This window comes from Yunchengibacter salinarum (assembly GCF_037658235.1).
In the GTDB taxonomy this organism is placed as follows: Bacteria; Pseudomonadota; Alphaproteobacteria; order Sphingomonadales; family Kordiimonadaceae; genus Yunchengibacter; species Yunchengibacter salinarum.
The window spans coordinates 1-189,281 of record NZ_JBBJLN010000009.1 but is presented as its reverse complement, the minus strand read 5'-3'; the positions used below and the strand labels follow the sequence as shown (position 1 = coordinate 189,281).

193 protein-coding genes, 1 tRNA gene and 1 other RNA gene are annotated in these 189,281 nt (G+C 64.8%); 118 read left to right on the top strand and 77 right to left on the bottom strand.

What is annotated here, in order from left to right:
- The 40 genes from WGH93_RS11520 to WGH93_RS11325 form a co-directional block, all read left to right on the top strand.
- Positions 1 to 138 (top strand): EF-Tu C-terminal domain-related protein (locus WGH93_RS11520; RefSeq protein WP_445530153.1); only part of this gene is annotated, 138 nt, incomplete at its 5' end.
- A gap of 63 nt (positions 139 to 201) precedes the next feature.
- A complete protein-coding gene (gene rpsJ / locus WGH93_RS11515; RefSeq protein WP_374765036.1) occupies positions 202 to 516 on the top strand; it encodes a 30S ribosomal protein S10 in 315 nt (104 codons plus the stop codon).
- A 5-nt stretch (positions 517 to 521) separates the two neighbouring features.
- Positions 522 to 1,274, top strand: a complete 753-nt coding sequence (gene rplC / locus WGH93_RS11510; protein ID WP_374765035.1) for a 50S ribosomal protein L3 — start codon at positions 522 to 524, stop codon at positions 1,272 to 1,274.
- Positions 1,275 to 1,278: 4 nt separating this feature from the next.
- Positions 1,279 to 1,899, top strand: coding sequence for a 50S ribosomal protein L4 (gene rplD, locus WGH93_RS11505; RefSeq protein ID WP_374765034.1), 621 nt, complete (start codon positions 1,279 to 1,281; stop codon positions 1,897 to 1,899).
- Positions 1,896 to 2,189 carry a 50S ribosomal protein L23 gene (locus WGH93_RS11500; RefSeq protein ID WP_374765033.1) on the top strand — a complete coding sequence of 98 codons (294 nt, stop codon included), beginning with the start codon at positions 1,896 to 1,898 and terminating at the stop codon, positions 2,187 to 2,189. The genes rplD and WGH93_RS11500 overlap by 4 nt, the downstream gene beginning before the upstream one ends.
- Before the next feature lie 3 nt (positions 2,190 to 2,192).
- Positions 2,193 to 3,029 carry a 50S ribosomal protein L2 gene (gene rplB, locus WGH93_RS11495; protein WP_374765032.1) on the top strand — a complete coding sequence of 279 codons (837 nt, stop codon included), beginning with the start codon at positions 2,193 to 2,195 and terminating at the stop codon, positions 3,027 to 3,029.
- Positions 3,030 to 3,042: 13 nt separating this feature from the next.
- Positions 3,043 to 3,324 (top strand): 30S ribosomal protein S19, encoded by a 282-nt coding sequence (gene rpsS / locus WGH93_RS11490; protein ID WP_374765031.1) that lies wholly within the window; start codon positions 3,043 to 3,045, stop codon positions 3,322 to 3,324.
- Positions 3,325 to 3,326: 2 nt separating this feature from the next.
- Positions 3,327 to 3,707 (top strand): 50S ribosomal protein L22, encoded by a 381-nt coding sequence (gene rplV, locus WGH93_RS11485; RefSeq protein ID WP_374765030.1) that lies wholly within the window; start codon positions 3,327 to 3,329, stop codon positions 3,705 to 3,707.
- Positions 3,707 to 4,402 carry a 30S ribosomal protein S3 gene (rpsC, locus tag WGH93_RS11480; RefSeq protein WP_374765029.1) on the top strand — a complete coding sequence of 232 codons (696 nt, stop codon included), beginning with the start codon at positions 3,707 to 3,709 and terminating at the stop codon, positions 4,400 to 4,402. The genes rplV and rpsC overlap by 1 nt, the downstream gene beginning before the upstream one ends.
- A 29-nt stretch (positions 4,403 to 4,431) precedes the next feature.
- Positions 4,432 to 4,842: a 50S ribosomal protein L16 gene (gene rplP / locus WGH93_RS11475; RefSeq protein ID WP_374765028.1), complete on the top strand. Its 411-nt coding sequence runs from the start codon at positions 4,432 to 4,434 to the stop codon at positions 4,840 to 4,842.
- A gap of 15 nt (positions 4,843 to 4,857) precedes the next feature.
- Positions 4,858 to 5,049, top strand: coding sequence for a 50S ribosomal protein L29 (gene rpmC / locus WGH93_RS11470; RefSeq protein ID WP_374765027.1), 192 nt, complete (start codon positions 4,858 to 4,860; stop codon positions 5,047 to 5,049).
- Positions 5,050 to 5,061: 12 nt separating this feature from the next.
- Positions 5,062 to 5,292: a 30S ribosomal protein S17 gene (gene rpsQ / locus WGH93_RS11465; RefSeq protein ID WP_374765026.1), complete on the top strand. Its 231-nt coding sequence runs from the start codon at positions 5,062 to 5,064 to the stop codon at positions 5,290 to 5,292.
- Between the two features lie 61 nt (positions 5,293 to 5,353).
- Positions 5,354 to 5,722, top strand: coding sequence for a 50S ribosomal protein L14 (rplN, locus tag WGH93_RS11460; protein ID WP_374765025.1), 369 nt, complete (start codon positions 5,354 to 5,356; stop codon positions 5,720 to 5,722).
- The gene (gene rplX / locus WGH93_RS11455; RefSeq protein ID WP_374765024.1) at positions 5,722 to 6,036 is read left to right on the top strand and encodes a 50S ribosomal protein L24; all 315 of its coding nucleotides are present in this window, start codon (positions 5,722 to 5,724) and stop codon (positions 6,034 to 6,036) included. Before rplN ends, rplX begins: the two co-directional genes overlap by 1 nt.
- The gene (gene rplE / locus WGH93_RS11450; RefSeq protein WP_374765023.1) at positions 6,029 to 6,580 is read left to right on the top strand and encodes a 50S ribosomal protein L5; all 552 of its coding nucleotides are present in this window, start codon (positions 6,029 to 6,031) and stop codon (positions 6,578 to 6,580) included. The genes rplX and rplE overlap by 8 nt, the downstream gene beginning before the upstream one ends.
- A gap of 18 nt (positions 6,581 to 6,598) precedes the next feature.
- On the top strand, positions 6,599 to 6,904 hold the full coding sequence (gene rpsN / locus WGH93_RS11445) for a 30S ribosomal protein S14 (RefSeq protein WP_374765022.1): 306 nt from the start codon (positions 6,599 to 6,601) through the stop codon (positions 6,902 to 6,904).
- 13 nt (positions 6,905 to 6,917) lie between these two features.
- Complete coding sequence (rpsH, locus tag WGH93_RS11440; RefSeq protein ID WP_374765021.1) at positions 6,918 to 7,316, top strand: 30S ribosomal protein S8; 399 nt, start codon at positions 6,918 to 6,920, stop codon at positions 7,314 to 7,316.
- A 21-nt stretch (positions 7,317 to 7,337) separates the two neighbouring features.
- Entirely contained in the window at positions 7,338 to 7,871 is a 534-nt protein-coding gene (gene rplF, locus WGH93_RS11435) for a 50S ribosomal protein L6 (protein ID WP_374765020.1), read from the top strand.
- 12 nt (positions 7,872 to 7,883) lie between these two features.
- Complete coding sequence (rplR, locus tag WGH93_RS11430) at positions 7,884 to 8,240, top strand: 50S ribosomal protein L18 (protein ID WP_374765019.1); 357 nt, start codon at positions 7,884 to 7,886, stop codon at positions 8,238 to 8,240.
- A gap of 27 nt (positions 8,241 to 8,267) precedes the next feature.
- Positions 8,268 to 8,840: a 30S ribosomal protein S5 gene (rpsE, locus tag WGH93_RS11425; RefSeq protein WP_374765018.1), complete on the top strand. Its 573-nt coding sequence runs from the start codon at positions 8,268 to 8,270 to the stop codon at positions 8,838 to 8,840.
- A gap of 6 nt (positions 8,841 to 8,846) precedes the next feature.
- Entirely contained in the window at positions 8,847 to 9,035 is a 189-nt protein-coding gene (rpmD, locus tag WGH93_RS11420) for a 50S ribosomal protein L30 (protein WP_374765017.1), read from the top strand.
- A 29-nt stretch (positions 9,036 to 9,064) separates the two neighbouring features.
- Positions 9,065 to 9,526 carry a 50S ribosomal protein L15 gene (gene rplO / locus WGH93_RS11415; RefSeq protein WP_374765016.1) on the top strand — a complete coding sequence of 154 codons (462 nt, stop codon included), beginning with the start codon at positions 9,065 to 9,067 and terminating at the stop codon, positions 9,524 to 9,526.
- Positions 9,527 to 9,588: 62 nt separating this feature from the next.
- Positions 9,589 to 10,923 carry a preprotein translocase subunit SecY gene (gene secY / locus WGH93_RS11410; protein WP_374765015.1) on the top strand — a complete coding sequence of 445 codons (1,335 nt, stop codon included), beginning with the start codon at positions 9,589 to 9,591 and terminating at the stop codon, positions 10,921 to 10,923.
- Positions 10,920 to 11,567: an adenylate kinase gene (locus WGH93_RS11405; RefSeq protein ID WP_374765014.1), complete on the top strand. Its 648-nt coding sequence runs from the start codon at positions 10,920 to 10,922 to the stop codon at positions 11,565 to 11,567. Before secY ends, WGH93_RS11405 begins: the two co-directional genes overlap by 4 nt.
- A gap of 119 nt (positions 11,568 to 11,686) precedes the next feature.
- Entirely contained in the window at positions 11,687 to 12,055 is a 369-nt protein-coding gene (gene rpsM / locus WGH93_RS11400; RefSeq protein WP_374765013.1) for a 30S ribosomal protein S13, read from the top strand.
- Between the two features lie 73 nt (positions 12,056 to 12,128).
- Positions 12,129 to 12,524, top strand: a complete 396-nt coding sequence (rpsK, locus tag WGH93_RS11395) for a 30S ribosomal protein S11 (protein WP_374765012.1) — start codon at positions 12,129 to 12,131, stop codon at positions 12,522 to 12,524.
- A gap of 79 nt (positions 12,525 to 12,603) precedes the next feature.
- A complete protein-coding gene (locus tag WGH93_RS11390; RefSeq protein WP_374765011.1) occupies positions 12,604 to 13,620 on the top strand; it encodes a DNA-directed RNA polymerase subunit alpha in 1,017 nt (338 codons plus the stop codon).
- Positions 13,621 to 13,683: 63 nt separating this feature from the next.
- Complete coding sequence (gene rplQ / locus WGH93_RS11385) at positions 13,684 to 14,103, top strand: 50S ribosomal protein L17 (protein ID WP_374765010.1); 420 nt, start codon at positions 13,684 to 13,686, stop codon at positions 14,101 to 14,103.
- Positions 14,104 to 14,284: 181 nt separating this feature from the next.
- Positions 14,285 to 15,751, top strand: coding sequence for a DegQ family serine endoprotease (locus WGH93_RS11380; protein ID WP_374765009.1), 1,467 nt, complete (start codon positions 14,285 to 14,287; stop codon positions 15,749 to 15,751).
- Positions 15,752 to 15,758: 7 nt separating this feature from the next.
- Positions 15,759 to 17,099, top strand: coding sequence for a replication-associated recombination protein A (locus WGH93_RS11375; RefSeq protein WP_374765008.1), 1,341 nt, complete (start codon positions 15,759 to 15,761; stop codon positions 17,097 to 17,099).
- Positions 17,092 to 17,988, top strand: a complete 897-nt coding sequence (locus tag WGH93_RS11370; protein ID WP_374765007.1) for a hypothetical protein — start codon at positions 17,092 to 17,094, stop codon at positions 17,986 to 17,988. Before WGH93_RS11375 ends, WGH93_RS11370 begins: the two co-directional genes overlap by 8 nt.
- A complete protein-coding gene (gene crcB, locus WGH93_RS11365; RefSeq protein ID WP_374765006.1) occupies positions 17,985 to 18,374 on the top strand; it encodes a fluoride efflux transporter CrcB in 390 nt (129 codons plus the stop codon). Before WGH93_RS11370 ends, crcB begins: the two co-directional genes overlap by 4 nt.
- On the top strand, positions 18,371 to 19,369 hold the full coding sequence (locus WGH93_RS11360) for an RluA family pseudouridine synthase (protein WP_374765005.1): 999 nt from the start codon (positions 18,371 to 18,373) through the stop codon (positions 19,367 to 19,369). The genes crcB and WGH93_RS11360 overlap by 4 nt, the downstream gene beginning before the upstream one ends.
- A complete protein-coding gene (locus WGH93_RS11355) occupies positions 19,366 to 20,061 on the top strand; it encodes an HAD-IA family hydrolase (RefSeq protein WP_374765004.1) in 696 nt (231 codons plus the stop codon). The genes WGH93_RS11360 and WGH93_RS11355 overlap by 4 nt, the downstream gene beginning before the upstream one ends.
- Positions 20,058 to 20,564: a hypothetical protein gene (locus WGH93_RS11350; RefSeq protein WP_374765003.1), complete on the top strand. Its 507-nt coding sequence runs from the start codon at positions 20,058 to 20,060 to the stop codon at positions 20,562 to 20,564. Before WGH93_RS11355 ends, WGH93_RS11350 begins: the two co-directional genes overlap by 4 nt.
- Before the next feature lie 7 nt (positions 20,565 to 20,571).
- A complete protein-coding gene (locus tag WGH93_RS11345; protein ID WP_374765002.1) occupies positions 20,572 to 21,297 on the top strand; it encodes an ATP12 family chaperone protein in 726 nt (241 codons plus the stop codon).
- Positions 21,298 to 21,385: 88 nt separating this feature from the next.
- Complete coding sequence (locus tag WGH93_RS11340; RefSeq protein WP_374765001.1) at positions 21,386 to 22,918, top strand: acyl-CoA carboxylase subunit beta; 1,533 nt, start codon at positions 21,386 to 21,388, stop codon at positions 22,916 to 22,918.
- An 11-nt stretch (positions 22,919 to 22,929) separates the two neighbouring features.
- Complete coding sequence (locus tag WGH93_RS11335) at positions 22,930 to 23,361, top strand: hypothetical protein (protein ID WP_374765000.1); 432 nt, start codon at positions 22,930 to 22,932, stop codon at positions 23,359 to 23,361.
- 45 nt (positions 23,362 to 23,406) lie between these two features.
- On the top strand, positions 23,407 to 25,392 hold the full coding sequence (locus WGH93_RS11330; protein WP_374764999.1) for an acetyl-CoA carboxylase biotin carboxylase subunit: 1,986 nt from the start codon (positions 23,407 to 23,409) through the stop codon (positions 25,390 to 25,392).
- A gap of 67 nt (positions 25,393 to 25,459) precedes the next feature.
- Positions 25,460 to 25,747 (top strand): acylphosphatase, encoded by a 288-nt coding sequence (locus WGH93_RS11325; protein WP_374764998.1) that lies wholly within the window; start codon positions 25,460 to 25,462, stop codon positions 25,745 to 25,747.
- Positions 25,748 to 25,777: 30 nt separating this feature from the next.
- Here WGH93_RS11325 and lipB read toward each other — a convergent pair whose 3' ends face one another.
- Entirely contained in the window at positions 25,778 to 26,488 is a 711-nt protein-coding gene (gene lipB, locus WGH93_RS11320; protein ID WP_374765042.1) for a lipoyl(octanoyl) transferase LipB, read from the bottom strand.
- Positions 26,489 to 26,677: 189 nt separating this feature from the next.
- On the opposite strand from lipB, the gene WGH93_RS11315 reads away from it, so the two are divergent.
- From WGH93_RS11315 to WGH93_RS11295, 5 genes are all read left to right on the top strand, one after another.
- Positions 26,678 to 26,914 carry a FliM/FliN family flagellar motor switch protein gene (locus tag WGH93_RS11315; RefSeq protein ID WP_374764997.1) on the top strand — a complete coding sequence of 79 codons (237 nt, stop codon included), beginning with the start codon at positions 26,678 to 26,680 and terminating at the stop codon, positions 26,912 to 26,914.
- Between the two features lie 74 nt (positions 26,915 to 26,988).
- Positions 26,989 to 27,076, top strand: a tRNA-Leu gene (locus tag WGH93_RS11310).
- Positions 27,077 to 27,216: 140 nt separating this feature from the next.
- A complete protein-coding gene (mgtE, locus tag WGH93_RS11305; protein ID WP_374764996.1) occupies positions 27,217 to 28,647 on the top strand; it encodes a magnesium transporter in 1,431 nt (476 codons plus the stop codon).
- Between the two features lie 9 nt (positions 28,648 to 28,656).
- Positions 28,657 to 29,454 carry a response regulator gene (locus WGH93_RS11300; protein ID WP_374764995.1) on the top strand — a complete coding sequence of 266 codons (798 nt, stop codon included), beginning with the start codon at positions 28,657 to 28,659 and terminating at the stop codon, positions 29,452 to 29,454.
- 133 nt (positions 29,455 to 29,587) lie between these two features.
- Positions 29,588 to 30,004 carry a DUF1489 family protein gene (locus WGH93_RS11295; RefSeq protein ID WP_374764994.1) on the top strand — a complete coding sequence of 139 codons (417 nt, stop codon included), beginning with the start codon at positions 29,588 to 29,590 and terminating at the stop codon, positions 30,002 to 30,004.
- A 50-nt stretch (positions 30,005 to 30,054) separates the two neighbouring features.
- Here the strand turns inward: WGH93_RS11295 and panC are convergent, their stop codons facing one another.
- The gene (gene panC / locus WGH93_RS11290; RefSeq protein WP_374764993.1) at positions 30,055 to 30,918 is read right to left on the bottom strand and encodes a pantoate--beta-alanine ligase; all 864 of its coding nucleotides are present in this window, start codon (positions 30,916 to 30,918) and stop codon (positions 30,055 to 30,057) included.
- Positions 30,919 to 31,179: 261 nt separating this feature from the next.
- Here panC and WGH93_RS11285 point away from each other — a divergent pair, with 261 nt between their 5' ends.
- From WGH93_RS11285 to WGH93_RS11255, 7 genes are all read left to right on the top strand, one after another.
- Positions 31,180 to 32,127, top strand: a complete 948-nt coding sequence (locus WGH93_RS11285; protein ID WP_374764992.1) for a division plane positioning ATPase MipZ — start codon at positions 31,180 to 31,182, stop codon at positions 32,125 to 32,127.
- Entirely contained in the window at positions 32,124 to 32,609 is a 486-nt protein-coding gene (locus WGH93_RS11280; protein ID WP_374764991.1) for a J domain-containing protein, read from the top strand. The genes WGH93_RS11285 and WGH93_RS11280 overlap by 4 nt, the downstream gene beginning before the upstream one ends.
- A 193-nt stretch (positions 32,610 to 32,802) precedes the next feature.
- Positions 32,803 to 33,588 (top strand): substrate-binding periplasmic protein, encoded by a 786-nt coding sequence (locus WGH93_RS11275; protein ID WP_374764990.1) that lies wholly within the window; start codon positions 32,803 to 32,805, stop codon positions 33,586 to 33,588.
- A gap of 126 nt (positions 33,589 to 33,714) precedes the next feature.
- Complete coding sequence (gene pgmG / locus WGH93_RS11270; RefSeq protein WP_374764989.1) at positions 33,715 to 35,109, top strand: phosphoglucomutase/phosphomannomutase PgmG; 1,395 nt, start codon at positions 33,715 to 33,717, stop codon at positions 35,107 to 35,109.
- A gap of 185 nt (positions 35,110 to 35,294) precedes the next feature.
- The gene (gene clpS, locus WGH93_RS11265) at positions 35,295 to 35,624 is read left to right on the top strand and encodes an ATP-dependent Clp protease adapter ClpS (protein ID WP_374765041.1); all 330 of its coding nucleotides are present in this window, start codon (positions 35,295 to 35,297) and stop codon (positions 35,622 to 35,624) included.
- Between the two features lie 145 nt (positions 35,625 to 35,769).
- Positions 35,770 to 38,160, top strand: coding sequence for an ATP-dependent Clp protease ATP-binding subunit ClpA (clpA, locus tag WGH93_RS11260; RefSeq protein ID WP_374764988.1), 2,391 nt, complete (start codon positions 35,770 to 35,772; stop codon positions 38,158 to 38,160).
- Between the two features lie 8 nt (positions 38,161 to 38,168).
- Positions 38,169 to 38,720, top strand: a complete 552-nt coding sequence (locus WGH93_RS11255; protein ID WP_374764987.1) for a GNAT family N-acetyltransferase — start codon at positions 38,169 to 38,171, stop codon at positions 38,718 to 38,720.
- 3 nt (positions 38,721 to 38,723) lie between these two features.
- On the opposite strand, the gene WGH93_RS11250 is transcribed toward WGH93_RS11255, so the two are convergent.
- The 7 genes from WGH93_RS11250 to WGH93_RS11220 form a co-directional block, all read right to left on the bottom strand.
- Complete coding sequence (locus WGH93_RS11250) at positions 38,724 to 39,893, bottom strand: GNAT family N-acetyltransferase (protein ID WP_374765040.1); 1,170 nt, start codon at positions 39,891 to 39,893, stop codon at positions 38,724 to 38,726.
- Positions 39,894 to 39,974: 81 nt separating this feature from the next.
- A complete protein-coding gene (locus tag WGH93_RS11245) occupies positions 39,975 to 40,748 on the bottom strand; it encodes a glycerophosphodiester phosphodiesterase family protein (RefSeq protein WP_374764986.1) in 774 nt (257 codons plus the stop codon).
- A gap of 2 nt (positions 40,749 to 40,750) precedes the next feature.
- Complete coding sequence (locus WGH93_RS11240) at positions 40,751 to 41,224, bottom strand: RidA family protein (RefSeq protein ID WP_374764985.1); 474 nt, start codon at positions 41,222 to 41,224, stop codon at positions 40,751 to 40,753.
- Positions 41,225 to 41,369: 145 nt separating this feature from the next.
- Positions 41,370 to 42,068 carry a GGDEF domain-containing protein gene (locus WGH93_RS11235; RefSeq protein ID WP_374764984.1) on the bottom strand — a complete coding sequence of 233 codons (699 nt, stop codon included), beginning with the start codon at positions 42,066 to 42,068 and terminating at the stop codon, positions 41,370 to 41,372.
- A 151-nt stretch (positions 42,069 to 42,219) separates the two neighbouring features.
- Complete coding sequence (locus WGH93_RS11230; RefSeq protein WP_374764983.1) at positions 42,220 to 43,569, bottom strand: DNA polymerase IV; 1,350 nt, start codon at positions 43,567 to 43,569, stop codon at positions 42,220 to 42,222.
- Complete coding sequence (locus tag WGH93_RS11225) at positions 43,566 to 44,204, bottom strand: hypothetical protein (protein WP_374764982.1); 639 nt, start codon at positions 44,202 to 44,204, stop codon at positions 43,566 to 43,568. Before WGH93_RS11225 ends, WGH93_RS11230 begins: the two co-directional genes overlap by 4 nt.
- Positions 44,205 to 44,208: 4 nt before the next feature.
- Complete coding sequence (locus WGH93_RS11220) at positions 44,209 to 44,526, bottom strand: DUF3572 domain-containing protein (RefSeq protein ID WP_374764981.1); 318 nt, start codon at positions 44,524 to 44,526, stop codon at positions 44,209 to 44,211.
- Between the two features lie 193 nt (positions 44,527 to 44,719).
- On the opposite strand from WGH93_RS11220, the gene WGH93_RS11215 reads away from it, so the two are divergent.
- Both WGH93_RS11215 and WGH93_RS11210 read left to right on the top strand, forming a co-directional pair.
- Positions 44,720 to 45,085, top strand: a complete 366-nt coding sequence (locus WGH93_RS11215; RefSeq protein WP_374764980.1) for a response regulator — start codon at positions 44,720 to 44,722, stop codon at positions 45,083 to 45,085.
- Positions 45,086 to 45,091: 6 nt separating this feature from the next.
- A complete protein-coding gene (locus tag WGH93_RS11210) occupies positions 45,092 to 46,474 on the top strand; it encodes a PleD family two-component system response regulator (RefSeq protein ID WP_374764979.1) in 1,383 nt (460 codons plus the stop codon).
- Between the two features lie 147 nt (positions 46,475 to 46,621).
- Here WGH93_RS11210 and rpmG read toward each other — a convergent pair whose 3' ends face one another.
- Entirely contained in the window at positions 46,622 to 46,789 is a 168-nt protein-coding gene (gene rpmG / locus WGH93_RS11205; RefSeq protein ID WP_374764978.1) for a 50S ribosomal protein L33, read from the bottom strand.
- A gap of 205 nt (positions 46,790 to 46,994) precedes the next feature.
- Here rpmG and WGH93_RS11200 point away from each other — a divergent pair, with 205 nt between their 5' ends.
- Positions 46,995 to 47,795, top strand: a complete 801-nt coding sequence (locus tag WGH93_RS11200) for an Hpt domain-containing protein (RefSeq protein ID WP_374764977.1) — start codon at positions 46,995 to 46,997, stop codon at positions 47,793 to 47,795.
- Between the two features lie 65 nt (positions 47,796 to 47,860).
- On the opposite strand, the gene rnr is transcribed toward WGH93_RS11200, so the two are convergent.
- From rnr to WGH93_RS11155, 9 genes are all read right to left on the bottom strand, one after another.
- A complete protein-coding gene (gene rnr, locus WGH93_RS11195; protein WP_374764976.1) occupies positions 47,861 to 50,215 on the bottom strand; it encodes a ribonuclease R in 2,355 nt (784 codons plus the stop codon).
- 27 nt (positions 50,216 to 50,242) lie between these two features.
- On the bottom strand, positions 50,243 to 52,879 hold the full coding sequence (topA, locus tag WGH93_RS11190) for a type I DNA topoisomerase (protein WP_374764975.1): 2,637 nt from the start codon (positions 52,877 to 52,879) through the stop codon (positions 50,243 to 50,245).
- 118 nt (positions 52,880 to 52,997) lie between these two features.
- Positions 52,998 to 54,125 carry a DNA-processing protein DprA gene (gene dprA, locus WGH93_RS11185; protein WP_374764974.1) on the bottom strand — a complete coding sequence of 376 codons (1,128 nt, stop codon included), beginning with the start codon at positions 54,123 to 54,125 and terminating at the stop codon, positions 52,998 to 53,000.
- Positions 54,126 to 54,185: 60 nt separating this feature from the next.
- Complete coding sequence (gene plsY / locus WGH93_RS11180) at positions 54,186 to 54,797, bottom strand: glycerol-3-phosphate 1-O-acyltransferase PlsY (protein WP_374764973.1); 612 nt, start codon at positions 54,795 to 54,797, stop codon at positions 54,186 to 54,188.
- Positions 54,798 to 54,799: 2 nt separating this feature from the next.
- Positions 54,800 to 56,071 carry a dihydroorotase gene (locus WGH93_RS11175; protein WP_374764972.1) on the bottom strand — a complete coding sequence of 424 codons (1,272 nt, stop codon included), beginning with the start codon at positions 56,069 to 56,071 and terminating at the stop codon, positions 54,800 to 54,802.
- Positions 56,068 to 57,066, bottom strand: coding sequence for an aspartate carbamoyltransferase catalytic subunit (locus tag WGH93_RS11170; RefSeq protein ID WP_374765039.1), 999 nt, complete (start codon positions 57,064 to 57,066; stop codon positions 56,068 to 56,070). The genes WGH93_RS11175 and WGH93_RS11170 overlap by 4 nt, the downstream gene beginning before the upstream one ends.
- An 83-nt stretch (positions 57,067 to 57,149) precedes the next feature.
- On the bottom strand, positions 57,150 to 57,626 hold the full coding sequence (gene ruvX / locus WGH93_RS11165; RefSeq protein WP_374764971.1) for a Holliday junction resolvase RuvX: 477 nt from the start codon (positions 57,624 to 57,626) through the stop codon (positions 57,150 to 57,152).
- Complete coding sequence (locus WGH93_RS11160; RefSeq protein WP_374764970.1) at positions 57,623 to 58,819, bottom strand: DUF3089 domain-containing protein; 1,197 nt, start codon at positions 58,817 to 58,819, stop codon at positions 57,623 to 57,625. Before WGH93_RS11160 ends, ruvX begins: the two co-directional genes overlap by 4 nt.
- A gap of 28 nt (positions 58,820 to 58,847) precedes the next feature.
- Positions 58,848 to 59,435 (bottom strand): GNAT family N-acetyltransferase, encoded by a 588-nt coding sequence (locus WGH93_RS11155; protein ID WP_374764969.1) that lies wholly within the window; start codon positions 59,433 to 59,435, stop codon positions 58,848 to 58,850.
- 143 nt (positions 59,436 to 59,578) lie between these two features.
- On the opposite strand from WGH93_RS11155, the gene WGH93_RS11150 reads away from it, so the two are divergent.
- Both WGH93_RS11150 and WGH93_RS11145 read left to right on the top strand, forming a co-directional pair.
- Positions 59,579 to 60,070: a hypothetical protein gene (locus WGH93_RS11150; protein ID WP_374764968.1), complete on the top strand. Its 492-nt coding sequence runs from the start codon at positions 59,579 to 59,581 to the stop codon at positions 60,068 to 60,070.
- A 77-nt stretch (positions 60,071 to 60,147) separates the two neighbouring features.
- Positions 60,148 to 61,038 carry a glycine zipper 2TM domain-containing protein gene (locus tag WGH93_RS11145; protein WP_374764967.1) on the top strand — a complete coding sequence of 297 codons (891 nt, stop codon included), beginning with the start codon at positions 60,148 to 60,150 and terminating at the stop codon, positions 61,036 to 61,038.
- An 89-nt stretch (positions 61,039 to 61,127) separates the two neighbouring features.
- Here the strand turns inward: WGH93_RS11145 and WGH93_RS11140 are convergent, their stop codons facing one another.
- Together WGH93_RS11140 and WGH93_RS11135 are read right to left on the bottom strand one after the other, a co-directional pair.
- A complete protein-coding gene (locus tag WGH93_RS11140) occupies positions 61,128 to 61,742 on the bottom strand; it encodes an outer membrane lipoprotein (RefSeq protein ID WP_374764966.1) in 615 nt (204 codons plus the stop codon).
- 16 nt (positions 61,743 to 61,758) lie between these two features.
- The gene (locus WGH93_RS11135) at positions 61,759 to 61,971 is read right to left on the bottom strand and encodes a hypothetical protein (RefSeq protein ID WP_374764965.1); all 213 of its coding nucleotides are present in this window, start codon (positions 61,969 to 61,971) and stop codon (positions 61,759 to 61,761) included.
- Positions 61,972 to 62,186: 215 nt separating this feature from the next.
- Between WGH93_RS11135 and WGH93_RS11130 the strand changes: the two genes are divergently transcribed.
- Positions 62,187 to 62,465 carry an SEL1-like repeat protein gene (locus WGH93_RS11130; RefSeq protein ID WP_374764964.1) on the top strand — a complete coding sequence of 93 codons (279 nt, stop codon included), beginning with the start codon at positions 62,187 to 62,189 and terminating at the stop codon, positions 62,463 to 62,465.
- A gap of 140 nt (positions 62,466 to 62,605) precedes the next feature.
- A complete protein-coding gene (locus WGH93_RS11125; RefSeq protein ID WP_374764963.1) occupies positions 62,606 to 63,394 on the top strand; it encodes an SDR family NAD(P)-dependent oxidoreductase in 789 nt (262 codons plus the stop codon).
- A gap of 93 nt (positions 63,395 to 63,487) precedes the next feature.
- Here the strand turns inward: WGH93_RS11125 and WGH93_RS11120 are convergent, their stop codons facing one another.
- The 3 genes from WGH93_RS11120 to WGH93_RS11110 all read right to left on the bottom strand — a co-directional run bounded on the left by WGH93_RS11120 (position 63,488) and on the right by WGH93_RS11110 (position 68,406).
- Positions 63,488 to 66,490, bottom strand: a complete 3,003-nt coding sequence (locus tag WGH93_RS11120; protein WP_374764962.1) for a zinc-dependent metalloprotease — start codon at positions 66,488 to 66,490, stop codon at positions 63,488 to 63,490.
- Positions 66,491 to 66,611: 121 nt separating this feature from the next.
- Positions 66,612 to 67,073, bottom strand: a complete 462-nt coding sequence (locus WGH93_RS11115) for a hypothetical protein (RefSeq protein ID WP_374764961.1) — start codon at positions 67,071 to 67,073, stop codon at positions 66,612 to 66,614.
- 163 nt (positions 67,074 to 67,236) lie between these two features.
- Complete coding sequence (locus WGH93_RS11110) at positions 67,237 to 68,406, bottom strand: GGDEF domain-containing protein (protein ID WP_374764960.1); 1,170 nt, start codon at positions 68,404 to 68,406, stop codon at positions 67,237 to 67,239.
- 315 nt (positions 68,407 to 68,721) lie between these two features.
- Here WGH93_RS11110 and dapA point away from each other — a divergent pair, with 315 nt between their 5' ends.
- Both dapA and smpB read left to right on the top strand, forming a co-directional pair.
- Positions 68,722 to 69,609, top strand: a complete 888-nt coding sequence (dapA, locus tag WGH93_RS11105; RefSeq protein ID WP_374764959.1) for a 4-hydroxy-tetrahydrodipicolinate synthase — start codon at positions 68,722 to 68,724, stop codon at positions 69,607 to 69,609.
- Positions 69,610 to 69,649: 40 nt separating this feature from the next.
- Positions 69,650 to 70,147, top strand: coding sequence for an SsrA-binding protein SmpB (gene smpB, locus WGH93_RS11100; protein ID WP_374764958.1), 498 nt, complete (start codon positions 69,650 to 69,652; stop codon positions 70,145 to 70,147).
- Between the two features lie 70 nt (positions 70,148 to 70,217).
- Here the strand turns inward: smpB and WGH93_RS11095 are convergent, their stop codons facing one another.
- Genes WGH93_RS11095 through WGH93_RS11085 form a run of 3 tightly spaced genes read right to left on the bottom strand, consistent with a single transcriptional unit; the run spans position 70,218 to position 72,414 of the window.
- Positions 70,218 to 71,069, bottom strand: a complete 852-nt coding sequence (locus WGH93_RS11095; RefSeq protein WP_374764957.1) for a cyclic nucleotide-binding domain-containing protein — start codon at positions 71,067 to 71,069, stop codon at positions 70,218 to 70,220.
- 13 nt (positions 71,070 to 71,082) lie between these two features.
- Entirely contained in the window at positions 71,083 to 71,775 is a 693-nt protein-coding gene (locus tag WGH93_RS11090) for a uracil-DNA glycosylase (RefSeq protein ID WP_374764956.1), read from the bottom strand.
- A gap of 39 nt (positions 71,776 to 71,814) precedes the next feature.
- Complete coding sequence (locus tag WGH93_RS11085; RefSeq protein WP_374764955.1) at positions 71,815 to 72,414, bottom strand: LabA-like NYN domain-containing protein; 600 nt, start codon at positions 72,412 to 72,414, stop codon at positions 71,815 to 71,817.
- Between the two features lie 225 nt (positions 72,415 to 72,639).
- Here WGH93_RS11085 and folK point away from each other — a divergent pair, with 225 nt between their 5' ends.
- The 10 genes from folK (at position 72,640) to parC (ending at position 83,173) form a co-directional block, all read left to right on the top strand.
- Entirely contained in the window at positions 72,640 to 73,278 is a 639-nt protein-coding gene (gene folK / locus WGH93_RS11080; protein ID WP_374764954.1) for a 2-amino-4-hydroxy-6-hydroxymethyldihydropteridine diphosphokinase, read from the top strand.
- Positions 73,279 to 73,393: 115 nt separating this feature from the next.
- Positions 73,394 to 73,831, top strand: coding sequence for a DNA-directed RNA polymerase subunit omega (rpoZ, locus tag WGH93_RS11075; protein ID WP_374764953.1), 438 nt, complete (start codon positions 73,394 to 73,396; stop codon positions 73,829 to 73,831).
- Between the two features lie 186 nt (positions 73,832 to 74,017).
- On the top strand, positions 74,018 to 76,189 hold the full coding sequence (locus WGH93_RS11070) for a RelA/SpoT family protein (RefSeq protein WP_374764952.1): 2,172 nt from the start codon (positions 74,018 to 74,020) through the stop codon (positions 76,187 to 76,189).
- Between the two features lie 102 nt (positions 76,190 to 76,291).
- Positions 76,292 to 76,924 carry an orotate phosphoribosyltransferase gene (pyrE, locus tag WGH93_RS11065; RefSeq protein WP_374764951.1) on the top strand — a complete coding sequence of 211 codons (633 nt, stop codon included), beginning with the start codon at positions 76,292 to 76,294 and terminating at the stop codon, positions 76,922 to 76,924.
- Between the two features lie 24 nt (positions 76,925 to 76,948).
- A complete protein-coding gene (locus WGH93_RS11060) occupies positions 76,949 to 77,554 on the top strand; it encodes a DUF2062 domain-containing protein (RefSeq protein WP_374764950.1) in 606 nt (201 codons plus the stop codon).
- A 39-nt stretch (positions 77,555 to 77,593) separates the two neighbouring features.
- On the top strand, positions 77,594 to 78,361 hold the full coding sequence (locus WGH93_RS11055) for a pyridoxine 5'-phosphate synthase (RefSeq protein WP_374764949.1): 768 nt from the start codon (positions 77,594 to 77,596) through the stop codon (positions 78,359 to 78,361).
- On the top strand, positions 78,358 to 79,086 hold the full coding sequence (rnc, locus tag WGH93_RS11050; protein WP_374764948.1) for a ribonuclease III: 729 nt from the start codon (positions 78,358 to 78,360) through the stop codon (positions 79,084 to 79,086). The genes WGH93_RS11055 and rnc overlap by 4 nt, the downstream gene beginning before the upstream one ends.
- The gene (gene era / locus WGH93_RS11045) at positions 79,083 to 80,042 is read left to right on the top strand and encodes a GTPase Era (protein WP_374764947.1); all 960 of its coding nucleotides are present in this window, start codon (positions 79,083 to 79,085) and stop codon (positions 80,040 to 80,042) included. Before rnc ends, era begins: the two co-directional genes overlap by 4 nt.
- Positions 80,043 to 80,108: 66 nt before the next feature.
- Positions 80,109 to 80,876: a DNA repair protein RecO gene (recO, locus tag WGH93_RS11040; RefSeq protein WP_374764946.1), complete on the top strand. Its 768-nt coding sequence runs from the start codon at positions 80,109 to 80,111 to the stop codon at positions 80,874 to 80,876.
- A 44-nt stretch (positions 80,877 to 80,920) separates the two neighbouring features.
- A complete protein-coding gene (gene parC, locus WGH93_RS11035; RefSeq protein WP_374764945.1) occupies positions 80,921 to 83,173 on the top strand; it encodes a DNA topoisomerase IV subunit A in 2,253 nt (750 codons plus the stop codon).
- Positions 83,174 to 83,285: 112 nt separating this feature from the next.
- Here parC and WGH93_RS11030 read toward each other — a convergent pair whose 3' ends face one another.
- The 22 genes from WGH93_RS11030 to kynA all read right to left on the bottom strand — a co-directional run bounded on the left by WGH93_RS11030 (position 83,286) and on the right by kynA (position 109,349).
- Positions 83,286 to 85,493, bottom strand: coding sequence for a TonB-dependent receptor (locus WGH93_RS11030; RefSeq protein ID WP_374764944.1), 2,208 nt, complete (start codon positions 85,491 to 85,493; stop codon positions 83,286 to 83,288).
- A 143-nt stretch (positions 85,494 to 85,636) separates the two neighbouring features.
- On the bottom strand, positions 85,637 to 85,915 hold the full coding sequence (locus WGH93_RS11025) for a hypothetical protein (protein ID WP_374764943.1): 279 nt from the start codon (positions 85,913 to 85,915) through the stop codon (positions 85,637 to 85,639).
- 86 nt (positions 85,916 to 86,001) lie between these two features.
- The gene (locus WGH93_RS11020) at positions 86,002 to 86,829 is read right to left on the bottom strand and encodes a class I SAM-dependent methyltransferase (protein ID WP_374764942.1); all 828 of its coding nucleotides are present in this window, start codon (positions 86,827 to 86,829) and stop codon (positions 86,002 to 86,004) included.
- A 61-nt stretch (positions 86,830 to 86,890) separates the two neighbouring features.
- Complete coding sequence (locus tag WGH93_RS11015; RefSeq protein ID WP_374764941.1) at positions 86,891 to 88,453, bottom strand: FMN-binding glutamate synthase family protein; 1,563 nt, start codon at positions 88,451 to 88,453, stop codon at positions 86,891 to 86,893.
- A gap of 176 nt (positions 88,454 to 88,629) precedes the next feature.
- A complete protein-coding gene (locus WGH93_RS11010; RefSeq protein WP_374764940.1) occupies positions 88,630 to 89,181 on the bottom strand; it encodes a hypothetical protein in 552 nt (183 codons plus the stop codon).
- Positions 89,182 to 89,194: 13 nt separating this feature from the next.
- The gene (gene gspN / locus WGH93_RS11005) at positions 89,195 to 89,953 is read right to left on the bottom strand and encodes a type II secretion system protein N (protein ID WP_374764939.1); all 759 of its coding nucleotides are present in this window, start codon (positions 89,951 to 89,953) and stop codon (positions 89,195 to 89,197) included.
- Positions 89,950 to 90,516: a type II secretion system protein M gene (locus tag WGH93_RS11000; protein ID WP_374764938.1), complete on the bottom strand. Its 567-nt coding sequence runs from the start codon at positions 90,514 to 90,516 to the stop codon at positions 89,950 to 89,952. Before WGH93_RS11000 ends, gspN begins: the two co-directional genes overlap by 4 nt.
- Complete coding sequence (gene gspL / locus WGH93_RS10995; protein ID WP_374764937.1) at positions 90,513 to 91,751, bottom strand: type II secretion system protein GspL; 1,239 nt, start codon at positions 91,749 to 91,751, stop codon at positions 90,513 to 90,515. The genes WGH93_RS11000 and gspL overlap by 4 nt, the downstream gene beginning before the upstream one ends.
- Complete coding sequence (gene gspK, locus WGH93_RS10990) at positions 91,748 to 92,785, bottom strand: type II secretion system minor pseudopilin GspK (protein ID WP_374764936.1); 1,038 nt, start codon at positions 92,783 to 92,785, stop codon at positions 91,748 to 91,750. The genes gspL and gspK overlap by 4 nt, the downstream gene beginning before the upstream one ends.
- Positions 92,782 to 93,411 (bottom strand): type II secretion system minor pseudopilin GspJ, encoded by a 630-nt coding sequence (gspJ, locus tag WGH93_RS10985; protein WP_374764935.1) that lies wholly within the window; start codon positions 93,409 to 93,411, stop codon positions 92,782 to 92,784. Before gspJ ends, gspK begins: the two co-directional genes overlap by 4 nt.
- Complete coding sequence (gene gspI / locus WGH93_RS10980; protein ID WP_374764934.1) at positions 93,408 to 93,800, bottom strand: type II secretion system minor pseudopilin GspI; 393 nt, start codon at positions 93,798 to 93,800, stop codon at positions 93,408 to 93,410. Before gspI ends, gspJ begins: the two co-directional genes overlap by 4 nt.
- Positions 93,797 to 94,366, bottom strand: a complete 570-nt coding sequence (locus WGH93_RS10975) for a GspH/FimT family pseudopilin (RefSeq protein WP_374764933.1) — start codon at positions 94,364 to 94,366, stop codon at positions 93,797 to 93,799. Before WGH93_RS10975 ends, gspI begins: the two co-directional genes overlap by 4 nt.
- Complete coding sequence (gspG, locus tag WGH93_RS10970; RefSeq protein WP_374764932.1) at positions 94,341 to 94,808, bottom strand: type II secretion system major pseudopilin GspG; 468 nt, start codon at positions 94,806 to 94,808, stop codon at positions 94,341 to 94,343. The genes WGH93_RS10975 and gspG overlap by 26 nt, the downstream gene beginning before the upstream one ends.
- 10 nt (positions 94,809 to 94,818) lie before the next feature.
- Entirely contained in the window at positions 94,819 to 96,033 is a 1,215-nt protein-coding gene (gene gspF / locus WGH93_RS10965) for a type II secretion system inner membrane protein GspF (protein ID WP_374764931.1), read from the bottom strand.
- Between the two features lie 4 nt (positions 96,034 to 96,037).
- Positions 96,038 to 97,567, bottom strand: a complete 1,530-nt coding sequence (gene gspE, locus WGH93_RS10960) for a type II secretion system ATPase GspE (RefSeq protein ID WP_374764930.1) — start codon at positions 97,565 to 97,567, stop codon at positions 96,038 to 96,040.
- Positions 97,564 to 99,582: a type II secretion system secretin GspD gene (gene gspD, locus WGH93_RS10955; protein ID WP_374764929.1), complete on the bottom strand. Its 2,019-nt coding sequence runs from the start codon at positions 99,580 to 99,582 to the stop codon at positions 97,564 to 97,566. The genes gspE and gspD overlap by 4 nt, the downstream gene beginning before the upstream one ends.
- Before the next feature lie 10 nt (positions 99,583 to 99,592).
- The gene (locus tag WGH93_RS10950) at positions 99,593 to 100,474 is read right to left on the bottom strand and encodes a type II secretion system protein N (RefSeq protein WP_374764928.1); all 882 of its coding nucleotides are present in this window, start codon (positions 100,472 to 100,474) and stop codon (positions 99,593 to 99,595) included.
- 221 nt (positions 100,475 to 100,695) lie between these two features.
- Positions 100,696 to 103,341, bottom strand: coding sequence for a TonB-dependent receptor domain-containing protein (locus WGH93_RS10945; RefSeq protein WP_374764927.1), 2,646 nt, complete (start codon positions 103,339 to 103,341; stop codon positions 100,696 to 100,698).
- Between the two features lie 88 nt (positions 103,342 to 103,429).
- A complete protein-coding gene (locus WGH93_RS10940) occupies positions 103,430 to 106,270 on the bottom strand; it encodes a beta-helix domain-containing protein (RefSeq protein ID WP_374764926.1) in 2,841 nt (946 codons plus the stop codon).
- A 408-nt stretch (positions 106,271 to 106,678) separates the two neighbouring features.
- Positions 106,679 to 107,935 (bottom strand): kynureninase, encoded by a 1,257-nt coding sequence (gene kynU, locus WGH93_RS10935; RefSeq protein WP_374764925.1) that lies wholly within the window; start codon positions 107,933 to 107,935, stop codon positions 106,679 to 106,681.
- Positions 107,935 to 108,573, bottom strand: coding sequence for an arylformamidase (gene kynB / locus WGH93_RS10930; protein WP_374764924.1), 639 nt, complete (start codon positions 108,571 to 108,573; stop codon positions 107,935 to 107,937). Before kynB ends, kynU begins: the two co-directional genes overlap by 1 nt.
- On the bottom strand, positions 108,570 to 109,349 hold the full coding sequence (gene kynA, locus WGH93_RS10925; protein WP_374765038.1) for a tryptophan 2,3-dioxygenase: 780 nt from the start codon (positions 109,347 to 109,349) through the stop codon (positions 108,570 to 108,572). Before kynA ends, kynB begins: the two co-directional genes overlap by 4 nt.
- Positions 109,350 to 109,604: 255 nt before the next feature.
- On the opposite strand from kynA, the gene WGH93_RS10920 reads away from it, so the two are divergent.
- Positions 109,605 to 110,255, top strand: coding sequence for an MBL fold metallo-hydrolase (locus WGH93_RS10920; RefSeq protein ID WP_374764923.1), 651 nt, complete (start codon positions 109,605 to 109,607; stop codon positions 110,253 to 110,255).
- A 118-nt stretch (positions 110,256 to 110,373) separates the two neighbouring features.
- Positions 110,374 to 111,750, top strand: coding sequence for a DUF3667 domain-containing protein (locus WGH93_RS10915; RefSeq protein WP_374764922.1), 1,377 nt, complete (start codon positions 110,374 to 110,376; stop codon positions 111,748 to 111,750).
- 122 nt (positions 111,751 to 111,872) lie between these two features.
- Here the strand turns inward: WGH93_RS10915 and WGH93_RS10910 are convergent, their stop codons facing one another.
- From WGH93_RS10910 to sppA, 3 genes are all read right to left on the bottom strand, one after another.
- Positions 111,873 to 112,487, bottom strand: coding sequence for an FMN-dependent NADH-azoreductase (locus WGH93_RS10910; RefSeq protein WP_374764921.1), 615 nt, complete (start codon positions 112,485 to 112,487; stop codon positions 111,873 to 111,875).
- A gap of 125 nt (positions 112,488 to 112,612) precedes the next feature.
- Positions 112,613 to 113,011: a peptide-methionine (R)-S-oxide reductase MsrB gene (msrB, locus tag WGH93_RS10905; RefSeq protein WP_374764920.1), complete on the bottom strand. Its 399-nt coding sequence runs from the start codon at positions 113,009 to 113,011 to the stop codon at positions 112,613 to 112,615.
- Positions 113,012 to 113,059: 48 nt separating this feature from the next.
- Complete coding sequence (sppA, locus tag WGH93_RS10900; RefSeq protein ID WP_374764919.1) at positions 113,060 to 114,934, bottom strand: signal peptide peptidase SppA; 1,875 nt, start codon at positions 114,932 to 114,934, stop codon at positions 113,060 to 113,062.
- A gap of 185 nt (positions 114,935 to 115,119) precedes the next feature.
- Here sppA and WGH93_RS10895 point away from each other — a divergent pair, with 185 nt between their 5' ends.
- The 11 genes from WGH93_RS10895 (at position 115,120) to WGH93_RS10845 (ending at position 125,065) form a co-directional block, all read left to right on the top strand.
- Entirely contained in the window at positions 115,120 to 115,977 is an 858-nt protein-coding gene (locus WGH93_RS10895) for a TIGR00266 family protein (RefSeq protein WP_374764918.1), read from the top strand.
- Positions 115,974 to 117,152: a sialidase family protein gene (locus WGH93_RS10890; protein ID WP_374764917.1), complete on the top strand. Its 1,179-nt coding sequence runs from the start codon at positions 115,974 to 115,976 to the stop codon at positions 117,150 to 117,152. The genes WGH93_RS10895 and WGH93_RS10890 overlap by 4 nt, the downstream gene beginning before the upstream one ends.
- Before the next feature lie 80 nt (positions 117,153 to 117,232).
- Entirely contained in the window at positions 117,233 to 117,658 is a 426-nt protein-coding gene (locus tag WGH93_RS10885) for a PaaI family thioesterase (RefSeq protein ID WP_374764916.1), read from the top strand.
- Between the two features lie 208 nt (positions 117,659 to 117,866).
- Positions 117,867 to 118,697, top strand: coding sequence for a hypothetical protein (locus tag WGH93_RS10880; protein WP_374764915.1), 831 nt, complete (start codon positions 117,867 to 117,869; stop codon positions 118,695 to 118,697).
- 242 nt (positions 118,698 to 118,939) lie between these two features.
- Positions 118,940 to 119,227 carry a co-chaperone GroES gene (gene groES, locus WGH93_RS10875; protein ID WP_374764914.1) on the top strand — a complete coding sequence of 96 codons (288 nt, stop codon included), beginning with the start codon at positions 118,940 to 118,942 and terminating at the stop codon, positions 119,225 to 119,227.
- Positions 119,228 to 119,347: 120 nt separating this feature from the next.
- Entirely contained in the window at positions 119,348 to 121,000 is a 1,653-nt protein-coding gene (gene groL / locus WGH93_RS10870) for a chaperonin GroEL (protein WP_374764913.1), read from the top strand.
- A 436-nt stretch (positions 121,001 to 121,436) separates the two neighbouring features.
- Positions 121,437 to 122,006 carry a GNAT family N-acetyltransferase gene (locus WGH93_RS10865; RefSeq protein ID WP_374764912.1) on the top strand — a complete coding sequence of 190 codons (570 nt, stop codon included), beginning with the start codon at positions 121,437 to 121,439 and terminating at the stop codon, positions 122,004 to 122,006.
- A 108-nt stretch (positions 122,007 to 122,114) separates the two neighbouring features.
- Positions 122,115 to 122,684 (top strand): DUF1285 domain-containing protein, encoded by a 570-nt coding sequence (locus WGH93_RS10860; protein ID WP_374764911.1) that lies wholly within the window; start codon positions 122,115 to 122,117, stop codon positions 122,682 to 122,684.
- Entirely contained in the window at positions 122,681 to 123,415 is a 735-nt protein-coding gene (locus tag WGH93_RS10855; protein WP_374764910.1) for a CoA pyrophosphatase, read from the top strand. Before WGH93_RS10860 ends, WGH93_RS10855 begins: the two co-directional genes overlap by 4 nt.
- Entirely contained in the window at positions 123,412 to 123,816 is a 405-nt protein-coding gene (locus tag WGH93_RS10850) for a hypothetical protein (protein WP_374764909.1), read from the top strand. The genes WGH93_RS10855 and WGH93_RS10850 overlap by 4 nt, the downstream gene beginning before the upstream one ends.
- The gene (locus tag WGH93_RS10845) at positions 123,803 to 125,065 is read left to right on the top strand and encodes a CCA tRNA nucleotidyltransferase (protein ID WP_374764908.1); all 1,263 of its coding nucleotides are present in this window, start codon (positions 123,803 to 123,805) and stop codon (positions 125,063 to 125,065) included. Before WGH93_RS10850 ends, WGH93_RS10845 begins: the two co-directional genes overlap by 14 nt.
- Here WGH93_RS10845 and WGH93_RS10840 read toward each other — a convergent pair.
- From WGH93_RS10840 to WGH93_RS10825, 4 genes are all read right to left on the bottom strand, one after another.
- Positions 125,032 to 126,099 carry an endonuclease/exonuclease/phosphatase family protein gene (locus tag WGH93_RS10840; protein ID WP_374764907.1) on the bottom strand — a complete coding sequence of 356 codons (1,068 nt, stop codon included), beginning with the start codon at positions 126,097 to 126,099 and terminating at the stop codon, positions 125,032 to 125,034. The genes WGH93_RS10845 and WGH93_RS10840 overlap by 34 nt on opposite strands.
- Before the next feature lie 92 nt (positions 126,100 to 126,191).
- Positions 126,192 to 127,124, bottom strand: a complete 933-nt coding sequence (locus WGH93_RS10835; RefSeq protein ID WP_374764906.1) for an NAD(P)H-dependent flavin oxidoreductase — start codon at positions 127,122 to 127,124, stop codon at positions 126,192 to 126,194.
- A gap of 111 nt (positions 127,125 to 127,235) precedes the next feature.
- Positions 127,236 to 128,150, bottom strand: coding sequence for an oxygen-dependent coproporphyrinogen oxidase (gene hemF / locus WGH93_RS10830; RefSeq protein ID WP_374764905.1), 915 nt, complete (start codon positions 128,148 to 128,150; stop codon positions 127,236 to 127,238).
- The gene (locus WGH93_RS10825; protein ID WP_374764904.1) at positions 128,147 to 128,620 is read right to left on the bottom strand and encodes a tRNA (cytidine(34)-2'-O)-methyltransferase; all 474 of its coding nucleotides are present in this window, start codon (positions 128,618 to 128,620) and stop codon (positions 128,147 to 128,149) included. The genes hemF and WGH93_RS10825 overlap by 4 nt, the downstream gene beginning before the upstream one ends.
- A gap of 313 nt (positions 128,621 to 128,933) precedes the next feature.
- Between WGH93_RS10825 and petA the strand changes: the two genes are divergently transcribed.
- From petA to WGH93_RS10810, 3 genes are read left to right on the top strand one after another with little or no spacing between them, the layout of a single operon-like run.
- Positions 128,934 to 129,488 (top strand): ubiquinol-cytochrome c reductase iron-sulfur subunit, encoded by a 555-nt coding sequence (gene petA / locus WGH93_RS10820; protein WP_374764903.1) that lies wholly within the window; start codon positions 128,934 to 128,936, stop codon positions 129,486 to 129,488.
- Between the two features lie 13 nt (positions 129,489 to 129,501).
- Positions 129,502 to 130,773 (top strand): cytochrome b, encoded by a 1,272-nt coding sequence (locus WGH93_RS10815; RefSeq protein WP_374764902.1) that lies wholly within the window; start codon positions 129,502 to 129,504, stop codon positions 130,771 to 130,773.
- A gap of 43 nt (positions 130,774 to 130,816) precedes the next feature.
- The gene (locus tag WGH93_RS10810; protein ID WP_374765037.1) at positions 130,817 to 131,578 is read left to right on the top strand and encodes a cytochrome c1; all 762 of its coding nucleotides are present in this window, start codon (positions 130,817 to 130,819) and stop codon (positions 131,576 to 131,578) included.
- 126 nt (positions 131,579 to 131,704) lie between these two features.
- Here the strand turns inward: WGH93_RS10810 and WGH93_RS10805 are convergent, their stop codons facing one another.
- Positions 131,705 to 132,184 (bottom strand): MarR family winged helix-turn-helix transcriptional regulator, encoded by a 480-nt coding sequence (locus tag WGH93_RS10805; RefSeq protein WP_374764901.1) that lies wholly within the window; start codon positions 132,182 to 132,184, stop codon positions 131,705 to 131,707.
- Positions 132,185 to 132,325: 141 nt separating this feature from the next.
- Between WGH93_RS10805 and WGH93_RS10800 the strand changes: the two genes are divergently transcribed.
- Positions 132,326 to 133,219 carry a branched-chain amino acid aminotransferase gene (locus WGH93_RS10800; protein WP_374764900.1) on the top strand — a complete coding sequence of 298 codons (894 nt, stop codon included), beginning with the start codon at positions 132,326 to 132,328 and terminating at the stop codon, positions 133,217 to 133,219.
- Positions 133,220 to 133,296: 77 nt separating this feature from the next.
- Here the strand turns inward: WGH93_RS10800 and WGH93_RS10795 are convergent, their stop codons facing one another.
- Complete coding sequence (locus WGH93_RS10795) at positions 133,297 to 133,818, bottom strand: helix-turn-helix domain-containing protein (RefSeq protein ID WP_374764899.1); 522 nt, start codon at positions 133,816 to 133,818, stop codon at positions 133,297 to 133,299.
- A gap of 229 nt (positions 133,819 to 134,047) precedes the next feature.
- Here WGH93_RS10795 and WGH93_RS10790 point away from each other — a divergent pair, with 229 nt between their 5' ends.
- The 5 genes from WGH93_RS10790 (at position 134,048) to WGH93_RS10770 (ending at position 139,786) form a co-directional block, all read left to right on the top strand.
- Complete coding sequence (locus WGH93_RS10790) at positions 134,048 to 134,878, top strand: outer membrane protein assembly factor BamD (protein ID WP_374764898.1); 831 nt, start codon at positions 134,048 to 134,050, stop codon at positions 134,876 to 134,878.
- Between the two features lie 45 nt (positions 134,879 to 134,923).
- Positions 134,924 to 136,585, top strand: a complete 1,662-nt coding sequence (gene recN, locus WGH93_RS10785) for a DNA repair protein RecN (RefSeq protein WP_374764897.1) — start codon at positions 134,924 to 134,926, stop codon at positions 136,583 to 136,585.
- 24 nt (positions 136,586 to 136,609) lie between these two features.
- Complete coding sequence (ligA, locus tag WGH93_RS10780) at positions 136,610 to 138,736, top strand: NAD-dependent DNA ligase LigA (RefSeq protein ID WP_374764896.1); 2,127 nt, start codon at positions 136,610 to 136,612, stop codon at positions 138,734 to 138,736.
- On the top strand, positions 138,726 to 139,301 hold the full coding sequence (locus WGH93_RS10775; RefSeq protein ID WP_374764895.1) for a class I SAM-dependent methyltransferase: 576 nt from the start codon (positions 138,726 to 138,728) through the stop codon (positions 139,299 to 139,301). The genes ligA and WGH93_RS10775 overlap by 11 nt, the downstream gene beginning before the upstream one ends.
- A gap of 185 nt (positions 139,302 to 139,486) precedes the next feature.
- Complete coding sequence (locus WGH93_RS10770) at positions 139,487 to 139,786, top strand: hypothetical protein (RefSeq protein ID WP_374764894.1); 300 nt, start codon at positions 139,487 to 139,489, stop codon at positions 139,784 to 139,786.
- Between the two features lie 62 nt (positions 139,787 to 139,848).
- Here the strand turns inward: WGH93_RS10770 and WGH93_RS10765 are convergent, their stop codons facing one another.
- The 3 genes from WGH93_RS10765 to WGH93_RS10755 all read right to left on the bottom strand — a co-directional run bounded on the left by WGH93_RS10765 (position 139,849) and on the right by WGH93_RS10755 (position 144,996).
- A complete protein-coding gene (locus WGH93_RS10765) occupies positions 139,849 to 140,790 on the bottom strand; it encodes a 50S ribosomal protein L11 methyltransferase (protein ID WP_374764893.1) in 942 nt (313 codons plus the stop codon).
- A 16-nt stretch (positions 140,791 to 140,806) separates the two neighbouring features.
- Positions 140,807 to 143,119, bottom strand: coding sequence for an ATP-dependent helicase (locus WGH93_RS10760; RefSeq protein ID WP_374764892.1), 2,313 nt, complete (start codon positions 143,117 to 143,119; stop codon positions 140,807 to 140,809).
- 83 nt (positions 143,120 to 143,202) lie between these two features.
- Complete coding sequence (locus WGH93_RS10755) at positions 143,203 to 144,996, bottom strand: chloride channel protein (protein WP_374764891.1); 1,794 nt, start codon at positions 144,994 to 144,996, stop codon at positions 143,203 to 143,205.
- A 159-nt stretch (positions 144,997 to 145,155) separates the two neighbouring features.
- On the opposite strand from WGH93_RS10755, the gene WGH93_RS10750 reads away from it, so the two are divergent.
- Positions 145,156 to 148,728: an AsmA family protein gene (locus WGH93_RS10750; RefSeq protein ID WP_374764890.1), complete on the top strand. Its 3,573-nt coding sequence runs from the start codon at positions 145,156 to 145,158 to the stop codon at positions 148,726 to 148,728.
- On the opposite strand, the gene WGH93_RS10745 is transcribed toward WGH93_RS10750, so the two are convergent.
- The 4 genes from WGH93_RS10745 to ssrA form a co-directional block, all read right to left on the bottom strand.
- Complete coding sequence (locus tag WGH93_RS10745) at positions 148,725 to 149,087, bottom strand: ribbon-helix-helix domain-containing protein (protein ID WP_374764889.1); 363 nt, start codon at positions 149,085 to 149,087, stop codon at positions 148,725 to 148,727. The two genes, WGH93_RS10750 and WGH93_RS10745, sit on opposite strands and share 4 nt — an antisense overlap.
- Entirely contained in the window at positions 149,065 to 150,675 is a 1,611-nt protein-coding gene (locus WGH93_RS10740) for a fumarate hydratase (RefSeq protein WP_374764888.1), read from the bottom strand. The genes WGH93_RS10745 and WGH93_RS10740 overlap by 23 nt, the downstream gene beginning before the upstream one ends.
- A 74-nt stretch (positions 150,676 to 150,749) precedes the next feature.
- The gene (locus tag WGH93_RS10735; protein ID WP_374764887.1) at positions 150,750 to 151,358 is read right to left on the bottom strand and encodes an SspB family protein; all 609 of its coding nucleotides are present in this window, start codon (positions 151,356 to 151,358) and stop codon (positions 150,750 to 150,752) included.
- A gap of 206 nt (positions 151,359 to 151,564) precedes the next feature.
- Positions 151,565 to 151,959: a transfer-messenger RNA gene (ssrA, locus tag WGH93_RS10730) on the bottom strand.
- Positions 151,960 to 152,081: 122 nt separating this feature from the next.
- Here ssrA and WGH93_RS10725 point away from each other — a divergent pair.
- The 3 genes from WGH93_RS10725 (at position 152,082) to WGH93_RS10715 (ending at position 155,433) form a co-directional block, all read left to right on the top strand.
- Entirely contained in the window at positions 152,082 to 152,876 is a 795-nt protein-coding gene (locus WGH93_RS10725) for a thymidylate synthase (RefSeq protein WP_374764886.1), read from the top strand.
- A 73-nt stretch (positions 152,877 to 152,949) separates the two neighbouring features.
- On the top strand, positions 152,950 to 154,845 hold the full coding sequence (locus WGH93_RS10720) for a sensor histidine kinase (protein ID WP_374764885.1): 1,896 nt from the start codon (positions 152,950 to 152,952) through the stop codon (positions 154,843 to 154,845).
- A 99-nt stretch (positions 154,846 to 154,944) separates the two neighbouring features.
- Positions 154,945 to 155,433, top strand: coding sequence for a dihydrofolate reductase (locus WGH93_RS10715; protein ID WP_374764884.1), 489 nt, complete (start codon positions 154,945 to 154,947; stop codon positions 155,431 to 155,433).
- A gap of 3 nt (positions 155,434 to 155,436) precedes the next feature.
- Here WGH93_RS10715 and WGH93_RS10710 read toward each other — a convergent pair whose 3' ends face one another.
- Positions 155,437 to 156,528 carry an Mrp/NBP35 family ATP-binding protein gene (locus WGH93_RS10710; RefSeq protein WP_374764883.1) on the bottom strand — a complete coding sequence of 364 codons (1,092 nt, stop codon included), beginning with the start codon at positions 156,526 to 156,528 and terminating at the stop codon, positions 155,437 to 155,439.
- 215 nt (positions 156,529 to 156,743) lie between these two features.
- Here WGH93_RS10710 and hflK point away from each other — a divergent pair, with 215 nt between their 5' ends.
- The 4 genes from hflK to WGH93_RS10690 all read left to right on the top strand — a co-directional run bounded on the left by hflK (position 156,744) and on the right by WGH93_RS10690 (position 160,611).
- Positions 156,744 to 157,853: an FtsH protease activity modulator HflK gene (gene hflK, locus WGH93_RS10705; RefSeq protein WP_374764882.1), complete on the top strand. Its 1,110-nt coding sequence runs from the start codon at positions 156,744 to 156,746 to the stop codon at positions 157,851 to 157,853.
- Positions 157,850 to 158,716: a protease modulator HflC gene (hflC, locus tag WGH93_RS10700; RefSeq protein ID WP_374764881.1), complete on the top strand. Its 867-nt coding sequence runs from the start codon at positions 157,850 to 157,852 to the stop codon at positions 158,714 to 158,716. The genes hflK and hflC overlap by 4 nt, the downstream gene beginning before the upstream one ends.
- A 64-nt stretch (positions 158,717 to 158,780) precedes the next feature.
- Positions 158,781 to 158,975 carry a DUF2065 domain-containing protein gene (locus WGH93_RS10695; protein WP_374764880.1) on the top strand — a complete coding sequence of 65 codons (195 nt, stop codon included), beginning with the start codon at positions 158,781 to 158,783 and terminating at the stop codon, positions 158,973 to 158,975.
- Between the two features lie 118 nt (positions 158,976 to 159,093).
- On the top strand, positions 159,094 to 160,611 hold the full coding sequence (locus tag WGH93_RS10690) for a DegQ family serine endoprotease (protein WP_374764879.1): 1,518 nt from the start codon (positions 159,094 to 159,096) through the stop codon (positions 160,609 to 160,611).
- 164 nt (positions 160,612 to 160,775) lie between these two features.
- Here the strand turns inward: WGH93_RS10690 and serB are convergent, their stop codons facing one another.
- Positions 160,776 to 161,666 carry a phosphoserine phosphatase SerB gene (gene serB, locus WGH93_RS10685; protein ID WP_374764878.1) on the bottom strand — a complete coding sequence of 297 codons (891 nt, stop codon included), beginning with the start codon at positions 161,664 to 161,666 and terminating at the stop codon, positions 160,776 to 160,778.
- A gap of 42 nt (positions 161,667 to 161,708) precedes the next feature.
- Here serB and miaA point away from each other — a divergent pair, with 42 nt between their 5' ends.
- From miaA to WGH93_RS10610, 15 genes are all read left to right on the top strand, one after another.
- Positions 161,709 to 162,650 (top strand): tRNA (adenosine(37)-N6)-dimethylallyltransferase MiaA, encoded by a 942-nt coding sequence (miaA, locus tag WGH93_RS10680; protein ID WP_374764877.1) that lies wholly within the window; start codon positions 161,709 to 161,711, stop codon positions 162,648 to 162,650.
- Between the two features lie 280 nt (positions 162,651 to 162,930).
- Complete coding sequence (locus WGH93_RS10675) at positions 162,931 to 164,745, top strand: acetolactate synthase 3 large subunit (RefSeq protein ID WP_374764876.1); 1,815 nt, start codon at positions 162,931 to 162,933, stop codon at positions 164,743 to 164,745.
- 79 nt (positions 164,746 to 164,824) lie between these two features.
- On the top strand, positions 164,825 to 165,337 hold the full coding sequence (gene ilvN, locus WGH93_RS10670) for an acetolactate synthase small subunit (RefSeq protein ID WP_374764875.1): 513 nt from the start codon (positions 164,825 to 164,827) through the stop codon (positions 165,335 to 165,337).
- Between the two features lie 52 nt (positions 165,338 to 165,389).
- Complete coding sequence (gene ilvC, locus WGH93_RS10665; RefSeq protein ID WP_374764874.1) at positions 165,390 to 166,409, top strand: ketol-acid reductoisomerase; 1,020 nt, start codon at positions 165,390 to 165,392, stop codon at positions 166,407 to 166,409.
- 207 nt (positions 166,410 to 166,616) lie between these two features.
- Complete coding sequence (locus WGH93_RS10660; protein WP_374764873.1) at positions 166,617 to 166,799, top strand: hypothetical protein; 183 nt, start codon at positions 166,617 to 166,619, stop codon at positions 166,797 to 166,799.
- Between the two features lie 121 nt (positions 166,800 to 166,920).
- A complete protein-coding gene (locus tag WGH93_RS10655; protein WP_374764872.1) occupies positions 166,921 to 168,543 on the top strand; it encodes a 2-isopropylmalate synthase in 1,623 nt (540 codons plus the stop codon).
- 186 nt (positions 168,544 to 168,729) lie between these two features.
- Entirely contained in the window at positions 168,730 to 169,764 is a 1,035-nt protein-coding gene (locus tag WGH93_RS10650; RefSeq protein WP_374764871.1) for a rod shape-determining protein, read from the top strand.
- A 142-nt stretch (positions 169,765 to 169,906) separates the two neighbouring features.
- Positions 169,907 to 170,938: a rod shape-determining protein MreC gene (mreC, locus tag WGH93_RS10645; protein WP_374764870.1), complete on the top strand. Its 1,032-nt coding sequence runs from the start codon at positions 169,907 to 169,909 to the stop codon at positions 170,936 to 170,938.
- Positions 170,935 to 171,453: a rod shape-determining protein MreD gene (gene mreD / locus WGH93_RS10640; protein ID WP_374764869.1), complete on the top strand. Its 519-nt coding sequence runs from the start codon at positions 170,935 to 170,937 to the stop codon at positions 171,451 to 171,453. The genes mreC and mreD overlap by 4 nt, the downstream gene beginning before the upstream one ends.
- A gap of 60 nt (positions 171,454 to 171,513) precedes the next feature.
- Positions 171,514 to 173,400 carry a penicillin-binding protein 2 gene (mrdA, locus tag WGH93_RS10635; RefSeq protein WP_374764868.1) on the top strand — a complete coding sequence of 629 codons (1,887 nt, stop codon included), beginning with the start codon at positions 171,514 to 171,516 and terminating at the stop codon, positions 173,398 to 173,400.
- A gap of 3 nt (positions 173,401 to 173,403) precedes the next feature.
- Positions 173,404 to 174,558: a rod shape-determining protein RodA gene (rodA, locus tag WGH93_RS10630; RefSeq protein WP_374764867.1), complete on the top strand. Its 1,155-nt coding sequence runs from the start codon at positions 173,404 to 173,406 to the stop codon at positions 174,556 to 174,558.
- A gap of 157 nt (positions 174,559 to 174,715) precedes the next feature.
- Entirely contained in the window at positions 174,716 to 176,077 is a 1,362-nt protein-coding gene (locus WGH93_RS10625; RefSeq protein WP_374764866.1) for an amidohydrolase, read from the top strand.
- A gap of 89 nt (positions 176,078 to 176,166) precedes the next feature.
- Positions 176,167 to 176,916 (top strand): autoinducer binding domain-containing protein, encoded by a 750-nt coding sequence (locus WGH93_RS10620; protein WP_374764865.1) that lies wholly within the window; start codon positions 176,167 to 176,169, stop codon positions 176,914 to 176,916.
- A gap of 261 nt (positions 176,917 to 177,177) precedes the next feature.
- Positions 177,178 to 178,044, top strand: a complete 867-nt coding sequence (locus tag WGH93_RS10615; protein ID WP_374764864.1) for an acyl-homoserine-lactone synthase — start codon at positions 177,178 to 177,180, stop codon at positions 178,042 to 178,044.
- Between the two features lie 391 nt (positions 178,045 to 178,435).
- The gene (locus tag WGH93_RS10610; protein ID WP_374764863.1) at positions 178,436 to 180,691 is read left to right on the top strand and encodes a tetratricopeptide repeat protein; all 2,256 of its coding nucleotides are present in this window, start codon (positions 178,436 to 178,438) and stop codon (positions 180,689 to 180,691) included.
- A 182-nt stretch (positions 180,692 to 180,873) separates the two neighbouring features.
- Here the strand turns inward: WGH93_RS10610 and msrA are convergent, their stop codons facing one another.
- Positions 180,874 to 181,344, bottom strand: a complete 471-nt coding sequence (gene msrA, locus WGH93_RS10605) for a peptide-methionine (S)-S-oxide reductase MsrA (protein WP_374764862.1) — start codon at positions 181,342 to 181,344, stop codon at positions 180,874 to 180,876.
- 138 nt (positions 181,345 to 181,482) lie between these two features.
- Here msrA and WGH93_RS10600 point away from each other — a divergent pair, with 138 nt between their 5' ends.
- Positions 181,483 to 181,914 (top strand): hypothetical protein, encoded by a 432-nt coding sequence (locus tag WGH93_RS10600; RefSeq protein ID WP_374764861.1) that lies wholly within the window; start codon positions 181,483 to 181,485, stop codon positions 181,912 to 181,914.
- 35 nt (positions 181,915 to 181,949) lie between these two features.
- Here the strand turns inward: WGH93_RS10600 and WGH93_RS10595 are convergent, their stop codons facing one another.
- From WGH93_RS10595 to WGH93_RS10560, 8 genes are all read right to left on the bottom strand, one after another.
- Entirely contained in the window at positions 181,950 to 182,321 is a 372-nt protein-coding gene (locus WGH93_RS10595; protein ID WP_374764860.1) for an acyl-CoA thioesterase, read from the bottom strand.
- Positions 182,322 to 182,330: 9 nt separating this feature from the next.
- The gene (locus WGH93_RS10590; protein WP_374764859.1) at positions 182,331 to 183,512 is read right to left on the bottom strand and encodes a mechanosensitive ion channel family protein; all 1,182 of its coding nucleotides are present in this window, start codon (positions 183,510 to 183,512) and stop codon (positions 182,331 to 182,333) included.
- The gene (locus WGH93_RS10585) at positions 183,509 to 183,844 is read right to left on the bottom strand and encodes a hypothetical protein (protein WP_374764858.1); all 336 of its coding nucleotides are present in this window, start codon (positions 183,842 to 183,844) and stop codon (positions 183,509 to 183,511) included. The genes WGH93_RS10590 and WGH93_RS10585 overlap by 4 nt, the downstream gene beginning before the upstream one ends.
- Before the next feature lie 112 nt (positions 183,845 to 183,956).
- On the bottom strand, positions 183,957 to 184,754 hold the full coding sequence (locus tag WGH93_RS10580) for a DUF1499 domain-containing protein (RefSeq protein ID WP_374764857.1): 798 nt from the start codon (positions 184,752 to 184,754) through the stop codon (positions 183,957 to 183,959).
- Positions 184,755 to 184,920: 166 nt separating this feature from the next.
- A complete protein-coding gene (locus WGH93_RS10575; RefSeq protein WP_374764856.1) occupies positions 184,921 to 186,201 on the bottom strand; it encodes a glycosyltransferase family 4 protein in 1,281 nt (426 codons plus the stop codon).
- A 6-nt stretch (positions 186,202 to 186,207) separates the two neighbouring features.
- The gene (locus WGH93_RS10570) at positions 186,208 to 187,290 is read right to left on the bottom strand and encodes a patatin-like phospholipase family protein (RefSeq protein WP_374764855.1); all 1,083 of its coding nucleotides are present in this window, start codon (positions 187,288 to 187,290) and stop codon (positions 186,208 to 186,210) included.
- A 96-nt stretch (positions 187,291 to 187,386) separates the two neighbouring features.
- On the bottom strand, positions 187,387 to 187,626 hold the full coding sequence (locus WGH93_RS10565) for a helix-turn-helix domain-containing protein (protein WP_374764854.1): 240 nt from the start codon (positions 187,624 to 187,626) through the stop codon (positions 187,387 to 187,389).
- A complete protein-coding gene (locus tag WGH93_RS10560; protein ID WP_374764853.1) occupies positions 187,623 to 188,168 on the bottom strand; it encodes a DUF2975 domain-containing protein in 546 nt (181 codons plus the stop codon). The genes WGH93_RS10565 and WGH93_RS10560 overlap by 4 nt, the downstream gene beginning before the upstream one ends.
- 177 nt (positions 188,169 to 188,345) lie before the next feature.
- On the opposite strand from WGH93_RS10560, the gene WGH93_RS10555 reads away from it, so the two are divergent.
- The gene (locus WGH93_RS10555) at positions 188,346 to 188,951 is read left to right on the top strand and encodes a hypothetical protein (RefSeq protein ID WP_374764852.1); all 606 of its coding nucleotides are present in this window, start codon (positions 188,346 to 188,348) and stop codon (positions 188,949 to 188,951) included.
- A 94-nt stretch (positions 188,952 to 189,045) separates the two neighbouring features.
- On the opposite strand, the gene WGH93_RS10550 is transcribed toward WGH93_RS10555, so the two are convergent.
- The coding region (locus WGH93_RS10550; RefSeq protein WP_374764851.1) for a hypothetical protein at positions 189,046 to 189,281 on the bottom strand (236 nt) is incomplete at its 5' end.

Sequence of the window (189,281 nt, the reverse complement as noted above, 5' to 3'; positions counted from 1 at the left end):
ATGGTGATGCCCGGCGACAATGTGAACCTGACCGTGGAACTGATCGCCCCGATCGCCATGGAAGACGGCCTGCGCTTCGCCATCCGCGAAGGTGGCCGCACCGTCGGCGCCGGCGTGGTCAGCAAGATCCTCGACTAACGGTTATTGATCCGCTGCCGTCGCCCTGATCCGGCGACGGCGGCTTTTTATGGGTAAAGAACGATGGAAGCGCAAAATATTCGCATTCGGCTGAAGGCGTTTGATCACCGGGTCCTGGACCAGGCCACCGGCGAGATCGCCAATACAGCCAAGCGTACGGGCGCCATGGTCCGCGGGCCGATTCCGATGCCGACCCGAATCGAGAAGTTCACTGTGCTGCGGGGGCCGCATATCAACAAGAAGGCCCGTGAGCAGTTCGAGATGCGGACTCACAAGCGCCTGCTGGACATTGTGGACCCGACGCCCCAGACCGTGGACGCGCTGATGAAGCTCGACCTCGCCTCTGGCGTCGATGTCGAAATCAAGCTGCAGGGATGAGCGCCATGCGTACGGGTTTGATTGCAAAAAAAGTGGGCATGACCCGCGTCTTCGATGACGCAGGGCGCCATGTACCCGTGACGGTTCTCCAGCTGGACAAGCTGCAGGTCGTTGCACATCGCACTGAAGAAAAAGACGGTTATACCGCGCTGCAACTGGGCGCGGGTCAGGCCAAGGTCAAGAACGTCACCAAGCCGATGCGCGGCCATTTCGCCAAGAGCGAGGTGGAGCCCCGTGCCAAGCTGGTCGAGTTCCGCGTGGACGCCGATCACCTGGTTGACGTGGGCGCCGAACTGACGGCGGATCACTTCGTCAAGGGCCAGAAGATCGATGTTGTGGGCACCACCAAGGGTCGCGGCTTTGCCGGGGCCATGAAGCGCCACAATTTCGGCGGTCTGCGGGCCACCCACGGCGTATCCGTGGCGCACCGCAGCCATGGCTCCACCGGTCAATGCCAGGACCCCGGCAAGGTGTTCAAGGGCAAGAAGATGGCCGGGCACATGGGTGATCGTCGCGTGACGGTGCAGAATCTTGAAGTGGTTGACGCACGGCCCGAAGACGGCCTGCTTCTGGTGCGCGGCGGTGTGCCGGGTGCCAAGCAGGGCTGGCTTCTGGTGTCCGACGCCGTCAAGGCCGAGCTGCCGGAAGACGCGCCGAAACCGGCCGCTTTCCGCATGGCTGACGCCCCCGCTGCCGCCGATGCGGCGCCGAGCGAGGATGCGCCCGCCGAGGCACCGGCCACCGAGAACGAGGAATAACGTCATGAAGACGAAACTTCTCACACTGGACGCCAGCGAGAGCGGCGACATCGATCTCGATGACGCCATCTTCGGCGTCACCCCCCGGGCAGACATTCTGCACCGGGTGGTTAACTGGCAGCTTGCCAAGCGCCGGGCGGGAACCCATGCGGTTCAGTTCCGTTCCGACGTGTCGCGCACCGGCAAGAAGTTCGGTCGCCAGAAAGGGAGCGGCGGCGCACGCCACGGTTCCCGGCGGTCCAACATCTTTGTGGGTGGCGGTCGTGCCTTTGGCCCGATTCCGCGGGACCATGGCCACAAGCTGCCGAAAAAGGTACGCGAACTCGGCCTGAAGACGGCGCTCAGCGCCAAACAGGCCGAAGGCAAGCTTATCGTGCTGGACAGCGCCGAGCTGGACAGCGGCAAGACCAAGGACCTGAAGGTTCGGCTGGAAAAGCTTGGTGCCATCAACGCGCTGATCATTGACGGCGCGGAGGTGAACGACAGCTTCAAGCGCGCGGCGGCAAACCTGCCCACCGTGGACGTACTGCCGAGCCAGGGTGCCAATGTGTACGACATCATCCGTCGCGACACGCTGGTTCTCACCAAGGCTGCGGTCGCCAAACTTCAGGAGAGGCTGAAATGACTGAGCTCAAGCATTATGACGTGATCCTGAGCCCGGTCATCACCGAAAAGGCGACCCTTGGCTCCGAGAACAATCAGGTGACCTTCAATGTGGCCCGCAATGCGACCAAGCCGGAAATTAAGGCAGCGGTCGAGGGGCTTTTCGATGTGAAGGTGGCGAAGGTCAACACGTTGAACCGTAAAGGCAAAACCAAGCGCTTCCGCGGCATTACGGGGCGTCGCCCCAATGTCAAGAAGGCGATGGTGACGCTGAAAGACGGGTTCAGCATTGACGTGACGACGGGGGTATAACCCATGGCACTCAAGCAATATAAGCCGTCAACACCGGCACAGCGTGGCCTGGTGATCGTGAAGCGCGACGGGCTTCACAGCGGCAAGCCGGTCAAGAAATTGACCGAGGGTCTGACGTCCAAGGGCGGCCGGAACAACACCGGTCGCATCACCGCGCGGCGTCGTGGCGGGGGTGTCAAGCGCACCTACCGCAAGATCGACTTCAAGCGCGCCAAGCTGGACATGACGGCCACGGTGGAGCGGCTGGAATACGATCCCAACCGCACTGCCTTTATCGCTCTTGTGAAATATGAGGACGGCGAGCTGTCCTATATCCTGGCACCCCAGCGCCTGGCGCCGGGTGATCAGGTGGTGGCGGCCCTTGAGGCGGACGTGAAGCCCGGCAATGCCATGCAGCTTCGCAAGATGCCCGTGGGCACCATCGTCCACAATGTGGAGATGAAGCCCGGCAAGGGGGGGCAACTGGCCCGTGCCGCCGGTGCCTATGCCCAACTGATCGGGCGCGACCGTGGCTATGCCCAGTTGCGTCTGAATTCGGGCGAGGTGCGGCTGGTGCGCCAGGAGTGCTTTGCCACGGTGGGCGCCGTGTCCAACCCGGACAACCAGAACATCAAGCTCGCCAAGGCGGGGCGCAGCCGCTGGCTGGGGCGCCGTCCGAGCGTGCGCGGCGTAGCCATGAACCCGGTCGATCACCCGCATGGTGGTGGTGAGGGTCGCACCTCCGGCGGTCGCCATCCGGTGACGCCGTGGGGCAAGCCCACAAAGGGCAAGCGGACCCGCACCAACAAGGCGACCGACAAACTCATCATCCGGTCGCGCCACGACCGCAAGAAGCGCTAAGGAGTCTCTCGTCATGGCACGATCCGTATGGAAAGGCCCCTTTGTGGACATGCACCTGCTGAAAAAGGTGGACGGGGCGGTTGAAAGCGGCAAGACCAACGCGACGATCAAGACCTGGTCGCGTCGTTCGGTCATCATGCCGCAGTTCGTCGGTCTGACCTTCAATGTCTACAACGGGCAGAAGTTCATCCCCGTCTATGTGACGGAAGAGATGGTGGGCCACAAACTGGGTGAGTTCGCGCCGAGCCGCACCTATTACGGCCACGCCGCGGACAAGAAAGCGAAGAGGAAGTAACCGTGGGCAAGAAAGCTGCAAAACGCCGTCTGGCGGATACCGAAGCAGTGGCCACCGCCACGACGCTTCGCGGCTCGCCCCAGAAACTGAACCTGGTGGCGGCCAGCATTCGCGGTATGTCGGTTGAGAAAGCGTTGACGTCGCTTGAATTCAACCGGCGCCGCGCCGCGGGTGATGTGCGGAAGGTTCTTCAATCCGCCATCGCCAATGCCGAAAACAATCACAATCTGGACGTCGACAGTCTTGTCGTCGCCGAGGCCACCGTGGGTAAGGCGCTCGTCATGAAGCGCTTCCGTCCGCGGGCGCGGGGCCGGGTCGGCAAGATCTTGAAGCCGTTCAGCCGTCTGCGCATCGTCGTGCGCGAAGTTGAGGAGACTGCATAATGGGTCAGAAAGTAAGCCCCGTCGGTCTGCGCCTGGGTGTGAACCGCACCTGGGAATCACGCTGGTACGCCGATGGCGAGGAATACGCCGACCTGCTGCACGAGGATCTGCGCATCCGGTCCTTCATCCAGAAGGAAATGGCCCAGGCGAGCATCTCCCGCGTGGTGATCGAACGGCCTGCCAAGAAATGCCGCGTGACCATCTATTCGGCGCGTCCGGGGGTGATCATCGGCAAGAAGGGCGCCGATATCGAGAAGCTGCGCCGCAAGGTGGCCGGCTTGACCACGGCCGAGGTGAGCCTGAACATCGTCGAGATCCGCAAGCCGGAACTGGATGCTCAGCTCATCGGCGACAATCTGGCACAGCAGCTTGAGCGTCGCGTTGCGTTCCGTCGGGCCATGAAGCGGGCGGTGCAGAACACCATGCGGCTCGGTGCCGAAGGTGTGCGCATCAATGCCGGTGGCCGTCTTGGCGGTGCCGAGATCGCGCGCACGGAATGGTACCGCGAAGGCCGTGTGCCGCTGCATACCCTGCGTGCGGACATCGATTATGGTGTCAGCCGGGCCTATACCGCCTATGGCGTTTGCGGCATCAAGGTCTGGGTGTTCAAGGGCGAGATCATGGAACACGACCCCATGGCCCATGAGCGGCGCATCAATGAAGCACAGCAAGCTGGCGGCCCCTCTCGCCGTTGAGCGTGAGGCCGATTTAGGAGCAAGACGCCATGTTGCAACCGAAACGCACCAAATTCCGCCGCGCGCACAAGGGCCGTATCCACGGCAAGGCGAAGGGCGGTACCGAAGTGACCTTCGGCTCGTATGGTCTGAAGGCCATGGACCCGGGCCGTATCACGGCCCGCCAGATCGAAGCCGCCCGCCGTGCCATGACCCGGCACATGAAGCGGGCCGGCAAGGTCTGGATCCGGATCTTCCCGGATGTCCCGGTTTCCTCCAAGCCCACCGAGGTTCGGATGGGTAAGGGTAAAGGGGCCCCCGAATTCTGGGCCGCCCGGGTAAAGCCCGGTCGTGTCATGTTTGAAATTGACGGCGTGTCCGAAGAACTGGCACGCGGGGCGTTTGAACGCGCCGCCGCGAAGCTGCCGGTTGGTACGCGTATCGTCACCCGGATGCATTAGAGCGGAGTGAGAGCAATGAAGGCAGCAGATCTTCGTGCCAAGACCTCGGACGAGCTCCGTGATGAGCTGGCGGGCCTGAAGAAAGAGCAGTTCAATCTGCGCTTTCAGGCGGCAAGCGGCCAGCTTGAGAACACGGCTCGCGTCCGGGAAATCCGTCGGGATATCGCACGGATCAAGACGATTCTCGGCCAGCAGGCCGAGGGGTAAGGAGAAACACCCATGCCGAAGCGTATATTGCAAGGGACCGTGGTCAGCGACAAGGGCGATAAAACCGTCGTTGTGCGGGTGGAGCGCCGGGAACGGCATCCGATCCTTGACAAAATCGTGCGTAGGACTAAGAAGTTCCACGCTCACGACGAGAACAACCAGGTAAAGGTTGGGGACGATGTTCGCATCGAGGAATGCCGTCCCGTTTCAAAACTGAAGAGCTGGCGGGTGGTGTCCGGCTAGTCCCGTGCGGGACTGGTCAGGGGCGCTTTTCGCTCAGCCGCAATAACAAGGGGTCAAACCCATGATTCAAATGCAGACGAACCTCGAGGTGGCCGATAACTCCGGGGCCAAGAGGGTGCAGTGCATTAAGGTCCTTGGTGGATCGAAACGGAAAACGGCCGGAGTAGGCGACATCATTGTCGTCTCCGTTAAGGAAGCGATCCCGCGGGGTCGCGTGAAAAAAGGTGACGTGCATCGCGCTGTTATCGTTCGGACGGCAAAGGAACTGCGCCGCCCCGATGGCACCAGCATTCGCTTTGACCGCAACGCGGCCGTCCTCGTCAACAAGAACCACGAGCCGATCGGTACCCGTATCTTCGGCCCGGTGGTTCGTGAACTGCGTGCGAAAAAGCAGATGAAGATCATCTCGCTGGCACCGGAGGTGTTGTAATGGCCGCAAAGCTGAAAAAAGGCGACAAGGTCGTCGTGATTGCCGGCAAGGACAAGGGCAAGCGCGGCGAAATCCAGACAGTGCTGCCCAAGGAGGGCCGGGCGCTGGTATCCGGCGTCAATCTGGTGAAGAAGCACAACCGGCCCAGCCAGGTCTCCGCCGGTGGCATCGAGACCAAGGAAGCGCTCATCCAGTTGTCCAATCTCATGATTGAGGACCCCAAAGACGGCAAGCCGACGCGAGTCGGTTTCAAGGAAGCCGACGGCAAGAAGGTCCGCTTCGCCAAGAAGTCCGGGGAGATGATTGATGGCTAATGCGATGCCGCGTATGCGCGAACTCTATGAAGGAACTGTTCGGAACGCGCTTTCCGAAGAGTTCGGGTACAAGAACCCCATGCAGATCCCCCGGCTTGAAAAGGTCGTGATCAATATGGGCGTGGGCGAAGCGGTCGCTGACCGCAAAAAGGTGGACAACGCCGCCGAGGAACTGACCCGGATCGCCGGCCAGAAGCCGGTTATCACGCGGGCCCGCAAGTCGATTGCCGGCTTCAAGGTGCGTGAGGGCATGGCGCTCGGCGTGAAAGTCACACTGCGCCGCGAACGTATGTACGAGTTCCTTGACCGGCTGGTGACGATCGCCCTGCCGCGGCTGAGGGACTTTCAGGGCGTTTCCCCGAAGTCCTTTGACGGGCGCGGCAATTATGCGCTCGGCGTCAAGGAACAAATCGTCTTCCCCGAAGTGGACTATGACAAGGTCGACGAAGTTCGGGGTATGGACATCGTGATCTGCACCACGGCCCAGACGGACGAGGAAGCGCGCGCGCTCCTCAAGGGCTTTAATCTGCCGTTCCGTCAGTAGGCCAAGGAGGGTTTAGAAATGGCAAAGAAAAGCGCCATCGAAAAGAACAAGCGCCGTCAGCGCCTGGCCAGCAAATATGCTGCCAAGCGCGCCGAGCTGAAGGCGAAGATTTATGACAAGTCGCTGCCGGAGGAAGACCGGTGGATGGCATCGCTGGAGCTGGCAAAGCTGCCGCGCAATTCGTCCCAGACGCGGGTTCGCAACCGGTGTGAAGTGACCGGGCGCCCGCGTGGATATTATCGCAAATTCAAGATGTCCCGGATCGGGCTGCGTGACCTTGGGTCCGCAGGCCAGGTGCCCGGCATCGTGAAGTCCAGCTGGTAAGGAGGACGAACACATGTCGATGTCCGATCCGATCAGCGATATGCTGACGCGCATCCGCAACGGCCTTCAGGCCCGCAAAGCCAATGTGTCCACGCCCTCCTCGAAAGTTCGGGAGCGCATTCTGGACGTGCTGGAGCGGGAAGGCTTCATCCGCGGTTATGAGAAGCGGGAGATTTCCAACAACCGGGCGGAGCTGGATATTCAGCTCAAATATCACGAGGGGCAGCCGGTCATTCAGACCATCCGCCGCGTGTCCACGCCCGGTCGCCGGGTTTACAGCTCGGTGAAGGATCTGCCGCGGGTTCACAACGGCCTCGGTATCTCCGTGGTTTCCACGCCCAAGGGTGTTCTGTCCGACGCGGAAGCGCGGGAGAGCAATGTGGGCGGTGAAATCCTGTGCACCGTGCTTTAGTGACAAGGAAAGGGTAATCCAATGTCCCGTATCGGTAAAAAACCCATCGCCGTACCGGCTGGTGTGACCGTTTCCTTGGACGGTGCGGACTTTTCGGTAAAAGGGCCCAAGGGCGAAATGTCCATGTCCTTCGTGCCGGAAGTCACGGTCACACAGGAAAACGATGCCATCACGGTGGCGCCCAAGGACCAGACCAAGCGTGCCCGCTCCATGTGGGGTATGCAGCGGACCATGGTGCAGAACCTGGTGGATGGTGTCACCACGGGCTTCAGCCGCAAGCTGCAGCTCAGTGGTGTGGGCTACCGCGCTCAGATGAAGGGCAGCACGCTCAATCTGCAGCTCGGCTACAGCCACGACATCGAGTTTCCGGTGCCGGAAGGCATTACCATCGAGACCCCGGATCAGACCACCGTGGTGGTCGCCGGCATGAACAAGCAACTCGTGGGCGAAACCGCCGCGAAAATCCGCGAGATGCGCAAGCCGGAACCCTACAAGGGTAAAGGGGTCAAATATGAAGGCGAATATATCTTCCGCAAGGAAGGCAAGAAGAAGTAACGGGTGGCAATAATGGCTTCTGGAAAAGCTCTTTTCGATCGGCGCCGCACGCGCACCCGCAGCCAACTTCGCAAGAAGGCTGCTGACCGGCCGCGCCTTTCGGTACACCGGACGAACATGCACATTTATGCGCAGGTGATTGACGACAGCAAAGGGGTGACGGTTGCCGCCGCCTCGACGCTGGACAAAAGCCTGCGGGACGGTGCGACGTCCAACATCAACGCTGCAACCGGCGTCGGCAAGCTGATTGCCGAGCGGGCGGCACAGGCCGGCGTCAAATCGGTTGTCTTCGACCGTGGTGGCTTCATCTACCACGGCCGCGTCAAGGCATTGGCCGATGCGGCGCGCGAAGGCGGCCTGGACTTCTAATCACGAGACACAGGAAAAGGATGTCCAATGGCACGCCCTGATAAAAATCGCGAAGAAAGTGAACTGGTCGAGAACCTGGTCCACATCAATCGTGTGGCCAAGGTTGTCAAAGGTGGCCGTCGGTTCGGCTTTGCCGCGCTCGTGGTCGTGGGTGACCAGCGTGGCCGGGTCGGGTTCGGCAGCGGCAAGGCCCGGGAGGTTCCCGAGGCGATCCGCAAGGCCACGGAAGCGGCCAAGAAAACCATGATCCGGGTTCCCCTGCGGGAAGGCCGCACCCTGCACCATGACATCAAAGGTCGGCATGGTGCGGGCAAGGTGCTGATCCGCTCCGCGGAGCCGGGTACCGGGATCATTGCCGGTGGTCCGATGCGGGCCGTGTTCGAGGCGCTCGGCGTCCAGGACGTGGTGACCAAATCCACCGGGTCGGCCAATCCCTACAACATGATCCACGCTACCATGGATGCCCTGAAGCATCAGAACTCGCCGCGGCAGATCGCCGCCAAGCGGGGCAAGAAGGTGGCGGACATTGTGGCCCGCCGCGGTGACACCAAGCGGGAGCCGGGCGCCGAGGCCGCGGTTGCCGAGGCTGAGGCGGAGTAAGGACCCATGGCTGCAAGCAAGAAAACCATCACCGTAACCCAGACCGGGAGCCCGATCCGCCGTCAGGCGTGGCAGGCTGAAACCCTCAAGGGGCTCGGTCTGGGGCGTATCAATCGCACCCGCGAACTTGAAGACACCCCCGCCGTCCGCGGCATGGTGAACAAGGTTGCGCACCTGGTGCGCGTGGAAGACTGAACGCCGCGGGCGCAGGTTGGAGAGAACTGATGAAGCTGAATGAACTACGCGATAATAGCGGTGCCCGCGGCGAGCGGACCCGCGTCGGTCGCGGGATCGGCTCCGGCAAGGGCAAGACCGCTGGCAGCGGCCACAAAGGCCAGAAGGCGCGCTCCGGTGTGGCCATCAAGGGCTTTGAGGGCGGCCAGATGCCGATCTATCGCCGCCTGCCGAAGCGCGGTTTCAATGCCATCAATCCCAAGGAGTTCGCCGAGGTGAACACGGGCCGTCTTCAGCGGGCCGTGGATGCCGGGCGGATCAAGGATGGTGACAGCCTGGACGAAAAGGCGCTGGTGGAAGCGGGCCTGGTGAAACGGGTTCGTGACGGCATTCGCCTGCTCGGCAAGGGCGAGATCAAGGCCAAGCTGACCCTGACCGTGACCGGCGCCAGCAAGGGCGCCGTGGAAGCGGTTGAAAAGGCCGGTGGGTCCGTCACCGTGACGGGCAAGTAACAATGATCCGGGCCGGGGCGATGTCGCCCCGGTCCTTTTTCGGGTAGCTGGAGAGGGCACTTATGGCATCCGCTGCGGAGCAACTGGCGGCCAATATCAGTTGGTCTTCCTTTTCGAAGGCCAGCGAATTGAAGAAGCGCATCTGGTTTGTGCTGGGTGCGCTCGTCGTTTATCGCCTGTGCACCTATGTGCCGCTGCCGGGGATCGACGGCGCGGCGCTGGAGACCATGTTCTCCAACATGCGCGGCGGCTTTCTGGACGTGGTCAACACCTTCTCCGGCGGGGCGTTGCAGCGTATGTCGATCATCGCGCTGAACATCATGCCCTATATCTCCGCCTCCATCATCATGCAGCTCCTCACCTCCATGAGCGACCGGCTGGGTCAGCTCAAGAAGGAAGGGGAGCAGGGCCGTAAGAAGATCAACCAGTACACCCGCTATGGCACCGTGCTGCTCACCCTGGTGCAGGGCTATGGCCTGGCCGCCGGGCTTGAAGGGCAACAGGGCGTGGTGGTGGACCCGGGCTGGTTCTTCCGTTTCACCACGGTGGTAACGCTGATCGGTGGCACGATGTTCCTGGTCTGGCTGGGTGAGCAGATCACCCAGCGCGGCATCGGCAACGGCATTTCGCTGATCATTTTTGCCGGTATCGTGGCCGAACTGCCGGGCACGCTGGCTCAGGCGTTCGAGCTGAACCGCGCGGGTTCCATGTCGCTGGCGGTGCTGCTGGCCATGCTGATCGGGGCCGTGGCGCTGATCTGGTTCATTGTTTTCAACGAGCGCGCCCAGCGCCGCGTGGTGGTGCAGTATCCCAAGCGGCAGCAGGGGAACAAGATGTTCCAGGGCGATCGCTCTCACCTGCCGCTGAAGCTGAACATGGCCGGTGTCATCCCGCCCATTTTCGCCAGCTCGCTGTTGCTGATGCCGCTCACGGTGGCCGGGTTTGATCAGGGCGGCGCCACCGGCGGCGTGCTGTCGGCGATCACCGCCTATCTGGCACCGGGCAAGCCGCTCTATATCGCGCTTTATGTGGTGCTGATCGTCTTCTTCTGCTTTTTCTACACCGCCATTCAGTTCAACCCGGACGACACGGCGGACAATCTGAAAAAGCATGGCGGTTATGTGCCCGGCATCCGCCCCGGCAAGCGCACCGCCCAATATCTGGACCATGTGCTGACCCGCCTGACCGTGATCGGCTCAGCCTATCTGTCGGTGGTATGCGTTATCCCGGAGATCCTGATTTCGCAATCGTCCGTGCCGTTCTATCTGGGCGGCACCAGCCTTCTTATCGTGGTGAACGTGACCATGGATACGGTCAGCCAGATTCACAGCCATCTGATGGCGCAGCAATATGAGGGGCTGCTGAAGAAAGCCAAGCTGAAAGGGGGCCGCCGGTGATAGTAATTCTGTTCGGACCACCGGGTGCGGGCAAGGGCACACAGGCCCAGCGCCTGGAGAAGCAGCGCGGTCTGGTGCAGTTGTCCACCGGGGACATGCTGCGCGCCGCCGTGCGCAATCAGACCGAGTTGGGCCAGCAGGCGAAGGCGGCCATGGATGCGGGCGCCCTGGTATCCGACGATATCATGATCGGCATCATCCGGGATCGTATCCAGCAGGATGATTGCAGGAACGGCTTTATCCTGGACGGCTTCCCCCGCACGCGCGCCCAGGCCGAGGCGCTGGATGACATGCTGGCGGACCTGGGCTGGACCCTGGATCGGGTGATCGAGATTCGCGTTGATGACGACGTGCTGGCGGATCGGATCGCGGGCCGTTATAGCTGTGGGGAGTGCGGCGAAGGCTATCACGACAGCGCCAAGCCGCCGAAAAAGGCGGGCGTGTGTGATGTCTGCGGCGCGACCGAGTTCACCCGGCGCAAGGACGACAACCGGGAGACGGTCAAGAAACGTCTGGCGGCCTATCATGCGGATACGGCGCCGGTCCTGCCCTACTATGAGGAAAAGGGTTTGTTGAGCCGGGTTGATGGCATGGCGCCCATCGACGCGGTGGCAACAGAAATCGACGCCGTCCTGGACGGCTAAAAAACTGTTCGTCGGCGGTTGACGGGGCAGGGGTTATTCCTATAATCCCCGGCTTCAATGCGTCCGACGGATGCGTGGAAAAGTTTGTACCATACGAACAAAGATCAGGAGAAACGGTCGTGGCGCGTATTGCAGGCGTGAACATTCCGACCAATAAACGGGTCGAAATCGCTCTGACCTATATTCATGGGATCGGGCATACCACCGCCAAGAAGATTTGTGCGGAACTCGGCATTCCGGCGGAGCGCCGGGTGCATCAGATGACGGAATCGGAAGTGGTCGGCCTGCGTGAGGCCATCGACCGCGACCATACGGTTGAAGGCGACCTGCGCCGGGAAGTGGCGATGAACATCAAGCGCCTGATGGACCTGAAGTCCTATCGGGGCCTGCGTCATCGTAACAAGCTGCCGGTTCGTGGCCAGCGCACGCATACCAATGCGCGCACCCGCAAGGGCAAGGCCGTTCCGATCGCCGGCAAGAAGAAATAAGTACCTCGGTTGAACTCGGCTTTTTGATAAACGAATCGCCGTTTAGGGCCACCAGAAAAAGGGTCTGCTAGAGATGGCAAAGGCAAAAGAACAGGGGCGCATGAAGCGCCGCGAGCGTAAGAACATTTCCAATGGCGTTGCCCATGTGAACGCCACCTTCAACAATACCATGATCACCATCACGGACGTGCAGGGTAACGCAATCTCCTGGTCCTCTGCCGGCATGATGGGGTTCAAGGGGTCTCGCAAGTCAACGCCCTATGCGGCGCAGATGGCGGCGGAAGATGCCGGTAAAAAGGCACAGGACCATGGCATGAGGGCGCTGGAAGTTGAAGTGAAGGGGCCTGGCGCGGGGCGTGAATCCGCCCTGCGTGCCCTTCAGTCGATCGGATTTGCGATTTCCAGCATCCGGGATGTGACCGCGATTCCGCACAATGGTGTGCGGCCGCCCAAGCGGCGTCGGGTCTAAGCACGGCATTGGGTTGCGGGCCGCCCCACAAGGGGGCGGTCGCGCGCGCCTGCGGCACCTTTTTATACGAGGTTTCATCGTGATCCAGAAGAACTGGCAAGAACTTATCAAACCCAACGGCTTGAACATCGAGCCGGGCGCCGATCCTCTGCGCAAGGCCAAACTGGTCGTGGAGCCGCTGGAACGGGGCTATGGCATGACGCTGGGCAACGCCCTGCGCCGGGTTCTCCTGTCCTCGCTGCAGGGTGGTGCGGTTACCAGCATCCAGGTGGAGGGCGTTCTGCATGAATTTTCCTCCGTCTCCGGCGTGCGGGAAGACGTGACCGACATCGTGCTGAATGTGAAGCAGTTGCCCGTGCGGGTGACCAGCGATGGCATCAAGCGCCTGCACCTGACGGCGACGGGCCCCGGCCCGGTGACCGCGGGTCAGATCAGCGAGACCGCCGATGTGGAGGTGCTGGACAAGGATCTGGTACTCTGCCATCTGGATGAGGGCGCCACGCTCAACATGGATCTTACCGTTTCCAGCGGCAAGGGCTATGTGCCGGCGGATCGCAACCGCCCTGATGATGCGCCGATCGGGCTTATCCCGGTCGATGCCCTGTACAGCCCCGTGAAACGGGTCAGCTACAAGGTGGAGAACACCCGCGAGGGGCAGGTTCTGGACTATGATAAGCTGACCATGGAAGTGGAAACGGACGGCACGGTGACCCCGGAAGATGCGCTGGCCTATGCCGCCCGCATCCTTCAGGATCAACTGAGCGTCTTCATCAATTTCGACGAGCCGGAAGAGGCCCGTGTGCGTGAAGACGAGGACGAGCCGGAAGTGAACCGCCAGCTTCTGCGCAAGGTTGACGAACTGGAGCTTTCCGTGCGTTCGGCCAACTGCCTGAAGAACGACAATATCGTCTATATCGGCGATCTGGTTCAGAAGACCGAGGCGGAAATGCTGCGCACGCCGAACTTTGGCCGCAAATCGCTGAACGAGATCAAAGAGGTGCTGTCCACCATGGGGCTGCGCCTTGGCATGGAACTGCCGAACTGGCCGCCCGAGAATATCGAGGAACTGGCCAAGAAAATGGAACAGGACTACTAGGGACCAATCGCCTGGTGGCGCCGCGCGGGAGCGCCGCCCACACGGGACTGAAGGAGACGAGCCATGCGTCATCGCAAAGCCGGCCGCAAACTGAATCGCACATCAAGCCACCGCAAGGCCATGTTCATGAACATGGCTCAGGCGCTGCTCAAGCACGAGCAGATCGTGACCACGCTGCCCAAGGCCAAGGAACTTCGCCCGGTGGTGGAAAAACTCATCACTCTGGCCAAAAAGGGCGGCCTGAGCAATCGGCGCCTTGCCATTGCCCGCCTGCAGGACAGGGATCTGGTAACCAAGCTGTTCGACGAGCTGGCCGAACGTTACAAGGACCGTCCGGGCGGTTATGCCCGCGTCCTGAAAGCGGGCTATCGGTACGGCGACAACGCCCCCATGGCGGTGATTGAGCTGGTTGACCGCAACGAGGACGCCAAGGGCCAGGATAGCGGCCCCACCGCGGAACAACAGGAAGAAGACGCGGCCTGACAGCCAGGGCCAGCGGATGCACGCGGGGCGTGCGTTCTTCCGCCGCGCTACGGTGCGGATCATGCGACAAGGGGCGGGCTCCATCCGGGGGCGCGCCCCTTTTGCCGTCGCGGCCTTGCGCTGTGGCCCGGCCTTCCCATATGGAGGCAATATCCCTGTCCCGAAGAGGAAAGTTCCGTTCATGCTTCATGGTCGTATCGCTGTTTTCATGCTCGCTCTGTGGGCCGTTCTGTCAGGAAGCGGGGCCACGCTAGCCCAGAGTGACCGGGACGGCGATGGTGGCCGGCGCCTGCCTCAATCCAACGCGGAAATCCAGCTTTCCTACGGGCCGCTGGTGAAAAAGGCGGCGCCCGCGGTTGTCAATATCTATACCCGCAAGGTGGTGAAGCAGCAGCGCTCGGCCCTGTTCAATGATCCGCTCTTTCGCCGCTTTTTCGGCGACCGGTTCAACCTGCCGCCGGAAGATCAGGTGCGCGGCTCGCTGGGCTCCGGGGTGATCGTACGCGACAGCGGGGTCATCATCACCAACCATCATGTGGTGGACGGCGCGGATGAAATCCGCGTGCTGCTGGCCGACCGGCGGGAGTTTGATGCCGAGGTGGTGCTGGCGGATGACCGCACGGACCTGGCGGTTCTGCGCATCGATACGGGCGATGAAAAGCTGCCCACGCTGAGCTTCGCCAATTCGGACGCGGTGCAGGTGGGCGATCTGGTGCTGGCCATCGGCAACCCCTTTGGCATCGGACAGACGGTGACCAGCGGCATTGTTTCCGCCAGCGCCCGGACCCAGAAGGGAATCAGCGATTTCGGCTTCTTCATTCAGACCGATGCGGCGATCAATCCGGGCAATTCCGGGGGCGCGCTGGTGGACATGCGGGGCCGCCTGCTGGGGGTGAATACGGCCATTTTCTCCAAGACCGGCACGTCCAGCGGCATCGGCTTCGCCATTCCCGCCAACATGGTGCGCTCCGTTCTGCGGGCGGCGCTTTCCGATGGCACGCTGGAGCGCCCCTGGCTCGGCGTGGCCGGGCAGACGGTGACCAATCAGATCGCAGGCTCGCTCGGTCTGGACCGGGCGGGCGGCGTACTGGTGGACAGAATCTATCCCGGCTCCCCCGCCGCAAAAGCGGGCATTAAGGTGGGGGACGTGATCCTGGCCGTGGCGGGCAAGGAGATCGTCGATGAGGAAAGTATGCGGTTCCGTGTCGCCACCCACCAGTCGGGGGAGGAGATCACGCTCGGCGTATTCAGTGAGGGAGCGCTGAAGGAACTGTCCGTACCGCTGGCCACGGCGCCGGAAGATCCGTCCCGAAACGAGACCAAGCTCAGCGGCAAACATCCTTTCAACGGAGTCGCCGTGGCCAATCTTTCGCCTGCCACCAATGAGGAACTGCACATCGACCCCTTCCTCAGGGGCGTGATTATCACGGCCATGGCGCGGCGCTCCCCGGCGGCGAAATACGGCTTTTTCAGGCCGGGGGATATCATACTGGCCTTCAACGGGGAGGCGATCGAGCGGGTGTCCAACCTGGAAAAGGTGCTGGCGCAGGATGCCGACCGGTACAGCTATCGGCTGCGCCGGGGGAATCAGGAACTGGAATGCCTGATCGTGCCGGACAAGAGCTTCCGCTGTCGGCGGGCGCGTTGAGGCGCCCATGAACGATCTGTTCACCAGCGACAGCCCAAAGGGCGGGACCGATGCCACCGGGGGCGGATCGCGCCCCTTGGCGGATCGCCTGCGGCCCGATCGGCTGGAAGACGTGGTGGGGCAGGACCACATCGTCGGGCCGGATGGGCCGCTGGGGCGCATGGTGCGGGAAGGCCGTATCGCCTCGCTGCTGCTGTGGGGGCCGCCGGGCACCGGCAAGACCACCATCGCCCGCCTTCTGGCCGACGCGGGTGACCATGCCTTTCAGCAGATATCGGCGATCTTTTCCGGCGTTCAGGATCTGAAGAAAGCCTTTGAGGCCGCCCGCCTGCGCCGTCAGCAGGGCCGTGGCACGCTGCTTTTCGTGGACGAAATCCACCGTTTCAACCGGGCCCAGCAGGATGGCTTTCTGCCCTATGTGGAAGACGGCACGGTCACGCTGGTGGGCGCCACCACGGAAAACCCGTCTTTCGAGATCAATGGCGCGCTGTTGTCCCGGATGCAGGTGCTGGTGCTGCACGCGCTTGACCCCAAGGCGCTGGAACAGCTTCTTGGCCGGGCGGAAGCGGCGCTGGGTCGGCCCCTGCCGCTGACCGATGATGGCCGTGCCGCGCTGGTCGCCATGGCGGACGGGGACGGGCGCTATCTGCTGTCGGCGGTGGAAACCCTGATGAGCACTCACCGGGACAGCGACGGCGCGCTGGACGGTGCGGCCCTTGGCGCCCTGCTGCAACGCCGCGCGCCCGCCTATGACAAGGACCGGGAAGGCCATTTCAACCTGATCTCCGCCTTTCACAAGTCCCTGCGCGCGTCTGATGTGGATGCGGCGCTTTACTGGGCGGCGCGAATGCTGGAAGGCGGCGAGGATCCGCATTATCTGATCCGCCGTCTGGTGCGCTTCGCCAGCGAGGATGTGGGCCTTGCGGACCCGGAAGCCGTGCATCAGGCACTGGCCGCGCGCCAGGCTTATGACTTTCTGGGCAGCCCGGAAGGCGATCTGGCTATCATGCAGGCGGTCGCCTATCTGGCGGTGGCGCCCAAATCCAACGCCGTTTACAAGGCGGAAAAGGCCGCCCGCGCCGCCGCCCGCAAGACCGGCAGCCTGATGCCCCCCGCCCATATCCTGAATGCTCCCACCAGGCTGATGGGGGATCTGGGCTATGGCAAGGGTTATGCCTATGACCATGACCATGAGGGCGGCGTATCGGGGCAGAACTGTTTCCCCGACGGCATGACGCGGGAAAGTTATTACAATCCCGTCTCGCGCGGGTTCGAGCGGGACGTGCAGAAGCGACTCGCCTTTTTCGAGCGCGTGCGGGCATCGCGCCGGGATGACGGGGATGACTAAAGGGGCGCCTGGCCGCTTCGACCATTTCATTGGCATAGACTGGTCCGGCGCGCGCGGGCGGCGGCATCCGGGGCTCAGCGTGGCCCGGTGCGGGCCGGATGGGGCAGCGCCCGCGCTGGTGGGGCCGCCCGATGGGGGTGCGCACTGGTCCCGCAAGCAGGTGATGGCCTGGCTGGGCGATTTGGCGGCGAACCCGCGAGGGTCGCGCACATTGGTGGGAATCGACAGCGCCTTTGCCTTTCCGGCACGGGGGCGCGGTTTCGGGCCGGGGCTTGAGGATGTATGTGATCCGCGTGCGCTCTGGGCCCATGTGGATGCCTGCGGCCCGGATGGGGCGGACCTGTATGGCGGCGGCTTTGTGGCCCGCCACCGGGACCTGTTTTTCATGGCCGACGGCCCCGGTGCGCGGTTCCAGCGGCGCCTGCGCGTGGCCGAGCACGTCTGCAACGGGTTGGGTCGTGGCCGCTGCGAAAGCGTATTTCACCTGGTGGGGCCAAGCCAGGTGGGGCTGTCGGCCCTGTCCACCATGCGGATGCTGAACCGGCTGGCGGCGGGGCAGGGCATCGCCGTATGGCCCTTTGATCCGCCGGACCAGGCGCCACTGGTGCTGGCCGAGGTGTTCGCCAGTTATTTCGTCGCCGCGGGCGGCGGGCGTGGCAAGGTGCGCGGGCGCGGCGGGCTCGCTGCCGTGTTGGCCGCGCTGGGCAGCGCCCCCCATGCGGCGGCGGGCGATTTGACCGATCATGACGTGGATGCCCTTGCCATCGCCGCCGGCTTGCGCCATGCAGTGAGCGACCCGGCCCTGTGGCGGGCGCCGGCCACCGTGCCGGAAGCATCGCGGGAGGGCTGGGTGTTCGGCGTGTCCAGCAATGAGGAGCAGCCATCATGACCCCTTCCATCGGATTCATACTGGCGATCGCGCTGGGCGGTGCGCTGGGCGCGGTGTCGCGGCATTATGTGGGGGCGCTGGTGATGTCGGGGCTGGGTACCAGCTTTCCCGCCGGTACGCTGGCGGTGAATGTGGCGGGCAGCTTCCTGATCGGTCTTCTGGTGACAACGCTGGTGTGGAAAATGCAGGTGGCGCCGGAAATGCGGGCTTTTCTGGTGGTGGGCTTTCTGGGCTCCTTCACCACGTTTTCAACGTTTTCACTGGAATTGCTGCTGCTGCTTGAGCGCGGTGAGACCGGTCAGATGATCGCTTATGGCATGGGCTCCCTGCTGCTGGGTGGCGGGGCGGCCTTTGCGGGCATGGCATTGGGACGGGGACTGATATGAGTGCGCCGAAAATACTGACCGTGACACCGCAGGACGCGGGCCAGCGGCTGGATCGCTGGGTCCGTAAGCAGGTGCCGGAGCTGGGCTTCGGCCAGGTGCAGAAGCTGATGCGCAAGGGGGCGATCCGGCTGGATGGCAGCCGCGTCAAGGGCGCGGAACGGCTGGCGGCGGGCAGCGAGGTGCGCATTCCCGCGCTGGACCCGCCCACAACCCGACCGATGAAAAAGCCCGCCCGGCCCACGCTCGGCCCGGATCAGATCGAGGAGGTGCGCGGCTGGGTGCTGTTCAGGAATGACGACCTGATCGCGCTGAACAAGCCGCCGGGCCTGCCCACGCAGGGCGGTACCGGGGTCCGGCGGCATCTGGATGGCCTGCTGGATGCGCTGCGCTTTGACGCGCCGGAGCGGCCCCGGCTGGTACACCGCCTGGACAAGGATACCAGCGGTGTGATCCTGGTGGCCCGATCGGCGGCGGCGGCGCGCTGGCTGACCACGGCGTTCCGCGCCAAAACGGCGGACAAGCGCTATCTGGCGGTGGTCGTGGGGGCGCCCCGGCAGCCGGGCGGGCGGCTGGAAAGCCGTATCGGCAAGCAGGGCGGGGCGGGCCATGAAAAAATGGCCATGACAGCCGACGGCAAGCCCGCCGTGACCGATTATGAGATGCTGGACAAGGCGGCGGACAAGGCGGCCCTGCTGGCGTTGAAGCCGCTGACGGGGCGGACACACCAATTACGCCTGCACTGTGCCGAACTGGGCCACCCCATTGTGGGGGACGGCAAATATGGCGGCAAGGATGCTTTCCTGTCGGGCACGCTGTCCCGGAAGCTGCACCTGCACAGCCGCTTTATCGAACTGGAAACGCCGGCGGGCGCGCGGCTGCATCTGGAAGCCCCCCTGCCGGACCATATGGCCGAAACCGTGGCCATGCTGGGGCTGGAAGCGGACGGCCCCGATCCTTTCACGCAGGAAGACGCGGTTGAAAAGGGGCGCAGATGAGCGACGCGAACCCGGTGGTGATCTTCGATTGCGACGGCACCCTGCTGGATAGCGCCGCCGGTATCGTGCGGGCCATGCTGCGGGCCTTCGAGGCGCTGGGCCATCCCGCCCCGCCGGACGGCGCCGTGCGCGGCATTATCGGCCTGAGCGTGCGGGAGGCGGTGGCCACCCTGGCGCCGACGCTGGACGCGCCCGCCCTTGATCGCATGGTGGCCGCTTATCGCGACGCCTATCTGGCCGGGCTGGCGGAAGCGGAAGGCGAAGACGCGCTCTATCCCGGCACGCTGGACGCGCTGGATGCGTTGGAGGCGGCGGGCCATGTTCTGGCGGTGGCCACCGGCAAGTCGCGGCGCGGGCTGGACCGGGTGATCGCCGCCCACGGGCTGGAAGGCCGCTTCGTTTCGTTGCAGACGGCGGACCACCACCCCTCCAAGCCGCACCCGGCCATGGCGCGTCAGGCCATGCTGGAGGCGGGCGGCGCCCCGCACAGCACGGTGCTGGTGGGCGACACCGGCTATGACATGGCCATGGCGCGTGGCGCCGGGTGCTTTGCCCTGGGCGTGGGCTGGGGCTATCATGACAGGGGCCGGCTGATGGCGGCGGGCGCGCAGGCGCTGGCCACGGATCGCCCGGAAATCGTTACCCATGTGACCCAATTGCTGTGTCGCGGAAAGGAAACCAGCCAGGCATGACGGACAAGGAACCCAAGACAGCGGGCGCGGGCCGGGCCGACCGCCACATGGCGGCGGAGGCGCGGCGCCCGCGCCCGGCCTTTCTGGTGCTGGCCCTGTTTGCCAGCGCGGGGGCCGTGGCCACCTATCTGTTCGAAAATGCGCTCACCGATGGCGGGCGGGCGCTCAGCACCTTTCTGGTGCTGCTGGTGGCCTTTATCGTGCTGGCCCTGTTTTTCACCCTGTGTTACCGGGTGCCCCGGCTGGGCAACCGTCTGCTGGGATATGGCGCCTGGCTGGATCAGCCGAAGGACCCCCGCGCGGCGGGCTTCACCTATGGCGGTGGCTTTGGCAGCGAAACCGGGCTGGAAACCAAGCATCTGAGCACCCGGCGCAAGACCGCGCGCGCCGAGCGCCGCCGCATGGCGGAGACCCAGCGCGCCCTTGATGCCCACGGGACGCCAGCGGGCGGGCGACAGCCGGGCGGCAATGACGATACCGACGACGACACAAAAGGGGCATGAGGGCAGCATGACCGTACAATCCGCGAAACGATTTTACACCCAGGTGGCGGTGGCGACGGAAGCGGACGGCTTTCGCGTTGAACTGGACGGGCGGCCCGTGAAAACGCCGGGGCGATCGCCGCTGCGCCTGCCCAGTCGCCCTTTGGCCGAATCGGTGGCGGAGGAGTGGGACCGGCAGGCGGAGACCCTGGTACCTGAAACCATGCCGCTGACCCGGCTGAGCAATACGGCGCTGGATCGCATCAGCCCGCGCCGGGACGAGGCCGCCCGCCTGCTGGCCGATTATGCCGCCGCCGATCTGATCTGTTACCGGGCCGAGGTGCCGGACAGCCTGGTGGCGGCGCAGGCCCGTGCCTGGGATGAGCCGCTGTCCCATGCCGCCAGGGGGTTCGGCATTCGGCTGAAGCCCACCAGCGGCATCATGCCCGTGGATCAACCCGCCGATAGTCTGGAAGCCGCCGCCGCGCTGGCCGAGCGCTGGCAGCCTTTCGCGGTCACGGCGCTGGTGGAGGCGGCGGGGGCGATGAAATCGCTGTTGCTGGCGCTGTATCATCTGGAAGGGCCGGCGGACCTTGAAACCGTCTGGGCCGCGGCCACGGTGGATGAACGCCATCAGGAATCGCTGTGGGGCGTGGATGCCGAGGCCGAGGCCGCCCGCGCGGCGCTGAAGGCCGATCTGGCCGCCGCCGGGCGCCTGTATGCGTTGCTGAGGCAGGCCGACGCGAGCGCGTGAGGGGCGGCCCGATTGCACTGGAAAGGCGCCTTCCGGGTCGTTATGACTGGAAGCGTGCCGAACACGTCACGAGGGGGAGGACAAGGCCGTGAAGCATATCCTGGAGGAACTGGCGGAAAAGCGGGAACAGGCGGCGCTCGGCGGGGGGCAGGACAAGATCGACGCCCAGCACGCCAAGGGCAAGCTGACCGCCCGCGAGCGTATCGACCTGCTGGTGGACGAGGGCAGCTTCGAGGAATACGACACCTTCGTGGAGCATCGCTGCACAGACTTCGGGATGCAGGACAAGCGCGCCATGGGGGACGGGGTGGTCACTGGGTCCGGCACGGTCAATGGCCGCCTGATCTATGTGTTCAGCCAGGATTTCACCGTGCTGGGCGGCTCGCTGTCCGAAACCCATGCGGAAAAGATCCTGAAGGTGATGGACATGGCCATGAAGGCGGGCGCGCCCGTGATCGGCCTGAACGACAGCGGCGGCGCGCGCATTCAGGAAGGCGTGGCGGCGCTGGCCGGCTATGCGGAGGTGTTTCAGCAGAACATCATGGCGTCCGGCGTGATCCCGCAGATTTCCATGATCATGGGGCCGTGTGCCGGGGGCGCCGTTTACAGCCCCGCCATGACCGATTTCATCTTCATGGTGCAGGACACCAGCTATATGTTCGTCACCGGGCCGGACGTGGTGAAAACCGTGACGAACGAAGTGGTCACGCAGGAGGAACTGGGCGGGGCATCCACCCATACTACCCGATCCGGCGTGGCGGACAAGGCGTTTGACAATGACGTGGAGGCGCTGGCGCAACTTCGGCGTTTTATCGATTTCCTGCCGCTCAACAATCGGGACGGGGTGCCCGAACGGCCCCATTTCGACAAGGAAAACCGGGCGGCCCCGGCGCTGGACAAGATCATTCCCGGCAATGCCAACAAGCCTTATGACATGAAGGAAGTGATCCACAAGGTGGTGGACGAGGGCGACTTCTTCGAGCTGATGCCGGAGCACGCCAGGAACATCATCATCGGCTTTGGCCGGATGGACGGGCGCACGGTGGGCTTCGTGGCCAATCAGCCCATGGTGCTGGCGGGCTGCCTGGACATTGACAGTTCCAAGAAGGCGGCGCGTTTCGTGCGCTTCTGCGATGCCTTTGACATCCCCATCGTCACCTTTGTGGACGTGCCCGGCTTCCTGCCCGGCACGGCGCAGGAATATGGGGGCATCATCAAGAATGGCGCCAAGCTGCTGTTCGCCTATGGCGAGGCCACCGTGCCCAAGATCACCGTGATCACGCGCAAGGCTTATGGCGGCGCCTATGACGTGATGGCGTCCAAGCATCTTCGCGGCGACCTGAACTATGCCTGGCCCACGGCGGAAATCGCCGTGATGGGGGCCAAGGGCGCGGTGGAAATCCTGTATCGCAAGGACAAGAACGACCCGGACAAGATCGCCGGTCACACCAAAATGTACGAGGATCTGTTCACTAATCCGTTCGTTGCCGCCCGGCGCGGCTATCTGGACGAGGTGATCATGCCTCAATCCACCCGTCAGCGTATCATTCGGGGCCTGCGCAAGCTGAAGAACAAGCAGTTGAGCAATCCCTGGAAGAAGCACGACAATATCCCGCTGTAAGGAGCGTCGCCATGGCCGGACCATTGCCACGGGACCTGGCCCATCAGACCAGCCCCGAATCCCTGCGCGGACAGAGCGCGATCGCCGCGGTGGTGCTGAGCATGGCGTTTGCGGGGCTGTTGATGGGCGGGGCGTTCGGGGCGGTGCCCGGCCTGTCCCCGGCCTTCTGGTTACTGCCGGGACTGATTCTGGCGATTGCGCTGCCGGTTCAGAAAAGGCGGGTGATGGCGAAGGCGGCGTGGGGCGATGCCCCGGCCCGGTACCGTGCCATGGCCATGGGCGCGTTGGCATTGGCGCTGCTGGCGCAGGGCGCGCGGCAAGGTTGGCCGGCGGTGGCGCCATTGATGGTTCAGATATGGATTGTGGCGGCGGTGATGACGGCGGCGCGTTATGGCCTTTACCGGCGTTTGAAGGGTGCCCGCATCAGCGCGGCGGGCCATTGACCAGAGCCGGATGAGACGCATTTTCCAAGGGGGGAAAGGGAGCGGATGTTCAAGAAAATCCTGATTGCCAACCGGGGCGAGATCGCCTGCCGGATCATTCGATCAGCCAGGGCACTGGGCGTGAAGACGGTTGCCGTCTATTCCGAAGCGGACGAGGACGCCATCCACAAGGAGTTGGCGGACGAGGCGGTGCTGATCGGCCCGCCCGCGGCTTCGGCCAGCTATCTGAAAGGGGATGTGATCATCCAGGCGGCGAAGGACACCGGGGCGGAGGCCATTCATCCCGGCTATGGCTTTCTGTCGGAAAAGGTGGATTTCGTCCGCGCGGTGGAGGCGGCGGGGCTGACCTTCATCGGCCCCAATCCCCGCGCCATCGAGGATATGGGCGACAAGATCACCTCCAAGCGGATCGCGGCGGAAGCGGGGGTCAATACCGTGCCCGGCCATATGGGCATTATCGAGGATGTGGAAGAAGCGGTGAAGATCGCGGGTGAGATCGGTTTTCCGGTCATGCTCAAGGCGTCCGCCGGGGGCGGTGGCAAGGGTATGCGCATCGCCTGGGACGAGGACGAGTGCCGCGAGGGCTTCAGCGCCGCCCGGTCGGAGGCCATGTCCAGCTTCGCCGACGATCGTGTGTTCATCGAGAAATTCGTCGAGCAGCCGCGCCATATCGAGATTCAGGTGCTGGGCGACGCGCATGGCACCGTCGTGCATCTGGGGGAACGGGAATGTTCCATCCAGCGCCGCCACCAGAAAGTGGTGGAAGAAGCGCCCAGCCCCTTTCTGGATGAGGAAACCCGCGCCGCCATGGGGGCGCAGGCGGTGGCGCTGGCCAGGGCGGTGGACTATAACAGCGCCGGAACGGTGGAGTTCATCGTCGACAAGGACAAGAATTTCTACTTCCTGGAAATGAACACCCGCCTTCAGGTGGAGCACCCGGTGACCGAGGAAGTGACCGGCATCGATCTGGTGGAAGCCATGTTGAGAGTGGCGAGCGGTGAAAAGCTGGGCCTGACCCAGGATGACATCCGCCTGACCGGCTGGTCGGTGGAAACCCGCGTCTATGCGGAAGACCCGTTCCGGGGGTTCCTGCCCTCCATCGGGCGGCTCACCCATTACAGCGCCCCGCAGGCGAGCGAGCATGTGCGCATCGATACCGGCGTGGAAGAGGGCGACGAGATCAGCATGTTCTATGATCCCATGATCGCCAAGCTGGTCACGCGCGGCCAGTCCCGCGATGAAGCCATTGCGGCCCAGTTGAAGGCGCTCAACAGCTATTATATCCGGGGCATCGGCCATAATGTGCCTTTTCTGGCGGCCCTGATGCGTCACCCCCGCTTTCAGGGCGGGGCGCTGACCACCAATTTCATCCCGGAAGAATATCCCGACGGGTTCGAGGGCGCGCCCATCGATGACGGCATCAAGACGGCCATGATCGCGGGCGCCATATTCGCCCATGCGGTGGCCTGTTCCCGCGGGAGCCAGATTTCAGGCCGGATCGAGACCGTAGCCCCGCCGCAGGAACGCAACTGGGTGGCGTTGATGGATGGCGAGCGTCAGAATTGCAGCATCGTGCCCTTGTCCGACACGGTGGAAATCTGCATTGGAACGGCGCGGGTATCGGTCAGCACGGACTGGGCGCCCGGCGTGCCGGTGATGGCTCTGTCGGTCAATGGCGCGGATCATGTGCTGGCCATAGAGCCCACGCAGACCGGCTATCTGATGAGCGGTTACGGGGCCGAGCGCGAGGTGCGCGTGATGACCGCCCGCGCCGCCGGGCTGGATCGACTGATGCCGGAAAAGGTCGCCCCCGACACGTCGAAAATGCTGCTTTGCCCCATGCCCGGCCTGGTGGTATCGCTGAATGTGTCCGAAGGTGATCCGGTCAAGGCGGGGCAGCCGCTGGCCGTGATCGAGGCCATGAAGATGGAGAACATCCTGCGGGCGGAGCGGGACGCCACTGTCAGCGCCATCCATGTGGAGCCGGGTGACAGCCTGTCCGTGGATGCGGTGATCATGGAATTCGAGTGACCGACAGGCCGGGTCGCTTTTGGCCGGGCTTGATGTTCAGAGCAGTAATCGGAAAGGAGGTCACATCATGCTGGGGACCGATACCGCGCTGAAGGTCCGTGTCAGCGGGCGCGTGCAGGGCGTGTCCTTTCGGGACTGGACCCGGCGGGAAGCCGACCGGCTGGGTGTGAACGGCTGGGTACGCAACCGGGAAGATGGCACCGTGGAGGCGCTTCTGGTGGGCCGCCAGGACCGGGTGGAGGATATGCTGAGGGCGCTGCGCTCCGGCCCGCCGGGCGCCAGAGTGACCCGCGTGACCACCGAGCCCGCCAGAGGCGTCACCCCCGACCGCTTCGAAATCAAACCCACCGTGTGATTGTCCGCGCGCCGTTTTGAACGGGCCGGGTCAGGCCCGGAACACCGGATGGCTGGCCAGAACCGGGTCGCCCTTGGGGTGGGTGCCTGCTTCCGGCATGGGCGGAATGGCGCGGGCATCCAGCCCGAACCGGCGGTCGAAGGCGGCTTTCAGGGCCACGTCCACGTCGTTCATGGTGACCGGCAGGCCCAGATCCACCAGCGATGTGACCCCGTGATCGGCGATGCCGCAGGGCACGATGCCGGTGAAATGGCTCAGGTCCGGGTCCACATTAATGGCGATACCGTGAAAGGTGATCCAGTGGCGCACCCGCACGCCGATGGCGGCCACCTTGTCTTCCCGGCCATTGCCCCGGTCCACCCAGACGCCGACGCGGCCTTCCCGCCGTTCGCCGGTCACACCGAAGCTGGCCAATGTGTCGATGATCACCTGTTCCAGATGAAAGACGAAGCGGCGCACATCCTTGCCGCGACGGCGCAGGTCCAGCATGAAATAGGCCACCCGCTGACCGGGGCCGTGATAGGTGTACTGGCCGCCGCGCCCGGCATCATAGACGGGGAATCGATCCGGGTCTTTCAGGTCTTCCTGCCGGGCGGATGTGCCCGCCGTGTAGAGCGGCGGATGTTCCAGCAGCCAGACCTGTTCCCCGGCGCTCTGGTCCCGCATGGAGGCCACCCGCTGTTCCATGTGGTCGAGCGCCTGCGGATAGGCCACGAGGTCGTCGCTGACGGTCCAGTCCAACGGTTCCGGCATGGCGTTTGGTCCCCCGAAGTCGGCTGCAAGGATTGCCTTTGCATGTAACGCCGGCACGCGCCCCTCACAAGCCTTTTCCATGCGCCCTGGCGCCGCGCGGTGCTTGAGGCGGGCGCCATAATCGGCTAGAGACAGGGGAGGCGGGCATGTATCTGGCCCGAAAGCGGGAGAGCGGCCTTGGATGCGATCGGGCGCGTATCGGTTGAAATCACGGTGGTTCTGGGCGTGGCCCAGATGCCGGTTCGGCAATTGCTGAAAATGGGCCGGGGCGCCGTGATCGATCTGGATGCCAAACATGAGGACGAGTGCTGGATCTATGCCAATGGCGAATTGGTGGCTCGCGGTGAAATCATGATCGTGGGGGAAAAGATCGGCGTCTCCATCACCCGCATGATGAGCAAGTGGCAGGTGTGACCCGCCCCCGCTTTCCGGCGGGATTTTTTAGACTTGTTTCCCCATTCGGCTTTTGGTACGACCCTGCCCACGCCGCGGCCGTGGCGGAATTGGTAGACGCGCAGCGTTGAGGTCGCTGTGGGATAATATCCCGTGGAAGTTCGAGTCTTCTCGGCCGCACCATGAAACCCGCCGGGGACAGCTCCGGCGGGTTTCTTTTTTGCCCTGTGTGGCCCCGTAATCCGCACGCTGTCGGTGGACAGCACCCCCCTTGCGCCTTATTGGTTAAGGCAACGCGCGCATTGTCATTCAGGGAGGGGATCATGGTCGATTTGGACGAAGCGGAAAAATCGTCCGGCACCGGCACGGAACCGCCTTCCGGTGATGACGGCGACAACAAGACATCCACCGACATTCACCTGTCGCGGGATTTCATCAATGCCCTGACCGATGCGGTGGAAGACGGCGACCCCGCCATTGTGCGCGGTCTTGTGGCCCCCCTTCATGCGGCGGATATGGCCGATGTGCTGGAGGTGCTGTCCTCCCGCGATCGGCTGGAACTGATCCGGCTGATCGGCGACGAGCTGGACGCCAGCGTCCTCTATGAGGTGGAGGGCGAGGCGCAGGACGAGCTTTACGAACACATCCCCAACGCCCAGATCGCCGATGCCATGACCGAACTGGAAACGGACCAGGCGGTCTATGTGCTGGAGGAAATGGGCGAGGCGGATCGCAACGAGATCCTGCGATCCATCGCCGCCGATGACCGGCTGGCGATCGAGGACAGTCTGTCCCACCCGGAGGACAGCGCCGGTCGCCTGATGCAGCGCAACCTGATCGCGCTGCCGGAATTCTGGACCGTGGGCCAGACCATCGATTTTCTGCGCAACGAGACCGACACGCTGCCGGACACCTTCTATGACATCTTCATTGTCGATCCGGCCCACCATCCCAGGGGAACCGTGCCCCTGTCCCGAATCATGCGCACCCGGCGGGAAGAAACCCTGGGCACCCTGATGGATGAAGACCCGCACGTTCTGCAAGTCAGCGCGGACCAGGAGGAAGTGGCCTATCAGTTCGCCAAATATCACCTGATCTCCGCCGCCGTGGTGGATGAAGCCGGGCGGCTCGTTGGTGTGGTCACGGTGGATGACGTGGTGGACGTGATCGGCGAGGAAGCCCGCGAGGATATTCTGGGGCTTGCGGGTGCCGGGGCGGAGGCCACCGATGGCGGCGTGCTGGAAGTGACCCGCAGCCGCTTCACCTGGCTGGTGGTGAACATGGCTACGGCGGTGGCGGCGTCCATGGTGATCGGTGCGTTCGAGGCATCCATTCAGCAGATGGTCGCGCTGGCTGTGCTGATGCCCATTGTGGCATCCATGGGCGGCAATGCCGGCACCCAGACCATGGCGCTGACGGTGCGGGCTATCGCCACCAAGGATCTGTCGGCGGCCAATGCCATGCGTGTCTTCAACCGGGAGCTTGTCATTTCCCTGCTCAACGGCGTGTCGCTGGCCATATTGGCGGGTGTGCTGGCCCATATCTGGTTCGGCAATCCATTGCTGAGCTGGGTGTTTGCCGCGGCCATGGTGGTGAATGTGATCGTGGCCGGGCTGTCCGGGCTGCTGGTGCCGGTGTCCCTGCACAAGCTGGGCATGGACCCGGCGCTCGCCTCCACGGTTTTCGTGACCACCATCACCGATGTGGTGGGGTTTTTCGCCTTTCTGGGGCTGGCGGCGCTGGTCCTGTTCTAAGGGGGTGTCATGGCGCGTGGACCGGTGCTGCTGCTGGATGACGAGGATATCATTCTGCGCATCAATGCGGCGGCGGTAAGCCAGTTCGGCTTTCAGTCGGTGACGGCCAATTCCGTGGCGGACGCGCTGGACCTGATGCGGGAGGTGACGCCATCCCTGATCATCAGCGATGTGCAGATGCCGGGCGAGGGCGGGTTCGACCTGGTTCATGCCATGGAGGACGCGGGCACCAAGTCCATGCCGGTGATCTATCTTACCGCCTATGACGATCTGGATATCCTGCGCGGCGGGTTGCGCGCGGGCGGCGACGATTTCGTCATCAAGGGCACCGGGGTGGACTGGCTGCGGGAGCGGATCGCCTTCTGGGCCGTCAGCGGTTTTCGCGGCCTGCCGGGGGATTTGCGCCGCCGCGCGCTGCGGGCGGCCAATGCGGCGCGCGGGGACCGCTTTGAAGGGGTGCGATCCGTGCTGGCGCTGAACTCCGCTTTGGTGCGGCAAATCACCGAAAAGCTTTCAAAAGAGCTTGCCGCCCTGCCGCCGGATTATGGCAATCGCCTGATGGAACGGGTCCATGTGGTGGCGCGGGCCTCTCACTGTCTGGTGGAAAGCGCGCAGGGCGTGGGCGACCATATGACCTTCCCGCTGCATTTGCAGCAGATCATCCATCGCCTGAACCGACCCTGGCGGGACACCGTCTGGCCGATTTTCGACCGCTTCGACCGCTGGGGCGCCGATGCCCGGTTTGCCGCCGCCGGAGCGCAGCCGCTTTCAACGCTGACGATGGGTGCGGAACGCCCGGAAGGCTGATCAGAAGGCTGGCCTGAAGGCAGCCCCGGCGACTGAACCGGGGCTGCCGCTGCGCCAGTGGGCCGGGTTCATAACGCGACCCTTGACCCGGCGCGGCGGCTGCCCCTTATTACGGCCCATGGTGATGCATTTGATGAAACTGGCGCCCGGCGCGCAGGGCTTTTCCGATTTTCGCGATCGGCTTCAGGGCCGTGCGATGGATGATGCCGGGATCGGGCGCCATGTGCGCGTGTTTACCCGCAACACCCCCAAGGCGGCGGATGATGTGCTGGATGGCGGCGCGATCTATTGGGTGATCAAGGGGCAGATCATGGCGCGAACGCCGGTTCTGCACCTGGAATCCGGCTTCCGGGAGGACGGGCGCCCCCTGTGCATCATCAGCGTGTCGGCGGACCCGGTGGGGGTGGTGCCGGTGCCCCGGCGGCCGTTTCAGGGCTGGCGCTATCTGAAGCCGGATGACGCGCCCGAAGACCTGCCGGACGGCGGCGACGGCATGAGCGAGGCACCGCCCGAAATGCTGCGGGAATTGCAGGATTTGAAGCTGATCTGACGTGCCTGGTGCCGGGTGGGCGTCGGGATGGCCCCGCCGGGGCCGCACGCTCAGCCAGCGGGCGCGACGGCCATATTGTCCAGCAGGCGGATGCCACCCAGGCGGGCCACCGCGATCAGGCGGGCCGGGCGGTCGGCGCTTTCCAGTATGGTCAGGCTGTCCGGGTCCACCAGGCTGATATAATCCACCCGGTCGAAGCCTGCCTCGAACAGGGCATCCTCGGCGGCTTTTTCCGCGATGCGCGCGTCCTCGCCCTTTTCGATGGCCGCCTTCAATGTGGCCAGAACGCGATTCAGGCTGGCGGCGATCCGGCGCTGGTCCGCATCCAGATAGGCGTTGCGGGAACTGGCGGCAAGGCCATCGGCTTCGCGCACCAGCGACCCGCCCAGAATGCGCACGGGCATGTCCAGATCGCGGACCATGGCACGGATCACGGCCAGTTGCTGAAAGTCCTTCTCGCCGAAAATGGCCACATCCGCGCGGCTCTGGTTCAGCAGCTTGGCCACCACGGTGGCCACGCCGTCGAAATGACCGGGGCGGGCGGCGCCCTCGAAGCGTTCGGTCAGGCCGGTCACATGCACAAGGGTGTTGAAGCCGGGCGGATAGATGGCGTCCGCCGCCGGGCTGTACACATGGGTGGCGGGGGTGTCCTTCAGGGCATCCATGTCGCTGTCCAGCGTGCGGGGATAGCGCTCGAAATCCTCCCCTTCGCCGAACTGGGTGGGGTTGACGAAGATGGATACCACCACCTTGTCCACATAAGGCGCGATTTCCCGGACCAGCGACAGATGGCCTGCGTGCAGTGCCCCCATGGTGGGCACCAGCCCGATGGTCAGCCCGGTGCGGTGCCAGTCATCCGCCTGTGCCGCCAGCGCGGCGGGGGTTTCGATCAGGTCCGGTCGGGTGTTCGACATCCGGTGTCTCCCTGGAACGGATTGCCTTGCCACCTGTCGGCCTCGCGGTATGGGCCGGGGTGCGCGCATGTTATAGGGGATGATGGCTGACATGTCATTCCCGCAGGCGCTGTCGCCGCCGGGCGGGGTTGCTTGACAAGGGGGCCGCCCCTGTCGCTATGTGCTGGTGGAACGCACGCGGCTTTATCGCCGGGCGCGATTTTTCAAGCTGGCGCCCCGTTCCCGAAAGCCGGGGCGGCGTCAACCAGAGGAGAGTGCATTGTGGCCGAACCAATCGCCGGAGGGGCCCCGCGCCCCCGCCCCCGCAAGCCGGAAGGGCGCCCCTATCTGATCGTTCTGGGTAATGAAAAGGGCGGGTCCGGCAAATCCACCACGGCCATGCATATCGTTGTCTCCCTGCTGAGCGACGGCCTGAAAGTGGGTACCATCGATCTGGACAGCCGCCAGCGCAGCCTGACCCGCTATATCGAAAACCGCCGCCTTACCTGTTCCCGGCAGGGGCTGATCCTGCCCATGCCGGAAGAGCGGGTGGTGGAACGCTCCGAGGAACGCACCGCGGAGGCGGCGGAACGGGCCGAAAAGCGCGCGTTCGAGGATACCTATATGGCGCTGGCGGATGCGGGCATGGATGTGGTGGTGGTGGACTGCCCCGGCAGCGACACTTTCCTGTCCCGCCTGGCGCATACCGCCGCCGATACGCTGGTCACGCCGGTCAATGACAGTTTCGTGGACCTGGACCTGCTGGCCAAGGTGCACCCGGAAACCTTCACGGTGGAACGGCCCAGTTTTTACGCGGAAATGGTCTGGAAAGCCCGCCAGCGCCGGGCGCAGGCCGATGGCAGCAGCATTGACTGGGTGGTTTTGCGCAACCGCGTGGGTGCGCTTTATGCCAAGAACAAGCAGCGCGTGGAACGGGTGCTGGAAGACCTGGCTGGCCGTGTGGGGCTGCGCTATGTGCCGGGCCTTGGCGAGCGGGTGATCTATCGGGAACTGTTCCTGCGCGGCCTGACCCTGATGGACCTGAAGGCCGCTGGCGGACTGGACGGCAAAGGCATGACCATGTCCCACGTGGCGGCGCGGCAGGAACTCAGGGCGCTGATGGCCGCGCTGGATCTGCCCTTTGGCCGGGACGGTGCCGAACGGGATGGGGCAGACCGGGACGGGTCAGACACGGGCGCCCCTGGCCGGGAAGGGGCGGGCGCGCCGTGATCGTTGCCCTGCTCGCCGGGGTGGCGCTGGCCGCCTTTCTTTTCCTGCTGCTGCACTGGTGGGCGGGCGCCCGCACGCGGGATGCCCGGCGCGCTCTGTTCTGGCTTGCCCTGCTGGTGTCCCTGTTGCTGGGCGGGGTGCTGATGGCCCGAACCGGGCTGTCGCTCATATCGCTGGCGCCCACGCTGTTGACACTGGGCCGGATGCTGTTCGCCAAACGCGGCGCGGCCCGGACAGGGACAGGAACAGGGGCAGGGGGGCAGGCGGGAAAGCGGCAAGCACCCCATTCAGGGGCCATGAGCCACGCCGAGGCCCTGTCCGTACTGGGGTTGGAGGCGGGCGCCACGGAGCAGGACATCCGCGCCGCCCACCGCCGTCTGATCAGCCGCCTGCACCCGGATCAGGGGGGCAGTGACTGGCTGGCAGCCAAGCTGAACGCGGCCCGTCAGCGCCTGCTGGATGACGGCGCGGACGAAGCCTGACACGCCCCCTGGCCGAAGAAGCCGGGGCCTGCTTCCCGCCCTTTGCGATGCTGGATGCCTTGCGCGGCGTGCATTGGCGGGATAGTGTTAATAAATGGTTAATGAATCTGTCATATGGGGAATTGCTCCCGGTCGCGGGCCTGTCGCCGCACGCAAGGCACGCAATGGGGCGCTGCGGCGTGTCCTGAGTCTCGTGTGCGCGGCCCTGTTTTTCATGGCGCCGGGCCGGGGCTTTGCGGATTCGTCGGATGTGCGGGCCGTCACGTCGCCCCTTGACCAATTGATGGCGGCGCAGGACCGACCGACCCTGACAATAGCCGTGCCACCCGCCTCGCCGCCCTATGTGATGACGGACCCACAGGGAGGGATCGTGGTGGATACCCTGCGTGCCCTGGCCAGACAGGCGGGCTTCGAGCCCCGGCTGCGGCACGCGCCGCTCAGGCGCCTGCCCGCGCTTCTGGCGAGCGGCAAGGCGGATGCGGTGCTGTCCTATCAGGCGAACGGGGCCCGCCCCACGGTGACGCGGCCCGTAACGTTCTGGCACAATGGCATCGTGATGCTGTCCGAGCGGGGCGGATCGGACGGCCCGGTGGATCTGTCCGGCATGACGGTGGGGCATTTCCCCGATTTCCGGGCCTTTCTGGGGCTCGATGCCGATTTCCTGTCGGAAGCGGCGCACCTGGTGTCGCTGGATCGATCCGAACAGGCGCTGGATATGCTCTTGCGCGGGCGGATCGATGCCTATGTGGGGGATTACTGGGTGTTGCGCTATCTGCGTGCCCGCGCGGCAACGCCGCCACACGGGGCCGCCCTGCCGGAACTGCGGGTGATTCACATGTTCGAGCCCACCCCTCATACTCTGCGGGTGCACAGCCCGGCCCTGCGCGCCCGGCTGGATGCGGCGCTTGCGCAGATGGAAAAATCCCGTCGCATGGCGGCCATTGTGGAACGCTATATGCCCGGCACCGTTTCGCGCTGATACCCTGTGCTGATTTCGGATCAGGTGGGCAATGCCGCGGAAACCCGGTGCCTGCCGGTATTGGCAGTTGATTTTACGCGCGCCCCCTGACAGATTTCCGCCAAATCAATATTCAGGGGAACGACCATGACCGCCCATCAGTTCAATCCGACCATTCTGCGTGAATATGACGTGCGCGGCACGGTGGATGAGACCCTTTTCCTGGACGATGCCCGCGCGCTGGGCCGGGCTTTTGGCACCACCGTGGTGCGCGGCGGCGGCACCACCGTGGTGGTGGGGCAGGACGGGCGCACATCCTCCCCGGCCATGGTGGCAGCCCTGACGGAAGGGCTGGTATCCACCGGGGTGAAGGTGAAGCGGATCGGCCTGGGGCCGACGCCCATGCTTTATTTCTCCATGTATCATCTGGACAGCTATGGCGCCATGATGGTCACCGGCAGCCATAACCCGCCGGATTATAACGGTTTCAAGATGATGCGCGATGGCGGCGCCGTGTATGGCGACGCGATACAGGAACTGGGCCGTCTGGCAGCCGCCGGAGATTTCGAGACCGGCACCGGCAGCGAGGAAGAGGTGGATGTTTTCGACGCCTATATCGACCGGCTGGTGCGTGACCTGGAAACCGACAAGCCGTTCCGTATCGCCTGGGACCCGGCCAATGGCGCCGCTGGCCCCGCCACACAGGCGCTGGTGGCCCGTCTGCCGGGGGAGCATCATGTGATCAATGCGGCGGTGGATGGCACTTTCCCCAACCACCCCGCCGACCCCACCATCGATGCCAATATGGACCAGCTTCGCGCTGTGGTGGCGGAGCATGGCCTGGACATGGGCATCGGTTTTGATGGTGACGGCGACCGCATCGGCCTGATCGACGGCAAGGGGCGCATGGTCTGGGGGGACCAGATCATCGCCATTCTGGCGGGCGACGTGTTGCGGGACCTGCCGGGGGAGCCGATCATCGCCGATGTGAAGGCCAGCAAGCTGCTGTTCGACCGCATCAGGGAACTGGGTGGGCGGCCCGTTATGTGGAAATCCGGTCACTCGCTGGTCAAGGCCAAGATGGTGGAGGAAAAAGCCCCCCTTGGCGGGGAGATGTCCGGCCATATCTTTTTCAAGCACAAGTTCTATGGCTATGATGACGGCCTTTACGCGGCGGTGCGGTTCCTGAACGCGGTGGACCGGGACGGCGGCGACCTGAACCACATCATGGATGTGATGCCGACTCTGTTCAACACACCGGAAGTGCGCTTCGAATGCCCGGAAGAGCGCAAGTTCGAGGTGGTGGAGGAAGTGCGCGCGCGGCTGGCGGATACGCCTGCGGATGTGTTCGGAGAGGATGGCGTGCGGGTGACCGACCAGGACGGTTGGTGGCTGCTGCGGGCCTCCAACACCCAACCCGCCCTGACCGCGCGCTGCGAGGCGGACACGCCCGCCGGGCTGGAGCGGCTGAAGGCGGTGCTGTCGCGGGAGCTTGAGGCATCCGGCGTGAGCGTGCCGCCGGAACTGCAACCGGCCACCTGAAAACCGGGCTGCCCCTTGTCTTTGGCGCCAGGATACCTATTTCGTCCAGTGAGGCGGGGAACAGCCCCTGCAAAAGGATGGGTTTTGTGCCAGTGAGCACGGCGAGTCTCTATTATCTCATGTGGAACCCGGAAGAAGGGGCGAGCGAACCGTGGCTGGCCCCGCTGGCGGGCCTGTGCCTTCGCATGTCGGACGAGGATGACGACACCCCCGGCGACGATGAGGGGACCGGGCTGCTGACCAAGACCCGCACCCGCACCAAGAAGCCGCCCATGTACAAGGTGTTGCTTCTGAACGACGATTATACCCCGATGGAATTCGTGGTGCATGTGCTGCAACGTTTTTTCCGCATGACGCTGGAACAGGCGACGGACGTGATGTTGCAGGTGCACAATCGCGGTGTGGGGGTGTGTGGCGTGTTTTCCTATGAGGTGGCCGAAACCAAGGTCAACCAAGTTTTAACTTATGCCCGTCAACATGAACAGCCGCTCCAGTGTACGCTGGAAAAGGCGTGATCATTCAGGCGCGGCGATGGGCGCACGCGGAATGGCTCAGCGTGCTTGAAATCACCCCCTGATAGCGCCATCCTCATGATCAGGGGGTGGCCTGGCCGCCCCGCAGCGGGGGGTTCCCCCAACCATGGAAGAAGGAATTTGCGCTTTGCCAAGCTTTTCCAAGGACCTCGAAGAAACCTTTCACCGCGCGCTGAGCGAGGCGAACAGCCGTCGGCATGAATATGCCACGCTGGAGCATCTGCTGCTCGCGCTGACCGAGGACCCGGACGCGGTGGCCGTGATGCGCGCCTGCGGGGTGGAGCTGGACGTTCTCAAGGAACAGCTTACCGACTATCTGGACAGCGAGATGGACAATCTCCGGCTGGACGCGGAAGGGCTGGAAGCCACGCCCACAGCCGGGTTCCAGCGCGTGGTGCAGCGCGCCATACTGCATGTGCAAAGCTCTGGCCGGGAGGAAATGACCGGCGCCAACCTGCTGGTGGCCCTGTTTTCCGAGCGGGAAAGCCATGCCGTTTATTTCCTGCAAAGCCAGGACATGACCCGGCTGGACGCGGTGAGCTACATTTCCCACGGCATCGCCAAGGTGCCGGAAATGAAGGCTGAACGCCCGGTGCGCGGTGTCGAGGACGAGGCGGAGGAAGACGCGCCCCGCGGCGAGGACGGCGAGGGCAAGAAGCAGGGATCGGCGCTGGCCAGCTATTGTGTGGATCTGAACGAAAAGGCGCGTCAGGGCAAGATCGACCCGCTGATCGGGCGGGACAGCGAGCTGGAGCGCGCCATTCAGGTGCTGTGCCGCCGTTCCAAGAACAACCCGCTGCTGGTGGGCGAGGCGGGCGTTGGCAAGACCGCCATCGCCGAAGGGCTGGCCCGCCGTATCGTTGAGGAAAAAGTGCCCGATGTGCTGCTGGATGCCACCATCTTCTCGCTGGACATGGGCACGCTTCTGGCGGGCACCCGCTATCGCGGTGACTTTGAAGAACGCCTGAAAGCCGTGGTGAAGGAGCTTGAGGACTTCGACGGCGCCGTGCTGTTCATCGATGAAATCCATACGGTGGTGGGCGCCGGGGCCACGTCCGGCGGCGCCATGGATGCCTCCAACCTGCTCAAGCCGGCGCTGGCCAGCGGGGCCATTCGCTGCATGGGCTCCACCACCTACAAGGAATTCCGCAGCCATTTCGAGAAGGACCGCGCCCTGTTGCGCCGCTTCCAGAAGATCGATGTGAGCGAACCCTCGGTGGCGGACAGCATCAAGATTCTTCAGGGACTCAAGCCCTATTTCGAAAGCCATCACGACATTCGCTATACCAATGAAGCGATCAAGACGGCGGTGGAACTGTCGGATCGCTATATTTCCGACCGGCGGCTGCCGGACAAGGCCATTGACGTGATCGACGAATCCGGCGCGGCACAGAAGCTGCTGCCCCTGTCCAAGCGCAAGAAAACCGTGGGCGTGAAGGATGTGGAAACCGTGGTATCGCGCATTGCCCGCATCCCGCCGAAATCCGTGTCGCGGGATGAAAGCCGGGTAATGGCCACGCTGGAAGACGATCTGAAACGGGTGGTGTTCGGCCAGGAACGGGCGATTGCCGCGCTGGCGTCCAGCATCAAGCTGTCCCGCGCGGGGCTCCGGGAGCCCAACAAGCCGATCGGCTCCTATCTGTTTTCCGGGCCCACCGGCGTTGGCAAGACCGAGGTGGCCCGCCAGCTCGCCAGCCTGCTGGGTGTGGAGCTGCACCGCTTCGACATGTCCGAGTATATGGAACGGCATTCGGTTTCCCGCCTGATCGGCGCACCGCCCGGCTATGTGGGCTTCGATCAGGGCGGCCTGCTGACGGATGCCATCGATCAGCAGCCACATAGCGTGCTGTTGCTGGACGAGATCGAAAAGGCCCACCCGGACCTGTTCAATGTGCTGTTGCAGGTGATGGATAATGGCCAGTTGACCGATCATAACGGCAAGAAGATCGATTTCCGCAATGTGGTGCTGATCATGACCACCAATGCGGGCGCCAGCGAGCTGTCGCGCACCGCCATCGGCTTTGGCCGTGAAACGAACGAGGGTGCCAGCGACGAGGCCATCCGCAAGACCTTCTCGCCGGAATTCCGCAACAGGCTGGATTCCGTGATCCCGTTCGACTTCCTGCCCACCGAGGTGGTGGAGCGTGTGGTGGAAAAATTCGTTCTGGAGCTGGAAATGCAGCTTGCGGATCGCAATGTGGATCTGACCATCACGGACGAGGCCAAGACCTGGCTGGCGGAAAAGGGCTACAGCCGCCGTTATGGCGCCCGTCCGCTGGGCCGTGTGATCCAGGAAAAGGTGAAGAAACCGCTGGCGGACGAACTGCTCTTTGGCAAGCTGGCCAAGGGCGGCGAAGTGGCTGTGCGTTTGAGGGACGATGCGCTGGACTTCGAGATCACGCCCCATGCGCCCAAGAGCAGGGACGGTGACAGCAAATCCGGCAAGACACCAAAGGGCGGCAAGAAGGGCAGTGTGCCTGCCGCTGGCAGTGGCAAGCCGCCCGCCGTGGTGGATTGACCGGCCCGATGCGGATGACCACGCACCGGCTGGTGCTGGTCCCGCCGACCGGGGCGGAGACGACGGAATTTCGGGCCATGAATGCGGACCCCCGCGTCATGGCCCATTTCGCGTCACCGCTGGACAGTGCGGAAAGCGATGATCTGCTGGCTCGCTTCCGGGACAGTTGGGGCGCCTATGGCATCGGGCCGTGGTCCGTGTTTCATGAAGGCCGGTATGCGGGCTTTGCGGGCCTTCTGCCCATGCGGAAGCGGCTGCCGCTGTCGGCCCCCTTTGATCTGGTCTATCGCTTTCAGGTGGCCCATCATGGCGCCGGCCTGGCGGCGGAAGCGGCGCGGGCCGCGTTGGTTCATGCCTTCGCCCGGCACTGGTGCGATGAGGTTGTCGCCTTTACCGCCCACAGCAATGACAAAAGCCTGGCGCTGATGGCGCGGCTGGGTTTTCAGCGGTTGCCGGAAATGGACTTCGATCACCCGGACCTGCCGCCGGGCCATGCGCTCAGGCCCCACAAGGTCGCCCGGATCAGTCGGGAGTGCGTGATTGGCGGCCCGCGCCCCTGAGCCCTATCCGTCACCTTTGCGAAAGGGAGTGCGGGCGTTCAGAAAGACCTGTTCGGCGGCCACTTCCTGCTGCTCCGCGTCCAGATAGCGGGCGACTGCTTCCCGGAAGCCGGGGTCCACCAGCCAGTGGGCGCTGTGGGTGGTGACGGGCTCATAGCCGCGCGCCAGCTTGTGGCCGCCTTGCGCACCGGCTTCCACGCGGGCCAGGCCCCGATCGATCGCCACGTCTATGGCCTGATAATAGCAGGTCTCGAAATGCAGGCAGGGGTGATCCTCCCGGCAGCCCCAATAGCGGCCATACAGGGCATCTTCCCCCACCAGATTGAGCGCCCCGGCAATGGGCGCCTCACCGGGGCGGCCAGCCAGCATCAGCAGCAGACGATCCCCCAGCCGGGCGCCGATTTCCTCAAAAAAGGAGCGGTTCAGATAGGGGCGGCCCCATTTTCGGTTCGCCGTGTCCAGATAGAAGTCGAAAAAGTGGTCCCAGTCCGCGGGGGTCAGGTCATGGCCGCTCTTGTGGGTGATTTCCAGCCCGTCGCCCAGGGCGGTTCGGCGTTCCTTGCGGATTTGCTTGCGCTTGCGGGATGCCATGGCGCCGAGGAAGCCCTCGAAGCTGTCATAGCCGCGATTGAACCAGTGGAACTGCTGATCTGTGCGGTGCAGCAGCCCGGCCTGACGGCAGGCGCGCAAATCCATCGCGTTCAGAAAGGTCAGATGCAGGCTGGACAGGCCGTTGCTTTCCGTCAGCCCGGTGGCGGCCTTCAGCAGGGCAGTGCGGGCGTGGGTACCGTCCATGTCCGGGCGCACCAGCAGGCGTGGCGCGGTGACCGGGCTGAACGGCACGCTGGATTGAACCTTGGGATAATACCGCCCCCCGGCCCGTTCAAAAGCCGCGGCCCAGGGCTGGTCGAACACATATTCACCCAGGCTGTGCCCTTTCAGATAAAGCGGCATCACGGCCACCGGCGCCGGATCGTTCGAGCGGTAGAGCGCCAGATGACAGGGCTGCCAGCCGGTTTCCGCGCTGACACAGCCGCTGATTTCCAGCGCATCCAGAAAGGCGTGGCTGACAAAGGGGTTGCCGATCCCGGCGCAGGCATCCCACTGGTCGGCGGGCAGGGCGCCGATGCGGTCAAGGCGATGCGCTGTCAGTTCCGTTTCCGGTGGCGCCATGGACGAATCAGAATTCACACGGACCTCATTTCAGAAATGGCACATGGGGTTGACGGCGTACCCGTCATCGCCGACGGCGTGTCATGCGGGGGTGTCCGTCGCTTTTACGGGGGCCGGGCGCTCGAAGATCACCTGATCCGCATGTTCGCTGGCCACCTCCACGTCCTGGGCCGATCGCACGGTCCAGGTCAGCACCGGGCGCCGCCGCCGTCGCCAGCTTGTCGCCAGGCTGTTGGGCAGCAGGCGAATGTCACAGGCCAGAAAATCCGCACGGAGCCGGTGCAGCCACAGGCTGGCGGCCAGGCGGCGGCGAATGACCAGAAGCCAGTCGCGCCCCACGATCAGGCCCCGCGCCAGGTCCGGCGCGAAATCGCGGAACCACGCAACCAGGCGGGGATCGAACGACATGACCGCCACCGGCCCCTTATAGCCTTCCAATGCGCGAACCACCCCGGCACACAGGCGGCGCCTGTCTGCCACATCGTCGGCTTTTATCTCGATGAAAAGGGGGACGGCTTCGCCGATGGCGTCCACCACGTCGCGCAGCAGCGGCACGCTGGCCGTGCCGCCGTTCTGGTGCAGGGGAATGTCCGCCAGGTCCGACCAGACCAGTGCCGCGATCCGATCCGGGCGCCCGGCCAGCCGGGTCAGCATATCGTCATGAAAGGCCACGATCATGTCGTCGCGGGTCATGCGTACGTCGATTTCAATGCCCAGGCCCTGATTCACGGCCTCCCGGATGGCGGGCAGGGTGTTTTCCACCAGGCCGGTGTCGCCGTGCAGGCCGCGATGGGCGATCGGGCGGCTGGTGAGCCACCGAGGGGGCGCCCCCTTTCTGACGTGCCGTCGGCCCATGCTCAGATCACCGCCACCAGTGCGTCCACCTCCACCGGTGCGCCGCGGGGCAGGGCGTTGACGCCCACGGCGGATCGGCTGTGCCGCCCCTTTTCCCCGAACACGTCCACCATCAGGTCGCTGGCGCCATTGATCACTTCAGGCTGGTCGGTGAAGGTATCCGAGCAGTTCACAAAGCCGCCCAGCTTTACCACCTGCCGCACCCGTTCCAGGTCGCCGTCCAGCGCCGCCTTGAGCTGTGCGATGATGTTCAGGGCGCACAGGCGCGCCGCTTTTTGGGCCTCTTCAAGGCTGATGGCGCCGCCCACCGAGCCCACATGGGCCAGCCCGTCCGGCCCCATGGGAAGCTGCCCCGAAATACTGATCAGATTGCCGCTCTGCATGAAGGGCAGATAATTGGCCACCGGCGTGGCCGGGGTGGGGATATCAAGGCCCAACGCCGCCAGACGCTGGCTTACTGTTTGTGTGTCGTCCACGATCAAACCCCTGTTGAGACGCTTTCCATAAAGGTGAAGCGGCAGACTAGCACGGATCGGCCCCGGAAAAAGAGCCCGCATCCGCCTGGCGGGTCACGGAATCGTGTGGGCCGATCCGGCAGTCCGGCAGGGGCGGACGCGGTTCCTACAGCACTTTCAGATGGGCGCCGCGGCGGTTTTCCTTGTCCTGATACATGGCGCGATCCGCCGCCTCTATCAGGGCGGAGGGGTCGGTCAGGCCGTCAAAGGGTGCCACGCCGATGGAACACTGCACAGCGACCCGGCCTTCGGGCGAGTGCAGACAGGTGGCGTTCAGGGTTCGCTGCAATTGCCGCAGGCGCTGTACGCCTTCCTGTTCGGAACAGCCGGTCAGGATCACGGCGAATTCGTCCCCGGCGATGCGGGCCACCGAATCCGTGGGGCGCACCTGTGCGCCCAATGTGCTTGCCACATGGCGCAGCAGGCTGTCCCCCACCATATGGCCGTATTGGTCATTGATATCCTTGAAGTCGTCCAGGTCGATGAACCCCAGCACACCGGACAGCCGGTGCCGGGCGGAATGGCTCAGCGTTTCCCGCAATGCCCTGCGCAGCCCACGGAGATTGGCGATCCCGGTCAGTTCATCCGTGACGGAGAGCTGCTCCAGCGCCTCAATGCGTTCCTGCTGCTCGGCCATGCGCTGTTCGGCGGACGCGGCGAAGGACAACATTTCCGTGATCAGTTGCCAGCCGGTGCTGTCCACCTTCAATTCGGCCTGTGTGGCGGTTTCGATCAGGCGGCTGGCCAGTTGCGACACATAGGGGTTGATGGCTTCACGGTCAGTACGGGCTGATTGATGTCCCATGGGGGCCTCCGGGGGCATAGGTTTGATACTGGCCCTTGAGAAGCAAGCCGCGTGCCATGCTCAAGCCCCTCGCCAGCCGCCCCCATGGCCAGCCCCGCGCCCCGGATCGCGGGCTGTTGCGGTGCGTGGCCCCGCCTTTCCCGTCGCGGGGTCATTCGTCCCGGCGTTTTTTGCCGCCCGGTCGGCGCGGCGCAGGGGCAGTTTCGCCCCTGTCCGGCCCCAAAGCCCGGCCCAGTTGCACGCTGTCATGACCATAGCGGGCGCGCAGGGCATCCATGGCCCGTTCCGCGCTGGCCCGGCGGGTGCGCGCGGGTTCGATCAGGTCCGGCGGGTCGGCTTCCTGTACGGGGCGGAAATTGCTCACCCCGATTCCCACCAGCCGATAGGGCGTGCCGTCCACCAGCGGCGCCAGAAGATGCCGCCCCTCTTCGAACAGGGTGGTGGCAAGCTGGGTCGGGGCGTCCAGCGTGTGGCTGCGGCTGATGGTTTTGTGAGTGCTGGTTTTCAGCTTCAGCGTGACGGTAAGCCCGGCCAGCGTCTTGGTTTTCAGGTCCGATGCGGTGCGCTCGCATTGGCGCCAGAGCACCGCTTCCAGCCCCGCCTTGTCCCTGAGGTCGCGGCTCAGCGTGGTTTCGCTGGAGACGCTTTTGGCCGGGCGATCCGGGGTCACGGGGCGCGGGTCGATGCCGCGGCTCAGCCGTGCCAGCCGCAGACCGGTTTCACCATAGCGCTGCATGAGGCCGCGTTCGTTCATGGTCTGAAGCTGGCCGATCCGGCTGAGACCGTCCCGCTGAAGCGTGGCGGCGGTGCGTGCGCCGATGCCGAAAATCGCGCTGATGGGCATGGGGGCCAGCCGCGCCGGGGCTTCCGCCGCGCCGATCACGGTGAAACCGCGCGGCTTGTCCATGTCCGAGGCCAGCTTGGCCAGGAACTTGTTGGGCGCAAGGCCGATGGAAACGGTGATGCCCAGATCCGCTTCCACCCGGCGGGCCAGGTCCGCCAGCATCACGGCGGGGCAGGTGCCGAACAATCGTTCGGTTCCCGCCAGGTCCATGAAAGCCTCGTCAATGCTGAGCGGTTCCACCAACGGGGTAAGGCTGGTCATCAGTTCCCGCACGGCCTGTCCCACGCGGCGATATTTGGCCATGTCCGGCGGCAGAACGATGGCATCCGGGCATCGGCGCCGGGCTTCCGACATCGGCATGGCCGAGCGCACGCCGCTCATGCGGGCGATATAGCAGGCGGTGGACACCACGCCCCGATCACCGCCGCCAATGATCAGCGGATGGCGCGCAAGGTCGGGATTGTCGCGCTTTTCCACGCTGGCATAGAAGGCGTCGCAGTCCAGATGCGCCAGGCTCAGGCCGGTCAGTTCCGCATGGGCCACCCGGCGGCGGCTGCGGCATTGCGGGCAGGGGGATGCGGTCTCTTGCGGTGGCCGGTCGGGCATCAGGTGCAGGCAGTCCCGGCACAGCACCGCCATGGTGGCGGCCCCCGTCATGGCTGCCCCGTTCCCGTATCCGCCGCCCCCTCGGCGCGGGCTTCCAGATGGTCCACCAGCGCGTCCCAGCGATCGATCCGGTGATGGCTGTGCGGCGCAGGGCCCACCAGGGCCGCGAGGCGCCTGTCGGCGATCATCTGGATTCGGTGGCTGTGGGGCACATGGGTCGCCACGGATTGATGGTTGGGCGGCAGATCATCCACGAACACCACGGGCCGCCCGCCTTCAGCCAGCCGCGCCACGCCGGGGCCCTTGGCGCCGCTGCCCGTGATCACCGGCACGTCCAGCCCCGCCGCCTTGAGGCTGGCGGCCCGGCGCGGCCCCAGATGATCCGGCACATTGGTCAGCACCACGGGCTCGAAACTGCGCTTGAGGCGGCGGACCCCCGCCACCGCGCCGTCCACCAGCGGCACATCGTCTATGCGGCTTTCGAAAAAGCGGACGATCAGGTGTTTGACCTGATCGTCGCTGGCCGGGGCGCCGGTGTGAGCGTGGCGGATATTGCCGCTCAGCGCGAAGCTCTCAAGGTGCAGATGAAAGCCCTCATCGCCGAGAAAGCCTTCCAGATGGCGCAGGAAATGCAACAGCACCTCATCCGCATCCAGTATCAGAATCGGTTTTTTCAGCGGTTTCATGGCGTTACCATTCCTGCCCCGCGCCGCCGCCCAGCCGGCGCCATGCCGCCACCACGTGCCCAGGGGATTGGCCCGCATGGGCGCTGAAGGCGATCAGGTCGGGTTCGAAATTGACCAGAAATTCCAGCACGCTGGCCAGAAAATCACGGTCCTGCACCTGGGCCCGGATGGCCGCCGCGTCCAACCCGCTCAGGTCCAGAAAACGGTCTTTCAGCATGTCTTCGGCGAAAATGAATCCCACCGCCTCCAGCGCCAGCGCTTCGGCCTGCTCCATGGACAGGGTGGCATTGCCGGATCGGTTGGTGTTGTGAAAGGCCGTCATGACCGGGTATCCTTGATAGCTGGCGTGTCAGAAGTGTGGGCGTGAGAGCCGCCCCGGATCAACACATTCCGGCATATGCGTAAATTTTGGCATCCCTCGGCGGGAGACCTTGTAATTCTTTCCATGCCAAGACATTATTCAATTTGTATGTGAGTTTTTTCCAGGACGCTTTCGTGCGTCAGCAGGGGGCCATATGGGCAAAAAGGTTTTGATCGTCGAAGATAACGATCTGAATATGAAACTGTTTTGCGACCTTCTGGAAGCCCATGACTATGAAACGGTGCAGACACGGGATGGCATGGCTGCACTGGATCTTGCACGGGAACACAAGCCTGATCTGATTCTGATGGATATTCAGTTGCCGGAGGTTTCCGGTCTGGAAGTGACCAAATGGCTCAAGGAAGATGAGGATCTGGCCGCGATTCCAGTGGTTGCCGTGACCGCCTTCGCCATGAAGGGGGACGAGGAAAAGATCCGTGAAGGTGGGTGTGAGGCTTATATCGCAAAGCCCATATCGGTCGGGCATTTCCTGGAAACCGTAAAAAAATTCACGGGATAAATTTGTATGACGGCGCGTGTACTGGTGGTGGATGACGTTCCGCCGAACGTCAAGCTGCTGGAAGCCAAGCTCACGAGTGAATATTTCGACGTGCTGACCGCCTATAGCGGGCCGGAGGCGCTGGAAGTGATCGCGCGCGAACAGCCGGACATCGTGTTGCTGGACGTGATGATGCCGGGCATGGATGGCTTCGAAGTATGCCGGCGAATCAAATCCGATCCCGCCACGGCGCATATTCCGGTGGTGATGGTCACCGCGCTGGACCAGCCGTCCGACCGGGTGGCCGGGCTTGATGCGGGCGCCGAGGATTTCCTGACGAAACCGGTGCAGGACCTGGCCCTGTTCGCGCGGGTGCGTTCCCTGGTGCGCCTGAAGGTGATGCTGGACGAGTTGCGCAACCGGGAAGCCACCGGCGTGACCCTGGGCGCCGATCAGGAAGCCATTTCCCATGCCGATATGGACCTGCCCAATGATGCCCAGATTCTGGTGGTGGACGAGCAGGAACGTGTGATGGAGCGAATCGCCCGCGCGCTGGACGAGTTCGGCGATCTCACCTTCATGCATGGCGGCGACGATGTGGCGGAGCGGGCGCGGGAAAAGAATTTCGATCTGATCATCGTTTCTCTCACCATGCGGGATACGGATGGCCTGCGCGTCTGCTCCAAGCTGCGCAGCTTTGAGGAAAGCCGCCATGTGCCGGTGCTGGTGATGGTGGATGACGGCAATACCCAGTTGCTGGTCAAGGCGCTTGAGATGGGCGTGAACGATTATGTGGTGCGCCCGGTGGACCGGATGGAATTTGTCGCGCGGGTGAAAACCCAGCTACGGCGCAAGCGCTATGCGGATCAGTTGTGGGAAAATTTCCACATGTCCATGCAGCTTGCCACCACGGATGCGGTGACCGGGCTGTATAACCGGCACTATCTGACCAGCCATATGGATACGCAGTTGAAATCCGCCCAGCGCCGCCAGAAGCCGCTGAGCGTGATGATGATGGATATTGACCATTTCAAGCTGGTCAATGACACCCACGGCCACGCGGTGGGGGACCGGGTTCTGAAGGAATTTGCCAACCGGATCGCCAAGAATATCCGCGGGGTGGACCTGGCCGCCCGCTATGGCGGGGAGGAATTCGTGGTGATGATGCCGGAAACCACCATCGACTGGGCGGAAATGATCGGGGAACGATTGCGCCAGGAAGTGGGGGAAGAGTCCTTCGAAGTGGGCCTGAAAGACGGTGCGCTGGATATCACCGTATCCATCGGCGTGGCGGAAAGCCGGCCGGAAGACACCCCCTCGCAACTCATTGATCTGGCGGACAAGGCCCTGTATCGCGCCAAGGAGAGTGGCCGCAACAAGGTTCTGAAGGCGGAACGCCCCCCGCTTTGAAGGACGGCGGCGGGGCGTGCCATGGCCGACGCGCGGGAGCGCAGAAGTTCACGCACGCAAAAAACGCCACCCCGCAGGGGCAGCGTTTTTTCCGCACAGGATCAGCCTTGTTCCATCCGCGCCGCATGGGCCGGGGTGGAGCGTGGCTTACTTGATCTTGGCTTCCTTGAAGTCCACATGCTTGCGGACAACCGGATCATATTTCCGCATCACCATTTTTTCGGTCATGGTGCGCGGGTTTTTCCGCGTCACATAATAGTAGCCGGTGTCTGCGGTGCTCACCAGCTTGATCTTGATGCTGGACGGCTTTGCCATCGGTTATCTCCGCAGTTGAAAATTCGGTGGGGCCGCGTGCGTCGCTGCCGCTTCGAGGGCGCAAAAATACTCACCCCTTGGGGGAAGTCAAGCCCGCTTCCTGTTTTTTCTTCAAATCCCCGCTCTGTCTGTTACTAAGGATCAGCTTTTGGGTGGTGCGCGGAGCGGCTGTCGCGCCTTCATGTTGTACGGAGAAGAAACGCCGATGCTGACCGACCAGGATCTCATGGATCAATTGATGACCGAAGCGGTGGATGCCGCCGAGGACCGCTTGAGCACGCTTTCCCAGGCCGTGGCCGATCTGGCGACGCACCATGATGCGGGCGCGGACGTTAAATCGGACACCATGCGCAGCGCGCTCGCCCGCGTGAAGATGGAAGCCCATTCGCTGAAATCCATCGCCGCCAGCTTTGACATGACGGCGCTCAAGGCGCTCTGTCACCGGTTCGAGGATTATATTTTCGACCTGAAGACCCTCGAAGGCGGCACCATGGCCAATATCCGCTTCTTCGTCGATCGCATGGCGGAAACGCTGGATGCCTTCGTGCAGGGGCGGGACGTGGATGTGAGCGCCCTGATGCGCCGCCTGCCCGCCAAAGGCGCCAGTGCCGGGTTCGACGTATCCGATGTGAGCGTGCAGGACGTGGAAGTGATGCTGGTGATGGAGCCGAGCACCGTTACCAAGATCGTCACGCGCGAGTTGGTGGAATGCGGCTATCGCATCATCAATGTGGCCTCCACCATCGATGCGCTGTCGCTGATTCCGTCCATGCGGCCCGATGCGGTGGTGGTCTCCCGCGTGATGCCGGAACTGTCGGGAATCGATCTGGCGGCGGCCTTGAAGGCGATGCCCACCACGCGCGCCATGCCGGTGGCCCTGATCACCAGCAACAAGAACAATGACCGGGATCTGAAAGACCTGCCCAGCGATGTGCCCGTTCTGCACAAGGGCACCCGCTTCGGTGACGACGTGGCGGACGTGTTTATCAAGCTGGGGCTGCTCTGATCCGGTAACCGCCCTTTGGGTGATCGGCGGTGGCTCCTGCCGCCGCTTTCGCAGGCGGCCAGGCGCTATCGGCGCCGCCGGGCCTTGCCGCCTCCCGCCCCGGACTTCGCCTTGTCGGGCCCGGTATGGGCCTTGCCGGATTTGGGCGGAGCGATCTTCCCTTTGGCGCCTTTCCCCTTTGCGGGGGCGCCCTTGCGGCCCGGCCCGCCACGTCCGCTGCCCCGGCGGGGGCCACCACGCTCGCTGCGCGGGGAGCCATCTTCCTCCAGCAGGGTCAGCCTCAGGCCGCCGGTGATCTCGTTCACCTCCAGCAGCCGTACCTGCACCGCGTCCCCAAGCTGAAAGGTCTCGCCGGAGCGCTCCCCCACCAGTGCGTGGCGGGCTTCATCCAGGCTGTAGAAATCATTGCCGATGGAGGAAATGGGAATCAGTCCGTCCCCGCCGGAAGGTTGTAGCATCACGAACAGCCCGAAACGGGTGACGCCGGTGATTCGGCCCGCAAACTGCTCGCCCTCATGGTCGGACAGATAGTTGGCCAGATAGCGGTCTTTCGAGTCCCGCTCCGCCGCCATGGCGCGCCGTTCCGTGTTGGAGATGTGCTCGCCGATATCGGCCAGCGCCGCGCGTTCCGCATCCGTCAGGGCATCGCCGCCCAGGCCCAGAGCCCGCACCAGCCCGCGATGCACGATCAGGTCCGCATAGCGCCGGATGGGGGAGGTGAAGTGGGCATAGCGGTTCAGCGCCAGCCCGAAATGGCCCAGATTGTCCGGCCCGTAATAGGCCTGAGTCTGGGTGCGCAGCACCACATCCTGCACCATCTGACCATAGCTGCTCTCCCGCGCTTTTTCCAGCAGACCGTTGAAGCGCGCGGGCGACAGCACCTGCCCCTTGGGGCTTGGCAGGTCCAGCGAGTGCACGAAATCGTGCAGGGCGTCCACCTTGTCGGCGGGCGGTTCCTCGTGAATGCGGTACAGCGTGGGCACGCGGTGCTTTTCCAGTTCCTCCGCCGCCGCCACATTGGCCGCGATCATGAATTCCTCAACGATGCGGTGGGCATCCAGGCGCGGGGGAATGGTGATGGCCTTCACATGGCCTCTGTCGTCCAGCTCGATCTTGCGTTCGGGCAGGTCCAGTTCCAGCGGCCCGCGGCGCTTGCGTTCCACCATCATCGCCTGCCAGCAGGCATGGATCGGGTGAATCACATCTTTGGCCAGCGCGTCCGACGCTTCGTCCGGGATGCCGTCAATGGCATTCTGGGCCTGCCGATAGGTGATGTTGGCGCGGCTGTTCATGATGCCGCGCACGAATTTGTGGCGCGTTTTCCGGCCCTTGGCGTCGAACCACATATGCACCGCCATGCAGGCACGGTCCACGCCCGGCTTCAGGCTGCACAGGTCCGCCGACAGGGCTTCCGGCAGCATGGGCACCACCCGGTCGGGGAAGTAGCAGCTATTGCCGCGCTTGAAGGCTTCCTTATCCAGCGCACTGCCGGGCCGCACATAATGGGCCACGTCGGCGATGGCGACGATGGCATGAAAGCCGCCGGGATTCTCCGGGTCGGTATCGGGCTCGGCGAAAATGGCGTCGTCATGGTCGCGGGCATCCGCCGGATCAATGGTGATCAGCGGAAAGGACCGCAGGTCCGTGCGTCCTTCCGGCGAGACCGGCTTGGCCGCTTCCGCCGCGGCGATCACCCTGTCTGGAAATTCGTGCGGGATATCATGGGCGTGAATGGCGATCATGGAGATGGACCGGGCGTCCGACACATTGCCCATGCGGGTTTTCACCACCGCCTGTTTCAGCCCCATGCGCTTGCGGCCGCCTTTTACGTCCGCCAGCACCAGTTCGCCGTGGCGGGCGCCGTGCACATCCTCTGCCAGCACCAGATATTCGTCCCGGTCCTTCTTGTCGGCGGGCAGAATGCGCCCACCGTCCTGATGGCCCTGGAACACGCCCAGCACCTGTGACGGGGTGCGGTCAAACTTTTTCATCAGTCTGGCGCGATAGCTGGGCGGGTCGCCGTCCAGCAGGGTCAGGCGGGCCAGCCCCCGTTCGCCGGGGCCGAGCGCGCCGGATCGCCCGCGCCTGTCTTCCCGCAGATAAATGGTGGGCGGGTCGCCGTCGCCGTCCCAGCGGCTGGGGCGTACCAGCGCTTCGCCGTCTTCGTCCAGCCCGGCGAATTCCACCACCTGCACGGCAGGCAACTGGTCGGCGGGGCGCAGGGCGCGGTGATGATCCTGCGCCAGAAGCCCGTCATCCTTGAGCTGACGCAGCGTTTTCTTCAACTGGACCTTGTCCGGCCCCTTGACACCGAAATGGCGGGCAATATCGCGCTTGGTCACCTTGCCGTCCGCCTTGGAGACGTAATCAAGGATGGCCTGCTTGTCGGGCGTTTTCGCGGTCTTCTTGTCCTTCGCCAAAATGGCTCCTTTTCCGCCTGGCGGATGTCAGCCTTCGCTGGATTTGTTGCCGGCATCCTTGCTGGCGGTGCTCTTCCGCGCCGGGGCCTTTTTTGCCGGGGCCTTCTTCGCGCTGGTTTTCTTCGCGGCGCTTTTCGCCGGAGTCTTTTTCGCGGGGGCCTTTTTGCCGCTGCCCTTGGCCGCCTTTTCCGCCAGCATGGTGATGGCGTCTTCCAGTGTCACATCTTCCGGCTTCTGGTCCTTGGGCAGGGTGGCATTGGTCCGCTTGTGATTCACATAAGGCCCATAGCGACCATCCATCACCGATACGGGGCCGCCCTTTTCCGGGTGTTCGCCCAGTTCCTTCAGGATGCGCTTGTTGCCGCCGCGCCTGGCCGCCTTGTCCGCGATCAGCGTTACGGCATGGTTCAGGCCCACAGTAAACACATCGTCAACGGTGGGCAAATTCGCATAGGTGGACTTGTGTTTCACATAGGGGCCGAACCGGCCAATGGCGGCGGTGATGGGCTCCCCGTCTTCGGGGTGGGTGCCCACGGTGCGCGGCAGGCGCAGAAGGGCCAGCGCCTTTTCCAGATCCAGCGTGGCCGGGTCCCAGTCCTTGGGGATGCTGCCGCGCTTCGGCTTGGCGCCCTTGACGGCTTCGCCCAGTTGCACATAAGGCCCGAAGCGCCCGGTGCGCAGGGTGACCATTTCGCCGCTGTCCGGGTCCGTGCCCAGTTCCATAGGCCCATCGGGCGCGGCATCGGCGTCCTCCCCCGTGCCGAAGGGGCGTGTATAGGTGCAGTCGGGATAATTGCCGCAGCCGATGAACGGGCCGTTGCGGCTGAGCTTCAGGCCCAGCCGCCCGCCATCCTTGGGGCAGGTGCGCGGGTCGCTGCCATCTTCGCGCGGCGGGAACATGGCGGGGCCCATCATCTCGTCCAGCACATCGATGATTTCGGCGTTGCGCTTGGCCTTCACTTCCTCGGCGCGGGGCTTGAATTCGTGCCAGAAATCCCTGAGCAGGGCCTTCCAGTCCACGTCTCCGGCGGACACCCTGTCCAGTTGCTCTTCAAGGCTGGCGGTGAAGTCATATTCCACATAGCGGGCGAAAAACTTCTCCAGGAAATTGGTGACCAGACGCCCCTTGTCCGCAGGCACGAAGCGCTTGCGGTCCATGCTCACATAGTCCCGGTCCCTCAGCTTGGTGAGAATGGCGGCATAGGTGCTGGGACGGCCAATGCCCAGTTCTTCCAGCTTGCGTACCAGGCTCGCCTCCGTATAGCGGGGCGGCGGCGCGGTGAAATGCTGTTCCGGCGTGATGGCGGTGGCGGTGATCGTCTCACCCTCGCTCAGCCGGGGCAGGCGGGCTTCGTCATCGTCGCCCTCATCGTCCTTGCCTTCCATATACAGCGTCATGAAGCCGTCAAAGGTGATCACGCTGCCGGTGGCTTTCAGTTCCGCCGTGCCGTCGCCATTGGCGATGGCCACGCTTGTGCTTTCCAGCCGGGCGCTTTCCATCTGGCTGGCGACGGTGCGCTTCCAGATCAGGTCGTACAGCTTGTATTCCTCGTCCGTCAGCGCGTTTTTCAGCCCACCCGGCTTGCGTTTCGGGCTGGTGGGGCGAATCGCCTCGTGGGCTTCCTGCGCGTTTTTGGCCTTGGTCTTGTAGGCGCGCGGCGCATCGGGCAGATAGTCCGGGCCGAAGCGTTCCTCCACCATGGATCGGGTGGCGGCCAGCGCTTCCCCCGCAATGGTCACGCCATCCGTCCGCATATAGGTGATCAGGCCCGTGACCTCGCCGCCCAGTTCCTTGCCTTCATAAAGTTTCTGCGCCACCTGCATGGTGCGGGTGGCGGTAAAGCCCAGCTTGCGCGCCGCTTCCTGTTGCAGGGTGGATGTGGTGAAGGGCGGCTGCGGGTGGCGCTTTGTGGGTTTCTTTTCCACCGAACGCACGGTCAGCGGCCCGGTTTCCAGGCGCTTTGCCGCCGCCTTGGCCGCCGCTTCGCCGCTCAGGTCCATCTTTTTCAGTTTTTTGCCTTCAAGCACGGCCAGCCGACCCTTGAACGGCTGCCCGCCCGCGCTTTTCAGCGCCGCTTCCACGGTCCAGTATTCCTGCGGGGTGAAGGCTTCGATTTCCCGCTCCCGCTCACACACCAGGCGGAGCGCCACGCTTTGCACCCGTCCGGCGGAGCGCGCCCCCGGCAGCTTGCGCCATAGCACGGGCGACAGGGTGAAGCCCACCAGATAATCCAGCGCGCGCCGGGCCAGATAGGCGTGAATCAGTTCGTCATCCAGGTCGCGCGGCTGGCCCATGGCCTTGAGAATGGCGGACTTGGTGATTTCGTTGAACACCACCCGCTTCACGTCCACCCCTTTCAGGGCGCGCTTTTTCGACAGCACTTCCAGCACATGCCAGGAAATCGCCTCCCCCTCCCGGTCGGGGTCAGTGGCCAGATACAGGCGATCCGCATTGCGCACGGCGGCGGCAATATCCTTCAGGCGCTTTTCCGAGTCCCGATCCGTTTCCCAGTCCATGGCGAAATCGTCATCGGGGTTCACCGCGCCATCTTTCTGGGGCAGATCGCGCACATGGCCGAAACTGGCGAGAACCGTATAATCGGACCCCAGATATTTATTGATGGTTTTGGCCTTGGCCGGGGATTCCACGATAACGACGTTCATATAGCGGTCCTGCTGTCTGGAGATCCGGTGCGGGATCGGTGCCCTTGCTAGCATGGGCAGGGCTGTTCCAATCACCTAGTGGTCCATTCCGCCTTTTGCAATGCCTTCTTATGGTCGGCTAGCCCGTTCCGGCCACCCGGCCACCGGGCAAACGCTCCGCCAGGCCCGCCAGTTCCAGCTCCAGAACCGCGCCCTGAACGGCCCCCGCGGGCAGCCCGCTCAGGCGGATAAGCTCGTCCAGCGGGGTGGGGCTGGGGCTGATCAGACCGGCGATCACCTCGCGCGCCCTTTCATCGCATTCCGGGGCATCGCTTTCGGTCGCGGTGGCAGCGGTGCGGAACAGCGGCAGATCCTCCCCCTCCTCAAAGGGGGCGGGGCCTGATGCGGCGAGGGCCTCCACGATGTCGTCCACCGTCTGGACCAGCGTGGCGCCCTCGCTGATCAGCCGGTTGGTGCCACGGGCGCGCGGGTCCAGCGGGGAACCGGGTACGGCGAAAACGTCCCGGCCCTGCTCCCCGGCCAGCCGCGCGGTGATCAGCGAGCCGGAGCGCTCCGCCGCCTCGATCACCACAATGCCACGGGAAAGCCCGGAAATCAGCCGGTTGCGGCGCGGAAAGTGGCGCGCTTGCGGGCGGGTGCCCATGGGCATTTCCGAAACCACCGCGCCCTGCCGGGTCATGGCATCGAACAGGACCTGATTTTCACGGGGATAGACCACATCCACGCCGCCCGCCACGCAGGCCACGGTGCCACCATCCAGCGCGGCATGATGGGCGGCGCTGTCAATGCCGCGGGCCAGGCCGGACACCACGATCATGCCCGCTTCCGCCAGCCCGGCGGCGAGGGTGGCGGCCATTTTCTGCCCGGCGGCGGAGGCATTGCGCGCCCCCACCAGCCCCACGCAGGTCTTTTCCAGAAGATGGGGGTGGCCCAGCACGAACAGCACCGGCGGCGCATCCTCCACCGCCGCGAGGGCGGCGGGATAGGCGCTGTCGCCCAAATGCAGGTCCGTGCCGCCGAGGGCGCTCAGCCGGGACAGCTCCTGTTTCACGCTGCGGGTATCGGGGATGCGGGGCGGTGCCTTGCGGCCACCACGGGCAGCCAAAGCGGGCACGGCATCCAGCGCGGCACGCGCGCTGCCATAGCGTGCCAGCAGATGGCGGAAGGTGATCGGACCGACGGAGTCCGTGCGGATCAGACGCAGGCGGGCCAAACGCTCCTCTGCGTCCATGGACTCGAAACCCATATGGAACTGCATGGGCGGACGTTGGCCCGGCGCGCAGGGGTTGTCAAGATGCAAGCGGCCTCAGCCGGTGCTTTTGTCCTTCGCGCCGATCTTCGGCTCGGTGCCCGCCATGATGCGGGCGATATTGTCCCGGTGGCGCAGATAGATCAGGGCCGTCATGGCGCCCACGATCAGCCACAGATTGGGCCGGTACAGGAAATGCGCCACCACCGGGGCCGCCAGCGCCGCCATCAGCGCCGCCAGCGACGACATGCGGAACAGCAGGGCGACGACCAGCCATACGGCGCCGGTCAGCGCCCCCAGCGCCGGGTTGATGGCCACCAGTGTGCCCAGAAAGGTGGCCACCCCCTTGCCGCCGCGAAACGCCAGAAAAACCGGGTAGCAATGGCCCAGAAACGCCGCCGCCCCGGCCAGTGCGGGCAGATCGCCGCCCCCCACCAGATGGCGCGTGGCCAGCACCGCGATCGCGCCCTTGCCGATATCCAGCAACAGGGTGGCCGCCGCCAGATCCTTGCGGCCCGTGCGCAGCACATTGGTGGCGCCGATATTACCGGACCCGATATCCCTGATGTCGCCCAGCCCGGCCAGCCGGGTCAGCACCAGGCCAAAGGGCACGCTGCCCAGCAGATAGGCCGCCAGCAGAACGGGGATGAAAGTCATGGGCTCTGCCATGGTCATGCCTTTCCTTGGCGCGGCGTGGTGGCCGCCGCATCGAACACGGTGGCGCCATTCACCACGGTGCGCAAGACCCGGCCTTGAACCGGCAGGGTGTCGAACGGGGTGTTCCGGGTGCCCGCGCGCATGTTGAACCGATCCACCCGCCAGGGCTTGTCCGGGTCGAACAGCACCAGGTCGGCGGGGGCGCCGGGGGCCAGATGGCCGCCGGGCAGGCCCAGCAGGCGGGCCGGGGCGGCGGTCAGGCTGTCCAGCAGCCGCATCAGGTCCAGATGGCCCGCATGAACCGCGCCCAGCGCCAGCGGCAGCATGGTTTCAAAACTCAGCACGCCGAAGGCCGCCTGCTCGAAGGGCAGGCGCTTGCTGTCCTCGCTCTGGGGGTCATGGTCGCTGACCAGCGTATCGATGGTGCCGTCCGCCAGTCCGGCGATCAGGGCCCGGCGGTCGGATTCCTCCCGCAGTGGCGGGCTGACGCGGGCAAAGGTCTTGAAGCCTTCCACCGCATTGGCGTTCAGGTGCAGATAATGCGGCGCCACCGAGCAGGTGACCCGCGCCCCGGCGGCCCGCGCCCGGCGCACGGCTTCCAGCCCTTCCCGGCTGGACACCAGCGCGAAATGCAGCCGCGCCCCCGTGAGCAGGGCGAGCCGGGCATCCCGTTCGATCTGGATGACTTCCGCCGCCACGGGGATGCCGGCCAGCCCAAGCCGGGTGGCGATTTCCCCTTCATGGACGGAGCCCCCTTCGGCCAGGCTGGGTTCCTGCGGGAACTGCACCACCAGCGCATCGAAAAAGCTGGCATATTCCAGCAGGCGCCGCATAACGCGGGCATCGGCCACGGGCTGGCGGCAATCGGTGAAGGCGACCGCTCCGCTTGCCTGCATCTGGCCGATTTCCGCGATTTCCCGGCCTTTCAGACCCTTGGTGGCGGCCCCCATGGGATAGACCCTGATGGTGGAGCGGGCCGCCGCGCGGCTGCGAATACGTTCCACCGCGGCATCCGCATCGATGATGGTGGTCTGGTCCGGTTGCAGCACAATGGTGGTGATGCCCCCGGCGGCGGCGGCTTCCCATTCCACCCGGTGGGCACGCATGTCGATGAAGCCGGGGGCCAGCACCTTGCCGCGGCAATCCACGCGGGCGGCATTTTCCGGTATCCCCGCATCGGCGCCGAGCGCGGCGATTTCCGGGCCGTTGACCAGCAGGGCGCCGGTTTCGTCCCGTCCACTCAGGGGGTCCATCAGGCGGGCATTCACATAGGCTGTCAGGGTCATGCCGCGTCCTCCGGCCCGTCGGCGGGGGTGCGCAGGGGGCGGGTGAGGATGTCCAGCACCGCCATGCGCACCGCCACGCCCATTTCCACCTGTTCCTGTATGGCGGATCGGGCCAGGTCGTCGGCCACGGTGGAGTCGATCTCCACGCCCCTGTTCATGGGCCCCGGATGCATCACCAGCACATCGTCCGCCGCCAGTTGCAGCCGCTGGGCCGTCAGGCCCCAGAACTGGTAATATTCGCGCAAGGACGGCAGGAAGGCCCCCTGCATCCGTTCCTGCTGAAGGCGCAGCATCATCACCACATCGGCGCCCTTCAGGCCCGTGTCCATGCGGGTTTCCACCTCAACACCAAGGCTTTCCACGTCGCGCGGCAACAGGGTGGGCGGCGCCACAAGGCGTACCCGCGCCCCCATGGCATGAAGCAGATAAATATTGGACCGGGCCACCCGGCTGTGGGCGATATCACCGGAAATCACCACGGTCAGGCCGTGCAGGCGGCCCTTGCGGCGGCGGATGGTCAGGGCGTCCAGAAGCGCCTGGGTGGGGTGTTCATGGCGCCCGTCGCCCGCATTGACGACGGCGCAGTCCACCTTGTCCGCCAGCAGTTTCACCGCGCCGCTGTCGCCGTGGCGAATGCAGATCACGTCGGGCCGCATGGCATTGAGCGTGGCGGCGGTATCCAGCAGGGTTTCCCCTTTCTTGATGGAGGATGTGCCGGTGGATAGCGAGATGGTGTCCATGCCCAGCCGCTTGCCCGCCAGTTCGAAGCTCATCAATGTGCGGGTGGAATTCTCGAAGAACAGATTGATCTGGGTCAGGCCCGCCAGCAGCGTGCTGGTCTTGCGCGCGCTGCGGTTCTGTTCGGCATAGCCCTCGGCAGTGTCGAGGATGTGCTGAACGGCGGTCGGGTCCATGCCCCAGATGCCCAGCAGGTCCCGATCCGGGTAGAGCTGGCCGGAAGGCGGTGCCACATGGGCGCGGGGAAAGGCGGCCATGTGGGCCGTTTCGGAAGGGGCGGGCGTGTGGGGCGGGTCACTGGTCATGCGGGTCTCGTTCTCCCATGTTGGCGGGCGCGCACTCAGGCGCGGGCCAGGGCGTCCAGCGCGCCTTGCAGGATATAGGCGGCGGCCATCTTGTCCACCACCTCGGCGCGGCGGGCGCGGCTGCTGTCCGCGTCCAGCAGGGTGCGCTCCACAGCCGCGGTGGACAGCCGTTCATCCCATAACAGGCGGGGCAGGTCCACCACCCCTTTCAGATTGTCCGCAAAGGCCCCGACCGACTGGCAGCGCGGCCCCTCGCTGCCATCCATATTGACCGGCCAGCCAATGACGACCCCGCCCACCTCGTGCGTGTCCATCAGGGTTTTCAGCCGGGCGGCATCCTTTTGGAACTTGGTGCGGCGGATCACCTCGGTGGGGGTGGCCACGGTGCGCATCCGGTCTGACAGGGCCACCCCGATGGTCTTTGTGCCGGGGTCCAGCCCGATCAGGCGGCACGGGCGCCCGATGGCGGCCAGAAAACCGGCCAGGTCCGTTTGGGCATAGGTTTCGCTCATGGTGCGTCGGGGCCTTTCTGGTCGGCGTTTTCCCCCTGGGGGGTGGCCGCCGCCGTCCATGCCTGCACCCGGCTGACGGCATTGGCGCGCAGGTTCATATAGAACAGGTTGATGTCATAGACGTGGAAATTGCCGCCCGGCATCACATAATCCTGCCAGGCATCGCCCGGCGCCCGTGTCAGATACAGGATGCCGTCGTCGCCGCAGCGGGCGCCGGTGTACCCCTCGACCGGCGGGCCAAGGCGGTCACTGTCCATGTCAAGGGCGATGGCGCCCCGGTTGGCATCCTTTTCCGCCGCGCCGCCGGGCGTGAAGGTCAGCGGATTGGTGCACAGCAGGGTGCTGCCCGCGCGCTTCGCCCCGTCCAGCCCCGGCGTGGCGTTGAAAAAGTCCAGCAGCATGGACGGGTCGCCGTCCGGTGCGAAGGTCAGCCAACTGACCAGACAGCCGGTATCCGTGGGGCCGGTGCACACATCGATGCCTTCAAGGGCGCCCACATCCCGTTCCACGCTGACCGTATCGCCGATGGCATAGGCCGCCACCAGCCGATCCATCAGCTTCGTGCCGACCACCTTTTCGGCCAGAAGGCGCTTGAGATGCATGGCCCCCTGACTATGGCCCGCCAGTATGATGGGCCGGTCGCCCGCTTCCTTTTCGATGAAATGATCAAAGGCGCGCGCCACGTCCGGGTAGGCGTTCATGATCGCCTGACCGCCCTGGCCGCTGTCGTCCAGAAAGGCGCCGAACACCGCCTGGCGGTATCGCGGCACAAACACACGGCCCGCCAGATTGAAGGCGCTGGCCTGATGGCGCAGCACCAGGCGGTTCAGCCACCGGTTGGCGTCCCGGTCGTCCAGTGGTGCGTTCCAGCGGTCATCCTTCAGATAGGTGGTGGGGTGAATGTAGAACACGTCCGCCGCCGGGACCACGGCGGTTCTGGCGGTGCCTTCGGGGATTTCCGTGGCCGGACTTTCCATGCCGGGCCGGGCTGCCCAGGCCGCCTGCGCGGCGTAATCGGGGGCCGGGGCCATTTCCTCCTCGGCGATGGCGCCGTCCGGCAGATAGGCCAGGCGCATGGCGGTCAACGGGTTCATCTGGACCCACAACCACAGACCGACGCCCACAAGCACCGCTATGGCAACGATGATCAGAAACCAGGCCGCGGGACTGCGGCGCTTGACGGATTGATTCATGTCTCCCCCCTTTTGCAGTGGCGGCGGGTCATGGGCCGGGCCGCGCCGGGGGTGCCCCACCGGGCCAGAGGGCCAGGATCAGGTCGTCCACCACGCGGCCATCGGCAAAGCGTACCGCCGCCTGCCGTCGCCCTTCCAGCCGGAAACCCCGGCCATGATAGAGCCGCTGCGCCACATCATTGTCGCTGTGGACATGCAATTCAATCCTTTCCAGCGCGGGATGGTCGCGCACATGGCTGATCAGGCGGTCCAGCAGCGCGCCGCCCACGCCGCGCCCCTGCCAGCGGGGATGCACCCCCAGCATGAAAGACAGGCTGTGTCGCAGGCGGCTTCGGGGGTCGTGAAAGCTTTCCAGCAGGCCGATCAAGGCGCCCCCCGGCGCCTTTTCGGCCAGAAAGACGGGCCGGGTGTCGGTGACCTGGCTCAGGCCGAGCCGCCGCATGGTGCGCCAAAGGCGGGGGCGGAACTCGTCCGGTTCGGTATTGAGATGGCGGGAAGCGGTGAATTGGACCTTCTGAAGGGCGATAACGGCGCGGGCGTCAGCCGGGCGCGCGCGGCGGATGTGACAGACAGGATGTTCAGGCTGTGCAGGGATGGGTTGTCGCAGTATGGTCATAATCGGGCTGAACACTATCTGACGGGTGACTATGGAGAAAGCGTATGAGACGGCTTGAAAAAGGTCCAGCCCGCAGGGTGCCCGGCCCATGCCGGTTTTTTGGCCTGATCGCGTTTTTTTTGGGGGCGGTCCTGGGGGCGTTGATGCTGGCTGGCCTGCCAGGCCGGGCCGATGACGGGTCGCGGCCAGCGTTGCCGGGCCCGGTTCCCGTGACCGGGCCGGACATGGTGGCCATGGGGCATTGCCCGCGCGGCTGTCCGCGCCGGGCGCCGGACGTGCCGGATTATGCCCGCCTGCCACCGCCGGAGGCGGGCGCCCCGTTCAAGCCGCGCTATAACAAGACGGTGGGCCGGATTCTGGGCGGTATCGCCGGGGCGGTGATCGGGGAGGCCGTGGCCGATGCGCCGGGCGCCGTGGCATTTGGCGCGCTGGGCGCGGTGCTTGGCGGCAGCCCGCCGGACCCGGCGCAGCAAAAGGCGTATGAAAAGGCGGCCCGCAGGGCGGCGCGGGAAGGCCGCCAACTGCCGGTGGCCGTGTTGGTGGGTGTGCCGCTGACGGACCCGACGGCGGGGACCGGCGGTGCCTTGTCCGGCGGGGCCGTGGCGGGCGGTGTGATCGGCCCGCCGCACCAGTGATCCTTGCGCAAGGGGCGCATTGTTCAGGCATGGTTCAGCGCCGTATTGGCACAATGAGCCTGAAAAGGAGAGAGCCCATGACCCATTTCGCACAGACCACGCAGCGGGTGCGGTGGCATTCGCTGTTTCTGGCGGGGCTGGCGGCCTGCGGCCTGATGCTTGCGGTGCCCGCGGCGAAGGCCGGGCCGTTCAATGGACACGGCTATTATTCGCGCGGTCATGTGTCCGTGGGGGTTGGTTTCGGCGCCCGGCATCATGGCCGCTTTTTGGGCCGCGGCCTGTACGGCCATCGCGGTCTGTACGGCCATCGTGGCTTCTACCGGCCTTTTTACAGCCCGTACCGTAGCAGATCCCATTACGCGCTGCGCCGTCACCAACTGGAACGGTTTGCATCCAATCGTCATTATGCGGATCGGCTGTGGCATCACCGCTATGTAAGCCCGCACAGCCGCGGAGCTGGCGGGTATGGCGGCAGCTATGGCGGCGGCCATGCGTTCAGCGGCTCAAGTTCCGTGGCCGGGGGCCTGGCCGGGGCCGTTGTCGGCGGTATTCTGGGGGCCGAGATCGATGGTGGTCAAAACCGCGCCACCGGGGCCGCGATTGGCGCCGTGGGAGGTGCCATGGCCGGGGTGGCCCTGACTGACCGGGCGAGAGGGGGCGAGCGCCGCGCCGCCCATGAAGGGGCACGGCGCGACGGTGCCTATTACAGCCGCTTCACCGACAGCGGCGCCTATGTTCACGAAAGGGATGGCAGCTATCAACCGCCCGCGAGCCGGGCCGGGCAGACCGCGCGGGATCTGGAACAGGACCGCGGGCGGTGCCTGGCCTATGAGTTCATCGGGCGCAATTATGTGTGTACCCGCCGTGCCGGGGAAGAGCCGCGCGCCGGGGATGAAAAAGCACCTGAGAACGAGAACGCGCCTGAAAGTGATGGGGATGATGAGGGCACCGGCGGGCGCGACCGTTAGGCGGCGCACCCGTTAAAGTGCCGTGAACTTTCAGCCGATGAACCCGGTGGCGTGCCATGCGTGCGACCGGGTTTTCCATATGGTATGCCCTAGTTTTTGTAATCGGCGTCGCGGTCATTCACCGCCGCATCCGGTGGCGGTGTGTCGTTGGTCTGGCGATAGGGAAGGGCTGCCTGGGCATCGAATGTCACGCGGGTCTGGTCCCGCCCGAAGGTGACGATCACCGGGCTGCCCACGGCCAGCGGTGTATCTTCCATCTGTACGATGCTGACCAGATCGCCGCTGTCCATGCGGATCACATATTCCACACCCCGGCGCCGGCTGCTGCCCTTGTCAACGCCGCGCCCCACCGCGCCCCCGATAAGGGCCCCGGCAATGGCGCCGATCACACCCTCGGCCCCGTTACCGACGGTGGAGCCAGCCGCCGCCCCGATGCCCGCGCCTGCCACGGTGCCCACCTTGCCCCTGTTTTCAATGGTGACGAAGCGCACATTTTCGATCACGCCCTTCTGGGCGCGGCGTGCCTCGCCCACCGCGTGGCTTTCCACCCGGCCAGGGGATTGCGCCTGTGTGCAGGCGGCGGTGGTGAGCCCCAGCAGGCAGAGTGCCGGGATCAGCAAAGCGCGGGCCTTGGCCTTTTCCTTGCGCCCTGACTGGTCGGTGGTGATGGGGCGGGCGGGGGAAAGGGGGGAATCAAACGGCATGGCGGGTCTCCGTTGCTCAGATGCACAAGGCTGATGGTTGGCAGATTTTGCGGCGATTTTGCGGCATCTCCGCACGGCGGGGGATTGTCACCGCTTCGCTGCGGGATCGCAATAACGGCCAGTCATACATATGAGTCTGGTGAAGCACCATGAATGACGGGTTAATCATGCCATATCCGGCGCCGCCACTCATCCCTTTATGGGCATCATCGCCCGGTGCGTTGATCATGCCATGGAAGCAGCCCCTGTCGCCAGCAGTGGTTGCCGGGGGGCCTTGGGTTCGGTGTGAAAATGTGATCGCGTTTTGCGGGCAACGGGGCTTCTGTGCCGGGGGGCGGGCTGCTATGCTGTGCGCCAACGGTTTGTCCGCAAGAAGACTGTCCGCCCACACCCTGCCGTCAGCCCTTTTGGTCGTGCTTTAACGGTCAGAAACAGGAGGGCCCGATGGGGCAGGAAGACAAGACAACACGCAAAGCCACGCAGCGCGCCATCATGGCGGCTGAACGGGGGGATGCGCAGGCCCTGTACAATCTCGGCCTGTTCTATTCCACCGGCTACCATGTGAACCGGGACTATGTGGAAGCTCATAAATGGCTGAATCTGGCCGCCATCAATGGCGTGCCGCGGGCCATGGCGGATCGGGCCGATCTGGCACGGGAGATGAGCCCACAGGAAATCGCCCACGCCCAACGGGCCGCGCGGGAATGGAAAGCCCGGCATTGATGGCCGGTTTTTGGCGTTCTGCGTGGGGCAGGCGTGGCGGGCGTTGCCAAGGGGGAGCCCACACGGTGCCCGCTTGACCGGGGCGGTGTGTTCCGGGCACCGTCTGGCGGACAACAGCGTGCATCGGGGGAACGCCAGCCATGACCAGAAGCCTGTCCGGCCAGACCATACTCGTTACCGGGGGATCGCGCGGCATTGGAGCCGCCATCGTGGACCATCTGCTGGCCGAGGGGGCCCGCGTGGTGGCCACCTATAACAGCGCGCCGGGCCGCCTTGCGCAGGCCGACCCACTTGCGCAGGCAGGTGGGGCGCTTTCCGCGCTGGCGTGTGATCTGGGTGAACCGGGGGCCGGGCGGGCATTGTGGCGTGCCGTGCGGGACGCGGCGGGGCCCATCGACGCGGTGGTGCACAATGCCGCCATCATGCCGTCCACGCCGCTTGAAGCGGACCAGTGTGACGAGGCCACATGGGCGGCGCACTGGCAACAGGTGATGCAGGTGAATGTGCAGGCGGTGGCCGATCTGAGCCGGGCCGCGATCAATGACTGGCTGGCCGCGAACGGGCCTGAGGGAGGCGTGCGCGGGCGGCTTGTCACCCTGTCCAGCCGGGCGGCGGCGCGCGGCGACACCACGGATGCCATCCATTACGGCGCCAGCAAGGCGGCGCTGGTCTCCATGATGAAATCCATCGCCCGCGGCTATGGCCCGCAAGGCATTCGGGCCTTCACTGTTGCGCCGGGCTGGGTGCGCACGGACATGGCCGCCAAGGCGTTCGCGCCGGGCAATGAACACATGCTGGCTGAAATCCCCACGGGCAGCCCCTGCGAGCCGGAAGAGATCGCCCATATGGTGGCTTTCCTGCTGAGCGGGCGGGTGGATAATGCCACCGGCAGCACCTTCGATATCAATGGCGCGTCTTATGTGCGGTGATGGCGCGCCCCCGCCCCGGCCAGACGCCGACTGGATGTCGGCCAGATGCCGGCCAGATTTCGGGCGTCAAGAAGTCGGGCGTAAAATGCGCGGCTAGCGGGAGATGATCAGGTTTTGCTGGCGCGGCTTTTCAAAGGCCCGTTCTATCAGCATGATCAGATGCTCCCGGTGGGCGCGGGTTTCATCGCCGCCGCGCCAGCGATCCAGTGTGCGCCTGATATCCTTCAGCCGGGCAATGGCGTTGGAGCGGGCCACATAGTCGTAGCGGCTGTCATCCACTAAGCTGGCCAGCTTTTCCACATAATAGACCTGGATTTCCTGACGGAAGCTGTTCACGTCACCCCGCCGGTCGGCGCGGAACAGGGCGTCCGTCAGGCGGGTCATCATGGCTGTGACGCTGTAGTCATTGCCGTAAAGCCGGGTATCCGTCATCCGCATCAGGGTCAGCGGATGCAGCAGATGGGCCAGGATATCCGCCTGAATGGCCACCGTGCGGGCATGGATCTTGGGGTCTTCATTGGTGGCATAGGTGAACAGGCCGCGCCGCTGCGGCGCAAGGCGACGGGCCAGCTCCGCCGGTATCTGGAAGGCGTCCGGCGCGAAGATATGATCGGCCAGCAGGTCCATGGCGCGTTTCTGCTGCGCCACCGGCACCGGGCGATAGGGCGCATCCGCCCCTTTCTGGCCCACCACCGCCCGATCGGTATAGATGCCGCCCACATAGCGCGACACCACGCGGGCCTGCCACAGCATGTCCGCCGTGACGAACAGATAGGCATTGCGCACCGCCTGATGGCTTTCCCCCGGTTTGGTAAAGCGGTCGGCCATGCGGTTCAGCGCCTTGCGGGCAAGGGTCAGCCGGTCGGCGGCATAGCGGATGGCATCGTCCGAGAAGTCGAAAACATTGATGCGCGGGTCGATGCCCTTGCCAGGCACGCGCATGTCGTCCGCATCATTGCCAAAAGCCAGCCCTTTTTCGGTGGAGCGGGCCAGATGGTCCGCCCGCTCTGACCCGTCGCTCAGGGCCGGATCATAGCCAAAGGCGATGGCCCAGCGGTCATAAGGCCCCGGCGCGGTGGCAAAGAAGCGGCCCTGATCACGGCCTTCAGGGGCGAAATTCACCGCCGGATAGTCCATGACCGAGCCGATCAGGGCCGGTTGATCCCCGGCTTTGCCATGGGCGGAATCATAATCCCGTGCCTGGGTGGCCATCATGTTGTGCGACAGGCCCAGCGTGTGCCCCATTTCGTGCATGACGAGGAAATAGACCGCTTCCTCGATCAGGCGGCGGCGCTGTTCCGGCGCCCGGTCGAACACCTGTGATAGCGCGGTGCCCAGCATGGTGTTGAACTGCATGGCCCCGGCGGCACTGCACCGCGCCCCTTCGCTGGCCAGGTGCCAGCCACGCGGTTGTGGCCGCCCCTCCCGCTGCTCGCGGCTACGGGCATTGGCGGCACGGTTGGCCGGGTCCAGCGCGGGCACGTCCCATTGGCGGTCCACCGGGGGCAGGGGGGTGGCGCGTGCATCCGCGCCCGGCAGCGACAGCGCCGCGCCGTTGAATATCTTGGCTTCCAGCAGGCTGCCGCGCAGGAAGGAATATTCCAGCATGATATCCGCGCCCAGAATCTGCCCGGTGCGCGGATTGACGAAGCTTGGCCCGTATCCGGCAAAGGCGGGGTTGGGGCTGGATGCCCAGCGGATCACATTATAGCGGATGTCGCCCGCGTCCCATTCCGCGTCATCAGGCTGCTGGCGCACTTCAATTACATCGCGGAAGCCCGCCGCCTCGAACGCCTTGTTCCAGGCCAGCACCGCCTTGCGGATGATCGGGCGCAGCGGTTTCGGGGTGGTGTTTTCGATCCACCACACGATCGGCTCGGTAGGGGGGCTCAAGGCGGCATCCGGGTCTTTTTTCACCAGGTGCCAGCGGTGGATCATGTCCCGCCAGGGGGTGGCGTCCACGGCGGTCATGTCGTTCATATAGGACAGGAAATACCCCACGCGCGGGTCATCCATGCGGGGCTGGAAGTCATTATCCGGTACCGGCACCAGGGTGTGGCGCACGCTGACCGTTACATTGCGCGGGTCTGTTATGGCGAAGCTGCCCTGCTGCTCCGGGGCGTTGTCCGAAAACACATAGTCCACCAGCACGCCCGTATTGCCGGGGTAATTGTCCACCGAAACGATGCTGGTGCGGGACTGGCTCAGCTTGCCCAGCTTGTAGCCGAAGCCGAAGCCGCGGTTTTCCTTCAGGCGCTCCAGGTCTTCCGAGGCGAACAGGTTATTGGCCTTGATCAGGAAGCGTTCACCGTCCGCCGTCTGGCCGATGATGCGTTCCGCCAGAAGGATCGAGTCGTTGATATTGGCGTCTTTCGCGCGGGACAGGGCGCTTTCGGGGTCGAAATAATGGTTGGTGTTGTGAGCCACCAGTTGCAGCCGGTCATAGACCTTGCGGAAGGCCAGGATCTTTTCCCGGCGATATTCGCCGCGAAACCGGCTGCCGCCCGATACGCCGTTCATCACGTGGGAGAAATAGATGAATTCCTCGTTCAACTGATCGGCGCGCACCTCCATCAACAGCTTGCCCGTGCGGGGGTGGCGATACAGGGTGAACAGGCCCGGAATCGTCTCATAGTCCTCGGTGGCGAGTGCGATGGCATCCTTGACCGGCTGTTCCGTGCCGCCCTCATCATCCGCACCCGGTGCGCCATCGTCCGAAGCTTCCGGCTTTTCAGCGGCGCTTTCGTCCGCTGTATCCCCGTCCGGGTTTTCGGGGCTTTCCGGGTCGGGCGTGTCGGGAGAGTCCAGCCGGGCGGCGCCGGACGGGTCGTTCCCGCCATCGGTCACGGCTTTCACGGTGGGCGGCGGTGCATCCACTGCCGTGGCGGGCGGGGTCATGATCAGGGCCATCGGCGCCAGATACAGGGACGCCAGAAGCAGCGCGCCGACCGTCAGCCATGCCACCGGCCCCAAAGGGCGGCGCGGTGCGCGCATACCCGTTCCGCCGTCAAGGGCGGTTTCCCGCTCCGCGACGGATCGAACGGCGCTATGCTCTGGCCCGGTTGCTGTCATGGTCTGCCCGTGATCACCTTTCATCACTGCGTGTCCGTCCATCCCCTGCCCATTCGGGCCATGTCGCTCCCAGTCTGGCGTACACATCTTAAAAGGGGGTTAGCGCCCGCCCGCATCATATCGCCCGCATTCGCCAGTCCGGCATCTAGAAGGGCTGGCGGGCCAGCCTGCGGAAGCGGGGGGTGAAGGCCTCGCACCCTTCTGTCGGTTCCCGAATGCTGGATGCCGCCAGAATATTCTTGAACTCGATCCCCAGAAGCACCCGGTCCACATTGTCGCGCGCGCGGGATTTGATCCGCGCCTCGGTGTTGACGATATATTCCTCGATCAACTCCGGCTCCAGGCCGCAATAGCGGGCGCTGCCCGCGATTCGGGCGCTTTTCCGGGCATCGGCCAGCAGGTTGTTTTCCGCCGTGTCGGCGGGCGCGTCTTTCGTGACGCTGCCCTGGTCGGCATGGGCGCCGGGCGCCTGTGGTGCCAGCGCCATGCCCGCAACAAGTATCAGGCCCGCGCACAGCAGGCGTGTGGCCCGCCCCGGATGGCATGATGCCAAGGGGGCATTGGATGCGGCGCCAAGCGGGGCTTCAGCCAAAGGAAAGTTATTCATGGGCGGCCTTTTTCCATGGTCGAACCGAACGGCAGCCAGAACAAGCGGCCACCACCTTTCCCATATGGGACCACCGCCCACAGGGGCAAGTCAAGACAAGCTCGGCGCGGCAGCCCTGATGATCGGGTCAAACTGTCGTGAGATGCGGGTGTTCCCGGCGGCCTCAGGCGGGGCCCTGGGCGGCGGTGCCCGGTTGTTTTTCGGTTCTGATCACCACCCGGTTCCGGCCCCCGTGTTTGGCTTCGTACAGGGCCTGATCCGCCCGGTCCAGCGCTGCTTCAAGGGTCTGTTCCCCCGGTTTCACACAGGCCATGCCGATACTGGTGGTGAAGCGGATTTCCGCCGTTTCGCACCGGGTGGTCCGGTCGGCCACGGCCTGACGCAGTGTTTCCGCGAGGGTCAGAGTGCTGTCCCGGTCCATGTCCGGCAGGGTCAGGGCGAATTCCTCCCCGCCCATGCGTCCGGCGAAACCGGGGCCGGTGACATGATCTTCCAGAAGGGCCGCCACATCGCGGATGGCCTGATCGCCGGCACCATGGCCGTGGGTGTCGTTGATGCTCTTGAAATTGTCAATGTCCAGCATCAGCACCCATATCTCCCGCTGAGCCGATTGTACCACGCCTTCACCCAGCACCATGAAGCGGCGGCGGTTGTAAAGCCCGGTCAGCGGGTCCGTATTGGCCAGGCGGGTCAGTTCCTTCTGCTTTTTCTCCAGCTCGGCCTTGGCCATATAAAGCTGTTCCGCCATTTCCGCCGTGCGGGCGGCGTCGGCCTCCACCATGCTCTGGTGCATCACGCTGTCGCTCTCGGCCATTTCGGTATGGGTCACATCGCGCAGAATCCAGAGCCGCTCCTCCCCCTCGTCGAACAGGTTGGTGAAGCGTTCCACCACCTGGCCGTTCTCGAACACCAGCTTGTCGCCGAATTTCTGCATACCGCCGGTCAGTACCGCATGAAGCACCGCATCGGCATCATCCCGGTTGACCAGATTCTGATGCCATTCGCCGAAGCGTTCCGTGATCAGGTCGCCCACCTTGATGCTGTCCACCAGTTTGGTGGCGGTCTGGTTGCGGGCAACAACGCGGTCGTCGCCGTCCGTGACGATCACCGCGTCGGGCAGCAGATTGATATCCAGATACCAGCCGCGCGGCGTGGCCTGGATCGGGGAAATCATCCATTGCAGGGCGGTATAGGTGGCGATCAGCGCCAGCGCCAGCGCCAGCAGGCCGTCATGATAGGCGCCGGTCTGGTTCAGCAGAAGCGACACCAGAACCAGGACCAGGGCCGCAACGGCCAGGATCAGACGTGTTTTGCCAGAAGATGCGCTGCGCATAGCCCATTCCATTCCACGCCGTGGTGATGTGGCGGCCATTTTAGCCGCCGCCAAACCGGGTTTGGCCCATGACCTGATTGAAGACCCGACCAACGGCCTGAATTCTGGTTACTGGACCGCTTGCCACGGCGCAAGGTTTGCGTGCTTCTTTCCTGTCATGCCCGATGCGCAACCGAGCTTGCCCTGTTTCATGCGCCGGGGCGGGGTCGCCGGGCTCTTGCGCTTTCGGGGGGGCGGCGTTAGGGTGCGCGCCACTTTGTAGGGGCTGAAAGCCCGTACCTGCTTGGGACCGCTTCAACAGTCGAGGATCGCGCCATGTTCAAGGGATCGCTGCCTGCCCTGATCACCCCTTTCACGCAAGATGGTGAAGTGGATGGGGACCTGTTTCAGAAATTCGTGGACTGGCAGATCCGCGAGGGGTCTCACGGGCTCGTGCCGGCGGGCACGACCGGCGAGTCGCCCACCATCAGCCACACTGAACACAAGCTGCTGCTCGATCTGGCGATCGAGGCGGCGGGTGGCCGCGTGCCGGTGCTGGCGGGCTCCGGCTCCAATTCCACGCGGGAAGCGATCACGCTCACCGAATATGCCGCCGCTGCCGGTGCCGACGGGGCGCTGGTGATCACGCCTTATTACAACAAGCCGTCCCAGGAAGGCTTGTTTGAGCATTACCGCGCCATCCATGACGCGGTGGATATCCCCATCGTGATCTACAACAATCCGGGCCGCTCCGTGGTCAATATGTCGGTGGAAACCATGGCCCGTCTGTTCCAGTTGGATCGTGTGGTGGGGGTCAAGGACGCCACCGGCAATCTGGAGCGGGTGGCGGCCCAGCGGCTGGCCATGGGGCCGGAGTTTCAGCAGCTTTCGGGGGAGGATGCCACCGCGCTCGGCTTTAATGCCATGGGCGGGCAGGGCTGTATTTCGGTCACGGCCAATGTGGCGCCGCGCCTGTGCAGCCAGTTCCAGACCGCCAGCCTGAACGGTGACTATGAAACCGCGCGGCTTTATCAGGACCGTCTGTTCCACCTGCACAAGGCCATGTTCTCGGAGCCGTCCCCGGCGCCGGTGAAATATGCGTGCAGCCTGATCGGCATCGGGAACGATTATGTGCGCCGCCCCCTGCTGCCGCTGAGCGCGGAGGGGCGCACGCTGGTGGAAGCCGCCGTTGCGGCCGCGGATCTCGCTCAGGCGGATTTCTGATCCCGGCAGCGGCACCCACGCAAGCAAAGGAACGGTCATTGTGGCAAGCAAGCGCGGCAAGGAGGATAAAGGCAACAGCCTGATCAGTTTTGGCGTCGTGGCCAAGAACCGCAAGGCGCGCCATCTCTATGAGGTGGAGGACGAGGTGGAGGCCGGCCTGCAACTGACCGGCACGGAAGTGAAGTCGCTTCGTTCGGGCCGCGCCAACATACAGGAAAGCTATGCCGAAATTCGCAATGAGGAAGGCTGGCTTGTCAACGCCCATATCCCGGAATTCTCCCACGGGAACCGGGAAAATCACGACCCGCGCCGCCCGCGCAAGCTGTTGCTTCACAAGCGGGAAATCAGCCGCCTGATGGGCATGACCCAGCAAAAGGGCATGACACTGGTGCCGCTTCGTATCTTCTTCAACCGGCGCGGCATCGCCAAGGTGCTTGTGGGGGTGGCTCGCGGCAAGACCAAGCAGGACAAGCGCGAGACCATCAAGGAACGGGACTGGCAGCGCGAAAAGGCCCGCCTGATGAAGGACTACAGATAGGCCGCTCCTGCCTGTTTTTTGCTCGCCCTGTTTTCGCGCCTGAACCGGGCCGCTTAAGGCGCCCTTCCGTTCAGCTTTGTTTGAGGCCGGGTTCGGTCAGGGTCAGGGTGAAGCGGATCGGGCTGTCCGCCCCGCCCGCGGTGATGGTGTTTTCCCCGAAGTGGAGCCGGTGCACCGCGTGCTCGGAAAACCGGCTCAGGCGCCTGCCCTCAAGCATGGTGCCCTGCTTGCCGGATATGTCCCGAAGGCAATAAAGCCCATCCCGTCGGACGATCTGGAAATGCTGTGGGGCCAGTTCGCTGTGGCCCGGCAGCGGCAACAGCAGGGCATTGGTGGAAAGCCCCTGCACGTCCCCATTGGCCCGGTTGCCCACCGTGAAGGGCAGGTGGTCGATTTCAAGGCTGTCCGGCATGTGCTGCGCCGTCAGCGCCGAACCGGGCGCCAGGGTCAGTTCCGCGTCGGGGTGGGTGGCGCGGGGCGGTGCGTCGCCCGGCTCGAAGGGGGTGTGTTCCACCGATCCGCCGCCGGCCTTGCGGGCGTTTGCGGGGGCGGGCTTGCGGTTTTCTTCCGTATTGGGAAGGGTGCTGCGCAGCCGCGCGGCGAGTGTGTGGACCACATGGCGCACCAGCGGATCGGCAAAACTACGGCGAAAGGCCGATACGGGGATGGCGTATAGAAGGCAGTCACTGGCGGCGATGGCGGTGGCGGAATGGGGGCGTTCCTCGATGGCGCTGATCTCGCCCAGGATTTCGCCCTTGCCGAGGGTGGCGACGCGGTGGCTTCTGCCCTTCAACTCGTGCCATATGCTGACCGAGCCTTCCATGATCAGATAGACCTGATCGCTTTCCGCGCCCTGCCTGAAAATCACACCGCTTTCCGCGACGGTGATTTCGTCACCGGTCTGAATGTGGTCGTCCGTCATCACGGGGCTCCCTTTATGGTGCGGCCCTTTCCGTCATGGCCGTTTGGCAGGTGGCCAGGGCATCCATGAACATGTCCCGCGTGATGCGGCCCGTATTCACATTGTAGCGGGAGCAGTGATAGCTATCCACCAGTGTCACCGCGCCCAGATCATGGCGGGCATTATGGCCAAAGGGGTAATCCTTTTGCCGCAGGCCAAGGGCGCGGATCAGGGTCTCATGGGCGATCCGGCCCAGCGCCAGAAGCGTGGTGAGGTGCGGCATGTCCCGCATCCGGGCCAGCAGGAAAGGGCGGCAGGTGTTGATTTCGTCGCCCACCGGCTTGTTCTGCGGTGGCACGCAGCGCACCGCATTGGTCACCATGGTATCGGCAAGCGCCAGCCCGTCATCGGGGCGGCGGGCATAGGCGCCGCTGGCCAGCCCCGCCGCCTTCAGGCAGTCATAGAGAAGGTCTCCGGCATAGTCCCCCGTAAAGGGGCGTCCCGTGCAGTTGGCCCCTTTCAGGCCCGGCGCCAGCCCGACGATCAGAAGGCGCCCCTTTGGGTCGCCGAAACTGCCCACCGCCCCGTTGAAGAAATCGGGGTGCCGTGCCTGATTGTCCCGTCGGAAGGCCACCAGCCGGGGACATAACGGGCAGTCCGCCGGTGGGTCGGGCGGCGTATCCGCATCGACCGAAGGCAGGCCGGAATGCTGGGCGGCGCGGGCCATGAAGACGCTCCGGGATCGGGGGTTCCGGGGGTGGGTGGATCAGTAGGTTTCGTCCTCGTCCTCCGGCGTGTCCAGCTCTTCCGCCGTGGGTTCCGGCGCCGGGCGGCGCGCGCCCTTGCGGCCCACAATGCTGCGCAGTTCGTCCAGATCGATGAACTGGTCCGCCTGGCGGCGCAATTCGTCCGCGATCATGGACGGCTGGGTGGTGTTGGACGACACCACGGTCGCCCGCACACCGCGACGCTGCACCGCTTCCAGCAGGCGGCGGAAGTCCCCGTCCCCGGAGAACAGCACCACATGATCCACCGCTTCCGAGATGTTGAGCATGTCCACCGCGATTTCGATGTCCATATTGCCCTTGATCTTGCGGCGGCCATTTTCGTCGGTGAATTCCTTGACCGGCTTGGTCACCAGTGTGAAGCCGTTATAATCCAGCCAGTCGATCAGGGGCCTGAGCGGCGAATATTCCTGATCCTCCAGCGTGGCGGTGTAATAGAAGGCCCGTACCAGCCGCCCCTGTTTGGCGAAATAACTGCGCAGGCTTTTATAGTCGATCTCCATTTCCAGGGACCGGGCCGTGGCATACAGGTTGGCGCCATCAATGAACAGGGCCAGGCGCTCTTCGGGATAGAAAATCATGGTGCTAATCCAATCTTTGGGTTCAATTAAAAATAAACGACCTTGGCGAAAATGGGGTCGGCTTGTCGGCTGGTCAAGACAGTCTTTTGAAGCGGGCGACTTGGCCGACCATCTGGCAAAGTCGTTTCCTGTTTTGCCCGGCCATTATAAAAGACGGGTATTCAAATTCGATCTTTTTCTGCACCCGTGGCGGATAAAGGCAGGGTGTGCGATCAGGAAGCGGGCATGAGCAGGGCGGGGGACAGGGACATGGCTGGTGATGCGCCTGAAACCGGGGACGGTGCCGTGCTGGTGGCGGCGGGCGGTAATCTGTCGGCACCGGGAGAAGACCTGGCCGTGCGCATGGCGCGGGTTCCGGCGGCGCTTGAGCGGGCGGGGCTGCCCGTGAAGGCGGTGTCCCGCTTTTACCGCAGCGCCGCCTATCCGCCGTCCGACCAGCCTGATTTCCTCAATTTCGCCCTGCGGCTGGAGTCGGGCGGCCTCGATGCACAAAGCCTGATGGCACGCCTGCTGGCGGTGGAAGCCCGTTTCGGGCGGCGGCGTGAAACCCGGTGGGGCGCCCGGACCCTGGACCTGGACCTGATCGCACTGGGGCAGACCATTCTGCCGGACAGGGCGGCATGGCTGGCCCGCGCCGATGCCGCGGATGAGATGGCACCGCTGCCGGGTCTGACCGTGCCGCACCCGCGCGCGCACCGGCGCGATTTCGTTCTGTGTCCGTTGCTCGATATCGCGCCCCACTGGCATCACCCGGTTCTGCAATGTAGCGTGCGAAGCCTGTGGGCACGCCTTGGCGGGGCGGGACTGCCGCTCTGGTCCCCCCCGGTGCCCCCCACAGCGCCCGACCCGTGCGACGGCGTTTGATCCTTTACACGGCCCCTGTCACTCTGTATAAGACGCGGCCTGAAACAAGTGCACCACCCGGTTCGCGCGGTCGCGGCGGGTGGCTATTTTTCATGGCCATCGGGAGAGAGCGAGCATGGCACGGGTAACGGTCGAGGATTGCGTTGACAAGGTCACCAACCGGTTCGAACTGGTGCTGGATGCGGCCGAGCGCGCGCGGCAGATTTCCAGCGGTGCCACGCTGCTGGTGGATCGGGACAATGACAAGAACCCGGTGGTGGCCCTGCGCGAAATCGCGGAGAAAAAAGTGAACCCCGCCGACCTGACCGAGCAGGTGGTGCAGAACATGCGCCGGGTCGTGGAATCGGATGAGCCGGAAGAGGTGGACATGTCCATTCTGATGTCCGGCATGGATAATGGCAGCGAGGGCGCGGCCCCGGCTGTGGAAAGCGCCGACGCCGACACGGCGGAGGCCGCCCCCGCCGAGGCTACATCCGAAGAGGCCGCCTCCACCGAGGCCGACGCCGAGGCCGCCGAAGCTTCCGGCGACGACGCTGCCGACGCCGAGGAATAAGCCGGTTGCGAAGTGACGCGCCTTTCGCGGGGCGCGCGCTCATCAAACCTTTGTGAACCCGGCCTGTTCTTGGGGCCGGGTTTTTTGTCGCGCTTGCCCCGGTGGCCGGAAATCGCCATATGAAAGGGCCGGACGGGTAACAGGGCCGGAAGGGGCGAGCGACACGATTGAGGAAAGAGACGCGCGGTGATCCGACAGTATGAGCTGGTTGAACGGGTTGAAGCCTATGACCCGGATGTGGACAAGGATCTGCTGAACCGCGCCTATGTGTTCGCGGTCAATGCCCATGGCAGCCAGAAGCGCGCCTCGGGCGATCCCTATTTTTCCCATCCGGTGGAGGTGGCGGGCATCCTCACCGACATGAAGCTGGACTGTGACACCATCACCACCGCGCTGCTGCATGATGTGGTGGAGGATACCGTCGCCACGCTGGAGCAGATCGAGGACAAGTTCGGCCCGAAAATCGCCGAGCTGGTCAATGGCGTGACCAAGCTGTCCAAGATCGAGATGAAGGCATCCAGCAACAGCCAGGCGGAAAATTTCCGCAAATTCCTGCTTGCCATGTCCAACGATATCCGCGTGCTTCTGGTGAAGCTGGCGGATCGCCTTCACAACATGCGCACGCTCGGTTTCATCAAGCGGGAAGATAAGCGCCGCCGCATCGCGTTGGAAACCATGGAGATATACGCCCCGCTGGCGGAGCGCATCGGTATGCACGAAATGAAGGACGAGCTGGAGCATCTCGCCTTCGAGCATATCGACCCTGAGGCCATGGCCTCCATCAATGCGCGCCTGCATCATATGATCGAGCAGGACCCGGACCTTGAGCGCAACATGGTGGAAGCGCTGAAAGACCTGATGGCGGAAAACGGGCTGGATGTGGAGATTTCCAGCCGGATCAAGCGCCCCTATTCGATCTGGCGCAAGATGGACCGGCAGAATATCCCCTTCGAGCAATTGTCCGACGTGCTGGCCTTTCGCGTCATCGTGGACCAGCCCATGACCTGCTACAAGGCGCTGGGGATCATCCATCAGACCTATGCCATGGTGCCGGGGCGCTTCAAGGACTATATCTCCATGCCCAAGCGCAACCTGTACCGATCGCTGCACACCACGGTGATGGGGCCGCACAAGCGCCGGCTGGAAATCCAGATTCGCACCCGCCAGATGCACGCCGAGGCGGAATACGGCGTGGCCGCGCACTGGCAGTACAAGGCCAGCGACCATGACGGCTTTGAAAGCCCGCTGGATCAGGTGGAAGGCTCCCAGTATCGCTGGATCAAGGAATTGCTGGAGATTCTGGAACACGCCGACGACCCGGACGAGTTTCTTGAGCACACCAAGCTCAACATGTTCCTGGACAAGGTGTTCTGCTTCACGCCCAAGGGGGAGCTGATCTCCCTGCCCAAGGGGGCTTCCGTGGTGGATTTCGCCTATGCGGTCCATACGGAGGTGGGCGATCACTGTGTCGGGGCCAAGGTGAACGGGCGCATGGTGCCGCTGCGCCATGTGCTGGAAAACGGCGATCAGGTGCATATTGTCACGTCCAAGGCGCAGGTGCCGTCGCCGCGCTGGGAGAATTTCGTGATCACCGGCAAGGCGCGCTCCGCCATTCGCCGCCATATCCGCCATCAGCGCCGCAGTGAGTACCGCGAACTGGGCAACCGGCTGATCCGCCGCGCCGCCGAGCGCGCGGGCGTGGACTTTTCCGACCGGGTGCTGGAGGAAGCGGGCAAGGTGCTGGGCTCCGAACCCGAAGCGATTGTGGAACTGGTGGGGCAGGGTACACTGGGCGAGGACGAGGTGCTGCGCGCCGCCATTCCCGGTTTCGACAAGGGCGATCATATGGCCCGCGCGCCGCAGGTGCATCAGGAATGGGATCAGGTGGGCAGTGCCGCCCTGCCCATTTTCGGTTTGCAGGATGGGGCGGCGGTGCGGCTGGCGGAATGTTGCCATCCGGTGCGCGGCGACCGCATTGTGGGCGTGCGCGTTGCCGGCGAGGGCGTGGCCGTGCACACCATCGACTGTGCCCGGCTGGATCTGTACGAAGACCGGCAGGATCTGTGGATCGATCTGGCCTGGCAGCAGGGCAGGGAAGACGATGCCTATTATGTGGGCCGGTTGCACCTTGATGCCACCAATGAACGCGGGGCGCTGGCTTCCATCGCGGCGGCGGTGGCCAAGGCGGGGGCCAATATCGCCAATGTGCAGACCCTGGAACGCGACCCGGAGCAGCACGGCATGTTGATCGATGTGGAGGTGCGCGACCTGAAGCATCTGACCGATGTGATGCGGTCCCTGCGCGTCAATCGGCTGGTCAATATGGTGGATCGCATCACCGGGGAAGCGGGCGCTTGACGCACCCGGCCCGCTCGCCTATCCGCATGGGCATTGCCGCCCTATTGATACCCACTGGCGCCGTCACCCTGGCGGCGGGACCGATCCGAGGATGAATGCATCATGAGTTCCAGTGCCGAAACGCCCAGCAGCGCCCATGAATCCGCCTCCCTTCAAAGCCGGGAGGCGGTGCTGTCCCTGTTCCGGGAGGCGGATGCCCTGCTGGAAGGGCACTTCCTGCTTTCCAGCGGGCGCCACAGCCCGGTTTATCTACAATGTGCCCGCGTGCTGCAATCCCCGGCCCGCGCGGCCCGGCTGGCCGATGCATTCACGGCCCGCCTTCGGGAACACAACGTTCAGGTGGATCTGGTGGTCAGCCCGGCCATGGGTGGCATCATCATCGGCCATGAGGTGGCCCGCAGCCTGGGCGTGGACGGCCTGTTCATGGAACGCAAGGATGGCCGCTTCACCCTGCGCCGGGGCTTCTCCATCCCGCGGGGCAGTCGTATCCTGATGATGGAGGATGTGGTCACCACCGGCCTGTCATCGCGGGAATGCATTGCCGCGATCGAGGCGGCGGGGGGCACGGTGGTCGCCGCCGGGTGCCTGATCGACCGGTCGGGCGGCACGGCGGATGTGGGGCTGCCCCTGACCGCGCTCGCCCGGATCGATGCGCCGTCCTTCGCGGCGGACGAGGTGCCCGGCTGGCTGGCGGAAATTCCCGCCGTTAAGCCGGGCAGCAGGCCGGGGCATTAAGCAGGAAGGAAATGATCCGCCGCCATGCTGTTTCGCCGTCGTCATAAACTGCCCTTCGGGGCCAGGCTTTCCGGGTGGCTGTGGCCACGCAGCGGCCTGGTGCGCGCGGGGAAGTATCTTGGCCACCGGGTGGCCAGGCTGCCGGGCACGGTGCACAGTATTGCCGCCGGGCTGGCATCCGGCATCGCGGTATCCTTCACGCCGTTTCTGGGGCTGCATTTCGCTATTGGCTTTCTGCTTGCCTTTGTGACACGGGGCAATCTGATCGCCTCGGCCATTGGCACCTTCATCGGCAATCCCTGGACCTTTCCCTTTATTTTCGCATTGATGGGGCAGACCGGGGGGCTGATACTGGGCCGGGACATCGCCGCCGACGTGCCGGACTGGTCCTGGGGGATGCTGATAGCCGCGCCGCTGGACTATCTGGGGGCTTTCCTGCCACTGCTCTTTCCCTTAGTGGTGGGTAGTCTGCCGGTGGCGGTGCTGGTGTGGTTTCTGGCCTATTTTTCGGTCAAGGCGGTGCTGTCCGGCTATCGCGCCGCCCGGCAGGAACGCCTGCACGCCCGCCGCAACGCCCGCGCCGTCAGCGGGCGCGCCGGGCCACGGGGCCGGAGGGGGAGCGCGCTGTGATCCCCGCTGGCAGGACCATAACAAGCAAAGGGACCGGTCATGCCCACTGAACCGCTGCGCCTTGGCGTCAATATCGACCATGTGGCCACCATTCGCAATGCCCGCGGCATTCCGCACCCGGACCCGGTGCGCGCCGCCCGGCTGGCCGAGCAGGCGGGCGCGGACGGCATCACCGCCCATCTGAGGGAGGATCGCCGCCATATATCCGATGCGGATATCGGCGCCCTGTCCAGCGTGCTGGTGCAGCCGCTCAATCTGGAAATGGCGGCCACGGATGAAATGCTGGAAATCGCCCTGCGTCACAAGCCGCACGCCTGCTGCATCGTGCCGGAAAAGCGCCAGGAACTGACCACCGAGGGCGGCCTGGACGTATCCGGCCAGCACAATCACCTGGCCCATTATGTGCGGGAACTGAAGCGGGCGGGGGTCCGTGTCAGCCTGTTCATCGACCCGGACGAGGCGCAGTTGCGCGCCGCGCACGATCTGGGCGCGCCGGTGGTGGAACTGCATACCGGCGCCTATTGCGACAGGGAAGGCCCGGCCCGCGATGCGGAGCTTGAGCGCATCCGCCATGCCGCCCGCCTTGGCGCCGATCTGGGGATGGAGGTTCACGCCGGGCACGGGCTCAGTTTCGATACCGTGCCGCCCATCGCGGCCATCCCCGAAATACGGGAATTGAACATCGGGCACTTCCTGATCGGGGAGGCGATCTTCTGCGGGCTGGCGGAATCCATCGCCCGAATGCGGCAGGTGATGGATGACGCCCGGCAGGCGGCGCGGAACCCGTCAGGGGGGCGCACATCATGACACGTATGCCCATGGATGCGGTGGGGGCGCCGCTGCCCGGTGCGGTGGCGGATCATGTGTTCGCGGACCCCGCCCTGCTCAGGGAGGCGCTGACCCATCCCAGCCTGTCGGGCCGCCACAATTATCAGCGGCTGGAATTTCTGGGCGACCGGGTGCTGGGCCTGATCGTGGCGGATCGGCTGCTGCACGCCTTCCCCGATGAGAACGAGGGCAAGCTGAACCGGCGGCTGTCGTCGCTGGTGCGCCAGGAAACCCTGGCTGATGTGGCTGAGGCCAGCGGGTTGGTGGCCCATATTCTGCTCACACCCGGCGCGGAGGCCGAAGGCACCCGTGGCAAGGCGGCGGTGCAGGCCGATGTGGTGGAGGCGGTGATCGGCGCGCTCTATCAGGACGGCGGGTTTCAGGCCGCCGCCCGGTTTATCGATGGCTATTGGGCCGACCGGCTTCACAATACCGGGCGCGCCGTGAAGGACAACAAGACACGCCTTCAGGAATTCTGCCATGCCACGGGCCAGCCGTTGCCCGTTTATGAGGTGGTGGAACGCAGCGGGCCGGACCACGACCCCCGCTTTGTGGTGCGCGTGGCGCTTGGCCCCGGCGGGCAGGCGGCCACGGCTGAAGGCGGGGCAAAGCGGGCGGCGGAAATGGCCGCCGCCGGGGCCCTGCTCGCCGATCTTGGCGATGGGGCGGACATGCACATGCACAGGAAGGATCAAAGCCCGTGACAGGGACCGAACAAGACACACCCCACGGGGAGGCGCCAATGCGCACACGGGCCGGATTCGTGGCCCTGATCGGGGCGCCCAATGCGGGCAAGTCCACGCTGCTCAACCAGCTTGTGGGCACCAAGGTGGCGATCGTCACCCACAAGGTGCAGACCACGCGCACCCGCATTACCGGGCTGGCACTGGCGGATGGGCAGGATGCGGACGGGGCCTGGCGCGCGCAGCTTGTTTTCGTGGACACGCCCGGCATTTTCGCCCCCCGGCGGCGGCTGGACCGGGCCATGGTCAACGCCGCCTGGTCCGGTGCTTTCGATGCGGATGAGACCGTTCTGGTGGTGGATGCCAAGCGCGGCATCAGCCAGGATGTGGAGACCATTCTGGCCGGCCTGCAACAGGAAGGGCGCACGGCCATTCTGGCGCTCAACAAGGTGGATACCATCAAGCGGGAAAACCTTTTGGCGCTGACCGAGCGACTGCACGCCACCGGCCTTTTCACGGACGTGTTCATGATCTCCGCCAGGACCGGCAGCGGCGTGGACGATCTGAAGGCCCATCTGGCGGCCCGCATGAGCGAGGGACCGTTCCTGTACCCCGAAGATCAGGTGAGCGCCATCACCATGCGCATGATGGCCGCCGAGATCACGCGGGAAAAGGTCTATCTGCGCCTGCATGAGGAACTGCCCTATGCCATCGCAGTGGAAACCGAAATGTGGGAGGATCGCAAGGGCGGTGACATCCGCATCGAGCAGGTGATTCATGTGCAGCGGGACACCCAGAAAAAAATCGTTATCGGGCGCGGCGGTGCCATGCTGAAACAGATCGGCCAGATGGCACGCCAGGACATGGAAGAGGCGTTCGATACCCGTGTGCATCTGTTCCTGCGGGTACGCATCAGCGAGCGCTGGGCCGATGATCGCAGCCTTTATGAGGGCATGGGGCTGGAATTCGTGGACTGATCCGGGTCGCTCAAGGGGGGCGGCCCCGCAGTGAGAGCCGGTGGCGTTCACCGGCGATTTGGGCCGATGCAGTGGCAGGATGAAGCGGTGATCTTGGGCGGTGCCCCGTTCGGCGAGCGGGATGCGGTGTTGGATGTGCTCAGCGCCACCCATGGCCGCTGGCGTGGCTTCGTCAAGGCGGGGCAGAGTCGCCGTGTGCGCGGCACCCTTCAGCCGGGCAACCGCATCGCCGTGCGCTGGAGCGCGCGCCTGGCGGATCAGCTTGGCCGCTTTCAGGTGGAATCGCTTCATTCGCCGCTGGGAACCGTTCTGGGCCGCCCGGACAGCCTGGCCGCGCTCACCGCCGCCACCGCCGTGGTGGCCACCAGCCTGCCGGAGCGCACGCCGGAACCCGGCACCCATGGGGCGCTGCTGGCCTTTCTGAACCTGCTGGAGCGGGACAGGACGCCGCTTGAGGTGCTGGCCGCCGGGCTGGTGCGGCTGGAAATGGGCATTCTGACGGATCTGGGCTATGGGCTGGACCTGACCGGATGCGCGGGCGGCGGCCCGGCGACCGATCTGGCTTATGTGTCGCCGCGCACTGGCCGGGCTGTGAGCGCAATCCGGGGCGGCCCCCATGCGGACAAATTGCTGCCGCTGCCCGGCTTCATGCTGGCTGGCGGACAGGGGTTGCCGGGGCCCGTCGCGGCGCGGGACGGGCTGGCGGTTACCGGCTATTTCCTGTCCCGTCATGTGTGGGTGGCCCGGCCGGAGGGGATGCCCGCCGCCCGCGCCCGCCTGATAACGCGCCTTGAATCCCGGCTTGTTGAAGCACGCGCCGCAAGCGATCGGTAACAGAGCGCTTGTGACACCCCGGTGGCTTCAGTATAAGCAGAGCCATGACAAGTCAGCCTGATCTTGCCGAAAACATCATCGAAGCACCGTTCGCCGAGGCCCTCTCGGAACGGTATCTCTCCTATGCGCTGTCCACCATCATGGCCCGCTCCCTGCCTGACGTGCGGGACGGGATGAAGCCGGTGCATCGGCGGCTGCTCTATGCCATGCGGCTGCTGAAGCTGGACCCGAAGACCGGGTTCAAGAAATGCGCCCGCGTGGTGGGGGACGTGATCGGTAAATATCACCCCCATGGCGACGCGGCGGTGTATGACGCGCTGGTGCGTCTGGCGCAGGACTTTTCCGTGCGCTACCCGCTGATCGACGGGCAGGGCAATTTCGGCAATATCGACGGCGATAATGCCGCCGCCATGCGGTACACGGAAGCCCGCCTGACCGATGTGGCCGTCCGCCTGATGGACGGGCTGGACGAGGACGCGGTGGACTTTCGCGCCACCTATGACGGGGAGGAGCGGGAGCCGGTGGTCTTCCCCGGCGCCGTCCCCAATCTGCTGGCCAATGGCGCCAGCGGTATCGCCGTTGGCATGGCCACCAGCATCCCGCCCCACAATGTGGCGGAACTGCTGGACGCGCTCGCCCTGCTGATCGCCGCCCGCCGCGACCCGGCCCGCCATGTCACCATTGATGACCTGATGGGCTGCATTCAGGGACCGGATTTCCCCACCGGCGGCGAAATCGTGGAGGACCGCGCCGCTATCCGGGAAGCATATGAGACTGGCCGGGGCGGGTTCCGCGTTCGCGCCCGCTGGCACCGGGAGGACATGGGCCGGGGCCTTTATCAGGTGGTGGTGACCGAAATCCCCTATCAGGTGCAGAAGTCCCGCCTGATCGAAAAGATCGCCGACCTTGTTTCAGACCGGAAACTGCCCATTCTGGCGGACATCCGCGATGAATCCACCGATGAGCTGCGCATCGTTCTGGAACCGAAGAACCGCACCGTTCCGGTGGAAACCCTGATGGAAAGCCTGTTCAAGCTGACCGATCTGGAACAGCGATTCCCGCTCAACATGAACGTGATCGCGCTGGATCAGAGCCCGCGCGTGCTGCCCCTGAAGGATGTGCTGGAAAGCTTTCTGGATCATCAGCTTGATGTGCTTCTGCGGCGCAACCGCTTCCGGCTGGACAAGATCGAAAAGCGGCTGGAAATTCTGTCCGGTTATCTGGTGGCCTATCTCAATCTGGACGAGGTTATCCGCATCATCCGGGAGGAGGACCACGCCAAGACGGCGCTCATGGCGGCGTTTGACCTGAGCGATACGCAGGCCGAGGCGATCCTGAACATGCGGTTGCGCGCCCTGCGCAAGCTGGAAGAGGTGGAGATCAGGAAAGAGCATGACGCGCTTTCCGCCGAACGCGCCGATATCAAGACCCTGCTGGCCAGCCAGGACAGGCAGTGGGCCGCGGTGGACGAACGCCTCGCCGCGGTGCGGGAAGCCTTTCACCCGGAAAGCACGCTGGGTCGGCGGCGCAGCACCTTTGGCGAAGCGCCCGATAATGAGGCGGTGCCGCTGGAAGCCCTGGTGGAGAAAGAGCCGGTCACGGTGGTCTGTTCCCGGCGCGGCTGGATTCGCGCGCTGAAAGGGCATCTGAAGCCGGAGGAGGAGGTGAAGTACAAGGAAGGGGACGCCGAGCGTTTCCGCTTCACCGCCCACACCACGGACAAGGTTCTGGCCATGTCCAACAGGGGCAAGATCTATACCCTGGCGGCGGACAAGCTGCCTGGCGGGCGCGGCCATGGGGAGCCGGTGCGCCTGCTGGTGGACATGGAAAGCGACGAGGAAATCATCGCCCTGCTGCCCTATGTGCCCGGCAGTCGCCTGCTGGTGGCTGCGTCGAACGGCAAGGGCTTCCTGCTTCAGTCGGACAATGCGGTGGCGATGAAAAAGGCGGGCAAGCAGATTCTGAATCTCAAGGCCGGGGCCCATGCCACGCATTGCATCCCGGCGGACGGCGATTCGGTGGCGGTGATCGGCACCAACCGCAAACTGCTGGTGTTCGATATGGCGGAACTGTCGGAAATGACCCGCGGTCAGGGCGTGGCCCTGCAACGCTACAAGGATGCGGAACTGTCCGACGTGATTGTCTTTAACCGGGAAAACGGCCTTAGCTGGCCCATGAAGGGCAAGAGCGAACGCTGGCGTACCGAAACCGACCTGATGCCGTGGACCGGCAAGCGCGGCAATGCCGGGCGGTTGCCCCCCGTGGGCTTCCCGCGCACCAACAGGTTCAGCGGCTGACCCCGCCGCGCGGTGCAGGCCGGATCATCAAGAAACGGGCCACCCCGGCATGGGATGGCCCGTTTTCTTACGCCCGAAGACGCCTGTTTTGCGCCTGTGCGCGCCTGGCCCCCTATAGCGGCAGGGTCACGCGAAGCTGAATGTCCCGCCCGGCCAGCGGCACCCGGTCCTTGCGGATGGATACATGGTTCCGGGCTTCCGTATCGAAGATGTTGTTGGCCCTGAGCGAGACCTGCATCGGATGGTCCTTGAAGGGTTCCACGCTCAGATGGGCGTTGATCAGGGTGTAGCTGTCCGTGGGCAGCTCGAAATCGGTCACACGGGTCTGGCTGTCCACAAAGCGGGCTTCCAGCCGGGCGGTCAGCCGGGATTTTTCATATTCCACGCCGGCAAGCGCCCGCAGGGGCGAGATGCGCGGCAGACGCCCCCCGTTTGGCCGCTTGGCGCGCACCAGGTCCGTGCTGGCGTCGAGGCTGATCCGCTCCCCGGCTTCGTTTTCCCAGACCACGGCGCCGACCTGTGCCTCGAAGCCATAAAAGACGGCATCCGTCTGGCTGAAGACCAGCACGGGCAGGCCGTCTTCCACCGCGCCGGTGCGCTCGAAGAAGATGAAATCGTCATAGTCGGTGTGGAACAGGCTGACGGACCCGGTAACCGGCCCGGCCCGCTTGCGCAGGGAGGCTTCCAGAGTCACGCCGGTTTCCTTGCCGAGCGCGGGGTTGCCCACTTCGAACGCGCCGGTGGCGAAGTGCGGGCCGTTGGAGAACAGTTCCTCGATCCCCGGCAGGCGTTCCGTGCGGGACAGGTTGACCCCCGCGATCCAGTCCCCGTCCGGGTGGAAGGCGGCGCCCACGGACCCGCTCCAGCCGGTGAAATCCAGCTTTTCCGCGGTGGTGTCATTGCTGATGGTCTTGCGCTCCAGCCGGCCCCCATATTCCAGGTGCCAATCGCCCACTTCCCATTTGTGCAGGCCGAAAGCGCCCCATTGCAGGCTGTCCGCGTCGGGCAGAAAGGCTTCGTCGCCCAGGGCGTTCAGATCCCGGCTCTGGAACTGGAGACCATAAGAGCCGTCGAGCGCTCCAAGGCGCCGTTGCAGCAGGTCGATACGGCCTTCCGAGGCGGTGTTCTTGAAAGTGGTGGCGATTTCGCCTCCCTCCAACTCGAAATGGCGATAGTCGGAAAAGCCGAACCGCACCTTCGCTTCCCGCAGGAAGGGGCCATCCAGCTCCCGCTCCCCGGCCATGTCCAGGCGGGTCTGGCGCATGTCGATGCGGGGGCCGCCATTTTCAGGGGCCGCGTCAAGGTCCACATCAAGGTCTTCGTCCTGATCGTTTTCGTGTTCCACATCGTGGTCATTGTCATGGTCCACGCCGTGCTCGAACACGCCATATTCATTGTCTGTATGGCTTACCGCGATGCCCAGGCGGCCACGATCCCCGATATAGGACACGCCCAGCGACCCGCCCCAGGTGCGGATGTCGCTATTGGGCAGAACGCCTTCGTTTTCAAGGTCTTCGTCCTGTTCGTTTTCGTGCTCCACGTCATGGTCATTGTCATGATCCATGTCGAGCCCCTCTTCGGCCTCCTCCAGCGCGCGCAGGCGCTCGGATTCGGGGGCGTTCGGGATGCTCAGATCGCCGGTCTCGCGGAAAAAGCCGCTGGCGTGAACGGCCACCCGATCACCCAGCGCCATATCCGCCTTGCCCGCGGTGGAGCGCAGATTGGCGGCGGTGCCCACGGCGCCGGAAAGCGCACCTTCAAAGCCGTCCTCCGGCATCCGGCGCGGTACGCGGTTGTCCACCACGTTCACGATCCCGGCGGAGGCGTTGGAGCCATAGAGCAGGGTGGTCGGCCCGCGCAGCACCTCGATGCGCTCGGTGGTCAGGGCGTCTACGGAAACCGCATGATCCGGGCTGGTCTGGGAAGCGTCGAACACGCCCAGTTCATTGACCAGCATCCGAACCCGGCCCGCGCCAAGGCCCCGGATCACCGGGCGGCTGGCCCCCGGCGCGAAGGATGTGGCATTGACACCGGGCAGGCTTTTCAGGGTTTCGCCGATGGTCGCCGCCTGGCGACGGCTCAATTCGGCCCCCTCCATGATCGCGGACCCCTGCAACAGGTCGAACGGGGTGCGCTCAAGGGGGGAGGCGCTGATGCGCACCTCCTCGATCGGGCCGTGGCCGTGATCGTTGTGATCGCGGTCCTGGCGGTCCTGTGCAGCAAGGGGTGTCGTCATGCCGGTGGCGGCCAGGGTCAGGCACAGAATGCGGGTGATCTGATTGCGGTGCGGGCGACGCACCGAAGATGGTGTGATCTTCATGATCGGTCTCTCTCATCAGGTCCTGTCAAGGCGATGCGCCGCGATCAGCAAGCGGGGGCGCATCTTCAATGGATCGCCGTGCCGGGCCGCCCGGTGTGCCCGGTTCATGGCGGCGGCCCTTTGCGGCGTGGACATCAGAGAGCCTAGGGCGGCCCGCGAATGGCGGTGGGGTTGCTTTGGCGCCCGCGCAGCGGGGCAGGGGCGGGGGCCTTCGCCCGCAGCGCAGCGGTGAGCGGGGCATCCACCATGGGCGCCGGTGCGGGGGCATGGCCGGGGGTATGGTCCCCCGCCTGGCACAGTACGCATTCATCGTGAATCCGCTGATCCAGATGGTCCGTTTCATGCGCGGACACGCCCGCCTGCACGCCGAAAAAGACGGCGAGCAGCAGAAACAGCAGCGCGGGGCGGATCGTGCGGATCATGGCCTGTCCCAAATCACATGGCTGACCGACCGGTCATCAGGGCGAGTCATAAATCAGCCATGCGGCGGGGTAAAGGCGTTTTCCGGCTATGTGTCGTCCCGCGCCGTCTCTTGGGCGGGCGGAGGGCGGCGCCAGTGTGCATCATCCAGCGGTTCGGCGGCGATCACATAATCCGCGCCCGCTTTCAGGCCGGCCTTGCTGTCGGCCACGGGCAGGGCGGCGGCGCGCAGGGCCTCCACCTGGCCGCGCAGGGCCTGCGCCAGATCGGGGTCCGGCAGATGGGGCAGGCGGCGCAGGCACATATCCAACTGGCCGTTCACGAATTTGGCGCGGTAGCGGATGGGGAAATGGCGCACATCCACGATGCGGAACCCGGCCTGTCCCAGATGGCGCAGCACCCAGTCCACCGGGAATTCCCGATAGGGCCGCTCGCCCGCCAGCAACATGCAGGCATCCCGCAGGCGGCCGATTTCCCATACCAGCCGTTCGCTTTCGGTGCGGGGCGCATAGGGCACATAGGGTTCCACGGCGGTGATATACAGCCGCCCGCCCACATGGGGCCGGACGCGGTGAAACAGGCGGTCCTGCCAATAGGGAGTGAAGCCTTCCACCGCCCCGATCAGATAGTCCATCAGCACCACATCGAACACTTCATGGGCGAACAGGCTTTCGTCTTGCCAGTTGCCCAGAAGCAGCCGGTCCTGCGGGCGAAAGGCACCGCCAAGGCTGGCTTCCAGCGTGCGTTTCATATTGCCCGCCGCGGTCAGCGCCGCCCAGCGTTCGGTGGGCAGGGTGACAATCCATTCCAGCGATTTCCGCCCCGTGCCCGCGTCCAGAAAACTGCCCCAGGGCCGGTCCCCGTGCAGGGTTTCGATGTGGCGGAACAGGGTGGAAACGGGGCCGGGGTCACTCATGCATACAATCCTTTCCGTGCCGCCGCCGCGAGCGGGACCATGCCGCCCGCGGCGCGCGCTATCAATGCTGGCCGGGCACGGGAGCCTTCATCGGGGTCACGGCCAGTTTTTCCACTGCCGCGCGGGCCTCTGCCGGGTCCGGGTCCGGGTACAGGTCGTCCAGCGGCACGCTGGCCCCCACACCCTTGACGATGCGCACATGCTTGCGCTTCAACTGGCGGGGTTCCGGCACGCCGCAACTATGGGCGATGGTCTCCACCTCATGGGTGATGTTGCGGCAATAATTGGCCACGCGATCCGCCTTGTCCATCGGGTTGAGCGCCCGTTGCAGGCGCTTGTTATGGGTGGTCACGCCGGTGGGGCAGGTGTTCTTGTTGCAGCGCATGGCCTGAATACAGCCCAGGGCGAACATGAAGCCACGGGCCGACACCACGAAATCGGCCCCCGCCGACAGCGCCCACGCCACCTGCCCCGGCACGATCAGCTTGCCGCTGGCGATCAGGCGGATGCGTTCCTTCAGGCCGAAAGCGCGCAATATGCCCGCCACGGTGGGCAGGCTTTCCCGGATTGGCAGGCCCACATTGTCCATCAACGGCATGGGGGCGGCGCCGGTGCCGCCGTCGGCGCTGTCAATGGTGATGAAGTCGGGCGCGCTTTCAGGCCCGCGCTTTTCGATTTCCAGGCACAGCGCGGTGATCCAGCCTGTATCGCCCATCACCGCCTTGAACCCGGTTGGCTTGCCGGTCACCCCCCGAATATGGCCGATGACATCCAGCAGGTCCGCGATCGCATTGACTTCCGGGTGGCGGTTGGGGGAAATGCTGTCCTCCCCCACGGGAATACCGCGTATCCGGGCAATGTCCGGCCCCACCTTGTCCGCTGGCAGAATGCCGCCCTTGCCCGGCTTGGCGCCCTGGCTCAGCTTCAGTTCGAACATGCGCACACTGTCATGGGCGGCCACTTGGCGGAGCTTGTCGTCATCCAGCGCCCCGTCGGCTGTGCGCACGCCATATTTGGCGGTGCCGATCTGGAACACCACATCGCCGCCCCCTTCCAGATGGTGCGCGCTCAACCCGCCTTCGCCGGTATTCATCCAGCACCCGGCCCTGGCCGAGCCCAGCGACAGCGCGCGCACGGCGGGCACGGACAGCGCGCCATAGCTCATGCCGGACACATTGAACAGGCTCGGCGCGTCAAAGGGCTTGCGGGCGAACGGCCCGATGCGCAGCGGCGACGTGCGCGCGGCATCCTTTTCCATGGTGGGAAAGGGGCAGGGCATGAAAATGGGGGTGCCCGGCTCGTTGATCAGCTTGGTGGACCCGAAGGACATGGTATTGTCGCTGTCCTTGGCCGCCCCATAGACCCAGTTGCGCTCCGCCCGGTTGAAGGGCATTTCCTCCCGGTCCATGGCAAAGAAATACTGGCGGAAAAACTCGCCCAGCGTGGTGAAGATATAGCGCAGGTGCCCGACCACCGGGTAATTGTTGAGAATGGCATCCTTGGTCTGAAGCTTGTCCCGGATGAAGACCAGCACCAGAAAGGCCAGCGCGGTTCCCACCACAAAGACAAACAGTACCGCCATGAATTGCAGCGTGTTGATCACATAGCCCGGCAGCATGTCCATGAAATAGGGTTCCCTTGAATGCGTGTTGCGAAGTGACCGCCCCGGTGGCGGCGTCAGCGCTGAAATCCTGCGTCGCCGCGCTCAGGAAGGCAAATCACGACCTGCGCCGCGCTATGTGAAGCCGTCTCCCGGAACGGCGTGTTTCATGTGTGTATTCAGGGGGCAGGGCATGGGCTTCAGCGGCAGCCGATCATGCCGGCCACGGGCAGCACCGCTTCCCAGCCGCCCCGTTCCCGCAGGCGCAGCGTGCCGCGTCGGATCACGGCGCCGTCTTTCAGGTCCTGGCGTGGTTCGGGGGTTACGTCCACCGTAATCACGGTGCGCTCATGAGTGTAGCGCTGGTGCGGAAACAGGCCGAAGACGGGGTCGCCGCTCGCCTTGTCGCGGGGCAGCGCACGGGTTTTTCCATCCAGCACCATGTGCGCGGCGGCATTTTCGCTCTCGGTGAAAAAGACCAGTTTCCGCGTCGGCATGGCGGCCCACAGGAACATGCCACAGCGCCCTTCGTTCAATTGCTGGCGCTCCAGCGCGCCCAGCCGGTTCAGAAGGTCGGTGTCTCCCTCGGCGGTGGCATCGGGCGCGGGCGGCGGCGCGGTGGCCGGGCCGTCCGCCCGATCCGCCCCCGCGCAGGCACTCAGCAGCAGGGCCAGCAGGCCCGGCATGAGGCGCAACGGGCCGGGGCTTTGAAACAGACCATTCCGCCTTTGCATACCGATTTTTCCTGTCATGTCCGGGTCTCCTTCATGATGGGCCCGCCGCCGGGGCCAGATGGCCGCGCAAGGTCAGGTCCATGGCCGGGCCATTGGCGCGAAACCCTGCCCGGCGCAAAAGGTCCGCCAGGTCGGGCGGCGCATCCGGCACGGTGATCCGCAGGTCCGTTTCGCCATTGGGCGCCAGGCGCCACAGCGCCGTGATCCGCACCCCGCTGGCGGTGCCGGAAAGCGGTGCCATCACCACGCCGTCCTCGCAGCGCAGGGGACCGCTGAGCACGGGGGCGTCAAATCCGGGTGCCATTCCGCTCTGGCGCAGCAGATCGCTGCGCACGCTGCCGGTAATGTCCCGGCATGTGCCGCTGGCGGACAGGGCGGCACGTTCCAGCGAAAGATAAAGCCCGCCGCTGAGCGGTACCGGCACCGGGCCATTCAGGTCCAGCGCGCTCAGGTCCAGAGTCAGGTCCGTATCCCGGAAGGTCAGCGCGCCGCCGGGCGCGGCGGTCATGGTGCCCCGCCCGCGCAGGGCCGGTCCCGTGGCGGTCCAGTCCGCGCGATAGGTCAGGCCAAGCAGGCTGGCGGGTGCGCCCGTCACGCTCAGCAGCCGCACGGGCGCGTCCGGGTTTCCGGTCAGGCGGCCCCGCCACAGCGTGCCGGTGGCCCCCGCCGCCGACAGACCCGCGCGTTCCAGCGGCAGAAAGAGCGCTACGGCCCCAAGCGGCAATGTGGCCACAAGAAAGCCGATCAGGGACAGCAGGAACAGGCCGATCAGGGGGGTTTTCCGGGTCATGGCCGCCCCCCGCTTTCGGTGCTGAGTACCAGTTGGGCGGTGAGCGCGGCGTCTTCCGGTGTGCCGCCGCTTTCGGCGGTCAATGACAGGCGCGCCAGATGCAGGCCGTGGTCATCGGTCAGGCGCAACAGCCAGCGATGGAACAACCCCGCATCCACCCGGTCGAGCCAGATGGTCAGCCGATCCGACCCGTCCGGGCGCAGGCGGGTCAGGGTCACGCCCATGTCCTGTGCCGTGCGCCCCACCACCCGGCGAATATCCGCCTTGGCCCTGTCTGCGCCCGGTGTATCGGCGGCTCGTGTTCGGGGGGCGGCCAGGTCGGACAGGGCGCGCGCCGTGGCGTCCACCTCCGCCAGTGTGGCGCGGGCGCGCTCCAACCGCTCCAGCCCGCCCGCGCGGTAGGCGCCGACGGGCCGGATCACGCCTTCCCACAGGATCACGGCCACAAGCAGCAGACCAAGCCCCGCCAGCAAGCCCTGCTCGCGCCGGGTGCGGGCGGCCCATATGGGGGCAAGATGCCGTGCCAGTGCGGCAACCCCTTTCCTGATCGGCGGGCCCATCATGCTCCTCCCGTTTGCTGGCTGAGGATCAGCTCACTTACCACCCGGTCGCCGTTCTGGCGCGCGGCGCCTTCTTCCAGTCGCACGCCGCGCCGGGCAAGGCGGGATCGCAGGTCTTCCAGGGCGCCGAAACCACCGGTGATCACCGTGGCCCGCAAGGTGCCCGTGGCCGCGTCGAAGCGCAGGCTTTCCAGTCGGATGGCGGGCGCATCCCTGAGCCCCTGATACAGATGGCTGGCAAGCGGGCCGTACAGGCCGCCCCGGCGCGTGGTGGCGCCGCGCAGCCGGGCGCGCGCCTGTGCCAGGCTGTCCAGGCCGGGGCCGGTGCGGGCCAGTGTTCTGGAGGCTTCCGCCTGCAACTGGTCGGCGCGGGCATGATAGCGCCAGCCTTCCATCAACAGCGTGCCCCCCCAGGCCAGCAGCACACTGGCGGCGAGTGCGGCGGCGGGCCGCCATGGGCGCAGCCGTTCCGCCAGCGGTGGCCGGGTTCTGAAAGCCCCCTGACGGAGCGATATGCCGCCCTGCATCGCGCGCTGTGCCGTGCTGGCGTCCGGGATCGGGGCGGCTTCGCGCAGCCGGTCGCCCATACCCGCCCCAGGGCCGGCCGCCAGGCGCCGGCCCATGTCGGCTGGCAGGCCGTGGGCGTGGATCGGCAGATCGGGGGCGGCTTCCGCCTCGGCGCGGATCAGCGGCTCGGCCAGGTCCGTTTCCAGCGTGAAACCGGTGCCGTCCGGCCGGGCCAGTGCGACCCTGCCGCCCGTCGATCCCCCGTTGTCCGCCACCACCAGCGCATCCTGTCGGGTGAGAAGCTGATAGTCCGCGACAATACGGGCACCGTGCAGCCCGCGTTCCCTGAGCTGTGCCACAAGGTTCGCCAGCGGCGCGCGCTTGACCACCAGCGCTGTTACGGTGCCGTCCGCATTGGGCGGGCCAAGCGCCACATGCACTTTTTCCGGGCTTTCCGCCAGATGGTCTTCCAGTGCATAGGGCGCGGCGGCCAGGGCCTGTGCCCGGTTGCGCGTGGGCAGAACAAGCCGGTGCGCCCCCACATCCGCCCCGCACAGTATGACGTTCACACTGTCGGGCGCGGGGGTCAGCGTGCGTGGCGGCCAGCCGTCCGCCGCGGCCACGGGGTGCGCGGTGTCGCCTTCAAGCGATATCAGGCACCAGCGTGCGGGGGGCGGAGTGTCCGCCGCCGGGTCCGCAAGGGACGTGAACAGGGCCAGATGATGAGTCATGGGCGTCCTTCCTGAAAGCGTTCCCCGAACCGGCGGCGCACCACGCGAATGTCCGCCGCGCTGTCGGCCCGGATCAGGCTTTCCATGACAAGCCGGGTCTCTTGATAGACCACCTCGCTCGTCAGCGCAAAATATGTGCTTTTGAGCGCGGTGGCCTGCCGGGCACTGTCCGGGATGGTGATGCCTTCCAGCGCCCGCTGGGTCCAGAAAGCGTCAACACTGGCAAAGCCGCCGCCGGGGCGTTCCGCCAGGGCCTGTTGCAGGGGGCCGGGCGGCAGGTCGTCCGCCAGCATGGCCAGCAGGGGCCAGTCCGCCGTGTCCAGCGTGTTCAGATTGATCGCCACCGCATCCGCCACCGGCAGGGCGCACAGATATGGGGCCAGGCGATCATACAGGGGGGCGGTCATACCCCGTATGGCGCGCAGGGTGGCGATATGGGCGATCGGTGTATTGGCGGCGCGATAGGCGGGGTTCAGGCCGGTATAGCTGAAATCCTCCGCGCCGCGCGGCTCCGGGCGGCTGTCGCTGTCGATCCAGTCGGTGAGCGCCCGTGTGAGCGCGTCCGCATCGCCTTCCGGTATGTCCAGCACCGTCATAAGGCGCACCAGCCGGGCCCGTGCCGAGGGGTTCGGGGCATAGGTGCCGCTTTCCGAGCGGCTGACCAGGCTGTTCACATTGAAGCAGCCGCTCATGTCCCGCAAATGGCCGCTGACCGTGCCGCCCGCTACCGGAAAGCGCCCGGCGCGTTCGGCCCAGGGTTGATCGCGGGTGGTTTGATCCGGGTTCTGCCGAAGGCTCGCCGACAACGCCAGCCGGGCCAGTTCCTCGGCCCCAAAGGCGTGCCAGCGGGCCTGCATGGCGGCGCGGGCATTGCCGGTGCGGGCCAGGGCAAAACGCATGTCGTCCATCATGGATACGGCCACCGCCGCCATGGCCGCCACGATCAGCAGCACGGTGATCAGCACCGCGCCCCGGTCGCCCGGTTCATGCGCCCGGTGCCGTGGTGGCATGGCGGGGCGGCGACGGTCGCTCATGGTCGGCCCCCCAGCAGGAAGCGCTGCTCTATGGTGCCCAGCCGGTCGTGATGCAGGGTCAGGCGCATGGCGGCGGGCAGGCGCCCGGCGGTGATGTCGCCGGTCTGCCAGCCGTCATGCCAGCGGCCATCGGCGAAAAAGGCAATGCGGGCGCTGGTGATGCCGTCCAGCAGCAGGCGGGTGCGGGTGGCGGTGTCGGTGGCCGGGTCCGGGCGCAGGGTGGCCACCCGTTCCAGCCGCCCGTTCTGCAGGCGGTAGCGCACCGCTTCCACATCCCCGCGCGGGTGTTGAAGCGGATTGGACCAGCCAAGGCGGCGGAACGCGATCAGGTCCGTGCCGATCAGCGCATCGCCCCCCGCCATGCCGGGGCCGGGCTGGTCGCCGTGGCGCCCCCGCACGGGGCGGGGCACCATCTGGGCCATGTCGCGGGCAATGATAGCGCGGGCCAGCAGCAGGCTTCGGGTGCGATCATGGGCGCTGGAAACCTGTTCCCCGGCGGTCAGACTGGATCGGAACAGCGCCGCGGTGGCCGCCGTGATCAGCGCGAACACCGCCATGGCCACCAGCATTTCCACCAGTGTGAAGCCGCCCGTGGCGCCGGGCCGTTGTGTGGCCGCGCCCCTCATGGTGCGCGCACCGTTTCCAGCCGCGCCAGTTCCTGCCCGCCGTCCGGGGGGTGTACGGTGATGCGCACGGAAAGCAGGCCGTTATTGCCCGCGCGCACCTGCTGGCGCCATTGAAAGGCGCGCCCGGCCATGCGGGTTTCGCCTGTGCGGGTGCCGGTGTCCGGGGCGTTGCCGCGCATCATCACCGTGACCAGCCGGTTTTCCGCCACCATGTCCGCCAGCGCCCGGCTGTTCAGGCCGTCCGCCACGCGCACATTTTCCGTGCCCGCCCGGACCAGTGCCAGCGCGCCGATGGCAAAGACAGCGAGCGCCACCAGCACTTCGATCAGGGTAAAGCCGGGCCGGGACCGGGGCCGTGTTACGGGTGTTCTGGGGGGTATGGCTGTCATGGGGCGCCCCCTTCCGTCAGCGCTATGGCGTGGCCCGGCACGCCCCGGATAACGAAGGGCGGGTCGCCGGGCGATGCCCTGTCGGGGGCTATGGTGATCTCGAACGGCGCCTGCATCCCCAACGGCGTGAAGATCAGCCGGGGCGCGGCATCCCCGCCGCGTCCATCCGTTTGGCGGGCCGGGTTCACGGCGGGGGCCAGTGTGCGGGGCAGGGCGGCGCTTTCCCCGTCAATACGGATGCCGGACAGCAGCGATGCGGGCAGGGCAAAGCGCGCGCCCCCGGCCAGAGTGTTTGGCGCCGCTTGCCAGCCGGTGGCCGTGTGCCGTTCTACCTGTATGGCTCGCGCGGACAGCACGACGGTTAGCAGCTCCCCGGTCAGGATGGCTTTCTGGCGCACCAGTTCCAGCCGGGCAGCCAGCTTTTCAGCAGCCCGGTGGCCCGGCGCCGTGTTGGCGGGGGCAAGCGTGAGCGCGACCATGCCCGATACCAGCCCCATCAGGGCCAGCACCACGAGCAGTTCGATCAGCGTGAAGCCCGCTCTATTGCCAGTTGCCGATGTCCGCATTCAGCCCTTCTCCGCCCCGTGCGCCATCCGCCCCGTGGGAGAGGATGTCAAAGGGGCCGTGTTCACCGGGAATGACATAGACATACTCATTGCCCCAGGGGTCTTTCGGCAGGCGCTTGATATAGCCGCCGGGCCGGTAGCGCTGCGGGTTGGACAGGCCGTCCGGCTGGCTGACCAGCGCTTCCAGCCCCTGATCGGCGGTGGGGTAGCGCATCATGTCCAGCCGGTACATTTCCACCGCCTGTTCCAGCGTGCGAATGTCGGCGCGTGTTTTTTCCACCATGGCCCGGTCCTGGGACGGCAGCACATTGATCACCACCACCGTGGCCAGCAGGCCGATGATGACAATGACCACCATCAGTTCCACCAGCGTGAAGCCGTCGTCATGGTGGTGGGTGGCGCGGTGGGTGGATCGGGCGGTGCGGCGGGTCGGGCGGATCATGGGGTGTCTCCTACAGGCTTGCCATGGCATTGAGTTGAAGAATGGGCATCAGTATGGCCAGAACGATGACGGCCACGATCCCGCCCATGGCCACGATGATGGCGGGCTCCAGCAGGGTCAGCGCGGTGCGGGTGACCCGTTCGAAGGTGGCTTCCATGGTCTCGGCGGCTTTCATCAGCATCCGGTCCAGTGTGCCGCTGTTTTCCCCCGCCGCCACCATATAGCTGACCATGGGGGGAAAGGCGTCCACCCGTTTCAGCGCGGCGGGCAGGCTCTTGCCTTCCTGTACCTGTGTGACCACCCGGTCCAGCGCGTCCCGCTGCACCGTGTTGGTTACCGTGCGGGCAGCGGCTTTCAGCCCGTCCACCACCGGCGCGCCGCTGGCGGTCAGCGTGGCGAGGGTGCGGGCAAGGCGGGCCGCGCCCAGATCGCGCACCAGCGGGCCGATCACCGGCAGGCGCAGCACCAGCCTGTCCACCGCGCCGCGAAAGGCCGGGTGGTTGAGGGCGCGGGCGAAGCCGATCCCCGCCAGCACCACGCCCCCCGACAGCCACAGGCCATAGGCGGCGAGAAAGTCCGAAATGCTTATCATGATCCGGGTGAGCAGCGGCAGGGTCTGGCCCATGCCCTCGAACTGCTCCACCACGCGGGGGACCACGAAGGTCATCAGTATGACGATCACCGCCAGCGCCACCAGGGCCAGTGCGGCGGGATAAATCAGGGCCGTGCGCACCTTGTTGCGCATGTCGCGGGTTTTCTCCAGATGCTCGGCCAGGCGCTCCAGCACCAGGCCCAGATCGCCCGCGCCTTCGCCCGCCGCCACCATGGCCCGGTAAAGCCGGTCGAAGCTGCGCGGCTCGCGGGCCAGGGCCTCCGACAGCCGGTGGCCTTCCATCACCTGGCCGCGCACCCGCATCAGCACCGTCTTGATGGCCGGTTTTTCCGCCTGCGCCGCCACGGTGCCCAGCGCTTCTTCCACCGGGGCGGCGGCGCCGACCATGGTGGCGATCTGCCGGGTGACAAGGGCCAGATCGCCGCCCGCGATACGCGGCGACCGGCCCGGCAGGCTCAGGCCCCCGCCGGGGTTGCGGGTGGCGGTCAGTCGCACCGGGGTCAGCCCGCGCCCGCGCAGGTCGCGGCGGGCGGCGCGGGGGCTGTCGGCGGTCACCACCCCCTTTTTCATCCGCCCGGTTCTGTCCAGCGCCTCATAGGCATAAGCCTGCATGGTTTCACCCGTCCGTATTCAGGCTGTCGCCCTGATGGATGACGCGCAGCACTTCTTCCAGCGTGGTTTCGCCCGCCAGCACCTGATCGATGCCGCTGGCTTCCAGCGTGGGGGCATTGGCGAAGGCGGCGTCCTGAAGGGCGCTTTCACGGGCATCGTCATGGATCAGGCGGCTGATGGTGTCGTCCACCAGCACCAGCTCATACAGCCCCACCCGGCCCTGATAGCCAGTCTGGTTGCAGTGGCCGCAGCCACGGGCGCGGTAAAGCGTGCGGGCCTCATCCGCTGGGCGGCCAAGCCGGGCGAGCATGGCCGCGTCCGCCTGCACGGGGGCCTTGCAGTGCGGGCACAGGCGGCGCACCAGCCTTTGCGCCAGTATGGCCTTGACCGCGCTGGCGATCAGGAAGGGTTCCACACCCATGTCCCGAAGCCGGGTAACGGCAGCCACGGCGGAATTGGTATGCACGGTGGACAGCACCAGATGGCCCGTCAGGCTGGCCTGCACGGCGATTTCCGCGGTTTCCACATCGCGGATTTCACCCACCATCACCACGTCCGGGTCCTGGCGCAGCATGGCGCGCAGCCCGGCGGCGAAGGTCATGCCCACCTTCGGGTTCACCTGTGTCTGGCCCACGCCTTCCAGCGCGTATTCCACCGGGTCTTCCACGGTCAGGATGTTGCGGCTTTCCTCGTTCAGCAGGCTGAGCCCGGCATAGAGCGTGGTGGTCTTGCCGGAGCCGGTGGGGCCGGTGACCAGAATCACGCCATTGGGCTGCCTGAGCGCGGCCTTGAAGCGGCGCTCCGTGGCCGGGTCCATGCCCAGTTCCGCTACGGTGAACAGCGCCTTGTCCCGGTCCAGCAGGCGCAGCACCACCCGTTCGCCGTGGCGGCTGGGCAGGGTGGATACCCGCACATCGATGGCGTGGCCGCCGAGCGTGAGAGAGATGCGCCCGTCCTGCGGCAGTCGCTTTTCGGCGATATCCAGCCGGGCCATCACCTTGATGCGGGACACCAGAAGCGGCGCCAGCCGTGCGGGCAGGCTGAGCACTTCCTGCAACACGCCGTCGATCCGCACGCGGATGGTGAGGGCGGATTCAAAGGGTTCCACATGGATATCCGACCCGCGCCGCTTCACCGCTTCGGCGATCATGCCGTTGATCAGGCGGATGATGGGGGCGTCGTCGTCGCTGTCCAGCAGGTCGGCGGTTTCCGGCAGGCCGTCCAGCCCGGATTCCAGGCTTTCCGCATCATTCAGATCATCGCCCAGGCGCTCCGAGTCCACCGCATCCACGGCATAGAGATCGCCGAGGAGCTGTTCAAAGCGGCTTTCGCTCACCGGTTCCAGGCGGATGGGGCGGGCCAGCGCCCGGCGCGCCTCGATCAGGGCGCCCGGCGCGGGGGTGCCACGGGTGCCGAGGCGGATTGGCGCGCCTTGGACGTGACCGTCATCCGGTGCCGGATCGCCCCCAAGCGCCACAAGGCCATTGGCCTTGGCGAAGCCGTAACTCAACTTGCCGGGGGTTTCGTCCGTCACCGATCCGGCTCCCCGTCGCTGTCGGTTGTCGGGGCGGGGGGAGGGGCGGCGGCTTCGCCCTTGCGGCCAATCACGTCATTCATCAGTCGGTCGATAGTGGCGGGGCCGTCCGTATCCAGCCGGCGACGCTGTTCCCGGCGCATCAGGTCGTATTTGCGGCCCGTGACGGCGCGCATGTCCGCGCGGGAGCGCACAATGGTGGGGCGGATGAACACCATCAGATTGGTTTTCTGGCTGGAGCGCCCCTCGGAGCGGAACAACCGGCCAAGACCGGGGATGTCGCCCAGCAGCGGCACCTTGTCCACGGTGATGCGCTCGTCCTGCTCGATCAGGCCGCCGAGCACCAGGATTTCCCCGTTTTCCACGTTCACCGTGGTCTCGATTTCCCGCTTGTTGGTGATGATCTCCGAATTGCTGGCCCCCGCCGTGCCGGATATGGAGGACACTTCCTGGCGGATGAACAGGCGGATGCCGTCGCCTTCATTGATCTGCGGCAGCACTTCAAGCTGGATGCCCACATCCTGCCGGTCCACTGTGCGGAAGGGGTTGGAATTGTTGGTGCCGAGCGCCTCGCCGGTGGTGATGGGGATTTCCTGACCCACAATGATGCTGGCTTCCTGGTTGTCCAGCGTCATCACCGAGGGCGTGGACAGGATGTTGGAGGCCACGTCGCTGTCCAGCGCATTGAGGATCACGCCGAACAGCGTGCCGCCGCTGGTCTCGCCCGCAAAGCCCGCCGAAAACCCGTTCAGGCCCAGAAAGCTGTCGATCGCGCCCTGGCGCAGGGCATTGCCCGCATCCGCATCCAGTTCGTCGTCCAGGGCGATGGCCCCGGTGGCGGCCAGAATATTGGGCGCGGTATTGGAAAAATTGGTGACCGTGAAGGGGATATTGCTGCCGTCCCCGCCCGCCAGAACATATTGCAGGCCCAGTTCGCGGGCGGCATTGTCGGATACCTCGACAATGATTGCTTCCACCAGTACCTGCGCGCGGGGAATGTCCAGTTGCCGGATGACGCTTTCCAGCGTTTTCTGGGTGGCCGGATTGGCGCTGATCACCACCGAGTTGGTTTCCGGGTGGGCGGAGATGCTGGCCCGTCGCTGGCCGCCCCCCTCGCCGGTGGTATCGCTCAGGGATCGGCTGACCGCTTCCAGCATGGTCACCATGTCCCCGGCGTCCGCATGGCGCAGGGTGTGAACGCGGATGTCACCCTTGGCGGCGCCCCGGCTATCCAGTTCCCGAACCAGCGGGACGATTTCGGCCAGCAGGGCTTCATCCCCCTTGAGCAGGATGGTGTTGGATGAGGTGACGGGCACCACGGTCAGCCCCGGGTCCGGGCTGTCCCCTTGTGCCGGGCCGCGCATGTCGGCCAGGGTTTCCGCCATGTCCTCGGCGCCCACATTTTCCAGCGTGATCAGCCGGGTTTTGCGCCGGTCCTGATCCAGCCGGGTCAGAAGGTCGCGGATGCGCCCCATATTGCCCGCATAATCCACCACCATCAGGAAGTTGCCGGTGCGCTCGGCAAAGGTGCGCGCCTGCCGGTTGACGATCGGCTTCACCGCGTTCAGCGCGGTGACGGGGTTGATATGGGACAGGCGGAAAACTTCCGTCACCAGCCTGTCATCGCCGCTGGTCAGGGCGGTGCGGTCCTGCATGGCGGCTTCTTCCGGCACGATCTTGTAGGCGCCGTTCGCCGTGGCCACGGCGGTAAAGCCATAGACCCGCAGCGTGGACAGGAACAGATCGAACAGGTTCTCAGCCGGGATCGGGCTTTCGGAGATCACCGTCACCTTGCCGGTTACCCTGGGATCGATGATGAAGGTGCGCTGGGTCACCATGGCCACATCATCAATAAAGGCCCGGATATCCGCATCCCGGAAATTGAGGCGCTCGGAATTGTCCGTGGCGCGGCTGTCCTGGGCATGGGCGCCGGGCGCCGACAAGGGGGACAGCCCCGCCCCGATCAGGGCAAGCAAGGCAAGAGAAACGATAAGCCATGTGGATGGTCGGGTCATGCGGACGCTTTCACGGTTGATCCTGATAGTCGAAACGCAGGGTGACGGGTGAGCCTTCGCGGTACAGTGTGAGCGTGAGGCCGCCACTGTCGCGGGCTTTGCCGGGCAGGGCGGACAGGTCTTCGCGGCTGCGGATCGCCGCCCCGTTGGCGGCGGTGAGAATGTCCCCCGCCCGCAGGCCAAGGGCGCGGAAGGGGGCGCTGGCCGTGTCCGCCCCGTCCGTCGCCGCTTTCGGCGCCAGGCGGAACCCCTGCGCCGGGGCGTCGCTGGCCGTCGGTGTCATGGTCACGCTGCCCATCAGCCGGGACAGGGTGCCGCGCGACAGGGTGTGCCGGGGCTGGCCCTTTTCGCCCGGTTCGGATATTGCCGCCTCAGGCGGTGCCTGCCCCTGGCGCCGGGCGCGGGCGCGCACGTCTTCGGCGCTCAGGCCGTTCAGGAACAGGCTTTCCCGCGTGCCGCCACGGGATATGGTTACATATGTGGGGCGGATCGCCACAAGGCGCACACCCGGCAGCAAGGTGCTGCCCACCGTAAAGGCGCGCTGTTCGTGGTCCGGCAGGCGGATAATGGCGCTTCCGGGTCGGTTCGGGCCGCCGGTGCGCACGCCGTAAAGTTTCAGATCAAGGCTGGTTTCGGGCGCGGCCTTGGCGGCGGCTGTGTCCGCCCCGTCGCCGTCGGAACCGGCCGTGCGCCGGTGAAAGGGGTCAAAGCCCGTCAGCAGGGCGGCACTGGTATCCGGCAGGCGGTCAGCGCTTGCCGTGGGCTGGCCGGTGGGGAGCCGTTCCGCCATCGGATTGGCGAGCCCGGTAACCGCCCAGAACGCCCGTGCCGTCACATAGGCCAGTGCCAGTGTCAGCGCCACCAGCAGAAAGGGCCGCGCCAGTCGCTCCACGGGCGCGGAAAGCCTTATCACAGAGTGTAGCGTGCGCGAGAATACCGACATTATGAGTGTATTTTCTCACCGCGTGGTTTTGTCAATGTTTGCCCCCCGTGCCGCTGGTTTATCACAGGGCGCCCGACCGTGCATTTCTTTTGCAAAAGGCCGCGCCGGGATGTGCCCCGGCGCGGCGGTTTCTGTTTGATCGTCCGACCGTTTCCGGCCATGTCCCCGGATCAGAACCTGTAGGTCAGGCCAAGCGAGAAGCTGGCCCCGATCGGATAGGTTTCGGCGATCCGGTCCCCCTGCTTGCGCAGGAAATCGTCGAACAGCAGGTTTTCCGCTTCCAGCTTCAGTTCCAGCGTGTCGTCGAACATGTCGATCTCCCGGCGATAGACGAAGTTCAGCATGATCGGCGGTTCCTCGATCACATCCGGGCGGCCTTCAAGGCCCACATCGTCGATCCGGTTGCCGGTGAAGTTGAAGACAAGCGCCGCCGACTCGCCATTGATATAATCGTCAAAACCGATGGTGGCGTTATAGAGAAAGTCGGATTGCCCCTGAAGGTTGCGCTCCAGATTGGTTCTCAGATCATTGTCGTCCGGGATGATGGTGACTTCCGAGTCGATCACGGACACATTGGTTTTAATGTAGAATTCACGGTCTTCGCCGAGCCAGTCCCAGCCGAACCAGTTCTGGAAGTTCAGCTTCTTGTCCAGTTCCGCCTCGATGCCCAGCAGTTCGGCGCTGTCCGCATTGTCGAAGGAGCGGATGATGGACAGGCCCCGAATGTTGAAGGTGCGCTCGATCGGATTGGTGAAATCCTTGTAGAAAGCCGCCACGGACAGGCTTTCATCATTGCCGAAATACCATTCGAAGCGGGCGTCGAAGTTTTCGATTTCCGCCAGTTCCAGTTCCGGGTTGCCCCGTTGCTGGAAGCCCTCTTCGTCCAGGAAGACGGAGTTTGACAGCTCCCGCAGGTCGGGCAGGTCGATGGTCTGGCTGTACCCCAGGCGGAATTGCATGTTGGGCTGGAATTCCCAGGTGGCGGTGAAGGCGGGCAGATACTGCTCCGCGTCCAGTGTCACCCTGATCCGTTCGCCCGCGGGGCCGATACGGAAGGTATCCACCTGCTTGCTCAGGTCCTCAAGGCGCATACCCGCCGCCAGCCGCAGGGACGGCGTGACCTGGGCATCCACGCCCACATAAGCCTGCACATTCTCGAACTGGCCGAGGAAAGTGTCGGACGGGTTGGTGCTGTCCCGAAGCGTGATCCCGCCGGGGCCGATGTTTCGTGGGCCGAAGATGGTTTCCGGCGGCCTTTGCAGCAGCGTGTCCGGCAGTTGCCCGGCGGAGGGGAATTCAAAATTGAAGCGCCGGAAAGCGGAGCTGCGATCCTTGTCGTAATAGGTGAAGCCCGCTTTGAAATCCACCGGCATCTCGCCCACGGTCACGGGCTGGATGATGTCGATGCCGGCCTCGATGCTTTCGTCGTCCAGCGCCGCGAAGGTGGTTTCGTTACGGTCAAAACGCGGATCGAGACGGGTGGACTGGTCGAATTCGAAGAACTCGAAGGTAAGCTGGCGGCGCAGCGGCGCATCCCGGTCGGCGCGGCTGTAATTGGCGCGCCACTTAACCATGGTGCGCTGGAAGTCGCCGCCGATCAGGTCAAAGGCATGGTCGCCGGAAATCTGGTTGGACCAGACCTGGCGTTCCACCCAGTCGATCCGGCTGCGGGTGAACAGCGTGCCCGGATCAAAGGCGAACTCGCCTTTTTCGATCACGGCGGATTTGGTGCTTTGCCGCAGCACGGTGGTGGTGGCCTTCACCGCGTGATTGGCATTGAATTCCGCGCCCACGGAAAACAGGCCGTTAAGCGAAAAATTCTGGCGCGTTTCACGGCGGCCGCAATCATCCCCGCCGCCTTCGAATTCCGATCGCTCGCAGACCGCCTGGGACAGGTCCTGGTTGATGTCCAGGCTGCCGTCCTCGCGCACGGCGAAGGTGCGGCGCAGGCCGAACTTGTTCTGGGTGTCGAAGTCATAGTCCAGCGCGAAGGTGAAGCCCAGATCGGTGCCGTCTATATTGGTGACATCACCGAGCGCGAAGCTCATGTCCAGGCCCGGCAGATTGTCTTCCAGGTCGATGGAATAGCGGTTGGGCAGGCTTTCACCGGCCACTTCCAGTTCCTGCTGGCTCAGCCCCAGAAGGCTGTTGGTGCCGGTGGAATTGGCGATGGCGTTCGACAGCGGGTCCGGCAGATCGCGGAGCGACCCGCCAAAGGTGAAGGCTTCGGAATTGGGGCCGTCATAGTCCAGGCCCCGCTTGAAGGTGGTGGCGGTGTTCACTTCGGTGCCCACGCCCACTTCCATGAAGAACTCGTCCGGCACCGCCTTGGTGCGCATATTGATCACGCCGCCGCCGAACTGGCCGGGATATTCCGGTGAAAAGGTCTTTTGAACCAGTACGGATTCCAGCAGCGCCGTGGGGAAGATGTCCAGCGGCACTACCCGGCGCAGCGGCGACGGGCTGGGCAGCAGGGAGCCATCCAGCAGTGCGGTCTGATAGCGTTCACCAAGGCCACGGACGATGACGAACTTGCCGTCGCTCATGGACAGGCCCGTCACGCGGGACAGCGCTACGGCGATGTCGCCGTCGCCGGTGCGGGCGAAGGCTTCCGAGTCGAGAACATTGGAGATCTCGGAGGTGTTGCGCTTCTCATCCGGTACATACTGGCCCTGAACGACCACTTCTTCGATATCGCCGCCCGGCATCCCCTGAGTGTCGCTGTCCTGCGCGGCGGCCATCTGGCCGGTTGCGGGCAGCAGGACCACCCAGGACGCCATCAGGGCGCGTTTCAGCGTGGTTTTGACTGATGTCATTTTGGCCACCATCCAACTATTCGTTTGTTTCAAACGCGGGCGCCGCGACACCCCCGGCAGGGGTGCCACGGCGCCGCTCATATCTGGCTTATTGCTGGTCCAGCCACACGGTCCAGCCGGCGGTCCAGTCATCGTCCGCGCTGACGGCGCCGATAAAGTCGGTGCTGTCGAAGAACGGATCGACGGCGGATGCGTCGGTGGCGGTGACCGCGGCTTCATTGGCGCCGCTGATGAACGCCTTTCCGCCATTTGCGGGCTGTTGAAGCGAGGTGGTCCCGATCACGTTGTTCGGCTGGTTTTCAAAGAAAGCCCGTACCGAGAAGGGATCGCCGTCGTCTTCATTGGTGGGGTCGCCGCAGCGGTCGCCCAGCAGCGTGCTCTCGATGGTCAGCCCGCCGCTCAGGTCCGTGGCGGAGGTGCCCGCATTATCGAAGGTGGCCTCGTCGTCCAGGTCCAGGCAGGCGTCGGTGAAGTTGTCCACCACCGCGTTCCAGAGCCGGATGGCGGAGCCACGACGGATCTGAAGGCCCTCGTCGCTGCCCGGCGTGCCCGCGCCCAGAATGGTGGCGTTGGCCACCAGCGGCTGGGAGCGCGGCGTGGCATCGTTGGCGCCTTCGCGGTTATCGCCTTCAAAGCCGCGATCGCTTTCCTGGTTCGGGTTCTGCATCACCAGCAGGTATTGCACCCTGCCGCGCCAGCCGAAGGTCCAGTCCAGGCTGTCATCGTCGGCGCCGGTGAGCACCAGGTGCTTCACATTGGCGGTGCCGCCGAAGAACTCCACGCCGTCGTCGGCGCCGTTATGGACCTGCAGGAAGTCGATTTCCGTGCCGGAGCCCACGCCCTGGAAGGCGATGCCGTTCAGTTCGTCGGTGGCGGTGATCGGGTTGCCGGCGAACTTGACCCGCACGAAGAAAAGCTGGCCGCTGTCGTCCGTGTCGTCATTGCCGCCATAAAAGCCGCTGTCGCCCTCGCCGTCGGCTTCGCAGATGCCGCTGTCGCAGGTGTTCAGCGTGGACCGGCCATTGATGACAAGGCCGCCCCAGAGCGAGGTGTCGGTGTCCAGATTGCGGGTTTCGTCATCAATCGCCGTGAAGGTGACCGGTGCGTTTCGCGTGCCATTGGCGAAGATCTGGCTGCCCCGTGTGATCACCAGCAGGGAGGTGCGGTCTTCGGCTTCCACCGTTACACCGGCATCGATGGTGAGCGTGGCGGATTGCGCGTCCGGGTCGGGGGCGTTTACGTCCGGGCCCACATCCTGGCCGATGGTGACCGGCCCGCTCAGCAGATAGTCCAGCCCCGCCACAAGCCGCAGGTCTTCGGTGATGGTGCCGGACAGCACACAGGTATTGCCGCCGTCACGGGTGGTTACGCCGTCCACATTGGTGGGGCAGGTGGGGGCCGGGTTCAGACCCAGTGTCCAGCCCAGTGTCCAGTTGTCGGCGGGGTCGTCGCTGCGTACCGCGCCAATGTAATCCACGCTGTCGAAGAAGCTGTCCACAGCGGCGGGGTCGGTGGCCGTCACGGCGTTTTCAGCCTGGCCATTGATGAAGCGGTTGGACAGAGACGTGGTCCCGATCACGTTGTTCGGCTGGTTTTCAAAGAAAGCCTGTACCGAGAAGGGGTCGCCGTCGTCTTCATTGGTGGGATCGCCGCAGCGGTCGCCCAGCAGCGTGCTCTCGATGGTCAGCCCGCCGCTCAGGTCCGTGGCGGAGGAACCCGCATTGTTGAAGGTGGCGTCATTGTCCAGGTCCAGGCAGGCGTCGGTGAAGTTGTCCACCACGGCGTTCCAGAGCCGGATGCCGGAGCCACGGCGGATCTGAAGGCCCTCGTCGCTGCCCGGCGTGCCCGCGCCGATCACGGTGGCGTTGGCCACCAGCGGCTGGGAGCGCGGCGTGGCATCGTTGGCGCCTTCGCGGTTGTCGCCTTCAAAGCCGCGATCGCTTTCCTGGTTCGGGTTCTGGATCACGATCAGGTTCTGGATCTTGCCGCGCCAGCCGAAGGTCCAGTCCACGCTGTCATCGTCGGCGCCGGTGATCACCAGATTTTTCACATTGGCGGTGCCGCCGAAGAACTCCACGCCGTCGTCGGCGCCGTTGTGCACCTGGATGTTGTTCAGCGTGGTGCCGGAGCCCACGCCCTGAAAGGCGATGCCGTTCAGTTCGTCGGTGGCCGTGATCGGGTTGCCGGCATAGCGCACCTGCACGAACTGCATGGCGCCGCTGCTGTCGGTGTCGTCATCGCCGCCGTAAAAGCCGCTGTCGCCTTCACCTTCGGCTTCGCAGATGCCACTGTCACAGGTGTTCAGCGTGGCCCGGCCATTGATGACAAGGCCGCCCCATTCGGATGTGAAGGGCTCTTCCAGTTTCGGGCCGGAGAAGCCGGGGCGCGGATCAAGGCCCAAGGCCGCGCCAAAGCCCAGGTCCTGGGCGGAGGTGAAGACGATCGGGTCACCAGCAGCGCCATTGGCCTGGATTTCGGACCCGCGGGCAATGATCAGAAGGTCGGTGGCGGTGGCGCCATAAATGTTCACGCCGGGTTCGATGGTCAGCACGGCGGGGTCGCCATCCGTGGCATTGCCGTCGGCCCCAATATCCACACCAACCTGCACGGAGCCGCTCAACTGATAGACATTGCCAGCGGTCAGTGTGACATCATCGGTGATCTGGCCGCTGAGCTGGCAGTGCTCATTGTCGCCGACCATGACCGGATCGGTACCCGTGGGGCAATCACCGGCGGCGCCGTCGTCGCCGCCATTGTCGCCGCCATTGTCGCCGCCGCTGTCGTTGTCGCCGCCGTTATCACCCCCGACGCCGGGATTGGGCCCTTCAAGGCCGGGTGTGGCCAGCTCGGTGGAGCTGTCGCCGCACGCGGCAAGGGCCAGCGTGGCGGTAGCCGCCAGCAGCATTGATTTCAAAGACCTGATTTCCATGATATTCCCCGCAGATTGTGCAGATTCCGAACAAAGTTCGCACGAATGAACGCCAATGAGCCCAAGACCACGCGGCCAGACAGCACCACATGACACATCAGCCCCCTGTTTGGCTGATGCTGCTCCTACGGACGGCGTGTTACAGATTTTTAACGGCGGCGGGGCGCCATCGGGCCAAGGCGGGGATAAAAGGGGGAAGATAGTCGCCCTTCATTCCTGACGGCCCGGAGAGGGAAATTTAACACATTGTTTTAACGTGATAATTTACTGCATCGCCCGCAGAAAGTCCTGCGCCGACCCGGATGTTGCAGTTGTGTGAATTTTGGATTTCGGAATAGTGTCAGAGCTGGAATCCGGTTCAGGAAGGGCCGGCAACCATCTGTTATGGCGTGTTTTTCCGTGATCCGGTCAGGTTACCGGGCCTTTGCGGGCGAAATCGCTTCGGCGCCACAGTCCGCTGGACAGAACCGACTCCATGACGGTGACGGCGCGGTGGATATCGCCATAGCCGGTATAGAGCGGTGTCAGCGCGAAGCGCATCACGTCCGGGCCGCGGAAATCCCCCACCACGCCCTTGGTCATCAGGCTTTGCACCAGATTGTAGCCATGCTCGAAACGCAGTGCGATATGGCTGCCGCGCCGGTCATGAGCACGGGGGCTGGCCAGATGCACCCCAAAGGGGGCGAGCTTCTCCTCGGCCAGGTCCATGAACAGGTCGCCCAGCGCCAGGGATTTTTCCCGCACAAGAGCCATGTCCACGTCCGCCCACAGGTCCAGCGCCGCATCCAGTGCCCGCAGGCCCAGAATACCGGGTGTGCCGGTCAGCAGGCGGCGCAGGCCGGGGTCGGCCTCGAACTTGTCGTGAAAGGCAAAGGGGGTCTTGTGCCCGAACCAGCCGGTAAGCGGCTGGTCCAGGTCCGCGATCAGGTCTTCGCGCACATAGGCAAAGGCAGGCGCCCCCGGCCCGCCATTGAGATATTTGTACCCGCAGCCCACCGCGTATTCGGCGCGGCTGCTTTTCAGGTCAAGCGGCACCGCCCCGGTGGAATGGCTGAGATCCCACAGCATCTGCGCCCCCGCGGCGTGGGCGGCTTCGGTGGTGGCCTGCATGGGCCACATTTCCGCGCTGACAAAATGCACATGGGTCAGCAGAAGCAGCGCCACGTCCTCGCCAAGGCTGTCCATGACCGCTTCGCGCGGGACCACATCCAGCACCACATCGGGGCCGAGCAGGCTCGCCAGGCCATCCAGCATGTAGATGTCCGTGGAAAAATTGCCCGCCTCCGTCACCAGACGGCAGCGGGACCGGCCCGTGCGGTCCCGGTGGCGCCGTATGGCGGCGGCGGCCAGCTTGAAAATGTTGATGGACACCGTGTCCACCGCGATCACGCTGGCCGGGTCGGCGCCGATCAGGGGGGCGATGCGGGCGCCGCACTTGGCGCCCAGATCATACCAGTCACTATCGGCCCAACTGCGGATCAGGTCCCGGCGCCATTCGCTGTACAGGGTCTTTTCCACCTTCGGCCCCACGGCTTTGGGCATCGGGCCAAGGGAATTGCCGTCCAGATACAGGGTGCCGTCTGGCAGCTCGAAGCGGTTTTTCAGCGGTGCCAGCGGGTCGTTCTCGTCCTGGCGCTTGCACCAGTCCAGCGAATAGGTGGGCATCACATTCTCCTCAGCACGGCGCGAACCGGGCTGGCATCCGCTCCGGCCATCCTGAGCGGCAGGGCGATCAGCTCGTAAAAGCCGGAATGCACATCATCCAGCACCAGACCTTCCAGAATGGCCATGCCCGCCCGCTTGACGGCCATGTGGGCATCCATGGTCTTTGATGTCAGCGGGTCGAGCGACGGGCTGTCCACCCCGATCAGTCGCCCGCCGCGCTCGGCGATCAGGGCGATGCTGTCCGCCGCGATGGGGGAGAAGGTTTGCGGCCAGTGATCGTGCGGGAAAGCGGGGAAAAGGCGCAGCAGCACCCGGCTCACCCGCTCCGGCAGGTGGGGGGCGAGCGCGTCCGGCGTGATCGGCCCGTCATGGCCGCGCGCCGACAGGTCCAGCACGAAGGCGGGACCCAGATAGGGCGCCAGCGGGCTGGCCGCGCTGTCCAGCCCGTCCGCGTCGTAATGCAGCGGGGCATCCGCATGGGTGCCGCTGTGGGTGGATAGCGTCAACCGGCTGACATTGACCGGGCAATCCGGCCCCATGGCCCAGCTTGTATCCCGGCCAAAGGCGGTATCGCCGGGCCAGACGGGCATGTCGGGGCGCAGGGTCTGGGAAATATCGATCAGGTCCGGGTCTTTCATAGGGCCGTTCGTACTGTCCAGAGTTCAGGGAAGAAACGCAGGTCCAATGCCTTTTGCAGATAGGACACGCCGGACGTGCCGCCGGTCCCCCGCTTGAAGCCGATAATGCGTTCCACCGTTTTCATGTGTGCAAAGCGCCATTTCTGGAAGTGGAATTCCAGATCCACCAGCTTTTCCGCCAGTTCATACAAATCCCAGTGGGTTTTGGGATCACCATAAACCTGCGCCCAGGCCGCCTCCACTTTGGTGTCCGGCTCATATGGGGTGGCCCAGTCCCGGTCCAGCACCGAAGGGGGCAGATCAAAGCCGCGCCGGGCCAGAAGTTGCAGGACCAGATCATAGAAGCTGGGATTGTCGAGCACCGCCTTCAGGGCGTCATGGATGGCGGGGGCGGCCTTGTGGGCGCGCACCATGGCCGGGTTCTTGTTGCCCAGCCGGAATTCCAGCTCCCGATACTGGAAGGACTGGAAGCCGCTGCTCTGGCCCAGCGAGTCGCGGAAGGCGCTGTAGTCCGCCGGGGTCATGGTGGCCAGAATTTCCCAACTCTGTTCCAGATTGTTCTGAATGCGGGCGATGCGGGCCAGGGCCTTCATGGCCGGGCCGAGCCGGTCGGCGCGCACATCGTCCATCGCCCTGGTCAGTTCGAACAGGCAGGCTTTCAGCCACAGTTCGCTGGCCTGATGGATGATGATGAACAGCATTTCATCGTGGCTGTCGCTGACCCGGTGCTGGCAGGCCAGCAGGCGGTCCAGTTTCAGATAGCCGCCATAGCTCATGGACTGGTCCCAGTGGATGGGCTCGTCGGCCAGGTCGATGGCGGTGGTGGTACCGGTTTCCTTGCTGTGCACCCTTGTCCCCCCTTTCAAGGATGATCGCGTTTCAGGACGACCTTAGACCCCTGCACGCGGGATGGAAAGCCCCGCGGCGAGGCCTGTGCCATCGGGTCGCCCCGGTGGAGACTTGCCCGCCACAGCGCGGGCGGCTAGGGTGCCGGGCGCTTGACCCGCGCAGACAGAAAAAGGACCGCCGCCATGCTCAAGGCCCAGATCGTGCCCGTTACCGCGCTCGCCCAGAATTGCAGCATTGTCTGGTGCGATGAAACCATGGAAGGCGCCATTATCGACCTTGGCGGCGATGTGGACCGGGTGCTTGCCAAGGCCGCGGAACTGGGCGTGAAAGTGACCAAGCTGCTGCTGACGCATGGCCATCTGGATCATGCGGGCGGCGCCGCCGAAGGGCGGGAGCGGCTTGGCGTGCAGGTTATCGGCCCGCACCGGGAAGACAGCTTCTGGCTGGACCAGATCGAAACCCACGCCGCCGAATACCGGCTGCCGGGCCTGCGCAATGTGACCCCGGATCAATGGCTGGAAGGGGGCGACCGGGTTTCCTTCGGTAATATCACGCTGGAGGTACGCTTCACGCCGGGCCACACGCCGGGCCATATCATTTTCTTCGAGCCCGAAAGCAAAGTGGCCTTTGTGGGCGATGACCTGTTCAAGGGGTCGATGGGGCGCACCGATTTCCCGCGCGGGGATTTTGATACGCTGATCCGCTCCATCACCACGCAATTGTGGCCGCTGGGCGATGATGTGACCTTTGTGCCCGGCCATGGGCCGCTGTCCACCTTCGGGGAGGAACGCAAGACCAACCCCTTCGTGGCCGACAAGGTTCTGGCGGGCTGAGCGCACGCCCGTCGGCCCTGTTTGCCGGCGCCATCTTTCCGGCAGGATGCACTGCCCACTTGTGCGGATGCGGAGCCGGTTTAGAATGCCCCTTACGGAACTGGCAGGGTGAGGGGCCATGACCACACAAGGCGAGACGGATCAGGGGCAGGCTGAAGTCGGGCCACGGGGCAATCAGGCCGGGGCGGCGGCTGATCGCGGGCATTTCCCCGCCTTTCGGCGCTTTCTGGGCCGATTGCGCTGGCACAGACAAGCGCCACCAAGGGACAATAGCGCCGAGCGGCGGGGCACCGTATCCGCCCATGCCCATGCCACCTGCATGAATTGCGGTGCCGGGCTGACAGGTGGCTTCTGCCATATGTGCGGCCAGCGGGACCGGGATCTGCGCCGCCCGCTATGGACCTTCCTTGAGGAAATGATCGACCCGATCTTTTCCGCCGACAGCCGCATCACGCGCACCATCTTTCGCCTGATCTTTCTGCCGGGAACGCTGACGCGGGATTATATGGCCGGGCGCCGGGCGCGCTATGTGACGCCGTTCAAAATGTATGTGGCGACCACCTTCCTGTTCTTCATCACCCTGTCGCTGGCCAATATCGCGCTGGTAGACCTGCGTGCCATCCCCAGGGACGCCGAGACCGGGGAACAGTCCGCCGCCGGGGCGGCTGACGCTGCCGAAGTTCAGGGCAACGGGCTGCCGGCGGATGCCGCCGCCATGCTGAATAGTCTGCCGGATGGGGTGCTGGATGCAATGACGGTGCGGGATGACAGCGGCAGGCAGATCCCCCTGCGGCAGGCGCTCGCCGATCCGGGTTTCACGTTGAACGCGGACCAGCGGCGAAAAATCGAACGGTTGCTTGAAAAGATAAAAGGCAAGGACAGGCCGAACATCGTCCAGCTTGGCGGGGCGCCGGTAAGCGATGGCTATGTGACCGTCAATCTGGATGAATTGCCGTTTCGCCTGGAACTGGGCGCTTTCACGCCGATCACGGATCGGGAGCGGTTTCAGGTGGCGGAGGCGGACGTGGCAAGCGCCCTTCAGGCCGAATCCGGCGATACACGGACGGAGCGCCGCCTGAGCCGGGGGCTGGCCCGTGTGGCCAATGATCCGACCGCCTTCAACGGCATGTTCAACGATCTGCTGCCCAAGGCGCTGATCATCCTGATGCCGGTTTTTGCCGCCTTTCTGTGGCTGTTTCACTGGGGCCGGTCGCGGCATTATCTGCACCAGCTCGTGTTCGCCCTGCATTTCCACAGTTTTCTGTTTGTGCTGCTGACGGTCATGGTGCTGCTCGCCCCTTATGTGGCGGGGCCGGTGCTGGCCTGGATATTCTGGATCGGGTCCAGCCTGTATCTGATCGTGGCCCTGTGGCTGGGGCAGGATCAGGGCGTGATCCGGGCCTTCATCAAGGCGGGCCTGATCTATTCCATCTATTTTTTGATGCTGTCGCTGGCATTGGGGATTATTCTTTATGAGGGGCTGACCGCCGCCTGACCACCCCCTGATCGATTACCCGCCTGACGTTTCTGGCGGGCCTGCGTCTGGCGCCCGCGATCTGGGGTCGGTCTGGCGGACGCGCCCGCCCGGCCAGTGTTTTCTGACCTGTTTCGTCGCCATCAGGCCACAAGCTGGTCCACGGCGCTTTCGGCATCCGACAGGGCGCGATCGGCCCTGGACATTTGCGCGTCCGCGGCGATGAAGGTCACATCGGTGATGCCCATAAAGCCCAAAATGTGGCGCAGATAACCGGTGGCGAAATCGATCTCGCTGTCCAGCCGGGTGCCGCCGGATGCCATGGCCACGATGGCCCGTTTGCCGGTCAGCAGCCCTTCGGGCCCGTTTTCCGTATAGCGGAAGGTCACGCCCACACGCGCCACCTGGTCGATCCATGCCTTGAGCGCGGCGGGCAGGGCGAAATTATAAACCGGCAGGCCGATCAGCAGGGTATCCGCGCGCTGCATTTCCTCGATCAGGCCATCGGACAGGGCCAGCGCCGCATTCTGTGCCGCGTCGCGCTCGGCGGCGGGGGTGAAATTGGCGGCCACCCAGTCTTCGGTGATCTGCGGTATGGGGGTCGCGGCCAGGTCCCGCACGATGATATCGGGCACCGGGGCGCCGGAATCGCGGGCCGTCGCTTGCAGGCGTTTCACATATCGGCCCGTAAGCGCGCGGGTGGTGGACCCGCTGGCGCGGGCGCTACTGTCCAGATGAAGAACGGTCTGTGGGGTCATGATATCTCTCCCTGTTGGATTGCCGGATGTTTCGGCCTCAAGGGGGAGATTAGGAAACCCGAAAACGAAACGGTAGCGGCATATATGCCAATGCCATGTTGCGTTCTACGCAACGCGAGATGCGCTCAGCCGTCCTCGCGGGGTTCCAGCGACAGGGCGGCCGAGTTGATGCAATAGCGCAGCCCCGTGGGGGGCGGTCCATCGGGGAACACATGGCCCAGATGGCTGTCGCAATGGGCGCACAGGGCTTCGGTGCGCACCATGCCCACGCTGGTGTCCCACTTTTCCCGGATGGCGGCCTGGTCCACCGGTGCCGTATAGCTGGGCCAGCCGGAGCCGCTGTCATATTTGCTGTCGCTGTGGAACAGCCCGGCGCCACAGGCGGCGCAGCGATAGAGGCCCGCTGTCTTGCAGTTCCAGTATTTGCCGGAAAAAGGGGGTTCCGTGCCGCCGCAGCGGCACACCTCATATTGTTCCGGGGATAGTTTTTCTCGCCAGCGGGCATCGTCGTCATGCTGGGTCATGGCAAAGAGCCTTCCTTGAAATCGCGCCGATGCGTGGTGCGGATGCGATCATTCCTGCACCCGACAGGCCAGACAGCGGGCATAGATGCCGTTCGGGTCGTTCATGGCGCTCAGCTCATCAAGGGTGCTGCGAACGAACCGTGCCACCTTTTGGGGCGTGGCCGCCAGCCCGCCCTGAAGGCCGTTTTCGCTGGCCGGCGGCAGGGCGCCGCCATCCGCCCGGCCCAGCAGGGACGCCATCAACCGGCTGTCCATCAGATCGGCCAGAAGCTTTTCGAACCTGTCGGGCTTGGGCCGGTAGAAGACCGCTTTCCAGTCTTCCACATCGGCCTTTGCCGCCGCGGCTTCAAGGGCGTCATCGAAATCGCCCAGCCTGTCCACAAGGCCTTTGCGGTGCGCATCCGACCCGATCCAGACCCGGCCCTGGGCCACCGCGTCCACCTGCTCGGTGGTCATGCCGCGCCCTTCGGCCACCAGGCCGAGAAATTCGCGGTAGGTGTTCTCGATACTGGCCTGGATCACGCCTTTGGCGGTATCGCTCAGCGGGCGGGAGACGGAAAAGGCGCCCGCCAGATCGCTGGTGCCCACACCGTCGCTGCTGATGCCCACTTTCTTCAGCGTGTTTTCAAAGGTGGGCACCACGCCGTAAACGCCGATGGAGCCGGTGATGGTGCTGGGCCGGGCCCAGATTTCATCCGCCGTGGCGGAGACCCAGTATCCGCCGGATGCGGCCACGGGGCCGAAGCTGGCGATCAGCGGCAGGCCGCCGCTCTGCGCGGCCACCAGTTCCTGCCGGATCAGGTCGCTGGCGAAGGCGGAGCCGCCGGGGCTGTCCACCCGCAGCACGATCGCCCTGGTCGCCGGATTGTTGCGGGCGGCGCGGATCTGGTCCACCACCGTTTCGGCTGCCGCCACGGTGATCGGGCCGCGCCCCATGACGATTTCGCCCTGAACCGTGATGACGGCGATTTCATTGTCGCTGTCCTGCTTTTTCCGCGTGGCTTCCAGATAGGCGCGGTAATGGATCTGCTTGAACGAGTTGCCATTGCCGGACTTGCCGTATTTCTCCGTCAATTGGGTACGCCAGACCGCCCGCGGGGAGATTGCATCCACCAGCCCCTGTTCCTGAGCATACAGGGCGAAATTGCCGTCCACCGCCTCAAGGCCGCCGGGCAGGGCGTCCAGCGCCTTGTCCAGCCTGTCGCGGGGCAGATCGCGGGCCGTTGTGACCTTGCCCGCATACTGCCTCCAAAGCGCGGTCAGATAAGCGCGGTTCGCCTGTTTGGCGGCCTCTGACATGTCGTCGCGGGTATAGGGCTCCGGCCCGGACTTGTAGGTGCCCACCCGGAATACATTCACCGAGGCATCGATCTTTTGCAGCATGGCGTTGAAATAGGTGCCATAGCGGCTGTACCCGGTGATGAGCGCGCTGCCCGCCGGGTTCACATGCACTTCATCCGCCGCGCTGGCCAGCAGATAGCTGCCCTGGGTATAGGCGGTGGAAATGGCATGGACCGGCTTGTCCGCCGCGCGGAAATCCAGAAGCGCATCATGAATGGCGTGCAGATGGGCCGGGGCGGCGCCGATCATGCCATCGGTATAAAGCGCGATGGCCTTGATGCGGGAATCGTCCCGCGCCTTTTCGATGGCGTCCAGGATGTCATGGACGCTCACCTGCGGGGGCTCGTCGTCCAGCGCCTTGAACGCCATGGCCAGCGGGTCCTTGGGGGCAACCTGTTCCACGATTACGCCATCGGGTGCCAGCACCATCACGCCGCCATCGGGGACGGTGGGGCCTTTCCTGCCGCCGCTGAGGGATACTGTCACGACCACCAGCAGGATCGCCAGAAGCCCCATGAAGGCGGTGCCAAACCCCTGAATGAAGCCGACCGCCGCCTTGATGATGTCCCAGACCACTTTCATGGATCAACTCTCCCAAAAACCGTAATTGCCGGTCACGGCTTGCCAAGCCGCCCGGAAACGCGAAATGATGGTGCGACCCGGCGTCAATAGCGTCAAGGCGCATTTGGCGTGCCCAAGGGATTTGGGGCGGGGCCGTCACCACGGCAAGGGGCCCGGCACAAGGTATTGATAGGAAAGGGGGGAGCATGAGCGCGCACATACCGGACACCGGCACCGCCACGGGCGGGCGGCATCACCGTCGCGGCGGTCTGGCGGACGACATCGATTACCGGATCGAGGGCCAGGAAATGCAGTTCGTGGAGATCGAACTGGACCCCGGCGAGTCCGCCGTCGCCGAGGCGGGGGCCATGATGTACAAGGACTCGACGATCAGCATGAACGCGGTGTTCGGCGACGGATCGGGCCAGGAAGGCGGCTTTATGGGGCGGCTTCTTGGGGCTGGAAAGCGGCTGATCACCGGGGAAAGCCTGTTCACCACCGTGTTCGCTCATGAAGGAACCGGCAAGGCCCGGATCGCTTTCGCCGCGCCCTTTCCGGGCAATATACTGGCGCTGAAGCTGGACAGTCTGGATGGCCCGCTGATCTGCCAGAAGGACAGTTTCCTCGCCGCCGCGCGCGGCGTGCAGATCGGTCTGCATCTGCAAAGGCGGATTCTCACCGGCCTTTTTGGCGGTGAAGGGTTCATCATGCAGCGGCTGGACGGCGACGGCTGGGTTTTCGTTCATATCGGCGGCACCGTGGTGGAACGCACCCTGGCCCCCGGTGAGGTGCTGCATGTGGATACCGGCTGTCTGGCGGCCATGACCGGCGACATCGATATGGATATCGAGCGGGTGGGCGGCATCAAATCCATGATCTTCGGCGGGGAGGGCGTATTTTTCGCCCGCCTCACCGGCCCCGGCAAGGTATGGCTGCAAAGCCTGCCCTTCAGCCGACTGGCTGGCCGGATGCTGGCCGCCGTGCCGCAGCGGGGCGGCGACCGGGGCGAGGGGTCCGTGCTGGGCTCGGTGGGCAATTTCCTGGACGGGGACAACCGGTTTTGAGCCGGGGCAAATGCCATATCCGACCCTTGCCATCCCTGTACCGGGAGGCCGGGTTTCACGCCGCCTTTCCCAGCCTGCTGGCGGGGCCGGGCGGGGATGCGCTGCTTGCCTTTCGCCGGGCACCGGATCATCGGGCCTTTCTTGCCCGCGACGCCGAGGGGCCGGCGCTGGACCGGGTGGACCATCTGCACTTTCGTTCGCATATCGCGCTGCTCCGGCTGGACCGGGAAGGGCACCCGACGGAGCCGCCACGCACCGCGCCACAGGACCCGCGACTGGCGGATCAGGACCCCAGCCTGTTTGTGGCCCCCGGCGGGGCGATCGGGCAACTGGGCTTTCACTGGCACCCCTTTGCCGTGGACGATGAAGACCTGGACCCGGCGATCCTGAAACAGAGCCGCCGCCCGGTGGCGGGCGGGCCGCGCTATATGTCCTGGCACGCCTATGCCCGCATCAGCCCGGATTTCGGCCACACATGGGGGCCGCGCCAGAGCTTCGGGCCGGACCCGCTGGTGCCGCCGCTGGTGCCGCCTTCCCGGCCCGGCACCGCCAATGTGCGGGGGCGCGTGGCGGCGCTCAGGGGCGGGCGCCTGCTGGCGGCCACCTATGCCAGTCAGCTTAGCGGGGTTGGCTCGGCGGTGCGGCTTTACAGCAGCGGCAACGGCCTGTCCTGGCTGGTGGAGGGGGCGCCCGTCGCGCATTCGAAGGCGAAGCTGGTGGAGCCCACGCTGGTCAACTGGCCCGCCGGGCGCATCACCTTGCTGGCGCGCACCTTTTCGGCGGATGACGCCATCGCGGTGACCATGGGCGGGGACCGAACGGCCGATTTCGCCCCCGTGCACCTGACCGGCTCGGCGCGCGGCCACCCGGTGGACCCGCTGGTGCTGCCGGACGGGCGCTTGATGCTGGTTTACGGCTATCGCCATGCGCCATATGGCGTGCGCTTTCGTCTGGTGTCGCCGCTGACCGACGGGGGTGAGCCCGTGGCCGATGGGGCCGGGCTGGTCGCGGCCATCGATCATGCGCCGGAACACATCATCACCGATCGGGTACCGTCCCCCGACTGCGGCTATCCCAGCGCCGCCCTGATGGCGGACGGGCGGGTTCTGGTGGCCTGGTACGCCCCCGACGAGGGCGGCGTGCGCGGGATTGACGCCGCCCTGGTCAGCCCGTAAACGTCTGCCCGCAATCTCGGCCCACCGTGACCGTGCCCGCGTTTTCACCGCCACATGTCAGACAGGAAGGATAAAGCGCCATGGCAGCCCATGATCCGCGCCTGCCGGAAGGCTTCCGGCCCTGGGGGGATACCGACCCGTTCGAGCAACTGGTCGGGCCGTTTTACCTGCGCCGGAAGAACGATGGCACCCATGAAGCGGCCATGATGCCGGAGCCTCGCCACTGCAATGCGGGCGGAATGCTGCATGGTGGTCTGCTGATGAGCTTTGCCGACTATGCGCTGTTCGTGATCGCGCGCCACGCGCTGAAGGACGATCTGGGCGTGACCGTGACCTTTGACAGCCAGTTCATCGCCCCGGCCCGGCCCGATGCGGTGCTGATGGCCGACGGGGCGGTGGTGCGGGCCACCGGGTCGCTTATTTTCGTACGCGGCGCCATCCGTCAGGATGAGAGCACGGTGCTGACGATTAACGGAATTGTGAAGCGGATCAGAAAGACGCTATGATACGATAGCTTCGCTGTTTTGCGATGAGGGGGTGTGCCCGGTCTGAATTTCGTTAACGGATGATTAACGTTTTCCCTATAGACGGGATGATGCGCATGGTGGGCAGGCCAGCGTATGTAAGCAGGAGTTTCGTGTGACAGGGCAGGGTTCAACACCACGGTTCGCCGCGGGTGCGGTTGGTTTTGCAATCGTTTGCAGTCTGCTATTGGTGTTGGCCGTATTGCTGGCGCCGGAAAGTCATGCGGCCCGTTTCGTGCTGGCCACCCGGCGCAATGCCAGTGTTTCCAAGTCCTATGAATTTCAGGCTCTGTGGACCGCGGTGCGCCACGCCCCCGGCGCCCATGAGCTGGATATCGTCAAGGTTGACGAGCCGCAGGCCACCACCATGGATCGGCTGGCGGCGGGCGATGCGCCGTTCAATGTGTTCATCGCCGGTTTCTCCGCCGAGCGGGAAGCCCGCTTTGCCCAGGTGGATTTCCCCATTTCGCGCGGGTTGCTGGGCTATCGTCTGCTGATCATTCCGCCGGATCGGCAATCGCTTTTCAACGGCATAGACAGTCTGGAGGCCCTGCAACGTCAGGCCCGGATCGCTTCCGGGACCGGCTGGCCGGATACCCGCATTCTCAAGGCCAATGGCATCAAGGTGGAGGAGGGCGACTATATGGCGCTCTGGGACCGGGTGCGCGCCGGCGCGGCGGACGGCTATGGCCGCGGCGCCAACGAGGTGATGCCGGAAATCAATGGCGGCCCCGGTGACGGTCTGGCGTTGGAAGAAAGTCTCACCATCGTCTATCGCCTGCCGCAGTTCGCCTATATGGCCAAGCAGGATCAGGAACTGGCGGACCTTCTGATGCAGGGCTTTGAAGGGGCCTTTTCACAGGGCACACTGGAAGCCCGCTTCTATCGGCATGATCGCAATGCCAAGGCGCTGGACCTGTTGAAGGGGCGCCGCGTGATCCGTTTGACGAACCCCGCCCTGACCGACCGGGTGAAGGCGATCCCGGATATGTATTGGGTCTCCCCCACCGAAGAGAATTAACGGCCTGTGAGCGTTTCGGCGCGTGTTGGAGCCCTTGCCGGGGGCGTGGGCGTGATGTTAAGTCGCCCCGTCCGCCTGGCCTGTCTGAAGGGGCGCCGTGCCGGGGGCAAAAAAATCCGGAAAATTTTTTGCCAGCTTCTTGAAGCCGTCTGCGTGCCTGCCTATATGCGGGTCACGTTAGCACTCTGGAGGGTCGAGTGCTAACACCCTTCTTCAGGATCAATCTTTACGGAGAAAAGAAAATGGCATTTCGTCCGCTCCATGACCGCGTTCTTGTGAAGCGCGTGGAAAGCGAAGAAAAGACGGCAGGCGGCATCATTCTGCCGGACACCGCCCAGGAAAAACCCAGCGAAGGCGAAGTGATCGCCGTGGGCGATGGCGCCAAGGCCGAAGACGGCAAGGTCACCCCGCTGGATGTGAAAAAGGGTGACAAGGTTCTGTTCGGCAAGTGGTCCGGCACCGAAGTGAAGCTGGACGGTGAAGACCTGCTGATCATGAAGGAATCCGACATTCTCGGGATCATCGGCTAAAGGCTGCTGGTCCTTTCCATCTCATGGTCCTGACCGTGACGCCCTTGACCGGTGCGCCGATCGGGACCGGCCTCAAGGGAACAGTCCCCCACGGGGGAAAACCATTTCAAGGAGTGCCAAATGGCTGCAAAAGAAGTGAAATTCGACGAAGATGCCCGCAAGGCGATCATGCGCGGCGTGGATACCCTGGCCAATGCGGTCAAGGTGACGCTGGGCCCCAAGGGTCGCAATGTGGTGCTGGACAAGTCTTTCGGTGCCCCGCGCATCACCAAGGATGGCGTGTCCGTTGCCAAGGAAATCGAACTGAAGGACAAGTTCGAGAACATGGGCGCGCAAATGGTCAAGGAAGTGGCCAGCCGCACCAATGACATTGCGGGCGACGGCACCACCACCGCCACCGTTCTGGCCCAGACCATCGTGCGCGAGGGCATGAAGTCCGTTGCCGCGGGCATGAACCCGATGGACCTGAAGCGCGGTATCGACCTGGCCACCCTGAAAGTGGTTGCCGCCCTGAAGGAGCGCAGCCGCGAAGTGGAAACGTCCGGTGAGATCGCGCAAGTGGGCACCATTTCCGCCAATGGCGAAAAGGAAGTGGGCCAGATGATTGCCGATGCCATGGAAAAAGTGGGCAAGGAAGGCGTCATCACGGTCGAGGAAGCCAAGGGCCTGGAAAACGAGCTGGAAGTCGTTGAAGGTATGCAGTTCGACCGTGGCTATCTCTCCCCCTATTTCGTCACCAATGGCGAAAAGATGACCACGGAGCTGGAAAACCCGCTGATCCTGCTGCACGAGAAAAAGCTGTCCAACCTTCAGCCCATGCTGCCGCTGCTGGAAAGCGTGGTGCAGAGCAACCGTCCGCTGCTGATCATCGCCGAGGACATTGAAGGCGAGGCCCTGGCCACGCTGGTGGTCAACAAGCTGCGCGGCGGCATGAAAGTGGCTGCCGTGAAAGCACCGGGCTTCGGTGATCGTCGCAAGGCCATGCTGGAAGACATCGCCGTTCTGACCGGCGGTCAGGTTGTCAGCGAAGACCTGGGCATCAAGCTGGAAAATGTCACCATCGACATGCTCGGCTCCGCCAAGAATGTGAACATCACCAAGGACGAGACCACCATCGTCGATGGTGTGGGCGAGCAGGACGATATCCGCGCCCGTTGTGAGCAGATCAAGGCACAGGTCGAGAACACCACCTCCGACTATGACAAGGAAAAGCTGCAGGAGCGCCTGGCCAAGCTGTCCGGCGGTGTGGCCGTTATCCGCGTCGGCGGTGGTTCCGAGATCGAGGTGAAGGAACGCAAGGACCGCGTGGACGATGCCCTGCACGCCACCCGCGCCGCGGTGGAAGAAGGCATCGTGCCCGGTGGCGGCACGGCTCTGCTGGCCGCCATCGTCGCGCTTGAAGGCGTGGAAGGCGAAAATGATGATCAGCGCAAGGGCGTGGACATCATCCGCACCGCGCTGAGCGGCCCGATTCGCCAGATCGCCGAAAACGCCGGCGTGGACGGCGCCGTCGTGGTCGGCAAGCTGCTGGAAGCCAACAAGGACAATTACGGCTTTGATGCCCAGAACGAAGAATACACCGACCTGGTGGCCAAGGGCATTATCGACCCGACCAAGGTTGTCCGCACCGCGCTTGAAGATGCGTCTTCCGTGGCCGGTCTGATGATCACCACCGAAGCCATGGTCGCCGAAATCCCGGAAGAGAAATCGTCCGGCGGTGGCGGTGACATGGGCGGTATGGGCGGCATGGGTGGCATGGGCGGCATGATGTAATCAGCCGACCCGACCCCTGTGCTGGCCTGATATGCCAGCCTTTCTTCAGCCCCGGAGCGTGCCGCGCTCCGGGGTTTTTGGTTTTTCAGCCATCTTGATTCCCTTTATGGGACAGAACCTTGCGAGAAATGCGCTGCGGGCGCACTTTTTTTCTCGCCATGCGGGATTTGTCATATTAGGTTCGCCCCGTTGACCAGCGATTGTCACAGGAGCCGGCATAATGCCCGCACATGATTGCCTGCGCACCCATATGGGGAAAGGCGCCGCCTTTGGCAGCCCGGCCCCGTTCCGCCGCTCGGCGCGACGATGACGCGCGGGCGCCGGATTCCCGCCTGACCGGGACCCCCTGCCGCCCGCAGGCTGAACCTGTTTCGAATATTTCAGTTTTCCCGGCCCGTTGCCCCTGCGGCGCGGGCGCCTGTGAAAGTCGCTTTCCATGGATATGATCGATCGTGAATGGGCGGAGGATGGCCCCGCCATCGAAGCCCTGCTGGACAGAAGTTTCGGTCCCCGGCGGCAGACCCTGTCGTCCTATGCGCTGCGTAGCGGCTCGCCCTTCTATCATCTGGGCCGCGTGGCGCGGGATCATGACCGGCGCATGGTGGGTGCCGTGCGTTTCTGGCCCGTAATGGTGCAGGACAGCCTGAATGGCAGGCAGTTCACGGCGCTGCTGCTCGGCCCGCTTGCCATCGACCCGTCCCGGCGCGGGCAGCGGCTGGGCCGTGCGCTGATGCGGGCCGCGCTGAGGGCCGTGGATGAGGACGGCGACTTTGACTGTGTGCTGCTGGTGGGCAGCCGCGCCTATTTCGAACCGCACGGCTTCCGCCCGGTTCTGCCGCGTTATGTGACCCTGCCGGGCAACCGGGATGCGGATCGGTTGATGGTGCGCCATGGCCGGTCCGGCAATCCGATGCCCGCGGTGGGGCAACTGGTGCCGCGCCTTGGTCGCGTGCCGGAACAACGGGCCGAAACCCCGGCGCCCGCGGCCTGTACCGCCAGCCGATAGGGCGGTACCGGGCGAGCCGGGAAGCAAAGGTGGGCCACGGGGGGTTTTCCCGGCGGCCTTCTGCCCTCATATAATGGGAAATCACCTTTATGTGAGGAGAGTCGCCACATGACCGCCGCCCGCAGCCTTAATGACATCATGGCGGAGATCGGCACGCAGTCCCGCCCGCCGGTGCATCGCTGGAATCCGCCCTTTTGCGGCGATATCGACATGCGCATCGCCCGTGACGGACGCTGGTTCTATATGGGCAGCCCGATCGGGCGGCAGCGCATGGTCAAGCTGTTCGCCAGCGTGCTCAGAAAGGATTCGGATGGCGGAACCTATCTGGTGACCCCGGTGGAAAAGCTGGGAATCACCGTGGACGATGCGCCCTTCACCATTGTTCGGCTGGACCGTCACGAAACGGCGGACGGCCCGGTGATCACCGCCACCACCAATCTGGATGAACAGGTGGTGCTGGATGACGAACATCCCCTGTGGGTGCATCATGACGATCAGGGCCAGCCACGCCCTTATGTGCGGGTGCGGGACCGGCTGGACGGCCTGCTGGTGCGATCCGCCTTTTATGACCTGGTGGCCATGGCCGAACCGGAGCGCCATGCGGACGGCGACCATCTGATGGTGGACAGCGCGGGCGCCCGCTTCGACCTGGGCTGCGTGGAGGCGGTCGAGGCATGACCAAGGCGGCCACGCCCCATGCCAACGCGGATGGCGCTCTGCATTCCTGGTTGCAGGCGGCGCTGCGACCCGGTAATCCGGCGGCGCGATCGGTGCGCTCGGATGAAGACCTGATGGCGCCGGAAGAGGCGGTGATGCTCGGCGTGGACAAGCGCCCTCCGGTTCATCGGGCGGCAGTGCTGGTGCCGTTGGTCGATCGCGCCGCGCCCAGCGTGCTGCTGACCCGTCGGGCGGATCACCTGTCCAAACATGCCGGGCAGGTGGCCTTTCCCGGTGGCCGCATGGACCCGGAAGACCCCGATCCGGTGCTGACCGCCCTGCGGGAGGCTGAGGAGGAGGTGGGCCTGCATAGGCATGATGTGACGGTCTGCGGCCGACTGGACCGGTACCGCACGGGCACGGGGTTCCACGTTACGCCGGTGGTCGGCGTGGTGCCCGCGGATCGGCCCCTGCACCTGGACCCCGGCGAGGTGGCGGAAGCCTTCGAGGTGCCGCTCGGCTTTCTGATGGACCGCTCCCGGCACAAGCGCCGAACCGTGGCCTGGCGCGGTCGCCGCCGGACCTTTTTTACAATAGACTATGAAGGTCGTACCATCTGGGGCGCGACGGCGGCCATGCTGGTCAATCTGTGCGATGTTCTGGAGACGACGCCCCGGCGCCGTCTTGGCGGCCCCGGCGCGGGAACAGCGTCTGACGTGCCCGGCGACTCGCGGGGGAAGGAATTACCATGAGTGCCATTGTGTTGCGGATTGTCCTGTTGCTGGTGCCGGTGCTGGCGCTGCTGTTCTGGTTGCGCTGGCTGTCCCGGAAGACCGGTGATGAATCCGAAAAGGCCGCCGAGGTCAGGCGTCTGCGTCTGGTGCTGCTGGGGCTTCTGGTCGTGGGTCTGGGGGCCGGGCTGGGTCTGTATCTGAGCGACGACAACAGCGGCGACCCCAGCACCACCTATGTGCCGTCCCGCGTGGAAAATGGCGAACTGGTGCCGGGCCGCTTCGAGGAGAGCAAACCGGAGCAGGGCGCCAATGGCACGGGCGCGGCCACCGCCTCTGGCGAGCCGCGCGGCGCGGGCGCGGACGAGGGCGAAGGCATTGATGACGGCGCCACCGAGCAGGACGATAATGGCGACGGCTGAGGCCGACGCGCGGCCCGGCTGGCTGGATTGGCCGGTCTGCCGGGCATTGGTGGACGGGCTGGGCGAAGCGCATCTGTGTTTTGTGGGCGGCGCGGTGCGTGACCATCTGCTGGGCCTGACGATCGAGGATGTGGATGCCGCCACGGACCTGACCCCCGACCGCGTGATGGCCGCCCTTGACGGGGGTGACGCCAAGGTAATCCCCACCGGTCTTGACCATGGCACGGTCACCGTGGCGCTTGGCGGGCGGGCGGTGGAAGTCACCACGCTGCGCCGGGACGTGAAAAGCCATGGGCGCCGGGCGGACGTGGCCTTCACACGGGACTGGGAAGCCGATGCCCGGCGCCGGGATTTCACCATGAACGCCCTGTATATGTGCCCGGATGGCCGGCTGTATGATCCGCTGGACGGCGCGTCGGATCTGGCGGCGGGCCGGGTGCGCTTCATTGGCGACCCGATGGACCGCATCCAGGAAGATGCCCTTCGCCTGTTGCGATATTACCGGTTTCTCGCCCGGTTTCCGGCCGGTGCCGTGTGCGCGGACTCTCGGCGCGCGGCGGCGGCGCACCCCGCCTTGCTGGACGGGCTGTCCCGCGAGCGGATCGGGGCGGAAACCCGCAAGCTGCTGGCCGCGCCCGACCCGTCGCGGGCGGTGGCTTTCATGGCTGAGGACGGTCTGTGGCCCCATGTGCTGGGGGACGGGGCCAGCCATCTTGATTTTGCGGGTTTTGATCGCCTGATGGCGGCTGACCGGATGGCCGGGGGCGCGGGGCCAGGCCCGGCGCTGGCCCGGCTCGCCGTGCTGGCGGGCGGTGCGGCGGCGCCGGTGGTTGCCTTGAAACGGGCGCTGCGCCTGTCCAATCGGGAGGAACGGGGCCTGGCGGCCTGCGTCGCGGCGCTGGCGGCGGACGAGGCGCTGGATGGCCCGGACGCGCCGGGGGTGACGGGTGCCATGCGGCGCCTTTTATACCGGTTCGGGCGGGACGCCGCCAATCTGGCGGTGCGGATGCAGCTTGGCGGCGCGGGCGGCCTGGCGGCGATGCTGCACCGGCTGAACGGGCTGGATACACCGGTTCTGCCCGTGACGGCACGGGATCTGATGGCCCGGGGCGTGCCCAGGGGGCCGACACTGGGGGACAGGCTGGCCGATCTGGAGCGGCACTGGCTGGATGCGGGTTGCCGCCCCGACAGGGCGGCGCTGCTGAGCCTGGTGGATCAGGAATCGGGGTCCGGCGCGGTCAGCCGGTAGCGCACCGCATACCCCAGATGGTCGGACAGGGGCCTTCCCTCGAAGTAGCCGCGAAAGGTGCGGGCCACGTGCACGGGGCGGAGATTGAGGGCCGCCCCGGCACGCATGAAGTGCTTGTCATTGGTCTGCATACGCACTTCGGGCGGGCTTGTGTCGTCCGCAAGGGTGCAATCCGGCAGCGCCAGAGTGCATTGGCGGCCCACATCCCGCACCGTGATGGTCTTGCGGAAGGTGCGGTAGCGCGGCACCGGGCGGACATTGAAATCCCCCGCGAGCACGAGCGGGTGTTCGCTGCCGCGCCCTTTCAGGAAGCGGGCCAGAATATCCACCTGTTTCGTGTGTGCGGCGCGGGAAACCGCTGCCGGAACACCGCTGGACCCGTGCGAATTGAAATGGCTGGTGACAACATCGATCAGGCCGCCATCATCCGGCAGGCGCAGCCGGGCCATCAGAATGGATTTGTTGGCGAAACAATCCAGCCCGGCGCAGGCGGAATCGAAGGTGGTGAAGCGGGCTTCCATCACCGGCAGTTCGGACAGGATGTAAAGGCCGCTGTTGAGCGGTGTTCCGGTATCCCCCTTTACGCCCACCGCATCCAGCACGGCATCCAGCACCTTGTTGCCGGGAGACGCACCACCCGCCCGGCGACCGGGGCCGCGCACCTGAAACGGGAAGCCGGCTTCCGCAATAAGCGCCCGAACGCGGGGGTCGAAGGCTTCCTGCAACAGAACCACCTGGGGGCGGTCCCGATCTTCATGCAGGCGCGCCAGGCGCTTCCCGATTTCGGTCATGCGGCGGGACAGCCCATCCCCCGGCAGGGCGGGCAGGGCGTTCACATTATAGCTGAGGATATCCACCTCAAGGCCGTCCGCTGCGCTGACTTCCTGACCCGGTAGGGGTGTCAGCCCGGCCAGAGCCAGGATCAGCGCCCCCGCCCCCGGTAGAGCGCCCGCACGGCGACGGGGCGCGGCTGTGCGCCCCTGACGGCGGCGGGGACGGGCGATCGAGCGTAAAAGGGGTGCAATCCGGTTCATGGTGTTTTCCAGCGATGGCACGATGCCATAACGATACCCGCCTTAAGGGCGCATGACAACCATTGGTGCAGCCACGGTGGTGTGTTCCGGGATCAGCGGGCGGCGTCATAGTCCGCCTTGAGGCGGGCTACCAGATCGGCCACGCTGGGGCTGTCCGTGATCTGGCCCACGCCCTGACCGGCGGACCACACTTCCTTCCACGCCGCCTTGGACCCGCCGCCGCGGGCGTTTTCCTCCCCGAAGCTGGGCTTGTCCTTCAGGGGTTGGCCGGTTTCCGGGTCCAGCCCCGCCTGTTCCAGGCTGCGCTTGAGGAAGTTGCCCCGGATGCCGGACACCTTGTCCGTATAGACGATGTCGGCGCTGCCGTCCTGTTCGATCATCTGCCGATATGCCTGATCCGCCGCGCTTTCGCGGGTGGCGATGAAGCGGGTGCCCATATAGCTGAAATCCGCCCCCAGCACTTCCGCCGCGCGCACGGCGCGCCCGTCGGACAGGGTGCCCGCCAGGATAATGGTCTTGTCGAAGGCATCTTTCAGTTGCGGGATGAAGGTGAAGGGGTTCATCAGCCCGGCATGGCCGCCCGCGCCCGCGCACACGGCGATGATGCCGTCCACGCCCGCCTCGGCGGCCTTATAGGCGTGCTTCATGTGAATCACGTCGTGGAACACCACGCCGCCATAGCCATGCACTTTTTCCGCGATGTCGCCGGGGTGGCCCACGCTGGTGATCACCAGCGGCGGCTGATGTTCGAGAACCAGGTCCAGGTCATCTTTCAGGCGGGTATTGGTGGGGTGCACGATCAGGTTCACGCCCCAGGGCGCGGCGTCGCCGCTGTCGCTTTCGGCCTTGATGTCCGCCATCCACTGGTCCAGCGCCTCAAGCGGGCGGGCGTTCAGGCTGGGAAAGGTGCCGATCACCCCGGCCCGGCAGGCGGCCTTGACCAGTTCCGGGCCGGAAACCAGAAACATCGGTGCGGCGATAACGGGCAGGCTGAGCCCCCGTTGCAGAATGGATGGAATGGCCATGAACCCCTCCCTGTTGACTGGCCCCGCGATCTGGACCCGATGGGGCCATTTTTGGACCGCAAAGTCCAGTATTTTTCATGCCTTCGTGCCGGGCGCGTGATTCCGTGCGATTCAGGGCCACTTGGCTTCCGGCGGCAGGGACATGAGGATGGCATCCACATTGCCGCCGGTTTTCAGCCCGAAGGCGGTGCCCCGGTCATAGACAAGATTGAATTCGGCATAGAGCCCGCGATAGCGCAACTGTTTCTCCCGCTGGGCGTCGGTCCAGTTCAGGCCCATGCGGCGGCGCACCAGTTCGGGATAGACCTCGGCAAAGGTGCTGCCAACATCGCGGGTAAAGGCGAAGTCGTGGTCGAATCCGCCGCCTTCATCCGCGCTGTTCAGATAGTCATAGAAGATGCCGCCCTGACCGCGCGGGCGCTTGCGATGCACAATGTAGAAATAGTCGTCGCACCATTTCTTGAAGCGCTCGTAATAGCCGCTGTCGTGTCGGTCGCAGCAGGCGCGCAGCGCGGTGTGAAAGGTTTCCACATCGTCATCGAAGGGCAGGGGGGCGTTCAGGTCCGCACCACCGCCGAACCAGCTTTTCGTGGTCACGATGAAGCGCGTGTTCATGTGGACGGCGGGCACCAGCGGGCTGTTCATGTGTGCCACCAGTGACACGCCGGTGGCGAAGAAGCGGGGGTCCTGCTCGGCGCCCGGAATATTGGCGGCGAATTCGTCCGAGAATCGGCCATGCACGGTGGAGATGTTCACCCCCACCTTTTCGAACACGCGCCCGCCGCGCATGATCGACATGACCCCGCCGCCGCCATCGCTGCCATCGTCATTCACCCTCGGCCAGGCCGTGCGCTCGAACCGGCCCGGTGCCGGGGCGTCCGCCACATCCGGCATGTTGGCGGCGTGCGCGTCCTCAAGCTGCTCAAAGGCATCGCAAATGCGGTCCCGCAGGGTGCGGAACCAGTCCGCCGCCTGGGCTTTCCGCTGATTGATGGACTGCTGATCCAGGGCTGGGCTATGGGTCATCTGGGCGTATCCTTTCCGGTTTGTCTGAGCGCTTCGCCGAGCACCATGGCGGCAGCCACTGCCACATTGAGCGAACGGGCGCCAGCGGCCATGTGTATCCGCGCGCGCGCATCGGCGCGGGCGTGCACATCTTCCGGTACGCCACCCGATTCCCGGCCCACCATCAGTACGTCGTGCGGCCCGTAGTCCAGCCCGGTATAGCCGGTTGCGGCGTCGGTTGTCAGCAGGATCAGCCGCCCGCCGGTCGCCGCGCGGTGGCCGTCCAGCCAGCGCCAGAATGCCGCATCGTCCAGATGGTGGCGCAGGTCCACATCATCCACATAGTCGAGGCCATAGCGCCGCACCGCCCGCCGGGAAAAGGGGAAGCCCGCAGGCTCGATCACGTGCACCGCCACGCCCAGGCAGGCGCCCAGGCGAAGCATTGTGCCCGTATTGGGCGGCTGGTCGGGTTGGTAAAGCGCCAGATGCATGGCTGTGACGCTAGCCGGAGGCCGCGCGCGCGTCCATCCTCTAATCGGGGAAAACGGGCGCGGAGCCACTGGCGGATCGGCCCGGATGCGACAGGATTGCCCTTGCTCTTTCAGTCGTGCGCGACTACACACGGGCAAATTCGTCGCTTTTTGACCCCCTTGGGGGACTTTGCCCCTTGCAGGGGGTGGGGGCGGCGGGTATGGCAAGTCAATGTACGGGGCCGGGGCCTGCCTGACCGGGCAGGGTATTCCGCCGGGGCGAAGCGGGCCCGGTTCCACGTGCGGGATCATGTGCCGCTTTAGGGATGGACAGATGAGCGCAAAGCAAGAAACAGCAAACGGGGACGGTGGCACCAGCCGCCGGGACTTCCTGCATGTGGCCACGGCCGGGATCGGTGCCGCGGGCGCCGGCGTGGCCATATGGCCCTTTATCCACCAGATGAATCCGGCTGCCGACACCATGGCGCTGGCATCCATTGAGGTGGATCTCAGCCAGATCGAGCCTGGAGAGGGTGTCACCGTCATGTGGCGCGGCAAGCCGGTTTTCGTGCGCCATCGCACCGAGGCCGAGATCGAGCGCGCCCGCCTGGAGGACACGGAAGACCTGCCCGATCCGCAGCCCGATTCCGCGCGGGTCAAGGAAGGCATGGAAAAATGGCTGGTTGTAATCGGTATATGTACCCATCTGGGCTGCGTGCCCAAGGGCACCAAATCCGGCGAGCAACAGGGCGAATATGGCGGCTGGTTCTGCCCCTGCCATGGCTCGCACTATGATACCAGTGGCCGTATCCGCAAGGGTCCGGCGCCGGAGAACCTGGAGGTGCCGCAATACGCCTTCCTGAACGACACCACCATCGAGATCGGTTAGAAAGGGTTTCGGCATGGGACAGGGAAAGCCTTTTACTCCCAAAAACAAAGCGGTGAAGTGGTTTGACGAGCGTCTGCCCATCTTCTCCCTGCTGCATGGTTCGCTCGGTGCCGGTTACGGCGCCCCGCGCAATCTGAACTATTTCTGGAACTTCGGTTCCCTGGCCGGTCTGATGCTGGTGGTGCAGATCGTCACCGGCGTCGTGCTGGCCATGCACTACACCCCGCACACGGACCTGGCCTTTGCCAGTGTTGAGCGCATCATGCGGGACGTGAACTATGGCTGGCTGCTGCGCTACATGCACGCCAACGGGGCCAGCATGTTCTTCATCGTGGTTTATATCCACATCTTCCGCGGGCTGTATTACGGTTCCTACAAGGCGCCGCGGGAAGTGCTGTGGATGCTGGGCCTGGTGATCCTGTTGCTGATGATGGCCACCGCCTTCATGGGCTATGTGCTGCCCTGGGGGCAGATGTCCTTCTGGGGGGCGACCGTGATCACCAAGCTGTTCTCGGCCATACCACTGGTGGGGGACAGCATCGTGCAACTGCTCTGGGGCGGCTTCTCGGTCGATAACCCCACGCTCAATCGCTTCTTCAGCCTGCACTATCTGCTGCCCTTCGTGATCGCGGGCGTGGTGGTGCTGCACATCTGGGCGCTGCATCTGCCGGGGTCGAACAATCCCAAGGGTATCGAGGTGCAGGGGCCGCAGGATCAGGTGCCGTTCCATCCCTATTACACCATCAAGGATGCGTTCGGCGTATTCGTGTTCCTGATCTTTTTCGGGCTGTTCCTATTCTTCATGCCCAACGCGCTCGGCCACCCGGATAACTATATCCCGGCTGACCCGCTGGTGACACCGGGCTCGATCGTGCCGGAATGGTACTTCCTGCCGTTCTATGCGATTCTGCGATCCATCACCTTCGATATCTCCATCATGGGCGTGACACTGATCCCGGCCAAGCTTCTGGGCGTGATCGCCATGTTCGGCGCGATCATCGTGCTGTTCTTCCTGCCCTGGCTGGATACGTCCAAGGTGCGCAGCGGTAATTACCGCCCGGTCTTCCGGGTCTTTTTCTGGGTGCTGGTGGTGGATCTGGTGCTGCTGACCGTGGTGGGCGGCAAGAAGCCGGAAGGCATCTGGCCCACGCTGGGGCTGATTGGCACGGCGTATTATTTCCTGCATTTCCTGGTGGTCCTGCCGATCCTGGGCAAATGGGAAACGACGCTGCCGCTGCCGAAGAGCATTTCCGCCCCGGTAACGTCCACGCAACCGGCCGAGTAAGAGGACGATCGACATGAATTGGTTGAAAAGCGTAGCTGCGGGCATGACCGCTGTTGTGGGCCTGACCACCGGGGTTCTTGCCGCCGGGGATGCCAAGCATCCCAAGCAGCTTGAGTGGGAGATGGAGGGGCCGTTCGGCACCTTCGACAAGGCATCCGCCCAGCGCGGCTGGCAGGTGTACCGCAATGTGTGTGCAAGCTGTCATTCCCTGAAATATTTCCGCTTTCGGAACCTGAAAGGGATAGGATACGGCGACAAGATGATCGAGGCGTTCGCCGCGGAATACACCGTGCCCGGCGGCCCGGACGAGTTCGGGGACCCCACCACGCGGGACGCCCTGCCGCGGGACAGCTTTCCGTCGCCCTATCCCAACGAGCAGGCGGCCCGTGCCTCCAATGGCGGGGCCCTGCCGCCGGACCTGTCCCTGATGACCAAGGCGCGTCATGACGGGATCAATTATCTTTATAGCCTGCTGAGCGGCTATGAAGAGGCCCCGGCGGATGTGACGCTGCCCGTTGGCAAATATTACAATCCCTATTTCCCCGGCAAGGCGATCTCCATGCCCGCGCCGCTGATGGAAGGGATTGTCACCTATGAAGACGGCACCGAAGCCACGGTGGACCAGATGGCCCGTGACGTGACCACTTTCCTTCATTATGTGGCCGAGCCCAAGATGGAGGACCGCAAGCGTACCGGCATCGCGGTTCTGCTGTTCCTGGCCGTCATGGTGGTGCTGAGCTATCTGTCCATGAAAAAGATCTGGAAGCCGGTCAAGGAAGGCCGCAACGTGATGGACGAGGAATAGGGGCACGCCCCTGTTCTTCAGGCACGCGCAGGTTTGAATAAAAAAGCCGCGCTCCATAACAGGGGCGCGGCTTTTTGTTCGTGCGCGGGCAGGTGGAAACTCAGGCCCGCGAACCCGATGCGTGTGTCAGCGGCTGTTGATGTGGCGCATCACGGCGTCCTTGTCGTCCGCATCCACGATGTTCAGCAGCACTTCCCAGAAGCCGGCCACCGCTTCCGGCCCGGCTTCGCGGTATGCTTCCGCCAGTCGCCTGCGCTGGCGCTCGAACAGGTCTTTTTCAAAGGCGCGGCCCTTGTCGGTCAGGTATAGCAGGCGCTGGCGCCGGTCCTTCAGGCCGGTTTCCTGGCGGATATAGCCCACATCCACCAGATGGCCGAGCACGCGCGACAGGCTCTGCTTGGTGATGCGCAGGATGGACAGCAGGCCGGAGACGGTGGTGCCGGGATTGCGGCCCACGAAATACAGCACCCGGTGATGGGCGCGTCCGAAGCCTTCCTGCGCCAGAATTTCATCCGGGTCTTTGGTGAAATCCCGATAAGCGAAATAAAGCAACTCGATGCCGCGGCGCAGCTCCTCCTCCCGGAGATAGAGATTGGCTTGGGGCATATGCTTCAAAACCATAGGTCGAACGCCGTTTCCTGCTGATTTATACGTCAAGTGTGTTGACACATATGATGCATAATGTTACCGGATGCAAGTGCATTTATGGCATAAAATTATCAAAATGTCGGTCGAGAGAGATATAAAATGGCTGAAACCAAGGCAGCGCAGACTCCGATCCTGTGGATGAATGGCGCATATGTCACCGAGGAAAGCGCAGAGATATCCGTGCTGACCCATGCACTGCATTATGCCTCTGCCGTGTTCGAGGGGCAGCGCGCCTATAATGGCCGGATTTTCAAGCTGGCGGAGCATACCCGCCGCCTGTTCGAGTCGGCCCGGCAACTGGATATGCCCGTGCCTTACGGCGAGGCGGAAATCAACGAGGCATGTGAGCGCCTGCTGGAGGTGAACGGCCTGCGGGACGCCTATTGCCGTCCGATCCTGTGGCGCGGGTCCGAATCGCTGGGCGTGTCGGCACGCAAGAACCGGGTGAATGCGGCCATCGCCGTGTGGGAATGGCCGTCCTATTTCGCGCCGGAAGCCCGCATGAAGGGTCTGCGCCTGATGATGTCGGACTGGCGGCGCCCGGCGCCGGACATGGCGCCCGTTCACGCCAAGGCGGCGGGGCTCTACATGATCTGCACGCTGTCCCGCCATGCGGCGGAGGATGCGGGCTATGACGATGCCCTGATGCTGGATTATCGCGGCCAGGTGGCGGAAGCCACCGGCGCCAATATCTTTTTCGTCAAGGATGGCGTTCTGCACACGCCCACGGCGGATTGCTTTCTGGATGGCATCACCCGCCAGACGGTGATCTCGCTGGCACGCCACCGCGGCATCAAGGTGGTGGAGCGTGCCATCATGCCGGAGGAAATGGCTGATTTCGAGCAAGCCTTCCTGACCGGCACGGCGGTGGAGGTCACCCCGCTCAGGGAAGTGGGGCCATATAATTTCGAGGTGGGCGAACTGACCCGCACCCTGATGGCGGATTATGACGCCGTGGTTCGGGACACCACCGAGCACCGCCAGGCTGTTTAAAGCGGCTTTGCAAGGGGCGGGGCAGGCGGCTTTTGCTTCTGCGGGGCCGCCCCACCCGTCTGCCTTTCGGGCGCTGCTCAGGCCTGTTCCGTGGTTCGCTGCCCGGCGCCTTTCTGTCCGTGATGATCCTGATGAGCGGCGGGGCCGCGCAGGCGGCTTTCCCGGATTGCCTTCACCAGCCCCGTGAGCGCCTTTCGCAGCCGGTCATTGGGCAGGTCTTCCAGCGCCGACAGCCCTTCCGCCAGGTCGTCCCCTTCGGTGATCATGGTCTCCACCGGGGGCAGGCCGTCGAAGAAGTCGCCCACCGGCATTTGCAGGATATGACTGAGCATGTAAAGCCGACCGGCGGAGAGCCGGTTCAGGCCGGATTCGTATTTCTGAACCTGCTGATAGGCGATCCCCAGCAGGGCCGCCACATCCTGCTGGCTGAGGCCCAGTGCCAGCCGTCGTTGTCGCAGGCGTTGCCCCACATGGCGATCCACACGCCCGGCGCGGCGGGCCTGGTTATCGGGGCGCTGGCCCGCTTCCGGCGCGCTGGCCTGTACGGTTTCCGGGTTGGTCTTGATCATGGGTCGCATGTCCTCTTTACTGGTGGTCACGGTGGCCCAATCCCTGCTGGCAGATGGCCCCTGGCTGTGCTACATGGGGCCACGTTCGGCGCGAGGGTGTACCGGCGAGCAGGTCTGGCTGGGCCGCCAAGTCTTTACACCTTTTTGTTGTGCTGAACATAAGTTTTAAATCCAGCGGTGGTCATCCACCCTAGGAGCCGTCGTGCGAATTGCAAGCGCGCAAGTCTTGAGCGCGCGGGACGAGGGAGAGCCCGAACCTATGCGGACCTTGGTTTCTGTCATCACTGCCCGTCACCATGCCCGCCTGCTGGGGCTGGCGCTGTTGTTGGGTTTGACCGCCTGTTCGGGGGACGACCCGGATCGCTATGTGGCCCGCGACGTGGAGGTGATCTACAATCTCGCCAAGGACAATCTGGAGCGGGGTAATTACAAGCTGGCCGCCGCCGCCTTTGACGAGGTGGAGCGGCAGCATCCCTATTCCATCTGGGCGCGGCGGGCGCAGCTCATGGCTGCCTATTCGAACTATATGGCCAATCAGTACGAGGACTCGGTGCTGGCGGCGGAACGTTTCCTGTCCCTGCATCCGGGTAATCGCCAGGCGCCCTATGCCTATTATCTGATCGCGCTCAGCCACTATGAGCGCATCACGGATGTGCGCCGGGATCAAAGCCAGACGCATCAGGCGCGCGATGCCTTGCGCGAGGTGATCCGCCGCTATCCGGGTACGGAATATGCGCGCGATGCCCAGCTCAAGCTGGACCTGACCAATGATCACCTGGCCGGCAAGGACATGGAGGTGGGCCGCTTCTATCTCAAGCGCAAGGAATATCTGGCCGCGGCCAAGCGCTTTTCAAGCGTGATCCAGAATTACCAGACCACCAGCCATGTACCGGAAGCCCTGCACCGACTGGTGGAGGCGTATCTGGCCATGGGGGTCATGCCGGAAGCGCGCAAGACCGCCGCGGTGCTGGGCCATAACTATCCCGGCACGAAATGGTATGAACATTCCTATCGCCTGCTCGAAGAGCGGCAGTTGCGCCCCGCCACGGAGGTGGACCCCTCCATTTTCGACGTGCTGCTGCCTTTTTAAGCCGGTCGGGGCGTTGCCCCCCACCCTGGAGGGAGGCCCATCAGCGTGCTGACATCCCTCAGCATTCGGGACATTGTCCTGATCGAAAAACTGGATCTCGGCCTGGATGCGGGCCTGACCGTGCTCACCGGGGAGACCGGCGCCGGCAAGTCCATCCTGCTTGATGCGCTGGGGCTGGCCACCGGGGCGCGGGCGGATCGGGCGCTGGTGCGTGCCGGGGCGGACAAGGGCCGCGTTATCGCCGAATTCTCGCTGTCCCCGGACCATGCCGCCGTGCGCCTGCTGGAAGAGGCGGATCTGGAAAACGGTGACGGCCAGATGCTGCTGCGCCGTCAGGTGTCGGCGGATGGGCGCAGCCGGGCCTGGATCAATGACCAGCCGGTAAGCCTGACCCTGTTGAAAGCTGTGGGCGAAAGCCTGCTGGAAGTGCACGGCCAGTTCGATGATCGCGGCCTGCTGGACCCGGCGGGACACCGCGCTCTTCTGGATGATTACGGCAATCTCGGCCCGCTGGTGACGGCGGTAAGCCGTGCATATGGCGATCTTGCCGATGCCCGCGCGGCGGAGCGGGACGCCCGCGCCGCGCTGGAAGATGCCCGGCGTGATGAGGAATTTCTCCGTCATGCCGTGGCGGAACTGGCCGATCTGGCGCCCGAACCGGGGGAGGAGGAGGCGCTCGCGGATCGGCGCGCCTGGATGATGCAGGGCGAAAAGGTGATGGCGGACCTGACCGCCGCGCTGGGCGAACTGATGGGCGACGGCGGCGTGGAGGCGGCGCTGCGTGCCGTCATGCGTCGCTTCGAGCGGGCCGATCAGACCCTTGCCGAAAAGGTCACCCCGGCGCTTGAAAGCTTTGAACGGGCCAGTATCGAGATCGGGGAGGGCGTACAGGCACTGGAGGCGCTCAGGGACGCGCTGGACTTTGACCCCGGTGACCTGGAACGCACGGAAGAACGCCTGTTCGAACTGCGCCGTCTGGCCCGCAAGCATGATTGCCTGGGTGATGATCTGCCTGCCCTGTATGACGACCTGTCCGCCCGGCTGGCGGCGCTGGATGCGGGCGACGAGACCGTGCGCCGCGCCGAGGCCCGCACGCAGGCGTGCTTCAGCGCCATGGAAGAGGCCGTCCTTGCTCTGCGCGCCGCCCGGAAGGCCGCCGCCGACCGCCTGGATGCGGCGGTCAATGTGGAACTGGCGCCATTGCGGCTGGAAAAGGCGGCGTTTCGCACTGCCCTTGCGGATTTGCCCCCGGAACGATGGGGGCCGAGCGGCGGCGACGGCGTGGTGTTCGAGGTGCGGACCAATCCGGGCAGCGATTTCGGGCCCATGAACAAGGTGGCATCGGGCGGCGAGCTGGCCCGGTTCACCCTGGCGCTGAAGGTGGTGCTGGCGGCCACGGGCAGCGCCCCGGTGCTGGTGTTCGACGAGGTGGACAAGGGCATAGGGGGCGCCACCGCCGACGCGGTGGGGGAGCGCCTGCATCGCCTGACCGGCGCGGCGCAGGTGTTGGTGGTCACGCACAGTCCGCAGGTGGCGGCGCGCGGGGACTGTCATTACCGCATCGCCAAAAGCGACAATGGCCGCGTAACCCGCACCGACGTGGCGGCCCTGAACCCGGATCACCGGCTGGAGGAGATCGCCCGTATGCTGTCCGGCGCCACCGTGACGGACGAGGCCCGCGCCGCCGCCCGCCGTCTGTTGACCTGACCCTGACCCGCCGAGGATTTCCCCATGCCGGATGCCAGCGAGCGCCCCGTTGAAGACCTGAGCGAGAAAGACGCCGCCCGCGAACTGGCGCGGCTGGCCATGGACATTCGCTATCACGACCAGCGCTATCACGGCGAGGACGCGCCGGAGATCAGCGACGCCGCCTATGACCGGCTGGTGGCCCGCAATGCTTTGATCGAGACGCGCTTCCCCCATCTGGTGCGGCGGGACAGCCCGTCGAAACGGGTGGGCGCGGCCCCCAGGGCGGACCAGTTCCATACAGTCACCCATGCGGTGCCCATGCTATCCCTGTCCAATGCCTTCAATGATGGGGATGTGGCCGAATTCGTGGATCGGGTTCGGCGCTTCCTGTCCCTGGCCGACACGCCCGCCTTTACCGCCGAGCCCAAGATCGACGGGGTATCGCTGACCGTGCGCTATGAAGCCGGGAAAATGGTGCAGGCCGCCACCCGTGGCGACGGCGTGACCGGCGAGGATGTGACCGCCAATGCCCGCACCATCGCCGACATTCCCGAACGCCTGAACACGGGCTCGCCCCCCGCCATCATGGAGGTGCGCGGCGAGGTTTATATGGAAAAATCCGCCTTTGCCGAGTTGAACGAACGTCAGGCGGAAAAGGGTGCCAAAACCTTCGCCAATCCGCGCAATGCGGCGGCGGGTTCGCTGCGCCAGTTGGACAGCGCTATCACCGCCGACCGGCCCCTGCGGTTTTTCGCCTATGCCTGGGGGGAGACCAGCGCGCCCCCGGCGGAGACCCAGATGAACGCCATTCGCCAGCTTGGCCAGTGGGGCTTTCGCACCAACGACCTGATGATCCGGTGCGACAGCGTGGAAGCGCTGATCGTGGCCTATGAGCGGATCGAGGCGGCGCGCGGCGATCTGGACTATGACATTGACGGCGTGGTTTACAAGGTGGACCGGCTGGACCTTCAGGAACGGTTGGGCTTCAAGGCGCGAGACCCCCGCTGGGCCATCGCCCACAAATTTCCGGCGGAAAAGGCCACCACAAAGGTGACAGCCATTGATGTTCAGGTGGGCCGCACCGGCAAGCTGACCCCCGTGGCCCGGCTGGAACCGGTCACGGTGGGCGGCGTGGTGGTGTCCAACGCCACCCTGCACAACCGGGATGAGATCGCGCGGCTGGATGTGCGGGTGGGGGACAGCGTGGTGATCCAGCGCGCGGGCGATGTGATCCCGCAGGTGGTGGCGGTCAATGTGGACAAACGGCCCGATGGCGCCGACCCCTATGCGTTTCCCAAGCAATGCCCGGAGTGCGGCTCCGAAGCGGTGGCGGAAGAGGGTGAAGTGGATGTGCGCTGCACCGGTGGCCTGATCTGCCCGGCCCAGCGTGTGGGGCGGCTCAGGCACTTCGTCTCCCGCTCGGCTTTCGACATTGAAGGCATTGGCGAAAAGCAGATTCAGCAGTTCTTCGAGCGCGGCTGGATTAACGAACCCGCCGATATCTTCCGCCTGTCGGAGACCTCCCAAAAGGCGGAAAAGCCGTTGCACCAATGGGAGGGCTGGGGCGAGAAATCCGCCGACAATCTGTTCCGCGCGATCGAGGCCCGTCGCACTATTCCCATGGATCGCTTTCTGTTCGCGCTGGGGGTGCGGCGTCTGGGGCTGGAAACCGCGCGGCTTCTGGCGCGTCATTTCGGCGATATGGACACGTTGCGCCAGAGTCTGGACCGCGCCGCCGCGGGCGAGGCGGACGCCATGGAAACGCTGCTCGGCATTGACGGTATAGGCAAGGTGGTGGCGGACACGCTGGTGGCCTTTTTCCACGAACCCAGAAACCGTGATCTGGTGGACAATCTGCTGACGGAAGTGACGGTGGCGCCGGTGGCCCGCCCGGCGGGGGACAGCCCGCTTTCCGGCAGGACCATGGTTTTCACCGGCACCATGACCGTTATGTCCCGCGCCGAAGCCAAGGCCCGCGCGGAAAGCCTGGGTGCCAAGGTGACCGGGTCCGTGTCCGCCAAGACCGATTATCTGGTGGCGGGGCCGGGCGCCGGGTCCAAGCTGAAAAAGGCGGAAAGCCTGGGGGTGACGGTGTTGGATGAAGACGCCTGGATGGCCCTGAGCGGCCAGAACGGGGCGTTGCCCGCCGGGAACGGCGATGGTGCCTGATCCGCTGTTGGCGGCGTTGTTGCTGGCGGGTGCGGTGGCCCTGCTGATCGGCCTTGTTCTGGTGCCCGTTCTGCGCACCGGCGTGCCGCCCATGCCCAGCAGCCGGGCGGAAAAGGCCGCGCTGATGACCCTGTTGCCGAGGCAACATGACGGCCTGATCGTGGATCTGGGCGTGGGGTGGGGCGGTTTGCTGGCCGATGCGCTCAGGCGCTGCCCTGAGGCCCGCGGTCTGGGGGTGGACATTTCCCCCCTGCCGCTGATGGTGGCCCGGCTCAGGTTCGCCCGTCAGCCCCGCGCCCGCCTGATGCGGGTGGAAGCGGGCCGCTTTCTGGTACGAAACCCGTTCACCGGGCAGGGGCCGGTTGTGCTGCTGCTGTTTCTGGGGCCCGCCATGATGACCCGCCTTGCGCCGGACCTGCGAGCCGCCCTGCCGCCCGGCTCCCTCGTTCTGTGCAACGCCTTTGCCCTGCCGGGATGGACCCCGGAAACCCGGCTTGAACTGGGCGACGGCCTGACGACGCGGCGGATTTATCGCTATCGCGTGCCGGGCAACGCATCCGCCTGAGCCATGCGTTCTGTGCATGGCTGTAATGCACTTTTACCGCTACAAAGGCGTCATCTCCCACCCTATATGCTGCCTTGTCGGATGGCCGACACAGATGCGAGGACGGGTTCCGCTGCGCCAGCAACCGCCGACCAGTGAACCGCCCCCGAATTTCCCGGATACCCAGATTTGCAGGAGTTCGTCCCGTGACTCACCCTTTGACCCGCAGCCAACTGGAAGATTTCATCGCTTCCGGCGTACCGGTTCTCAATGACATGCCCGCCGCGCGCCCCGTTCAGGAACGCCGCGGACTGCGTGGCCTGATCAGCGACATTTTCTATACCGACGGCTTTACCGAGCTGATGGTGGAATTCGGCGCCATGGCCCCGATCGAGCCCACCGGCGCCGGTGTGATGCCCCGCCTTGGCCGCTTTATGGACAGTATTCGCCTGGTGCGCCCGGCGAATCTGGGCGGCCTGATGCCCCGGCGCCCGATCGGCGCCTGAGCGACCGGACTTTGCGCCGACCTTGCCGATGGCAGGGCCGGGCTCTGCCCCGACTGGCCCGATCAGGCTTCTTTCAGGAGCACGGCAAGCCAGTCCCCTCTGATAATGCGATCAACTGGTTTCAGTCCTCGCGCGCCATAGGCCGCGAGGACTTTTTTTTCCTGCGTGACCAGCAGACCGGACAGCATTACCTGGCCGCCCCTGGCCAGCGCGTCGGCAATGGCGGGGGCCAGCATGACCAGCGGCCTGGCCAGAATGTTCGCCATGATCAGGTCATAGGGGCCGTCCTCGGCAAAGGCCGGGCCGGTGAGGCCATCGGCGGCCAGCGTGGCGATGCCCCCCGCGGTCGATCCCGCCGGTCGGGATGCGCACCGGTTCTGGTCGATATTGGCCTGTGCTACATTGACGGCGGTGGGGTCTATATCGCTGGCGAGAATCCGGGCATCCCGCCACAGCTTGTGGGCGGCCAGCGACAACACGCCGGACCCGGTGCCCACATCCAGAATCCGACCGGGGGACTCGCCCCGTTCGGCCATGCGGTCCAGCAGTTCCAGGCAGCCGCAGGTGGTTTCGTGGCGCCCGGTGCCGAATGCCTGGCCCGCCTCGATATGCAGATTGATGGTGTCGTCCGGGCGCTTGTCGGCGTCATGGGCGCCATAAATGAAAAACCGCCCCGCGCTGACCGGATGCAGCAGTTTCTGGCTTTCGCTCACCCAGTCCCGATCCGGCACGGGGGCCAGTTCGAACGGGCGCCCCTCGGCGCCTGCGGCGGCCAGCAGGGCATCCAGATAGCCCGCCGCGGGCGTGCCGGTGAAGAACAGGTCCACGCGCCAGTCTTCCCCGGTGCTGTCGTCTTCCGTGGCGCTCAGGGGGTCGAAGGCGGAAATGGTGGGGGGCGGGGCGTTGAACCGCTCGGCCACCGTATCCACCACCGCTTCCAGTGCTTCCGCCTGTGCCGGTGGCAGGGTGCCGGTCGCACACCAGACCGTTTCGGTCTCGCTCATTGCCATATTCCTTGTATTACGCCTCATCCGCCGGGCGCACAAAGCTGTCCATGACCCGCTTTTCGCCCGATTTATCAAATGAAATCAATAGTTTGTGCCCGGCCACATCAATCACTTCACCATATCCGAACTTGTCATGGAAGACTCGCTCCCCCACCGCCAGCGTGCTGATGCTTTCCCGTTTGGGCGCACGCGGGGTAACAGGGCGGGCCCGCGCCGCCCGGCGCTCCGCCCGCTGCCAGCCGGGGCCGTATTTGCTGCCGCCGCCGCGCACCAGATTGTCGATGCCGCCAAAGGCGTCCGCCTCCTCTATGCGGGGGGCGGTATTGCCGTACACGCCGCTGGCCGCGTTCATGGATACATGCTCGCCGGGCAGTTCGTCGATGAAACGGCTGGGCAGATTGTTCTGCCACTGGCCGAACACCTGCCGGTTCGCGGCGAAGAACACATGGGCCTGCCGCCGGGCACGGGTCAGCGCCACATAGGCCAGCCGCCGTTCCTCTTCCAGCCCCGCCGTGCCGCTTTCATCCAGCGCGCGCTGGTTGGGAAAGACGGTCTCTTCCCAGCCGGGCAGGAAGACGGTGTGAAATTCCAGCCCCTTGGCACCGTGCAGGGTCATCAGGTTCACCTTGTCGGCGGTGGCGTTCTCTTCGTTTTCCATGACAAGCTGGATATGTTCCAGGAACCCGGCCAGGCTGTCGAATTCGCCCATGGCGGCCACCAGTTCCTTCAGGTTTTCCAGCCGCCCCTTGGCATCGGGCGCGGTGTCCTTCTGCCACATGGCACTGTAGCCGGATTCCTCCAGCACCACTTCCGCCAGTTCGCTGTGCGTGTGGGTGTGCAGCAGCGCCCGCCAGCGGTCCAGGTCTTCCAGAAAGGCGTTCAGGCTTTTGCGGGTCTGCGGGCGCAATTCATCCAGCGTGGCCAGTTGGCGGGCGGCGCGTGTCATGGAGACCCCGTGGGCGCGGGCCAGCTTGTGCAGCCTTTGCAGGCTGGTGGCGCCGATGCCGCGCTTGGGCACATTGATGATGCGCTCAAAGGCCAGGTCGTCGTCTTCCTGCATGATCAGGCGGAAATAGGCCAGCGCGTCCCGGATTTCCCGGCGCTCGTAAAAGCGCGGGCCACCGATCACCCGATAGGGCAGGCCAATCTGGATCAGGCGCTCTTCCACTTCCCGCATCTGGAAGGAGGCGCGCACCAGCACGGCCACATCATTGAGCGTGGCGCCGCCGCGCTCCATCTCCTCCAGCATGTGGCCGATGCTGCGGGCTTCCTCATGGGCATCCCAAACGCCGTGGATCTGCACCCGTTCCCCGTCGCCGTCCTCGGTCCACAGGGTTTTTCCCAGCCGCCCTTCATTGCCCGCGATCACCGCCGACGCGGCGGCCAGAATATGGCCGGTGGAGCGATAATTCTGTTCCAGCCGCACGGTTTTCGCGCCGGGAAAATCCTGTGCAAAGCGCAATATGTTGCCCACTTCGGCGCCGCGCCAGCCATAGATGGACTGGTCATCGTCCCCCACGCAGCAGATATTGCGTGCCTCGCCACTGCCGGTGCGCCGGGCCAGCAGGCGGAGCCAGAGATACTGCGCCACATTGGTATCCTGATATTCGTCCACCAGAATGTAGCGGAAGCGGTCCTGATAGCGGCCAAGCACGTCGTCATGGGTCTGAAACAGGGTGATCACATGCAACAGAAGATCGCCGAAATCCACCGCATTGAGCACTTTCAGCCGGTCCTGATAGGCGCGGTACAGCGCCACGCCCCGGCCATCGGCAAAGGCGTGGGATTCCGATGCGGGCACCGTGTCCGGCGTGATGGCCCGGTTTTTCCAGCGGTCGATCAGCCCGGCCAGTTGGCGGGCGGGCCAGCGTTTGCTGTCCAGCCCCTCGGCGGCCAGCAACTGTTTCAGCAGCCGTATCTGGTCGTCTGTGTCCAGAATGGTGAAATCGTGGCGCAGGCCGGCCAGTTCCGCATGGGCGCGCAGAATGCGGGCGCAAAGGGCGTGAAAGGTGCCGATCCACATGCCTTCCACCGGGCGGCCCAATGACTGTTCCACCCGGCGCTTCATTTCGCCCGCCGCCTTGTTGGTGAAGGTGACCGCCAGCACTTCCTGTGGCCGGGCCAGGCCCTGGCGCAGGATATGGGCAAGCCGGGTGGTCAGCACGCGGGTCTTGCCCGTGCCCGCGCCCGCCAGCACCAGCAGCGGACCATCGGTGGACAGCACCGCTTCCCGTTGCTGGGCGTTGAGCCCGGTCAGATAGGGCGGTTCCGTCGCCGGGGGCGGGGGGCTGTCCAGGTCGCTCATGTCAAAGGGGTCATCGCTCATGGCGCCCCTCATAGCACCATGGGCGGGCGGGCAAAAGCCCCACGCGCACCCATCGCGTCACGGATCAGGCGCGGCGGCTCGAATCAAAGGCCCCGGTCCTCGCCCTGCGCTTCGAGCAGGGCCTTGTTATAGGCTTCCAGCACATGGCGATAGCGCACCAGCCCGGCGACGGTCCCGGTTTCCCGGTCCACCACGGGCAGCACATCCTCTCCGGTGGTTTCCATCGCCGTCAGCGCATGGCCCAGCGGCTCGTCGCTATACAGGTGGGGAACGGTGGGGCGCATCAGGCTTTCCACGGGCTGACCGTCACCGGTGCCGTTTTCCAGCAGGGCGTGCGGCATATCGGTAAGGGCCAGCATTCCCGCCAGCCGGCCACTGCTTTCCAGCACTACCATTTCGCCACCGCCCCGGCTCAGCAGATGCGCGCGGGCTTCGGACAGGGGCGTGTCCGTGGTGATGGTGGTGAAATCGCGTGTCAGATGCCCTTCCACGGTTTCCGACCGCAGCAGGAAGGTGGCCCGCCCGCCGGTCAGTTCCATGCCCTTTTCCCGAAGCTGCATGTGGAACAGCGAGCCATGAACGAACAGTCGGGCGGTCATGCTGGCCACCGCCGAGGCCACCATCACCGCCAGCGCCACACTGTAGTCGCCGGTGATCTCGAACACGATCAGAATGGTGGAAATGGGAGCGCCCAGAACCGCGCTCGCCACCGCGCCCATGCCCACCACGGCATAGAGCGACGGGGCGGATGTCACCATGGGAAGCCCGCCTGCAAGATGGCCGAAGGCGCCGCCCAGCATGGCCCCCAGGAACAGGGACGGGCTGAACACCCCGCCGCCGAACCGGAACAGGAAGGATGCCCAACTCGCCACCAGCTTCACGCTGATCAGGGTCAGCAGCAGGGCCAGGCCATAGCCGCCGGTGAGCGCGGTATGCGTGGCCTCATACCCCACCGAGAGCACTTCCGGGTGGACCATGGCGATAAAGCCCACCACCAGGCCGCCAAGCGCCGGTTGCAGCGCCAGCGGTATATGGCGGGCAATGGGTTTTTGCAGCCGCTCTATGGCGATCAGGCCGCGCATGAACAGCACGGCGAGCCCCGCCGCCAGCACGCCCAGCAGCACGAAGGCGGGAAACTCCCAGAAGGTGGCGATCATCTGGTCGGTGATCTGGAAAGCGCGGAAATTGCCCAGATGGGCATGGCTGACAAGGGTACCCGCTATGGCCGCGATGACAATGGGTGCGAAAGTGTGCAGGGCATAGTGCCCGATGATCACCTCAAGCGCGAAAAAGACCCCGGCAATGGGGGCATTGAAGGATGCCGCCACCGCCGCGGCCACGCCGCAGCCCAGCAGGGTGCGCCCGATGGCGGGATTGAGCCTGGCCAGTGCCGTGAGCCGGGCGGCCAGTGTGGCGCCCAGATGGACCACCGGGCCTTCCCGCCCGGTGGAAGCACCGCTGCCCAGGCTGGTGATGGTCACCGCCGCGCTGAACAGGCCGTCCCGCAGGCGGATGCGGCTGCCATGCAGGGCGGCGGCCTCGATCACATGGGGCACGGCATGGGCCTTGTGGCCGGGCAGGAAACGCAGCAATTGTCCCACCACCAGTCCGCCCAGCACCGGCACGGCCAGAATCTGCCATGGGCTGAGGCCGGCGGCGCGTGTGGCCAGTTGGGCTTCATTGGCGCCGAAGCCCAGCACCAGAAGAAAGTCGATGGCCAGATAAAAGCCGATGGCGGCGAAGCCCGACACCGTGCCCATTATGGCGGCGAGCCCCAACAGCAGCCAATGTTCCATGGCAGGGCGACGCAGCCAGCGGGTCAGCCGGGCGCGCCAGCCCGCCGCGGCGTCGCCGCCGTCACCGGTTTGTGCCGTCATGAGCCCCTCATCACGCAATACCCCGAACCATCCGGCGATTTAGCCCGCTGGCGCCGGGCTTGTAAAGCGGCGGGCCGGGCAGCACCCCGGCTGAGGGAGTTGTGTCGCCACCTCCATAAGCCCATGATGGACCGGCACAAGCCGGATAGGGAGAAAGCCATGGCCACCACACAGCCGGAGAAATCAGGCCCGCCCGATCCGGGGGGGTCGCGTTTCAGGCGCGTGCTGCTGGTCGCCGGGGGCGTGGCTGTGCTGGCGCTGGCCGGGCTGGTGACAACGCTGTCGCTGGTGGACTGGAACGATTATCGCCGGGATCTGGCCACGCTGGCGTCCAACCGAATCGGCCTGTCGGTGGATCTGGGCGGGGATGTGTCGGTTTCGTTGCTGCCGCGCCCGTCCTTCACCGCCCGGCAGGTGGTGCTGCGCCCGTTGGACGGGGCCAAGGGCGATGTGGTGGCGCGCGCCGACCGAATCGCCCTCAGGCTGGGCGTGGGTGCCCTGTTGCGCGGTGATCTGGCGCTGAAGCGGGTGGTGCTGGACGGGGCCGCGCTGACGCTGGAACAGGGTGATGAGGGGTGGCGCCTGGCGGGGCTTGCCGCCGGGAGCACTGGGTCTCGCGCGGTGACACTGGACCGGCTGAGGCTGCGCGACGGCGCCATCACCCTGCGTCCGCGAAACGGCCCTGAACGGCGGTTGACGGCGGTGGATGCCACGCTGGGCGGCAACCTTCCCGCTGGCCCCGTTACGTGGGAGGCCAGCGCCAGACTGGGCGGATGGGACCTGGCCGCCGATGGCCGCTTCCGTGCCCGCCCGGAAGGGGAGGGCGACAGCCTGGACCTGTCCGTCAGCCTTGCCGGGGCCAGCATGGACCTGAACGGGCGCCTTTTCGATGATGGCATGGATGGGCGGCTGAAGCTGTCGGGGGATGATGCGGTGGCCTTTCTGTCCGCCGTCAAGGCGTTGACAGGCGGTGGCCCCAGCCGGGGCATTGAGACGGCGATACCCTTCCTGGTCGATGCCCAGCTCAGGCGGGACACCCATATGCAGCATGTAACGACCCGCCGGATGCGCCTTGGCGAAACGCGGGGGCAGGCGACTCTGATGGCGGCACCGGGGGGACAGGCGCATCTGGCCGGGTCGGTGGCGCTGGGGGTGGTTCATGCGGACCTGCTGCGCGCGCTGATGGTCGGTCTTGCAGCACCGGACACAGTGGATGCCGCCCCGATGGACGATGGTGGCGCACACGACATGCCGGAATACAGTGCCGCGCTGGATTTGACGCTGGAAGGTTTTGAATGGCGCGGCGGCGTGGTGCAGCATTTGGAATCCGGCCTGTCGATCACGGCGAATCGGTTGCGGCTGGAGCAGATGCAGGGCCTGTTGCCGGGCGGTGCCCGTTTGGCGCTTACCGCCACGCTGACCACCGGCGACGGCCCGGACCTGCGCGGGCAGGTGCATATGGGGCAGGGCAATATCCGCAAGGTGCTGGCCTGGCTTGGCGGGGAGCGGGCGCAGTCCCTGTTGCAGCGGGTGCCGATGGATCGGTTGGCCACCGGGCGCCTGAACGCCGATGTGCATTGGACACCGGGCCGGTGGACGGTGGACGATCTGTCCGGTCGGCTGGATGCGATCCGGTTCAAGGGGGCCATGGCCGGGACGGATAAGGGGCTGTCGTCGCTCAACATGGAAGCGGGGCCGGTGGCGCTGGCGGCCTATGGGTTGGGCCTGTCGCCTGCATCCGGCGACATGGCAAACGGCGCCGCGCCGGAGGGGGCGCCATGGCCGGATCGGCTGGGCCGGGCGCTTGAACTGGTCGCGCCGGAGGATGGTTCGGCTCTCGATTTCGACCTGTTGCTGGATTCGGTGGCATTGGGCGTGACCCGGCTTGACCGGCTGGCCGCACGCGGCACGTTGACCCGTGAGCGGCTGCTGCTGGACAGTCTGGTGCTGGGCCCGGATGGGGCCGGTGCTTCTCTTGCCGGATCGGTGCATCTGGCACGGGATGACCGGCGGCTTGATCTCAGGGCGACGCTCGCTCAGGCGCCGGACAGCCTGTCCGATGTGTTGGCGGCCTTTGCCGCGCCGTCGATCCGCCCTGCCGTGGCGGAAGGGCCGGAAGCGCTGGGACTGGCCCCGCTTACCGGCTCGGTGCGCCTGACCGGGCCGCTGGACCGGGCACGCCTGGCGCTGGACCTGTCGGGACAGGGCAGGCGGCACCTGCGGGCCGATGGGATGGTGCCCCTGTTGCCCGACGGCCCGCTCGATCTGCAACTGGATGTGTCCAACCCCGATCTGGCGCCCGCCCTGCGGCTGGCTGGCTGGCCGGTGGCGGCCAGGGTGCCCGCCGACATGACCATGGATATTGCGGGCGGCGCGGAAGAACCGCTTTCGCTGCGGATGAGTGGCGGCCTGATCGGGGGGCGGATACGTGTCACCGCCCGGCGGGCTCCGGGGCCGCAGGGGGCGTCGCCCGGTTGGCAGTTGGAGGGGGGCTTTGACCATGACAGCCCCGCAACGCTGGCCGATGCGTTCTACAGCCCGGTGTCTTTCGCGGATATGTCCCTGCCGGATGCGGCGGGCAGCCTGTCCCTGTCGGGCTGGATGCAAGGGCCCCGGCATTGGGACGCCACCCGGCTGGACCTGGCCGTGGGGGAGGCGCGCCTGACCGGAAAGCTGTCCCTGATGTCGAACAACATACTGGATGGGGCGCTGACCATACGCGGGCTTGATATCGGGACCAAGCTTTTGAAGGCGCGTGAAAACGGGGCCGTGTCGGGCGCCTCTGCATCGGGGCCGCGTCTCCCCGCCGCGCTTGACGGCATTACGGGATCGGTCAGCCTTGCGGTATCCGACAGCCATATGCTGGGTCAGCCCCTGCTCGCGCCGTCGGCGGGCCTGACCCTTGCGGCGGAAGATGTGACCGTTACCGCCGGGCCGGATGCCCGCCTTGGGGATGGTGCACTGGCGCTGGATGCGCGGCTGAACTGGGCGGATGATGACCGCAAGGGCGGCGCCAGCGTGCGGTTGGATGCGGCGGCGCTCGATATGGGGGCGGCACTGGCCGATCTGGGGGCCGGGCGCGTGCTTTCCGGCGCGGCGCGGGTGTCGCTGGACCTGGCCGCCTCTCCTGTGCTGGTATCGGCCCTGAACGGTACGGTCGATCTGAATGGCAGCAATATGCGGCTCGGTTTTCTGGATGCGCCGGGCATGAGCGCGCTGATCCGCACGGCGGACAGTGGCAGCGGCTTTCTGGACCGGATGGGGGGATTTCTGCGGGATGGGGAAACCGCCGCGCGGGATGTGACAGTCAGCCTGGCCCTGCAAGACGGGACGGCGCGGATTCAGACGGCGGAGGCCGCGGGGCCGTGGGGTCGGCTGGGGTTGACCGGATCGATCGCGCTGAGTGATGCGCAGATGACCGTGGATGGCACGCTTGCGCTCAGCCAGCCGCCCGACACCCCGGCCATCCCGCTGGCGTTCCGGGGGGCGATCGATCAGCCCCGCCTGCGCGTGGAAAGCCGCGCGCTGGAACGCTTCGCCCTGTCGGAGATTCGCAGCCGATTGGGCGCCGCTTTGCAGGACCGGATGTCCGGCGATACGGGCAATCCGGGCGCCGCCGTGATGGGCGCGGCCCTGTCCCTGTTGGACCAACTGGGCCGCAAGCGCGCTACTGAGGCGCCGGAAGATGCGGCGCAGGATGAATCAGGGGGCGATGCGGATGGCGGCGGTTAAAGGGGGCCGCCATCGGTGCGGGGGTGGCCCGCTTCATCGCTCAATCTTGTGAGCACATAGGCCCTGAGCGCGCGGGAAAGGGGCACCGTGCGCGCTTCGTCTATGCGCCGCACCAGTTCCGCCACGGCCAGCCCGTCGGCACCAGCCAGCCGCTTCAGGTGCTGCCACAGGCCGCGTTCCATCGAAACGGATGTGCGGTGGCCGGACAGGGTTACGGAATGGCGCTCCAGCCGGGCGTTTTCCGGGGGGTAATAGCTGTTTTCCCCGGCTGTGCCAGTGCTGGCGGCGCTCTCTTTGCCAGTGCTGGCGGCGCCGGGCACCGATGCCTTTTCGCCCTTAAAGGGCCTGGAAGAAGTCATTGCCCTTGTCATCCACAACGATGAAAGCGGGGAAGTTTTCCACCTCGATCTTCCATACCGCTTCCATGCCCAGATCGTCAAAGTCCAGCACCGCCACCTTACGGATATTGTCCTGCGCAAGCGCCGCCGCCGGGCCGCCGATGGAGCCCAGATAAAAGCCGCCATTGTCCTGGCACGCCCTGGTTACCGCTTTGGAGCGGTTGCCCTTGGCCAGCATGACCATGCTGCCGCCCAGCTTCTGGAACTCGTCCACATAGGGGTCCATCCGTGCGGCGGTGGTGGGGCCGAAAGAGCCGGAGGCATAGCCTTCCGGCGTTTTGGCCGGCCCCGCATAATAGATGATGTGATCCTTGAAATAGGATGGCATTTCCGCGCCGTCCTCGACCATCTGTTTGATTCGGCTGTGCGCCAAATCCCGCGCCACCACGATGGTGCCGGTCAGGCTGAGCCGGGTCTTGATCGGGTGCCTCGTGAGTTCGGCGCGGATGGCGTCCATGGGCTGGTTCAGGTCGATGTGCACCACGTCCGCCTCAAGGTCCGCTTCCGTTACCGGCGGCATGTATTTGCCCGGATCGGTTTCCAGTTGTTCCAGAAAGATGCCCTCTGGCGTGATCTTGCCCTTGGCCTGCCGATCCGCCGAGCAGCTCACCCCGATGCCGATGGGCAGGCTGGCGCCGTGGCGGGGCAGGCGGATCACGCGCACGTCATGGCAGAAATACTTGCCGCCGAACTGGGCGCCGATGCCGAGCCCGCGGGTCATCTCATGGATGCGCGTCTCCCAGTCCCGGTCCCGAAAGGCGCGCCCGCCTTCATTGCCGGTATCGGGCAGGCTGTCCAGATCGCGGGCGGATGCCTTTTTCACGGTGGCCAGATTCTGTTCCGCCGACAGGCCGCCGATCACCACGGCCAGGTGATAGGGCGGGCAGGCCGCCGTGCCCAGCGTTTTGATCTTTTCTTCCAGCAGCGCCATCAGCTTGTCTTCGCGCAGCTTTGCGGGCGTTTCCTGATACAGGAAGGTCTTGTTGGCGCTGCCGCCGCCCTTGGCCAGAAACAGGAAATGATATTCATTGCCCTTTCCGGCATAAATATCGATCTGGGCGGGGGTGTTGGTTTTGGTGTTCTTTTCGCGGATCATGTCCAGCGGCGCCATCTGGCTGTAGCGCAGATTGGTTTCCGTATAGGTGCGCATCACGCCGCGGCTCAGCGGTTCGCCGTCGTCGCCGTCCGTCCACACATATTGGCCTTTTTTGCCCGCAATGATGGCCGTGCCCGTATCCTGACAGCTTGGCAGAACCCGCGCGGCGGCGATATTGGCGTTTTTCAACAGCTCCTGCGCCACGAAGCGGTCGTTTTCGCTCGCCTCCTCATCGGCCAGAATGTCAGCCAGTTGTTGCAGATGGCCGGGTCGCAGCAGGTGCGAGATGTCGTGCATGGCTTCCCGTGCCAGCAGTTCCAGCCCCGCATCCGCCACTTTCAGGATGGTGCGCCCGTCCACCTCCAGCGTTTCCACATGGTTGCCAGTCAGTTTGCGATAAGGGGTGGCATCGTCGCCAAGCTCGAAAAGCGGCTGATAGGTCCAGTCGGTCATGGGGCATCCGATTTTGTCAAAGGGGGCACCGGGAACGCCGGCGGTTCCAGCGAACTGCCGGAAGATTCAGGGCGTCAGGTTTTCTTGCGGAAGGCATCCAGTGTGACCACATTGTCCCCGCCGCGCGCGTCGCCATCGGCATTATTGTCGCCGTCTTCGGTTTTCATGTCGTCGCGGCTGGCGGCGGTACGGGGCAGGTCGCTGAGATCGCTGACGGTGGCTTCAAGGCTCGCCATGTCACGCCCGGAACGGGTGTCCCCCGCTTCGTCGCTCTGGCTGGTGGCGCCGTCTGTGGCGTCGTCGTGCTCGGCGCCGGTTTCCGCGTGGAAATTAAGGGCGAACTGTACGCTGGGGTCCACGAAGCCGGTCAGGGCATGAAAGGGAATGATCAGATGTTCCGGCTTCTGGTTGAAGCTCAGCCCCACTTCGAAATGGTCATCCTCCACCGTCAGATCCCAGAACTTGTGCTGGATCACGATGGTCATTTCCTCCGGGAAGCGGCTGACCAGATGGGCGGGGATGCTCACCCCCTCCGCCTGGGTTCTGAAGGCAATGAAAAAGTGATGGTCCCCCGGAAGGCCGTGTTCCACGGTATCCCTGAGCACGGATCGCACCACGGTTTTCAGCGCCGCTTCCACCTTGGCGTCATAGTCTATGCTGCTTTCGCTCGGCGTATCGGTCATCAGCTTGCAGCCTTTCATCACGACAAAAAGAGCCGCGCGCGCTGGCCTGCCGGGGCCTGGCACGCCGGAATTCGCGCCCGTTATACTGATTAGCCCGCAGCGAGTGAAGGCAAAAGTGAATGGATGTGGCAACCGCGGGCCTGTCGCGCCGTTTTGCGTGGCCCAAGGGCGCCGCCGCGCCGGCTCGGTGCTGGCCGAAAAAGAGAAGTGGCCCGTTCTGTTGCTAGGTGGGCCAGCCCCCACCCGCCGTTGTCACACGACGGGGATTTAAATGCTAGCTTACCTCACCGCTTAGGCGGCTACGGCAAACTCGACGTCGTTGTCGTTGGCATTTGTCAAAACGGCCCGATAACGGCGGTACCATGCCGGGCGAAAAGTCACATATTTCCAAGCGCGTCGATCCTGGTTCGCCCCCATCATCAGGGCTGTCCGGCCCGGTATCCGCCATATGGTGGTACCCCTGTCGTGCCGATCAGCCCTCATGGTGGAGGCGCCGGGTACTGCCCCCGGGTCCGCTGAATGTACTCAATGCACCGTTTATCGCCATAGTCGGTTGCCCGACATCCCCAATATAAGGGCAAAACGCCCACACTTAAAGGGCGGGATTACAGAAAAACCGGCCAGCGCCGATCGGGTTCCGCGCGGTGCGCCGCACGGGCAGGCTTGCAACTGCGGGGCCGTGTGCCTAAAGCTGATGCTGAAGCGAGACAAGGCGGGGACGGCATGGACGCGTATCTGGCGCTGTTGAGGCATATTCGGGACACCGGCATCCATCGGGATGATCGCACCGGCGTGGGCACTTATGGCGTGTTCGGCCATCAGATGCGCTTCGATCTGGGTGCCGGCTTTCCGCTGTTGACCACCAAGAAGCTGTATATCCGCGGTATCATCCATGAGCTTCTGTGGTTCCTGGCCGGGGATACCAATGTGCGCTATCTGCAGGATAACAAGGTGCACATCTGGGATGCCTGGGCGGACGAGTCGGGGGAACTGGGGCCGGTTTACGGCAAGCAGTGGCGAAGCTGGGCGGCGCCGGACGGGCGCGTGATCGATCAGATCAGCGATGTGGTGCACGCCATTCGCACCAATCCCAACAGCCGCCGCCTGGTGGTGAGCGCCTGGAACCCGGCGGATGTGGACGGCATGGCTCTGCCGCCCTGTCATTGCCTGTTCCAGTTTCACGTGGCGCAGGGGCGCTTGTCCTGTCAGCTATATCAGCGCAGCGCCGATGTGTTTCTGGGGGTGCCTTTCAATATCGCCTCCTATGCGCTGCTTACCCACATGGTGGCCCATGTGTGCGGGCTGGAAGCCGGGGATTTCATCCATACGCTGGGTGATGCCCACCTCTACAGCAATCATCTGGAGCAGGCGGACCTGCAATTGTCCCGCACGCCGCGGCCATTGCCCCGGTTGCATCTGAATTCTGATGTTAAGGATTTGTTTCGCTTTACCGTGGAGGATATCGCGGTCCACGGTTATGACCCCCACCCGGCGATCAAGGCGCCCGTGGCGGTATGATGTGGTCTCGCCGGTTCTGTGGGGGCGGCATGGCGCCTGAAAGCAGGGCAGATCCGGGCGCTGAAGGAATGGTATGAGCGTCGGCGTGAAAGACAAGCGACAGTTCGTTTCCATCGGCCTCGTGCTGCTGGTGGGGCTCGTGCTGTCCTGGTCCGCCACGCGGGATGCGATTCGCTCTGCCGAAAAGGAGGCCCGTACCAAATTCGATTTCACCGCCGAGCTGATGGTGGAGCGGGTGCGCCAGGAATTGCTCCGGGAACGGGATCTGGCGCATAATCTGCACGCCTTTTCCAAGGCCACCAGTAATACGGCACCCGGCCCCCTGCGCGCCTATCTGGATGAAGAGACCCAGTTTTATCGCCATCGCCGCATGGTTGGCATGGCCGTGGCCGTGCCGCCGGATGATGCCCGCAATATTCTGGACCGGATCAGGGCACAGGGCGCGGACGGATTCCAGTTCCGTGACGGGCGCGGTGGCGAAATCGCACCGCAGGCGGTGAACAAGACATTATACCCCCTGGTCGGCGCCTGGTCCCCGGAAGCGGAGCGGGCCGATGCCTGGACCGGCATCGACATGGGCAATCTGCCGGGGTTGCGGGGCCTGCTGTCGAAGTCGCTGTCGGAGCACCGGTCCATCGTGGTGCCGCTATCCACCCCGGCACAGACCATGTTCGCCGCCCGTGGCGGTGTCTGGCTGATCACGCCCTTCAAGGATATATACGGGTTTCCCGGCTTTGCGGTGCAGATCGTGGAACTCAGCCGGATTGTGCGCGGCGGCACGGATGAACCCCGGTTCGAGGGGTTGAATCTGGCGCTCAAGACCGTTTCGCCGGCCACCGGGGGAACGGTGACGCTGACCTATCTGTCCGAGCGCGGCCTGTCGCGTTCCGGCGCCGCGCGGGGGGACAGCGCGTTCCGGCTGGACCAGCGCATGGATGTGGGCCTGCGCGATTGGCAGGCCAGCGTGTGGGCCGCGCCGGGGGTGTTCGTGCCGGACCTGGGCCGCGCCGTGATCGAAGGGATCGTGGTGCTGATGCTGACCGTGCTGGTGATCTACATTTTGTGGACCCAGGCCCAGCGCCAGCAGCGCGTGTCCGCCATTGTGGAACGGCGCACCAGCGCCCTGCGCGAGGCGCACCGGGAAATGGAGGAGCATAACGAGCTGCTGCAAAACCTGAACCGGGACCTGGAGGAAGCGCGTGAGGCCGCCGAGGCCGCCAACGAGGCCAAGTCGGAATTCCTGGCCACGGTGAGCCACGAATTGCGCACCCCGCTCAACACCATTCTCGGCTTTTCCCAGTTCCTGAAGGATGAGCCGCTCGGCCCGCTGGGGGATGAGCGCTATCAGGACTATGCCCGCGACATCCATCATTCCGGGTCTTATCTGCTGCGTCTGATCAATGACATTCTGGACCTGGCCAAGCTGGAAGCGGGCAAGATTTCCATTGAGGCGGGCGCCCTGTCGCCGGAATTCCTGACAGACCGCGTGATCGCGCTGCTTTATCAGCAGGCGGATGCCAAGGGCCTCAGGCTCAGCGCCCATGTGGATGAGGGGATGCCCGATTTCATCAATGGCGACGAGTTGCGGTTACGGCAGATCTTGACCAACCTGGCCTCCAACGCCATCAAGTTCACCGATGAGGGCGAGGTGCGCATCAAGATTTATCCCAAGCGCTTCCTGACCGGCAAGCCGGGCTATGTGATGAAGGTGTCGGATACGGGCATTGGCATTCCAAAGGAAAAGCAGGCGGTGCTGTTCGATCGCTTCACCCAGGTGGAATCCTCTCATTCCCGCAGCCATGGCGGGGTCGGTCTGGGGCTGGCCATCTGCCGCGAACTGGTGGAACGCATGTCCGGCACCATTCATGTGTCGTCCAAGGTGGGCCATGGCACGGAAATGTGGGTGCATCTGCCCTTGCAGGAGGCCAGCGCCACCAGCGATGAAGATGTGGAAAACATGATGATCTGAGCGGGTGCGCCCGTGCCCGCATCCCGGCGGGGTTTTGAGCTGTTGATTTCGTTACCGCGCCTGTGAGTGGGGCATGTGCGCCCAAGGAGACCACCTTCAATGACCGTATCGCTCATCGCCGCCCGCGCCCGCGACAATGTGATCGGCCAGGACGGTGCCATGCCATGGCATCTGCCGCGGGATCTCAGCTTTTTCAAGCAGGCCACCCTTGGCAAGCCGGTGCTGATGGGGCGCCGCACCTATCAGTCTATCGGGCGCCCTTTGCCGAAGCGGGACAATTTCGTCGTCAGCGGCAGGGCGGATTTCCAGCCGGAGGGCGTGCGGGTGTTCCGCACCCTGCCGGAGGGGCTGGCGGCGGCGCGTGCCGCGGGGGCGGAGGTAATGGTGATCGGCGGTGCCACGCTTTATGAGGCGCTGCTACCTTCCGCCGATCGGCTTTATCTGACCGACATCGACCTGTCGGTGCCCGGCGACACTTTCTTCCCGGCCTTCGACGAGGGCGACTGGGCGGAGACGGAGCGCCACCCCCATCCAGCCGAGGGCGACCGGCCCGCCTTCACCATCCGGGTTCTGGACCGCCGGGCCTGACCGTCAGCTATGCTCCGCCAGAGGCAGATGGGCGGCCACGCCGCGCGCAATGGCGTGATAGGCCCGTGCGTGGGGGCTGTCCGGCAGGCTGTCCACCACCGGGGTTCCCTTGTCCGACTGCTCCCGGATCGGCATGGCCAGCGGCACCGCGCCAAGGAAGGGCACCCCGGCGACCCTGGCCGCGTCTTCGGCGCCGCCATGGCCGAAGATGGCCGATTCCGTGCCGCATTCGGGGCAGATGAAGGTGCTCATATTCTCCACCAGGCCCAGAATGGGCACATCCACCTTGTGGAACATGCCCATGCCCTTGCGTGCGTCGATCAGGGCCAGGTCCTGCGGCGTGGACACGATCACCGCCCCGGTGAGCGGCACCTGCTGGACCATGGTGAGCTGCACGTCGCCGGTGCCGGGCGGCATGTCCACCACCAGAACGTCCAGCGGCCCCCAGTCCACATCCTTCAGCAATTGCTGGGTGGCGCCCATTACGCGCGGGCCGCGCCACACCACGGGCTGGTCCACATCCAGCAGAAAGCCGATGGACATGGTCTTGATGCCCGCCTTTTCGATGGGTTGCAGGCGGTTGTCGATGGCTTCCGGTTTCTGGTCGATGCCCATGAGCATGGGCAGGGACGGGCCGAAAATGTCGGCGTCCAGCAGGCCCACTTTCAGCCCCTGATCGCGCAGTGCCAGTGCCAGATTGACCGAGGTGGTGGATTTGCCGACTCCGCCCTTGCCGCTGGCCACGGCGATGATGGATTGCACGCCCGGCAGGGCGCTGGGCTTGGGGGGCGGCGTGTTGCCGGGGCCGCTTTTCGGTGGGGGCGGCGCCGCCTTGTCCTTTTCCCCCGTTTGGCGCAGGGCTGTCATCACCACATTCACGGCGGAAACCCCGTCCAATGCCTTGACCGCGCTTTCCGCCTGTTCGGTCATGGCGGCGCGATCAGCGGGCGGGGTGTCCTTGAAGTCCAGCACCACGCCCACTTCACCCTTGTCGATCACCACGGTTGCCACGCGCCGGCAATCGACGATCGATCCCCGGCCCGACGGGTCTTCAACCGCTTCCAGGGATCGCATCACATCCGCTTTTTCCACCATGATCGAGCCTTTCCTGTATCGCCCCGGCAAACCCGGCCCGGCGACAAAATTCATATGATTCGTTGCAGCGACCCGGTACTACCATATATTCGGGGCAGGAACCGGACCATTGGCGCGCGGGCCACTCTGTGTCACCGTCTGGTCCGTGAGGTGAAGACAATGGGCACCGCAGTCAAGCGGGAAAGCCCCAGGCGCATACGAGGGAGAGCAATTTTATGCCTTGGCAGAACAATGGCGGCGACCGCCCCAATCCGTGGGGCGGTGGCGGCGGCGGTCCCCGTGGCGGTGGCAGCGGCGGGGGCGGTGGTGGCAACCAGCCGCCCGATATCGATGCCTTTCTGAAGAAGATGCAGGATAATCTGCGCCAGGCCATGCCCGGCGGCAAGGGCGGGTTTTCCATCCTGCTGCTTGTGGCGGTGGTGATCTGGCTGTTCAGCGGTTTTTACCGCGTGGATACCAACGAGCAGGGCGTGGTGCTGCGCTTCGGCGAATGGGTGGACAGCACCGGGCCGGGCCTGCACTGGCACCTACCCTATCCGGTTGAAACCGTGGAAACCCCGAAAGTGACCAGTGAAAACCGGGTCGATGTGGGTGGCCAGAGCGGTGGCAAGGAAATCAGCATGGGAAGCCTGAACGAGAGTCTGATGCTGACCGGGGACGAAAACATCGTCCAGATCAAGTTTACCGTGGTGTGGAAGATCGCGGACGCGGGCCGATATCTGTTCAATCTGAACGAGCCCGGCAGCGCCGTGCGCATGGTGGCGCAGTCATCCATGCGCGAAGTGGTGGGCCAGAACAAGATCGAACCGATCCTGACCACTGCCCGTGATCGCATTCAGCAAGAAGTGCATCAGCAGTTGCAGGATGTGCTGAACGAATATGAGGCGGGTATCGAGGTTCTGCGCGTGCAGATCACCGATGCGGACCCGCCGGAAACGGTGATCGATGCCTTCCAGGAAGTGCAGCGGGCCGAGCAGGACCGGCGCCGTGTCATGAACGAGGCGCAGGCCTATGCCAACAAGATCATCCCAGAGGCCGAAGGCCACGCGATCAAGGCGGTGGAAGCCGCCAAGGCCTATCAGGCGGAAGTGACCAACCGCGCGCAGGGGCAGGCGGATCGTTTCGACGATATCCTGACTGAATACAGCAAGGCCAGGAACGTGACCCGCGAACGCCTTTATCTGGAAACCATGGAAAGCGTTCTGGGCGGTACGGAAAAGGTCATTCTGGATGGCAAGGCGGGCGGCGCGGTCCCCTATCTGCCGCTGCCTGAAATCCAACGCAAGACGGGCGGCAGCGCCGGCAAACAAGGAGATCGGCAATGAAAATCCGTTCCATCGTTCTGATCGTCCTGATCGCGCTGGGCGCCATTCTGGCCAGCATGTCCATGTTTACCGTGGATGAGCGCAAGCAGGCCATCGTGGTGCAGTTCGGGGAGCCCAAGCGCACCATCACCGAACCGGGGCTGCACTTCAAAACCCCCTTTGTGGAACAGGTTATCCTGCTGGACCGGCGGCTGCTTTCGTTGGACGTGCCGCCGCAGGAAGTGATCGCGGAAGACCAGCGCCGCATCGTGGTGGACAGTTTCGCCCGGTTCCGCATCGTGGACCCTCTGAAAACCTATCAGGCGGCCCGCACCGAGGCGAAGGCCGCCAGCCTGCTGGAGAACATCATGTTCTCCAACGTGCGGCAGGTGCTTGCGGACGAGACCATGCTCACCATCGTGTCCGGCCAGCGCGCCGCACTGATGGAGCGGATCGGCAAGCTGACCAATGAAAAGGCCGAGACCCTGGGCCTTGAAGTGGCCGATGTGCGGCTGATCCGGGTGGACCTGCCGAAAGCCAACTCGGAGGCCGTGTTCAGCCGGATGCGCGCCGAGCGGGAGCAGGAAGCCGCGCTGGAACGGGCCGAAGGTCAACGGGAAGCATCCCGCATCCGTGCCAATGCGGATCGGCGCCGGTCTGAAATCCTTGCCAAGGCGGACAAGGAATCCGAGCAGATCCGTGGCCGGGCCGAAGCAGTGGCGGCGGGCACCTTCGCCAAGGTGCACGAGAAGGACCCGGAGTTCTTCAAGTTCTACCGCACGCTTCAGGCCTATCGCGCGTCCATGAGCGCGGATGACACCACGCTGGTGCTGTCGCCGGACAGCGAGTTCTTCCGCCTGTTCATGGGCGAGACGGACAAGTGAATCTCTGGCGGGGCTGATGCGTCATGTATCGGCCCCGCCTTTGTCGTTATATCGGGAGCATGGTGTGGACTGGTCGCTATTCCTGAGCGCTCTGGGGCTCGCCCTGTTCATGGAAGGTGTGTTCTACACCCTGTTGGCCGGGCGGCTGAAAGTGCTGGTCGTCGCGTTGCTGCAACAGCCTGTCGCAAGCATACGCCTGGCAGGCTTGACCACCGCCGTGATCGGTGTTGCGATCGTGTGGCTGGCGCGCGGGGGATGATTCGGGAAAAGCGCTTGCGTCGGCCTGACGGGTTGAACCCCGGCCGCACCGGCCCCATCTGGCTATGAGAGCCGCGGCCCGGTGCGGCATGAAAAGTATTTAACAAGGAGCCTGTGGAGTGACTGCATTTACCCGATCCCGCGCCGTGGCGGCGCGCGCCCAACATCCCCATGCCGTGACCCGCTGGTCGCTGGCGCCCATTGCGGCGCTCGCCCTCGTGGCGGCGCTGGTGCTGGGTTCGCAGCCGGCTGCCGCCCGCGGTGCGCCGGAATCCTTCGCCGATCTGGCGGAGGAGCTGTCCCCCGCCGTGGTCAATATTTCCACCGTTCAGGTGATCGAGAACAGCGAGCGCAATTTCAACGTACCGGAGGGTATGCCCTTTGGTGAATTTTTCGAGGAATTCCAGGAGCGTTTCGGCGGTCGCGGCAATGGTGAACCCAGGGAGGCGCGCTCGCTCGGTTCCGGCTTCATCGTGGACAAGAGCGGCTATGTGGTGACCAACAACCATGTGGTGGAAAAAGCCGACGAGATCACCGTGCTGACCATGGGTGGGGAAGAATATTCCGCCGAGATCGTGGGCCGGGATGATCGCACCGATCTGGCGCTGCTGAAAATCAAGGCTGACGGGGATCTGCCGACCGTATCCTTCGGAGACAGTGACGAGGACCGTATCGGCGACTGGATCATGGCCATCGGCAACCCGTTCGGCATTGGCCATTCGGTGACCGCCGGGATCATTTCGGCGCGCAATCGCCCGATCGATGCCGCTGGCTATGTGAACTATATTCAGACCGATGCGGCCATCAATCGCGGCAATAGCGGCGGGCCGATGTTCAATATGGAAGGGGAAGTGATCGGTGTGAACACCGCGATCTTCTCGCCTTCCGGCGGCAATGTGGGCATCGGTTTCGCCATTCCGTCCAATGATGCGCGCTATGTGATCGATCAACTCAAGGAAAACGGCAAGGTGCGCCGGGGCTGGCTTGGTGTCTCCATTCAGGATGTGAACGCGGCGATCGCCCGCTCGCTCGGCCTTGAAGAAGCCAGGGGCGCCATTGTCAGCCGCGTTTTCCCCGACAGCCCCGCAGAAGGGGCCGGTGTGAAAACGGGCGATATCATCCTGCAATGGGACGGCAAGAAGGTGGGCGACAAGGCCAATTCCCTGTCCCGCCTGGTGGCGCGCACGGATATCGGCAAGGACGTGTCGCTGCTGATCCTGCGGGACGGTGACAAGAAGACCCTGACCCTGACCACCGGCGAATATCCCGAAGAGCTGGAAGCCGCCCAGGGCGGCGGCCAGGGCGATTCCGACCAGTTTGCCGGGCCGGACCTGATCGAGGGTATGGAGCTGAAAGCGCTGACCAATGACATGCGCCGTCAGCTTCGCGTGCCGGACGAAGTGGACGGCGTGGCCGTGACCAAGGTGGAGCGGTCCAGCGAAGCTTACGGGGCCGGCGTGCGCCGGGGTGCGGTGATCATGCGGATCAATCAGCGCCCGGTGGAAAACCCGCAGGATGTGCTGTCGGTGATCGGGGACGCGAAGGAGCAGGGCCGGGACACGGTGCTGCTGCTGATCCACTATCGCGGCAATACGGCTCACCTGCCGCTGAAACTGACGGAGGAAGAGGCGGAATAACCGCCGTCTCGCCAGTTTCGCATCAAACGAGAAGCCGGCCCCCATGGGGGTCGGCTTTTTTGCTGTGGGGGGGGGGAAGGAATTGAAACGGCAGGGGCAAGTTCAGGCCCGCTTCCCCTTGGCCGGCGTGTGGGGCTCAGTGTTCTGGGCTCAGTGTTCTGGGCTCAGTGTTCTGGGCTCAGCCCTTGCAGATAGAGCAGGGCGGTCAGGTCGCCATGGTCGATGACCACATTCGCCGCTTCCTTGGCTCGTGGCTTTGCGTGAAAGGCCACGCCCATGTCCGCCGCTTCAAGCATGGCGGCGTCATTGGCGCCGTCGCCCACGGCCATCACAAGCTCGCCGGGTGCCAGATGGTCACCCTTCAGCGTCCGCAGAGTCTCCAGCTTGGTTTCGGCGCCGCAGATCGGCGGGATCACGCGCCCGGTCAGCTTGCCGTTCTGAATGTCCAGCCGGTTGGCGCGGGTAATGTGAAAGCCCAGATCCGCCGCCACCCGATCCGTGAATGCGGTGAAGCCACCGGAAACCAGGGCGGTCAGCACGCCTTCCTGCACCATCCGGTCCATCATGGGGCGGGCGCCGCTGGTGAGGCGCACCCGTTCTTTCAGGCAACGATCGATCACGGTGGCATCCATGCCTGCCAGCAGGGCCACCCGCTCGGTCAGCGCGCCTTCGAAATCCAGTTCGCCGCGCATGGCGGCTTCAGTGACCCGCGCCACCGCATCCTTGATTCCGGCAAAGTCGGCCAGTTCGTCGATGCATTCCACGGTGATCATGGTGCTGTCCATATCCGCCAACAGAAGCCGGGCGCGGCGCGCATCCTGGCGCTGCACGGCATGGTCCACGGGCAGCGCGGCCAGCGCCACACCCAGCGCCACGGACAGCTCTTCCGGGTCGCCGCCGGTAAAGGGCAGATCCAGCGCGCCATCGTCGGCCAGAAAGACACGTTCGCCCACCTGCGCCCCGGCGGCGGCAATGATCCGCTCCGCCTCCAGACCGGCTTTCAACAGGCTCGCCCGGTCACCGGGCTTGACGATCAGCGTCACCACTCTATCCACTGGCTATCCCCTTGGAACAAAAACAGGCAAAGGACGTCCCTCATGCGCGCCCTTCTTATTGCAGGCCCGACCGCCAGCGGCAAGTCGGCGCTGGCGCTGGCGCTGGCGGAGACGGTGCCCGCCACCATCATCAATGCGGACAGTATGCAGGTGTACCGCGACCTGCGTCTGCTGACCGCCCGGCCCGACGCGGCGGAGGAGGCCCGCGCCCCGCATCGACTGTTCGGGGAGTGGGACGGCGCGCGGGCCTGTTCCGTGGCGGAATGGGCGGCGGCGGCGGAAGCCGCCATGGCCGAGTCGGTGGCCGCCGGGCGTCTGCCGGTTCTGGTGGGCGGCACGGGGCTTTATTTTACCGCATTGCTGGATGGCCTCGCGCCGGTTCCCGATATTCCCGACCCTGTGCGCGCCGATGTGCGGGCCGAGATGGCGGAACGGGGGCCGGAGGCACTGCACGTCGATCTCAAAAGGCTGGACCCGGCGCTGGCCGCCCGACTCGCCCCCGGTGACAGCCAGCGCATTGCGCGCGGGCTGGAAGTGGTGCGCGCCACGGGGCGCTGCCTGAGCGACTGGCAGCGGGAAACCGTGCCCGGCCCGCTGGCGGCGGCGGATCAGGCGGGCAGGGTGGGAAAATATGTGATCACCTGGCCGCGCGATCAGCTATATGCACGCATAGAGCAGCGATTCGATGCCATGATGGCGTCTGGCGTGCTGGATGAAGTGGCCGCGCTTCGGGCGCGCGGGCTGGACCCGAATCTGCCGGTGATGCGCTCGCTCGGCGTGCCACCCCTGTTGCGCTTGCTGGAAGGGACGCTGGATGAAGATGATGCGGTGCGCCTTGCCAAGCAGCAGACCCGCCAGTTCGCAAAGCGGCAGCTTACCTGGCTGAGAAACCGCTTCGGTCACTGGGGCAGACTGGATGCGCAAGAAACACAAAGCAATTTGGGAAAAATTGTTTCTGAAATAATGCAAAAAACGGTTGACTAGGAAATAATTGAAAAGCTATGGATTGCACATCCACGTTGCCAACGCCCACGACGACGTGGATGACAGGTGGACTTTGCAGATCGGGCCACTATTGCCCATTCCTTGAGCGGGCGCGCTTCCGGCTTGTCGGTTGCGCGCCCCTTTGTTCACCGGTTACCGGCTTTCTCGCCCCACCGGGGTGCGCCGGGCGCCGTCCTGGTGTCGCCGGGCCCCCTTGGCGACAAGGGGGAAACGGCGCCGGTGTGGGCATGTTTTTTTTGCGGTAATGACAGAGGACGCCATGACTGTTCAGCAACCCGATGTTATCCGACCGGCCGATCACTCGGCTGGCGCGGGAGAGAGTGAGGAAAACCTCTCCGGCGCGCAGATGGTGCTGCGGGTCCTGAAGGAAATGGGTGTGGACACCATTTTCGGCTATCCGGGCGGCGCCGTTCTGCCCATCTATGACGCGCTGTTCCACGATGCGGGGATTGAGCATGTGCTGGTGCGCCACGAACAGGCGGCGGCCCATGCGGCGGAAGGCTATGCCCGCGCCACCGGCAAGCCGGGCGTGCTGCTGGTCACATCCGGGCCGGGCGCGACCAATGCGGTGACCGGGCTGACCGATGCCATGCTGGATTCCATACCGCTGGTCTGCCTGACCGGGCAGGTGGCGCGCCATCTGATCGGCAATGATGCCTTTCAGGAAGCGGACACGGTGGGTATCACGCGGCCCTGCACCAAGCACAATTATCTGATCAAGGACACGGCGGACGTGCCCCGCGTGCTGCGGGAAGCTTTTTACGTGGCCACCAATGGCCGCCCCGGCCCTGTGGTGGTGGACCTGCCCAAGGATGTGCAGATCGAAAAGGCGCCGTTCCGGGAAGACGGCATGGTGGAGCATCGCACCTATCGCCCGAAGACCCATGGTGACGAAGATGCCATTCTGGAAGCGGTTCGGCTGCTGGCGAACGCGAAACGCCCGATCATCTATTCGGGCGGCGGTGTCATCAATGCCGGGCCGCGGGCGACGGACCTGTTGATCGCCTTTGCCCGCATGACCGGTTTTCCGGTCACATCCACGCTGATGGGGCTGGGCGCCTATCCCGCCGGTGATTCGCAGTTTCTGGGTATGCTTGGAATGCACGGCACCTGGGAAGCGAATCACGCCATGCATGACTGCGACGTGATGCTCGCCGTGGGGGCCCGGTTCGATGACCGCGTGACCGGGCGGGTGGATGCCTTCTCGCCGGGGTCCAGGAAAATCCAGATCGATATTGATCTGTCGTCGATCAACAAGAATGTGGCGGTTGACCTGCCCATTGTGGGGGATGCCGCCAATGTGCTGGGCCGCATGATCGCCCACTGGAAGGCGGAAACCGAAGGCCGGGAAACGCCGGACCTGGGCCCCTGGTGGTCGCAGATCGGCACCTGGCGGGATCGGCGCTGCCTGGCTTATACGGACAGTGACACGGTGATCATGCCGCAAAAGGCGCTGGAACGGCTGGATGCGCTGACCACGGATCGGGACCCGATCATCGCCACCGAAGTGGGTCAGCATCAGATGTGGGCGGCCCAGTTCATCGGCTTCAAGAAGCCGAACCGCTGGCTCACATCCGGCGGACTCGGCACCATGGGCTATGGCCTGCCCGCCGCCATCGGGGCGCAGATGGCCTTCCCCGACCGGCTGGTGATCGATGTGGCGGGTGAAGCGTCCATCCAGATGAACATTCAGGAGCTGGCCACGGCGCGGCAGTACAATCTGCCGGTCAAGGTGTTCATCGTGAACAATGAATATATGGGCATGGTGCGTCAGTGGCAGGATTTGACCTATGATGGCCGCCGCAGCCAGAGCTATTCCGAAGCGCTGCCGGATTTCGTGGCGCTGGCGGAAGCGTTCGGCATCAAGGGAATGCGGGTGGAAGACCCGGCGGACCTGGATGCGGCCATACAGGCCATGATCGACCATGACGGCCCGGTGGTGATGGATTGTCGCGTGGCCAAGCTGGAAAACTGCTTCCCCATGGTTCCGGCTGGTGCGGCGCACAATGAAATGCTACTGGCCGGTGACGCGGTGGCCCAGCCCGATGATGACGAGGCCTTGTCCGTTGTTTGATCGCACTCCCCGCAAGGCCGAAACCCGTGCGGCGCCCCTGCCGGGCGTGCGCCCGCGGCAAGAGAGAAGGCAGGAACTTATGAAAGAGAAGGGCGAAACGGCTCGCCACACCATCAGCCTTCTGGTGGACAACGAAGCCGGCGTTCTGGCGCGTGTGATCGGCCTGTTTTCGGGCCGGGGCTACAATATTGAAAGCCTGACCGTGGCGGAGGTGGACCAGGACGATTATGTTTCGCGCATCACCATTGTCACCAGCGGCACCCGCATGGTGATCGAGCAGATCAAGGCGCAGCTTGACCGGCTGGTGCCCGTTCACCGTGTGTCGGATCTGACCACCGAAGGCCCGGCGGTGAGCCGCGATCTGGCGCTGGTGAAAGTGAGCGGCACCGGCGAAAAGCGGGTGGAAGCGCTCCGCCTGGCGGATGCCTTTCGCGCCAGCGTGGTGGACAGCACCGTCAACAGCTTCGTTTTCGAACTGACAGGGTCCGCCGACAAGCTGGATGCCTTCATCGACCTGATGCGGGATCTGGGCCTGGTGGAAGTGGCGCGCACCGGCGCGGCTGCGCTGTCACGGGGGGATCGGGGGCTTTGAGCCTCAACGTTTTACGCACTGAATCGCAATTTCAAGAACAGGGACTTAAGCCATGCAGGTTTATTTTGACGATCATGCCGACCAGAACCTTATCAAGGACAAGACCATCGTGGTGGTCGGCTATGGCTCGCAGGGCCATGCCCATGCCAGCAATCTGAAGGATAGCGGCGTTGGCAATGTCATCGTGGCGCTGCGCGAAGGGTCTGCCACGCGCAAAAAGGCCGAGGCGGCGGGCTTCACCGTGATGACCGCGGCTGAGGCCGCCGGCAAGGCGGACATGCTGATGATGCTGGCGCCCGACGAGCATCAGGCGGATATCTATGCCCGCGATGTGGCCCCCAATCTGAAGGAAGGGGCGATGCTGCTGTTCGCCCACGGCCTGAACATTCATTACGGCCTGATCGAGCCGCGCGGCGATCTGGACGTGGCCATGGTGGCGCCCAAGGGGCCGGGCCATACGGTACGGGCGCAATATGTGGAAGGGCGCGGCGTTCCCTGCCTGCTGGCGGTGGACAAGGACCGCTCCGGCAAGGCCAAGGACATCTGCCTGGCCTATGCCAGCGCCATTGGCGGTGGCCGTTCCGGCATCATTGAGACCAGCTTCCGCGAGGAATGCGAAACCGACCTGTTCGGCGAGCAGGCGGTGCTGTGCGGCGGGCTGAGCCACCTTATCAAGGCCGGGTTCGAAACCCTGGTGGAAGCCGGTTATGCGCCGGAAATGGCCTATTTCGAATGCCTGCACGAAGTGAAACTGATCGTGGACCTGATCTATGAGGACGGCATTTCCAACATGCGCTATTCCATCTCCAACACGGCGGAATATGGCGACTACAAGACCGGCCCGCGCATCATCACCGATGATACCAAGGCGGAAATGAAAGCGGTTCTGCGTGATATTCAGAACGGCCAGTTCGTGCGCGATTTTATCACCGACAACAAGGCGGGCAACCCGGAGCTGAAGGCCAATCGCGGCCTCGCCGCCCGCCACGAGATCGAAGAGGTGGGCACCCGCCTGCGTCAGCTCATGCCCTGGATGAAAGAGGGCAAGCTGGTGGACCGGGAGCACAACTAAGCCTCTTTTGCTGATCGGGGCGGGTGGTTGTCCGCCCCAAACTCTCGGCGCAAGGCACTCTTGCCCCAACTTGGCGGCTGTTTCGGCAGCCGCCTTTTTCTTGGAGAAGTGGACCGGGGCGACATTTTATTGCTGAAAAAGAAGCTGTTGCGACCGGTTCATAATCTGATAAAAGACAGGAAGGCCGTAATCGCAAAGAGGTTCACCATGCCGCGTGACAACCGCCAGCTTGCAAAAGTTCATGCCCGCCGCGCATCCGCCCGCGCCGCTGTCGCCCGTTCGGGTGATGCCGGTCGCCTGGCCCTGATCGCCGGGCCGGGACTGCTTCTGGCGCTAGGTGGCGCACTGCTAGGTGGCGCACTCGGCGTCGTGGGGGGCTTGGCCGTGTAGGACGGTCGCCAGTTTGCATTCCACCGCGGCGCCACCGGTTCGGTCGGCGCCGTATTTTTGGGCGGTCCCGACCGTCGGGAACCCCGTTCCAGTCAATATCTCGATGTGGGGACCACGGATCATGACCCATACACATACACAACCATCTCGGACCCAGACGGCACAAAAGGCACAGGGCGCGCCCGATCTGGGGGATCGCGTGCGCATCTTTGACACCACGTTGCGCGATGGGGAACAGAGCCCCGGCGCGTCCATGACGATTGAGGAAAAAATCCGCATTGCCGAGGTTCTGGAAGCGATGCGGGTGGATGTGATCGAGGCGGGCTTCGCCATCGCATCCACCGGGGATTTCGATTCCGTCAATCAGGTGGCGCGCACCTGCAAGGACAGCATTGTCTGCTCGCTGGCACGCGCCGCGCCCGGCGATATCGACCGTGCGGCGGAAGCGCTGAAGCCTGCCGTGCGCCCGCGCATTCACACCTTCATCGCCACATCGCCCCTGCACATGAAGGTGAAGCTGGACATGACGCCGGAAGCCGTGCTGGACGCCATTCATGACAGCGTGTCCCGCGCGCGCAATCTGGTGGACGATGTGGAGTGGAGCGCGGAGGATGCTTCCCGCTCCGAGCCGGATTTTCTCTATCGCGCCATCGAAACAGCCATTCGCGCCGGGGCCACCACCATCAATCTGCCGGACACGGTGGGCTATGCCACACCGGCGGAATATGGCGCGCTGTTCCGCAATGTGTTGAACAATGTGCCCAATGCGGACCAGGCGGTGCTTTCCAGCCATTGCCACAATGATCTGGGCCTGGCCGTTGCCAATGCCATCGCGGCGGCGGAAAACGGGGCCCGGCAGGTGGAATGCACCATTAACGGCATTGGCGAACGGGCGGGCAATGCGGCGCTTGAAGAGTTCGTCATGGCCCTGCGGGTGCGCGGTGATGCGCTTGGGCTGCACACCGGCATCAAGACCGAGGAAATCACCCGCGCCAGTCGGCTGGTAAGCCAGGTGACGGGCTTTACCGTGCAGAACAACAAGGCGGTGGTGGGGGCCAATGCCTTCGCCCACGAGTCGGGAATTCATCAGGACGGTATGCTGAAAAATGCCGAAACCTATGAAATCATGACGCCCGCGTCCGTCGGGCTCAAGGCCAGCAAGCTCGCCATGGGCAAGCATTCGGGCCGTCATGCCTTCGCCGACAAGCTCAAGGATCTGGGCTATGAGCTGGGCGATAACGCATTTCTCGACTGTTTCCGCCGCTTCAAGGATCTGGCCGACCGCAAGAAACAGATTTATGACGAGGATATCGTGGCCCTTGTGGATGACGAGGTGGCCGCGGCGCACAATCGAATCAAGCTGGTCTCGCTGTCCACCTATACCGGGTCGAGCGGCAAGGCGGTGTCAGACCTGACCCTCGATATCGACGGGGAGCAAAAGGCCAAGGTGGTTTATGGCAGTGGCCCGGTGGATGCCGCCTTCAACGCCATCAAGGCACTGATCGACTATCGGCCTCATTTGCAGCTTTTTCAGGTCCATGCGGTTACCGAGGGTACCGATGCCCAAGCGGAATGCACCGTGCGCCTTGAGGAAGAGGGCATGACTGCTTCCGGCCAGGGCGCCCACGAGGACACCGTCACCGCCGCCGCGCGGGCCTATCTGGCCGCCGTCAACAAGATGCTGGCCAAGCGCGATCGTCGAACCGGGGCTGCTGCCGGCAAGGAGCCGCGCGCATCGGCCTGATTATGGCCGTGCCGTGAAAAAGTGGCCTCGCTGCCTTATTATGGACGCTTGTTCTCTTGTATGTCTTGTGCAGGTGTCCCATAACCAACCGCAAGACCGGATGGACGGGTTGTGGATCCCCGGCGCGTGGCACCGGTCGGGGTGCGGCCCGCCGGGTGGACTTGTTTTACATAGAGAGGCATTACAATGCTTTCCAGACTGCTGGGGATGTTCTCAAGCGACGTGGCGATCGACCTGGGTACCGCCAATACCCTCGTCTATGTGAAGGGGCGCGGAATCGTTCTGAACGAACCGTCCGTGGTGGCGATCAAGGCGGAAAATGGCCGGGACCGGGTGCTCGCCGTGGGGGATGAAGCCAAGCTCATGCTTGGCCGCACGCCCAGCGGCATTCAGGCCATTCGCCCGCTGCGGGACGGTGTGATCGCCGACTTCCATGTGGCGGAGCAGATGATCAAGCACTTTATCCAGAAAGTGCACAACCGGTCCTTTGCCAGCCCGCAGGTGGTGGTTTGCGTGCCATCCGGTTCCACCGCGGTGGAGCGCAAGGCGATTCAGGAATCCGCCGAGCAGGCGGGCGCCCGCAAGGTTTACCTGATCGACGAGCCGATGGCCGCGGCGATCGGGGCGGGCCTGCCCGTAACGGAGCCGCAGGGCTCCATGGTGGTGGACATTGGCGGCGGCACCACGGAAGTGGCGGTGCTGTCGCTTGGCGGCATTGTCTATGCCACATCCGTTCGGGTGGGCGGTGACAAGATGGATGAAAGCCTGATCGGCTATATCCGTCGCAACCACAATCTGCTGATCGGGGAAGCCACCGCCGAACGCATCAAGAAGGAAATCGGCACCGCCAAGGTGCCGGAAGACGGTGTGGGCGACAGCATGATCATCAAGGGCCGGGACCTGATGAACGGCGTGCCCAAGGAACTGGAAGTGAATCAGGCCCAGGTGGCGGAAGCGCTGAGCGAGCCGGTTTCATCCATCGTTGAAGGGGTCAAGCTGGCGCTGGAACGCACGGCGCCGGAACTGGCCGCGGATATTGTGGATCGCGGAATTGTGCTGACCGGTGGCGGCGCGCTTCTGAAAGACCTGGATACGGTCATCCGCAATGCCACGGGCCTGCCGGTTTCCATCGCGGAAGAATCGCTGACCTGCGTGGCGCTGGGTACGGGCCGGGCGCTGGAAGACGAATTCCTGCGCCAGGTGCTGACCGAAAGCTACTGACCGCCGCACCGGGCCCCGGTGAAGCAGGGAATCGGCGAAACAGGGGGTCGGTGAAAAGGTCGGGGCGCGTTCCGGGTACATGCCGGGCGGCGCCCCGCATCGGGCGGCGGGATGGACACTTTGACCAACGGAGGAGCCGGGGGTGAATACGGCCCTGCCACCAGGGGGGACAGGTACCACGCCGCTCGCGGGCGGCGTGGCCAGCGGCGCCCGGTTTCAACGCCGTGGCGGCGGCGAAGGGCGTGTTGCTTTCTGGCTCTATGCGGTGGTCGCCCTGCTGTTTCTGCTGATGGAAACCTTGAATTACGATATTCCGGGCCAGGTGCGCGGTACCGCCGGTGACGTGGTGGCGCCCGTGCTGGATTTGCTGGAGCGCCCCATCAGCGCCACCCAGAGCGGCCTGGAGCGGCTCGCCGGGGTTTCCGACATCTATCTGGAAAACCAGCGCCTGACCGATGAAAACGACCGGCTGCGCCAATGGCGGGCGGCGGCGATCCAGTTGCGCCGGGAAAATGAGCGCCTGCGCACCATGCTCAAGGTGCCGGGGCGCGAAGTTCCCATCGCCGCCACGGGCCGGGTGATCGGTGTGGGCGGCGGCGCCTTTGAGCGCAGCGTCATCATCAATGTGGGGCGCGCCGATGGCGTGTCCCGCAACTGGCCGGTGGTGGACCGTTTCGGCCTGGTGGGCCGCATCATTCATGTGGGGCAATGGTCCAGCCGTGTGCTGCTGGTCAATGACCTGAACAGCCATGTGCCCGTGCGCATCGCCCGCACCGGCGACCTGGCCATGGGGGAGGGGCGCAACAGCGAGCGCCTGCGCCTGACATTCCTGCCGCCCGAAGCGCGCGTTCAGGATGGCGACCGGGTGACAACCAGCGGCCATGGCGGTGTCTATCCGCCCGATCTGCCGCTGGCCCGCGTGGTATCCGTGGGGCGGGAGGAAATATTGATGTCCCCGCTGGCCGGGCTGGACCGGCTGGATTATGTGCGGGTGCTGGCCTATGATCCGCCCGCGCCCGAACGTGAACAGGCCGGGGGGCGCACCGGGTCCGTGCATTTTCCGCTGGGCGAGGCCGCTTCGACGGGTGGCGATGACCCCGCGGCGACCGATGGGGCGACCGACGGGGCGACTGGCGCGGCGACGGGCGATGCCGCGGCGGAGGACGGCACATGATGCAGGGCAACCCGGATATGGCGGCAACAGGCCCGGCGGCGGCCATTCCGGTCGTCGTCACCCTGATCATGGCCATGCTGATGCTGTTGCCCGTGGGCAGCGGCGCGGCCAGTGTGGTTCTGCCGCATCTGGTAATGATCTCGGTTTTCTACTGGGCGTCCAACCGGCCCCTTCTGATGCCCTATGGCGCGGTGGCTTTCATCGGCTTCGTGCTGGATTTGTGGCTGGATGTGCCGCTGGGGCTCAACATGCTGCTGCTGCTGCTCGCCCGGCTTTTCGTAATGGGGCAGATCAAGTATTATCGGGGGCGCTCACGGTTGGCATATTGGGGTGTTTTCACCCTGATGTCCGTGGGCCTTTATGGCCTTTCCTGGCTGATCGTCTCGCTGGTGGGCGGGCGTTTCTGGACGGTGGCGCCCCTGGCCATGGAATGGCTTGTGACCGTGCTCGCCTATCCGCTGGTCACATTGCTGTTCAGCCGCCTGCGCCGCAGTCTCATGGCCCGATCGGGATGACGGGGCGCATGAACAGGCAGGAAGGCGGCGAAACGGGCTTCAATCCCGGTCGGGGACATCATGGCGCGTGAAGCGGAACGGTATCAGCTTTTTACCCGGCGTGCGCTGCTATTGGCGGGCGCACAGGGCTTGGCGCTTGCCGGTCTTGGCGGGCGGCTTTATTATCTGGCTGTGGTGCAGGGCGATGAATTGCGCCTGCGCGCTGACAAGAACCGCATATCTCTGCGACTGATCGCGCCGGAGCGGGGCGAAATCCTGGACCGGCACGGTCGCAAGCTGGCGACCAACCGGCAGGATTACCGCGTGGTGCTGATCCCGGAGCGCGCCGGGGTGCTGGCCGATACTCTGGCCGCGCTGGGCCGCATTGCCCATTTGAACGACCGGCAACTGAGCCGCGTGCGCACCCGTGTGCGGCGCCAGCGGGCCTTCGTGCCGGTGGTGGTCGCCAGCGGCCTGGACTGGGACACCTTCAGCCGCATCAATGTGGCCATGCCGGACCTGCCGGGCGTGATGCCCGATGCGGGCCTGTCGCGTTTCTATCCCGATGGCGAAACCGTGGCCCATCTGGTGGGCTATGTGGGCACGCCGTCCGAAGACGATCTGGACGGGTCCAAGCTGTTGCGGCTGCCGGGGTTCAAGATTGGCCGGGACGGTCTGGAAAAACAGCTCGACCCCATGTTGCGCGGCGAGGCCGGTACCCGCCGGGTGGAAGTGAACAGCGTGGGCCGGGAGATTCGGGAATTGCCGCCGCGCACGGACGCCCGGCGCGGGGCGGATGTGCCGATTTCCATTGATCTTGCCCTGCAGGATACCGTCATGGCCGAATTGGGGGAAGAAGCCGCGGGCGTGGTGGCGCTGGATATCCATACGGGCGAGGTGCTGGCCATGGGCTCCAGCCCCGCGTTCGACCCCAATGAATTTTCTGCCGGGATCAGCCGGGAAAACTGGTCCGCCATGCTCAGGGACCCGCGCAAACCGCTGTTGAACAAGTGCCTGGCGGGGCAGTTCCCGCCGGGGTCCACCATCAAGATGCTGGTGGCGCTGACAGCGCTGGAGCGGGGCATCATCACCGAAGACACGGATTTTTACTGCGGCGGCAAGCACCGGCTGGGCAACCACACATTCCATTGCTGGAAGCGGCGCGGCCATGGGCGGCTGACATTGCTGGAAGGCATTGCGCAAAGCTGCGACGTCTATTTCTATAAGCTGGCCGAGCAGCTTGAGGTGGACCATATCGCCGAAACCGCCAGCCGGTTTGGCCTTGGGCAGATTTTCAATATCGGCCTGGAAGGGCAGAAATCGGGCCTGTTGCCCACCCGTGCCTGGAAACGCGCCGTCAAGGGGGAGCCCTGGCAGAAGGGCGAAACCCTGGTCATCGCAATCGGGCAGGGCGCCATGCTGGCCACGCCGCTGCAACTGGCGGTGATGACCGCGCGTATTGCATCCGGCCGCAGGGTGACGCCAACTTTGGGCCGGGTGCCGGAGTCCGTGTCCGATGCGGTTTCCATGATCGAACCCATGGATACCAGCCCGCTGCATCTGCGCAGTCTGCGCCGGGCCATGGAAATGGTCACCGAGCCCGGCGGCACCGCCCATGACTGGCGCCGGGCGCGCAGCGCCCCAAAGCTGGCGGGCAAGACCGGCACGGCCCAGGTGCGCCGCATATCTCAGGCAGAGCGGGATACCGGCGTGAAGGACAATGAGGAATTGCCCTGGCAATACCGCGATCATGCCCTGTTTGTGGGTTATGGCCCGGTGGACAATCCGCGCGTGGCGGTCAGCGTGTTGGTGCAGCATGGTGGCGGCGGGTCCAGCACCGCGGCGCCGATCGCCCGCAAGGTGCTGGATCGGGCACTGGAACTGGGCTACGGCCCCGGTGGTCGCCGCGGCGTTCCCGGCGAGGAGCGCAGCGGCGGGCGTGCCGACGGCGGGACGGAGAAGGACTGAGCCATGGCCACATCCACCATATTCGCGCCGCGCCGGGTGGAGAAGCCGCTTCTCCACAAGCTCAGGGATCTGAACTGGTTCATCATTCTGGTCAGTTGCGCCATTGCCGCCATCGGCTTTGCGGTGCTGTATTCCGTTGCGGGCGGTGAATGGGATCCGTGGGCATCCCGCCAGTTCATCCGCTTCCTGCTGGGGCTGGTGCTGATGGTGGCCATTGCGGTGACCGACATCCGCATCTGGATGGCGCTTGCCTATCCCGCCTGGCTGGTGGCCGTGGGGCTGCTGGTGGCGGTGGAACTGGTGGGTGCCACCGGCATGGGGGGGCAACGCTGGCTGGACTTCGGCTTCATGCGCATCCAGCCGTCGGAACTGGCCAAGATTGCAACGGTGATGGCGCTGGCCCGCTATTATCACGGGCTGGATATCGGCGCCGCCCGGCGCCTGATGAACCTTGCGTTTCCGCTGGTGCTGGTGGCGATTCCCATGGTGCTGGTGGTGCGCCAGCCGGACCTTGGCACCGGCCTGACCATCATCGCCGGTGCTGTGGCCGTTCTGTTCATGGCCGGTCTGCCCGCGTGGCTGTTCTGGCTTTCCGGTATCAGCGTGCTGGCGGCCATTCCGGTGGTCTGGCAATTTCTGCGGCCCTATCAGCAGGATAGGGTGTTGACATTCCTCAACCCGGAATCCGACCCGCTGGGCGCCGGCTACCAGATCACCCAGTCCAAGATCGCGCTTGGCTCCGGCGGTGTCACGGGCAAGGGGTTTCTTCAGGGAACGCAGAGCCAACTCAACTTCCTGCCGGAGATGAAGACCGATTTCATCTTCACCGTACTGGTGGAGGAATTCGGCCTGTTGGGCGGTGCCACATTGCTTGGGCTTTATGTGCTGGTTCTGGGCTATGGCCTGCTGATCAGCATTTCCTGCCGCAACCAGTTTGGCCGCCTGCTGGCCGCCGGGCTGACCCTGACCCTGTTCCTGTATGTGTTCATCAATGTGGGCATGGTGATGGGGCTGCTGCCGGTGGTCGGCGTGCCGCTGCCGCTGGTGTCCTATGGCGGATCGGCCATGCTGACCTGGCTGGTGGCGTACGGCCTGATCCTGTCGGTGGCCACCCATCGCAATGTGACCCTGGCCCCCAAGGGCAGCGGCCTTGCCTGACAGGTGGGGCGGCTTTCGGGGGCGCGCCGGCATTGGGGTGCGATCCGCGCGGGGTGCATATGCAGTCCGCCCTTGCAAGCGCGCGCCCAGCGGCTAGGCTGGGCCGGGAACGCCGCGCGATCCATGGCGGCATGGCACCTGCTTGGGGAGAGTTAATATGCTGAACGGGATTTCGCCGATGCGTCGGCTGGTAAGTGGCGCGGCCCTTGGCCTGGGGATGATGGCGGCGCCGATGCTTTCCGGTGCCGTGAGCGCGCAGAACAGCGACCTGACCAGTGCCGTGCAGCAGGATTATGGCTATCTGCATGATCTTTATGTACATCTGCATCAAAACCCGGAACTGTCCTATCAGGAAAAGGACAGCATGGAGCGGGTGGCGCGCGAACTGTCCGATGTGGGCTTTGATGTAACCACGGGCGTTGGCGGTCACGGCCTTGTGGGCGTGCTGAAGAATGGCGATGGCCCGACCGTGCTGGTCCGCAGCGACCTGGATGCCCTGCCGGTGAAGGAGCAGACGGGGCTGCCCTTCGCCAGCGATGTGACGACCACCGACGACCAGGGCAATACGGTGCCTGTCATGCACGCCTGCGGTCATGATCTGCACATGACCACGCTGGTGGGCACGGCGCGGCGGCTGGCGGCGTTGAGGGACCAGTGGTCCGGCACGCTGGTCATGATCGGCCAACCCGCGGAGGAGCGTGTCACCGGCGCCGAGGCCATGCTGGAAGACGGCCTGTTCGAGAATTTCCCGCTGCCGGACTATAATCTGGCGCTGCATGTATCCGCCAGCCTGCCGTCCGGCAAGCTGGGCCTGACGGAAGGATACGCGCTGGCCAATGTGGACAGTGTGGATGTGCATTTCTTCGGTGAAGGCGGGCACGGGGCCTATCCCCATACCACGAAAGACCCGGTGATCATGGCAAGCCAGACCGTGGTTGCCCTGCAAACGCTGGTGAGCCGGGAAATCTCTCCGCTCGATCCGGGTGTGGTGACGGTGGGGTCGATCCATGCGGGCACCAAGCACAATATCATTTCGGACGAGGCGCATTTGCAGCTCACCGTCCGCTCCTACAAGGACAGCGTGCGCAACCAGCTTGTATCGGGCATTGAACGGATCGCCCGCGCCCAGGCCATGAGCGTCGGTATGCCGGAGGAAAAGTGGCCCGATGTGAGCGTGAGCGAAAGCACGCCGTCCACCTATAACGATCCCGCGCTGACCCGGCGTATCAAGACCGGGTTCGAGGAAACCTTCGGAGCCGAGCGGGTGGAAATGGTGCCGCCGGTGATGGCGGCGGAGGATTTCGCTCTTTATGGCCGTACCAGTCACGACATTCCCAGCCTGATCTTCTGGCTGGGCGGTGCTTCACCCGAAGCGGTGGCCAAGGCGGAAGAAAGCGGCAATGCACTACCCAGCCTGCATTCGCCCTTTTTCGCGCCGGATGTGGAAATCGCATTGCCCCAGGGGGTTCGCGCCATGACAACCGCGGTTCTCGACCTGATGAAAGAGAACACGCAATAGCTGTGACCGCGCCCCGTAAGCGTGTCTTGTGGCGCCTGGCCAAAGGCGGCTATCATCGGGCTTTGATGAATCTATAGCGGGGCGGTTGCGTGGCCGACCATGACGAACTGGAAAAGCGGGTTCTTGCCTTTGTGGAGGCGCTGGGCGAGATAGACGACATCGCCACTTTGACGGCGCTGTTTTCCGCTCTGATCCGTGATTATGGCTATGAAAATTTCCGCTGTGCCGAATTGTATCGGTCAGGGGCACCACTCTATCCACGGTTGGCATTCGGTGAGCTGAGCCATGATTGGTGCGTGTATTATCGGGAAAACGATTATGTCTATGCGGATGTCACCGTACAGCAGGGACTGATCGCCAAATACCCCTTCACCTGGAGCGATATACGCGAGCGTCAGCGTATCAATGCCCTGTCGGAACGCATGTTCCGGGAGGCGGAGCGGGATTTTCACCTGAAAGACGGCCTGCTGGTGCCCATCCATCAATCCGACGGCACGGTATCCATGGTTTCCATGATCGGCGAAGCCCCGGATACCGCCGATATTGTGCGCCGGGCGCTTGGCATGGCCGCCCAGTTTCTGCACAACAAGGCCAGGGAGTTGAGCGGGTTTCGCCCTGAAGACGGGGACTTTTCCGGCGGCAGCCCCGTATCCCGGCGGCAACTGGATTGCCTGCAATGGGTGGCTGAAGGCAAGTCCGACTGGGAGATCAGCCAGATTCTCGGCATTGCCGAGGCCACCGTGCACAATCATATCGAAGCCGCCAAACGCAGCCTGTCTGTGACCACCCGCGCCCAGGCCGTGGCGACGGCCAGCCGCCGCAAGCTGATGATCCTTTAACGGCATTCTCCCCCGTATTCTGCCTGATCCTGTGTGACCGCGCCCCTCCGGCGTGGTTTTTTGTGGTTCCGGTGCACCCCTGGCACCGCATCTTCCGGGGCGGCTGTACCAGAATACGCCTTGCAATGATCTGATCAGATCAGTGCCTCGCCCGCCTGTGTTTCTTAACCTTTCGGGGAAGCCGGGCCGATCCCCATGTCCGGCCAGCGCAGCCACAGGGGCGGTCTGGACGATCCGACCCCCGGACAAGGAAGAGAAACCATGATTCATGCTGTCACCCCCTCGCGTCGCCGCCAGTATGCCCAACAGATGGATGCCATGTTTACCGCGCGCCACGCCCTGTATGTGGAAGGTCGCGGCTGGGAGGATCTGCGCCGGGAAGATGGACGGGAGCAGGACCAGTTCGATCATCAGGATGCCATATATCTGATGGCGCTGGATTCGGACCAGGCGCTGGAGGGCGGGCTTCGGCTGGTGCCCAGTTCCGCCCCGCACATGCTGAGCGATGTGTTTTCCCATCTGTGCACGGGGCAAAGCGCCCCCACGGGGCCGGATGTGTTCGAACTGTCCCGTGTTTTTGTCAGTCACGAATCACCGCGCGATCCGCAGGGGCGCCTTATCAAGGGCAAGCTGATGGTGGCGCTTTATGAATTCTGCCTGCGTCACGGCATCGGCACGCTTACCTCGGTGTGTGACACCTATTTCCTGCCGCGCCTTCTCGAATCGGGGCTGGATGTGCGCCCGCTCGGTTTGCCTCAGCCTTATGAAACGGGGGAAATGGTGGCCATATCCATGGCGGTGCGATCGGGGGATGTGGCCCTGTTGCAGCATAATTACGGCATTGACGGCGGTATGCTGGTGGAAGCCCCCTTCCCGGAATGGACGAGCCCGGTTGAAGGCAATGGCAGCGACAGCGTTGAAGCCGCGGCCCACCGGCTGGACCAGATGAAGGATCAGGACCCGGATCTGACCGATCTGCTGGAGGAATTGCAGGCCCTGATGCCCAGGCTGGCCTCGAAGAATCCGGCAGTGGTACGGCGGGCGGAAAGCTCGCTCGACGGGTTGGCCCATCGGGCCCGCTATCATGTGGCCGAACGGGAAGGCGGGCACAGCGGCACCCTGAACTGATCGCTTGTGTTGCGCCGCATATAAAGAAAGTGTTTACGATTTTGTTACAAGGCCGTAGATTTCCGGCACTGAGTCGCAGGCGCGCGGCCTGTTAGCAGGTCCGTTCCCGCCTTTTGGGGAGAGGGCGGTACGGGGTAACCGGCGCGCTTCGGTGAGGGTGGATGATCCTGCCTGATGGCTGATCAATCCAGAGAGAGGGGGAGGCCCGGTTTACACGCCCGCAAGGGTGCTGGAACCGGGCCTTTTCATGTTTAACGCCTTGACGGCTGTATCAGCGGACGCGACAAGATGTTCCGTGCTCTGGCAATCATGCGCCAGAGGCCGCGCCCGTTCGGGGGCGGCGCCGGGATTTCATCGCAGATTTCCCCCGTGCGGGGGCCCAGAGGGGCGTATGGCCGAGCTAGCCGACAGGGACGAATCCATTGCCGCCTTTCGTGCCCATGCCCATGGCCTGAAACGCCGCGGTGCGCAGGAAGAGGCGGCGGCCATGTTTCGTGACCTTGTGCGCCTGGCACCGGATCGCGCCGATCTGTGGCGGGACTATGGTGACAGTCTTTTCACCCTGCCCGGACGGCGGGGGGAGGCAAGCCAGGCCTATGCCCAGGCCCTGAAACTGGCACCCGGCGATGGCAAGGCCAGTGACCAGTTGGATGCGCTGTCCGACCGTCCCACGCTGAAGGGGCGGCGCGAGGCGCCTTCCACCGTGCCGCACGGCCCGGCATCCGGGGCGGCGCCGGTGATGGACCCGGTGGCGCGCGGCGCCGGTGAAAAGGACAGCCTGATGGCCGAGGCCCGTGCCCAGGAAGCGCGGGCGAACTGGTCGGCGGCGGCGGAGGCGTGGCGGGCCGTGCTGGACCATGATCCCGATGATAGCTGGGTCTGGTGTCAGTATGCCCATATTCTCAGCGTTCATCTGCATCGCTTCGAGGCGGCGGAGGCGGCCTATCGGTCGGCCATGGAGGCCGATCCCACCGATGACTGGGCCTGGGGCAAGCTGGGTATCATGCTGGCGGATTTCCTCGATCGGGCTGGCGAAGGCCAGGCCCTGCTCAGGGAAGCGATCCGCCTTGAGCCGGGGGAGCCGTTTTATCATGGCTGGCTCGGCTGGTCCCTGTATCGCCAGAACGAGGATATTCCCGCCGCCGAATCCTGCTTCGCCGAAGCGGTGCGGCTGGCGCCGGACTATGCCTGGGCGTGGTTTCATCTGGGATTGGTGCGCTATATACGTGGCGATTCCCCGCGAGAGGCGCTGAAGGCGCTGGATCGGGCGCTGGCGCTGGAAGGGGAGGACCCGGCAGCGCTGTTCAACAAGGCCCTGATCCATGAAGAGCAACTGGGTCGCCCGGAAAAGGCCCGTCGCCTGCTGGAACGCGCGGCCAATCTGGCGCCGGAGGATGCGGGCGTGCGCGCGCGTCTGGGAATGCTGTTTCACGGGCCGCTGGGCGACCCGGCAAAGGCGGTGCACCATTACCGCGCCGCGTTGGAGCGGGCGCCCGAAGACTATGATGTGATGACCCGCCTCGGTTGGTTGCTGTGGGAGGAAACGCCCCATGTGGCGGATGGCATCGCCTGTCTGGAGCGGGCGGCGGACCTGGCGGGGGATGACCCCTGGGTGCTGACCCATCTGGCGCAGGGCCTATTCTTTGGCCTTGGGGCGCTTGACAAGGCGCAACAGGGGGAGCCCGCCCCGGATCTGGACCGGGCGGAGGGGCTGTTGCGGCAGGCCCTTGTACTGGACCCGGATTATGAATGGGCCCATGCCTGTTTGGGGCTGGTGATGGCCGAAGGGCGCGGCGATCTGGCCGCCGGGGAGGCGTCACTTCTGCGGGCGCTTGATCTCAACCCGGATTATATCTGGGCACGCTATCAGTTGGGCCGGGTGTATCTGCATGGCATGGCGGACCCGGATGCGGCGCTTGGTCAGTTCATACAGGTGCTGGAGGCGGTGCCCGGCCACACGGCTGCCTTGTATGAGGTGGTGTGGCTGGCCCTGTTCGGGCTTTATCGCCCGGATCTGGCGGCGGGATATGCCGCCGAGCTGGTAACACTGGAAGATGACAGCGCCTATGCGCAGGCGCTGGCCGGGCGTGTATTGCGCTATCTGGACGGGGAGGGCGCCGAAGCGGGCGCCCGGCTGCGGCAGGCGGTGCTTCTGGCGCCGGATGATCATTTTGTCTGGCATGAGTATGGTCAGTGGCTGCTGTTTCACGGGCAGGACCGCGAAGCGGCGGAAGAAGCCCTGCTCACCGCCCGCAAGCTGGACCCTGCCTGTGGCCTGGCGGAGGCTGATGTGGGGCTGTTGCGCTGGGTTCAGGGCGATGTGGTCCGGGCGGCGGCGCATTTCGAGCGGTCATTGGAAATTGATCCCGACTGCGGCGCAAGCTGGCGGGCTTATGGCTGTTTCCTGATGCTGTCCAACCATGATCAGGCACTGGCGGAGCAGGCTTTTGAGCGTGCCATCGATCTGGAGCCACGGTGCTTTGAAAGCTGGGCGCTGATGTGGGCCCTGATGGACCGTCAGGGGGCCAATGATCGCGCCCGCGCCGCCAAGTCCCGCGCCCACGCACTGGCGGGAGACCGCCTGGACGTGGATGACTGGCTGGAACGCTCCCTGTCCCTGCGTCCGCCGGAAACCGTGGGCCGCTGAAGCCCCGGCGCTCGCGGAGCGGTGCGCAGAGCGCACAAGCGTGTGTGGTGATATCCTGTTGTGGCGTTGCATCTACCGCCATACCGCCCGGCGCGGTATGAGCGGAGGGCATGACCATGCCCCGCGGCGCGTGCCGCGCCCTCGCGGAGCGGTGCGCAGAGCGCACAAGCGTGAGCGGTAAACTAAATGTGACAACTCGCCATGCCGCGCTTGGCCAGATATTGCTGGTGATAATCTTCCGCGGGCCAGAAAGTGGCGGCATCTTCCACCTTGGTCACGATCGGGCGGCGGAAATGACCGGATCGGTCCATGTTCGCCCGCTTTTCTTCCGCGATTCGGCGTTGGCCATCATCATGAACGAAAATGATGGAGCGGTACTGGGTGCCCACGTCCGGGCCCTGTTTGTTCAGTTCCGTGGGGTTGTGATTGGCAAAGAAAATGTCCACCAGTTCGCCATATCCAATGCGGTCGGGATCATAGGTGACCTGCACCACCTCCGCATGGCCGGTTTTGCCGGAGCACACGTCTTCATAGGTGGGATTGGCCCTGTCGCCGCCCATATAGCCCGCCGCGGTGGCGGTTACGCCGTCCGTGGTGCGGAAAACCTCCTCCACACCCCAGAAGCAGCCGCCGCCAAAAGTTGCCTTTGCCATAATCCTGTCCTTTCCCCCAGGCATGTATTCCTTCATGCTGGTCATCAGATGGGGCCTTTCTGCCCGCTTGTCGAGATGAACCGTGAAATTTTCCGCGCCCCCAACGGGATGCGCGCCTTTTATGGAAGGATGCCCTTCATGACAAATTCCGGGTTTTGTGGAAATTTCAGGCTGGCCGCAGGGGCGCTGCTGATCTTGATGGGCGCGATGGCCCCGGCGGCGGGCGCTCAGTCCAGCGGCGACGGCGCGGCTGAGGGATCGGCCATTCCGCCGGACCTGCTGGCGGTGGATCGCAAGCGCTGCATGGAAACCTGCACGCCGGGCGGTGTGGAAAAGGAGATGTGCGCGGCATTGTGTGACTGCACGGTGGATCAGTTCCGCAACCGATTCAGCTTTGACCGCTATCTGACCGTGCGCACGGAACTGGCGGAGGGGGCCGTTACCGAGCAAACCCGCCAGGCGCTGGATTCCATCGCCAGCTATTGCACGGAACAATTGCCGGAGCCGGAGGCAGACTCCGCGCCGGATGCGGGGTCCGGCGATAAAAGCACGGAATCAGGCGGCAACTAGCAAGGAAGGGCCGGTCTTCGGCCCGGTGCTGGTTCTCATGCTTCGGCATCCACCGCGCGGGGGTGGCCTTCGGTGTCCACGGCCACAAAAATATAGCGGCCTTCGGTTACCTTGTAGCGCTTCCGCTCCACCCCGCGATTGGCATAGACGTGAATGTCCACCGTGATGCTGGTGCGGCCCACCCTGGCGATATCCGTATAAACGCTGACCACGTCGCCCAGCTCGATGGGGCGGTGGAACTTCATGGCCTCCACCGCCACGGTGGCCACCGGCCCGCGCGCACGGGCGCCGGCGACGATCCCGCCGGCAATGTCCATCTGGCTGAGAACCCAGCCGCCGAAAATATTGCCGTTCACGTTCAGGTCTGATGGTTGGGGTACGGTGCGTATGGTGACGGTATCGGTCATGAGGCTCTCTTAGCTATTGTCATTGTTGTTACTGTTGGTGTGCGTGCCGGGCCGGTCGGCCGCCTGTGCTTCGCTGGGCAGGGATTCCACATACAGCGACTGGCTGGGAAAGGCAAAGCTGGCGCCGTGGGATTCCACGATCCGCTTGATGGTGAGCAGCACCTCTTCCTTGTGCGCCAGATAGGTGACCCAGTCGGTGGCGCGGGTGAAGCAATAGACCATGATGTCGATGGAACTGTCATTGAAGCTGTCCAGCCGGATCATGGTGGAGGCTTCTTCCGGCGCGGCCAGATTGTCATTTGCCAGAATGGCCGCCTCGATATCCTGCCGGATGGCGGTGAGCTGGTCCGCCGTGGTGCGATATTCCACGCCCACTTTCCAGTAGATTCGCCGAAACGGCATACGGGAATGATTTTTCAGTGCCGCATCGGCCAGTTGGCTGTTGGGTACATAGATGGGCACCCGGTCGAACAGGCGGATGCAGGTGGTGCGGAAGCCGATATCCTCCACGGTGCCGTTGACGGTGCCGGGTACCTCGATCCAGTCCCCCACCTCGAAACGCCGCTCCCCCAGCACGAACAGGCCGGAGATCAGGTTCTTGAACAGGTCCTGCGCCCCCAGGGCCACGGCCACGCCGAACAGCCCCAGCCCGGCCAGAAGGGCGGCCACATTGATGCCCCAGATTTCCAGCACCGTCGCCAGCGCCAGCGCGCCGATCAGCCCGCGCACCGCCCTGACAAGCCAGCCGATCGCCGCTTCGTTCAAAAAGCGCTGTGTGCCCCGCACCAGAAGGCTGTTGATAAGATTGGCGGAATTGTAAAGCGCCAGAAACAGGCTGACGGCCACCAGTGAGCGTACCGTCTTTGTCGCAATATCGGACCACATATCGTTCAGCGGCAGCAATGCGACGGCGAAAGCAAGGCCCGCCGTGACGGTCAGCAGCTTGAGCGGGGAAAACAGGCTATCCGCCAGGGTTTCCAGCCCCGACCTGTCCAGCCGTCGGGCCAGTGCCAGCAGGCGCCCGGTAATGATGCGCGCAACCAGCACGCGCAGCACCAGCGACAGCAGAACCGCGGCCAGAGCGGCGGTCAGGGTGGGGCCATCCACGCCAACCAGGCCGTCCCGCCACAGGGCGGTGGCGGCTTCTCCCAGCCAGCGGGCACCGTCTTTCAGGGTCTCCGTCACGTTCATGGCTTTTCGCGCCCGTTTTGTGGGGTGTTTTCCACGTGGTCCACGCGATCCGGCGGGCTGTCCGGTGTTTCGGGGCGTTCGTGTTCGGGTGTGTGGTTCATGCGCTCCCCGCTGGCGGCGTCGTCATGGCCGTGGCGGTTGCTATAGAAAAGAAGGGCCATCAGGCCGAATCCCACCAGCAGGGTGAAGAACACCATCAGCCCCCCGGCGATCAGGCCGTTCACGGTGATTTCCCCGCCGCCGGGCAGGGTGCCAATGGTCGCCAGAGCCGCCACGCCGAGCAGGCTGATCGCAAGGCTCGCCAGGGCGGTTCTGATAAGGATTTTCAGCATGATGCCGGTCCTGTTCCAGTGATTTTGAAGCGGTTGCCGCGCGTGAAGCCGCAAACGGGTCAGGGGAGGTGCTCGATACCCGGCGCCCCTTCGTGGCCATGCGGGCCGTGGGTCATTCCCCGGCGGGGTATGCCTTCAGAAAGGCCCGCAGGCGCCGCGCACTGGCGCCGAAATCGCTGACCCCCACGGCGGACAGGGCGCGCAGGTCGATCCGGCTGCCTGTGTCCGTGGCGGTCACCCGGATTGCGATATTATAGCGAAAATTGAACCAGAGGCTGCGATCCGTGGCCTCGATATGGCCTTTTCCCGGTTGGGATACGATCACCGTCCAGCCCAGCTTTTCAGCAACCCGTGCCGCCGTGACGATGGTTTGCCGCACACCCGTGTCAACCAGCAGGGGCCCAAGATCGCCATATGCCTTCTGATGCAGTTCCGCATGGCGAGGGTCCAGCCGACCGCCGCGAACCGCATCTGAATCGCGGGCATCATAGCGACGCGGCTCGATCGCCGTGAAGCGGGGGGGATTGTTCAGGTCGGTGGTCACATCATGGATCGGGGCGGCTTCCCGCACCTGAACCGACACAGTATAGAGTGGCCAGCCCACCATGACGGCCAGCGCCAGCGCCAACCACGCACGGCCACCGGCGCGGACCTGCGGCGCCAGCCGGGAGTGGACAATGCCCAGAACGGTCAAGGTGCCGCCAAACCCCAGCGCGATACCGGTGATCCAGATCAGTTTGAAGCGCAGCGCCAGATCCGCGCTGTCATTGTCTCCGTCGCCATAAAGGCCAAAGCCATAGCCCGGCCCGGCCAGAAAGAATGCGGCGGTGGCCGACAGCATGGCGATCAGGCCCAGCGTGACCAGCTTCGAGGGCTTTTCATCCCGCCTGTTGAAGAATATGCGCGACATAGAGATTCCCAAATGACGCCGAAAGGGTATGGACTGCGCGGCACTGTGCCGCGAATACCGGCGCACGGCAAGTCAGCCCTGCCTCTACAGCAGTTTTCAACTTCTACTGTACCGGGGCGCTTGTGAAAAGCCTCATCTGATGGAATCCGCACAGTGAAACAGGGAACTAGGCTTGTGATTCGTTCCGTGGGGGGGTGCCCTGCGGGGCCTGCACGCGCATGGCCTGCTCGGCCAGTCGGGCGATGCGGGCCCCGTTATCCCGCCATGTGAACCCGGCGGTCAGCAGATGGGCGCGGGCCGCCATGCCCAGGGACCGGCGCAGGTTCGCATCCGCCGCCAGCCGCAGCACGGCCAGGTCAAAGGATTTCATATGGTCCGGCGGGAACAGCAGGGCGGTGGATTCATGGCGCAGCACATCCCGGATATTGGCCTGATCCGGTTCCACGATGGCCAGCCCGGCGGCCATGTATTCCATCAGTTTCAAGGGGCTGGCATAGGGCAGAACGGTGGGTTGAGCGGCGATGTCGAAGGCGCGCACATAATCCGGCATGGCGCTGCGCGGTTGCACGCCGGTCACGGTCAGTCGCGGGCTCACACCCAGCTTTTCGGCGAGCTGCCGCGCTGCCGGGATCGCCGGGCCGTCCCCCACCACCAGCAGATGGGCATGGTCCGGCATGGCCGGGTCCGTCAGCAGGCGGATCAGGCGATCCAGGCCATGCCAGGGGCGGATATACCCGGCCAGGCCGATGACCAGCGCATCCTGAAGGCCAAGGGCCCGCCGAACCGGGGAGGGGTGGGAAGCCGGATGGAACAGGTCCGCATCCGTTCCATTGGGGATGGTGGTGATCCGCTGCTCGGCGACGCCCGCCGCCCTGACCCGTTCGGCCAGCGGTGTGCTGACCGGCAGACAGTGGCTCGCCCGGCGCCATGTCTGCTGTTCCAGCCGCCGCGCCAGTCCGCGCAGGCTGAGCCCACCATGGGCGGCGCGTTCATCCGCCAGCGGGGCGTTGATTTCCATGAGCAGCGGAAGGCGCTTGCGGCGCGCCAGCCAGGTACCCGCCAGCAGAAACAGATTGTAGCGTTCATACAGAATATCGGGTCGGTGGCGTCGCCACAGCCGCCAGAGCCGCCATGCCGCGGGCAGATTATAGGCCAGCTCCAGTATTTCGCCGACCCAGCCGGGCGCGCGGCGGCGCAGCGTGCCAAGCAGCCGGTTCAGCGGGCCGGGCGGGCCTTCGGCTTTGGCGGCGCTGAGCCGGGGGGCCGCCACCACCACCTTGTGGCCCGCCGCCCTCAGGCTTTCGATGATGGCATCGATGTGAACCCGCTGACCGTCCGCCGCTGCCGTGCGGTGGTGGTATAATATAGTCAGCGGGCGCGCCGTGTGGGGCGCCTGCCGGGAACCGGGCGGTGCGGGGTCTGCTTTTGGCGTGGAGGGCTTTAGCACGGCGGATCAACTGTTCATGCGATGGGTGATGATGGCCAGCGCATCCATCAGATCCGCTTCTTCCGCATCGAAGGCGCGGCGCCCTTCCGTGATCAGTTCCTCGCCGCGGTGAAATTCCATCAGGCCCACATGGCCGCAGCGGGGTGTGATGGTGATGTCCGGCGGGTCGCCCGCCAGGCGGGATCGGGACAGCCGGTTCTGCATGATGTTCAGGCTGGCCACCATATTGGCGAACAGGCTCGGCGCATCGGCCCGGTGCCGCATGAGGCGGCGCAGGAAGAATCGGTTCTCCTTGCGTTCGACTCTGGTGTCCGGCGATGTGGCGGCAGTATCCCATTCGGAAAAGACACCGAACCCGTCATCGATTCCCTCATCGTCCAGTGTGGAGGAATCGGTGTTTTCGGGTGCCGCTGTTGCATTTTGCGCCGGGTGGCCTTTGGCAAGGGCGCCCGCCCGCGTGGCGCGGCGGCGACCGTAGAAATCCTCCGCCAGATTGACGGCGATGACCAGATCGCATCCTGCCGCGCGACAGACGGATGTGGGCACCGGGTTGACCAGCGCCCCATCCACCAGCCAGCGGCGCCCGATCTTGACCGGCTCGAACACACCGGGCAGCGCGAAGCTGGATTGGATGGCGGGGGCCAGGGCGCCTTCGGTAAGCCATATCTCATGGCCGCTTTTCAGTTCCGTGGAGACGGCGGTGAAGGGCACACGGGTGTCGCCAAATGTCATGCCGGCAAAATTGTCTTCCATAAGGTCGCGCAGTTTTTCGCCGCCGAACAGGCCGCCGCGCCCGAATCTGAGGTCAAGGAAGCGCAGAAAATTTCCGCCCGATAGCTGATGGACCCAGTCTTCCAATGCATCCACACGGTCGGCTGCCAGCGCACCGCCCACCACCGCGCCGATGGATGTGCCGGCCACCACGTCCACCGGTATGCCTTTTTCCGCCAGCCGGCGCACCACGCCGATATGGGCCCAGCCACGGGCCACGCCCGCCCCCAGTGCCAGGCCGATCTTCGGCCTCTGGCGCCGGGGCGGGGCGCCGCTGTCCCGCTCATCCCGCGCATCGCGGCGCGGCGGGTGTGGCATGAAAGAGGGGCGTTTTGGGCGCATGAGGTGTGATACTCCGGTTCCGGGCGGCAAAGGCCACCACGCCCCCATTAAAAGGGGTTCGAGGCGCCGTTGTTAAGGGTTTTCTGCCGGTGTGCTCCCTGAGCCGGGTTCCGGCTCATGGCGCAACAGGTCACCGGGCTGGCAATCCAGCACATCGCACAGCGCTGCCAGGGTGGCGAACCGAATCCCCTTCACCTTGCCGGAACGTAGCAGCGACAGGTTGGCCTCTGTAATGTTCACACGGGCGGCCACTTCGCGCGCGGTAAGGCCCCGATCCGCCAGAAGGTGGCTCAGCTTTACCTTTATGGTCATATGATCGCATCCAGTTCCGTGCGGGTGTCGGCGCCTTCCGTGATCACATGGCTCATGGCCAGCGCCATCACGCCCGGCAGAAAGGCCAGAATCTGCGTCGCTTCCAGGCCAAGAACGATCATGCGTTCCCCCACCGGATTGCCCAGGGTGAGCGCCAGGGAAAGCAGCGGCTCACTGGCGATATCCGCGATTCCATAGCCAATGGTGAACAGCCCGGTAAGGCGACAGCGCCGCGCCGAGGCGGCGGACAGGCGCTGCCCGGTGCGCCACAAAGCCAGAAGGGCGCGCAGATGGTGAAGGGCCACCATCAACAGCCCCACTGCTATCATGTTGACAAGAAAACCAGCCGCCTTCTGCCATCCCGGAAGCGGTGCGGGCGTGGGCAGGCTGAACACCAGCGCGTGGGGATTAAGGGCGCGATAGCTTTCCGGGTCCAGCCAGAACAGGGCCGTGGCGAGCGGCAGGGTCACCAGAATGGTGGCGACGAACAGGCTCAGGCCCCGAAGGCCCGGCCTGAAAGGGTGTCGTGATGTTTGTGACATATCGCGCCTCATATTTATTGCTAGACAATAATTTTTTATTATACTGCATAAGCAGCCCCGGCAAAACCGCAAAGGATCATGCCTGTGCCTGATCACCGAAAAAGCCGAGTCACGCGACAGCGACCCGTATGTCGGGCACGGCATGGTGCGCGCGGCGCCGCTCTTTTAGGCGCCCGTTTGCCGGGGCGCATCCTCATCTTCTCTTTCGTCATTTCCGCGTTGATGCCCGCAGGCCAGCATAACGCGATCGCCGCCATGGCCGCCGCCGACCCGATCGGCCCGGAACAGGGCAGGGGATTGGTCGTTCCCGTACGCCCCAAGGGCAGAAATCTGCCACCCTCCCTTGCCGTGGGGCAGCGACTCACCATGAGCTATCTGGTTTTGCCGGATGGCGGCGTGATTTCCCTTGCTGACTGGATTCTGGCGCCCCTGTCCCGCCATGATGCCGCCCGGCCCGGTCATGCGGGCGGCCTTGGGGTGGGTGCCAGTGCTTATGATCGCCGCCTGTTTCTGGGGGCAGGCGCGCGCGCCATGGCCGGGCTTGGTGATGTGCGGGGGCAGCCGCCGGGCCGCCTGAGACCTATCCGGGGGGTGAGGGCGTCGGATTTCGGGCATGTTCCCTATGTGCCGATCACCGGTGCCCCCGCGCCTGCCTTGCGGGAATCTCTGGTGTCCGCCATGGCGCCCTCCTATGGCACCGGTCTGCCGGGCCTCAATGCGCGTTTTGCCGTGGACGGGCTTGCCGAGGCGGTGGCCCATCAGCAGGCCACCTGGATCGATTGACCCGCTGCGCATGGTCGGGCGCGTCTTGCCCCGGTGAATGTGCCCCCGCCTTATCCGCGGAATTCCAGCCTTTTTGACCCTTTTTCAAAAAACTTCAAAAAAGGGCTTTACAGGTCAGTGGCTGCTGCTTATAAACCGCTCCCGTCGCCGATGAGAACCGGAAACGGTCGAAACGGCGATCCCGCAAAGAAACCAACAGGTTACGGCGCGGTTTTGTTCTTTGACATTGTGATTTTGGAAGGGAGATGAGGACGGTGGTGCGTTTTTTACGTACTATTGTTCTGGTCTCTAACGAGAAGGATACTTCTTGTGTGAGAAGGAGCGATGGTT

Excerpts from the sequence above, each read along its gene's own strand:
- rpsJ (WP_374765036.1), top strand. The coding sequence starts at position 202 with ATGGAAGCGCAAAATATTCGCATTCGGCTGAAGGCGTTTGATCACCGG.
- rplC (WP_374765035.1), top strand. The coding sequence starts at position 522 with ATGCGTACGGGTTTGATTGCAAAAAAAGTGGGCATGACCCGCGTCTTC.
- rplD (WP_374765034.1), top strand. The coding sequence starts at position 1,279 with ATGAAGACGAAACTTCTCACACTGGACGCCAGCGAGAGCGGCGACATC.
- WGH93_RS11500 (WP_374765033.1), top strand. The coding sequence starts at position 1,896 with ATGACTGAGCTCAAGCATTATGACGTGATCCTGAGCCCGGTCATCACC.
- rplB (WP_374765032.1), top strand. The coding sequence starts at position 2,193 with ATGGCACTCAAGCAATATAAGCCGTCAACACCGGCACAGCGTGGCCTG.
- rpsS (WP_374765031.1), top strand. The coding sequence starts at position 3,043 with ATGGCACGATCCGTATGGAAAGGCCCCTTTGTGGACATGCACCTGCTG.
- rpsC (WP_374765029.1), top strand. The coding sequence starts at position 3,707 with ATGGGTCAGAAAGTAAGCCCCGTCGGTCTGCGCCTGGGTGTGAACCGC.
- rplP (WP_374765028.1), top strand. The coding sequence starts at position 4,432 with ATGTTGCAACCGAAACGCACCAAATTCCGCCGCGCGCACAAGGGCCGT.
- rpmC (WP_374765027.1), top strand. The coding sequence starts at position 4,858 with ATGAAGGCAGCAGATCTTCGTGCCAAGACCTCGGACGAGCTCCGTGAT.
- rpsQ (WP_374765026.1), top strand. The coding sequence starts at position 5,062 with ATGCCGAAGCGTATATTGCAAGGGACCGTGGTCAGCGACAAGGGCGAT.
- rplN (WP_374765025.1), top strand. The coding sequence starts at position 5,354 with ATGATTCAAATGCAGACGAACCTCGAGGTGGCCGATAACTCCGGGGCC.
- rplX (WP_374765024.1), top strand. The coding sequence starts at position 5,722 with ATGGCCGCAAAGCTGAAAAAAGGCGACAAGGTCGTCGTGATTGCCGGC.
- rplE (WP_374765023.1), top strand. The coding sequence starts at position 6,029 with ATGGCTAATGCGATGCCGCGTATGCGCGAACTCTATGAAGGAACTGTT.
- rpsN (WP_374765022.1), top strand. The coding sequence starts at position 6,599 with ATGGCAAAGAAAAGCGCCATCGAAAAGAACAAGCGCCGTCAGCGCCTG.
- rpsH (WP_374765021.1), top strand. The coding sequence starts at position 6,918 with ATGTCGATGTCCGATCCGATCAGCGATATGCTGACGCGCATCCGCAAC.
- rplF (WP_374765020.1), top strand. The coding sequence starts at position 7,338 with ATGTCCCGTATCGGTAAAAAACCCATCGCCGTACCGGCTGGTGTGACC.
- rplR (WP_374765019.1), top strand. The coding sequence starts at position 7,884 with ATGGCTTCTGGAAAAGCTCTTTTCGATCGGCGCCGCACGCGCACCCGC.
- rpsE (WP_374765018.1), top strand. The coding sequence starts at position 8,268 with ATGGCACGCCCTGATAAAAATCGCGAAGAAAGTGAACTGGTCGAGAAC.
- rpmD (WP_374765017.1), top strand. The coding sequence starts at position 8,847 with ATGGCTGCAAGCAAGAAAACCATCACCGTAACCCAGACCGGGAGCCCG.
- rplO (WP_374765016.1), top strand. The coding sequence starts at position 9,065 with ATGAAGCTGAATGAACTACGCGATAATAGCGGTGCCCGCGGCGAGCGG.
- secY (WP_374765015.1), top strand. The coding sequence starts at position 9,589 with ATGGCATCCGCTGCGGAGCAACTGGCGGCCAATATCAGTTGGTCTTCC.
- rpsK (WP_374765012.1), top strand. The coding sequence starts at position 12,129 with ATGGCAAAGGCAAAAGAACAGGGGCGCATGAAGCGCCGCGAGCGTAAG.
- rplQ (WP_374765010.1), top strand. The coding sequence starts at position 13,684 with ATGCGTCATCGCAAAGCCGGCCGCAAACTGAATCGCACATCAAGCCAC.
- WGH93_RS11380 (WP_374765009.1), top strand. The coding sequence starts at position 14,285 with ATGCTTCATGGTCGTATCGCTGTTTTCATGCTCGCTCTGTGGGCCGTT.
- WGH93_RS11375 (WP_374765008.1), top strand. The coding sequence starts at position 15,759 with ATGAACGATCTGTTCACCAGCGACAGCCCAAAGGGCGGGACCGATGCC.
- WGH93_RS11370 (WP_374765007.1), top strand. The coding sequence starts at position 17,092 with ATGACTAAAGGGGCGCCTGGCCGCTTCGACCATTTCATTGGCATAGAC.
- crcB (WP_374765006.1), top strand. The coding sequence starts at position 17,985 with ATGACCCCTTCCATCGGATTCATACTGGCGATCGCGCTGGGCGGTGCG.
- WGH93_RS11360 (WP_374765005.1), top strand. The coding sequence starts at position 18,371 with ATGAGTGCGCCGAAAATACTGACCGTGACACCGCAGGACGCGGGCCAG.
- WGH93_RS11355 (WP_374765004.1), top strand. The coding sequence starts at position 19,366 with ATGAGCGACGCGAACCCGGTGGTGATCTTCGATTGCGACGGCACCCTG.
- WGH93_RS11350 (WP_374765003.1), top strand. The coding sequence starts at position 20,058 with ATGACGGACAAGGAACCCAAGACAGCGGGCGCGGGCCGGGCCGACCGC.
- WGH93_RS11345 (WP_374765002.1), top strand. The coding sequence starts at position 20,572 with ATGACCGTACAATCCGCGAAACGATTTTACACCCAGGTGGCGGTGGCG.
- WGH93_RS11335 (WP_374765000.1), top strand. The coding sequence starts at position 22,930 with ATGGCCGGACCATTGCCACGGGACCTGGCCCATCAGACCAGCCCCGAA.
- WGH93_RS11330 (WP_374764999.1), top strand. The coding sequence starts at position 23,407 with ATGTTCAAGAAAATCCTGATTGCCAACCGGGGCGAGATCGCCTGCCGG.
- WGH93_RS11325 (WP_374764998.1), top strand. The coding sequence starts at position 25,460 with ATGCTGGGGACCGATACCGCGCTGAAGGTCCGTGTCAGCGGGCGCGTG.
- mgtE (WP_374764996.1), top strand. The coding sequence starts at position 27,217 with ATGGTCGATTTGGACGAAGCGGAAAAATCGTCCGGCACCGGCACGGAA.
- WGH93_RS11300 (WP_374764995.1), top strand. The coding sequence starts at position 28,657 with ATGGCGCGTGGACCGGTGCTGCTGCTGGATGACGAGGATATCATTCTG.
- WGH93_RS11295 (WP_374764994.1), top strand. The coding sequence starts at position 29,588 with ATGAAACTGGCGCCCGGCGCGCAGGGCTTTTCCGATTTTCGCGATCGG.
- panC (WP_374764993.1), bottom strand. The coding sequence starts at position 30,918 with ATGTCGAACACCCGACCGGACCTGATCGAAACCCCCGCCGCGCTGGCG.
- pgmG (WP_374764989.1), top strand. The coding sequence starts at position 33,715 with ATGACCGCCCATCAGTTCAATCCGACCATTCTGCGTGAATATGACGTG.
- clpS (WP_374765041.1), top strand. The coding sequence starts at position 35,295 with ATGTCGGACGAGGATGACGACACCCCCGGCGACGATGAGGGGACCGGG.
- WGH93_RS11255 (WP_374764987.1), top strand. The coding sequence starts at position 38,169 with ATGCGGATGACCACGCACCGGCTGGTGCTGGTCCCGCCGACCGGGGCG.
- WGH93_RS11250 (WP_374765040.1), bottom strand. The coding sequence starts at position 39,893 with ATGGCGCCACCGGAAACGGAACTGACAGCGCATCGCCTTGACCGCATC.
- WGH93_RS11245 (WP_374764986.1), bottom strand. The coding sequence starts at position 40,748 with ATGGGCCGACGGCACGTCAGAAAGGGGGCGCCCCCTCGGTGGCTCACC.
- WGH93_RS11235 (WP_374764984.1), bottom strand. The coding sequence starts at position 42,068 with ATGGGACATCAATCAGCCCGTACTGACCGTGAAGCCATCAACCCCTAT.
- WGH93_RS11230 (WP_374764983.1), bottom strand. The coding sequence starts at position 43,569 with ATGACGGGGGCCGCCACCATGGCGGTGCTGTGCCGGGACTGCCTGCAC.
- WGH93_RS11225 (WP_374764982.1), bottom strand. The coding sequence starts at position 44,204 with ATGAAACCGCTGAAAAAACCGATTCTGATACTGGATGCGGATGAGGTG.
- WGH93_RS11220 (WP_374764981.1), bottom strand. The coding sequence starts at position 44,526 with ATGACGGCCTTTCACAACACCAACCGATCCGGCAATGCCACCCTGTCC.
- WGH93_RS11215 (WP_374764980.1), top strand. The coding sequence starts at position 44,720 with ATGGGCAAAAAGGTTTTGATCGTCGAAGATAACGATCTGAATATGAAA.
- WGH93_RS11210 (WP_374764979.1), top strand. The coding sequence starts at position 45,092 with ATGACGGCGCGTGTACTGGTGGTGGATGACGTTCCGCCGAACGTCAAG.
- rpmG (WP_374764978.1), bottom strand. The coding sequence starts at position 46,789 with ATGGCAAAGCCGTCCAGCATCAAGATCAAGCTGGTGAGCACCGCAGAC.
- WGH93_RS11200 (WP_374764977.1), top strand. The coding sequence starts at position 46,995 with ATGCTGACCGACCAGGATCTCATGGATCAATTGATGACCGAAGCGGTG.
- topA (WP_374764975.1), bottom strand. The coding sequence starts at position 52,879 with ATGAACGTCGTTATCGTGGAATCCCCGGCCAAGGCCAAAACCATCAAT.
- dprA (WP_374764974.1), bottom strand. The coding sequence starts at position 54,125 with ATGGGTTTCGAGTCCATGGACGCAGAGGAGCGTTTGGCCCGCCTGCGT.
- plsY (WP_374764973.1), bottom strand. The coding sequence starts at position 54,797 with ATGGCAGAGCCCATGACTTTCATCCCCGTTCTGCTGGCGGCCTATCTG.
- WGH93_RS11175 (WP_374764972.1), bottom strand. The coding sequence starts at position 56,071 with ATGACCCTGACAGCCTATGTGAATGCCCGCCTGATGGACCCCCTGAGT.
- WGH93_RS11170 (WP_374765039.1), bottom strand. The coding sequence starts at position 57,066 with ATGGCCGCCTTTCCCCGCGCCCATGTGGCACCGCCTTCCGGCCAGCTC.
- ruvX (WP_374764971.1), bottom strand. The coding sequence starts at position 57,626 with ATGAGCGAAACCTATGCCCAAACGGACCTGGCCGGTTTTCTGGCCGCC.
- WGH93_RS11160 (WP_374764970.1), bottom strand. The coding sequence starts at position 58,819 with ATGAATCAATCCGTCAAGCGCCGCAGTCCCGCGGCCTGGTTTCTGATC.
- WGH93_RS11155 (WP_374764969.1), bottom strand. The coding sequence starts at position 59,435 with ATGACCATACTGCGACAACCCATCCCTGCACAGCCTGAACATCCTGTC.
- WGH93_RS11150 (WP_374764968.1), top strand. The coding sequence starts at position 59,579 with ATGCTGGCTGGCCTGCCAGGCCGGGCCGATGACGGGTCGCGGCCAGCG.
- WGH93_RS11145 (WP_374764967.1), top strand. The coding sequence starts at position 60,148 with ATGACCCATTTCGCACAGACCACGCAGCGGGTGCGGTGGCATTCGCTG.
- WGH93_RS11140 (WP_374764966.1), bottom strand. The coding sequence starts at position 61,742 with ATGCCGTTTGATTCCCCCCTTTCCCCCGCCCGCCCCATCACCACCGAC.
- WGH93_RS11135 (WP_374764965.1), bottom strand. The coding sequence starts at position 61,971 with ATGATCAACGCACCGGGCGATGATGCCCATAAAGGGATGAGTGGCGGC.
- WGH93_RS11130 (WP_374764964.1), top strand. The coding sequence starts at position 62,187 with ATGGGGCAGGAAGACAAGACAACACGCAAAGCCACGCAGCGCGCCATC.
- WGH93_RS11125 (WP_374764963.1), top strand. The coding sequence starts at position 62,606 with ATGACCAGAAGCCTGTCCGGCCAGACCATACTCGTTACCGGGGGATCG.
- WGH93_RS11120 (WP_374764962.1), bottom strand. The coding sequence starts at position 66,490 with ATGAAAGGTGATCACGGGCAGACCATGACAGCAACCGGGCCAGAGCAT.
- WGH93_RS11115 (WP_374764961.1), bottom strand. The coding sequence starts at position 67,073 with ATGAATAACTTTCCTTTGGCTGAAGCCCCGCTTGGCGCCGCATCCAAT.
- WGH93_RS11110 (WP_374764960.1), bottom strand. The coding sequence starts at position 68,406 with ATGCGCAGCGCATCTTCTGGCAAAACACGTCTGATCCTGGCCGTTGCG.
- dapA (WP_374764959.1), top strand. The coding sequence starts at position 68,722 with ATGTTCAAGGGATCGCTGCCTGCCCTGATCACCCCTTTCACGCAAGAT.
- WGH93_RS11095 (WP_374764957.1), bottom strand. The coding sequence starts at position 71,069 with ATGACGGACGACCACATTCAGACCGGTGACGAAATCACCGTCGCGGAA.
- WGH93_RS11090 (WP_374764956.1), bottom strand. The coding sequence starts at position 71,775 with ATGGCCCGCGCCGCCCAGCATTCCGGCCTGCCTTCGGTCGATGCGGAT.
- WGH93_RS11085 (WP_374764955.1), bottom strand. The coding sequence starts at position 72,414 with ATGATTTTCTATCCCGAAGAGCGCCTGGCCCTGTTCATTGATGGCGCC.
- folK (WP_374764954.1), top strand. The coding sequence starts at position 72,640 with ATGAGCAGGGCGGGGGACAGGGACATGGCTGGTGATGCGCCTGAAACC.
- rpoZ (WP_374764953.1), top strand. The coding sequence starts at position 73,394 with ATGGCACGGGTAACGGTCGAGGATTGCGTTGACAAGGTCACCAACCGG.
- pyrE (WP_374764951.1), top strand. The coding sequence starts at position 76,292 with ATGAGTTCCAGTGCCGAAACGCCCAGCAGCGCCCATGAATCCGCCTCC.
- WGH93_RS11060 (WP_374764950.1), top strand. The coding sequence starts at position 76,949 with ATGCTGTTTCGCCGTCGTCATAAACTGCCCTTCGGGGCCAGGCTTTCC.
- WGH93_RS11055 (WP_374764949.1), top strand. The coding sequence starts at position 77,594 with ATGCCCACTGAACCGCTGCGCCTTGGCGTCAATATCGACCATGTGGCC.
- rnc (WP_374764948.1), top strand. The coding sequence starts at position 78,358 with ATGACACGTATGCCCATGGATGCGGTGGGGGCGCCGCTGCCCGGTGCG.
- recO (WP_374764946.1), top strand. The coding sequence starts at position 80,109 with ATGCAGTGGCAGGATGAAGCGGTGATCTTGGGCGGTGCCCCGTTCGGC.
- parC (WP_374764945.1), top strand. The coding sequence starts at position 80,921 with ATGACAAGTCAGCCTGATCTTGCCGAAAACATCATCGAAGCACCGTTC.
- WGH93_RS11030 (WP_374764944.1), bottom strand. The coding sequence starts at position 85,493 with ATGAAGATCACACCATCTTCGGTGCGTCGCCCGCACCGCAATCAGATC.
- WGH93_RS11025 (WP_374764943.1), bottom strand. The coding sequence starts at position 85,915 with ATGATCCGCACGATCCGCCCCGCGCTGCTGTTTCTGCTGCTCGCCGTC.
- WGH93_RS11020 (WP_374764942.1), bottom strand. The coding sequence starts at position 86,829 with ATGAGTGACCCCGGCCCCGTTTCCACCCTGTTCCGCCACATCGAAACC.
- WGH93_RS11015 (WP_374764941.1), bottom strand. The coding sequence starts at position 88,453 with ATGGACATGCTGCCGGGCTATGTGATCAACACGCTGCAATTCATGGCG.
- WGH93_RS11010 (WP_374764940.1), bottom strand. The coding sequence starts at position 89,181 with ATGACAGGAAAAATCGGTATGCAAAGGCGGAATGGTCTGTTTCAAAGC.
- gspN (WP_374764939.1), bottom strand. The coding sequence starts at position 89,953 with ATGACCCGGAAAACCCCCCTGATCGGCCTGTTCCTGCTGTCCCTGATC.
- WGH93_RS11000 (WP_374764938.1), bottom strand. The coding sequence starts at position 90,516 with ATGATGGGCCCGCCGATCAGGAAAGGGGTTGCCGCACTGGCACGGCAT.
- gspL (WP_374764937.1), bottom strand. The coding sequence starts at position 91,751 with ATGACTCATCATCTGGCCCTGTTCACGTCCCTTGCGGACCCGGCGGCG.
- gspK (WP_374764936.1), bottom strand. The coding sequence starts at position 92,785 with ATGAGCGACCGTCGCCGCCCCGCCATGCCACCACGGCACCGGGCGCAT.
- gspJ (WP_374764935.1), bottom strand. The coding sequence starts at position 93,411 with ATGAGGGGCGCGGCCACACAACGGCCCGGCGCCACGGGCGGCTTCACA.
- gspI (WP_374764934.1), bottom strand. The coding sequence starts at position 93,800 with ATGACAGCCATACCCCCCAGAACACCCGTAACACGGCCCCGGTCCCGG.
- WGH93_RS10975 (WP_374764933.1), bottom strand. The coding sequence starts at position 94,366 with ATGCGGACATCGGCAACTGGCAATAGAGCGGGCTTCACGCTGATCGAA.
- gspG (WP_374764932.1), bottom strand. The coding sequence starts at position 94,808 with ATGATCCGCCCGACCCGCCGCACCGCCCGATCCACCCACCGCGCCACC.
- gspF (WP_374764931.1), bottom strand. The coding sequence starts at position 96,033 with ATGCAGGCTTATGCCTATGAGGCGCTGGACAGAACCGGGCGGATGAAA.
- gspD (WP_374764929.1), bottom strand. The coding sequence starts at position 99,582 with ATGACCCGACCATCCACATGGCTTATCGTTTCTCTTGCCTTGCTTGCC.
- WGH93_RS10945 (WP_374764927.1), bottom strand. The coding sequence starts at position 103,341 with ATGACATCAGTCAAAACCACGCTGAAACGCGCCCTGATGGCGTCCTGG.
- WGH93_RS10940 (WP_374764926.1), bottom strand. The coding sequence starts at position 106,270 with ATGGAAATCAGGTCTTTGAAATCAATGCTGCTGGCGGCTACCGCCACG.
- kynU (WP_374764925.1), bottom strand. The coding sequence starts at position 107,935 with ATGCCCACCTATTCGCTGGACTGGTGCAAGCGCCAGGACGAGAACGAC.
- kynB (WP_374764924.1), bottom strand. The coding sequence starts at position 108,573 with ATGAAAGACCCGGACCTGATCGATATTTCCCAGACCCTGCGCCCCGAC.
- kynA (WP_374765038.1), bottom strand. The coding sequence starts at position 109,349 with ATGAGCTATGGCGGCTATCTGAAACTGGACCGCCTGCTGGCCTGCCAG.
- WGH93_RS10920 (WP_374764923.1), top strand. The coding sequence starts at position 109,605 with ATGCTCAAGGCCCAGATCGTGCCCGTTACCGCGCTCGCCCAGAATTGC.
- WGH93_RS10915 (WP_374764922.1), top strand. The coding sequence starts at position 110,374 with ATGACCACACAAGGCGAGACGGATCAGGGGCAGGCTGAAGTCGGGCCA.
- WGH93_RS10910 (WP_374764921.1), bottom strand. The coding sequence starts at position 112,487 with ATGACCCCACAGACCGTTCTTCATCTGGACAGTAGCGCCCGCGCCAGC.
- msrB (WP_374764920.1), bottom strand. The coding sequence starts at position 113,011 with ATGACCCAGCATGACGACGATGCCCGCTGGCGAGAAAAACTATCCCCG.
- sppA (WP_374764919.1), bottom strand. The coding sequence starts at position 114,934 with ATGAAAGTGGTCTGGGACATCATCAAGGCGGCGGTCGGCTTCATTCAG.
- WGH93_RS10895 (WP_374764918.1), top strand. The coding sequence starts at position 115,120 with ATGAGCGCGCACATACCGGACACCGGCACCGCCACGGGCGGGCGGCAT.
- WGH93_RS10885 (WP_374764916.1), top strand. The coding sequence starts at position 117,233 with ATGGCAGCCCATGATCCGCGCCTGCCGGAAGGCTTCCGGCCCTGGGGG.
- groES (WP_374764914.1), top strand. The coding sequence starts at position 118,940 with ATGGCATTTCGTCCGCTCCATGACCGCGTTCTTGTGAAGCGCGTGGAA.
- groL (WP_374764913.1), top strand. The coding sequence starts at position 119,348 with ATGGCTGCAAAAGAAGTGAAATTCGACGAAGATGCCCGCAAGGCGATC.
- WGH93_RS10865 (WP_374764912.1), top strand. The coding sequence starts at position 121,437 with ATGGATATGATCGATCGTGAATGGGCGGAGGATGGCCCCGCCATCGAA.
- WGH93_RS10860 (WP_374764911.1), top strand. The coding sequence starts at position 122,115 with ATGACCGCCGCCCGCAGCCTTAATGACATCATGGCGGAGATCGGCACG.
- WGH93_RS10855 (WP_374764910.1), top strand. The coding sequence starts at position 122,681 with ATGACCAAGGCGGCCACGCCCCATGCCAACGCGGATGGCGCTCTGCAT.
- WGH93_RS10850 (WP_374764909.1), top strand. The coding sequence starts at position 123,412 with ATGAGTGCCATTGTGTTGCGGATTGTCCTGTTGCTGGTGCCGGTGCTG.
- WGH93_RS10845 (WP_374764908.1), top strand. The coding sequence starts at position 123,803 with ATGGCGACGGCTGAGGCCGACGCGCGGCCCGGCTGGCTGGATTGGCCG.
- WGH93_RS10840 (WP_374764907.1), bottom strand. The coding sequence starts at position 126,099 with ATGAACCGGATTGCACCCCTTTTACGCTCGATCGCCCGTCCCCGCCGC.
- WGH93_RS10835 (WP_374764906.1), bottom strand. The coding sequence starts at position 127,124 with ATGGCCATTCCATCCATTCTGCAACGGGGGCTCAGCCTGCCCGTTATC.
- hemF (WP_374764905.1), bottom strand. The coding sequence starts at position 128,150 with ATGACCCATAGCCCAGCCCTGGATCAGCAGTCCATCAATCAGCGGAAA.
- WGH93_RS10825 (WP_374764904.1), bottom strand. The coding sequence starts at position 128,620 with ATGCATCTGGCGCTTTACCAACCCGACCAGCCGCCCAATACGGGCACA.
- petA (WP_374764903.1), top strand. The coding sequence starts at position 128,934 with ATGAGCGCAAAGCAAGAAACAGCAAACGGGGACGGTGGCACCAGCCGC.
- WGH93_RS10815 (WP_374764902.1), top strand. The coding sequence starts at position 129,502 with ATGGGACAGGGAAAGCCTTTTACTCCCAAAAACAAAGCGGTGAAGTGG.
- WGH93_RS10810 (WP_374765037.1), top strand. The coding sequence starts at position 130,817 with ATGACCGCTGTTGTGGGCCTGACCACCGGGGTTCTTGCCGCCGGGGAT.
- WGH93_RS10805 (WP_374764901.1), bottom strand. The coding sequence starts at position 132,184 with ATGCCCCAAGCCAATCTCTATCTCCGGGAGGAGGAGCTGCGCCGCGGC.
- WGH93_RS10800 (WP_374764900.1), top strand. The coding sequence starts at position 132,326 with ATGGCTGAAACCAAGGCAGCGCAGACTCCGATCCTGTGGATGAATGGC.
- WGH93_RS10790 (WP_374764898.1), top strand. The coding sequence starts at position 134,048 with ATGCGGACCTTGGTTTCTGTCATCACTGCCCGTCACCATGCCCGCCTG.
- ligA (WP_374764896.1), top strand. The coding sequence starts at position 136,610 with ATGCCGGATGCCAGCGAGCGCCCCGTTGAAGACCTGAGCGAGAAAGAC.
- WGH93_RS10775 (WP_374764895.1), top strand. The coding sequence starts at position 138,726 with ATGGTGCCTGATCCGCTGTTGGCGGCGTTGTTGCTGGCGGGTGCGGTG.
- WGH93_RS10765 (WP_374764893.1), bottom strand. The coding sequence starts at position 140,790 with ATGAGCGAGACCGAAACGGTCTGGTGTGCGACCGGCACCCTGCCACCG.
- WGH93_RS10760 (WP_374764892.1), bottom strand. The coding sequence starts at position 143,119 with ATGAGCGATGACCCCTTTGACATGAGCGACCTGGACAGCCCCCCGCCC.
- WGH93_RS10755 (WP_374764891.1), bottom strand. The coding sequence starts at position 144,996 with ATGACGGCACAAACCGGTGACGGCGGCGACGCCGCGGCGGGCTGGCGC.
- WGH93_RS10750 (WP_374764890.1), top strand. The coding sequence starts at position 145,156 with ATGGCCACCACACAGCCGGAGAAATCAGGCCCGCCCGATCCGGGGGGG.
- WGH93_RS10745 (WP_374764889.1), bottom strand. The coding sequence starts at position 149,087 with ATGACTTCTTCCAGGCCCTTTAAGGGCGAAAAGGCATCGGTGCCCGGC.
- WGH93_RS10740 (WP_374764888.1), bottom strand. The coding sequence starts at position 150,675 with ATGACCGACTGGACCTATCAGCCGCTTTTCGAGCTTGGCGACGATGCC.
- WGH93_RS10735 (WP_374764887.1), bottom strand. The coding sequence starts at position 151,358 with ATGACCGATACGCCGAGCGAAAGCAGCATAGACTATGACGCCAAGGTG.
- WGH93_RS10725 (WP_374764886.1), top strand. The coding sequence starts at position 152,082 with ATGGACGCGTATCTGGCGCTGTTGAGGCATATTCGGGACACCGGCATC.
- WGH93_RS10720 (WP_374764885.1), top strand. The coding sequence starts at position 152,950 with ATGAGCGTCGGCGTGAAAGACAAGCGACAGTTCGTTTCCATCGGCCTC.
- WGH93_RS10715 (WP_374764884.1), top strand. The coding sequence starts at position 154,945 with ATGACCGTATCGCTCATCGCCGCCCGCGCCCGCGACAATGTGATCGGC.
- WGH93_RS10710 (WP_374764883.1), bottom strand. The coding sequence starts at position 156,528 with ATGGTGGAAAAAGCGGATGTGATGCGATCCCTGGAAGCGGTTGAAGAC.
- hflK (WP_374764882.1), top strand. The coding sequence starts at position 156,744 with ATGCCTTGGCAGAACAATGGCGGCGACCGCCCCAATCCGTGGGGCGGT.
- hflC (WP_374764881.1), top strand. The coding sequence starts at position 157,850 with ATGAAAATCCGTTCCATCGTTCTGATCGTCCTGATCGCGCTGGGCGCC.
- miaA (WP_374764877.1), top strand. The coding sequence starts at position 161,709 with ATGCGCGCCCTTCTTATTGCAGGCCCGACCGCCAGCGGCAAGTCGGCG.
- WGH93_RS10675 (WP_374764876.1), top strand. The coding sequence starts at position 162,931 with ATGACTGTTCAGCAACCCGATGTTATCCGACCGGCCGATCACTCGGCT.
- ilvN (WP_374764875.1), top strand. The coding sequence starts at position 164,825 with ATGAAAGAGAAGGGCGAAACGGCTCGCCACACCATCAGCCTTCTGGTG.
- ilvC (WP_374764874.1), top strand. The coding sequence starts at position 165,390 with ATGCAGGTTTATTTTGACGATCATGCCGACCAGAACCTTATCAAGGAC.
- WGH93_RS10660 (WP_374764873.1), top strand. The coding sequence starts at position 166,617 with ATGCCGCGTGACAACCGCCAGCTTGCAAAAGTTCATGCCCGCCGCGCA.
- WGH93_RS10655 (WP_374764872.1), top strand. The coding sequence starts at position 166,921 with ATGACCCATACACATACACAACCATCTCGGACCCAGACGGCACAAAAG.
- WGH93_RS10650 (WP_374764871.1), top strand. The coding sequence starts at position 168,730 with ATGCTTTCCAGACTGCTGGGGATGTTCTCAAGCGACGTGGCGATCGAC.
- mreD (WP_374764869.1), top strand. The coding sequence starts at position 170,935 with ATGATGCAGGGCAACCCGGATATGGCGGCAACAGGCCCGGCGGCGGCC.
- mrdA (WP_374764868.1), top strand. The coding sequence starts at position 171,514 with ATGGCGCGTGAAGCGGAACGGTATCAGCTTTTTACCCGGCGTGCGCTG.
- rodA (WP_374764867.1), top strand. The coding sequence starts at position 173,404 with ATGGCCACATCCACCATATTCGCGCCGCGCCGGGTGGAGAAGCCGCTT.
- WGH93_RS10625 (WP_374764866.1), top strand. The coding sequence starts at position 174,716 with ATGCTGAACGGGATTTCGCCGATGCGTCGGCTGGTAAGTGGCGCGGCC.
- WGH93_RS10615 (WP_374764864.1), top strand. The coding sequence starts at position 177,178 with ATGATTCATGCTGTCACCCCCTCGCGTCGCCGCCAGTATGCCCAACAG.
- WGH93_RS10610 (WP_374764863.1), top strand. The coding sequence starts at position 178,436 with ATGGCCGAGCTAGCCGACAGGGACGAATCCATTGCCGCCTTTCGTGCC.
- msrA (WP_374764862.1), bottom strand. The coding sequence starts at position 181,344 with ATGGCAAAGGCAACTTTTGGCGGCGGCTGCTTCTGGGGTGTGGAGGAG.
- WGH93_RS10600 (WP_374764861.1), top strand. The coding sequence starts at position 181,483 with ATGACAAATTCCGGGTTTTGTGGAAATTTCAGGCTGGCCGCAGGGGCG.
- WGH93_RS10595 (WP_374764860.1), bottom strand. The coding sequence starts at position 182,321 with ATGACCGATACCGTCACCATACGCACCGTACCCCAACCATCAGACCTG.
- WGH93_RS10590 (WP_374764859.1), bottom strand. The coding sequence starts at position 183,512 with ATGAACGTGACGGAGACCCTGAAAGACGGTGCCCGCTGGCTGGGAGAA.
- WGH93_RS10585 (WP_374764858.1), bottom strand. The coding sequence starts at position 183,844 with ATGCTGAAAATCCTTATCAGAACCGCCCTGGCGAGCCTTGCGATCAGC.
- WGH93_RS10580 (WP_374764857.1), bottom strand. The coding sequence starts at position 184,754 with ATGTCGCGCATATTCTTCAACAGGCGGGATGAAAAGCCCTCGAAGCTG.
- WGH93_RS10570 (WP_374764855.1), bottom strand. The coding sequence starts at position 187,290 with ATGCCACACCCGCCGCGCCGCGATGCGCGGGATGAGCGGGACAGCGGC.
- WGH93_RS10565 (WP_374764854.1), bottom strand. The coding sequence starts at position 187,626 with ATGACCATAAAGGTAAAGCTGAGCCACCTTCTGGCGGATCGGGGCCTT.
- WGH93_RS10560 (WP_374764853.1), bottom strand. The coding sequence starts at position 188,168 with ATGTCACAAACATCACGACACCCTTTCAGGCCGGGCCTTCGGGGCCTG.